This is a genomic window from Amycolatopsis pithecellobii (assembly GCF_009707865.1).
Classification (GTDB): Bacteria; Actinomycetota; Actinomycetes; order Mycobacteriales; family Pseudonocardiaceae; genus Amycolatopsis_E; species Amycolatopsis_E pithecellobii.
Genome location: NZ_WMBA01000005.1, coordinates 1 through 201,114, shown reverse-complemented (window position 1 = coordinate 201,114; position 201,114 = coordinate 1). Strand labels below are relative to the sequence as shown.

The 201,114-nt window shown below is 69.0% G+C and carries 196 protein-coding genes, 1 tRNA gene and 4 pseudogenes; 107 read left to right on the top strand and 94 right to left on the bottom strand.

Translation table 11 applies throughout. From position 1 onward, the window contains the following. Positions 1 to 1,379, bottom strand: a 1,379-nt coding sequence (mptB, locus tag GKO32_RS05715) for a polyprenol phosphomannose-dependent alpha 1,6 mannosyltransferase MptB (protein ID WP_312867531.1), incomplete at its 3' end; no start/stop codon positions are given. Between the two features lie 163 nt (positions 1,380 to 1,542). On the opposite strand from mptB, the gene GKO32_RS05710 reads away from it, so the two are divergent. From GKO32_RS05710 to GKO32_RS05680, 7 genes are read left to right on the top strand one after another with little or no spacing between them, the layout of a single operon-like run. Next, positions 1,543 to 2,247 (top strand): helix-turn-helix transcriptional regulator, encoded by a 705-nt coding sequence (locus tag GKO32_RS05710; RefSeq protein WP_312867530.1) that lies wholly within the window; start codon positions 1,543 to 1,545, stop codon positions 2,245 to 2,247. Continuing rightward, on the top strand, positions 2,244 to 3,689 hold the full coding sequence (sufB, locus tag GKO32_RS05705; protein ID WP_154755691.1) for a Fe-S cluster assembly protein SufB: 1,446 nt from the start codon (positions 2,244 to 2,246) through the stop codon (positions 3,687 to 3,689). Before GKO32_RS05710 ends, sufB begins: the two co-directional genes overlap by 4 nt. A 1-nt stretch (position 3,690) precedes the next feature. Continuing rightward, positions 3,691 to 4,857, top strand: coding sequence for a Fe-S cluster assembly protein SufD (gene sufD, locus GKO32_RS05700; protein ID WP_154755690.1), 1,167 nt, complete (start codon positions 3,691 to 3,693; stop codon positions 4,855 to 4,857). A 55-nt stretch (positions 4,858 to 4,912) separates the two neighbouring features. Then, entirely contained in the window at positions 4,913 to 5,683 is a 771-nt protein-coding gene (sufC, locus tag GKO32_RS05695) for a Fe-S cluster assembly ATPase SufC (protein WP_154755689.1), read from the top strand. A 38-nt stretch (positions 5,684 to 5,721) separates the two neighbouring features. Next, entirely contained in the window at positions 5,722 to 7,014 is a 1,293-nt protein-coding gene (locus GKO32_RS05690) for a cysteine desulfurase (RefSeq protein WP_312867529.1), read from the top strand. Next, entirely contained in the window at positions 7,011 to 7,454 is a 444-nt protein-coding gene (gene sufU / locus GKO32_RS05685; protein ID WP_312867528.1) for a Fe-S cluster assembly sulfur transfer protein SufU, read from the top strand. The genes GKO32_RS05690 and sufU overlap by 4 nt, the downstream gene beginning before the upstream one ends. Continuing rightward, positions 7,451 to 7,837: a metal-sulfur cluster assembly factor gene (locus GKO32_RS05680; RefSeq protein WP_154755687.1), complete on the top strand. Its 387-nt coding sequence runs from the start codon at positions 7,451 to 7,453 to the stop codon at positions 7,835 to 7,837. The genes sufU and GKO32_RS05680 overlap by 4 nt, the downstream gene beginning before the upstream one ends. A 565-nt stretch (positions 7,838 to 8,402) precedes the next feature. Here the strand turns inward: GKO32_RS05680 and GKO32_RS05675 are convergent. Further along, positions 8,403 to 10,115, bottom strand: a complete 1,713-nt coding sequence (locus tag GKO32_RS05675; protein WP_312867527.1) for a GGDEF domain-containing protein — start codon at positions 10,113 to 10,115, stop codon at positions 8,403 to 8,405. A 191-nt stretch (positions 10,116 to 10,306) separates the two neighbouring features. On the opposite strand from GKO32_RS05675, the gene GKO32_RS05670 reads away from it, so the two are divergent. The 4 genes and pseudogenes from GKO32_RS05670 (at position 10,307) to GKO32_RS05660 (ending at position 14,052) form a co-directional block, all read left to right on the top strand. Further along, positions 10,307 to 11,866 carry a deoxyguanosinetriphosphate triphosphohydrolase family protein gene (locus GKO32_RS05670; protein WP_312867526.1) on the top strand — a complete coding sequence of 520 codons (1,560 nt, stop codon included), beginning with the start codon at positions 10,307 to 10,309 and terminating at the stop codon, positions 11,864 to 11,866. A 159-nt stretch (positions 11,867 to 12,025) separates the two neighbouring features. Further along, positions 12,026 to 12,574: pseudogene (locus GKO32_RS40435) on the top strand (ATP-binding cassette domain-containing protein); the annotation flags it as partial. Between the two features lie 78 nt (positions 12,575 to 12,652). Further along, positions 12,653 to 13,624: an ABC-F family ATP-binding cassette domain-containing protein gene (locus GKO32_RS40430; protein ID WP_376765929.1), complete on the top strand. Its 972-nt coding sequence runs from the start codon at positions 12,653 to 12,655 to the stop codon at positions 13,622 to 13,624. A gap of 218 nt (positions 13,625 to 13,842) precedes the next feature. Further along, positions 13,843 to 14,052 (top strand): helix-turn-helix domain-containing protein, encoded by a 210-nt coding sequence (locus GKO32_RS05660; RefSeq protein ID WP_005437638.1) that lies wholly within the window; start codon positions 13,843 to 13,845, stop codon positions 14,050 to 14,052. On the opposite strand, the gene GKO32_RS05655 is transcribed toward GKO32_RS05660, so the two are convergent. Then, positions 14,030 to 15,328 (bottom strand): DUF2029 domain-containing protein, encoded by a 1,299-nt coding sequence (locus GKO32_RS05655; RefSeq protein WP_154755685.1) that lies wholly within the window; start codon positions 15,326 to 15,328, stop codon positions 14,030 to 14,032. The two genes, GKO32_RS05660 and GKO32_RS05655, sit on opposite strands and share 23 nt — an antisense overlap. Before the next feature lie 273 nt (positions 15,329 to 15,601). Between GKO32_RS05655 and GKO32_RS05650 the strand changes: the two genes are divergently transcribed. Then, positions 15,602 to 17,470: an ABC transporter ATP-binding protein gene (locus GKO32_RS05650; RefSeq protein ID WP_312867525.1), complete on the top strand. Its 1,869-nt coding sequence runs from the start codon at positions 15,602 to 15,604 to the stop codon at positions 17,468 to 17,470. A gap of 71 nt (positions 17,471 to 17,541) precedes the next feature. After that, complete coding sequence (locus GKO32_RS05645) at positions 17,542 to 18,126, top strand: SMI1/KNR4 family protein (RefSeq protein WP_154755731.1); 585 nt, start codon at positions 17,542 to 17,544, stop codon at positions 18,124 to 18,126. 3 nt (positions 18,127 to 18,129) lie between these two features. Here GKO32_RS05645 and GKO32_RS05640 read toward each other — a convergent pair whose 3' ends face one another. Continuing rightward, on the bottom strand, positions 18,130 to 18,642 hold the full coding sequence (locus GKO32_RS05640) for a PadR family transcriptional regulator (protein ID WP_154755684.1): 513 nt from the start codon (positions 18,640 to 18,642) through the stop codon (positions 18,130 to 18,132). Between the two features lie 91 nt (positions 18,643 to 18,733). Here GKO32_RS05640 and GKO32_RS05635 point away from each other — a divergent pair, with 91 nt between their 5' ends. Together GKO32_RS05635 and GKO32_RS05630 are read left to right on the top strand one after the other, a co-directional pair. Next, entirely contained in the window at positions 18,734 to 19,294 is a 561-nt protein-coding gene (locus GKO32_RS05635; protein ID WP_312867524.1) for a hypothetical protein, read from the top strand. Position 19,295: 1 nt separating this feature from the next. Beyond that, the gene (locus tag GKO32_RS05630; RefSeq protein WP_154755683.1) at positions 19,296 to 20,582 is read left to right on the top strand and encodes a carotenoid oxygenase family protein; all 1,287 of its coding nucleotides are present in this window, start codon (positions 19,296 to 19,298) and stop codon (positions 20,580 to 20,582) included. Positions 20,583 to 20,610: 28 nt separating this feature from the next. Here the strand turns inward: GKO32_RS05630 and GKO32_RS05625 are convergent, their stop codons facing one another. Next, the gene (locus GKO32_RS05625) at positions 20,611 to 21,768 is read right to left on the bottom strand and encodes an LCP family protein (RefSeq protein WP_154755682.1); all 1,158 of its coding nucleotides are present in this window, start codon (positions 21,766 to 21,768) and stop codon (positions 20,611 to 20,613) included. A gap of 99 nt (positions 21,769 to 21,867) precedes the next feature. Further along, a complete protein-coding gene (locus GKO32_RS05620) occupies positions 21,868 to 22,545 on the bottom strand; it encodes an alpha/beta hydrolase (protein WP_154755681.1) in 678 nt (225 codons plus the stop codon). Positions 22,546 to 22,613: 68 nt separating this feature from the next. On the opposite strand from GKO32_RS05620, the gene GKO32_RS05615 reads away from it, so the two are divergent. Continuing rightward, positions 22,614 to 23,315: a sugar isomerase domain-containing protein gene (locus GKO32_RS05615; RefSeq protein ID WP_376765928.1), complete on the top strand. Its 702-nt coding sequence runs from the start codon at positions 22,614 to 22,616 to the stop codon at positions 23,313 to 23,315. A gap of 261 nt (positions 23,316 to 23,576) precedes the next feature. After that, positions 23,577 to 24,119 (top strand): GNAT family N-acetyltransferase, encoded by a 543-nt coding sequence (locus GKO32_RS05610; RefSeq protein ID WP_154755680.1) that lies wholly within the window; start codon positions 23,577 to 23,579, stop codon positions 24,117 to 24,119. Between the two features lie 48 nt (positions 24,120 to 24,167). Here GKO32_RS05610 and GKO32_RS05605 read toward each other — a convergent pair whose 3' ends face one another. Continuing rightward, complete coding sequence (locus GKO32_RS05605) at positions 24,168 to 26,009, bottom strand: putative bifunctional diguanylate cyclase/phosphodiesterase (RefSeq protein WP_312867523.1); 1,842 nt, start codon at positions 26,007 to 26,009, stop codon at positions 24,168 to 24,170. A gap of 229 nt (positions 26,010 to 26,238) precedes the next feature. Further along, entirely contained in the window at positions 26,239 to 27,660 is a 1,422-nt protein-coding gene (locus tag GKO32_RS05600; RefSeq protein WP_312867522.1) for a cytochrome P450, read from the bottom strand. 112 nt (positions 27,661 to 27,772) lie between these two features. Here GKO32_RS05600 and GKO32_RS05595 point away from each other — a divergent pair, with 112 nt between their 5' ends. From GKO32_RS05595 to GKO32_RS05560, 8 genes are all read left to right on the top strand, one after another. After that, positions 27,773 to 28,561 carry a TIGR03084 family metal-binding protein gene (locus tag GKO32_RS05595; RefSeq protein ID WP_312867534.1) on the top strand — a complete coding sequence of 263 codons (789 nt, stop codon included), beginning with the start codon at positions 27,773 to 27,775 and terminating at the stop codon, positions 28,559 to 28,561. Next, on the top strand, positions 28,558 to 30,231 hold the full coding sequence (locus GKO32_RS05590) for an acyclic terpene utilization AtuA family protein (protein WP_154755678.1): 1,674 nt from the start codon (positions 28,558 to 28,560) through the stop codon (positions 30,229 to 30,231). The genes GKO32_RS05595 and GKO32_RS05590 overlap by 4 nt, the downstream gene beginning before the upstream one ends. Further along, positions 30,195 to 31,349, top strand: a complete 1,155-nt coding sequence (locus GKO32_RS05585; RefSeq protein ID WP_154755677.1) for an acyl-CoA dehydrogenase family protein — start codon at positions 30,195 to 30,197, stop codon at positions 31,347 to 31,349. The genes GKO32_RS05590 and GKO32_RS05585 overlap by 37 nt, the downstream gene beginning before the upstream one ends. Then, positions 31,346 to 32,944, top strand: coding sequence for an acyl-CoA carboxylase subunit beta (locus GKO32_RS05580; RefSeq protein WP_312867520.1), 1,599 nt, complete (start codon positions 31,346 to 31,348; stop codon positions 32,942 to 32,944). Before GKO32_RS05585 ends, GKO32_RS05580 begins: the two co-directional genes overlap by 4 nt. A 5-nt stretch (positions 32,945 to 32,949) precedes the next feature. Further along, positions 32,950 to 34,821 (top strand): acetyl/propionyl/methylcrotonyl-CoA carboxylase subunit alpha, encoded by a 1,872-nt coding sequence (locus tag GKO32_RS05575; RefSeq protein ID WP_154755676.1) that lies wholly within the window; start codon positions 32,950 to 32,952, stop codon positions 34,819 to 34,821. Further along, the gene (locus tag GKO32_RS05570) at positions 34,818 to 35,975 is read left to right on the top strand and encodes an acyl-CoA dehydrogenase family protein (protein WP_154755675.1); all 1,158 of its coding nucleotides are present in this window, start codon (positions 34,818 to 34,820) and stop codon (positions 35,973 to 35,975) included. Before GKO32_RS05575 ends, GKO32_RS05570 begins: the two co-directional genes overlap by 4 nt. Position 35,976: 1 nt before the next feature. After that, positions 35,977 to 36,597: a TetR/AcrR family transcriptional regulator gene (locus tag GKO32_RS05565; protein ID WP_154755674.1), complete on the top strand. Its 621-nt coding sequence runs from the start codon at positions 35,977 to 35,979 to the stop codon at positions 36,595 to 36,597. 95 nt (positions 36,598 to 36,692) lie between these two features. Continuing rightward, on the top strand, positions 36,693 to 36,893 hold the full coding sequence (locus tag GKO32_RS05560; protein ID WP_166459398.1) for a hypothetical protein: 201 nt from the start codon (positions 36,693 to 36,695) through the stop codon (positions 36,891 to 36,893). A 29-nt stretch (positions 36,894 to 36,922) separates the two neighbouring features. Here GKO32_RS05560 and GKO32_RS05555 read toward each other — a convergent pair whose 3' ends face one another. Both GKO32_RS05555 and GKO32_RS05550 read right to left on the bottom strand, forming a co-directional pair. Next, entirely contained in the window at positions 36,923 to 37,369 is a 447-nt protein-coding gene (locus tag GKO32_RS05555) for a nucleoside deaminase (RefSeq protein WP_312867519.1), read from the bottom strand. Positions 37,370 to 37,436: 67 nt separating this feature from the next. Then, entirely contained in the window at positions 37,437 to 38,048 is a 612-nt protein-coding gene (locus tag GKO32_RS05550) for a TetR/AcrR family transcriptional regulator (protein WP_312867518.1), read from the bottom strand. A 95-nt stretch (positions 38,049 to 38,143) separates the two neighbouring features. Here GKO32_RS05550 and GKO32_RS05545 point away from each other — a divergent pair, with 95 nt between their 5' ends. Together GKO32_RS05545 and GKO32_RS05540 are read left to right on the top strand one after the other, a co-directional pair. Continuing rightward, on the top strand, positions 38,144 to 38,896 hold the full coding sequence (locus tag GKO32_RS05545; protein WP_312867517.1) for an SDR family oxidoreductase: 753 nt from the start codon (positions 38,144 to 38,146) through the stop codon (positions 38,894 to 38,896). Then, a complete protein-coding gene (locus tag GKO32_RS05540; RefSeq protein ID WP_312867516.1) occupies positions 38,893 to 39,663 on the top strand; it encodes an SDR family oxidoreductase in 771 nt (256 codons plus the stop codon). Before GKO32_RS05545 ends, GKO32_RS05540 begins: the two co-directional genes overlap by 4 nt. A 49-nt stretch (positions 39,664 to 39,712) precedes the next feature. On the opposite strand, the gene GKO32_RS05535 is transcribed toward GKO32_RS05540, so the two are convergent. Continuing rightward, positions 39,713 to 40,462, bottom strand: coding sequence for a LytR/AlgR family response regulator transcription factor (locus GKO32_RS05535; RefSeq protein ID WP_154755672.1), 750 nt, complete (start codon positions 40,460 to 40,462; stop codon positions 39,713 to 39,715). Next, on the bottom strand, positions 40,459 to 41,487 hold the full coding sequence (locus GKO32_RS05530) for a sensor histidine kinase (protein WP_154755671.1): 1,029 nt from the start codon (positions 41,485 to 41,487) through the stop codon (positions 40,459 to 40,461). Before GKO32_RS05530 ends, GKO32_RS05535 begins: the two co-directional genes overlap by 4 nt. Positions 41,488 to 41,640: 153 nt before the next feature. On the opposite strand from GKO32_RS05530, the gene acs reads away from it, so the two are divergent. Beyond that, positions 41,641 to 43,608 carry an acetate--CoA ligase gene (acs, locus tag GKO32_RS05525; protein ID WP_154755670.1) on the top strand — a complete coding sequence of 656 codons (1,968 nt, stop codon included), beginning with the start codon at positions 41,641 to 41,643 and terminating at the stop codon, positions 43,606 to 43,608. 16 nt (positions 43,609 to 43,624) lie between these two features. Then, positions 43,625 to 44,257 (top strand): acetate uptake transporter, encoded by a 633-nt coding sequence (locus GKO32_RS05520; protein WP_154755669.1) that lies wholly within the window; start codon positions 43,625 to 43,627, stop codon positions 44,255 to 44,257. A gap of 28 nt (positions 44,258 to 44,285) precedes the next feature. Here GKO32_RS05520 and GKO32_RS05515 read toward each other — a convergent pair whose 3' ends face one another. Genes GKO32_RS05515 through GKO32_RS05505 form a run of 4 tightly spaced genes read right to left on the bottom strand, consistent with a single transcriptional unit; the run spans position 44,286 to position 45,343 of the window. Beyond that, positions 44,286 to 44,450, bottom strand: a complete 165-nt coding sequence (locus GKO32_RS05515; RefSeq protein ID WP_154755668.1) for a hypothetical protein — start codon at positions 44,448 to 44,450, stop codon at positions 44,286 to 44,288. Beyond that, positions 44,447 to 44,572 (bottom strand): hypothetical protein, encoded by a 126-nt coding sequence (locus GKO32_RS39660; protein WP_281353759.1) that lies wholly within the window; start codon positions 44,570 to 44,572, stop codon positions 44,447 to 44,449. Before GKO32_RS39660 ends, GKO32_RS05515 begins: the two co-directional genes overlap by 4 nt. 2 nt (positions 44,573 to 44,574) lie before the next feature. Continuing rightward, a complete protein-coding gene (locus GKO32_RS05510) occupies positions 44,575 to 44,922 on the bottom strand; it encodes an ArsR/SmtB family transcription factor (protein WP_154755667.1) in 348 nt (115 codons plus the stop codon). Beyond that, positions 44,912 to 45,343 carry an SRPBCC domain-containing protein gene (locus GKO32_RS05505; protein ID WP_154755666.1) on the bottom strand — a complete coding sequence of 144 codons (432 nt, stop codon included), beginning with the start codon at positions 45,341 to 45,343 and terminating at the stop codon, positions 44,912 to 44,914. The genes GKO32_RS05510 and GKO32_RS05505 overlap by 11 nt, the downstream gene beginning before the upstream one ends. A gap of 90 nt (positions 45,344 to 45,433) precedes the next feature. Between GKO32_RS05505 and GKO32_RS05500 the strand changes: the two genes are divergently transcribed. Then, complete coding sequence (locus GKO32_RS05500) at positions 45,434 to 46,006, top strand: TetR/AcrR family transcriptional regulator (RefSeq protein WP_154755665.1); 573 nt, start codon at positions 45,434 to 45,436, stop codon at positions 46,004 to 46,006. A 4-nt stretch (positions 46,007 to 46,010) separates the two neighbouring features. On the opposite strand, the gene GKO32_RS05495 is transcribed toward GKO32_RS05500, so the two are convergent. The 8 genes from GKO32_RS05495 to GKO32_RS05460 all read right to left on the bottom strand — a co-directional run bounded on the left by GKO32_RS05495 (position 46,011) and on the right by GKO32_RS05460 (position 53,442). Further along, on the bottom strand, positions 46,011 to 47,105 hold the full coding sequence (locus tag GKO32_RS05495; RefSeq protein WP_154755664.1) for an acyl-CoA dehydrogenase family protein: 1,095 nt from the start codon (positions 47,103 to 47,105) through the stop codon (positions 46,011 to 46,013). Continuing rightward, positions 47,102 to 48,283, bottom strand: a complete 1,182-nt coding sequence (locus GKO32_RS05490; protein WP_154755663.1) for an acyl-CoA dehydrogenase family protein — start codon at positions 48,281 to 48,283, stop codon at positions 47,102 to 47,104. Before GKO32_RS05490 ends, GKO32_RS05495 begins: the two co-directional genes overlap by 4 nt. Beyond that, positions 48,280 to 49,497 (bottom strand): acyl-CoA dehydrogenase family protein, encoded by a 1,218-nt coding sequence (locus tag GKO32_RS05485; RefSeq protein ID WP_154755662.1) that lies wholly within the window; start codon positions 49,495 to 49,497, stop codon positions 48,280 to 48,282. Before GKO32_RS05485 ends, GKO32_RS05490 begins: the two co-directional genes overlap by 4 nt. A 2-nt stretch (positions 49,498 to 49,499) precedes the next feature. Beyond that, entirely contained in the window at positions 49,500 to 50,519 is a 1,020-nt protein-coding gene (locus tag GKO32_RS05480; RefSeq protein ID WP_312867515.1) for a phosphotransferase family protein, read from the bottom strand. A gap of 75 nt (positions 50,520 to 50,594) precedes the next feature. Further along, positions 50,595 to 51,047 carry a MaoC family dehydratase gene (locus tag GKO32_RS05475; RefSeq protein ID WP_154755660.1) on the bottom strand — a complete coding sequence of 151 codons (453 nt, stop codon included), beginning with the start codon at positions 51,045 to 51,047 and terminating at the stop codon, positions 50,595 to 50,597. Between the two features lie 4 nt (positions 51,048 to 51,051). Beyond that, positions 51,052 to 51,813 carry a 3-oxoacyl-ACP reductase FabG gene (gene fabG, locus GKO32_RS05470; RefSeq protein ID WP_312867514.1) on the bottom strand — a complete coding sequence of 254 codons (762 nt, stop codon included), beginning with the start codon at positions 51,811 to 51,813 and terminating at the stop codon, positions 51,052 to 51,054. An 83-nt stretch (positions 51,814 to 51,896) separates the two neighbouring features. Further along, positions 51,897 to 52,544 (bottom strand): DUF998 domain-containing protein, encoded by a 648-nt coding sequence (locus GKO32_RS05465; protein ID WP_154755659.1) that lies wholly within the window; start codon positions 52,542 to 52,544, stop codon positions 51,897 to 51,899. Positions 52,545 to 52,995: 451 nt separating this feature from the next. Then, positions 52,996 to 53,442: a MarR family winged helix-turn-helix transcriptional regulator gene (locus tag GKO32_RS05460; RefSeq protein WP_154755658.1), complete on the bottom strand. Its 447-nt coding sequence runs from the start codon at positions 53,440 to 53,442 to the stop codon at positions 52,996 to 52,998. A gap of 48 nt (positions 53,443 to 53,490) precedes the next feature. On the opposite strand from GKO32_RS05460, the gene GKO32_RS05455 reads away from it, so the two are divergent. Continuing rightward, the gene (locus GKO32_RS05455) at positions 53,491 to 53,883 is read left to right on the top strand and encodes a DUF5313 domain-containing protein (protein WP_376765927.1); all 393 of its coding nucleotides are present in this window, start codon (positions 53,491 to 53,493) and stop codon (positions 53,881 to 53,883) included. Between the two features lie 22 nt (positions 53,884 to 53,905). Here the strand turns inward: GKO32_RS05455 and GKO32_RS05450 are convergent, their stop codons facing one another. After that, positions 53,906 to 54,325 (bottom strand): MarR family winged helix-turn-helix transcriptional regulator, encoded by a 420-nt coding sequence (locus GKO32_RS05450; RefSeq protein ID WP_312867513.1) that lies wholly within the window; start codon positions 54,323 to 54,325, stop codon positions 53,906 to 53,908. Positions 54,326 to 54,400: 75 nt separating this feature from the next. Between GKO32_RS05450 and GKO32_RS05445 the strand changes: the two genes are divergently transcribed. Beyond that, positions 54,401 to 55,012: a maleylpyruvate isomerase family mycothiol-dependent enzyme gene (locus GKO32_RS05445; RefSeq protein ID WP_154755657.1), complete on the top strand. Its 612-nt coding sequence runs from the start codon at positions 54,401 to 54,403 to the stop codon at positions 55,010 to 55,012. A gap of 77 nt (positions 55,013 to 55,089) precedes the next feature. Here GKO32_RS05445 and GKO32_RS05440 read toward each other — a convergent pair whose 3' ends face one another. After that, positions 55,090 to 55,668: a TetR/AcrR family transcriptional regulator gene (locus GKO32_RS05440; RefSeq protein WP_154755656.1), complete on the bottom strand. Its 579-nt coding sequence runs from the start codon at positions 55,666 to 55,668 to the stop codon at positions 55,090 to 55,092. A gap of 96 nt (positions 55,669 to 55,764) precedes the next feature. On the opposite strand from GKO32_RS05440, the gene GKO32_RS05435 reads away from it, so the two are divergent. After that, positions 55,765 to 56,838: an NAD(P)-dependent alcohol dehydrogenase gene (locus GKO32_RS05435; protein ID WP_154755655.1), complete on the top strand. Its 1,074-nt coding sequence runs from the start codon at positions 55,765 to 55,767 to the stop codon at positions 56,836 to 56,838. A gap of 5 nt (positions 56,839 to 56,843) precedes the next feature. Here GKO32_RS05435 and GKO32_RS05430 read toward each other — a convergent pair whose 3' ends face one another. Together GKO32_RS05430 and GKO32_RS05425 are read right to left on the bottom strand one after the other, a co-directional pair. Continuing rightward, positions 56,844 to 57,404, bottom strand: coding sequence for a hypothetical protein (locus tag GKO32_RS05430; RefSeq protein ID WP_154755654.1), 561 nt, complete (start codon positions 57,402 to 57,404; stop codon positions 56,844 to 56,846). Beyond that, on the bottom strand, positions 57,397 to 58,044 hold the full coding sequence (locus GKO32_RS05425) for a response regulator (RefSeq protein ID WP_154755653.1): 648 nt from the start codon (positions 58,042 to 58,044) through the stop codon (positions 57,397 to 57,399). Before GKO32_RS05425 ends, GKO32_RS05430 begins: the two co-directional genes overlap by 8 nt. A 172-nt stretch (positions 58,045 to 58,216) precedes the next feature. On the opposite strand from GKO32_RS05425, the gene GKO32_RS05420 reads away from it, so the two are divergent. Then, positions 58,217 to 59,128: an Acg family FMN-binding oxidoreductase gene (locus GKO32_RS05420; RefSeq protein WP_154755652.1), complete on the top strand. Its 912-nt coding sequence runs from the start codon at positions 58,217 to 58,219 to the stop codon at positions 59,126 to 59,128. Here the strand turns inward: GKO32_RS05420 and GKO32_RS05415 are convergent, their stop codons facing one another. Continuing rightward, the gene (locus GKO32_RS05415; RefSeq protein WP_166459395.1) at positions 59,129 to 60,862 is read right to left on the bottom strand and encodes a GAF domain-containing sensor histidine kinase; all 1,734 of its coding nucleotides are present in this window, start codon (positions 60,860 to 60,862) and stop codon (positions 59,129 to 59,131) included. 183 nt (positions 60,863 to 61,045) lie between these two features. On the opposite strand from GKO32_RS05415, the gene GKO32_RS05410 reads away from it, so the two are divergent. Both GKO32_RS05410 and GKO32_RS05405 read left to right on the top strand, forming a co-directional pair. Continuing rightward, positions 61,046 to 62,848: a glycosyltransferase gene (locus tag GKO32_RS05410; protein ID WP_154755651.1), complete on the top strand. Its 1,803-nt coding sequence runs from the start codon at positions 61,046 to 61,048 to the stop codon at positions 62,846 to 62,848. A 12-nt stretch (positions 62,849 to 62,860) separates the two neighbouring features. Beyond that, positions 62,861 to 63,652, top strand: coding sequence for a TylF/MycF/NovP-related O-methyltransferase (locus GKO32_RS05405; protein ID WP_154755650.1), 792 nt, complete (start codon positions 62,861 to 62,863; stop codon positions 63,650 to 63,652). Here the strand turns inward: GKO32_RS05405 and GKO32_RS05400 are convergent. The 3 genes from GKO32_RS05400 to GKO32_RS05390 form a co-directional block, all read right to left on the bottom strand. Beyond that, complete coding sequence (locus GKO32_RS05400; protein WP_154755649.1) at positions 63,645 to 64,064, bottom strand: hypothetical protein; 420 nt, start codon at positions 64,062 to 64,064, stop codon at positions 63,645 to 63,647. The two genes, GKO32_RS05405 and GKO32_RS05400, sit on opposite strands and share 8 nt — an antisense overlap. Positions 64,065 to 64,126: 62 nt before the next feature. After that, positions 64,127 to 64,750, bottom strand: coding sequence for an FMN reductase (locus GKO32_RS05395; RefSeq protein ID WP_154755648.1), 624 nt, complete (start codon positions 64,748 to 64,750; stop codon positions 64,127 to 64,129). Positions 64,751 to 64,764: 14 nt separating this feature from the next. Next, positions 64,765 to 65,856 carry an LLM class flavin-dependent oxidoreductase gene (locus GKO32_RS05390; RefSeq protein WP_154755647.1) on the bottom strand — a complete coding sequence of 364 codons (1,092 nt, stop codon included), beginning with the start codon at positions 65,854 to 65,856 and terminating at the stop codon, positions 64,765 to 64,767. 190 nt (positions 65,857 to 66,046) lie between these two features. Between GKO32_RS05390 and GKO32_RS05385 the strand changes: the two genes are divergently transcribed. The 3 genes from GKO32_RS05385 (at position 66,047) to GKO32_RS05375 (ending at position 68,120) form a co-directional block, all read left to right on the top strand. Further along, a complete protein-coding gene (locus GKO32_RS05385; RefSeq protein ID WP_312867512.1) occupies positions 66,047 to 66,409 on the top strand; it encodes an Hsp15 family ribosome-associated heat shock protein in 363 nt (120 codons plus the stop codon). Between the two features lie 82 nt (positions 66,410 to 66,491). Further along, a complete protein-coding gene (locus GKO32_RS05380; RefSeq protein WP_154755645.1) occupies positions 66,492 to 67,232 on the top strand; it encodes a three-helix bundle dimerization domain-containing protein in 741 nt (246 codons plus the stop codon). A 39-nt stretch (positions 67,233 to 67,271) separates the two neighbouring features. Continuing rightward, the gene (locus GKO32_RS05375; RefSeq protein WP_246243192.1) at positions 67,272 to 68,120 is read left to right on the top strand and encodes a S1 family peptidase; all 849 of its coding nucleotides are present in this window, start codon (positions 67,272 to 67,274) and stop codon (positions 68,118 to 68,120) included. Between the two features lie 24 nt (positions 68,121 to 68,144). On the opposite strand, the gene GKO32_RS05370 is transcribed toward GKO32_RS05375, so the two are convergent. Further along, positions 68,145 to 68,603 (bottom strand): DUF6542 domain-containing protein, encoded by a 459-nt coding sequence (locus tag GKO32_RS05370; protein WP_166459394.1) that lies wholly within the window; start codon positions 68,601 to 68,603, stop codon positions 68,145 to 68,147. Between the two features lie 147 nt (positions 68,604 to 68,750). Between GKO32_RS05370 and GKO32_RS05365 the strand changes: the two genes are divergently transcribed. Continuing rightward, positions 68,751 to 69,287: an AfsR/SARP family transcriptional regulator gene (locus GKO32_RS05365; RefSeq protein WP_166459393.1), complete on the top strand. Its 537-nt coding sequence runs from the start codon at positions 68,751 to 68,753 to the stop codon at positions 69,285 to 69,287. Between the two features lie 106 nt (positions 69,288 to 69,393). Here GKO32_RS05365 and GKO32_RS05360 read toward each other — a convergent pair whose 3' ends face one another. From GKO32_RS05360 to kce, 4 genes are all read right to left on the bottom strand, one after another. Next, positions 69,394 to 73,695, bottom strand: coding sequence for an NAD-glutamate dehydrogenase domain-containing protein (locus GKO32_RS05360; protein ID WP_154755642.1), 4,302 nt, complete (start codon positions 73,693 to 73,695; stop codon positions 69,394 to 69,396). Between the two features lie 63 nt (positions 73,696 to 73,758). After that, positions 73,759 to 74,520, bottom strand: a complete 762-nt coding sequence (locus GKO32_RS05355; RefSeq protein ID WP_154755641.1) for an IclR family transcriptional regulator — start codon at positions 74,518 to 74,520, stop codon at positions 73,759 to 73,761. A gap of 14 nt (positions 74,521 to 74,534) precedes the next feature. Continuing rightward, a complete protein-coding gene (locus tag GKO32_RS05350; protein ID WP_312867511.1) occupies positions 74,535 to 75,299 on the bottom strand; it encodes an SDR family NAD(P)-dependent oxidoreductase in 765 nt (254 codons plus the stop codon). 241 nt (positions 75,300 to 75,540) lie between these two features. Next, entirely contained in the window at positions 75,541 to 76,476 is a 936-nt protein-coding gene (kce, locus tag GKO32_RS05345; RefSeq protein WP_154755640.1) for a 3,5-dioxohexanoate:acetyl-CoA acetone transferase, read from the bottom strand. 320 nt (positions 76,477 to 76,796) lie between these two features. Here kce and GKO32_RS05340 point away from each other — a divergent pair, with 320 nt between their 5' ends. The 3 genes from GKO32_RS05340 to GKO32_RS05330 are packed head-to-tail and all read left to right on the top strand — an operon-like array spanning position 76,797 to position 82,040. Further along, positions 76,797 to 77,495, top strand: coding sequence for a thioesterase II family protein (locus GKO32_RS05340; protein WP_166459392.1), 699 nt, complete (start codon positions 76,797 to 76,799; stop codon positions 77,493 to 77,495). Between the two features lie 24 nt (positions 77,496 to 77,519). Next, positions 77,520 to 78,344 (top strand): SDR family oxidoreductase, encoded by an 825-nt coding sequence (locus tag GKO32_RS05335; protein ID WP_154755638.1) that lies wholly within the window; start codon positions 77,520 to 77,522, stop codon positions 78,342 to 78,344. Between the two features lie 18 nt (positions 78,345 to 78,362). Then, a complete protein-coding gene (locus GKO32_RS05330; RefSeq protein WP_154755637.1) occupies positions 78,363 to 82,040 on the top strand; it encodes a non-ribosomal peptide synthetase in 3,678 nt (1,225 codons plus the stop codon). Positions 82,041 to 82,047: 7 nt separating this feature from the next. Here the strand turns inward: GKO32_RS05330 and selD are convergent, their stop codons facing one another. Continuing rightward, positions 82,048 to 83,040, bottom strand: a complete 993-nt coding sequence (gene selD / locus GKO32_RS05325; protein ID WP_154755636.1) for a selenide, water dikinase SelD — start codon at positions 83,038 to 83,040, stop codon at positions 82,048 to 82,050. Positions 83,041 to 83,102: 62 nt separating this feature from the next. On the opposite strand from selD, the gene GKO32_RS05320 reads away from it, so the two are divergent. The 8 genes from GKO32_RS05320 to GKO32_RS05280 all read left to right on the top strand — a co-directional run bounded on the left by GKO32_RS05320 (position 83,103) and on the right by GKO32_RS05280 (position 90,206). Further along, positions 83,103 to 83,197: transfer RNA gene (locus GKO32_RS05320), tRNA-Sec, on the top strand. 8 nt (positions 83,198 to 83,205) lie between these two features. Further along, a complete protein-coding gene (gene selA / locus GKO32_RS05315) occupies positions 83,206 to 84,492 on the top strand; it encodes an L-seryl-tRNA(Sec) selenium transferase (RefSeq protein ID WP_154755635.1) in 1,287 nt (428 codons plus the stop codon). Next, on the top strand, positions 84,480 to 86,210 hold the full coding sequence (gene selB, locus GKO32_RS05310) for a selenocysteine-specific translation elongation factor (RefSeq protein ID WP_312867510.1): 1,731 nt from the start codon (positions 84,480 to 84,482) through the stop codon (positions 86,208 to 86,210). The genes selA and selB overlap by 13 nt, the downstream gene beginning before the upstream one ends. A 166-nt stretch (positions 86,211 to 86,376) precedes the next feature. Next, positions 86,377 to 86,745 (top strand): anti-sigma factor antagonist, encoded by a 369-nt coding sequence (locus tag GKO32_RS05305; RefSeq protein WP_166459391.1) that lies wholly within the window; start codon positions 86,377 to 86,379, stop codon positions 86,743 to 86,745. Positions 86,746 to 86,923: 178 nt separating this feature from the next. Continuing rightward, the gene (locus tag GKO32_RS05300) at positions 86,924 to 87,862 is read left to right on the top strand and encodes an FAD-dependent oxidoreductase (RefSeq protein WP_154755633.1); all 939 of its coding nucleotides are present in this window, start codon (positions 86,924 to 86,926) and stop codon (positions 87,860 to 87,862) included. 119 nt (positions 87,863 to 87,981) lie between these two features. Beyond that, positions 87,982 to 89,088, top strand: coding sequence for a hypothetical protein (locus GKO32_RS05295; RefSeq protein WP_154755632.1), 1,107 nt, complete (start codon positions 87,982 to 87,984; stop codon positions 89,086 to 89,088). A 410-nt stretch (positions 89,089 to 89,498) separates the two neighbouring features. Beyond that, positions 89,499 to 89,636 (top strand): DUF1989 domain-containing protein, encoded by a 138-nt coding sequence (locus GKO32_RS37895; RefSeq protein ID WP_166459380.1) that lies wholly within the window; start codon positions 89,499 to 89,501, stop codon positions 89,634 to 89,636. 351 nt (positions 89,637 to 89,987) lie between these two features. After that, positions 89,988 to 90,206: a RidA family protein gene (locus tag GKO32_RS05280; RefSeq protein WP_312867532.1), complete on the top strand. Its 219-nt coding sequence runs from the start codon at positions 89,988 to 89,990 to the stop codon at positions 90,204 to 90,206. A 117-nt stretch (positions 90,207 to 90,323) separates the two neighbouring features. On the opposite strand, the gene GKO32_RS05275 is transcribed toward GKO32_RS05280, so the two are convergent. The 9 genes from GKO32_RS05275 to GKO32_RS05235 form a co-directional block, all read right to left on the bottom strand. Further along, positions 90,324 to 91,784 carry a UDP-glucose dehydrogenase family protein gene (locus tag GKO32_RS05275; RefSeq protein WP_154755630.1) on the bottom strand — a complete coding sequence of 487 codons (1,461 nt, stop codon included), beginning with the start codon at positions 91,782 to 91,784 and terminating at the stop codon, positions 90,324 to 90,326. Further along, positions 91,777 to 92,727 (bottom strand): glycosyltransferase family 9 protein, encoded by a 951-nt coding sequence (locus GKO32_RS05270; protein WP_312867509.1) that lies wholly within the window; start codon positions 92,725 to 92,727, stop codon positions 91,777 to 91,779. The genes GKO32_RS05275 and GKO32_RS05270 overlap by 8 nt, the downstream gene beginning before the upstream one ends. Further along, the gene (locus tag GKO32_RS05265; protein WP_154755629.1) at positions 92,718 to 93,407 is read right to left on the bottom strand and encodes an SDR family oxidoreductase; all 690 of its coding nucleotides are present in this window, start codon (positions 93,405 to 93,407) and stop codon (positions 92,718 to 92,720) included. The genes GKO32_RS05270 and GKO32_RS05265 overlap by 10 nt, the downstream gene beginning before the upstream one ends. Then, positions 93,404 to 94,768, bottom strand: coding sequence for a PfkB family carbohydrate kinase (locus tag GKO32_RS05260; protein ID WP_312867508.1), 1,365 nt, complete (start codon positions 94,766 to 94,768; stop codon positions 93,404 to 93,406). Before GKO32_RS05260 ends, GKO32_RS05265 begins: the two co-directional genes overlap by 4 nt. After that, positions 94,765 to 95,328, bottom strand: a complete 564-nt coding sequence (locus GKO32_RS05255; RefSeq protein WP_312867507.1) for a D-sedoheptulose-7-phosphate isomerase — start codon at positions 95,326 to 95,328, stop codon at positions 94,765 to 94,767. Before GKO32_RS05255 ends, GKO32_RS05260 begins: the two co-directional genes overlap by 4 nt. Next, on the bottom strand, positions 95,325 to 96,356 hold the full coding sequence (locus tag GKO32_RS05250) for a glycosyltransferase family 9 protein (protein WP_312867506.1): 1,032 nt from the start codon (positions 96,354 to 96,356) through the stop codon (positions 95,325 to 95,327). The genes GKO32_RS05255 and GKO32_RS05250 overlap by 4 nt, the downstream gene beginning before the upstream one ends. Beyond that, complete coding sequence (locus GKO32_RS05245) at positions 96,353 to 97,819, bottom strand: HAD-IIIA family hydrolase (RefSeq protein WP_154755626.1); 1,467 nt, start codon at positions 97,817 to 97,819, stop codon at positions 96,353 to 96,355. The genes GKO32_RS05250 and GKO32_RS05245 overlap by 4 nt, the downstream gene beginning before the upstream one ends. Beyond that, positions 97,816 to 99,435, bottom strand: a complete 1,620-nt coding sequence (locus GKO32_RS05240; protein ID WP_312867505.1) for a carbamoyltransferase family protein — start codon at positions 99,433 to 99,435, stop codon at positions 97,816 to 97,818. The genes GKO32_RS05245 and GKO32_RS05240 overlap by 4 nt, the downstream gene beginning before the upstream one ends. 113 nt (positions 99,436 to 99,548) lie before the next feature. Next, entirely contained in the window at positions 99,549 to 100,514 is a 966-nt protein-coding gene (locus GKO32_RS05235; RefSeq protein ID WP_154755625.1) for a UDP-glucuronic acid decarboxylase family protein, read from the bottom strand. Positions 100,515 to 100,573: 59 nt separating this feature from the next. On the opposite strand from GKO32_RS05235, the gene GKO32_RS05230 reads away from it, so the two are divergent. The 3 genes from GKO32_RS05230 to GKO32_RS05220 are packed head-to-tail and all read left to right on the top strand — an operon-like array spanning position 100,574 to position 103,193. Next, complete coding sequence (locus tag GKO32_RS05230; protein WP_154755624.1) at positions 100,574 to 101,443, top strand: polysaccharide pyruvyl transferase family protein; 870 nt, start codon at positions 100,574 to 100,576, stop codon at positions 101,441 to 101,443. Then, on the top strand, positions 101,440 to 102,306 hold the full coding sequence (locus GKO32_RS05225; RefSeq protein WP_312867504.1) for a glycosyltransferase family 2 protein: 867 nt from the start codon (positions 101,440 to 101,442) through the stop codon (positions 102,304 to 102,306). The genes GKO32_RS05230 and GKO32_RS05225 overlap by 4 nt, the downstream gene beginning before the upstream one ends. Next, complete coding sequence (locus GKO32_RS05220) at positions 102,303 to 103,193, top strand: glycosyltransferase family 2 protein (protein WP_312867503.1); 891 nt, start codon at positions 102,303 to 102,305, stop codon at positions 103,191 to 103,193. The genes GKO32_RS05225 and GKO32_RS05220 overlap by 4 nt, the downstream gene beginning before the upstream one ends. Before the next feature lie 53 nt (positions 103,194 to 103,246). Here the strand turns inward: GKO32_RS05220 and GKO32_RS05215 are convergent, their stop codons facing one another. Further along, positions 103,247 to 104,455 carry a glycosyltransferase gene (locus GKO32_RS05215; protein WP_154755622.1) on the bottom strand — a complete coding sequence of 403 codons (1,209 nt, stop codon included), beginning with the start codon at positions 104,453 to 104,455 and terminating at the stop codon, positions 103,247 to 103,249. Between the two features lie 4 nt (positions 104,456 to 104,459). Beyond that, positions 104,460 to 105,431, bottom strand: coding sequence for a glycosyltransferase (locus tag GKO32_RS05210; protein ID WP_312867502.1), 972 nt, complete (start codon positions 105,429 to 105,431; stop codon positions 104,460 to 104,462). Between the two features lie 75 nt (positions 105,432 to 105,506). On the opposite strand from GKO32_RS05210, the gene GKO32_RS05205 reads away from it, so the two are divergent. Further along, entirely contained in the window at positions 105,507 to 106,361 is an 855-nt protein-coding gene (locus GKO32_RS05205) for an SDR family oxidoreductase (protein ID WP_154755621.1), read from the top strand. 4 nt (positions 106,362 to 106,365) lie between these two features. On the opposite strand, the gene GKO32_RS38735 is transcribed toward GKO32_RS05205, so the two are convergent. From GKO32_RS38735 to GKO32_RS05185, 4 genes and pseudogenes are all read right to left on the bottom strand, one after another. After that, positions 106,366 to 107,406, bottom strand: a complete 1,041-nt coding sequence (locus GKO32_RS38735) for a GAF and ANTAR domain-containing protein (RefSeq protein ID WP_154755620.1) — start codon at positions 107,404 to 107,406, stop codon at positions 106,366 to 106,368. Then, positions 107,406 to 107,531, bottom strand: a pseudogene (locus tag GKO32_RS05195) (metallophosphoesterase); the annotation flags it as partial. The gene GKO32_RS38735 and the pseudogene GKO32_RS05195, both read right to left, overlap by 1 nt. An 89-nt stretch (positions 107,532 to 107,620) precedes the next feature. Further along, positions 107,621 to 108,664: an NAD-dependent epimerase/dehydratase family protein gene (locus GKO32_RS05190; protein ID WP_154755619.1), complete on the bottom strand. Its 1,044-nt coding sequence runs from the start codon at positions 108,662 to 108,664 to the stop codon at positions 107,621 to 107,623. A gap of 218 nt (positions 108,665 to 108,882) precedes the next feature. Beyond that, positions 108,883 to 109,083 carry a DUF2795 domain-containing protein gene (locus tag GKO32_RS05185; RefSeq protein WP_154755618.1) on the bottom strand — a complete coding sequence of 67 codons (201 nt, stop codon included), beginning with the start codon at positions 109,081 to 109,083 and terminating at the stop codon, positions 108,883 to 108,885. Positions 109,084 to 109,303: 220 nt separating this feature from the next. On the opposite strand from GKO32_RS05185, the gene GKO32_RS05180 reads away from it, so the two are divergent. Then, the gene (locus GKO32_RS05180; RefSeq protein WP_154755617.1) at positions 109,304 to 109,654 is read left to right on the top strand and encodes an anti-sigma factor antagonist; all 351 of its coding nucleotides are present in this window, start codon (positions 109,304 to 109,306) and stop codon (positions 109,652 to 109,654) included. Here GKO32_RS05180 and GKO32_RS05175 read toward each other — a convergent pair. Further along, a complete protein-coding gene (locus tag GKO32_RS05175) occupies positions 109,617 to 110,894 on the bottom strand; it encodes a cytochrome P450 (RefSeq protein WP_154755616.1) in 1,278 nt (425 codons plus the stop codon). The two genes, GKO32_RS05180 and GKO32_RS05175, sit on opposite strands and share 38 nt — an antisense overlap. Positions 110,895 to 110,991: 97 nt before the next feature. On the opposite strand from GKO32_RS05175, the gene GKO32_RS05170 reads away from it, so the two are divergent. Beyond that, a complete protein-coding gene (locus GKO32_RS05170; RefSeq protein WP_154755615.1) occupies positions 110,992 to 111,408 on the top strand; it encodes a CBS domain-containing protein in 417 nt (138 codons plus the stop codon). Positions 111,409 to 111,468: 60 nt separating this feature from the next. Beyond that, on the top strand, positions 111,469 to 113,493 hold the full coding sequence (locus GKO32_RS05165) for a CocE/NonD family hydrolase (RefSeq protein WP_154755614.1): 2,025 nt from the start codon (positions 111,469 to 111,471) through the stop codon (positions 113,491 to 113,493). On the opposite strand, the gene GKO32_RS40425 is transcribed toward GKO32_RS05165, so the two are convergent. Both GKO32_RS40425 and GKO32_RS05160 read right to left on the bottom strand, forming a co-directional pair. Next, positions 113,381 to 113,752, bottom strand: coding sequence for a hypothetical protein (locus GKO32_RS40425; RefSeq protein WP_376765926.1), 372 nt, complete (start codon positions 113,750 to 113,752; stop codon positions 113,381 to 113,383). The genes GKO32_RS05165 and GKO32_RS40425 overlap by 113 nt on opposite strands. Beyond that, positions 113,749 to 114,312, bottom strand: a complete 564-nt coding sequence (locus GKO32_RS05160) for a hypothetical protein (RefSeq protein WP_312867501.1) — start codon at positions 114,310 to 114,312, stop codon at positions 113,749 to 113,751. Before GKO32_RS05160 ends, GKO32_RS40425 begins: the two co-directional genes overlap by 4 nt. Before the next feature lie 5 nt (positions 114,313 to 114,317). On the opposite strand from GKO32_RS05160, the gene GKO32_RS05155 reads away from it, so the two are divergent. Next, positions 114,318 to 115,592 carry an ATP-grasp domain-containing protein gene (locus GKO32_RS05155; RefSeq protein ID WP_312867500.1) on the top strand — a complete coding sequence of 425 codons (1,275 nt, stop codon included), beginning with the start codon at positions 114,318 to 114,320 and terminating at the stop codon, positions 115,590 to 115,592. Positions 115,593 to 115,596: 4 nt separating this feature from the next. Here GKO32_RS05155 and GKO32_RS05150 read toward each other — a convergent pair whose 3' ends face one another. The 5 genes from GKO32_RS05150 to GKO32_RS39655 are packed head-to-tail and all read right to left on the bottom strand — an operon-like array spanning position 115,597 to position 118,485. Continuing rightward, entirely contained in the window at positions 115,597 to 116,541 is a 945-nt protein-coding gene (locus GKO32_RS05150; protein WP_246243190.1) for an alpha/beta hydrolase fold domain-containing protein, read from the bottom strand. After that, positions 116,522 to 116,782: a PRC-barrel domain containing protein gene (locus tag GKO32_RS05145; protein WP_154755613.1), complete on the bottom strand. Its 261-nt coding sequence runs from the start codon at positions 116,780 to 116,782 to the stop codon at positions 116,522 to 116,524. The genes GKO32_RS05150 and GKO32_RS05145 overlap by 20 nt, the downstream gene beginning before the upstream one ends. Continuing rightward, complete coding sequence (locus GKO32_RS05140) at positions 116,769 to 117,134, bottom strand: PRC-barrel domain-containing protein (RefSeq protein ID WP_154755612.1); 366 nt, start codon at positions 117,132 to 117,134, stop codon at positions 116,769 to 116,771. Before GKO32_RS05140 ends, GKO32_RS05145 begins: the two co-directional genes overlap by 14 nt. After that, the gene (locus GKO32_RS05135; protein ID WP_154755611.1) at positions 117,131 to 118,363 is read right to left on the bottom strand and encodes an NRAMP family divalent metal transporter; all 1,233 of its coding nucleotides are present in this window, start codon (positions 118,361 to 118,363) and stop codon (positions 117,131 to 117,133) included. The genes GKO32_RS05140 and GKO32_RS05135 overlap by 4 nt, the downstream gene beginning before the upstream one ends. Next, positions 118,360 to 118,485, bottom strand: a complete 126-nt coding sequence (locus GKO32_RS39655; protein ID WP_281353758.1) for a hypothetical protein — start codon at positions 118,483 to 118,485, stop codon at positions 118,360 to 118,362. Before GKO32_RS39655 ends, GKO32_RS05135 begins: the two co-directional genes overlap by 4 nt. Before the next feature lie 154 nt (positions 118,486 to 118,639). On the opposite strand from GKO32_RS39655, the gene GKO32_RS05130 reads away from it, so the two are divergent. Next, positions 118,640 to 118,900 carry a hypothetical protein gene (locus GKO32_RS05130; protein ID WP_154755610.1) on the top strand — a complete coding sequence of 87 codons (261 nt, stop codon included), beginning with the start codon at positions 118,640 to 118,642 and terminating at the stop codon, positions 118,898 to 118,900. Here the strand turns inward: GKO32_RS05130 and GKO32_RS05125 are convergent. Next, positions 118,892 to 119,320, bottom strand: a complete 429-nt coding sequence (locus GKO32_RS05125) for an NAD(P)H-dependent oxidoreductase (protein WP_154755609.1) — start codon at positions 119,318 to 119,320, stop codon at positions 118,892 to 118,894. The genes GKO32_RS05130 and GKO32_RS05125 overlap by 9 nt on opposite strands. Positions 119,321 to 119,491: 171 nt before the next feature. Here GKO32_RS05125 and ligD point away from each other — a divergent pair, with 171 nt between their 5' ends. Next, the gene (ligD, locus tag GKO32_RS05120) at positions 119,492 to 121,072 is read left to right on the top strand and encodes a non-homologous end-joining DNA ligase (RefSeq protein WP_312867499.1); all 1,581 of its coding nucleotides are present in this window, start codon (positions 119,492 to 119,494) and stop codon (positions 121,070 to 121,072) included. Positions 121,073 to 121,326: 254 nt separating this feature from the next. Here the strand turns inward: ligD and GKO32_RS05115 are convergent, their stop codons facing one another. Then, positions 121,327 to 122,229 carry an amidohydrolase family protein gene (locus tag GKO32_RS05115; protein ID WP_166459390.1) on the bottom strand — a complete coding sequence of 301 codons (903 nt, stop codon included), beginning with the start codon at positions 122,227 to 122,229 and terminating at the stop codon, positions 121,327 to 121,329. Positions 122,230 to 122,375: 146 nt separating this feature from the next. On the opposite strand from GKO32_RS05115, the gene GKO32_RS05110 reads away from it, so the two are divergent. Further along, positions 122,376 to 123,887 (top strand): AMP-binding protein, encoded by a 1,512-nt coding sequence (locus tag GKO32_RS05110; RefSeq protein WP_312867498.1) that lies wholly within the window; start codon positions 122,376 to 122,378, stop codon positions 123,885 to 123,887. 107 nt (positions 123,888 to 123,994) lie between these two features. Next, positions 123,995 to 124,894 carry a glutamate ABC transporter substrate-binding protein gene (locus GKO32_RS05105; protein ID WP_376765925.1) on the top strand — a complete coding sequence of 300 codons (900 nt, stop codon included), beginning with the start codon at positions 123,995 to 123,997 and terminating at the stop codon, positions 124,892 to 124,894. 54 nt (positions 124,895 to 124,948) lie between these two features. Here GKO32_RS05105 and GKO32_RS40420 read toward each other — a convergent pair. Then, positions 124,949 to 125,047 (bottom strand): annotated as a pseudogene (locus GKO32_RS40420) (hemerythrin domain-containing protein); the annotation flags it as partial. Here GKO32_RS40420 and GKO32_RS40065 point away from each other — a divergent pair. Further along, entirely contained in the window at positions 125,013 to 125,246 is a 234-nt protein-coding gene (locus GKO32_RS40065) for a hypothetical protein (RefSeq protein ID WP_154755607.1), read from the top strand. The pseudogene GKO32_RS40420 and the gene GKO32_RS40065 overlap by 35 nt on opposite strands. On the opposite strand, the gene GKO32_RS05095 is transcribed toward GKO32_RS40065, so the two are convergent. Further along, positions 125,234 to 125,854 (bottom strand): TetR/AcrR family transcriptional regulator, encoded by a 621-nt coding sequence (locus GKO32_RS05095; RefSeq protein ID WP_154755606.1) that lies wholly within the window; start codon positions 125,852 to 125,854, stop codon positions 125,234 to 125,236. The genes GKO32_RS40065 and GKO32_RS05095 overlap by 13 nt on opposite strands. Before the next feature lie 88 nt (positions 125,855 to 125,942). Here GKO32_RS05095 and GKO32_RS05090 point away from each other — a divergent pair, with 88 nt between their 5' ends. Next, entirely contained in the window at positions 125,943 to 127,034 is a 1,092-nt protein-coding gene (locus tag GKO32_RS05090; RefSeq protein WP_312867497.1) for a calcium:cation antiporter, read from the top strand. A 224-nt stretch (positions 127,035 to 127,258) separates the two neighbouring features. Beyond that, positions 127,259 to 128,611, top strand: a complete 1,353-nt coding sequence (locus tag GKO32_RS05085) for a PepSY-associated TM helix domain-containing protein (protein WP_154755604.1) — start codon at positions 127,259 to 127,261, stop codon at positions 128,609 to 128,611. An 84-nt stretch (positions 128,612 to 128,695) separates the two neighbouring features. Here the strand turns inward: GKO32_RS05085 and GKO32_RS05080 are convergent, their stop codons facing one another. From GKO32_RS05080 to GKO32_RS05055, 6 genes are all read right to left on the bottom strand, one after another. After that, entirely contained in the window at positions 128,696 to 129,454 is a 759-nt protein-coding gene (locus tag GKO32_RS05080; RefSeq protein WP_154755603.1) for an SDR family NAD(P)-dependent oxidoreductase, read from the bottom strand. A gap of 69 nt (positions 129,455 to 129,523) precedes the next feature. Next, positions 129,524 to 130,816, bottom strand: a complete 1,293-nt coding sequence (locus GKO32_RS05075) for an APC family permease (RefSeq protein WP_154755602.1) — start codon at positions 130,814 to 130,816, stop codon at positions 129,524 to 129,526. Between the two features lie 40 nt (positions 130,817 to 130,856). Beyond that, a complete protein-coding gene (locus tag GKO32_RS05070; protein ID WP_166459389.1) occupies positions 130,857 to 131,990 on the bottom strand; it encodes a YqcI/YcgG family protein in 1,134 nt (377 codons plus the stop codon). Between the two features lie 225 nt (positions 131,991 to 132,215). Further along, a complete protein-coding gene (gene lipB, locus GKO32_RS05065; RefSeq protein ID WP_312867496.1) occupies positions 132,216 to 132,863 on the bottom strand; it encodes a lipoyl(octanoyl) transferase LipB in 648 nt (215 codons plus the stop codon). Next, entirely contained in the window at positions 132,860 to 134,029 is a 1,170-nt protein-coding gene (locus GKO32_RS05060) for an MFS transporter (protein ID WP_154755600.1), read from the bottom strand. Before GKO32_RS05060 ends, lipB begins: the two co-directional genes overlap by 4 nt. A 25-nt stretch (positions 134,030 to 134,054) precedes the next feature. Continuing rightward, entirely contained in the window at positions 134,055 to 134,636 is a 582-nt protein-coding gene (locus GKO32_RS05055; RefSeq protein WP_154755599.1) for a TetR/AcrR family transcriptional regulator, read from the bottom strand. Positions 134,637 to 134,885: 249 nt separating this feature from the next. Here GKO32_RS05055 and GKO32_RS05050 point away from each other — a divergent pair, with 249 nt between their 5' ends. Beyond that, the gene (locus tag GKO32_RS05050) at positions 134,886 to 136,142 is read left to right on the top strand and encodes a helix-turn-helix transcriptional regulator (RefSeq protein WP_166459388.1); all 1,257 of its coding nucleotides are present in this window, start codon (positions 134,886 to 134,888) and stop codon (positions 136,140 to 136,142) included. Here the strand turns inward: GKO32_RS05050 and GKO32_RS05045 are convergent. Both GKO32_RS05045 and GKO32_RS05040 read right to left on the bottom strand, forming a co-directional pair. Continuing rightward, on the bottom strand, positions 136,109 to 136,642 hold the full coding sequence (locus GKO32_RS05045) for a hypothetical protein (RefSeq protein ID WP_154755598.1): 534 nt from the start codon (positions 136,640 to 136,642) through the stop codon (positions 136,109 to 136,111). The genes GKO32_RS05050 and GKO32_RS05045 overlap by 34 nt on opposite strands. Then, a complete protein-coding gene (locus GKO32_RS05040; RefSeq protein ID WP_154755597.1) occupies positions 136,639 to 138,006 on the bottom strand; it encodes a class I adenylate-forming enzyme family protein in 1,368 nt (455 codons plus the stop codon). Before GKO32_RS05040 ends, GKO32_RS05045 begins: the two co-directional genes overlap by 4 nt. 194 nt (positions 138,007 to 138,200) lie before the next feature. Here GKO32_RS05040 and GKO32_RS05035 point away from each other — a divergent pair, with 194 nt between their 5' ends. Genes GKO32_RS05035 through GKO32_RS04970 form a run of 14 tightly spaced genes read left to right on the top strand, consistent with a single transcriptional unit; the run spans position 138,201 to position 151,903 of the window. After that, on the top strand, positions 138,201 to 139,028 hold the full coding sequence (locus GKO32_RS05035) for a 2-amino-3,7-dideoxy-D-threo-hept-6-ulosonate synthase (RefSeq protein ID WP_154755596.1): 828 nt from the start codon (positions 138,201 to 138,203) through the stop codon (positions 139,026 to 139,028). Next, entirely contained in the window at positions 139,025 to 140,122 is a 1,098-nt protein-coding gene (locus GKO32_RS05030; protein ID WP_154755595.1) for a 3-dehydroquinate synthase II, read from the top strand. Before GKO32_RS05035 ends, GKO32_RS05030 begins: the two co-directional genes overlap by 4 nt. Then, a complete protein-coding gene (locus GKO32_RS05025) occupies positions 140,119 to 141,282 on the top strand; it encodes an FAD-dependent monooxygenase (RefSeq protein WP_154755594.1) in 1,164 nt (387 codons plus the stop codon). Before GKO32_RS05030 ends, GKO32_RS05025 begins: the two co-directional genes overlap by 4 nt. Before the next feature lie 14 nt (positions 141,283 to 141,296). Beyond that, the gene (locus tag GKO32_RS05020; protein ID WP_154755593.1) at positions 141,297 to 142,127 is read left to right on the top strand and encodes an arylamine N-acetyltransferase family protein; all 831 of its coding nucleotides are present in this window, start codon (positions 141,297 to 141,299) and stop codon (positions 142,125 to 142,127) included. Continuing rightward, entirely contained in the window at positions 142,120 to 142,629 is a 510-nt protein-coding gene (locus GKO32_RS05015; RefSeq protein ID WP_154755592.1) for a quercetin 2,3-dioxygenase, read from the top strand. The genes GKO32_RS05020 and GKO32_RS05015 overlap by 8 nt, the downstream gene beginning before the upstream one ends. Before the next feature lie 6 nt (positions 142,630 to 142,635). Next, positions 142,636 to 143,382: an SDR family NAD(P)-dependent oxidoreductase gene (locus GKO32_RS05010; RefSeq protein ID WP_312867495.1), complete on the top strand. Its 747-nt coding sequence runs from the start codon at positions 142,636 to 142,638 to the stop codon at positions 143,380 to 143,382. 33 nt (positions 143,383 to 143,415) lie between these two features. Continuing rightward, the gene (ccrA, locus tag GKO32_RS05005; protein WP_312867494.1) at positions 143,416 to 144,747 is read left to right on the top strand and encodes a crotonyl-CoA carboxylase/reductase; all 1,332 of its coding nucleotides are present in this window, start codon (positions 143,416 to 143,418) and stop codon (positions 144,745 to 144,747) included. Next, positions 144,744 to 145,700, top strand: a complete 957-nt coding sequence (locus GKO32_RS05000) for a beta-ketoacyl-ACP synthase 3 (RefSeq protein WP_154755591.1) — start codon at positions 144,744 to 144,746, stop codon at positions 145,698 to 145,700. The genes ccrA and GKO32_RS05000 overlap by 4 nt, the downstream gene beginning before the upstream one ends. A gap of 38 nt (positions 145,701 to 145,738) precedes the next feature. After that, a complete protein-coding gene (locus GKO32_RS04995; RefSeq protein WP_154755590.1) occupies positions 145,739 to 146,356 on the top strand; it encodes a DUF6875 domain-containing protein in 618 nt (205 codons plus the stop codon). A gap of 12 nt (positions 146,357 to 146,368) precedes the next feature. Next, positions 146,369 to 147,937 carry a class I adenylate-forming enzyme family protein gene (locus tag GKO32_RS04990; protein ID WP_154755589.1) on the top strand — a complete coding sequence of 523 codons (1,569 nt, stop codon included), beginning with the start codon at positions 146,369 to 146,371 and terminating at the stop codon, positions 147,935 to 147,937. Continuing rightward, on the top strand, positions 147,934 to 148,752 hold the full coding sequence (locus tag GKO32_RS04985) for an alpha/beta hydrolase (protein WP_154755588.1): 819 nt from the start codon (positions 147,934 to 147,936) through the stop codon (positions 148,750 to 148,752). The genes GKO32_RS04990 and GKO32_RS04985 overlap by 4 nt, the downstream gene beginning before the upstream one ends. Next, entirely contained in the window at positions 148,749 to 149,612 is an 864-nt protein-coding gene (locus GKO32_RS04980) for a tryptophan 2,3-dioxygenase (RefSeq protein WP_154755587.1), read from the top strand. Before GKO32_RS04985 ends, GKO32_RS04980 begins: the two co-directional genes overlap by 4 nt. Before the next feature lie 15 nt (positions 149,613 to 149,627). Then, complete coding sequence (locus GKO32_RS04975; protein ID WP_208024281.1) at positions 149,628 to 150,854, top strand: kynureninase; 1,227 nt, start codon at positions 149,628 to 149,630, stop codon at positions 150,852 to 150,854. 17 nt (positions 150,855 to 150,871) lie between these two features. Then, the gene (locus GKO32_RS04970; RefSeq protein WP_312867493.1) at positions 150,872 to 151,903 is read left to right on the top strand and encodes a methyltransferase; all 1,032 of its coding nucleotides are present in this window, start codon (positions 150,872 to 150,874) and stop codon (positions 151,901 to 151,903) included. Here the strand turns inward: GKO32_RS04970 and sigJ are convergent. From sigJ to GKO32_RS04935, 7 genes are all read right to left on the bottom strand, one after another. Beyond that, on the bottom strand, positions 151,900 to 152,814 hold the full coding sequence (sigJ, locus tag GKO32_RS04965) for an RNA polymerase sigma factor SigJ (RefSeq protein WP_166459387.1): 915 nt from the start codon (positions 152,812 to 152,814) through the stop codon (positions 151,900 to 151,902). The two genes, GKO32_RS04970 and sigJ, sit on opposite strands and share 4 nt — an antisense overlap. Continuing rightward, a complete protein-coding gene (locus GKO32_RS04960; RefSeq protein ID WP_154755585.1) occupies positions 152,811 to 153,968 on the bottom strand; it encodes an MFS transporter in 1,158 nt (385 codons plus the stop codon). Before GKO32_RS04960 ends, sigJ begins: the two co-directional genes overlap by 4 nt. Before the next feature lie 83 nt (positions 153,969 to 154,051). Further along, complete coding sequence (locus GKO32_RS04955; protein ID WP_154755584.1) at positions 154,052 to 155,242, bottom strand: NAD(P)/FAD-dependent oxidoreductase; 1,191 nt, start codon at positions 155,240 to 155,242, stop codon at positions 154,052 to 154,054. Then, the gene (locus GKO32_RS04950; RefSeq protein WP_312867492.1) at positions 155,239 to 155,433 is read right to left on the bottom strand and encodes a ferredoxin; all 195 of its coding nucleotides are present in this window, start codon (positions 155,431 to 155,433) and stop codon (positions 155,239 to 155,241) included. Before GKO32_RS04950 ends, GKO32_RS04955 begins: the two co-directional genes overlap by 4 nt. Before the next feature lie 13 nt (positions 155,434 to 155,446). Further along, positions 155,447 to 156,652, bottom strand: a complete 1,206-nt coding sequence (locus GKO32_RS04945; protein ID WP_154755582.1) for a cytochrome P450 — start codon at positions 156,650 to 156,652, stop codon at positions 155,447 to 155,449. A gap of 82 nt (positions 156,653 to 156,734) precedes the next feature. Then, positions 156,735 to 157,181, bottom strand: coding sequence for a MarR family transcriptional regulator (locus GKO32_RS04940; RefSeq protein WP_312867491.1), 447 nt, complete (start codon positions 157,179 to 157,181; stop codon positions 156,735 to 156,737). Positions 157,182 to 157,279: 98 nt separating this feature from the next. Continuing rightward, entirely contained in the window at positions 157,280 to 158,032 is a 753-nt protein-coding gene (locus tag GKO32_RS04935) for a TetR/AcrR family transcriptional regulator (protein WP_246243189.1), read from the bottom strand. Positions 158,033 to 158,065: 33 nt separating this feature from the next. Here GKO32_RS04935 and GKO32_RS04930 point away from each other — a divergent pair, with 33 nt between their 5' ends. From GKO32_RS04930 to GKO32_RS04905, 6 genes are all read left to right on the top strand, one after another. Then, positions 158,066 to 158,911, top strand: coding sequence for a 3-hydroxybutyryl-CoA dehydrogenase (locus tag GKO32_RS04930; protein ID WP_154755581.1), 846 nt, complete (start codon positions 158,066 to 158,068; stop codon positions 158,909 to 158,911). Between the two features lie 12 nt (positions 158,912 to 158,923). Next, a complete protein-coding gene (locus GKO32_RS04925) occupies positions 158,924 to 160,075 on the top strand; it encodes an acyl-CoA dehydrogenase family protein (protein ID WP_154755580.1) in 1,152 nt (383 codons plus the stop codon). A 75-nt stretch (positions 160,076 to 160,150) separates the two neighbouring features. Further along, complete coding sequence (locus tag GKO32_RS04920; protein ID WP_154755579.1) at positions 160,151 to 160,594, top strand: MarR family winged helix-turn-helix transcriptional regulator; 444 nt, start codon at positions 160,151 to 160,153, stop codon at positions 160,592 to 160,594. Then, positions 160,587 to 161,972, top strand: a complete 1,386-nt coding sequence (locus tag GKO32_RS04915) for an MFS transporter (RefSeq protein ID WP_154755578.1) — start codon at positions 160,587 to 160,589, stop codon at positions 161,970 to 161,972. Before GKO32_RS04920 ends, GKO32_RS04915 begins: the two co-directional genes overlap by 8 nt. Before the next feature lie 4 nt (positions 161,973 to 161,976). Next, a complete protein-coding gene (locus GKO32_RS04910) occupies positions 161,977 to 162,534 on the top strand; it encodes a cysteine hydrolase family protein (protein WP_312867490.1) in 558 nt (185 codons plus the stop codon). A gap of 78 nt (positions 162,535 to 162,612) precedes the next feature. Next, positions 162,613 to 163,167, top strand: a complete 555-nt coding sequence (locus GKO32_RS04905; protein ID WP_154755577.1) for an Rv1733c family protein — start codon at positions 162,613 to 162,615, stop codon at positions 163,165 to 163,167. Positions 163,168 to 163,175: 8 nt separating this feature from the next. On the opposite strand, the gene GKO32_RS04900 is transcribed toward GKO32_RS04905, so the two are convergent. The 4 genes from GKO32_RS04900 to GKO32_RS04885 all read right to left on the bottom strand — a co-directional run bounded on the left by GKO32_RS04900 (position 163,176) and on the right by GKO32_RS04885 (position 167,045). Further along, positions 163,176 to 163,994, bottom strand: coding sequence for a class I SAM-dependent methyltransferase (locus GKO32_RS04900; protein ID WP_154755576.1), 819 nt, complete (start codon positions 163,992 to 163,994; stop codon positions 163,176 to 163,178). A gap of 90 nt (positions 163,995 to 164,084) precedes the next feature. Continuing rightward, positions 164,085 to 164,630: a helix-turn-helix transcriptional regulator gene (locus GKO32_RS04895; protein ID WP_166459386.1), complete on the bottom strand. Its 546-nt coding sequence runs from the start codon at positions 164,628 to 164,630 to the stop codon at positions 164,085 to 164,087. Positions 164,631 to 164,664: 34 nt separating this feature from the next. Beyond that, positions 164,665 to 166,146 carry a carboxylesterase/lipase family protein gene (locus tag GKO32_RS04890; protein WP_166459385.1) on the bottom strand — a complete coding sequence of 494 codons (1,482 nt, stop codon included), beginning with the start codon at positions 166,144 to 166,146 and terminating at the stop codon, positions 164,665 to 164,667. Continuing rightward, the gene (locus GKO32_RS04885) at positions 166,143 to 167,045 is read right to left on the bottom strand and encodes an oxidoreductase (protein ID WP_154755573.1); all 903 of its coding nucleotides are present in this window, start codon (positions 167,043 to 167,045) and stop codon (positions 166,143 to 166,145) included. Before GKO32_RS04885 ends, GKO32_RS04890 begins: the two co-directional genes overlap by 4 nt. Positions 167,046 to 167,110: 65 nt before the next feature. Between GKO32_RS04885 and GKO32_RS04880 the strand changes: the two genes are divergently transcribed. Next, a complete protein-coding gene (locus GKO32_RS04880; protein ID WP_154755572.1) occupies positions 167,111 to 167,719 on the top strand; it encodes a TetR/AcrR family transcriptional regulator in 609 nt (202 codons plus the stop codon). A 7-nt stretch (positions 167,720 to 167,726) separates the two neighbouring features. Here GKO32_RS04880 and GKO32_RS04875 read toward each other — a convergent pair whose 3' ends face one another. Beyond that, positions 167,727 to 168,677 (bottom strand): TAXI family TRAP transporter solute-binding subunit, encoded by a 951-nt coding sequence (locus tag GKO32_RS04875; protein ID WP_208024280.1) that lies wholly within the window; start codon positions 168,675 to 168,677, stop codon positions 167,727 to 167,729. A 79-nt stretch (positions 168,678 to 168,756) separates the two neighbouring features. Between GKO32_RS04875 and GKO32_RS04870 the strand changes: the two are divergent. After that, positions 168,757 to 169,160, top strand: a pseudogene (locus GKO32_RS04870) (helicase HerA-like domain-containing protein); the annotation flags it as partial. A gap of 19 nt (positions 169,161 to 169,179) precedes the next feature. Here the strand turns inward: GKO32_RS04870 and GKO32_RS39650 are convergent. Together GKO32_RS39650 and GKO32_RS37880 are read right to left on the bottom strand one after the other, a co-directional pair. Beyond that, positions 169,180 to 169,707 (bottom strand): 2OG-Fe(II) oxygenase, encoded by a 528-nt coding sequence (locus tag GKO32_RS39650; RefSeq protein ID WP_166459384.1) that lies wholly within the window; start codon positions 169,705 to 169,707, stop codon positions 169,180 to 169,182. Between the two features lie 32 nt (positions 169,708 to 169,739). Beyond that, complete coding sequence (locus tag GKO32_RS37880) at positions 169,740 to 170,981, bottom strand: hypothetical protein (protein ID WP_166459383.1); 1,242 nt, start codon at positions 170,979 to 170,981, stop codon at positions 169,740 to 169,742. Between the two features lie 395 nt (positions 170,982 to 171,376). Between GKO32_RS37880 and GKO32_RS04860 the strand changes: the two genes are divergently transcribed. After that, positions 171,377 to 172,612 carry an MFS transporter gene (locus GKO32_RS04860; RefSeq protein WP_312867489.1) on the top strand — a complete coding sequence of 412 codons (1,236 nt, stop codon included), beginning with the start codon at positions 171,377 to 171,379 and terminating at the stop codon, positions 172,610 to 172,612. Here GKO32_RS04860 and GKO32_RS04855 read toward each other — a convergent pair. Then, positions 172,594 to 173,526 (bottom strand): LysR substrate-binding domain-containing protein, encoded by a 933-nt coding sequence (locus tag GKO32_RS04855; protein ID WP_208024279.1) that lies wholly within the window; start codon positions 173,524 to 173,526, stop codon positions 172,594 to 172,596. The genes GKO32_RS04860 and GKO32_RS04855 overlap by 19 nt on opposite strands. Before the next feature lie 93 nt (positions 173,527 to 173,619). Here GKO32_RS04855 and tcuA point away from each other — a divergent pair, with 93 nt between their 5' ends. The 9 genes from tcuA to GKO32_RS04810 are packed head-to-tail and all read left to right on the top strand — an operon-like array spanning position 173,620 to position 185,568. Further along, entirely contained in the window at positions 173,620 to 175,137 is a 1,518-nt protein-coding gene (gene tcuA, locus GKO32_RS04850) for an FAD-dependent tricarballylate dehydrogenase TcuA (RefSeq protein ID WP_154755568.1), read from the top strand. Continuing rightward, entirely contained in the window at positions 175,134 to 176,543 is a 1,410-nt protein-coding gene (locus tag GKO32_RS04845; RefSeq protein WP_154755567.1) for an MmgE/PrpD family protein, read from the top strand. The genes tcuA and GKO32_RS04845 overlap by 4 nt, the downstream gene beginning before the upstream one ends. After that, positions 176,540 to 177,916 carry an MmgE/PrpD family protein gene (locus tag GKO32_RS40060; RefSeq protein ID WP_154755566.1) on the top strand — a complete coding sequence of 459 codons (1,377 nt, stop codon included), beginning with the start codon at positions 176,540 to 176,542 and terminating at the stop codon, positions 177,914 to 177,916. The genes GKO32_RS04845 and GKO32_RS40060 overlap by 4 nt, the downstream gene beginning before the upstream one ends. Beyond that, entirely contained in the window at positions 177,913 to 179,400 is a 1,488-nt protein-coding gene (locus GKO32_RS04835) for an aldehyde dehydrogenase family protein (protein ID WP_208024278.1), read from the top strand. The genes GKO32_RS40060 and GKO32_RS04835 overlap by 4 nt, the downstream gene beginning before the upstream one ends. Positions 179,401 to 179,430: 30 nt before the next feature. Beyond that, positions 179,431 to 180,786: an MFS transporter gene (locus GKO32_RS04830; RefSeq protein WP_154755565.1), complete on the top strand. Its 1,356-nt coding sequence runs from the start codon at positions 179,431 to 179,433 to the stop codon at positions 180,784 to 180,786. Further along, positions 180,770 to 181,426 carry a cyclase family protein gene (locus tag GKO32_RS04825; protein ID WP_154755564.1) on the top strand — a complete coding sequence of 219 codons (657 nt, stop codon included), beginning with the start codon at positions 180,770 to 180,772 and terminating at the stop codon, positions 181,424 to 181,426. The genes GKO32_RS04830 and GKO32_RS04825 overlap by 17 nt, the downstream gene beginning before the upstream one ends. Further along, positions 181,423 to 182,598 carry a mandelate racemase/muconate lactonizing enzyme family protein gene (locus GKO32_RS04820; RefSeq protein WP_154755563.1) on the top strand — a complete coding sequence of 392 codons (1,176 nt, stop codon included), beginning with the start codon at positions 181,423 to 181,425 and terminating at the stop codon, positions 182,596 to 182,598. The genes GKO32_RS04825 and GKO32_RS04820 overlap by 4 nt, the downstream gene beginning before the upstream one ends. Continuing rightward, the gene (locus tag GKO32_RS04815; RefSeq protein WP_154755562.1) at positions 182,591 to 184,120 is read left to right on the top strand and encodes a GMC family oxidoreductase; all 1,530 of its coding nucleotides are present in this window, start codon (positions 182,591 to 182,593) and stop codon (positions 184,118 to 184,120) included. The genes GKO32_RS04820 and GKO32_RS04815 overlap by 8 nt, the downstream gene beginning before the upstream one ends. Beyond that, entirely contained in the window at positions 184,117 to 185,568 is a 1,452-nt protein-coding gene (locus tag GKO32_RS04810; RefSeq protein ID WP_312867488.1) for an aldehyde dehydrogenase, read from the top strand. Before GKO32_RS04815 ends, GKO32_RS04810 begins: the two co-directional genes overlap by 4 nt. 26 nt (positions 185,569 to 185,594) lie before the next feature. Here GKO32_RS04810 and GKO32_RS38305 read toward each other — a convergent pair whose 3' ends face one another. Next, positions 185,595 to 186,734: a helix-turn-helix domain-containing protein gene (locus GKO32_RS38305; RefSeq protein WP_208024277.1), complete on the bottom strand. Its 1,140-nt coding sequence runs from the start codon at positions 186,732 to 186,734 to the stop codon at positions 185,595 to 185,597. 238 nt (positions 186,735 to 186,972) lie between these two features. Here GKO32_RS38305 and GKO32_RS04800 point away from each other — a divergent pair, with 238 nt between their 5' ends. From GKO32_RS04800 to GKO32_RS04785, 4 genes are all read left to right on the top strand, one after another. Beyond that, positions 186,973 to 188,073, top strand: a complete 1,101-nt coding sequence (locus tag GKO32_RS04800) for a C40 family peptidase (protein WP_154755561.1) — start codon at positions 186,973 to 186,975, stop codon at positions 188,071 to 188,073. Between the two features lie 38 nt (positions 188,074 to 188,111). Beyond that, the gene (locus tag GKO32_RS04795; RefSeq protein ID WP_154755560.1) at positions 188,112 to 188,588 is read left to right on the top strand and encodes a peptidase inhibitor family I36 protein; all 477 of its coding nucleotides are present in this window, start codon (positions 188,112 to 188,114) and stop codon (positions 188,586 to 188,588) included. A 375-nt stretch (positions 188,589 to 188,963) separates the two neighbouring features. Continuing rightward, on the top strand, positions 188,964 to 190,919 hold the full coding sequence (locus GKO32_RS04790) for a cytochrome c oxidase assembly protein (RefSeq protein ID WP_166459382.1): 1,956 nt from the start codon (positions 188,964 to 188,966) through the stop codon (positions 190,917 to 190,919). A 21-nt stretch (positions 190,920 to 190,940) separates the two neighbouring features. Then, positions 190,941 to 193,190, top strand: a complete 2,250-nt coding sequence (locus tag GKO32_RS04785; protein ID WP_154755559.1) for a heavy metal translocating P-type ATPase — start codon at positions 190,941 to 190,943, stop codon at positions 193,188 to 193,190. Between the two features lie 27 nt (positions 193,191 to 193,217). On the opposite strand, the gene GKO32_RS04780 is transcribed toward GKO32_RS04785, so the two are convergent. After that, positions 193,218 to 193,961: an SDR family oxidoreductase gene (locus GKO32_RS04780; RefSeq protein ID WP_154755558.1), complete on the bottom strand. Its 744-nt coding sequence runs from the start codon at positions 193,959 to 193,961 to the stop codon at positions 193,218 to 193,220. Between the two features lie 83 nt (positions 193,962 to 194,044). On the opposite strand from GKO32_RS04780, the gene GKO32_RS04775 reads away from it, so the two are divergent. Further along, positions 194,045 to 194,593, top strand: coding sequence for a TetR/AcrR family transcriptional regulator (locus tag GKO32_RS04775; protein ID WP_154755557.1), 549 nt, complete (start codon positions 194,045 to 194,047; stop codon positions 194,591 to 194,593). Between the two features lie 14 nt (positions 194,594 to 194,607). Here the strand turns inward: GKO32_RS04775 and GKO32_RS04770 are convergent, their stop codons facing one another. Further along, entirely contained in the window at positions 194,608 to 195,594 is a 987-nt protein-coding gene (locus GKO32_RS04770) for a GlxA family transcriptional regulator (RefSeq protein ID WP_154755556.1), read from the bottom strand. Positions 195,595 to 195,673: 79 nt separating this feature from the next. Here GKO32_RS04770 and GKO32_RS04765 point away from each other — a divergent pair, with 79 nt between their 5' ends. Both GKO32_RS04765 and GKO32_RS04760 read left to right on the top strand, forming a co-directional pair. Next, a complete protein-coding gene (locus GKO32_RS04765) occupies positions 195,674 to 196,609 on the top strand; it encodes an NADP-dependent oxidoreductase (protein WP_154755693.1) in 936 nt (311 codons plus the stop codon). A 117-nt stretch (positions 196,610 to 196,726) separates the two neighbouring features. Next, a complete protein-coding gene (locus GKO32_RS04760) occupies positions 196,727 to 197,641 on the top strand; it encodes a LysR family transcriptional regulator (RefSeq protein ID WP_166459381.1) in 915 nt (304 codons plus the stop codon). A gap of 29 nt (positions 197,642 to 197,670) precedes the next feature. On the opposite strand, the gene GKO32_RS04755 is transcribed toward GKO32_RS04760, so the two are convergent. After that, on the bottom strand, positions 197,671 to 198,444 hold the full coding sequence (locus GKO32_RS04755; RefSeq protein WP_154755554.1) for a hypothetical protein: 774 nt from the start codon (positions 198,442 to 198,444) through the stop codon (positions 197,671 to 197,673). Positions 198,445 to 198,544: 100 nt separating this feature from the next. Between GKO32_RS04755 and GKO32_RS04750 the strand changes: the two genes are divergently transcribed. After that, positions 198,545 to 199,540, top strand: coding sequence for an MBL fold metallo-hydrolase (locus GKO32_RS04750; protein ID WP_208024276.1), 996 nt, complete (start codon positions 198,545 to 198,547; stop codon positions 199,538 to 199,540). A gap of 12 nt (positions 199,541 to 199,552) precedes the next feature. On the opposite strand, the gene GKO32_RS04745 is transcribed toward GKO32_RS04750, so the two are convergent. Together GKO32_RS04745 and GKO32_RS04740 are read right to left on the bottom strand one after the other, a co-directional pair. After that, a complete protein-coding gene (locus tag GKO32_RS04745) occupies positions 199,553 to 200,326 on the bottom strand; it encodes an SDR family NAD(P)-dependent oxidoreductase (RefSeq protein WP_154755553.1) in 774 nt (257 codons plus the stop codon). Between the two features lie 45 nt (positions 200,327 to 200,371). Then, a partial coding sequence (locus GKO32_RS04740) for an SDR family NAD(P)-dependent oxidoreductase (RefSeq protein WP_154755552.1) occupies positions 200,372 to 201,114 on the bottom strand: 743 nt, incomplete at its 5' end.

The following is a 201,114-nucleotide window of genomic DNA, read 5'->3' as shown; positions in this document are numbered from 1 at the left end:
GCCCACAGCAGGTACCACGGTTGCAGCGAGATCATCAGCAGCGAGGTCACCCCGAGCGACACCCCGAGCCCGATCATCGGCCGGTAGCGCCAGCGGAAACAGTCCCACAGGAACTTGATGGTGATCAGGCCGCTGATGGCGTACCCGACCGTGCCCAGGATCGCCACCAGTGAACCGGTGTGGTTCCCCAGCCCCAGCACGAGCCCGAGCACCCCGCCCAGCTGCGCCAGCTCCGTCACCGGCGAAGTCCAGCTCCACACCGTGCCCGCGGTGCCGAAGAACGCGCCCAACCAGCCGAAACCGAGCCCCGTGCCCAGGCACACCGCGACCGTCACGACGGCACCGACCGCCGTCATCAGCAACGCCGCGCGCACCAGGTCGATGATCCGGCCGTGCCAGCGTCTGGCGATCATCACCCCGAAGAAACCCAGCGCCCACAACGCGTTGAACTTCACCATTGCGCCGAGCGTGATCACCGCGGCGCCCAGCACGATGAACGGCAGCTCACCCCGCGCCAGCGGCGGGGCGGTGTCACCGGCGACCCGGACCGGCAGCCGCCGTACTCCCAGCTCCAGGCCGGCCATCATCAGCCCGATGCCGAGCGCGTCGTTGTGCGCGCCCGCGACGAGATGGAACAGCACGAGCGGGTTCGCCGCGCCGAGCCACAGCGCGGTCGCGGGCTCCACCCCGAACCGCCGCGCCAGCCGCGGCAGCGCCCAGATGATCAGCGCCACCCCGATCAGCGCCAGCGCCCGCTGCAACAGCACCCCGGCCACCACGTTCTCGCCGACCAGCCCCGCGATCCAGCTGCCCAGCTTGAGGAACAACGGCCCGTACGGCGCCGGGGTGTCCCGCCAGATATTGGGTACGCCGCTGGTCAGGGCGTCGCCGACGCCGAGTGCCTGTGCGGGGCCCAGTGCGTACGGGTCCATCCCACGGTGCACGATCTCGCTCTGCGCCAGGTAGCTGTAGACGTCGCGGGAGAACATCGGCGGCACGAACATCAGCGGCGTCAGCCACATCACGAGTGTGCGGGTGATCTGCGCGCGGGTCAGCAGCCGCTGCCGGCCTGGCCGGGCGAACCGGCCGAGCATCAGCCAGCCGACGATGAGCATGCCCATCCCGGTGAAGGCGATGGCGAGCGACACGGTCGGGATGCGCGGGAAAAGCCGCAGCACCGGCAGATCCTGGACCGGGTTGAGCACCGGCGCGGCCCCCGCGCCCAGCGACCCGACCGCGAGGAACAGGGCGCCGATCGTGCCGAACCGGCGGATCACGTCGAGCGCCCGCAGCTCCTGCTTCTCCAGCGGCTCGGTCTCCGGTGGCCGTACCGGCGACGCGGCAGACCGCTGCTCGGTGTCCGGCTCGCCAACTACCACAGTGTGAGCCTAGCGAGGGAGGAAAACACGGCTGTGAAGACCGCTCACGGTGACACGAGTCACTGCGTGATGATCGGTCTTTGCCTCCCGCCGCGAAATACGACACACTTATGTTGTGAAAAACAGCGACGCACCCCGGGGGCACACCGCTCCGGGTGGCGTTGTGCCCACACAGGCGCTGACAGTCCTTTCCCCGGAGGGTCGGACCAGGCACGAACTGGCCCGGCTGCTGCTGGAGGAAGGCCCGGTCACCGCGGTCGTGATCGCGGACCGGCTGGGGATCAGCCCGACGGCGGTACGGCGTCACCTCGACGCCATGCTGGCCGACGGCGAGGCCGAAACCAGGGACGCGCCCCGGCGCGGCCCGCGTGGGCGCGGCCGCCCGGCCAAGTTCTTCCTGCTCACCGAGGCAGGGCGGGCGCGGTTCGGGCACGCCTACGACGACCTGGCGGTGTCCGCGATCAGGTTCCTCGCCGAGCACGCGGGTGAGGAGGCGGTCCGTGCCTTCGCCGAGCGCCGGGTCGCCTCACTGGTCGGGCCGCATGAGGCCGCGGTCACCGAGCCGGGCGAGCCCGCCCGGCGTGCCGAGGCTCTCGCCGCGGCGCTGACCAGGGAGGGTTACGCTGCGTCGACCCGTCAGGTCGGCAGCGGTGAACAGCTGTGCCAGCACCACTGCCCGGTCGCCCATGTCGCAGCTGAGTTCCCGCAGCTGTGCGAGGCGGAGACCGAGGCGTTCGCCAAGCTGCTCGGGACTCACGTGCAGCGCCTGGCGACCATCGCACGCGGTGACTCCGCGTGCACCACACACGTCCCCGCGGAAAGCCCGCCGGGACAACGAGCACGAACTCCGGATGGAGGAAGCGCATGACTGCCGCTGCCGAGCAGCGCGATCCCGCCACGCCCTTGACCCAGGAAGAGGCCATCGATTCGCTGGGCAAGTACGCCTTCGGCTGGGCCGATTCCGACGTCGCGGGCGCGAGCGCGCGACGCGGGCTGAACGAGGACGTCGTCACCGACATCTCCGCGAAGAAGTCCGAGCCGGAATGGATGCGCGACGCGCGACTGAAGGCGCTGAAGCTCTTCGAGCGCAAGCCGATGCCGAACTGGGGCGCGGATCTGTCGGGCATCGACTTCGACAACATCAAGTACTTCGTCCGCTCCACCGAGAAGCAGGCCGAGAGCTGGGACGACCTGCCCGACGACATCAAGACCACCTACGACAAGCTCGGCATCCCGGAGGCGGAGAAGCAGCGCCTCATCGCCGGTGTCGCGGCGCAGTACGAGTCCGAGGTCGTCTACCACAAGATCCGTGAGGACCTCGAGTCGCAGGGCGTGCTCTTCCTGGACACCGACACCGCGCTGCGCGAGCACCCGGAGATCTTCCGTGAGCACTTCGGCTCGGTGATTCCGGCCGGGGACAACAAGTTCTCCGCGCTGAACACGGCGGTGTGGTCCGGTGGTTCGTTCATCTACGTGCCGCCGGGTGTGCACGTGGACATCCCGCTGCAGGCCTACTTCCGGATCAACACCGAGAACATGGGCCAGTTCGAGCGGACGCTGATCATCGTCGACGAAGGTGCCTACGTGCACTACGTCGAGGGCTGCACCGCGCCGATCTACAAGTCGGACTCGCTGCACTCGGCGGTCGTGGAGATCATCGTGAAGAAGGGCGGCCGTTGCCGCTACACGACGATCCAGAACTGGTCGAACAACGTCTACAACCTGGTCACCAAGCGCGCCAAGTGCGAAGAGGGCGCGACGATGGAGTGGATCGACGGCAACATCGGCTCCAAGGTGACGATGAAGTACCCGTCGGTCTTCCTGATGGGCGAGCATGCCAAGGGCGAGGTGCTCTCGGTCGCGTTCGCGGGTGAGGGCCAGCACCAGGACGCCGGCGCGAAGATGGAGCACCTGGCGCCGCACACGTCCTCGACGATCGTGTCGAAGTCGGTGGCCCGCGGCGGCGGCCGCACCTCCTACCGCGGTCTGGTCAAGGTCGCCAAGCGGGCGCACCACTCGCGTTCGACGGTGAAGTGCGACGCGCTGCTGGTGGACAACATCTCCCGCTCGGACACCTACCCCTACGTCGACATCCGCAACGACGACGTGTCCATGGGGCACGAGGCGACGGTGTCGAAGGTGAGCGAGGACCAGCTGTTCTACCTGATGTCCCGCGGCCTGACCGAGGACGAGGCGATGGCGATGGTGGTCCGCGGGTTCGTCGAACCCATCGCGCGGGAGCTGCCGATGGAGTACGCGCTCGAGCTCAACCGCCTGATCGAACTGCAGATGGAAGGAGCCGTCGGCTGATATGGCGGTGGCAGGGAACAACGTCTCCGAGGCCGTAGAAGTCACCGTCCCGGCGACTTCGCGCGCGGAGCGCTTCACGGGGTACGACGTCGGGGCCTTCGAGGTCCCGGGCGGCCGCGAGGAGAACTGGCGGTTCACCCCGATGAAGCGGCTGCGCGGCCTGCACGACGGCTCCGCGGTCGCCGATGGCGAGGTCAAGGTGGACGCCGACGCCGCACCGGAGGTGCGTGTCGAAACCGTCGGCCGTGACGACGCCCGCCTCGGCGAGGCGGGGGAGCCGAGTGACCGGATCGCCGCCCAGGCGTACTCGTCGTTCACGTCGGCGACCGTGCTGACCGTGCCGAAGGAGACCCGCGCGTCGAAGCCGACGGTGCTGCGGCTGACGGGTCCCGGCGAGGGCAACGTCGCGTACGGGCACGTCCAGGTGCGCGCGGAGGCCTATGCCGAGGGCGCGATCGTGCTCGATCACGTCGGCTCCGGTACCTACGCCGACAACATCGAGTTCGTGATCGGTGACGGCGCGAAGCTGACCGTCGTCAGTGTGCAGGATTGGGCCGACGACGCGGTCCACGTGTCCGAGCAGCACCTGAAACTCGGCAAGGACGCGGCGCTCAAGCACATCGTGGTCACCCTCGGCGGTGACCTGGTGCGCATCTCGCCGACCGCGACCTTCGCCGACTCCGGCGGTGATGTCGAGATGCTGGGGCTGTACTTCGCCGACGCGGGGCAGCACCAGGAGCACCGGCTGTTCGTCGACCACGCCGAGACGAACTGCAAGTCGCGCGTGATGTACAAGGGCGCGCTGCAGGGGGACGGCGCCCATGCCGTGTGGATCGGCGACGTGCTGATCCGCGCCGACGCCGAGGGCACCGACACGTACGAGCTGAACCGGAACCTGGTGCTCACCGAAGGCGCGCGCGCGGACTCGGTGCCGAACCTGGAGATCGAGACCGGCGAGATCACGGGCGCGGGGCATGCGAGCGCGACGGGAAGATTCGACGACGAGCAGTTGTTCTACTTGCAGTCGCGCGGAATCGAAGAGGAATCGGCGCGGCGGCTGGTGGTTCGCGGGTTCTTCCACGAGATCCTGATGAAGATCGACATCCCCGAGGTGCGCGAGCGCCTGCAGGAAGCGATCGAAACGGAACTGGAAGCCGTCGGCGGCTGAGCCCGCCAGTGTCGCAGCAGCTGACCTTCCCACCACGAAAGACGAAAGAAACCTCATGGCCACACTGGAAATCAAGGATCTGTACGCCGGCGTCACGACCGACGAGGGCGCCAAACAGATCCTCAAGGGCGTCAACCTGACGATCCGCTCCGGCGAGACCCACGCGATCATGGGCCCCAACGGTTCGGGCAAGTCGACGCTGTCGTACGCGATCGCCGGGCACCCGAAATACGAGGTGACCTCCGGCGAGGTGCTGCTGGACGGCGAAAGCGTGCTCGACATGACCGTCGATGAACGGGCTCGTGCCGGTTTGTTCCTGGCGATGCAGTACCCGGTCGAGGTGCCGGGCGTGTCGATGTCGAACTTCCTGCGCACCGCGGCGACGGCCGTGCGTGGCGAGGCGCCGAAGGTGCGCCACTGGGTCAAGGAAGTCAAGGACGAGATGACCAAGCTGGAGATCTCGCCGGAGTTCGCCGAGCGCAGTGTCAACGAGGGCTTTTCCGGCGGTGAAAAAAAGCGTCACGAAATTCTTCAGCTGGCCCTGTTGAAGCCGAAGATCGCCATTCTCGACGAAACGGATTCAGGGCTTGACGTCGACGCCCTGCGGATCGTGTCCGAAGGTGTGAACGACTACAAGGCCGGCAACGAGGTGGGGGTCATGCTGATCACCCACTACACCCGGATTTTGCGCCACATCACACCGGATTTCGTGCACGTCTTCGCCGATGGCCGGATTGTGGAGTCGGGCGGCAAGGAACTGGCCGAGGAGCTCGAAGAAAACGGCTACGTGAAGTACGTCGGCAAGCACGAGCCTGCTTCCGTCTGAGCCCTTCGGAACCGAAACCAGGAAAGGAGTTGGCGCGCGTGACCACCACCACAACGGCCAACACGCCTTTGGACGTCGCCGCGGTGCGCGCCGACTTCCCCATTCTCTCGCGCACCGTCCGGGACGGGAAACCGTTGGTGTACCTCGATTCCGGCGCGACCTCGCAACGGCCGGCGCAGGTGCTCGACGCGGAACGGAAGTTCCTGGAGACCTCGAACGCGGCTGTGCACCGCGGCGCGCACCAGCTCGCCGAGGAGGCCACGGACGCCTACGAGTACGCCCGGGCGCGGACGGCCGAGTTCGTCGGCGCCGACCCGGGAGAGCTGGTGTTCACCAAGAACGCCACCGAGGGCATCAACCTCGTCGCGTACGCGATGAGCAACGCGGCCACGGAACCGGACCCGGCGGCGAAGCGATTTGTCGTCGGCCCCGGTGACGAGATCGTCATCACCGCGATGGAGCATCACGCCAATCTCGTGCCGTGGCAGCAGTTGTGCCAGCGCACCGGGGCGACACTGCGCTGGTTCGACCTCACCGGCGACTTCCGGCTCGATCTGTCCGATCTGGACGAACTGGTGAACGAGCGCACCAAGGTGGTCGCGTTCGTGCACCAGTCGAACGTGCTGGGCACGATCAACCCGGTCGAGCCGATCGTGCGGCGGGCGAAGGAAGTCGGCGCGCTGACCGTACTCGACGCGTGCCAGTCGGTGCCGCATTTCCCGGTGAACTTCCATGCGCTGGGTGTGGATTTCGCGGTGTTCTCCGGACACAAGATGCTCGCCCCGTCCGGCATCGGTGTCCTTTATGGACGCCGTGAGCTGCTCGAGGCGATGCCGCCGTTCCTGACTGGCGGGTCGATGATCGAGCTGGTCACCTTGGAGCGCACCACCTTCGCGCCACCGCCGCAGAAGTTCGAGGCCGGGGTGCCGATGACGTCGCAAGCCGTCGGGCTCGGTGCCGCGGTGGACTACCTGACCGCGATCGGCATGGACCGCGTCGCGCAGCACGAGCACGTGCTCGCCGAGGCGGCGATTGCCCGGCTGTCGGAGATCGAGGGTGTGCGGCTGATCGGTCCGGCGGACACGAAGGACCGCGGCGCGACGATCGCGTTCGTGCTCGACGAGATCCATGCTCACGACGCCGGGCAGGTCCTCGACAGCCAGGGCGTCGCGGTCCGCGTCGGGCACCACTGCGCGTGGCCGCTGCACCGGCTGTGTCAGGTGCAGGCCACCGTGCGCGCCACGTTCTACCTGTACAACACTCTGTCCGAAGTGGACGCTCTGGTGGCCGGAGTGCGTGAGGCGCAACGGTTTTTCGGGGTGGGCCGGTGAATCTCGAGAGCATGTACCAGGACATCATCCTGGACCACTACAAGAACCCGCACGGCCGTGGCCTGCGGGAGCCGTTCGACGCCGAGTCGTTCCAGATCAACCCCACCTGCGGGGACGAGGTGACGCTGCGGGTGAAGCTCGACGGCGAGACCGTCGCGGACGTGTCGTACGAGGGGCAGGGCTGCTCGATCAGCCAGGCCTCGGCGTCGGTGCTGACGGACCTGGTCGTCGGGAAACCCGTGGGCGAAGCGCTCAAGGTGATGGACACGTTCGTCGAACTGATGCAGGCGCGCGGTCAGATCGAACCGGACGAGGACGTGCTGGAGGACGCGGTCGCGTTCGCCGGTGTCGCGAAGTACCCGGCGCGGGTCAAGTGTGCTTTGCTGGGGTGGATGGCTTTCAAGGACGCGCTGGTCAAGGTTGAGGGAGCGAAAGCATGACCGAGGAAACGCGCGAAGGCCGGACAGCCGCGGACCTGCCCGAGCAGACGCAACCGGCGGCGGATGTCGCGACGATCGAGGAAATCGAGGAGGCCATGCGTGACGTGGTCGACCCGGAGCTCGGCATCAACGTGGTCGATCTCGGGCTGGTCTACGACATCCGCGTGGAACCGGACAACACCGCGACGCTGGACATGACGCTCACGTCGGCGGCCTGCCCGCTGACGGACGTGATCGAGGACCAGACGGCGTCGGTGCTCGTCGGAAGTGCCAGTGTGGTCAAGGACTTCCGGATCAACTGGGTGTGGATGCCGCCGTGGGGCCCGGAGAAGATCACCGAAGACGGTCGCGAGCAGCTTCGCGCTCTCGGCTTCACCGTCTGACACACGAAACCCCTCTCTCGCTTGGCGGGGGAGGGGTTTTTCGTCGCGCCAAGTGTATAACGGTCTATACGTCGCCGAGACTGGGCCAACGGCTTCGCCACCGAGGTGCCGCGCGAGTGGCGTACTAAACCAACCGAGACGTCGGAACCCGAGAATCAATCGATCGAACCGCGGTCGACCACCCATTGTGTTGACTGCCCGGTCGTTTCCGCGATCAACTCGAAGTCGCGGTCGTAGTGCAGCACTGTCGAAGTCCCGTTGTTCGGTCTCGATGAGCTCGAAGAGTCTCGCGGCACGATGGATGTCATCCCACTCCTGGGCGTTCCGCGCTGAAAATCCGAGCTCCAAGTCGGAGATCGCGCAGCGGGCGAGTTCCCGTGGCTCCAGCCGCAGAGAAACGACCTCGCGAACTTCCTTGCGCGCGAGGCGGGTCAGCACACTGCGGCGTTGACGGTGTCCTTGATCGTGCTGGTGCCCAGCTTGGAGCGCGCGGCCTCCAGGCCTCTCGTCGTCGACGTCGATCAGGCGTTTCATGCCGACGAGTACAGATGGGAGCGGGTATGTATCAGGCGCTCTGGTGTAGCGGCTGCGATGCGTGACGCTGCTCGGGCATGGCGCGGCGGCCACGGAGGATTTCGACGTGATCGGTGTCCGGGCGGCCCAGTACCCAGCTCGAACCCGGCACCGCCTTCGCGCGCTTCTTCAGCGGGGCCAGGCGCCGCGAGGCCTCGCGGTAGGACGAGATGGTCGACGTCGCGCACACCAGCGTCGCCAGCGACACCGTGACCGGCATGCCGTCGGCCGACCATGGGGTGTCCAGCAGCGCGGCGGCGATGGTGCCGATCTCGTCGACGTCGCAGGCGATGAGGAAATCGTCGCCGCCGACGTGGCTCACCGTCGTCTTCCGCAGCCGGGTCGCCAGATCGGTCAGCGTCCGGCCCAGTGCCCGGATGAGATCGTCGCCCGCCGCGAACCCGGCGTTGTCGTTGACCAGCTTGAACGAATCGACATCCAGCCAGGCCGTCACGAACGGCTCTCGGGCGGCGATCCGGCGGTCGATGTCGCGGGCCACCGACTCGGTGCCGGGCAGCCGGGTCAGCGGGTTGAGCGCGGCAGCCTCTTCGACCTTCGCCTCCGCCACCCCGCGCACGATCTCGGTCACCAGCACCACACCGATGCATCGCCCGCGTTCGTCGACCACCACGACATCGTCGCCGCTGCGGCCCCAGTCGGCGTCGGTGACCAGTTCCAGCAACTCCAGCGCGCCGGCGTCCGCGTCGATGACGTGCGGGGTATCCGCGAGCCGTGCGGCCGGGCGCCTGGCGTGCAATGCGTGCCCGTAGGGACCGGTGACCGCCACCAGGAACCGGCTCCGGTCGATCGACCACTGTGGACGGTCGTACTCGTCGACGCCGACGATGCCGGTCGGCTCGTCACCGGAGGCGAGCGCGGTGCGCACATCGTCACAGGTCGCCGTGTCGGGCAGGGTGCTCGCCGGGCGCAGGAAGTCCCGGACCCGCGGTGCTTCCCGGCGGCCCGGCGTCATCCGGTCACCAGGCTCGGGGGTCGCCGGGGTGAGCAGCTGCGACCAGTTGATCCCGTCGGCGGCCGGGGCGAACAGGTTGCCCTGGGCGATCCGGATCCCCAGCGTGCGGGCGGCGGTCAGCTGCGCCTCGGTCTCGATCCCAGTCGCGACGAGCCGGGCATTCGTGCGCGCCGTGTAGTGCAGCAGTGACTCCACGACGGCGACGGAAGCCGCGTCGTCGGGCAGCCCGCGCAGCACGGTGCGGTCGAGCTTGAGCACATCGGCGGGGGCCGCGGCCAGCAGCGCGAACGGCAGGTCGGCGCGGCCGAGACCGTCGAGTGCGAGCCGGAAACCCAGCTCACTGAGCCGGTGCAGGCCGGTCAGCAGTTGCTCCGGCCAGACCTGCGCGAACGGCGGGCCGATCTCCAGCACCACTTCGCGCGGGCGGCGGCGCACTTCCAGCAGCGCGTCGAGCAGCGGGCCGAACGCACCTTCCGGCGCGGCCGCGGTCGGCGCCGTGAGGTTCAGGTGCAGCGGCAGCAACGTCTCCTGGTCCGCCTCGGCCCGCACCGCGTCGGCCGCCAGCCCGATGTCGACCTCGGCGAGCCGGCGCTCGCGGTGGGCGCGGTCGAGCAGTTCGTGCACCGAGCACTGATCAGGACGGGCGAGTGCTTCGAGCGCGACGATGCCGCCGGTGTGCAGGCTGTACAACGGCTGGAAAGCGAACCGGACGGCATTCTCGGCTGCGCGCACGAAACCGATAATCGCCGGTCAGGGCGCCTTTCTCCAGAGTCGTCGACTGATGTTCACCCTGGCGTCGCCAGAGTTACCCGCAACGCTCGTGGCGGACGCCCCGTTCCCAGCATGCGGGACGGACTACCTTGCGCCGACCGCTCCCCTCCACCACCCTCAACGGAGACGCTGCGCGTCGCTAGATTGGATAGGTGGATCGCGATCTCCGGACCCAGCGGCGGGACGACGCGGCGGAATCGGCGTGGCCGGACCTGGCGGATGGCAACCCCTTCCGCGCCGACCGGGACCGGATCGTGGCTTCCCCGTTCTTCGCCCGCCTCGGCGGGGTCACCCAGGTCGTCAGCGCCGCCGGGTCCGGGTTGCTGCACAACCGGCTCACGCACTCCCTCAAGGTCGCCCAGGTCGCGCGCGCGATCAGTGACCGGCTGCTGAGCGCACCCGACGCGGCGGAGCTCATCGGCAAGTTCGGCGGCCTCGACCCGGACGTCGCCGAGGCCGCGGCGCTCGCGCACGATCTGGGGCACCCGCCGTTCGGGCATCTCGGCGAGCAGGTGCTCGACCGGATCGCGCGCCACCGGTTCGGCCTCGCCGACGGGTTCGAGGGCAACGCGCAGACCTTTCGCATCCTGACCACCACCGACGTGCGCGGCCCGTCCGCGATCGGGCTCGATCTGACCGCGGCGGTGCGGGCGGCGGTCCTGAAGTACCCGTGGACCAGGTTGCACCGGCCCGACCCGCATCCGCGGACGATGCCGAACCCGCCGCGCGGCGCCGCCGAACCTCCCGGCGCGCCCGGCACCGGATCGGCCAAGTTCTGTGCCTACAGCAGCGAAATCGACGACATGGTGCAGGCGCGCGAACCCTACGCCGTGGTGCTCGAGCCGTGGCAGCAGACGATCGAGGCCTCCGTGATGGACACCGCGGACGACATCGCCTACGCCATCCACGACATCCAGGATTTCCACCGCATCGGCGTGCTGCAGCACGCGCCGGTCGCCACCGAGCTCGGCCAGTGGCTCGAGCACGCGCTCGAACTGGCCACAATGGACAGTGCCACGCTTGCGGCGCAGACGCGGCGGCCCGGGCGTTCGCTCGAACTGCTGCGCCGCCGGATGCACGTGCGGGACTCGTGGATCGTCGACGACGACGCGTTCGCCGACGCGGTCGCGCGGGTGCGCACCGAGCTCGTCGACGGCCTGCTGGCCGACGGGTTCGACGGCTCGATCGAGGCGGAACAGGCCACCGCCGCGTTCTCCGCGCGCTGGACCACGAGGCTGGTCGGCGGCATGGTCGTGCTGGAGTCGCCCAGCACCCGCTCCGGGCATGTCACGCTCCGTGCGGCGCAGTGGCACGAAGTGGCCGTGCTCAAGTTCGTGCACCGCCGGTTCGTCCTGCTGCGCCCGGAACTCGCACTGCACCAGCGTGGCCAGGCGAGCCTGATCACCACGCTCGTGGACGCGCTCGACGCGTGGGTAGGCGACCGTGACGAGGAGTCACGGCTGCCGCGCCGGCTGCACGACCTCGTCGAGCTGGCGCACACGGAGTTCAGCGAGCTGGCGGCCACCGCACCGGAACTGCTGGTGGGCGCGACCGGCGAACGCGTCGAAGGGCAGGACGCGGTGCAGGGCCTCGCCCGTGGGCGTGCGGTGATCGACTTCGTGTCCTCGCTCACCGACCGGCAGGCGGCCTCGTTGCTCGACGCGCTGTCGGGCCGCTCGTCGCAGCCGTGGTCGGACTCGTTCGTCCTGTGAGCAAGTCGGAGAAAACGGCGGGCGTTTGATCGCTACACTGGACGCATGGGGTTCCGGGAGATTCTCAGGGAGTAGCGCCGCGCGCCGCATTCCGCCTGCCCTCGTCCGCCCCCGTTCCCGGGAGTTTCCTTGATCACGGCCACTGGCCTCGAGCTGCGCGCCGGTTCGCGCATCCTGCTCGCCGGCACCACACTGCGCATCCAGCCCGGCGACCGGATCGGCCTCGTCGGCCGTAACGGCGCCGGCAAGACGACCACACTGAAAGTGCTGGCCGGGGAAGGCCAGCCCTACGGCGGCGACGTCCGGCACGGCAGCGAAATCGGTTACCTGCCACAGGATCCGCGCGAAGGTGACCTTTCCGTCACCGCCAAGGACCGGGTGCTGTCCGCGCGCGGCCTCGACACTTTGTTGCGGGACATGGAAAAGGCGCAGACCGCCATGTCCGAATTGGTCGATGACGACGCGCGGGACAAGGCGATCCGCAAGTACGGCAGGCTCGAAGAACGCTTCGCCGCGCTGGGCGGGTACGCCGCGGAGAGCGATGCCGCCCGGATCTGCGCGAATCTCGGCCTGGCCGAACGGGTTCTCGCCCAGCCACTGAGCACTTTGTCCGGTGGGCAACGGCGCCGTGTGGAACTGGCGCGCATCCTGTTCGCCGCGTCCGATGTGGGCGCCTCCGGCCGGTCGGACACGATCCTGCTGCTGGACGAGCCGACGAACCACCTCGACGCGGACTCGATCAACTGGCTGCGTGGTTTTCTCAAATCCCACGAGGGTGGGCTCGTCGTGATCAGTCACGATGTCGAGCTGCTCGACGAAGTGGTGAACAAGGTGTGGTTCCTCGACGCGACGCGCGGCGAACTCGACCACTACAACATGAACTGGAAGCGTTACCTCGACGCGCGTGCCACCGATGAAAAGCGCCGCCGCCGGGAACGCGCGAACGCCGAGAAAAAGGCGTCGGCTCTGCAACAGCAGGCGGCGAAGCTCGGTGCGAAGGCGACCAAGGCGGTCGCGGCGAAGAACATGGCGCGTCGCGCGGAGCAGATGCTGGCCAATCTGGACGAAACGCGGCACGCCGACAAGGTCGCGCACATCAAGTTCCCCGCGCCCGCGTCGTGCGGGCGCACCCCGCTCACCGCGTCGGGACTGTCCAAATCGTACGGTTCACTGGAGATCTTCACCGGGGTCGATCTCGCGATCGACCGTGGCTCCAAGGTGGTCGTGCTCGGGCTCAACGGCGCGGGCAAAACGACGCTATTGCGGTTGCTGGGCGGAATGGAACGGCCCGACACCGGAGAAGTGGAGCCGGGACACGGACTGCGCCTGGGTTATTACGCGCAGGAACACGAGACGCTGGATCACGAGGCGAGCGTGTGGGAGAACATCCGCCATCTCGCCCCGGACACCGGCGCACAGGAACTGCGCAACCTGCTCGGCTCGTTCCTGTTCACCGGTGAGCAGCTCGACCAGAGCGCGGGCACCCTTTCCGGCGGTGAGAAGACGCGGCTCGCCCTCGCCGGCCTGGTGTCCAGCGCGGCGAACGTGTTGCTGCTGGACGAACCCACCAACAACCTCGATCCGGCCAGCCGCGAACAGGTGCTGAACGCGTTGCGCAGCTACACCGGCGCGGTCGTGCTCGTCACCCACGACCCGGGTGCGGTCGAGGCACTCGAGCCGGAACGCGTGATTCTGCTGCCCGACGGCACCGAGGATCACTGGTCCGCCGATTACCTGGAACTGGTCCAGCTGGCGTGAGCTCCGGTGGTGACGAGCCGCCAACAAATAAGCTCATCCGGTGAATATGGGGCACAGGGTGTTTAGTTGTCATAGGCAACCACACCGAAATGGCCCAATATCGTCTGCATCCGCGGATTTTTTCGCTTACCGCCTGGCATTCCGCGTCCCGGTGTTCGATCATTGCGAGTGCAGGGCCGCCGACGGCCCCGGACACTGTCGTAGGAAGGCGGAAAGACGTGGCTGACCTCAAGAAGGGCGCGCGGATCACCGGCAACACGCGCGACAAGCTGGCCGCTGACCTGAAGAAGAAATACGAGAAGGGCGCCAGCATTCGCGCCCTCGCGGAGTCGACCGGACGCTCGTACGGTTTTGTACACCGCGTGCTTTCCGAATCGGGTGTGCAGTTGCGCGGCCGCGGCGGCGCTACTCGCGTGAAGAAGAAGTAACAGAACTCCGAAAACTTTCCCGGCCTTCCGCACGGTGGAAACACATCGCCGCGCCCAGAAGCACAAGCGGATACACGAGGTAACCGTAACGTGTGGCCGGAGTCAACAACGTGAACGCACCGAGCCCCACGGCGGTCTGGACCATCGCGGCGGAGCCGGTGACGGGCGGGCGGCGCAGCAACCAGATCATGATCATGATCGCGGCCGCGCCCAGAAGCACGAATGCCAGAATTCTCCCCGCAGGCCCGGTGCTCGCGATGAGGTAACCGGGCAACGGACTGGCGGCGGGTGAGGTCACCACGCCCAGCCCGGCCGGGAACCGGATGACGTGCTCGATGAACGCCGCCGGATTCACCAGCAGCACGGGCACGGTCAGCAGTGCCCCGGCGATGATCAGCGTGCCGAGAAACAGGGCCAGCGCTCTGGCTCCCAGCCGCGCCGTCACCAGCACGGCCAGCACCACCGCCGCCGGTGCGACGATGAGCTTGGCACTGATCACGGCGGCCAGCACGATCGCCGAGGCCACCGGACGATCCCGTACGGCCAGCGCGCCGGAGACCAGCAGCAGTCCGACGATCGCCAGATCCGGTCCGGCGACCGACCAGGTGAGCGTGGTCAGCGGACAGGCCACGGCGAGCTGGATCGCGCGCACGGGCACCCGCGGGTTGCCCATGAGCCGCAACGTGAGCCAGACGCAGACGCACGCGGTGAGCGCGAAAACCAGCCGGGCGTCGGTGAGCACGTCGGCCACCGGGTTGCCGCCGAACAACGCGCGCGGGAGGCCGAACAAGGCCATCACCGGGCCGTAGGGCGTGTAGTCGTTGACCTCCGGCGGGCGGCCGAGCGCGGTGACGTCCACATAGGGCGTTCCGTGGTGCAGCAGCAAGTCCGCGGACCGCTCGATCACCCACACCTCGGGCTGCGCGCTCCACGAGTACGGGGTGATCAGCCAGTCCACTCCGGTCAGTCGCCGCACCACGAGCACCGCGAGCGGCACCAGCATCGCGAACACGACGATCGCGGCCAGGCCGAGGCGTCGCGAATACCAGAGACCGGGCCGGCGCGGCTGCGTCCACAGCCACACCGTGTGCACGGCCGCGAGCCCGTAGCCGATCGCGGCGAACCAGCCCCACATCCGGAACCCGTAGAACTCCGAGACGGCCGCGCTCGCCACCGCATAGGCCAGGCAGCCGAGGTAGAAGAGCAAGTCCAGCCCCAGCGGCGAAACCCGCGGCCGGGTGCGGGTGCGCGGTGAGTCCAGCGCTTCGACACCCATGACCAGCTAGATTACAGGCAGGCCCAGGGAACCCTCACGATGTATCCATCGTGCTACCGGGCGTGTTGCTGTTAACATCGCCGCGCGGTTCTGGGGGCGGTGGTGAGGCCCCGGGGCCACCTGCGGTTGGGGTTTTGCCTGACGCTCGCGGTCGTGGGGATCGTTCTGTTCGGTCTGCTTGTCATTACGGGAAGCTTGTACCGCGATGACGCGTTGTCCAGGTCATTCGTGGCTCAGAGGTGAAGTAATGTCGAGATTCCGAAATGAGGCGCCGTGGACAACACGTGGTTGTTGCTGAGCTCGGCGATGCGCCGCAAGGACATGCCCCACGGGCTGACCCCCGGCACGGTTTCCCGCGTCGCCCGGTTTGCCCGGCCCTACTGGAAGAATCTCGCGATCTTCCTGGTGCTGACCGTGATCTCCGCGGTCATCGCGGTGACCACCCCGCTGCTCGCCGGCAAGGTCGTCAACACGATCGTCGGCGGTCATCAGGCCGGGGTGGTCGTCATGCTGGCGGTACTCGTCGCGGTGCTCGCGGTCGCGGACGCCGGGTTCGGGCTCATCGAGCGGTGGCAGTCCGCGCGCATCGGGGAAGGGCTGATCCTCGACCTGCGCCGCGCGGTGTTCGAGCACGTGCAGCGGATGCCGATCGCGTTCTTCACCCGCACCAGGACCGGCGCGCTGGTCAGCCGCCTCAACAACGACGTCATCGGCGCCCAGCGCACGTTCACCGCGACCCTGTCGGGCCTGGTCACCAACGTGATCCAGCTGGTGCTCTCGCTCGGGGTGATGCTGACGCTGTCCTGGCAGGTCACCGTGCTCGCGCTGGTGCTGCTGCCGGTGTTCGTGCTGCCGGCACGGCGGATGGGCCGGCGGATGGCCGACCTGCAGCGTGAATCGGCGCAGCTGAACGCGGGCATGACGACGCAGATGACCGAGCGGTTTTCCGCGCCCGGCGCGACGCTGGTGAAACTGTTCGGCCGCCCGCAGGCCGAGGTCGCCGAGTTCGGCGAACGCGCCGGGCGGGTGCGCGACATCGGCGTGCGCACGGCGATGCTGACCCGCTGGTTCATGACCAGCCTGACGCTGGTGTCGGCGCTCGCGCAGGCGCTGGTCTACGGCCTCGGCGGGTGGCTGGCCATCACCGGGCAGCTGCAGCCGGGCACGGTCGTGGCGCTGGCGCTGCTGCTGACCAGGTTGTACAGCCCGCTCACCGCGCTCGCGAACGTCCGGGTCGACGTGATGACCGCGCTCGTGTCGTTCGAGCGGATCTTCGAGGTGCTCGACCTGCGGCCGATGATCACCGAGAAGCCGGGCGCGCGTGCCGTCCCGGCCGGCGGGGTGACGGTGGAGTTCGACGACGTCCGGTTCGGCTATCCGGCGGCGGACCGGTTCTCCCTCGCCTCGCTGGAAGATGTGTCCACATTGGATACCCGGGGTGGTGAGGAAGTGTTGCACGGCATCAGTTTCCGTGCCGAGGCCGGGCAGATGGTTGCGCTCGTCGGGTCGTCGGGGGCGGGCAAGTCGACCATCGCGACCCTGCTGCCACGCCTGTACGACGTCGATTCCGGCGCGATCCGGCTGTCCGATGTGGACGTCCGGGAGCTGAGCTTCGCCTCGATCCGCGAGACCATCGGGGTCGTGACGCAGGACGGGCACTTGTTTCACGACACGATCAGGGCGAATCTCGACTACGCGCGCCCCGGCGCCTCCGACGACGACATCTGGGACGCGCTGGAGCAGGCCCGGCTCGCCGAACTGGTCCGGACCCTTCCGGACGGGCTGGACACGGTGGTGGGGGAGCGGGGTTACCGGCTTTCCGGCGGGGAACGTCAGCGGCTCACGATCGCACGCCTGCTGCTCGCCGGGCCACGGGTGATCGTGCTCGACGAGGCGACCGCGCACCTGGACTCGGAGTCCGAAGTCGCGGTCAGCGAGGCGCTCACCCACGCACTCGCCGGGCGGACGGCGCTGGTCATCGCGCACCGGCTGTCCACCGTGCGCGCCGCGGACCAGATCCTCGTGGTCGAAGGCGGCGAAATCACCGAACGCGGCACGCACGAACAGCTGCTCGCCGCAGAAGGCCGCTACGCCGAGCTGTACCACACCCAATTCGCCGACGAGCCCGCCGCGGCGGCGTAGCGCCTGCCGGCCGCTGGTCCAGAATCACGGGCGGAACCTGCCTGGGGGAGAGGAACACTGACGTGACGGACATGTCGGCCGGGGATGCGCCGCGCACCGCTGAAGACTGGCGTGGCTACCTTGGCGAGTACGGCGCGGTGTATGTGCGGACCGCGAACGAGTACCAACGCTCCAGCCTGACCACCGAGCAGATCGAGAGCCACTGGCTGGGCGCGGAGCCCGCGGACGAGCAGACCATCGCAGCCGCCGAGCAGCGCCTGGGTATCCGGTTCCCGCCCAGCCTGCGGGTCTTCCTGACCGTCACCGACGGCTGGCAGGGTCTCGGCGGGTGGGTCCACGAGATCAGTCCGTGTGCCGAGCTGGACTGGCTGCGCAACACCGGCACCGGCGAGGAGCTGATCGACATCTACGCCGAAGTGGAGCAGGAGGAAGGCGAGCCCAGCGAGCTGCTCGCGTTGTTCCGGCGGGCCCTGGTGATCGCCGGCGGCGAGGATTTGTGGCTGCTCGATCCCGCCGAGATTCAGCCGGACGGCGAGTGGACCGCCTACGAGTTCGCGCCCAAATACGGGGAAGCCGAGGAGTACCCGGGCTTTGCCGAGCTGTTCCACGCGAGCAAGGAGCTGATGATCAGCCTCGCCGAAACCGGCGATCAGTGACGTTCACTTGACCTGCTTCAGGGCCCAGTCGGCCCAATCGCGGTACATCTGCGCGTACCGTTTGCCCCACTCCAGCACCAGGCGGCCGTAGACCGACCGGTTGCTGTCGGTCCAGTTGATCGAAGACTCCAGCTCCATCAGCTCCTTCTCGCGCTCCCGCGCCGTCCGCGCCATCGTCGCGAGGTAGCCGCGCGCCTGCTCCCGTGAGACCGAGCCGAGGAAGTAGACACGCAACAAGTTCTCGCTGCGCGGCGCGCGCCCCGGCTCGACTTCGATCAGCCAGTGCCGCAGTTCCTTGAGTCCGGCGTCGGTGATCTCGTACTCCTTGCGCCCGCGCGGGCCCTCGGCGTGGACCCTGATCATGCCCGCATTCTCCAGTTTGCCGAGTTCGCCGTAGAGCTGGCTCTGCGTCGCCGGCCACACGTTGGCCATCGCCTGCTCGAATCGTTTGAGCAGGTCGTAGCCACTCCCGGGGCTATCGGCCAGCATCCCGAGTGCCGCATGTCGAAGGCTCATGACTCCAGGATGACATTCCAGTATTGACATGTCCAATCACGACGTTCTAGTTTCGACATGTCACAACTGGAACGTCGGGGAAAGGTCCGTCGTGAACTATCTGAAGAGTTTTCTCCCGTGGATCGCGTTCGCCGTGGTCGCGACCCAGTTCGACTGGCGCTGGGCCGGTCTGACCGGCCTCGTCATCTCGGTCGGGGTGCTGCTGCGCGCGCGCAGCGAAGGCCGCAAGCCGGACGCGCTGATCATCGAGTGGAGCGGACTCGCCTTCTTCGTCGTCCTCACCGCGATCGCGTTCAGCGTTCCGGCGTCACCGCTGAAGAACTACACCGGGGCGCTCACCGAGCTGTGGCTGGCGGTCACCGCCTGGGGCTCGATCCTGATCGGCCGGCCGTTCACCCTCGGCATCGCCCGCATGATGACCCCGCCGGAGTCGTGGGAAAACCCGCTGTTCAAGCGCGTCAACCTGCTCGTCACGCTGGTGTGGGCCATCAGTTTCACCGTCGGCGGCGTCGCCGGTATCGCGCTGCTGAACTACGCACCGCACGCCACCTTCGCGCTGATCGCGCTCAAGGTCCTCGGCTTCGGCGTTCCCGCCGTCTTCACCGTCCAGTACCCGCGCGCCGTCCGCGCCCGTATCCAGAAAGCAGGCTGACATGGCCACCACCGACTTCCACCTGAGCGGCGTCTACGCCCCCGTCCACGACGAGCTGACCGAGTTCGACCTCCCGGTGACCGGCGCGCTGCCGCCCGAACTGGTCGGCTGGTACCTGCGCAACGGCCCGAACCCCCGCGAGAGCAGCGCCCACTGGTTCAACGGCGACGGCATGGTCCACGGCATCCGCCTCGAGAACGGCCGCGCCGCCTGGTACCGGAACCGTTGGGTACGCACCGAAAGCTTCGGCAAGTCCGAACACCCGATGTACAACGCCGACGGCACGCGGAACCTGCACAACAGCGTCGCGAACACGCACGTCGTGAACCACGCCGGCCGCACGCTCGCGCTCGTCGAATCGTCGCTGCCCTACGAGATCACCACCGACCTGGAGACCGTCGGCGCGTACGACTTCGACGGCGAGCTGGCCGACTCGATGACCGCGCACCCGAAGATCTGCCCCACGACCGGGGAACTGCACTTCTTCGGCTACGGCAGCATCACCACGCCGCACGTCAGCTACTACCGCGCCGACGCGGCCGGGAAGCTGGTCGTCAAGCAGCCGATCGATGTGCCGGGCCTGACGATGATGCACGACTTCGCGCTGACCGCCGACCACGTCGTGTTCTACGACCTGCCCGTGGTGTTCGACAAGACCTCGGTCGGCAAGGGCATGCCGTTCCAGTGGGACGCGAGCTACGGCGCCCGCCTCGGCGTGCTGCGCCGGGACCGCCCCGAGGCCGGCGTGCGCTGGATAGAGATCGACCCCTGCTACGTATTCCACACACTCAACGCGTTCGACGCGCCGGACGGCCGGATCGTGGTGCAGGTCATGCGCTACGACCACCTGTGGTGGGCCGGCCACGCGGATCCCGCCTCGTCGCTGTGGCGCTGGACGATCGACCCCGCCGCCGGGACGGTGACCGAGGAGCAGCTCGACGACATGCCGGGCGAGTTCCCCCGCGTCGACGACCGGTTCGCCGGGTCCGATGTGCGGTTCGGGCACATGACGTCGGTGGACCACAACCTGGTGCGCCGCTATGACCTGCACGCGAACACCACGACCGAGCACCACTTCGGCGAAGGACACATCCCCGGCGAAGCGGTGTTCGTCCCGGCGGAGCACGGCGAGGGCTGGCTGCTCACCTACGTCTACGACACCGCCGAGGACCGAAGCGACCTCGTCGTGCTCGACGCCGGGAACGTCGCCGCGGCGCCGGTGGCCACGGTGCACCTCCCGCAGCGCGTTCCCTTCGGCTTCCACGGAAACTGGCTGCCCGAAGGCTGAGCCGGCCCGCGATCCCCGGCGGCGAAGGTCAGTTCATGATCACGCTGTCGGGGATCTGCGCGTCTCCACGGAGGGCGTCGAACAGCTGCTTCGATTTCGCCTTGTCCCAGTTCTCCGCCGACGCCGAGGTCACCGGCACGGTCGTGGTGATCACGCCGCCGTCCGAGATGCCGCGCATCGACCAGGCCATGGCGAGCATGTTCTGCAGGTGATCGCCCGAATCCATGGTCAGCGCGTCCGGGGCCGAAGACAGCAGCGGGAAGAAGTGGAACGGGTTGAGCAGCGTGCCCGGTGTCGCGATCTGGCTCACCAGCGCGCCGATGAACTTCCGCTGGTTCTCCACCCGGTCCAGGTCCGACCGCGGCGTCGCGTCACTGTGCCGCATCCGCACGAAGCCCAGCGCGTGCGCGCCGTCGAGGGTCTGGCAGCCCGCGGGGATCGTGATGTTGGTGAAGTCGTCGTGCATCTGCTTGTCGATGCACATGTCGACGCCGCCGATCGCGTCCACGATGTTCGCGAACCCGCCGAACCCGATCTCCGCGTAGTGATCCATGCGCAGGCCGGTCGCCTGCTCGACCGTCTTCACCAGCAGCTGCGGCCCGCCGATGGAGAACGCCGAGTTGATCTTGCCGCGGCCATGGCCGGGAATGGCGACCTGCGAGTCGCGCGGCAGGCTCAGCAGCGTCGGTTTCGTGTCGTTGTCGGGAAGGTGCGCGACCATGATCGTGTCGGTGCGTGAACCGCCGCCCGCCGCGGCGCTGTCCCCGGTGGCCAGCTGCTGCTCCTGTTCGGGGGTGAGCCCGTCACGGCTGTCCGAGCCGACGATGAGCCAGTTCGTGCCCGACGCCGCGGCCGGGCGGCCGTTGTAGTCCGCCAGCGCCTCGACCCGGTTGATGGAGCTGTCCAGGTAGATCCACATGCCGGCGAGGAACACCACGAACAGGATCACCAGCGTCAGCAGGATCTTGCCCGGACCGAACCGGCGCTTGCGGCGGCGCGGGGGCTGCGGCTGCCAGTCGTCGTACGGCTGCTGGCTGGGCGGCACCGGCGGCGGCCCAGCCGGTGGCTGTGGCATCTGCCGTGTGGCGCGTTGCTCCTGAGAAGGCAGCGGCATCATCTGTGCCCGCTGATGCTCGCGGGGGCCGCGCGGCCGCCGGGAGCCGCCGTAGTCACCGCCGTAGCTCATGCGTCTCTCACCCGTCCCCGATCTCGGTTCGCGGCTCCCTAGTGAACAGCAAACCTTCGCAGAAGGGACGTGTGACTCCCCGAAAGGGTTGTGCGGTGCCTACCGTGGTATCCGTAACCGCTGGTCGGGCTCGCGTGCCCACACCGCGAGCGGCGCCACACCCCGTGCGTCCAGCACGAACTCGCGGACCAGCCGGTGCCAGGTGAACGCGCGCAGCAGCATTGCGTGGGTTTCGCCCCGCACCTCGAACCGTGCCAGCCGGTCCGCGACCGAGCTCGCTCGCGCGGCGTAGGCGTAAGACTCCCCGGGGTCGATGATCCAGTCGAACCTGCCGTGCGCGATGAGCACAGTGCGTTCCTTCACCGGCTCGACCAGTTCACCGCGCGGCGTCCACGGCGCGAGCGCGCAGACCGCGGTCACCGCCGGATCGTCGGCGACGCGCAACGCCACCCGCCCGCCCATCGAGTGCCCGACAAGGAAAACCGGCGCGTCCGGACGTTCCTCGTGGATGCGCGCCAGCGCCTCACGCGCGTCCGCGACAGGGTGCTCTTCGGGGTCGTTCCAGCCACGGACCCGGTTACGCAGCAAGCGGACCTCGACGCCGTGCCGCGCGCTCGCGGCCGACAGCGCACGAGCCAGCGGCACCATGCGCAGGTAGGCCAGACCCCACGGCGGCACCGCGGCCAGCCCGTGCTCGGCGCCGCCGTGCAAGACCAGCGTCACCGCGTGGACTGGACCACTCGCGGGCCAGGTTCGCAGTACAGGAACGTCGTGCATTCTCGCTCGCCAGCCCCTCGCCCGACCGCCACCCCCATGGACACGCTTCGCGTGGCTAATCTACCCAGGTGATAGAAGATCTGGTGACGGAGGCGGTCCGCACCGCCGAGGCGAACAACGCCGGACAGGTCGCGCGGGCCGCCGAACTGGTGGTCAAGAGCCTGCGCGCGGATGGGTTGATCTTCACCGCGGGTGCGGGCCACTCGCTGGCCGCCGTGGCGGAGACGTTCTACCGGGCCGGGGGGCTGGCCTGTGTGTATCCGCTCTACCACCAGCAGCTGCTGCCGCTGCACGGCGCGCAGGCGAGCACGAGTGCCGAGCGGCGCAGCGGGCTGGCTGCCGAGGTGCTGGCGGACAAGCCGCTCGGCCCCGACGACGTGCTGGTCGTGTTCTCCACCTCCGGCGTGAACCCGTACCCGGTCGAACTCGCGCGGGCCGCGCGCGTGGCGGGGGTGCCGGTGATCGCGGTCAGCTCACGGGAGTCGGTGGCCGCGGCGCCCCGGCGTGCCGGCAGCACGCTCATCGAGGAGGCCGACGTCGTACTCGACACCGGTGTCCGCCCCGGCGACGCCAGCTTCCCGGCCGGCGAGCCTCGAACGGCCGCGCTGTCGACGATTCTCAACGCGTACCTGTGGAATTCGGTGCTGGCCAAGGTGATCACGCTCGCCGAAGACGCGCCGCTGTGGCGCAGCTCCAACGTCGAGGGCGGCGACGAGGCGAACGCGTCGTTGTTCGAGCACTACCGGTCCCGGATTCCCGCGCTGGCTTGATCGGGCCGGATCGGTGCTGTGCTGTTGGTTACCGATCCGGCGGCAGTCACGGCGGAGACGGGTGTCTGCGGGCTGGTGGGCTGCGGACCGTACCGCCTCCTTTCGGCCGGATCGGTGCTGTGCTGTTGGTTTACCGATCCGGCGGCAGTCACGGCGGAGACGGGTGTCTGCGGGCTGGTGGGCTGCGGACCGTACCGCCTCCTTTCGGCCGGATCGGTAAATGCGGTGCGGGCGGGCGGTGGCGTCGGGCAGCATCGGGGTATGGAGCCCGCACCCGAGCTGTCCGATGGCGAGGTCCGGCTTCGCCGGTGGCGCACCGCGGACGCGGCGGCGATGCACCGCGCGGTGAACGAGTCGCTGGACCATCTGGCGCCGTTCATGCCGTGGGCCGTGGGTGGGTACAGCGAGGCCGACGCCGTGCTGTTCCTGACCGCGGCCCGGCGCGAGTGGCGTGCCGGTGAGGCGTTCTCGTACGCCATCGTGAGCGCGGGGGACGAGATCATGGGCTCGTGCAGCCTGATGACGCGGATCGGCGAAGGCGGGCTGGAGATCGGCTACTGGGTCGGAAAGCCCTACACGGGGCGGGGTCTGGCCACCCGGGCGGCGGCGCTGCTGACGGTGGAGGCGTTCCGGATCGGCGCCGCCAGGGTGGAAATCCGGCACGACGCGGCGAACGAGCGCAGTGGTCTGATCCCGGCCCGGCTGGGCTTCACCCGCGTCGCATCGCGTCCGGCGGAACTCCCGGGCGGCACGGCGAGCACCGGCACCCACATCTTCTGGCGGCTCATGGCACCAGGCAGCTGATACCGAGACGGGCCCCGCGCCCGCCGTCAAGGCACCGGGGTCGGCCGGCTACACCTGGCCGTTGTCGATCAGCTCGTCGACCTCGTCATCGGTGACCGAGGTCGCGATGTACGGGCCGCGGACGGCGATCACGCCGTGCGCGCGTAGCCGGTCCGCTTGTTCGGCACTCGTCACGCCTTCGGCGCCGATCCGCAGGTTCAGCTCGCGCGCTCGTGCGATGAGCTGGTCGAGGTGCCGGGCGGCGGCCGGGTCCTCGCCGTCGGCGATGGCGTCAACCACCGCGCCGGCCAGGATCACGTGCTGCACCTTCAACCCGTGCCGCGGGATCAGCTCCAGATCCGCCGACCCACTGACCGCCAGCACCAGTTTCGCGCCCAGCTCCGACAACACCGACAGCGACTCCAGCACCTCCCCACGCGGGTCCAGGATCGACTCACTGTCGGTGCACAGGCGCAGCGCCTGCGCGGGCAGCCCGTGGCGGTCCAGCTGGTCCTTCACCAAGCGCACCAGATCGGGGTCGATCGCAAGCCGCCGCGGCAGCCTTACGCACACCTCCGGCGCAGCCTCGCCGTAGCGTTTGCGCCACCGGGCCGCCTCCGCGAGCGACCGGGTGAGCAGCCACTTGCCGAGCGGGATCGTCATCCCCGTGACGTCGGCCAGCGGATAGAACTCGTCGGAGTCCAGCACGCCCTGCTCGCGATGGTGCCAGCGCAAACCCGCGTTGACGGCCGCGATCCGGCGGTCGGCGAGCCGCATCGTGGGCTGGTAGATCAGCGAGAACTGGCCGTTCTCCAGCGCGCCGGCGATTTCCGCGCCGAGCCGGTAGCGGGCCCGGTCACGCGCGTCGAGCTCCGGGTCGAACAGCATCCACTGCGCCTTGCCGGCCTCCTTCGCCCGGTGCAGGGCGATTTCGGCCGCGCGTTGCAGGTCCTCGGGCCCGCCGTCGGTGACGTCACGGACCACGATGCCGGCACTCGCGCTGACTCCGATGCCCAGCTCGTCGACGTAGATCGGCTCGCCGAGGTCCTCCAGCGCCCGCTCCACGAGGTCGATCACGTCGCGGGTGTTCAGCTTGCCGCGCACCAGGATGCCGAACCCGTCCCCGGACAGCCGCGCCACCAGCGTGTCCTGCCCGGCGAACACGTCGTTGAGCTTGTGCGCGACCCCGCGCAGCACCTTGTCCCCGACGCCGGCGCCGAGCCCGTCGTTGATCACCTTGAACCCGTCGATGTCCAGGTACACCAAGGCGATCTGGTCCCGCGCGGCCGGGTTGAGCGCGGCTTCGAGCATCGTCTTGAACCGGGAGCCGTTGGACAGTCCGGTCAGCGGATCGTGCACGCTCTGGTGCCGCAGCGTCTCCTGCAGGGAGTGGATCTCGTTCGCGTCCAGCACCATCAGTACCGGGTACACCGAGCCGGGGCGGTCGCCGGGCAGCGCCGCGATCGTGATGTCGGCCCACGTCCCGGCGGTGTCGGCATGGGCCAGCTGGACGCGTTCCCGGTACTCCTCGAGCTCGGTCTCGGCCAGTTCCTCGAGGCCGGTCCGCAGCCGCTCGGCATCGCGGCGGGAGAAGCCGAGTTCGGTGAGATGCCGCCCGCGCAGGTCCTCCGGTTTCTGCCCGAGGAACTCGCCGAACGCGGTGTTGACCTCGACGATTTCGCCGGAGGGGCCGGCCAGTGCGATACCCATGGGGGAGGTGGCGTAGAGCGTGGTGAACCGCCGGATGGCCGCTTCCCGCCCGGGGTCGGCCTTCGTGGCGTCGCAGGCGATCTCGCGCACGAGCGTTTCGAGGCGCTCGGCCGGCAGCGCTACCCCATCCGTGTCGGCGAGCCGTGCGGCCCAGTGCCGCACGAACTCCGCCAATCCTGGCGCCCCACCAGGTTCCGGCACGCTTCACCTCTTGTCGTACGGAAAACAGCCAGGTCAGCCCCGGCGGGAGCGTGCACACGCGGCCCGTCGGTCCGGTACCTACCCGGAGTGATGTCACGCCATCACCTGGGGCTGGCACTGTCTACCGGCTGAACGAGTGGTGATCAGTGTAAACGTCGTTACTTTTCGTGACCATTCAGGTTGCCGCGCAGGAACGCGCCCGGACGCGGTTCGCCCATTTCAGCACAGGCTATCTGCTCCGGGTAAGACTCACGGGGAGGCCGTCGACGGGCACGGGCAGTGACACGTAGTCCCATCGCAGCCGGTAGCCGGCCGGGACGGACCACCGGTACGCGCGCAGCATCTCGTGCAGCAGCGCCTTGACCTCGAACAGGCCGAAATGCAGCCCGATGCACTTGTGCACCCCGCCCCCGAACGGCATCCACGCGTAGCGGTGTGACTTGTCCTCGCGGCGCCCCTCGGCGAAGCGCTCGGGGTCGAAGGCGCGCGGGTCGGTCCAGTGCCCGGGGGAGTAGTGGTTGGTGTTCGGCGAGATTGTCACGAGCGTGCCGGCTGGGACGTAGTGGCCGAGCACGTCGACGTCCTTGACGGCCATGCGCGGGAGCGACGGGACGGGCGCGGTGAGCCGCAGCGACTCCTTGATCACAAGGTCCAGGGTTTCCAGCCGGTCCAGCGCCGCCAGGTCCGGCAGCTCGTCGCCGAGGGCGAGGGACTCCTCGCGCGCCCGTTCCTGCCATTGCGGGTGTTTGGCCAGGTGGTAGGCGACCGCGGTGGCCGTGATCGTGCTGGTGTCGTGTGCGGCCATCATCAGGAAGATCATGTGGTTGACGACGTCGGCGTCGCTGAACCGTTCGCCGTCCTCACCGGTTGCGCGGCACAGCACGGAAAACAGGTCGTCACCGTCGGCCGCTCGCTTGGCGGGCAGGCTCTCCGTGAAGTAGCGCTCGAGGACCCGGCGCCCGGCGAGGCCCGCGGCCCAGCGTCCGCCCGGCACCGGGAGCCGCACCAGCGAAGTCGGGGCGCGAACGGAGTCGACGAACGCGCGGTTGATCCGCGCCGTGCCCGCGTCGCCGGGCATGGCCATGAAGACCCGCGTCGCGACGTCGAGGGTCAGTTGCTTGAGGGCCCAGTACAGCCGCGGCTGCTCCGGCCATCGTGCGACACCTTCACGCAGCACCGGCGCGAACTGCCGCGCGTAGCCGGTGAGCCGGTCCCGCGTGAAGGCCACCTGCATGATCCGCCGGTGCAGGTGGTGCTCGTCGAAGTCCAGCAGCATCAGACCGCGGTAGAAGAAGCGGTCGAGGAAGAACCGCCACGCCTCCTGCGAGAACGCCTTGTCCTTGTTCGCCAGTGCGACCTGGGTGGCCTCGGGGCCGGCCAGCATGACGAACCGCCGGCCGAAGATGCCCAGCCACGACACCGGGCCGTAGGTCTCGTACCGGTGCAGCGCGAAGTCCACACCGAACCGCATGGAGTCCAGCGTGTGCCCGAGCAGCGGGGCGCCCGCGTCACCGAGCACCGGTTTGAGGCCGCTGCCCGCTGGCGGGGTGGCGAACTCGCGGACCGGCCACCGTTTGGTCAGCCACCGCCGGTCCACGGCCCGGGGGAGGGGGATCGAGGTGAGCGGCGGGATCCGGTCTCTGATCGTCACGTCATCCAGGTTCCCGCCGCATGCCGGCGAGAACAAGCGGCGCAAAAACAATCATGCGCGCTTGATTTATCCGGATGCCGGTGTCACCCTCAGGAGTGAGGAGGCGAGCACCGTGGTGGACCTGCGACCAATCCTGGATGACCTCGCGGCGGAATGCCGCCGGCTCGACGACATCGTGGCCGGCCCGGACACGGACTGGGCCACGCCGACCCCGGCCGAGGGCTGGGCAATCGCCGACCAGATCGCACATCTGGCGTGGACGGACTCGAGGGCGCTGCTTTCGGTGCGCACGCCCGACGAGTTCGACGAGGAGATCAAGCGGGCGCTCCTCGGCGGCGAGGACTACGTCCACAACGAAGCGCTCGAATGGGGCCGGACACCGCGTGACGAGTTGCTCGCGCGCTGGCGTGCGGGGCGTGACGAGCTGGCGGCCGCGTTGCGGGAAGCGCCGCCGGGCGCCAAGTTCCCGTGGTACGGGCCGCCGATGAGCGCGGCGTCGATGGCGACCGCGCGGTTGATGGAGACGTGGGCGCACTCGCAGGACGTGCACGACGCGTTGGGGCTGCGGCACGAGCCCGGGACGGGCCTGCGGCAGATCGCGCGGTTCGGTGTGCGCACGCGGGACTTCGCGTTCTCCGTGCATTCGCTCGCCCCGCCCACCGAAGAGTTCCGGGTGGAATTGCGCGCCCCGGACGGGCAACTGTGGACGTACGGGCCCGAGGACGCCGCGCAGCGGGTGACCGGCAGCGCGCTCGACTTCTGTTTGGTGGTCACGCAGCGCCGCCATCTCGCGGACACCGACCTGGTCGCGACCGGGCCGGACGCGGAGGAATGGCTCCGGATAGCGCAGGCGTTCGCCGGGCAGCCCGGTGAAGGGCGGAAGCCGGGCCAGTTCGGATGAGCGTGCGCATCGGCAACGCTTCCGGTTTCTACGGCGACCGCTTCTCCGCCGTGCGCCAGATGCTGACCGGTGGCCCGCTCGACTACCTCACCGGGGATTACCTCGCCGAGCTGACCATGCTGATCCTCGGTCGCGACCGGCTCAAGGACGCTCATCGCGGCTACGCCAGAACATTCCTGCGCCAGCTCGAAGAAAACCTCGGTCTGGCCAAGGAAAAGGGCGTCAGGATCGTCACCAACGCGGGTGGCTTGAACCCGGCCGGGCTGGCCGGCGCGATCCGGGACCTGGCTTCGCGCCTCGGGCTCGACGTCGCCGTCGCGCAGGTGGAGGGTGACGACCTGCTCCCGCGCGCCGCCGAACTGGGTCTCGGAAATCCCTTGACAGCCAACGCTTATCTCGGCGCGTGGGGCATCGTCGAATGCCTGAACGCCGGTGCCGACGTCGTGGTGACCGGGCGCGTCACCGACGCGTCACTGGTCGTCGGGCCGGCCGCCGCGCACTACGGCTGGGGGCGCGGGGACTACGACGCGCTCGCCGGCGCGGTCGTTGCCGGGCACGTCGTCGAGTGCGGGGCGCAGGCCACCGGCGGCAACTACGCGTTCTTCACCGAGCACGAGCTGGGTGCGCCCGGGTTCCCGATCGCCGAGATCGACGCGGACGGCTCCAGCGTGATCACCAAACATCCCGGCACCGGGGGAGCGGTGACCACCGGCACGGTGACCGCGCAGCTGCTGTATGAGATCACGGGCGCGCGTTACCCGGGGCCCGACGTGACCGCCCGGTTCGATTCCGTTGCCCTGCATCAGGATGGGCAGGATCGCGTCCGCATCACCGGCGCCCGCGGGGAACCGCCACCGTCCGCGGTCAAGGTCGCGCTCAACCGGCTCGGCGGGTTCCGCAACGAGACCACGTTCGTGCTGACCGGGCTCGACATCGACGCGAAGGCCGCGCTGGTGCGCGAGCAACTGGAGGCCGCGCTTTCCGTGCGGCCCACGGAGATCCGCTGGACACTGGCCCGGACCGAGCACGAGGACGCCGACACCGAGCAGCGGGCGAGCGCTTTGCTGCACTGCGCGGTGAAGGACGCGGATCCCCAGGTCGCCGGGCGCGCGTTCAGCGGTGCGGCGATCGAGCTGGCACTGGCGAGCTATCCCGGCTTCCACGTGACCGCGCCGCCATCGGACGCCTCGCCCTACGGCGTCTACACCGCGTCCTTTGTGGACGCGAAGGCCGTGCCGCATATCGCGGTGCTGCCCGATGGTACCCGGGTGGACATCGCGCCCCCCGGCGAAACCGTAGAACTGTCTGATGTGGACGAACCGGCGTTGCCGGAACCGTTCCGGGGCGCGACGAAACGAGCGCCGCTGGGTACGGTGGCCGGCGCGCGCAGCGGGGACAAGGGCGGTGACGCGAACCTCGGCGTGTGGGCACGATCGGAAGACTCGTGGCGCTGGCTCGCGAACACCCTCACCGTCGAGACGTTCCAGCGGCTGCTGCCGGAAACGGCGCCGCTGCCGGTCCGCCGTCATGTGCTGCCGAACCTGCGCGCGCTCAACTTCGTCGTGACCGGGCTACTCGGCCAAGGTGTCGCGGCTCAGGCGCGATTCGACCCGCAGGCCAAGGCGCTCGGCGAATGGCTGCGGTCGCGGTACCTGGAGGTCCCGGCGTGAGGGAGCTGCGGGAGCTGGTGCGGCGCTTCACCGAGAACGAGGTGCTGCCGCATCTGGACGAGTGGGAACGTGCCGGGGAGCTGCCGCGCGAGCTGCACCGCAAGGCCGGCGAGCTCGGGTTGCTCGGAGTGTCGTTTCCGGAGCACGCCGGCGGTGGCGGGGGAACATTCCTGGACGCAATCACGGTGACCGAGGAGATCCTCTACGCCGGCGGTTCCGGTGGCCTGATCGCCTCGCTGTTCACCTGCGGAATCGCGCTGCCCCATATCGTCGCGAGCGGTGATCCCGGGCAGCTCGACCGCTGGGTGCGGCCGACCCTGTCCGGTGAGCTGATCGGCGCGCTGGCCATCACCGAGCCCGGCGGTGGCTCGGATGTCGCGGGGATCCGTACCACCGCTCGTCGCGACGGAGACCACTACATCGTCAATGGTGCCAAGGCGTTCATCACTTCGGGCTGCCGCGCAGATTTCGTCACCACGGCCGTGCGCACCGGCGGGGCCGGCCCGCACGGGATCTCCCTGCTCATCGTCGAGCGCGGCACGCCGGGGTTCACCGTCGGCCGCAGGCTCGAGAAGATGGGCTGGCACTGCTCCGATACCGCGGAACTGTCCTATGTGGATGTCCGAGTGCCGGTGGCGAACCTCGTCGGCGAGGAGAACGGCGGGTTCGCGCACATCGCCACGCAGTTCGTCACCGAACGCGTCTCGCTCGCCGTGCAGGCCTACGCGACCGCGCAGCGCGCGCTCGATCTCACGCTCGGCTGGTGCCGCCTGCGCGAGACCTTCGGCCGTCCGCTCATCTCGCGGCAAATCGTGCAGCACAAATTGACCGACATGGCAAGGAAAATCGATCTCGCCCGGGTCTACACGCGACACGTCGCCGAACGATACGTGGCGGGGGAGGACGTCATCGCCGAAGCCTGCTTCGCCAAGAACAGCGCGGTCGAGGTCGCCGAGTGGGTGGTCAGCGAGGCGGTGCAGCTGCACGGTGGGCTCGGCTACCTGCGAGAGTCCGAAGTGGAGCGCCACTACCGCGACGTCCGTATCCTCGGTATCGGCGGTGGGACGAACGAGATCCTCACCGGCCTTGCGGCGAAACGATTGGGGTACACGGCGTGAGTGTCATCAGATCCACGGTGGACACCACCGGTGCGGAGTTCGCCGCCAACCGGGAGGCGATGCTGGCCAAGCTCGCCGAGATCGAGGCCGAGCACGCCAAGGCCATCGCCGGCGGCGGGCAGAAGTACGTCGACCGGCATCGCAAGCGCGGCAAACTCCTTGCCCGGGAACGGATCGAGCTGCTGCTCGACGAGGACTCGCCGTTCCTGGAACTGTCTCCGCTCGCCGCATGGGGCACCGACCACCACGTCGGCGGCAGTGTGGTCACCGGCATCGGCGTGGTCGAAGGTGTCGAGTGCATGATCGTGGCCAACGACCCGACGGTGAAGGGCGGCGCGAGCAACCCGTCGAGCCTCAAGAAAGGGCTGCGGGCGGCGGAGATCGCGGCCGAGAACCGGTTGCCCACGATCAACCTCGTCGAGTCCGGCGGCGCGGATCTGCCCACCCAGAAGGAGATCTTCATCCCCGGCGGGCGCACCTTCCGCAATCTCACCAACGCCTCCGCGCAGCGTATCCCGACGATCGCGCTGGTGTTCGGGAACTCCACCGCCGGTGGCGCCTACCTGCCCGGCATGTCCGACTACGTGGTGATGGTCAAGGAACGGGCGAAGGTGTTCCTCGGCGGGCCACCGCTGGTCAAGATGGCCACCGGCGAGGACTCCGACGACGAATCCCTTGGCGGGGCGGAAATGCACGCACGCACCTCCGGGCTGGCCGACTATCTCGCCCTCGACGAGCAGGACGCGATCCGCCTTGGCCGTGGAATCGTCAAACGGCTCAACTGGCACAAACTCGGCCCGAGCCCGAAACCCGGCTACGACGAACCGGTGTACGACGCGGACGACCTGGCCGGCATCGTGCCCAGTGACCTCAAGGTGCCGTTCGACCCACGCGAGGTCATCGCGCGGGTCGTCGACGGCTCGGACTTCGACGAGTTCAAACCCTTGTACGGCACCAGTTTGGTGACCGGCTGGGCGGATCTGCACGGATACCCGGTCGGTATTCTCGCCAACGCGCAAGGCGTGCTGTTCAGCGAGGAATCGCAGAAGGCGACCCAGTTCATCCAGCTGGCCAACCAGAGCGACACCCCGCTGATCTTCCTGCACAACACCACCGGCTACATGGTCGGCAAATCCTATGAGCAGGCCGGCATCATCAAGCACGGATCGATGATGATCAACGCGGTGTCCAACTCGAGGGTGCCGCACCTGTCGGTGCTGATGGGCGCGTCCTATGGGGCGGGGCACTACGGCATGTGCGGGCGGGCCTACGGGCCACGGTTCCTCTATGCCTGGCCGAGCGCGAAATCCGCGGTGATGGGCCCGCAACAGCTGGCCGGGGTGCTCTCGATCGTCGCGCGGGCCGCGGCCGGAAACCGGGGCCAGACCTACGACGAGGACGGTGACAAGGCGATGCGGGCGATGGTCGAACAACAGATCGAGGCCGAGTCGATGCCGATGTTCCTGTCCGGCATGCTCTATGACGACGGCATCATCGATCCGCGCGACACCCGCACGGTGCTCGGGCTGAGCCTGTCCGTGATCCACAATGGACTGATCAGGGGCGCCGACGGTTTCGGCGTCTTCCGGATGTGAGCACGATGATCCATACGATTCTGGCCGCCAACCGAGGCGAGATCGCGCGCCGCGTGTTCCGCACCTGCGCCGAACTCGGGATCGGCCGCGCGGCCGTGTTCTCCGATGCCGACGCGGACGCCCCGCATGTGCGGGAGTCCGACGCCGCGGTCCGCCTGCCCGGCGACGCACCTTCGGACACTTACCTGCGCGCGGATCTGCTGGTGGCCGCGGCAAAGGCGGCGGGAGCCGACGCCGTGCACCCGGGTTATGGCTTCCTGTCCGAAAACGCCGCGTTCGCCCGCGCCGTGCTCGACGCCGGGCTGACCTGGATCGGGCCGCCGCCGGCGGCGATCGAGGCCATGGGGTCCAAAGTGGAGGCCAAACGGATCATGGCCGACGCCGGGGTACCGGTACTGTCCGAACTGGACCCGGGGACGGTGACCGAGGCCGAGTTGCCGGTGCTGGTCAAGGCTTCCGCCGGAGGTGGCGGGCGCGGCATGCGGGTCGTGCGGGCGCTGAGCGAGCTGGCGGACGCGGTGGAAGGCGCGCGCGCCGAAGCGGCCTCCGCGTTCGGCGACCCGGCCGTGTTCTGCGAGCGGTACCTGGAAACCGGGCGGCATATCGAGGTGCAGGTACTCGCGGACACGCACGGCACGGTGTGGACGGTGGGGGAGCGCGAGTGCTCGATCCAGCGGCGGCACCAGAAGGTCATCGAGGAAGCTCCTTCGCCACTTGTCGACGAAACGATGCGTGCGGACCTGTTCGCCGCCGCCCGCAAAGCCGCCGGCGCGATCGGCTATGTCGGCGCGGGCACGGTCGAATTCCTGGCCACGAACGATGGGAAGTTCTTCTTCCTGGAGATGAACACCCGGCTGCAGGTCGAGCATCCGGTGACCGAGCTGGTCACCAGGCTCGACCTGGTGGCACTGCAGATCGGGATCGCCGAAGGGCACCGCCTGCCCCCGGAACCTCCACAATGGACAGGGCACGCGATCGAAGCGCGGCTCTACGCCGAAGATCCCGCCGCCGACTGGCAGCCGCAGACCGGCACGCTGCACCGTTTCGCGGTGCCCGGGGACGTGCGGGTGGACAGCGGCGTCACCGACGGCTCGGTCATCGGCGTGCACTACGACCCGATGCTGGCGAAGGTCATCGCGTGGGCGCCCAGCCGCGCCGAAGCCGCCCGCAAGCTCGCCGCAGCACTGGAAGGCGCCGCGATCCACGGCGTGCGCACCAACCGCGACCTGCTGGTGAACGTGGTGCGGCATCCCGAATTCGTCGCCGGGAACATCGACACGGCCTTCTTCGACCGGCACGGCCTGGACACGCTCTCGGCGCCCCTCGGTGACGAACGGCTCGCCGCGATCGCGGCCACGTTCGCCGACGCCACCGCGAACCGGACGAGATTCCCTAGTGGCTGGCGCAATATCCCGTCCCAGCCGCATCGCAAGCGGTACCGGGCGGGCGCGAACGAGTACACAGTGGACTACTGGAACGGAAAGGTCGAAGGCGAGGACATCAGGCTGGTTGCCGCCACCACCGGCCGGGTCGTGCTGGACGTCGCGGGTGTGCGCCGCGGGTTCGACGTGGCGCGCTACCCCGGACTGGTGTGTGTCGGGCCGGTGGCATTGGTCCCGGTGCCGCGGTTCACCGAACCCGGCGCGGCACTGGCGGCGGGTTCGCTGGTGGCCCCGATGCCGGGCACGGTGCTGCGGATCGCGGTGGCGGCCGGTGACCCCGTCGCCGCCGGGGAAGCGTTGCTGTGGCTGGAAGCCATGAAGATGGAACACAAGATCACCGCACCGGCCGCCGGGATCGTCGCGGAACTGCCGGTGTCCGCGGGGCAGCAGGTCGAGGTGGGCGCGGTACTGGCGGTCGTGAAGGAGCAGCCATGACGTACACGGAATCCGGCGAGCGGCAGGCGTTGCGCAAGGCGGTGGCCGAACTCGGCCGGAGCTACGGGCACGAGTACTACGCGAAGCTCGCCCGCAGCGGCGGGCACACCAGCGAGCTGTGGAACGAGGCCGGGCGGCTGGGCTACCTCGGGGTCGCGGTCCCCGAGGAGTACGGCGGCGGGGGAGCCGGGATCGGTGATCTCGCCGCGGTGTGCGAGGAATTCTGCGCCGCGGGCACGCCGATGCTGCTGATGGTGGTCTCCCCGGCGATCTGCGCGACCGTCATCGCCCGCTTCGGCACGGACGAGCAGAAAACCGGGTGGCTGCCCCGGTTCGCGACCGGTGAGGTTCGCATGTCGTTCGCCATCACCGAACCGGACGCGGGGTCGAACTCCCATCGTCTCACCACGACAGCCCGCCGTGACGGTGCCGACTGGGTCCTCAATGGACGGAAGGTGTTCATCTCGGGTGTCGACGAGGCGGAGGCCGTGCTCGTCGTGGGTCGCACCGAGGACGCGAAGACCGGAAGACTGAAGCCCGCGCTGTTCATCGTGCCCACGAACACTCCTGGCTTCGAGTACCGGCAGATCGAGATGGATCTCGTCTCCGCCGACAAGCAGTTCGGTCTGTTCCTCGACGACGTCCGCCTGCCACGCGAGGCCCTCGTCGGTTCCGAGGACGCCGCGCTCGCGCAGTTGTTCGCGGGGCTCAACCCCGAGCGCATCATGGCCGCGTCGTTCTCCGTCGGCATCGCGCGTTACGCACTGGACAAAGGCGTCGAGTACGCGAAACAGCGCTCCGTCTGGGGTGCGCCGATCGGCAGTCACCAGGGGCTCGCACACCCGCTGGCACAGGTGAAGATCGAACTGGAACTCGCGAAACTGATGGCACAGAAGGCCGCCGCGCTGTACGACTCCGGTGACGATTCCGCTGCGGGCGAAGCGGCGAACATGGCGAAGTACGCGGGGTCCGAGGTGGCGATCAAGGCCGTCGACACGGCGATCCAGGTCCACGGCGGCAATGGCCTTGCCACCGAATACGGCCTCGGCACGCTGCTCGGCGCGGCACGCGTCGGGCGGATCGCCCCGGTGAGCCGCGAAATGGTGCTCAACTTCGTCGCCCAGCACAGCCTGGGCCTGCCGAAGTCCTATTAGGATGAACACGCCCGCGCGGGAACCGCAGCAGGAACGCAGCAGAACCACGCGGCGGCGGCTGATCGACGCGGCCGTCACCTGCCTCGGCGAATTCGGCTGGAACGGCACCACGGTCGCGATCATCGCGCAGCGCGCCGGGGTGTCGCGCGGCGCCGCGCAGCACCATTTCCGGACCCGTGAGGACCTGGTGATCGCCGCGGTAGAGTATCTCGGCGAGGCTCAGGTCGAACAGTTGCGGACGCGGGCGGCACAACTACCGCAGGGGCAGGCGCGCCTGGAAGCGGTCGTGGACCTGCTGCTCAACCTCTACACCGGACCGATGTTCCGCACCGCCCTGCACCTGTGGATCGCGGCCTCGACCGACGAGGCGCTGCGGCCGGTGATCGTCCCGCTGGAGGCTCGCGTCGGCCGCGAAGCACACCGGGTGGCGCTGGAACTACTGGGCGTGGACGAGGACCGCCCGGGTGCGCGGGAGCTGGTACAGGCCACCCTCGATCTCGCCCGTGGGCTGGGGCTGGCGAACCTGCTGACCGACGACGCCCGCCGCCGCACGAAGATCGTCCACGAATGGGCCAGGGTGCTCGGTGTGTCATTACCGCAAAGATCCGGGCTGTCGAGCTAACACTAATGGAGCAGTGTGCGATAACTGAGTGCGAAGACTTCTGGACCAAAGGGGTGAGTCTCGTGGAAGGCGATCTGAGCCACCGCGCGCTGGCCATGCTGCGCGCGGTGGCCGAAGGACGTGCTGTGATGTCGAGCAGCTGCGAGCCGGACCTGTTCATCGACGGCGTGCCGTGCTGCGACCAGATGGCCGCTCACGAGCTGGCGCATCGCGGTTACGTCCGGCTCAGCGCCGACGGGACGCGGGCCGAGCTGACCGATGCCGGACGCGCCGCGCTCGGCGTCGTCGCCGCCTGAGAGACGCCGAAAGGCGCTGCCGGCGTGTCCTAAGTGGACGTGCCGATGTCCTCGAACCACAGCTGCGGGTGTTCGGCGACGAACTCCGTCATCAGCCGGACACACTCCGCGTCGTCGAGGATCGTGATGTCGACGCCGGTCCCGGCAAGCCAGTCGTGGCCGCCGGAGAAGGTCCGCGCCTCCCCGATGAGCACCCGGGGAATGGAAAACTGCCGCACCAGACCACTGCAGTACCAGCAGGGCGACAGCGTGGTCACCATGATCGTGTCGCGGTAGTGCGGGCGCCGTCCCGCGTTGCGGAACGCCGCGGTCTCCGCGTGCATCGACGGGTCGCCGTCCTGCACGCGCCGGTTGTGGCCGCGGCCGAGCAGTTCACCGTCCACGGTGAACAGCGCCGCGCCGATCGGAATCCCGCCCTCGGACCTGCCGAGCAGCGCTTCGGCGCGGGCGACGGCGAGTAGCTGAGCAGGATCCACCGGGGCAGCCTACTCGCAACCGATGTGAGCGACCGCTTAGTATGTGTATCGTGACGACCGTGGTTGCTCAGGCATCGGCGCCCAGCATGCGCAGCGTCAGCTCCCCGTACTCGCGGCCGAGTGCCTTGGGGGTCTTGCCGATCCGGTCGCTGTACCAGCGCGCCACGTCCACGCCCAGTGAGAGCACCGCTCGCGCCGCCGTCCGCAGATCGCCCACCCTGAACTCGCCTTGCTCGACACCCTCGGCGATCACGTCACGCACCCGGTGCTCGATGCGCCGTCGCAGCGCGGAGACCACCGCGTACTCCTGCTCAGGTAATGCCTGCAGCTCGTACTGCACGACGCGCGCCACCGTGTGCCGCCGCGCGTGCCAGGCGACGAAGTCCTCGGTGATCTTGCGCATGCGCTCGCGCGGGCCCTCCGGCCGGTCGGCAACGGCTTCCACGAGCGTCAGGGTCTGCTCGTGCCCGCTGCGGCTGATCTCGAACAGCAGCGCGGCCTTCGACGGGAAATGCACGTACAGCGCGGCCGGGCTCATCCCGGCGGCCGCCGCGATGTCGCGGGTCGTGGTCGCGTGGTAGCCGCGTGCGGCGAACGACTCGACCGCGGCGAGCATCAGCCGGCGCGCGGCCTCCGGCTGCACCTCGGGCCACAGTTCGGCAGACAGGGAGACGGTCACGGTGCCATCCTCTCAGCCGGCGTTGCTCGGGCGGTCCGGCGATGACCAGTGTAAGCGGGCGCTTAGCGCGCCCTGGATCGGACAGGAGCACGTCGGTGAACTCTCTCAAGGATCGCGTCGCGATCGTGACCGGGGCCAGTCGCGGCATCGGGCTGGCGATCGCGCAGGAACTGGTCGAGCGCGGCGCGAAGGTGTGCATCACCGCCCGCAAACCGGAGCCGCTCGCCGAGGCCGTGGCCGAGCTGGGTGGCCCGGACGCGGCGATCGCGGTGCCCGGCAAGTCCGATGACTCCGGGCATCAGCAGGAGGCGGTCGCGAAGACCATCGAAACCTTCGGCCGGCTGGACATGCTGGTCAACAACACCGGGATCAACCCGGTTTTCGGGCCGATCGCCGACGTCGACGCGGAAGCCGCGGCGAAGATCTTCGCGGTCAACGTGCTCGCTCCGCTCGCGTGGGTCCGGCAGGCGCGTGACGCGTGGATGGGCGAGCACGGCGGGTCGGTCGTCAACATCGCGTCGGTCGCCGGGCTGCGGACCTCGCCCGGCATCGGCCTGTACGGGGTGAGCAAGGCGGCCCTGATCCGGCTGACCATGGAGCTGGCCGGGGAACTGGCCCCGAAGATCCGGGTCAACGCCGTCGCCCCGGCGGTGGTGAAGACGAAGTTCGCGACCGCGCTGTACGAAGGGCACGAGGCGGAGGTCGCCGACCACTATCCGATGAAGCGGCTCGGCGTGCCCGAGGACATCGCGGGCGCGGTCGCGTTCCTGCTGTCGGAGGAGTCGGGCTGGATCACGGGTCAGACGCTCACCATCGACGGCGGCTCCACCCTCGGGGGCGGGCTGTGAAACTCGACGGGGCCGGCGTCGTCGTCACCGGCGGCGCGCACGGAATCGGCGCGGCGCTGGCCCGCCGGTTCGCCGCGGCGGGCGCCCGTGTCTTCATCGTTGATCTCGACGGGGAATCCGCGGCCGCGGTCGCCGACCAGGTCGGTGGCGGCTGGCTCGCCGGTGACGCGGCGTCCGAGGCCGGCGTCGAGCAGCTGATCGCCGCGGCGAAGGCGGAGCTGGGTGCGATCGACCTGTTCTGTGCCAACGCGGGCATCGGCGCGGGCGGGACCGAGGCGGCGCCGGAGGAGGCGTGGGCGCGGGCGTGGGACGTGAACGTGATGGCGCACGTGCGGGCCGCGAGGCTCCTGCTGCCGGACTGGCTCGAGCGCGGCGCGGGGCATTTCCTGGCGACGGTGTCGGCCGCCGGGTTGCTGACCATGCTCGGTTCGGCGCCGTATTCGGTGACCAAGCACGGTGCGCTCGCGTTCGCCGAATGGCTCAGTGCCACCTACCGGCACCGTGGCATCACCGTGCAGGCCCTGTGCCCGCAAGGGGTTCGCACGGATCTGCTGGCGGAAGCGGGGCCTGCCGGGCAGCTGCTCATGGGCGCGTCGACGATCGAGCCGGACCAGGTCGCGGACTTGGTGCTGGAAGCGCTTTCCGACGGCCGGTTCCTGGTGCTGCCCCATCCCGAAGTCGCGGACTACTACGCCGCCAGGGCAGGCGACACCGACCGGTGGCTGGGCGGAATGAACAAGCTGCAGCGCAAGATCGAGCAGCAGTAGCGTTTTTCACCGCTTTGCCGGTCCACAAAGGATGATTGCGCGCACCGGTTCACCGGCCGAGTTCGCCCTGCCGTGCCGAATCGAGCAACCGCTCTTTCAGCTCCCTTGAGTGCCGGCGACTCACCGGCACGTCCCCGGCGCCGGTGTGCGCGAGCAGCCCGCCGACCGAGTCGCTGCGCAACTCCCGCACCGCCCGCAGCGCGACCAGGAAACCCCGATGAACCCGGACGAAACCGTGGTGTTCCCAGTATTCCTCAAGTCGTGCCATCGGCATCCGCACCTCGTAAGCACCGTCCACAGTGTACAGTCGGACGTGGTCGCCGTGTGCCTCGACGAACTGGACTTCGTCGCGGTGGACATATCGCGTGGACCCGTGTGTCTCGACGGCGAGCGCGGCCATCGTGTCCGGTGCCGACGGCGCGTGCCGGCCCCGCACCATGCGGTCGGCTTTCGTGACCGCGGCGCACAGTCGTTCCGCCCTGATCGGCTTGAGCACGTAGTCGATCGCGCCGAGTGCGAAGGCGGTCAGCGCGTGTTCGTCATACGCCGTCACGAAAACCAGCACCGGGGGAGTGTTCAGCTGGGACAGCAGTGACGCGAGTTCGAGCCCGTTGAGTCCTGGCATCGCGATGTCGAGGAACGCCACGTCGATCCCGCCCGCCTGGATGCATTTCACCGCGGCGAGCGGGTTTCCGACCGCGGTCACCTCGGCGATCTCCGGGCATTCGCGCAGCATCCGGCTCAGTTCGTCGAGCGCGGGCGGCAGATCGTCGACCGCCAGCACGCGCAGCCCGGTCATGGCAGCACCCCGGGCTGGGCTCGCGGTACCCGCACGATCGCCTTCGTGCCCGCGCCCGGCGCCGTCTCCACGACAAGGCCGTACCACGGGCCGAACACAGCACGGAGTCGTCTGTCCACATTGGCCAGTCCCACGCTCTGCGCATTCCCGCGCCCGGCGAGGATCGCACGCACCGACGCCGGGTCCATGCCGACACCGTCGTCCTCGACGCTGATCACGCAGTCGTCTCCTTCGGCTTCACCACGGATCTTTACGGTGCCGGTGCCCGCGCGGGGTTCGATCCCGTGCCGGATCGCGTTCTCCACGAGCGGTTCCAGTACCAGCTGGGGGATCGCCACGGCGAGTACCTCCGGGGCGATGAGAACCTGAACATGCAACCGGTCACCGAGTACCGCCTGCTGCAATGCGAGGTATGTCTCGATCGCGTGGAACTCGTCGGCGAGGACCGTGTACTCGTGGTGCTTCGCGAAGCTGTGGCGGGTGTAGTCGGCGAAGTCGAGCACCAGCTCCCGCGCCCGGTCCGGTTCGGACTTCACGAGCGAGGCGATCACGGTGAGTGCGTTGTAGACGAAGTGCGGGGAGATTTCGGCGGACAGCGCGCGCAGCTCGGCGCGTGCTGCCTCGTTGGCCGACGCTTCGAGTTTCCCGCGCTCCAGCGCTTGTTCCACGAGTGCGGCGATCTCGCGGACCGCGGCCGCGGGCACCGGGCCGGCCAGCAGGAGGACACCGCCTGGCTCGTGGCGGACGTGTAACGGTATTGCGACGAGCGGGGACTTTCCTTGTGGCGATTGATGGTGCAGCGCCTCCTCGATGAGCGGGCCGGATTGTCCCGGGTCCGGCGGGATGCCCGACCAGACGAGGTTTCCGGACAGATCGGCCAGACCGGCGGCGTCGGCGTCCACGAGGCGCCGGATGCGCCGCAAGGCCCGGCGGGTCCTGGCGGAGCCGGTGCCGCCCTGGATTTCGCCACTGATCCTGCGGGCCGCCGCAAGGGTGGCCGAAGGGTCGCGACTGGTCTGAATCATCACGCCATCCCATCGCCGCGGACGGTCAGTCATCCATTCTAGGCCGACGCTCGTCCGCCGCTCATCCCGGAAAGGGGACCGTCCGTCGTGGACACCTGACCATCGGCGCGAGGGACGAATATCGTCGCGACCCGCGACGATTGGAGAGTCCGGATGAGCAACGAGGCGTTGTCGAACCTGTTGACCGAAAACAGGACTTTTCCCCCATCGGAGGACTTTGCCGCCAACGCCAACGAAAAGGGCGATGCCTATGAGCGCGCCCACGCCGATCGCGAGGCGTTCTGGGCGGAGCAGGCGGAGCGGTTGCATTGGGACACGAAGTGGTCCCAGGTGCTGGATTGGTCGGGTGCCCCGGTCGCGAAGTGGTTCGTGGGCGGGAAGCTGAATGTGGCCTACAACTGTGTGGACCGGCATGTCGAGTCCGGGCACGGGGACCAGGTCGCCATCCACTGGATCGGGGAGCCCGGCGACACCCGCGACCTCACCTACGCGCAGTTGAAAGACGAGGTGTGCCGAGCGGCGAACGCGTTGATCTCGCTGGGGGTGTCGGCGGGGGATCGGGTCGCGATCCAGTTGCAGATGGTCCCCGAAGCGATCGTCGCGATGCTCGCCTGTGCCCGCATCGGCGCCCCGCATTCGGTGGTTTTCGGAGGTTTTTCCCCGACGGCGTTACGGCAGCGGGTGGATGACGCGGCGGCGAAAGTCGTGATCACCTCCGACGGGCAGTACCGGCGCGGGAAAGCGACTCCGACAAAAGCCAACGTGGATGAGGCGCTGGCGGGCGCCGAATCGGTGGAAAAGGTGATCGTGGTGCGCCGTACCGGCGACCCGGAGACCCCGATGACCGAGGGCCGGGACGTGTGGTGGCACGACCTCGTCGACGAGCAGTCTGCCGAGCACACACCGGAAGCCTTCGACGCCGAGCACCCGCTGTTCATCCTCTACACCTCGGGCACGACGGGGAAACCGAAGGGGATTCTGCACACCTCGGGCGGATATCTGGTGCAGGTCGCCTATACGCATCAGGTGGTGTTCGACCACAAACCCGGGGTGGACGTGTACTGGTGCACCGCGGATATCGGCTGGGTGACCGGGCACTCGTACATCGTGTACGGGCCGTTGGCGAACCGGGTCACGCAGGTCGTTTATGAGGGCACGCCGAACACCCCGCACGAGGGGCGGCACTGGGAGATCATCCAGAAGTACAAGGTCTCCATCTACTACACCGCCCCGACGTTGATCCGCACGTTCATGAAGTGGGGCGACGACATTCCCGCCCGCTATGACCTGTCGTCGCTGCGGGTCCTCGGATCGGTGGGCGAGCCGATCAACCCCGAAGCCTGGATCTGGTACCGCGAACACATCGGCCGCGGTGAGATCCCGGTGGTGGACACCTGGTGGCAAACGGAAACCGGCGCCATCATGATCTCCCCGTTGCCTGGCGTCACCGCAACGAAACCCGGGTCGGCGCAGAAACCGCTGCCCGGGATCTCAGCCATCATCGTCGATGACACCGGGAAAGAAGTCCCGCGCGGCGGCGGTGGTTACCTCGTGCTGGACAAGCCCTGGCCCGGGATGCTGCGCGGGATCTGGGGCGACGAGCAGCGTTACCGCGAAACCTACTGGGCACGCTTCGCCGATCAGGGCTACTACTTCGCCGGTGACGGCGCCAAGTACGACGGCGACGGCGACATCTGGCTGCTGGGCCGGGTCGATGACGTGATGAACGTGTCCGGGCACCGCATCTCCACGACCGAGGTCGAGTCGGCGCTCGTGTCGCACGCCACCGTGGCCGAGGCCGCGGTCGTCGGTGCGACCGATCCCACGACCGGCCAGGGCATCGTCGCGTTCGTCATCCTCCGTGGCAACGCCGCGGACGGTGGGGAACAAGCCGTGCAGGACCTGCGCAACCACGTGGTGAAGGAAATCGGGCCCATCGCCAAACCCCGCCAGATCATGATCGTCCCCGAACTTCCCAAGACCCGCAGCGGCAAGATCATGCGCCGGCTCCTGCGCGACATCGCCGAAAAACGTCAGATCGGCGACGTCACCACCCTCGCCGACTCCAGCGTCATGGACCTCATCACCCAGGGCCTGCAAAGCCGGAAATCCGAAGAATGACAAGGAGTTGCTCGCCATGACCACGGCAGAGGCCGACCGTAAAGCCACCGCGCCGTCGGCGGCCGGACCGGTCGATCCCACTCAGCACATCGCCGACCCAGGACCGCTCGGGCTCGCCGGGTTCGCGGCCACCACCTTCGCACTGAGCGCGGTGAACGCCGGATTGGTGGCCAAAGCGATCGAACCCGTCGTGCTGCCGCTCGCGCTCTTCTACGGCGGGCTCGCGCAGCTGCTCGCCGCCATGTGGGAGTTCCGCAAGAACAACACCTTCGGTGCCACCGCTTTCGGCACCTATGGTGCGTTCTGGCTGTCGTTCGCGTTCTACGTATGGCAGTTCGCCGACCGGATTCCCCCGGCCGACGCGGCCAACGCGACCGGATTGTTCCTGCTGGTGTTCACCATTTTCACCGGCTACATGGCAATCGCGTCCCTGCGCACCAATGCGGCGCTCGTGGGCGTTTTCGTCCTGTTGTTCCTGACGTTCCTGTTCCTCACCATCGGGGAATACTCGGGCGCGAATTCCATGGCCAAACTCGGCGGCTGGCTGGGCCTGGTCACCGCGGTGGTCGCCTGGTACACGTCGTTCGCGGTGGTGTTGAACAGCACCTTCAAGAAGACCGTGCTACCGGTGGTGCCGCTGCGCCGCTGACGATGCCGCGTGAGGGGGCCTGGTGACGCTAGGCCCCCTCACCCTTGTCGGCTGCCCTGGCGATCCGCTCGATTTCGGCGCGCCGGTTTTCCCAGAAGCCGGCGGCCGGGTCCTGCCGGGCCATGCTTTCCGCGTCGGCTCCCGTCGCCCCGTCGGGCTGTTCGCGCAGGACGAGGATCTTGAACAGGGTCATGTCGGGTTCCGCCACCACGGCGGGTGGCCGGGGACGCTGAGGTCGAAATCGGTGATCGTCGCATCGGCGTGCTCGGTCGCCACCATGTCGGTGCCGCGCCCGCCCCACGTCCCCTCACCCATGTTCACCCCCCGTGGTCCTCATTGGTCTCCAGGTGCTTTGTCAGCGCCTCCAGCGGACCGTCCCAGTCGCGGGCCAGTGCGGCCAGGAACTGTTGCGCCACTTGCATCGGCGCCGAGCGCAACCGGTACCGCACGCGGCGGCGCTCGCCCGGTTCGGCGGTGACCAGGCCGGCGTCGGCGAGCAGCGTCAGGTGTTTGGCGATCGCCTGCCGGGTGATCGGCAGGCGCCCGGCGAGGTCTGTGGCCGTGGCCGGACCACCCGAAGCCAGCGCGGCCAGGATGCCACGCCGGCTCGGGTCGGCCAGTGCGGTGAAGACCTGCTCCGCGACCGCCTCGATGTCAGGCGGCATCGAGGTAGTCGGCCAGTTCGCCCAGTTCGCTCGCCCAGCCCTTGGTGTTGCCGTCGAACGCCGCACGGTGCTCGTCCTCGGGCAGCTGCGCGAAGCCCGACTCCACCACGGTCAGCCGGGTGCCGGTGCCGGCCGGTTCGAGCGTGAACTCCACATAGGTGCGGCGGGGGTCGTCGTCGGGCAGGCCGTAAATGTGCCACGTGTAGCCGAAAACCTTCGGTTCCTCCACCCGTTCGACGCGCATTTCCGCCCGTGCCCCGTGGTCCCACGTCATCTCCGCGGCCCCGCCGGGGCGCAGGTCGATCTTGGCCTGGTTGCCGAACCACGTGCCCAGCCCCTCCGCCGTGGTGAGCGCCGCCCACACCTTGCCCGGCGGGTGTGCGAGCTCGACGGTCCGTTCGATGCGGTCGGGAAAAGCCATGTCTGCCTCCGAATATGTAGCAACTGAATGGTTGCCACATTATGGCAACCTGTTGGTTGCGTCAAGGGGGCCGGCAGGTAATCTCGGCTCATGGTCGATGACTCGGTACCGAACCGCCTGCTGTCGGCAGCCACGAAGTTGTTCGCACAGAAGGGATTCGACCGGACGTCGGTGCAGGAAATCGTGGCCGCGGCCGGGGTCACCAAGGGCGCGATGTACCACTACTTCGGTTCGAAGGACGATCTGCTGTCCGAGATCTACGGCCGGGTGCTGCGCCTGCAGACCGAGCAACTGGAGACCGTCGCGGGCACCGATGCGCCGGTGTCAGACCGGTTGCGCCGCGCCGCGGCCGACGTCGTGGTCAGCACCATCGAGAACCTCGACGACACCACGATCTTCTCGCAGTCGATGCACCAGCTCGGCCCGGAACGGAGCAGGTCCGTCCGGGCCGAGCGGCGTCACTACCACGAAAAGTTCCGCTCCCTCATCGAGGAAGGGCAGCGCGACGGGGTGTTCGCCGGCACACCGGCCGACATCGTGGTCGACTTCTTCTTCGGCGCGGTGCACCACCTCGGCGCGTGGTACCGCACCGGCGGCCGGCTGTCCGCCCGTGAAGTGGGGGAGCACTACGCCGATCTCCTGCTGACCTCCCTGCGTCCCTGACCGTTCAGGCGGGCAGGTTCACCAGGGTCGCCAGCGCGGCGCGGTGCCGGCCCGGGGTGCCGAGCGCGAGCTCGTCGGCCTTGGCGCGCTTGAGATACAGGTGCGCCGGGTGTTCCCAGGTCATGCCGATCCCGCCGTGCAGCTGGATCGCCTCCTCCGCCGCGTGCACCGCGACGGACGCGCACGACGACTGCGCCACCGCCACCGCGATCCCCACGTCGTCGCTGCCGGTGGCCAGCGCGTCCGCGGCGTTGCGGGCCGCCGCGCGCGCCATCGCGATCTCCAGGTACAGATCGGCGAGCCGGTGCTTGAGTCCCTGGAAGGAACCGACGGGACGGCCGAACTGGTAGCGCTGCTTGACATAGGCGACTGTCTCATCGAGACACCATTGCGCCACCCCGAGTTGTTCCGAGGCGAGCAACCCGGCGCCGGTGAGCACCGCCCGCTCCAGCGCCGCCGCGGCCCGGTCCGGCCCGGCAAGCAGTCGCCCGGGAACCCCGTCGAGCGTCACGTCGGCGAGACGGCGGGTCAGGTCGAGCGCGCTCGCCTCGGTGACCGTGGCGCCGTCGACGGCATACAGCGCGGGCCCGGCGGCGGTCACCGCGGGCACGATCAGCACGTCCGCCACCGGTGCGTCGGCCACCAGGCTGATCTGTCCACTGAGGACATCGCCGTCCGCCCTGACCGTGGCCGGGAAATCCGCGCCGGGCCACCGGGTGAGTGTGATCGCCAGCGCCCCGGTCGCCTCACCCATCGCGAGCCGGCGAACCAGTTGACCGGAATTTTCGGTGCCACACGCCAATAACGCCGACGTGGCCAGTACGGCGCTGCCGAGGAACGGCACCGGCGCCACGGCCCGGCCCAGTTCCTCGAGCACCACGGCGACTTCACGGGCGGACGCGTCCTGCCCGCCCAGCTCCTCCGGTACCAGCAGGCCGACCAGTCCCAGGTCCGCGAGCGTCTGCCACAGCTTGAGGTCGTACGGCTCGGCGGTTTCGGTCCGCGCCAGCACCGAAGCGGCGTCCGCGCGCGCTTCGAGCAGGTTGCGGACACTGGCCCGCAGGTCCTCCTCGATATCCGAGTACAGCAGGTCACTCATCGCGGCAGGTCCTTCCAGGCGATGTCCTTGTCGACGCGGGGTTCCGAAGGCAGGCCGAGTACCCGCTCGGCGATGATGTTCCGCAGTACCTCGGAGGTGCCGCCTTCGATCGAGTTGCCCTTCGCCCGCAGGTACCGGAATCCGGGGTCGCGGCCGATCATGTCGACGCTCTCGGGACGCCGCATCGCCCATTCGCCATAGCGCAGCCCGTCCTCGCCGGCCAGTTCGACCTCCAGGCCGGTCAGTTCCTGTTGCAGCTTGGCAAAAGCCAGCTTCATCGCCGAACCCTCCGGCCCCGGCGCGCCGATCGCGAGCTGCTGGCGCAACCGGTCAGCGGCCAGCCGTGCGGTTTCCGCGCCGACCCACAGCCGCAGCAGCCGCTCGTGCAGGTCCGGCGTGCGCTGTTCGGGATGTTCGCGCCAGGTGTTCGCGACGATCCCGATCAGCCCGCCCTCGCGGGGCATCGCGTTGCCGCCGATCGCGAAGCGCTCGTTCATCAGCGTCGTCTGTGCGACCTTCCAGCCTTCGCCGACCGCGCCGAGCCGGTTGGTGTCCGGCAGCCGGACGCCGGAGAGGAACACCTCGTTGAACTCGGCTTCGCCGGTCAGCTGCCGCAGCGGGCGTACCTCGACGCCGGGCGCCGTCATGTCGCAGATGAAGTAGGTCATGCCCTGGTGCTTGGGCACATCCGGATCGGTGCGGGTGACCAGGATCGCGAACTTCGCCAGATGCGCGACAGAGGTCCAGACCTTCTGCCCGGTGATCACCCAGCCTTCCCCGTCGCGGACCGCGCGGGTACCGAGCGCGGCGAGGTCGGAGCCCGCGCCCGGTTCGGAGAACAGCTGGCACCACACCTCTTCACCGGTCCACAGTGGACGGAGGTAGCGCTTCTTCTGTTCCTCGGTACCGAATCGCAGGATGGTCGGCGCCGCCATACCCAGCCCGATCATGATCCGGCGCGGGTTGTTGTCCGGTGCGCCCGCCGCCGCGAACTCGGCGTCCACAACAGACTGTAGTTCCCGTGGCGCGTCGAGCCCGCCCAGCCCGGCGGGGTAGTGCACCCACGCCAGGCCCGCGTCGAAGCGAGCGCCGAGGAACTCCAGCCGCTCGGTGGTCTTCGGGTCGTGCTGAGCGAGGAACTCTTGAACGCGCGTACGCAGATCTTCCGCGGTGGTCATCGGTTCTCCTGGTACTTCTTCAGTTCACGGTGTGCCAGCGAACGCTTGTGCACCTCGTCCGGTCCGTCCGCGAAGCGCAGCGTCCGGATGCCCGCCCACATCTCGGCGAGCGGGAAGTCCTGCGACAGCCCGCCGGCGCCATGGGCCTGGATGGCCTTGTCCAGAATCCATTCCACAGTGGACGGTGTAGCGATCTTGATCGCCTGGATCTCGGTGTGCGCGCCGCGGTTTCCCACGGTGTCCATCAGCCACGCCGTCTTGAGCACGAGCATCCGCAGCTGCTCGATCCGCACCCGCGACTCGGCGATCCAGTCCTGCACCACGCCCTGGTCGGCGATCGGCTTGCCGAACGCGGAGCGGCCCAGCGCCCGCCGGCACAACAACTCCACGGCGCGCTCGGCGATGCCGATCGAGCGCATGCAGTGGTGGATGCGTCCCGGCCCGAGCCGGGCCTGCGCGATGGCGAACCCGGCGCCCTCCTCGACGAGCAAGTTCTCCGCGGGCACCCGCACGTCGTCGAAGATCACCTCGGCGTGCCCGCCGTGTGAACTGTCGTCGTAGCCGAACACCTTCATCCCGCGCTTGACCGTCAACCCCGGCGTGTCACGGGGGACGAGCACCATGCTCTGCTGCCGGTGCGCGGCGGCCTCCGGATCCGTCTTGCCCATCACGATGAAAATCGCGCAGGCGGGATTCATCGCGCCGGTGATGTACCACTTGCGGCCGTTGATGACGTACTCGTCGCCGTCACGCACGATGCTCGTGGTGATGTTGCGTGCGTCGGACGAAGCGACGTCCGGCTCGGTCATCGCGAACGCGGAGCGGATTTCCGCGCCCAGCAACGGTTCCAGCCACTGTTTGCGCTGCGCCTCGGTGCCGAACTGCGCCAGCACTTCCATGTTCCCGGTGTCCGGTGCGGCGCAGTTGAGCGCGATCGGGGCCAGGTGCGGGCTGCGGCCGGTGATCTCGGCCAGCGGCGCGTACTGGAGGTTGGTCAGGCCGGACCCGTGCTCACCGGGCAGGAACAGGTTCCACAGGCCACGTTCGCGCGCCGCCGCCTGGAGGTCGGAGATCACCGCCGGCGGTGACCACGGATTCTCCCGCTGCGCCAACTGCTCCTCGAAGACCGGTTCGGCCGGGTAGATGTGGGAATCCATGAATTCGAGCAGCTTTTCGCGAAGCTCCTCGGTGCGCGCGTCGAAGGCGAAGTCCATCGTCAGTCCTTGAGTGTCTCGTTGCCCAGCGTGACGAGCGGGCCGACCAGTTCTCCGATGTGGTCGAACCCGGCGCCCACGGTCTGGCCATGGCGGTACCGGTAGAAGATTCCTTCGAGGATCACGGCGAGCTTGAAGAACGCGAAGCCCAGATACCAGTTCAGCGCGGAGACGTCGCGGCCGGAACGCTCGGCGTAGCGCGCGATCACCTCGTCGGTGCCGGGATAACCCGGCGCCAGGCTGACGTTCGACACGAACCCGACGTCCTTCTTGCCGACTTCGTCGTAGGCCACCAGCAACGCGAGGTCGGTGAGCGGGTCGCCGAGAGTGGACATCTCCCAGTCCAGCACCGCGGCGATCCGGTCATGCGAGTCGACGAGCACGTTGTCCAGGCGGTAGTCCCCGTGCACGATGGCCGGGGCGCCCGAGACAGGCAGGTGTTTCGCCAGCCGCTCCCGCAGCTGGTCTATACCACTGATGTCACGGCTGCGCGAGGAGTCCAGTTGCTTGCCCCACCGCCGCAGCTGGCGTTCGAGAAACCCTTGCGGGCGCCCGAAATCTCCGAGGCCGACCGACTCCGGGTCGACCGCGTGCAGCTCCACCAGCGTCCGCAACAGCGCGTCCGCGATGGCCGCCGTCCGTTGTGGACCGAGCGGCTCGAGCCGGTCCGCGTACCGGTAGGCCGAGCCCGCCACGAACTCCATCACGTAGAACGGCGCGCCGATCACCTGGGTGTCCTGGCACAGCGTGATCGTCGCCGGTACCGGCACCGCGGTGGGGCGCAGCGCGCTGATCACCCGGTGCTCCCGTGTCATGTCGTGTGCGGTCGGCAGGACGTGGCCCAACGGCGGGCGGCGCACCACCCAGCGGGACTCACCGTCACCGACGATGTAGGTGAGGTTCGATCGGCCGCCCGGCACGACCTCGGCCGTCAGCACGCCTTTGACGAGACCGGGCACCTGCTCGTCGAGATGGGCACGCAGCCGCACGAGGTCAAGCCCCGGCGGGTGTTCCTCACTCACGTCTCCTCCATTCAAATACCGACCAGTCGGTATGTTGTGGGCCAGTGATGGCACGCCGCCCCCGCCGGCCGGTCGTCAGGCGAGCAGACGCCCGACGAACTCGGCCACACAGGCGGGTTTCGGCTCGCCTTCGATCTCGACGGTCCACCTGACGACAGTCTGCTTCCCGCCCGGGACATCGGTGACCTCGGCGAGCTCCGCGGTGCCGCGGACCTTCGCGCCCACCTTGACCGGCTGCGGGAACCGCACCTTGTTCAGGCCGTAGTTGATGGCCATCTTCAGGCCGTCGACGCGATAGGTCTGGGCGCCGAATCGGGGAAGCAGCGACAAAGTAAGGAACCCGTGCGCGATGGGGCCGCCGAACGGGCCCTGGTTCGCCTTTTCCACGTCCACGTGGATCCACTGGTGATCCGCGGTCGCGTCGGCGAACAGGTTGACCTGTTCCTGGGTCACGGTGTGCCATTCGCTGCTGCCGAGCTTTTCGCCGACCGCGGCGGCGAACTCGTCCAGGCTGGAGAAAACGCGCATCTGCTCAGTCCCTCGGTCCGCCGGCGACGTAGATGACCTGCCCGGAGACGAATCCCGCCCCCTCGCTCACCAGGAACGACACGGTGTGCGCGATGTCGTCCGGGGTGCCGACGCGCTGCACCGGGATCTCCCGTGCGTTCGCGGCCTTGAAGTCCTCGAACGACATCCCGACGCGCTCGGCCGTGGCCGCGGTCATGTCGGTGGCGATGAAGCCCGGCGCGATCGCGTTCGCGGTGACGCCGAACTTGCCCAGTTCGATCGCCAGCGTCTTGGTGAAGCCCTGCATGCCCGCCTTGGCGGCGGCGTAGTTGGCCTGACCGCGGTTGCCCAGCGCCGAGGTGCTCGACAGGTTGACGATGCGGCCCCATTTCTGGGCGGTCATGTGCTTCTGTACCTCGCGGGTCATCAGGAACGAGCCGCGCAGGTGCACGTTCAGCACCGCGTCCCAGTCGTCGTCGGTCATCTTGAAGATCAGGTTGTCCCGGATGATGCCGGCGTTGTTGACGAGCACCGTGGGCGGGCCCAGCTCCTGGACCACCTTCGCCACGGCGGCGGTGACCTGGCCGGTCTTGCTGACGTCGAGTGCGACGCCGACCGCCTTGCCGCCGCCGGCGACGATGTCCTCCGCGCCTTGCTTGACCCCGGCTTCGTCCAGATCCAGCAGTGCGACGGCGAACCCGTCGGCGGCCAGCCGCCGGGCGACCGCGGCGCCAATACCCCGGCCGGCGCCGGTGACGATGGCGACCCGGGAATGGGACTCGGTCACGGACTTCCTCCTCCACGTTGAGCTGAGCGAGCGCTTAGTAAGCTACCGCCAACCGTCGCGCATCGGTAGTGCTGTAACCCAATTCACGCGCCGGAGCGTAGTAACGGAACGGCCAGCGTCGCGACCGCCAGCAGATCGACGAGCGCCATCACCCGCTGCACCAGGCCGATCGGCACGAACGTCCACCACGGCCCGCCCCCGGAGAGCATCACCACGACCCCGGTCAGGATCAGGGCGAACAGGCCCAGCGCGGCGAGGGACAGGACGCGCGCCACCCACCGCCAGCCGACGTCGTCCGGAAACGCCCGGCCCGAAGCGATCAGAACCCCGGCCGGCAGCACGATGAACCCGATGATGCTCGCGATGCGATGCACGGTGCCGCCGGTACTCGGGCCGACTGCCCAGTCGGTCTTGGGGAACGCGGCGACGATCAGCAGGCTCACCGTCCACACTCCGCCGGCGAACAATGCGGTCGCCGGCATCGTGCGCCGCAGCGCGTGCAGGACGAACAGCACGGCCGACCCGGTCGCGATGAGGATCAGCGCGAGGTTGAAGATCCACTTGTTCGGGCTCAGGCTGTACTCGCTGATCGTGCGGCGCAGCGGGCTGATCGCGTTGGTGGGCGGCACGAATTGCAGCAGCAGCACCAGCAGCGCCCCGCCGATGATGGCGATGGCCCCTCCGGCGCCGAGTACACCCGGCACCCGGCCCGGGGTTTCGATGGCGGTCATCATCCGATCGTAGAAGAGCCGCACCCACGATTTCCGTGCTGGAACAACGGGTGCTGGGCAAAGCCGCCCGGAAGGTGTCGGTCATCGGACTGGGGACGTGGCGGCCGGGCGCGGACTGGCGTGAAGTCGGCGAGGCGCACGCTGTGCCGGCCGGGCATGGACCGACCGTTGACGGCGCAACGTCGGGTTCGAGCCCGATCATCCTGAACCCGTTCAAGCTCAGTCATTGGAGCGTGCGCCGCCCGCCGAGGCCGGGCTCGGCTTCATCGCGCGCGTGCCGGTGTCGAGGCGGCCGCGGAATTCGCATCGCCGGCGCCCGGGGCGCGACCCCGGCGTGGCGGGAACGCTCAACTCGCGCGCCGCGAACGGTCGACTCGCGCGTCGGGAACGCGCAACTCGCGCGTCGGGAACGGTCAACTCGCGCGCCGGGAACGCGCAACTCGCGTGGTGGTCACTCGCCGGTTGCGGCGATGACGCGGCCGAGTGCGGCGTGCAGCTGTTCGAGCTCGGCGAGCTCCATGCCGAGCTCCTCGACGACGCGATACGGGATCTTCTCCGCCTCCTTGCGGAACTTGCGCCCGGCCTCGGTGAGCTCGACAAGCAGCGCGCGCTCGTCGGACCGGTTGCGTTCGCGCGTCACATAGCCGAGCGCTTCGAGGCGTTTGAGCAGCGGTGACAGCGTCGCCGGCTCGGCACGCAGCGTCTGGCACAGGTCCTTCACCGTGCGCGGAGCCTTGTCCCACAAAGCAAGCAGCACCAGATACTGCGGATGCGTGAGGCCGTACGGCTTGAGCAGCGGCCGGTAGATCGCGATGACGCTGCGCGAGGCCACCGACAGCGCGAAGCACACCTGCCGGTCCAGGGCCAGCGGATCCGGGCCCAGATCGATCGTGGTCATCACCACTCCATTAGTTAGTGCACTAACTATTAGTCTACTATCGCCTGTGTGAGACAACGTCCCAACCCGGTGCGCTGGATCTGGTACGCGCTCGGCGGCCGTCTGCCCGCCCGATACCGCGACTGGGTCCTGCACGACACCACTTCGAAGACCTGGGTATGGCGGCACGCGGCGCGCAGCACCGTCCTGGTGGGGCCGCTGATGCTGGTGTGGCTCCTGCTCCCGGCGCCGATCCTGCTGCGGCTCGCCCTGGTGCTGATGGCGGCGCTGGTCGGGTACTTCTACTCGTTCGTGTACATGGAGGAAGCGGCCGAGAACCGGCTGGCCAAGCACGGTTTTCCGCGTGGTACCGGCAAACGCGTCCGCGCCGAAGCGCACGCCGAGGAGGACGAGCTGATCCGGCAACGCTATATCGCACAGTACCGCACCCCACGGGAGTAACGCTCGGTCCATAGTGGACGGTTCAGCGGTACGGATCCGTGATCTCGCACAGCTTTTCCAGCGTTTCGCGCAGCTGGGCCATCTTCCGCTTGCCCACGTGCCGGTCCCACTCCGCCTCGATGCGCTCGATCTCGGCCTCGGCGACCACCGACGCTTCCTTCGCCTTGGCTGTCAGGCACACCAGCCGCGCCCGCCCGTCCGTGGGGTCCGGCACCCGCGCGACCCAGCCCGCTTTTTCCAGTTGGTCGACCAGGAAACCGGCGGTCTGCTTGGTCACCTGTGCCGCCTCGGCGAGCTCGGTGAGGCGGCTACCACGCGCGCCGACCCGCTGCAGCAACCGCGCCTGCGCGATCGTGACGTCGAAGCCGGCTGCCGCGATGGCGCCGAGCACCCGGTTCTCCAGGTGGCGATACGGGATGTACAGCAGCAGTCCGGTGTTCACCCGCACTCCTTGACTATAGTCAGAGAGACTGATTAAAGTAGTCAGATAATCGTACCAAATCCGGGCGAGGTGTCCATGGATTCCCACGAGAAATGGGCCGCCATCCAAGCGGCACGGCTCCGCGTGGCCGACCTGCTCGAACAGCTGTCGGACGAGGAGTGGGCAGCGCCGTCGCTGTGCGAACGCTGGACGGTGCTCGACGTCGCGGCGCATCTGACGACCGGTCCGAACGCGTCCGTGCCCGCGGTGCTGAAAGCGATGATCAAGGCGCGGGGGAGTTTCAACCGGATGGTCTATACCACTGCGAAGGACGTTGCGGCGGCCCGCACCCGTGGCGAGCTGGTCGGGCTGATCCGTGAGTCCGCCGGTTCACGTCGTCTCGCGCCGGGGCAGACGCTGGACAACGCGCTGATGGACGTCCACGTGCACGCGCAGGACATCGCCATCCCGCTCGGCCGTGACCATCCGATGCCCGCCGCCGCGGCGATCGCGTCGGCGGATCACCTGTGGGATATCGGTTTTCCCTTCCACGCCCGCCGCGCGTGGGCGGGGCACCGGTTCACCGCGACGGATGTGAAGTGGAGTGTGGGGGAGGGGACGGAGGTCAGCGGCCCCATCAAGGCGGTGGTGATGGTGCTCGCCGGCCGCACGGCGACGGTCCCCCGCCTGACGGGCATCACCCGGTAGCGAGCGCGGGAATCGCATGGCAGCGGCCTGGCCGGTTGACCGGGCCGGCCTCGAGGAAATCGCCGCCGCACTGGGGTTCAGGGGGCTACTGCGCGGGCAACGCAGTCGTGGAGCAGGGCTCGGCGGCGCTGGTGGTCAGCCTCGGGTTCGTCTGCGGTTGCCGTGTAGACGCCGCTGGCCGGTGACCATGCGCTTGCCATCGCGATGACCATGGTGAGCAGGTCGAAGGGATCGCCGGGGCGCAGTTTGCCCGCAGCCTGAGCCTGGGTGATGGCGGTGAGTTTGTGTTCATGCTGGGAGCTGTCGAACCAGCGGCCGGTGGGATGCTGTTCGAGGCGGATCCACGCGATGAGCCGGGCAAGGCCGGGTTGGTGCAGGTTCTGGTCATACAGGCTCACCGCCCAGCCGGGCAGGTCCTCGACATCGAACGGGATGGCGTTGGTGCTGCGCTCGACGCAATCGACCACGACGGCGTCGAACAGGCCCTCTTTGTTGCCGAAGTAACCGTATGCCTGGGCCTTGTTGGTGCTGGCCGCGGCGATGATGCGCTCGATTCGGGCACCGGCGATACCGTGCCGGGCGAATTCCTCGGTGGCCGCATCAAGGATGCGTCGCCGGGTGGCTGCGCCGCGCGGTGTGGTCGGCAGTTCAGGCATACCCCAGGGTAACAGACAGAAAAGTAGGTTTGCCTATGAACGGCTTGGCGTTTAGGCTCGCGAACAGACCGAAAATTCTGTCTGTATCGGAGGATCATGCGTACCACTATGGGTTGGCAAAGCGCTGCCGACGGCTCCACCGCGCTTCAGCGGATCGCGTTCGATCGAAGGGAGCTGCGCGAAGACGACATCGCGATGCGGGTCGACTTTTGCGGTGTCTGCCACAGTGACCTGCACGCCGTTCAGGGCGCGCTGGGTGACCATGCCGCTCTGGGGTCCGGCGCGCTGGTCCCGGGTCACGAGTTCACCGGCACGGTCACGGAGGTGGGGCCGGCGGTGACCGGATTCGCGCTCGGGGACCGGATCGCGGTAGGAACGCTCGTCGACTCCTGCGGCACTTGCCCGATGTGTCAGGCAGGGCAGGAGAACTTTTGTTTCGAGGGTCCCGTCAGCACCTACGGCGGCGTCGACCGCATCGACGGCACGTCGTTGAAGGGCGGCTACAGCCGCGAGTATGTGCTGCGTGAGAAGTTCGCCTACCGGCTGCCCGGGCATCTCGATGCGGCAGCGGCCGTTCCGTTGATGTGCGCCGGGATCACGGTATGGGAGCCGATGCGCGCGGCCGGTATCGGGCCGGGCTCCCGGGTGGCCGTGGCCGGGCTGGGCGGGCTGGGCCACCTCGGGGTGAAGCTGGCCGCCGCCCTCGGCGCCGAGGTCACCGTACTCAGCCGCACCGCGGACAAGGCCGTCGATGCGCAGAAGCTCGGGGCCACGGAACTGCTGTTGACCACTGACGACAAACAGACGCAGCAGGCGTTCGGCCGCTTCGACCTCATCCTGGACACCATCTCCGCTCCGCACGACCTCTCTGTGCTGCTGCGCATGGCCGCTCTGGACGGCACCCTGAGCGTGCTCGGCTTCCCCGTGGACACGACGGTCCGCATCATGGACCTGACCGCAGGGCGCAAGAAGCTGACCTCCTCAGGCACGGGCGGTCGACGGCACACAGCGGAGATGCTGGCCTTCTGCGCCGAGCATCAGATCACCGCAGAGGTGGAGGTCCTGCCCTCGGCCCGTGTCCAGGATGCACTCGATCGCCTGGACCGAGGCGACGTGCGCTACCGCTTCGTACTGGACCTGTCAGATCTGGACCAGCCCGCGTCCTCGTAGCCGGATCAGCGGTGCGCCGGGCCGTGGCCGCCGGTGGTTTCGCCGTTGATCGCGTCCAGGAGCCGGCGTGCGACCAGTTTCGCGGCGGATCTGTTGCGGTGCCAGTAAAGTTCGGCCCAGCGCCGGGACACCGGGTCGGGCACCCGCACGCGGGTTTCGAACGTCAGCACGCTGCCCGCGCCGCTCGCCCGGACGGCCAAGGCCACCGCGATCGTGCCGGACCGGGGTCTGTTGTAGCAGGCGAAGCCGCCGGGGGTGATGTCGTGCCAGCGCGGCAACGGCGTCCAGAACCGGCCCGCCGCGCCGAGCACGATCTCGTGCCCTGGTCGTTCGCCGAGCAGCACCCAGCGGCCGCCGAGCAGGATCTCCTCGAACGCGGGGCCATCCTCATCCGGCCGCAACCCCAGCGGCAACCCACGCGCCCAGGGCAGCGCGGGGGACCGTAGATCACCGCCACGCAACCGGCCCATCGTCGCATAAGTGTCCACTGTGGACGCCTCGATCGTCAGCCGCTCGGTGAGCGCGAAATCGTACCGGCCGGCGAAAACGTCCAGGAGCTCATTCACCGTAAGGACGGCGTTCGTGCAGTTTGGCGGCCAGCACCGCGGCCTGCGTGCGGCGCTCCAAGCCGAGTTTCGTCAGCAGCCGGGACACGTAATTCTTGACCGTCTTCTCGGCGAGGAACATCCGTTCGGCGATCTGCCGGTTGGTCAGGCCCTCCCCGATCAGCTCCAGCAACCGTCGTTCGGATTCGGTGAGCCCCGACAGCGGGCCCTGGTCCGCGGCGTCGGCGCGCAGCTTCGCCATCAGCGTCGCGGCGGCCCGGTTGTCCAGCAGCGAACGACCGGAACCGACCTCGTGCACGGCGGAAACCAGTTGCAGCCCTTGGATGTCTTTGATGACATACCCACCGGCGCCGGCGAGGATCGCGTTGAGCATCGCTTCCTCGTCGGTGTACGAAGTCAGCATCAGCACGTTCAGCTCCGGAAGCCGTGACCGCAGTTCCCGGCACAGCTCGACCCCGTTGCCGTCCGGCAGCCGCACATCCAGCAGCGCCACATCCGGCCGCAACGCGGGGATACGCGCCAGCGCCTGCGCGACGTTCGGCGCCTCACCGACAACGGTCAGCTCGGGATCGGCTTCCAGCAGGTCCGCGACGCCACGGCGGACGACCTCATGGTCGTCCACCAGAAACACCTTGATCAAAGCCCCACCTTTCCGATACCGCGGACAGGTTAGGGCCCGGCCCGCGCCCGGCGACGCGGGTTTTGGTCCCCAGCGGAGAGGACCAAGGTCATCAGTCCTCAGGCCGGGTGGACCCTACTGTGCCCGCCCCCGGGCGGGAACCGTGAGCGGGGAGAGAAATGGGGTGGTGGCCATGACCTGGTCGGCGACCGAGGCCGGGGTGCTGGCACGTGCCGTCGCGCGGGCGCCGTCGGTGCACAACAGCCAGCCGTGGGTGCTGCGGTTACAGGCCGGCGGCGTGGAGTTGTTCGAACGCCCCGAGGTAAGGCTGCCGCGCCATGATCCCTCCGGCCGCGACCGGTTGATCTCCTGTGGCGCGGCGCTGACCAATCTGCGGCTCGCGGTGCGCGCACTGGGCTGGGAAGTGAAACTTTCCCTGTTCCCCCAAGCGGATCAGCGCGATCTGCTGGCCAGGGTCGTGGCCACCGAACGCGGCCAGGCGGACGAGACGGAAGTGAACCAGTACGCCGCGATCTTCCAGCGCCGCAGCTACCGTGCCCCGTTCGCACTGCGCCCGGTCCCGCCCGTGGACGTGCGGGAACTGCTGCGTGCCGACGTCACCGATGGCACGAGCGTGCAGGTCGTGGGGCGGGGCGACGGCCGGGCGCTCGCCGGGCTGCTCGGTCATGCCGCCTTGATCTTCCGAGGTGACCGCGCCTATCAGCGGGAGTTGCAGGCGTGGTCGGATCAGTTCCGCGAACCGTTGCCGGAGGAGCCGACGCTGCCCTGGGGCGGCCTGGTGCGGCCCCACACGCATGTGCCGGACGTGCTCACGTTGACCGCGCGACTGCAGCAGGAGTGCCTGCTGATCGTGCTCGCCGACGACGACAGCCGCCGCGATCATCTCCTCGCCGGGCGGGCGCTGCAGGAGGTGTGGCTGGCCGCCGTCGTGCGCGGGCTCGTGGCGTCGGTGCTGACCCAGCCGCTGCGGCTGCCCGAGGTGCGTGCCGAGCTGATCGAACGACTCGAGCTGCCCGGCCACCCGCAGGCGATCCTGCGCGTCGGCTACCCGGTGACCGCCGCTCCGTCCGTCCACAGTGGATAGTCAGGAAACCGGTGCGCTCCAGATGAGTTTCGTGCCACCGGCTTCCGGGGTCTCCAGCCGGAAGAAGCCGCCTGCCTCTTCCGCGCGGGTAGCGAGATTGTGTAACCCGCTGCGCGCCACGGTATCCGGGACGCCCTGGCCGTCGTCGGTGACGTCGATGACGAGATCGTCGTTGACGGAGATCGTCACCGTGAGCGTGCCCGCCGCCGAATGGCGGACCGCGTTGGTCACCGCCTCTCGCACGACGGCTTCGGCGTGCTCGGCCAGCGGCGCGGACACCACCCCCAGCGGACCGGACACCCGGATCGTCGACTGCATCCCGGAATTCGCGGTGACCTCCGCGATGATCTCGTGCAGCCGCTTGCGCAGCTGCGTCGTGCCCTGCAGCCCGCCGTGCAAATCGAAGATCGCCGTGCGGATCTCGGCCACGATGTTCTGCACATCCTCGACCGCGTCGGACAGGCGGCGCTGGATATCGGGGGAGCGGGTGCGCAGTCGCGTGCTCTGCAGTGCGAGGCCGTGGGCGAACAGCCGCTGGATGACGTGATCGTGCAGATCGCGGGCGATGCGGTCGCGGTCGGCGAGCACCTCAAGCTGGTAGAGCCGCCGCTGGTCGTCCGCCAGCTGCAGGGCGAGCGCGGCCTGGTCGGCGAACGACGAAGCGAGGGGCACCTGCCCGGACTCGAACGGTTCCGCGCCCGCCCGGCGCACCGCGACCAGCACGCCGGACACGGTGTCGGACGACGCCCGCAGCGGAAGCACCAGCGCCGGCCCGAACTCCTCCGGGATGTCGCTCGCCAGGTCCCAGCGCAGACGCGCGCTCAACACCGGTAAGGCGGTGCGGAAGGCCTCACCGGCGGTGGACTCGTCGACCGGGAGCAGTTTGCCCCGCAGCCCGGCCGGATCGATACCCTCGCACACGGTGACGACCAGGTTCTCCACCTCGGGCGCGGGGAGCTCCGGGTCCTCCGGCTGCGCGATCAGCGTGTAGTCGGCGCCGGTCAGCACCATCGTGCGGTGCGCGATCAGGTCGAGCACCTGGTCGGGCCTGGCGGTGGACAGTAACTCTGCGCGGATCTCGCTGGTCGCTTCCTGCCAGCGCTGCCGTAGCCGCGCCTCCTCGTACAGGCGCGCGTTCTCCACGGCGATCCCGGCCGCCGCGGCCAGCGCCTGCACCACCACCTCGTCGTCCTCGGTGAACGGCTGACCGCCCGCTTTCTCGGTGAGATAAAGGTTTCCGAAGACCTGCTGGCGCACCAGCACGGGCACGCCGAGGAAACTGCGCATCGGCGGGTGGTTGGCCGGGAACCCCGACGACGCGGGGTGCTGCGAAAGATTGCTGAGGCGGATCGGTTTCGGCTGATCGATCAGCAGGCCCAGCAACCCGTGCCCCTCCGGCAGGTGCCCGATCCGTTCCCGCATCGGTTCGTCGATGCCTTCGTAGACGAACTCGGCGAGCCCGACCCCGTCGGCGTTGAGCACGCCGAGCGCACCGTAGCGGCAGTCCACCAGCTCGATCGCCGCGTGCACGATGCGGCGCAGGGTCGCGTCGAGCTCCAGGCCGCTGGCCACGGCCAGCATCGCCTCGAGCAACCCGTCCATCTGGTCCCGGGCACTGACGAGTTGTTCGACGCGGTCCTGCACCTCGCCCAGCAGCTCCCGCAGCCGAAGCTGGGACAGCGTGCCGCGCAGTGACGGCGTCGCGTCGCCGGAGCCGTGATCGGGCTGAACCATGTGCCCAGCTTGGCACCGGTGCCGCCGTTTATCCAAGCAGGCGACCAGCGGCCCCCAGGAGTCCTTGTGCTCTACCGTGGGTATCCCGCACGAGCCGACATGCCGAGCGGGGCCGATGCTGGCACCCTCGTACGCACGGGAGGCCGCCCGGGGAGTGCCGCCCGGGGAGTGGAGGATGGCTCGATGAGCGGAAGCGCCCGGCTGGTGCAGCGGACGTTCTTCGTGCCGCCGCGTGATCTGGAGCCCGAGGAGCTGTACTTCGAAACCGAGCGTGGTGCGGTCGTCGCCGAACGGGCCCGCATCAGCTTGGAGCCGAACGCGCGTGTCCGTACCAACACCTACTTCGGCCGGTTCCCCGCCAGCTACTGGCAGCGCTGGACCGCGGCCGACCGGGTGAGCGTCCGCGTCACGGCCCATGGTGCGGGCCGGGTGCGGCTGATGGCCTCCGACAGCAGCGGCCTGATCCGGTCTGCCGACAGCGCGCGGGTGCACACCGAGTCCGGGGAACCGATCGAGCTGCACGCCCGGCTGAACCAGTTCGCCGATGGCGGGGCGCTCTGGCTGGAATTCACCACGGGCACCGGCCGGCTGGTCGCCGGTGACGTGCGCTGGCAGGTCGCCGCTCCGGCCGCCGAGCGCGGCGCGGTGATCGCGATCTGCACCTACAACCGTGCCGACGACTGCATCGCGACCCTGCGCATCCTGGCCGCCGATCCCGGATGCGTGGCGGCGCTGGACGCGGTCTACGTCGTGGACCAGGGCACCGACCCGGTGTCCTCCCGCGCGGGTTTCGCCGCGGTGCGCGAAGAACTGGGCGGAATCCTGCGCTACATCCGCCAGCCCAATCTCGGCGGCGCGGGCGGGTTCACCCGCGGCCTGTGCGAGGCCACCGCGGGCGAGCCGGAGAACTGGCCCTACGTGCTGCTGATGGACGACGACATCGTGCCGGAGCCGGACACGGTCCTGCGGATGCTGGCGTTCGCCGCGCACACCGCCCAGCCCTCGATCGTCGGCGGGCAGATGCTGCAGTTGCTGCATCCGGACCGGTTGCACGTCGGGGCCGAGCGGACCGACCTGCCCCGCCTGCGCGCGGGACGCGCGGTGCCGGAAGCCGTCCGCGACGCCGACATGACCTCGTCGCAGCAGGAAATCCGGGTCGACGCGGAGTACAACGCGTGGTGGTCGTGCGTGATCCCGCCCGAGGTGCTTGCGAGCGTCGGCTACCCGCTGCCGATGTTCTTCCAGTGGGACGACATCGAGTACGGGCTGCGGGCCCGCGCCGCCGGGTTCCCGACCGTCACCCTCGCCGGGGCCGGGGTGTGGCACGCGGACTTCTCCTGGAAGGACTGGGACGACTGGTCGCGGTATTTCAGCCTCCGCAACGCACTCGTGGCCAGCGCGCTGCACGGCGAGTTCGACATCAAGAGCACGGCCTGGTTCCTGTTCGGTGAGCTGTGGCGGTACCTGTCGTCGATGCGCTACGGTCTCGCCCGCACGCTGATCGCCGCCATCGAGGACTTCCTGCGCGGGCCCGAGGTGCTCGCCGACGGTGGCGTGCAGGCCGCGGCCAGGATCCGTAAGCTGCGCGCGGAGTACCCGGAAACCGTGGTGCATCCGCTGACCGGCGCGCCGATGCTGCCGGTCCAGGTGCCCGAGCCGACGCCGTCGAAACCGAGCCTGGTGCTCGCCAAACGGGCCGTGTACCAGTTGCTGGGCCGCACCCGGGGCGCGGCCACGATCGCCGCCCGGCACAACCGATGGTGGCATGTTTCGTTGTACGACAAGGCAGTGGTGACCGACCCGGCGCAGAACGGGGTGCGGCTGCGGGAACGTGACCCGGTCGTGTTGCGGGCACTGGCCGCGCGGGGCGCCGCGGTGATCGCGCGGTTCGTGCGCGAGGGGCGCCACGCGGGCCGGCGGTACCGGGCCGCGCTGCCGGAGCTCACCAGCCGGGCCAACTGGACCCGGCTGTTCGAAACCGATTGAGGAGAACCGAATATGTTCGACCGGCTGCGCGCCGGCCTGCGGGCCAAACTGGTGCGGATCGCCGACGAGACCGCCGACCGTCAGTACGCCCGGTACGAGGCGCTGGTGGAAGGGCTTCGCCGCGAGCTGCGCGAGGAAACCGCCCGGCTGGCCGACACGGTGCGGGAGATCGAGTTCCGCTCGCGCCGCGATATTCACGCGGCCGGCGAGCGTGCCGCGGTCGCAAGCACCGACCGGTTCGTGCGTGCGCACCTGCCGACGGTGGTGACGTTCCCGCACCCGATGGAAACCTTGCAGCACGCCCTTTCCTTCGTGCCGGACACGGGGATGGTGTGCGAGTTCGGGGTGTTCGGCGGCACCACGCTCAAGGCGATCACCGCGGCGCTGCCAGGCCGCGAAATCTACGGGTTCGACTCGTTCGAGGGCTTGCCCGAGGACTGGCGCACCAACATCCCCAGCGGAGCGTTCGACCGGGGCGGTCAGCGGCCCGAAGTCGACGGGGCGGTGCTGGTGGTCGGCTGGTTCGCCGACACCCTGCCCGGCTTCGTCGAGGAGCAGCAGGGCCCGGTGGCGTTCCTGCACCTGGACGCCGATCTGTACTCCTCGACCGCGACCGTGCTCGAGCACCTCGGGGACCGGTTGCGGCCGGGCAGTGTCGTGCTGTTCGACGAGTACTTCAACTACCCGGGCTGGGAGGAGCACGAGCACAAGGCGTGGCAGGAGTTCGTCGCGCGCACGGGGATCACGTTCGAGTACTTGTGCTACACGTCCAACAATGAGCAGCTGGCGTTGCGGATCACCTGACGTCGGTGGCGCCGGTGAAACGGGCGATGACGACGCGCAGGCCGGTGTCGAAGTCCTCCCGCGTCGTGGCGCGGGGCAGCGGATCCGGGCGCTCGGCCGCGACCAGCGGCCGGGCGAGCCCGATCCCGGTAACGGTCCAGCCGCCTGGCGCATGCAGGTTCCGCTCGGTGACGGTGATCGCCACGGGACGGCCCGAGGCGCGGCGGATCAGCGTCCGGTCCCGGCCGGCGGGCACCAGCAGGTCGCCGTCATCGAGCACGAAACAGCTCAACGGCACCGGTTCCTGCCCGTCGATCGCCGCGAGCACGGGCCGGTAGCGCACCGGGGAGCGGATCAGCCGCACACATTCCCCGTGCGTCAGCGTTTTCGCCGGCTCGGCGTGGGTCGTTGCCTCGAGCCTGTTCGCGGCCATGGCGGAGATCGTAAAGATCCAGTTCTCGCCACGAAATTCGTATAACGACCTATACGGCGCCGTTAGTGGCCGAGGAGTTCGTTGAAGCTGGGGACGCCGGCATACGGATCGACGCCGGCATACGGATCGGCGACGCCTTCCCGCCCGGTGGTGCGGATCTTCGCGGCGAGCTCATGCCCGGCGCGGTCGATTCGTTCGGGGAGCGGGTTCACGCGGTCGCCTTCGCCAGCCCAGTCGTCGGTCGCGGCGAAGACGCCGGTGGGGACAACGTCGGCATGCAGGTAGGTGAACAGCGGGCGCACCGCGTACTCCAGCGCCAGCGAGTGCCGTGCGGTGCCACCGGTCGCCCCGAGTAGCACCGGCATGCCGGTCAGCGTGCCAGGGTCGAGAATGTCCACAAAGGACTTGAACAGTCCCGAATACGACGTCGTGAAAATCGGCGTCACGGCGATCACGGCGTCGGCGCCGGCGAGTCCGGTGAGGACGCCCGGCAGTTTGCCGGCGGGGAAACCGGTGAGCATCGCGTTGGTGATGTCGTGCGCGATGTCGCGCAGTTCGATGGTCTCGACGGTCGCCGCGGTCCCGCCCGCTTCCAGCGCGGCCACGGTCGCCTGGCTCAGCCGGTCGGCGAGCAGGCGGGTGGACGAAGGCTGGTTGAGCCCGGCGGACACGGTCACGATCTTCATGGCTTTCCCTTCGTTCACGAGGCCAGTTCGTGGGTGCGGAGCGCGACCCGCTCGGCGTGCGTCGGCGGGCCGGCGGGCACATCCGCCGGGCGCAGGCTCTCCATTTCCTTGCGCAGCACGGGAACGACCTCCTCGGCCAGGATGTCGATCTGCTCGAGCACGGTCTTGAGCGGCAGGCCCGCGTGGTCCACGAGGAACAACTGGCGCTGGTAGTCGCCGACGTCCTCCCGCATCTTCGCGTAGCGGTCGATCACCTGCTGCGGGCTGCCGACGGTCAGCGGGGTGGACGCGGTGAAGTCCTCCATCGACGGGCCGTGCCCGTAGACCGGCGCGTTGTCGAAGTACGGGCGGAACTCGTTCCACGCGTCCTGGGAGTTCTTGCGGATGAACGCCTGCCCGCCGAGGCCGACGATGGCGTGACTCGCCGGGCCGTGCCCGTGGTGCTCGAAGCGCTGCCGGTAGAAGTTCACCATTTTCCTGGTGTGCGACATGGGCCAGAAGATGTTGTTGTGGAAGAACCCGTCGCCGTAGTAGGCGGCTTGTTCGGCGATCTCCGGGCTGCGGATCGAGCCGTGCCACACGAACGGCGGGACGCCGTCCAGTGGCCGCGGCGTCGAGGTGAACCCGTGCAGCGGGGTGCGGAACTTTCCTTCCCAGTCCACGACATCCTCTTCCCACAGTCGTCGCAGGAGCGCGTAGTTCTCCACGGCCAGCGGGATTCCCTGGCGGATGTCCTTGCCGAACCACGGGTAGACGGGGCCGGTGTTGCCGCGGCCCATCATGAGGTCCATCCGGCCGTTCGACAGGACCTGCAGCATGGCGTAGTCCTCGGCGATCTTGACCGGGTCGTTGGTGGTGATCAGCGTGGTCGAGGTGGACAGGATGATGTTCTCGGTCGAGGCCGCGAGGTACCCCAGCAGCGTGGTGGGGGAGGACGCCACGAACGGCGGGTTGTGGTGCTCGCCGGTCGCGAACACATCCAGCCCGGCCTCATCGGCGTGCTGCGCGATGGTGACCATCGAGCGGACACGCTCGGTGTCGTCCGGCGTCTCGCCCGTGGTGGGGTCGGTGGTGACGTCGCTGACGCTGAACACTCCGAACTGCATGACGGCCCTCCTGGTCCGTGTGGCTTCGATACGTCCACTTTCAATGTCTCGCGTGGAAGAATATTTCACGCGAGACGTTAGCGCGCGAGCGAAGTGGCCGCCGTCACGAGGCCACCTACGATTCCGGACCCGCCCGCGCGGGCGGTGTGCGGATGTGAGAAGCGGTGATCGCGTGCCAGGATGGGCGGCTGTGGAGTCGACTCGTGTTGATCGGTGGCTGTGGGCGGTGCGGTTGACCAAGACCCGCCCGGACGCGGCCGCGGCCTGCCGGGGCGGGCATGTCCGCGTCAACGACCGTCCCGCCAAGCCCGCGACTACGGTGTCGCCGGGGGACGAGGTGCGTGCCCGCGTCGGTGACCGGACGCGGACCGTCGAGGTGGTGCGGGTGATCCACAAGAGAGTCGGCGCGGCCGACGCCGCGACCTGTTTCATCGACCGGACCCCCGCGCCGCCGCCGGAAGCAGTGGTGCCGGTCGCCCGCCGGGAACGCGGGGCGGGCCGGCCGACGAAACGCGACCGCCGCGCGCTCGACCGGCTCCGCGGGCAGTTTTGACCGTCCGGTAAGGACTTTCGGCTCTGTGCGTGCGGCCGCCGGCGAGCGAGTCTGTACGTGCGAAATCGGAGGGTGACGACGAATGGACACGATCGAATCGGTCCGCGAGCCCAACCTGGACACGCAGCTGCGGCAACTGGAACGACGGTTGCGCGACGAGCGGGACGAAGTGCCGCCGGCGGTGCTGCACGAATGGGTCGAAAGCGCCCGTGCCCGGTTCGCTGAGGCCCGGATAGTCACGTTCGTGCCGATCCTCGTCGAGCGGCTCGTGCGGACCCACCTCGACCTCGACCGCATCGCGGCCCGGACGGCGGAACGGCTTCTCGCCGGCACCCTGCCGCGCCGCTGGGCGCACACGCAGGGTGTCGCGCGCCGCGCCGCCGAGATCGCCGGGCTGTTGTCACACGAGGACGGGAAAGTGCTCGCCGCATCCGCGTGGCTGCACGACATCGGCTACGCCCCGGACGTGGCCGAACTGGATTTCCATCAGCTGGACGGTGCGCGGTACCTGGCCCGCGCGGGCTGGCCGGAGCGTATCTGCGCGCTGGTCGCCCACCATGCCGGTGCGGCGGCGGTCGCCGAGCTCACCGGGCTGACCGAGCAGCTGGCCGCGTTCGACGACGAGCAGAGCGTGGTGCGGGACGCGCTGTGGTACTGCGACATGACCACCGGCCCGGACGGGCAACCGGTGTCGTTCGCCGACCGGATGGCGGAGCTGCGGGCGCGGCGTGGGCCAGGGGACCCGGTCGTGCGGGCACTCGCGACCAACGAGGAGGAGCGAGCCGCAGCCGTCCGGCGCACGGAGATGTTACTTTCCCACTGAATCGAACCTTTCCGGTGCTCTCGGACGTCTTACCGGGTGATGAGGAAAACTTCGAAGAAGCATGGGGCGCTGGCGTTCGCGGCGATGCTGGGTGCCGGGGCGGCCTTCGCGTATGTCTCGACGCAGCAGGTCGACGCGGCGGACCGGAAGGCGCCGCCCGTGGCGCGAGCGGCGCCGCCGTCCAGCGGCGCACCCACCCCGCCGCCCAGTGCCGCGCCGGCCGTGGCACCGGTGCTGCCGTTCAACGCGAAGCTGACTTCCGCTGACATTCCCGTCGCGGGTGGCGGCGTGCGTGCCGGCGGGTGCAGTGGCTCGCTGATCGACCCGCACTGGGTCATCACGGCCGGGCACTGCTTCCACGACGTCAACGGTGTGCGGGTGGGCGGAAAACCGCAGTACACCATGAACGTGACGGTCGGCAAGACCAAGGACAGCGAGCCAGGGGGCACCACGGTGCGGGTGGTGGACGTGCGCCAGTCGCCGGTCAACGACCTCGCCGTGGTGAAGCTGAGCGCCCCGGTCTCCGGCATCGTCCCGCTGACGCTCGTGGAGACCAGGCCGGCGCCCGGTCAGCGGCTGGAATTCGCGGGCTGGGGCTCGACTTCGGCCACCGTCGTCTCCTCGTCGGATCACCTCAAGCGTGGCGTGTTCACCGTCTCGAAGGTCAACGAGAGCACGCTCGACGCGGTGCCGGTCGTGGCGCGGACGGTGGAGAACAGCCCGTGCCACGACGATTCGGGTGCACCGTTCTTCATCACCGACGACGGCGTGACCGGCAGGCTCGTCGCCATCGAGGACTCCGGGCCCGAATGTCCGCAACCCGGCACGGAAATCCTGGCGCGGGTGGATGTGGTGGCGGCCTGGATTCATCAGCAGCTCAGCAGCTGATGAGCGTCAGTCCATTGTGGCCGGTCAGGACTCGCGGCCTTCGGTGTCCTTTGTGGACCTCCGGGGCCGGAAGATGCGGAGTGCGCCCAGAGCGGCGACCAGTGCCGTGATGCCGGCGATCGCCGGGAAGTGCGAGACCACCGGCTGGGCTGCGGACAGCAGCAGGACCGTCGTGTCCGGGTTGTGCCTGGTGAACGCCAGCACCACGATCAGGATCGCGAGGATCGGCACCAGCGGCGTGGACAGCATCACCAGCAGCAGACCGCGCCGCCGCACCGCCAGTACCGTGGCCACGCAGCCCAGCACGAACACGGTCGACGTGAGCCGCCCGATGGTGCCGTAGAGATGCAGGTCCAGCCAGCCCGCCGCCACCGTGAAAACCAGGGTGGCACCGAGCGCCGCCGTCGCCGGCAGGCCGCCTTGCCGCGGGCCTGCCGCCTCGCCGTGCGGCGGCTCCGGTCGCGCCGTCGGCTCGGCTGTCATGGCTGGTTCCTCTCGCTGCTTTGTCCACAATGGACGAAGTTGTGCGCCCGAAGTGCTTCCTCAAGCCTACGTCAAGTGCCGTTGCCACCGGTCACGGTGCGACCGAATATAAGCGGAACACATCCGGCCCGGAAAGGTCAGCCAGCGATGGGCACAGTGCACAGCACGAAACTCCTGCGGTTCGGCGTCTTCGGTGGCGTCGAAGCGATTTACGCAGGTGAGCCGCTCGACCTCGGCCGCGAGCGCGACCGGTGCCTGCTCGGTCTGCTGCTGGTCAACGTCAACCGGGTGGTCACCATCGACACCCTGATCCAGGTGTTCTGGGGCGACCGGCCGCCACGCTCGGCGCGCAGCCAGCTCAAGAACGCCGTGCTGCGCCTGCGCCGCGCGCTGGAGGGCACCGGCGCCGCGCTGCGCACGGTCGGCTCCGGCTACGAACTGGAGGTGGACCCGCTGTCGGTCGACCTGCACCGCGCGATCCACCTCGGCCGCCGGTCCCAGTACGAGCCCTCGCCGGTGGTCGCCGCCGACCTGCTGGAGATGGCGATGTCGCTGTGGCACAGCCCGGTTCTGGGCGACATCGACAACGAGCGCGCGCACGAGATCGTCCGGTGCACGATCGGCCCGGACCTCGACGCGCTGCGGCAGCTGTCCGAAACCCAGGACATGGACCGCGTCGCCTAGGACCGTTTCGCAAGCGGCGGAGCCGCTTGCTGCGGGCCATCAACTGGCACCGCTACCCGCACCGCTACGCAAACCACTTTCGAAACGGTCTAGCCGCGATTCTCGGTCAGCCGGCGATCTTCTGCCCGGCACCACCGCGCAGTGCCTCTATGGTGACCGCGCGCAACCGGCTGTCTTCGTGCTCCGAGGGGGCGAAGTAGACCTCGGCGGTCTGCTGGGGCGAGTGCCCGGTCAGTTCCGCGATCTCCGCGATGTCCAGCAGTGAATACGCCGAGGGCAGGCTCGCCAGCTGGGTCGCCAGCAGCAGCGGCACGTGGTCGGCGATCAGCTGTCGCGCCCGTTCGTCGGCCGCCTGGCGCGCGACGCCGCACGCCAGGCGCCCGAGCTTGGGGCGCAGGGCTCGCACGACGGGACGGAACCGGCCGATCTCGGCGGTAACGTCGAGTGGTGCGGTCCGTCGCGAAAGCAGCCACCGCGCGGCGCGATCGAGCAAGGTGCGCGTGTCCAGGACGAGCTGATCGGTCACCGCGAGGGGCAGCTGCTCGCCCGCGGCCTCGATCCACTCCCAGGTCGAGCGCAGGTCGTAGCTGCCGCTCACCACCGCGAACGCCCGCACCGCGTCCGCGGAGTCCACCGCAAGGTCCTCGGTCAGCCGGAACACATACGTCAGTCCGCCATGATCCACGACTTCGTTCACGAGCACCGTCGCCGCGATCTCACGGCGCAACGGATGCTGCTCGATCGCGGCCGGAAAGCGCTTTCTCACGGTGGGCGGGAAGTACCCGGCCGCGTGCCGGAGCAGGGCGGGATCGGTGAGCAGGTCGCTCGCGAGGAGTTCGGCTTTGAGCGCGTTCTTGGTGTGCGCCACCACCGTGGCCAGTTCCGGGGAACTCAGGCCCTGGTGCTCCCGGACGAGCGCGGCGAACTCACGCTCGCCCGGGAGTGTCTCGGTCGCCCGGTCAAGGCCGTGGCGGTATTCGAGGTCGGCGACCAGCCGCGCATGCACGCTCACGTGCCGGGCCGCGTGCGCCCGGCTGACCCCGAGTGTGCGGTGCCGCCTGCCGGGTTTCGCCGGTTCGCCCGTCACCGCGGCCAGCAGTTCGTCGCGTTCGGCGGTGCCCAGCCTGCCCTTGGCGACCAGGTCGGCGAGCAGGATTTTGACGTTGACCTCGCGGTCCGAGTTGGCGATCGCGGCCACATCGTCGACGACGTGCCCACCGGCGCGGGCGAACTCGATCCGGCCGCGTCGCGTCAGGCCGAGGTTGCCGGCGACGATCTTGGCGCGCAGCTCGGCGGCGTCGACCGCATCGCGAACCCGCGTGGCGGCATGGGTTTCCGTGGCCGCCTTGACGTAGGTGCCGCTCCCGCCGTGCCACTGCACATCGACCGGGGCCAGCAGGATCGCGCGGACCATTTCGTCCGCGGACAACCATTCCACGGTGCTGCCGAGATCGAGTGCGGCGCGCATGATCGGGTTGACCGGGATGGCCTTCTCAGTGCGAGGCCACACTCCGCCGCCGGGGCTGAGCTTCGCCGGGTCGTAGTCCGCCAGCGAGGCGCCCGAAAGCCGTTCTCGTTCCGCCGCCGAGGCCGCCGGATCCGGTGCGGGGTCGAGAAAGATGTGCCGGTCGTCGAACGCGGCGATCAGCCGGACATGGTGCGGCATTCCGGCGCCGGAGAGGTCGCCGATCGCCGCCACGGTGACGTGCTCGCGCTCCGGATCCAGGCCCAGCTCGTGGAAGTGCCGTCCGGCGCTTTCCCAGACCACAGCGGTGTTCGACCGCTCGGCGGGCGCGAACGCGTCGCCCAGCCAGAACCCGTACGCGTGCGCGATGTCGTTGGCGGCAGCGGAAAACGTTCCCTGGCCGGCGGTCACCACCAGATACGGGTCGTCGCCGTCGTAGCGGAGAACCCGCGGCGGGCTCACGATTTGCCCGTCGCGGATGTTGTCGGTGAGATCGAGGAGCCCGGCGACGAACATCCGGTAGCACGCCTCGGCTTCCGTGCGCCGCGCGTCCCGGTCGGCGGGCGGGCGCGTGAGCACGAACCCACCGTGTGCGCCCGCGGGCACGATCGCCGAGTTCCGCACGGCTTGTGCCCTGGCCAGGTCGAGGATCTCGGTCCGGTAGTCCGCGCGCCGGTCCGACCAGCGCAGCCCGCCACGCGCGACGCGGCCGAACCGGAGATGCACGCCCTCGAGCCGCGGTGAGTACACAAAGATCTCGGCAGGCGCGGGAATCGCCGGGCCGGCCAGTTTCAGCGACAGCACCTGGCCGCGGCCGCCACCGTTACGCGTGCCGACAAAGCAGTAGTAGTTCGTGCGGACCGTGGCGTGGATCAGGTCGAGACACCCGCGCAGGAGCCAGTGCTCGCCCGGATCGGGAATGTCGTCGATGAGCCGGGTGAGCTCGCGTGTGCCGTTTTCCCGGTCCTCGCCCCGGAAATCCGGATCGAACCGTTGCTCGAACAACCGCACCAGTCCGGCCGCGATCCGCGGCCACGCCAGCAGCGCGTCCGATAAGGACTGTTCATTATGGACATTTCCGGTCTGGTGCTGGTACCTGGTGTAGGCGCGCAGCAACGCGGCCTGCCGCCAGTCGAGGCCCGCACGCACCACGAGTGCGTTCAACCGGTCGGATTCGGCATCGCCGCGCCACACGGCGGTGAACGCTTCTTCGAACCGGTCGCGGATCGCCGGGTCACGCCAGACCTCGGGCCGGTCGACGGTGAGCCCGAAGTCGAAGATCCAATACGGGATGCTGTCGACGGTGATCTCGTACGAGTGCTCGTCGAGGACGCCGGTGCCGAGTCCCTCCACAATAGACAGAATCTCGGACAGTGTTTCGCGCCGCCCGCTGAGGTAGAGCTTGAACCGGGCCTGCCGGGCGCCGGGCGGGAGGTACACACAGGTGTCCAGGCCCGCGTCGGCGGGGAGCGAGCGCAGCCGCAGCAGATCGTCCAGCCCGGTCTCGGCGTCGAACTTCTCCTTGTACGCCTCGGGAAACCCCTTCACATAACGCCGGGCGTCCTCGGTGGTGCCGGATTCGCCGTGCCGCCCCGCGAGTACGGCGTCGACGAGCCGCTCGTCCCAGCCACACACCGTCGCGGCGAGCCGTTCGCCGATGCGGGCGACATCGGGTTCGGGCCGCGGGCGCGGATCGGTGTGTACGACGAAGTGGATCATCGTCGTCGCCGGGCCGGCAGTGCGCACGTGCTCGGTCACCGACGCCCCGCCCAATTCCGACCGCAGCACGTCGCGCATCGCGAGCCGGCCGGCGGTCGTGTACCGTTGCGCGGCCAGGAAAACCAGGCACGAGAAGAACCGGCCGTGGGGGTCGCGCCGGATGAACACCCGTGGCTGGTGCAGTTCGGCAGGCGCCGGCGCGCCCGTCGCGATGTGGTGCAGGAAAACTTCGTCCGCGGCGAAAAGCTCGGTGCGCGGTAGATCCTCCAGGATCTCCAGCATTCGTTGGCCCGTGCGGGATTTCCCGGACACACCGGTCCGGGTGAGTACGTGCTCGACGCGATCGGAGACGACCGGGATGGTCCGTATGTCCTCGTGTCGCGCGGAAGCGGTGAAGGTGCCGACGAACCGGTGCTCGCCGGTGATCCGGCCCCCACGCTGCGTCCGGATTCCGAGGTAGCACGGCTCACCCGGACAGTACACTGTGGACGGTCCACTCGCCGGCGCCAGAATCATTCCCGGTCCGGACGCGGGGATGGGAATCCCCGCGACGAGTGAGCTTCCGTCCCGCAGCAAGCCGAGACCGTCGCCGGTGCGCAGGGGGTCGTCGAACCGGTAACCGAGGAACGTGAAGTGGCCGTCGGCCAGCCACCGCAGGAGTGCGCCGGTGCCGGCATCGGTCACCGCGGCGGCGACCGCACGCGCGATCTCCCGCATCTCCTCGCCGGAGGCCGCCACCGCACGCACGTCGTCGATCACGGACGTCAGCCGCTGTTGGAGTTCGCGGGCGCGGTCCGCGTTACCGATCCGGTCGATCTCCACGCTGATCCAGGACTCGACGACCGCGCCGGGTGGCGGATTTTCCGGGTCCAGCTCCGGGAAGACCGACCGCAGCAAGTGATCGGCGTCCCGCCACACCACGGCGACGGGGCTGACGACCTGCCGGATCCGGTGCCCGCCACGGGTCAGCTCGCCGACAACCGAGTCGAGCAGGCCGGGCAGGTCCTCGGTGACGATCTGCACGACCGTCGTCGCCGTCGCCCGGCCGTCGATACGCGCGGTGCGGTGGAAAACGCCGAGCACCGATTCGCCGGTCTGCCTGGCGCGGGCGAGGGAATGGTGCGCTCGCGCCAGTTCGGTCAGCTGCGTGTCATCGCCGGCCGTACCGAAGTACAACCGGCGCACTTGCCCGGCCAAAGTGGACTGATCTGCCGTCAAGGTCATGACCTGCTCGCCTCATCCCGCTGAGCCTGTGGTCACAACCTGCCAGTGCCGAACCGGTGACAGCTAGGGGACCTGAGCAGGATTTGACGTTCGGATTCGAGCGGTGAGGGTACTCGCGGTGCCCAGCAGCCCGGTCAGCACCGGCGAACCGGCCGACAGATCGACCGGCTGGTGGGCACCGAGCAACGCGACCGTGGCGCAGATCCCGTACTCGTCGAACACCGGGGCCGCCGCCGCGAACAGGCCGCCCGAGTGGCTCACGACGCTGTAGCCGTTGTGCCGGGCGAGGTGCACGTCGTCCGCCAGCTCCGCCCGCCGGTCCTCCGGCATGCCGTCGGTGATTCGCTCGAAGACTTGATCGTCCTGGCAGGCAAGGAAAACCCGCAGCTGCGCCGAGTCGAGGTCGAGTTGGGCACCGACGTGCACGGTCACCACGACCGTGCGGCTGACGTCCTCGTTGACCAGCGCGACGACGGGTCCACGGGCGCCCCACACCGCGAGCACCGTCGTCGCGCGCACCGAGGCACGCAGTTCCGCCAGATAGGGCGGGGCGATCTTGACGACCCGCCGCCGTCCCAGCGCGTGAATGCCGAGCTGCACCATCAGCCCGCCGAGGGCGAACGTGCCGCGCCGGTGCCCGCGCTCGAGGATCCCGGCGGTGACGAGCGAGACGCAGTACCGGTAGGCCGTCGTGCGGTTGAGCCCGAGGCGCTCGGCCAAATCGGCGGCCGTGAGCTCGCCGGTCTCCGGGCCGAAGAGCGCGCAGATCTGGCCGACCCGGTGCACCGCCTGGATATCCGAGCCGGACGCGTCGCCGTTCGCCATGACGTCGCGGGGGGCTAGGCGGTGAGCCCGCCGTCGACGGGCATGACGACGCCGTTGATGTGGCCGGCCCGGTCACTCAGCAGCCAGGCGGCGGCGTTCGCCACCTCGGCCCCGGTGCCGGCCTTGCGCAACGGCACCGCGGACACGCGGCGCTCGACGGCCGCCGGGTCGTTTTCCTGCCACGCGCGCAACATCGGCGAATCGGTGGGACCGGGGGCGATCGCGTTGACCCGCACCCCGAGCGGCCCGAAATCGTGCGCCGCCGTGCGGGTGAGCCCGATGACCGCGGCCTTGCTGGCCTGGTATGCGCCGAGCCCGGTGGCGCCGCGGATGCCGCCGATGCTGCTGGTGTTGACGATCGACCCGCCGTTTTCGCCCAGCGCGCGGATTTCCTCGCGCAGGCACAGCCAGGTGCCTTTCACGTTGATCGCCATGACCCGGTCGAAGTCCTCTTCGGACACTTCGTCGAGCCGGCCCTGCTGGTTGATGCCCGCGTTGTTGAAGGCGCCGTCGAGCCGTCCGAACCGCTCGACGGTGGCGTCGACGAACCCCGCGACATCGGCCGCGACGCTGACATCGCCCGTGGTGTAGGCGACGTCGTGCCCGGCCGAGGTGAGCTTCTCGGTGAGCGTGGCCAGCGCGTCCTCCGAGCGGGCGGTGAGCATGAGGGAGGCACCTTCCTCGGCGAAGACCGATGCGGCGTCGGCGCCGATGCCCGCGCTCGCGCCCACCAGGAGCACGACTTTGCCGGCGAGCAACCCGGATGCGTTCTCGGACACGTTGTCTTTCCTCTCGGTTCTCGGTACCAGGTTGTGTTTTATCAGCGGCGGAGCCGCTTGCTGTGGGCCGTCAGCTTGCACTCTGCTGCCGAATTCTCAGGTGGTTCCTCGCGAGGACAGCGCCGACGTGGCGAAGGTGCTGCCGCGCGCAGCGTGTCCGCCAGGGCTGGTGGTCGGGCTGGCGGGCGGGACTGAGGTTCCGCTACCCGCACCGCTAGGCAAGCCACTTTCAAAACGCTCCCTACAGCTTGATGTTCTCGGCGCCCTTGAGGGCGAGCATCCGGCGGGCGTCGGCCGGGGTCGCGATGGGCCTGCCGAGATCGGTGAGCACCTCGCGGATCTTGCGTACCTGCTGGGCGTTGCTCTTGGCCTTCTCGCCCTTGCCGATGTAGAGATTGTCCTCGAGCCCGACCCGGACGTGCCCGCCGAGCCACGCGCTGTGCGTACCGAACTGCATCTGCGGCCGCCCGGCGGCGAAGGCGGAGAAGTGATAGTCGGCGCCGAAGAGCTTGTCGGCGATCGCGACCATATGCGTGAGGTTCTCGTGGTCGGCCCCGATGCCGCCGACCACCCCGAACACGCCCTGGATGAGGAAGGGCGGCTGGGCAAGGCCGCGGTCGGCGAAGTGAGCGAGGCTGTAGAGGTGCCCGATGTCGTAGCACTCGTATTCGAACCGGGTGCCGCCCTTCTCGCCCAGCTCCCGCAGTGTGTACTCGATCTGCGCGAACGTGTTGACGAAGGGGCGGCCGTAGGTGCCTTCGAGATACGGCTTCTCCCAGTCGTGCTTCCAGTCGGTCACCTTCCCGGCGATCCCGGAGAAGACGAAGTTCATCGATCCCATGTTGAGCGACGCCAGCTCGGGGGAGAAGCGGGTCGCGGCGGCGAGCCGCTCCTCGATCGTCATCGAGGTGGCGCCGCCGGTCGAGATGTTGATGACCGCGTCGCACTGCTCGGCGATCGGCGGGATGATCTGCTCGAACACGCTCGGTTCGAACGCGGGCCTGCCGTCCTCGGGATGCCGGGCGTGCAGGTGGATGACCGCGGCACCGGCTTCCGCGGCGGCCAGCGACTCCGCCACGATCTCCTGTGGCGTGATCGGCAGGTACTCGCTCTGCGACGGCACGTGCACCGAGCCCGTCACGGCGGTACTGATGATCACACTGTCGGCAGTAATCATGCCGGTTTTCCTCCCAACAGGAACGCGGGCCGGCCGCGGTCGTCCGGTGTAGCAGTAATGTGCGCACTGTGAACAGTGTGTTCATGATACGGAACGAATTTGCCCGCGTCTACCTCTCGCTCAACCCTTGCGGTAAGAAGAGTTCGGGATGCGAACTTCGTGCGCTGCATGATGAACGATGTGGGCGGTGCGGCTGTTCGGGTAGGTTCGGTGTCCTGCCGGGCACGATCGCCGGTCGTACCAGGCCATTGTTTGCGTGAAATAGCCGCCTCGCGTTACGGTCCGAACGACGAATTGCTGGACACGTCTGGGGGCTGTGCGTGTTACCTTTGATCTGCCTGCCATTCGCGGGCGGTGGGGCCAGTTTCTTTCATCCGTGGAACAAGCTCGGACTTCGCGAAGTCGTGGCCGCGCCGGTGCAGTTACCCGGCCGGGAAAGGCGGGTCGACGAGAAACCGTACCGGGACCTGCACGCCGCCGCCGACGATGTGGTGAAAACTGCGATCGAGACCGCCGGAAATGGTCCGGTCGCGCTGTTCGGGCATTGTTTTCTCGGCGCGGCTCTGGCGTACGAAGTCACCAGGCGGCTGCTGGACGACGGCCGAGTGGACGTGCGGCATCTCTTTGTCAGCGCGGCAAGGCCACCGTCGGCGGGCCGCGTCAGCGATGTCGCCGGAATGACCGACGATGAATTCCTGGCTCACGTGCGGCGCACTACCGGGTACTGGCACCCGGCATTCGACATCCCCGAAATGCGGGAGCTGCTGCTGCCGGCCATGCGCGCGGATTTCGAAATGGACGAAACCTATCGGCCGCGGGCTGCCGAGCCGTTACCCGTGCCGATTAGTGCAGTATTCGCCGAGGCCGACGAATTCGTTTCCCGGGAGGAGGTGAACGGCTGGCGGGAAGTGACCGCCTCGGAATTCTCGTGCACCGGGATGGCCGGTGGTCACATGTATCTGGCGGATGACCCGGGACCATTGCTGGAATTGATATCCACGACACTCGCGAAAAGCTGACCGGCGATGGCGAAAGGTACCTTGATGAAGCTTTCCGGGAGTACCGTCGTGATCACCGGCGCGGCCAGGGGGATCGGCCGGGCGTGCGCGGTGCGTGCCGCCGAGGAGGGCGCGGACGTCGTGCTCATCGACATCGCGGGTGACCTGCCGGATGTGCCCTATCCGCTCGGTTCAGGCGACCAGCTGAGCCGGACCGCGCAGTTGTGCCGGGCGCACGGCGCGTCCGTGCTCATGGCCCCGGCGGACGTGCGCTCGGCCGAGGCCGTCCGATCCGCCGCCGCAGCCACGGTGGACCGGTTCGGCCGCATCGACGTCCTGATCAACAACGCGGGCGTCGGGGCACCGGCGGGCAAGCCGGCGCACGACTACACCGAGCAGGAGTGGGCGGTCGTGCTGGACGTCAACCTGTCCGGGCCGTGGCGGCTGATCCGCGCCGTCGCGCCGGTCATGACCGCTCAGCGCTCGGGCAGCATCATCAACGTCTCCTCGACGGCCGGCCTGGTCGGCTACCGGCACTTCGCCGCCTACGTCGCGTCCAAGCACGGGCTGATCGGACTGACCAAATCGGCCGCACTCGACTACGCCCCGTTCGACATCCGGGTGAACGCCCTGTGCCCGGGACCGGTCCGGGACGACCCGGACTTCGACGGCCAGATGACCTCGGTCGTCGCCGGTTCGCTGGGCATCAGTACCGAGGAACAGGAAGCCATCGACCTGGAGTCGGTGGCGATGAACTCGGTGGTGGACCCCGCCGAGGTCGCCGGCGCCGCACTCTGGCTCGCCGGCGCCGACTCCCGCAAGGTCACCGGCACGGTGACCACGGTGGACGCCGGATTCTCCGCACGCTGACCGAGCAAAGGACCCACGATGCCTGGCGAAGCCTGCCACAGCCTGACCAGACGACTTCCCGCCGGCACCGGCGATCTCAGCGCGAACCTGGCCGCGCTCGCGGAACGCGTGCCACAGCTTCGCGGCGCGCGGCTGTTCACCGAGGACCTTCCGATCGCGTCGGACGAGACGGCCGCGGACCGTTACCGCGCAAGGGAAAGCGGCCGGGTCATCGGTGCCGCGCCGCAGATCCTGCGTGCCGTCGTGCTCGGCTACACCGACGGCGTGGCCGACCTGGTGCTGGTCGCCCGGCGTGACGCGGTGGACCGGCGCGCCCTGGATCAGCTGGCCACGGCGCTCGTGGACCCGGCGCACCCGGTCGAGCTGCCCGCACCCGGCGGCGAGCCCGAACCGGGTGACACCGCGCGCCTGTCGTGGGGCCTTGGCGATCCGGCCGAGGCCGGCCGGTCCGGGACCGTCCCGCTCACCACCACGGTGACCGGCACGGACGCACGGGAACTGCTGGCGGCGGCGACTTCGCTGGTGCTCGCCCGCTACGGCGAGAGCACCGAATTCGCCCTGTGCACGGCGGGTCCGCGGGCCGCCACGCACTGGACCGTCATGGGTACGCCGGTCGAGGACGCGACGCCGGTGTCCGCTCTGTTCGAGGCTGCCCCGGCCTCCGGCGCGACATCGGCGGTCGGCGTGCTGGTCACTCAGGAGCGGTCCGGGGACACCTACCGGCCCGTCCTCGCGCCGGTCTTCCCGGCCACCCTCGCGTGGGAGCACGCTGCCGACGGTGCGCTACGCGGGACGTTCCACTACGACCGGGGCGTGCTGGCGCCGGAGATCGCCGCGCAGTTCGCCCGGCACATGTGCCGCGTCGTGGACACGCTGGCGAACGTTTCGCGGGATACCCCGGTCGGCGATATCGAGCTGATGGACCCCGCCGAGGTCGCCACGATCGTCGCAAAAGGACGGACAGCGGCGAGTGAAACCGCTGCCGAAATCGGTATTCACGAGCTGTTCCGTACGGTCGCGTTGGCGCAACCGGACGCCCCCGCGGTGTCCGATGTGGACCGGACGCTCAGTTATGCGGAACTGGACTTCCGCGCCGGGCAGGTGGCCGGTGCGCTGCGCGAACACGGCGTGGCGCCGGGTGACCGGGTCGGCGTGTGCCTGGAGCGGGACGCTGATCTGGTGGTCGCGCTGCTCGGGGTGCTCAAGGCCGGTGCCGCGTATGTCCCGATGGATGCCGCCTATCCGGCGGAGCGGCTGGCCTACACGGTGGCCGACGCGGGTATCCGGGTGGTGCTCGCGGGCGCGGATTTCCCCGTGGACGGCGTTACCGTGCTGCGTCCGTTCGAACTGGACGGTCCACCCATCGAGGATGTCAAGGCAGGTGCGGACGACATCGCCTACGTCATCTACACCTCCGGCTCGACGGGGCGGCCCAAGGGCGTGGCGGTGCCGCATCGCAATATCGGCGCGCTGCTGTCCGCGACCAGCGCGGACCTGAACCTGAGCGCGGCGGACACCTGGACGTTGTTTCACTCCAGCGCGTTCGACTTCTCGGTGTGGGAGATCTGGGGTGCGCTGCTGTCCGGCGGGACGCTCGTCGTCGTGCCGTACTTCACCGCCCGCGACCCCGAGGAGTTCCACGACCTGCTGGTGCGGCACCGGGTCACGATCGTGAACCAGACCCCGTCGGCGTTCTCCGCGCTCAACGAGGTCGATCAGCGGCGCGCCGGTGACCTCGCGGTGCGCCTGGTGATCTTCGGCGGTGAACCGCTGGACGTGCGGATCCTGCCCGGCTGGTTGCGCCGCCACCCCCGGTGCCGCGTGGTGAACATGTTCGGCATCACCGAGACCACGGTGCACGTGACCAGCCAGACGGTGACACCCCGGGAAGTCGCCGCCGGTTCGCGGTCGGTCGGGCGAGCGCTGCCGGGCTGGTCGGTATCCGTGCGGGACACCGCCGGCCGGGTCCAGCCCTTCGGTGTGCCCGGCGAGATCTACGTCGGTGGCGCGGGCGTGGCGAGTCATTACCTGAACCAGCCGGACCTGACGGCCGACCGGTTCGTCACGGATTCCGTTACGGGGCAACGGGTTTACCGCAGCGGTGATCTGGGCCGGCTGCGCCAGGACGGCCGGCTCGACCACCTCGGCCGGATCGACAGTCAGGTCAAGGTGCGGGGATTCCGGATCGAACTGGGGGAGATCCGCTCGGTTCTGCTGGAGGACCCGCGGGTGACCGACGCCGTGGTGGTCCTCGATGACGACGGGGACGCCGCCGACGTCCGGCTGGCGGCTTACGTGGTGGCCTCGCCTGCTGCGTCCACAATGGACATCCGGCGGCGTGCGGCGAAGTACCTGCCGGAGTACATGGTGCCGGCCGCCGTCACGCTGGTGTCCGAACTTCCGTTGACGGTCAACGGAAAGGTGGACACGAGCAAGCTCGCGACGAGTGCCCCGCCTGCCGAACCGGCCACCGAGACCGGTGATCCCGTGCTGGCGGTGTGGCGCAAGATCCTCGGCGAGCACATCGAGCCGGACGACGATTTCTTTGCCACGGGCGGCAATTCGCTGCTCGCGGTGCGATTGTCCGGCGAACTGCGTCAGGCAGGACTGCCGCCGGTGTCGTTGCGGGAGCTGTACCGGTACTCGACCCCGGCCGAACTGAGCGCCTTCCTGCGCGGCCCCGAACCCGAACCGGGGCTGTCCGATGTCGGCCGCCGGGTGTTGGCGGCGTGGAGCGAAATACTGGACATCCCGGCCGGGCGAATCGGGTTCGACGATGACCTGTTCGAGATCGGCGGCAACTCACTGGCCGCGATGAAGATTGCCTTGCTGCTGCCCGATCTCGTCACTTTGCCTGATGTACTGCGGTTTTCGCGGCTGGGTGAGCTGGTCAAGGCCGCCGAGGAGGCCGCGGGAGACCGTGGTGGCGTGCTGATCCCGCTGACCTCGGAGGTCGCCGAACCGGCCGCGACCGTGGTGTGTGTGCCTTATGCCGGTGGGAATGCCGTGCACTTCAAGCCGCTCGCGGACGCGGTCGCGCGGCTGGACGGCCGGGTGGCGGTCGCGGCGGTGGAGCTGCCCGGGCACGCGCCGGGGTCCACAGTGGACGATCTGCGCAGTTTCGCGGCCACCGCGGAGCTGGTCACCGCCGAAATCGAGCGCACCGTGTCCGGCCCGGTGGTGTTGTGGGGCCACTGCAACGGCGCGCCGCTGGCGCTGGACGTCGCACGGCGGCTCACGGAGCACGGCCACGAGGTGCGACACCTGTTTTTGGCGGCCATGCTGGTGGCCCCCGTCGCGCAGCTCGAAGAAACCTTGCGGGAGACCGAATCGCTGACGTTCGACGACATCCGGCAGTACCTCGCCGCGTGGACCGGCACCGCGGAGCTGGACCACCTGGGCGCGGGTTTCGAAGAGCTGGTGACGCGCACGTTCCGGCACGATGCCACACTGGCCAACGAGTTCCTGCTGGCCGGGCGCCGGTCGGCGGACCGGCGGCCGCTGCCCGTCCCGGCGACGATGGTGGTGGCCACCGACGACAAACTCACCGACGGCTACGAAACCGGCTGGCACGACTGGGGTTTGTTCGTCGAGCAACCGGCCCTGGCCGAGCTCGGCGGCGGCGGGCATTACTTCACCCGCACCCGCCCGGACCAGGTGGCGGATGTGATCGGGCAGCGGTTGACGGACAGCTGAGGCCGGCTCAGTGGACGACGATCGTGCAATCCCCGCGGGTGGTGAGTTCGCCGATGACCGGGGCGCCGGGGATTTCGCCCGCGATGAGGAGGCCGCCGGAAGTCTGGGCGTCCGCGAGCAGGAGGGCTTCGTCCTCGGGGATGGCCGTCAGGTCGGCATGCGGGCGCACCCAGTCCAGGTTCCGCCGGGTCCCGCCGCTGACGTAGCCGTCGCGCAGGGCTTCGCGGGCGCCCGGCAGGTACGGCACGGCCGCCGAGTCCACGATCGCGGTCACCCCGCTCGCCCGCGCCAGTTTGTGCAGGTGACCCAGCAGCCCGAAGCCGGTGACATCGGTGGCACAGGCGACCCCGGCCCGCAGCGCCGCCGCCGACGCCGTGTCGTTGAGTGTCGTCATCGCCGTGACCGCCGCCGGGAAGCGTTCCCCGGTCGCCTTGTGCCGCGAGTTGAGCACCCCGATCCCGAGCGGCTTGGTCAGCGACAGTGGGGTGCCCGGTTTGCCGGAATCGTTACGCAGCAAGCGTTCCGGGTGCGCCGTACCGGTGACGGCCAGGCCGTACTTCGGTTCGGGATCGTCGACGCTGTGCCCGCCGGCGAGATGGCAGTTCGCCGCTATGCAGATGTCCAGACCACCTCGCAGCACCTCCGCGGCGAGCTCGGACGGCAGGGTTTCGCGCGGCCAGCCCAGCAGGTTGACCGCCACGACCGGGGTGCCGCCCATTGCATACACGTCCGACAGCGCGTTGGTCGCCGCGATCCGGCCCCAGTCATAGGCATCGTCGACGACCGGGGTGAAAAAGTCCGTGGTGGCGATGACGGCCAGCCCGTCCTGGATGCGCACCGCCGCCGCGTCGTCACCCGCGTCGAGCCCGACCAGCAGCTCGCCCGGCGGGTTGCCGGGGCGCGCCGCGGTCAGGCCGGACACCATTTGTTCGAGTTCGCCGGGCGGGATCTTGCAGGCACAGCCGCCACCGTGTGCGTACTGCGTGAGCCGTACGGTCATCGGCCCATTGTCGTCCCGCTGCGGGCATCCCGCGATGTTGGCAGGATGTCGGCATGGTCCACGGAGGCGTATCCGGTCTGGTGACCGGCGCGGTCTTCAAAACCGTTGAACGGCAGATCCTGCCGTTGGCGGGTTCGATTCCCGTCCGCCTCCGCCAGGAGCGCCATGACTGATCCCCGCCGCCTCGTCCCGCGCACCGACACCGTGCTGGCGTGTCCTGAACTCGTGCAGGCACAGCGCCGGCTCGGCCGCGATCTGGTGAAGGCCGCCGTGGTGGTGGCGCAGCAACGGGTGCGGGACGGACAGATCGCGCCGGACGACGTGGTCGCGCAGGTGCTCGCCGCCCTGCCGCCCACGGCTTCGTCCTCGCGGCGGGTGCTCAACGCGACCGGGATCATCGTGCACACCAACCTCGGCCGCGCGCCGCTGTCCCCGGCGGCACTCGACGCGGTCGCGGAGGCCGGCGGGTACACCGACGTCGAGTTCGACCTCACCACCGGGCACCGCGCACGCCGTGGCGAGGGAACGCTGGCCGCGTTGACCGAAGCGGTCCCGGCCGCGGGAGCGGTGCACGTTGTCAACAACAACGCGGCCGCCCTGCTGCTGACCGCGCTGGAACTGGCGCAGGGCAAGGAAATCGTGCTCAGCCGCGGCGAACTCGTCGAGATCGGTGACGGGTTCCGCATCCCGGAACTGCTGATGTCGGCCGGGGCCCGGTTACGCGAAGTAGGCACGACGAACCGGACGAACGTGCGCGACTACGCCGAAGCGATCGGGCCCGGCACCGGGTTCGTGCTCAAGGTCCACCCGTCCAACTTCCGCGTCACCGGGTTCACCGCCGCCCCGGACATCGCCGAACTGACCGGCTTCGGGGTTCCGCTCGTGGCGGACATCGGCTCCGGCCTGCTGACCGCGCATCCGGCGTTGCCGGACGAACCGGACGCCGATTCCGCCTTGCGGGCCGGCGCGAATCTGGTCACCGCGAGCGGTGACAAGCTGCTCGGCGGCCCGCAGGCGGGGCTGATGTTCGGCGACGCAGGCCTGATCGAGCGGTTGCGCCGCAACCCGGCCGCCCGCGCGCTGCGGGTGGACAAGCTCACGCTCGCGGCACTGGAAGCGTCGGTGCGCGGGCCGGTCACGCCGGTTCGCGCGGCCCTCGACGTCTCCCCGGACGACCTCGCGGAACGGGCCGCGAAGCTCGCCGCGGGGCTCGCCGGGTTCGGCGCGCGGGCAGTCGAGAGTGTGGCCGAAGTCGGTGGCGGCGGAGCGCCCGGAGTCCCGCTGCCCAGCGCGGCCGTGAGCCTGCCGCGACGGTTCGCCGAACTGCTGCGGGCCGGCACACCCGCGGTGGTCGGCCGGGTGGAGCGGGACCGCTGCCTGCTGGACCTGCGCGCGATCACGCCCGAGCAGGACGCCGAACTCGACCAGGCGGTGCGCCGGTGCGCGTCATAGCCACCGCCGGTCATGTCGACCACGGCAAGTCCACCCTCATCCGGGCGCTGACCGGGATGGAGCCGGACCGCTGGGCCGAGGAACGCCGGCGCGGGCTGACGATCGATCTCGGCTTCGCCTGGACCCGGCTGCACGGTGAGCGGTTCGCCTTCGTCGACGTGCCAGGGCACGAGCGGTTCGTGCCCAACATGCTGGCCGGGGTCGGCACCGCGCCACCCGTGTTGTTCGTGGTGGCCGCGGACGAGGGCTGGATGCCGCAGTCCGAGGAACACCTGTCCGCCCTGCATGCGCTGGGGGTCCGGCACGGCCTGCTGGCCGTCACCAAGGCCGACCGGGCAGATCCGCGGCCGGCCCTCGACCTCGCCCGCGCCCGGATCGCCGAAACCACGCTGGGTGACGTTCCCGCCGTGGCCGTCAGCGCCATCACCGGCGAGGGGCTGGCCGCACTGCGGACGGAGCTCGGCAGGCTCGCCGCGCGGCTGCCGGACCCGGACACCGGCGCCGACGTGCGGTTATGGGTGGATCGCGGGTTCACCATCCGCGGCGCCGGAACGGTCGTCACGGGCACGCTGACCGCGGGCACCCTGCGTGAGGACGACGAGCTCGTGCTCGCCCGCGACGGCACCCGGGTGCGCATCCGCGGGCTCCAGGCGCTCGGGGAGCCGTGCCGGGAAATCGCCGCGGTCGCGCGGGTGGCGCTGAACCTGCGTGGGATCGAGCGTGACCGGATCGGCCGTGGTGACGCGCTGGTCACGCCGGGTGCCTGGCGCACCGGCAGTGAGCTGGACGTGCGGCTGCATGGCGCCGAGGCGGCGGACCTGCACCGGAATCTGGTGCTGCACCTCGGTTCTGCCGGGGTCGGCTGCCGGGTCCGCCCGCTCGGCCGTGACACCGCGAGACTGTCGCTGGCCCAGGCGCTTCCGGTACGCCGGGGCGACCGGGGCCTGGTGCGCGACCCAGGGGAGCATCGCGTTCCGGCCGGGGCCGAGGTGCTCGACGCGCGGCCGCCCCGGCTGCGTGGCCGCGGCGCCGCGCGCGCCCGGGCCGCCGAACTGGCCGGCCAGCCGCGGCTCGCGCCGTTCACCGCGCTCGACGACGTCCGCGCGCTCGGCCTGCCCGCGACCGGCGTGCGGGCCGGCGGCTGGCTCGCCGACCCAGAGGTCTGGACCAATCTGCGCCAGGAGGCACCCAGGGTGCTCGGCGCCTGGCTGGCGGCCGACCCGGTTTCCGCCGGGATGCCGGTCGAAGCCTTCCGGCATCGGCTCGGCCTGCCGGATGCCGACCTGGTTGTTCCACTGCTGGCGGGAACCGGGCTCAGCGTGGCCGGCGGGCTGGTCACCCGCCCCGGTGGCGATTTGCCGTCCACAGTGGACCGGGCGGTGCGCGTGATCGAGCGGCGCTTGGCCGAGCATCCGTTCCGGGCGCCCGAAGCGGATGAGCTGCGGGCGCTGGGGCTCGGCCCGAAGGAGCTCGCCGCCGCCGAGCGGGTCGGCAGGCTGACCCGCATCACCGGGCAGGTCGTACTCGGTCCGGGTGTGTTCGACCGGGCGGCCGAGGTGCTCGCCGGGCTCGGCGTGACGTTCACCGTGAGTGAGGCCCGCCGGGCCCTCGACAGCACCCGGCGCGTCGCCGTGCCGTTACTGGAGGCGCTCGACGAGGCGGGCATGACCGAACGACTCGACTCCGGCGAACGCCGTATTGTCCACAAAGGACAGTGAGACACGGTAACGGTTGGGCTTCCCGGCGGGTGGCAGGGGGTTGCGTTTGGCAGTGGAGTGACTACGGTCGTAAGAGTCCACAGGTTGATGTAGCAGCCTGCCGCCCACGATCGGTGCGACGGGATGTCGCGCGCGGGAGGGCTGAACGATGTGTTACACACCTGGATTGCCGGGAACGCAGCCGAACTCGACCGAGCTGCTGCGGTTGCTTCGCGACGACGGTCGCCCCACGGTCCTGCGCGTCTTGGGGGACATCGACATGACCACTGCGGACACCTTTTCCGAGGGACTGCGGGCCACCGCGCGAAGCGCAGTCCCGCCGGGGCCCGTGATCGCCGACCTCAACGCCGTCGAATTCCTGGGCGCGGCCGGCCTCGTCGTGCTGGTCCAGGAGCAGGCGTGGTGCGACGAGCACGGGATCACCCTGCGCATCGTCAGCTCGGCACGGCCGGTGCTGCGCTCGATCAAGGTCACCGGCCTTGACGCCACGCTCACGGTGTCGCGCACGGTGGACGAAGCGCTGACACACGCCTGATCCGTCGCCGGCGCGGGCGACTCCAAATGGGTGAAACCGGTGCGGGAGCCGCCGGGGCCGCTCCATTGTGGAGGACCACCATCCGGAACGCGTGGACTTTTCACCAGGTCCGCAGCATCGTGGAGCCCGCGCGGGCGCCGTGTGTCCACAGTGGACTACCGGCCGCGCGGTGAGGGGGATGGCTGTGCCGGACCGGGACGTGGACGTGGTGGTGGCCGGCGCCGGGCCTGCCGGGTGTGCCGCCGCGTGGCGGATGGCGTCCCGGGGAGCCGACGTCCTGGTGCTCGACGACGCGGCACCCGGTGCGGACGACACCGCCGTGTTCCGGGTGGCGCATGCCGATATGACCGATGTTTTCCTTGCGCTGCAAGCCTTGTCGCTGTGGCGCGAGCTGGAACAGGGCACCGGCACCCGGCTGCTGCGGCTCACCGGGGAAATCGCGCACGGCCGCGGCGCGGAACTGGATCTGCTGGCCTGGGCCGCGGACCTCGCGGGCAAGCCGGGTCGCTGGCTGCCCGCCGGGGAAGCCGTCGAGCGCTGGCCCGGGATCCGGTACGAGGAAAGGATCTTCTTCCACCCGCTCGCCGGGTGCCTCGACGCGGACGCCGCCGTCACCGCGCTGCGCACCGCCGCCGCGGCCGAAGGGGCGGCGGTGCGGTCCGGCTCGGTGACCGCCGTCGAGTACGGCCGTGCCGACGCGGTCCTGGTGCACACGAGCGAGGGGTGTTACCGGGCGCGACGGGCGGTGGTGGCGGCGAGTGCACCCGTGCGGACCGCCACCTGCGTGCGGTTCGCACCGGTCCGCGGTGGGTTGGCGTGGCCGGTCTTCGCGCACTACGACACGACAGGCCTCATCGCCGCCGGGGCGCCCGCGGGCGATGGCGTCTCAGCCCGCGCCGGTGACGATCCGGCCAGGTACGCGCGCTGCTGGTTGCCCGGCGCCGACCCCGCCGCGGGGCAGCGGTACCGGACGGAGACCGGGACGCGGTTCGTCCTCGACCGGCGCGGGCCGGTGGTGCGGGCCGCCGGATTCACCGGCGAGGGCTTCAAGTTCCTGCCCGCGGTGGGCCGGATGATCGCCGATCTGGTCCTCACCGGCGCCGTCCAGAAATCGTGACCGAGCAGGTCGCCGGGGGCGATTTCCGGTAACGGAACCAGGGCGGTTGTCACCCGGCCGGGTGTCACCCGCTATGCTCGCGACCCCCACCGCCGAGAGATCTTGAGCAAGGGAACTACATGGATACCGAGAGCGAGCAGCAGGCGGCTTCGACGGACGTTCTCAGCAGCGCGGCCCACGCCGCCCGGCTGGTCATGTTGAAGACCATGGACGAGAAGATCCGTTACGCCTGCGAGGCCTTGGGCCAGCCGTCGACGTCGGATGTGATCGCGTTCCTGATGACCTACGGCGTGGTGACCAACCCCAAGCGCGAACGTGCCTACGTCGCCACGCAGGTCGACAAGTGGCGGACCGAGCGTGGCCTCGGTGACACCGGCGACCTGCCCCGGCTGTCCGCGGAGCTGCTGACCGAGCTGGACAACCGCCGTGCGGCCGAGGAGAGCGCCGCCGCCGAGAAGCAAGCGGCGGAAACCACGCCGGCCCCGCCGAAGACCACGACCGCGACCAAGAGGAGGTCGACTCCGGAGGGTTCGCGCGGTTTCTACCTCGTCGCGCTGATGTCCCTGCTGGTCTCGGTGGACACCTCGTGGCGGTTCTTCGGGATCAAGCTCGGCATCACCAGCATCTACGAGCGGGCCGCCATGTTCGCCGTGGTCGAGGTCGCCCTGATCGCGTGCGGGTTCGCGATGCGCGCCGGAATTCGCAGCGCCAGCGGGAAACCCGGGCCGGCCCGGCTGATCCTGTGGGCGTTGTGCTTCGCCTCCGGCTACATGGCCTTCGACCTCGCCGGCCCGGTGTCGGGCCTGGCGCGGGTCACCCTGGGCCCGGTGCTCGGCGTGGTGATGCTGCACCTGGCACTCGGCATCGAACTGCGGCACCGCCGCACCCGGGTCACCACCTGGAGCCGGGTCAGCCGCGAGCTCAAAGAGCGGTTCCTCTCGCGCCTCGGTCTCGGCGACGACGAGCGTGACGCGCTGGCTCGCACTCGTGACCGCGCCGCCCGCCGCGCCGCGCACCTGGCTCGCGCGTCGTGGATGACGCCGTTCCGCAAGGTCCGGCTCGCCCGCGCGCTGCGTTCCGCGAACGCCGCGCACGACGACCGGATGCGCGCCCGGCTGATGGCGGAGCTGGCCGCCGTGCAGCACGCCGACGAACTGCGGCGGCTGGACCTCGCGTCCCCGTGGTCGGACTCGCTGGCCAACACACTCAAGTACCTGCGCAGCTGATCCCCGCCGGCCGCGTGCCGTCCCGAGTGGGCGGCACGCGGCCGGCGATCACTCAGCGGGGCCCGTCGGCCAGTGCGGCATGCCATCCCGCGGCCTCCGGCATACGACGACGGCTCGGGGAAGGTCCAGCCGGCGAGGTTTTCCGTTGCGGGGCGCCGGACTTCGATGGTGATCGGCCGGTACGTCTCGAGCGGATCGCGTGCTTCCGGCCCCCACTGCCGGATCGAGAGGTCACCACCCGGGCACGTCGAACTCGGTCAGCCCATGGGGCAGGGACCGCCCGGGTCAGGTTCGAGCGACAGTGGACATCGAAGTCCTCTCCGGACCGCAGCCGGTTGGTGCAGGGGTCGCACCGGCTGCCGAGCAGATCGTGCACGCGGTCGCCGTCCCCGTCGACCACAGCCACGCAGGTGGGCGATCTGAACATCTGGAACCGGCACAACCCCCGCGAGCGGATGTGGGCGGCCAAGACCCGCCAGCTGCAGGCGGCGCACGTCTCGACCTACGACCACTCCTCGTCGACATCCAGCGCGCCGTTGCTGCTCTGATAGGCGGCGTCGGTCGGCTTCATGCGCCGCATTTCGGCGAGGGTCATCGTCAGTCCTCCGGTACCGCTCGTTGGGATTGCGCGACCACTGCCGCTGCACCAGCAGCTCCCATTCCGGCCGGTTCGCCGGATAGTCGTGGGGTTGACCCAGCCGCCCTGCTCGAGGCAGACGACCTTGAACCCGGCGTTTGGACTGTCCCATCCGTGCACCGCTTTCGACAAGGTAAAGCTGCTGCCGGTGATCGACGACGACGCCCGTGTCGTCGACGCGGTGCTGACTTTTTTGTGAGGAACGTATGACACGCAAAGCCTTCGACCCGCCCGGCGTCCGCCGGACGGCTCGTTGCCGCCCGTGCTCGACGCCGCGGGTGCCACCGCGGAGGACGTCGTCTCGGTCACGGTCCACCTGGCTGACGGTGCGGACTTCGAACGGATGAACGCGCTCTACCGCGACTACTTCACCGGGCTTACCCCGCCCGCACCACGGTCACCGCCGGGTTGCGGCCCGGTGTCCGGTTCGAAATCACCGCGCAGGCGTTCGTCGCCTGAACAGTGCGAAAGCGGCGCGTGAAGGCCGTGACCAAGGCGACGTCAGCGCCGAGAGCATCGCGCCCATCCCGGCGGGCCGCGATGGTGAGCCACGGGAATTCGCCGATCTGGTCACGTTCCTGGCCAGCGACCGGGCGAGTTACCAATCCGGCCGAAAGTAGGCGGACACGGTCCCCAGCCGATCTGCTTGTAGACACCCGTTTCCGCCGTAGCTGCCGTCGGATTGGTAACGAACGGCACAGTACGTCACCGGCTCCGTGCTGCGGGTGGATGGTGGACTGCTGCAGAACATCCGACCCGCTTCTTCCCCCTTCGCGGCGCCGACACCGATGCGGCGCATGCCCGTGCCCGCCAAAATCTTGTCGTCCAGCAGGTTCCTCGTGTCGACCACGACGGGACGGCGTGCGGCGGCGGCCATCCGGAACCAGTCGAGCTCGCGGAACTGCGGCCACTCGGTGAGTACCACGACGGCGTCCGCGCGATTCGCGACCTGGTAAGGGTTTCCGGTCGAGGTGAGCCAGCCGGGTCCGTCCGGGACCTGGGGGTCGTGGGCGGTGAGCTCCGCGCCCTGTGCCGCCAGTTCCGCGGCGATGCCGAGCGCGGGGGAGTCCCGGAGATCTCCGGTGCCGGCCTTGAAAGCCAAGCCCAGCAAGCCGATCCGGGCCCCCGACAGGGAACCGTCCGGCGTACCGGTCGCCGCGATGCGGATCTTGCGGAGCATCGCCGCGGCCTGGCGGGCGTTCACCGCGACCGCGTCCCGCACCAGCGGCAAATCCACTCCGGCGCCCTCGGCGATACCGAGCAGCGCGCTGGTGTCCTTCGGCAGGCACGAACCGCCCCAGCCCGGCCCGGCGGCGAGGAAATCGGGGCCGATACGCTCGTCGAGCCCCATGGTCATGGTGACCTCGCCGATCTCGGCACCGAGGTGCTCACACAGCTCGGCCAGAGTGTTCACATAGGACAGTTTGACCGCGAGAAACGCGTTGCTGGCGTACTTCGCCAGCTCGGCACTCTTCGCACTGGTGCGGATCACGGGTGCGTCGAGCCCCGCGTAAAGCCCGGCGACCCGGTCCGCGGCCTCGCGATGTTCCGGAGCGGAACCGATCACGACCCGGTCCGGTTCGAGGAAATCGGCGACGGCCGTGCCCTCACTGAGGAACTCCGGATTGCTCACCACCGGGATGTCGTCACGCCCCAGCAACCGGGGCAGCCGTGCGGCCGTTCCGACCGGGACGGTGGACTTGGTGACGAGCACGCAACCGGGCGGCAGGACCTCGCGCAACGAGCCCAGGACGGTCTCCACCACGCTCAGATCGGCGGTGCCGTCCGGGCCGGTGGGGGTGGGCAGGCACAGCAGCACCACATCGGACTGATCCAGCGCGGCGAGGTCCGTGGTGAACGCCAGCCGTTCCTCGGCGAGCCCGTCCCGGACCAGCCCGCGCAGCCCGGGTTCCGCGATCGGGATTTCGCCGCCGGCGCATTCCTCCACTTTGGACTGATCATTGTCCGCACAGGTCACGTGGTGGCCGAGGTGGGCGAGACACGCGGCCGTCGTCAACCCGACGTAACCCGCACCCACCACGCCGACGCGGTTACCCATGAGCCACCTTCTCCCGCAGCAGCCCCGTGGCCGCCGTCAGCACCCGATCGGGCTGGAGCATGAGCAGCCCCGAATCCGGCTTGCCGGCATGGGGATCACCGACATCCCCGACCCACAACGCCACATGCCGGCCGTCGCCGGGCGGCGGTCCCCACAGCCGTGGCGGGGTGGGCCCGAACAGCAGCACCGACGGCGTGCCGAACGCGGTCGCCACATGCCCGACGCCGGTATCCCCGCATACCACGAGCCTGGCCGCGGCGACCAGCGCGGCGAGCTCGGCCAGTCCGGTGCGGCCCGCGAGCACGGCCGACGCGGGCAGTCCGGCCCGGTCGGCGACCTCTTGTGCCAGCGGCAGTTCCGCGGCCGTACCGGTCACCACCACGTCCTGACCCGCCGCCGCGAGTTCCCCGGCCACCACGGCATACCGCTCCGGCGGCCACCGTCGCGCGGCGTAGGCGGCGCCCGGATGGATCACCACAGCGCCGGCGATCTCCGCGGGCCCGGGTGGCTCGGGCAACCGGAAATCGTCGCGATCGGCCTGGATTCCACCGTATTCGAGCAGGCGGCACCAGCGGTCGATCTCGTGCACGTCCGCCCGCCATTCCAGACCCACCTGGTCCGGAAACGCCGGATGCCGGTGGGTGAGCAGTTCGCGCGGGTGCCCCTCGAGCAGATCGCGGATGCTTTCCGGGCCGGACCCGTGCAGGTTCACCGCCAGCGACGGCGGCTCGCCCGGCCAGTCCAGCGCACCGAGACCGCCGGTCGGCAACAGTTCGTCGACGGCGTCGATCAACTCCACGACATCGCGCAGCCCTTCCGGTGCGGCCAGCACAAGCCGCGCGTCCGGGCGAGCCCGGTGCAGGGCGCGCAGCGCGGGCACCGCGGTGAGCAAATCACCCAGCCCCAGCGCGCGCAGGACCAGTACCGCCTCGGTCACGGCCACGACCCTTCCTCCGAGGCACAGACCACCATCTCCCGCACCTCGCACCCGGGCGGCTGGCTCAGCGCGAACACGACCGACCGCGCGACGTCCCCGGGCCGGTTGAGCTTCGCGTCCGGCGGCGGCTTGTATTGCTCGTCGCGCCCGTCGAAGAACGCCGTGTCCATTCCGCCGGGAATCAGCAGCGTCACCCCGACCGCGCCCGCGGTTTCCGCGGCGAGCGCCCGGGTGAAGCCGACCGTGCCCCATTTCGAAGCGCAGTAGGCAGTTGCGTCACCGACCGCCTTGATCCCCAAGGTGGACCCGCAGGTGACCACGGTGCCATGGGACTGTTTCAGGTACGGCAGCGCCGCGCGCACGACGGCCGCGGTGCCGAGCAGGTTCACCTTGACCACGCGCTCCCAGTCCGGTGTGGACACTCCGTCGAGCGGGCCGCACGCGTCGATCCCGGCGGCGGTGAACACTCCGTCGATCCGCCCGCCGGCGCGGTCGGCGAGTTCGCGGACCGCGGTTTCGGCGGCGGTGCTGTCGGCCAGATCCGCCGGGACGAATTCCACCGGCGCCTCAGGTTGTATGCGGTCGATCACATACGGCGTACCGCCTTCGGCCGCTACCGCGACGGCCACGGCCGCGCCGAGACCGCTTGCGCCACCGGTGATCAGGATGTTCCCCAGCGCTGTCATCGTTCTCCTTCCCGACCGCGGGCGATCGCGATCAGCCTGGTCGTCGAATACCCGGGAACGGCAGGCACCAGCACGATCTCACCGCCGTGGCGCCGGACCACTTCGCTTTCGGGCAGTTCGGCTTCGGTGTAGTCACCGCCTTTCACCCACACGTCCGGTCGAAGCCGGTCGAGCAGGCGGGCGGGGGAGGTCTCGTCGAAGGTGAGCACGGCGTCCACACAGGACAGTTCGGCCAGCAACCGTGCCCGGTCGGCAGCCGGTACGATCGGGCGGCCTTCACCCTTGAGCCGGCGCACCGAATCGTCGGAGTTGAGGCACACCACGAGCGCGTCACCGAGTTCACGTGCCCGCCGCAGCAGCGTGAGATGCCCAGGGTGCACCAAATCGAAGCACCCGCCGGTGGCGACGAGCCTGCCGCCGGAGCCGCGCACGCGCGACGCGAGTTCGAAAGCCGGCGTGGCCGGGGCGCGATGTCCGGGCTGGGACAGGGAAAGCGCCGAAGCGCCACCGTCGGCGACGAAGCTCGCCGCCGTTTCGACCCCGGCCGCCACCGCTTCCGCGACCGTGTACCCGTCGAGCAGGGCCGCCGCGGCGGCGGACGCGAACCGGTCCCCGGCGCCACACGTGTCGTGCCCGGTGTTCCCGAGCCCGGCGGGGACCTCGACCTGACTCACGCGTTTTCCGTTGGCCAGCAAGGCTCCCGAGGCGCCGGTGGTGATCGCGACCGAATCGGCGCCCCACTCGTCCCGCAGCACCTTCGCCAGTTCGGCCGGTTCGGTGTAGGCCGGGGCGAATCCCTTGGCCTCCGCCGAATTCGGGGTGACCAGCTGGGCGCCGCGCACCGGCTCGGGACCACGAGGATGCGGGTCCCACACCACGGGGACGCGCCGGGCCAGTTCGGTCAGCAGGCGCCGCAGTTCCGGATGCGCGGCCACGCCACGGCCGTAGTCGGCGACGAGGATCGCGCCCGCGGCACGAACAGCGGCGACCACCTCGGCGGACAGCGGTTCGTTCGCCGCGGTGCCGTCGCCGTCGTCCACGCGGAGCATCGACTGGCCGGCAGCACGCACCCGCGTCTTGCGAACCGTGCTGCCCCGCAAGGGAAGGCGGTGCACCCGCACCCGGCTCGAGAGCAACTCTCCGAGGGTCGTGCCACTTTCGTCGTCACCGAGCGCGGCGACGAGTTCGACGTCCGATGTGGACTGTGCCGCCAGCAGCGCGGCCAGTCCGGCGCCCCCTGGCCGGTAACGGCGCCGGGTCACGTCGACCACGGGGACCGGCGCTTCCGGGCACAGCCGGTCCGCGCGGCCCTCGACGTCCACATCCAGGATCGCGTCTCCCACCACGACCAGCGGGTTCACGTCGGTACCCCGAGCGCCTCGTCGACGCAGGCGCACAACGTGTGCACCAGTGCCAAGTGGACTTCCTGCACGGTGGCGGTGCTTGCGGCCTCCACGGGGATCGCGTCGTCGCACAACGCGGCCAGCGGGTTGGGCGACGGCCCGGTCAGCGCCCAGGTGGTGACGCCGAGATCTTGCGCGGCCTTCGCGGCGGCGACCACGTTCGCGCTCGTCCCGCTGGTGGACAACGAAACAAGGACGTCACCACGCCTGCCATGCGCCCTTACCTGGCGCGCGAACAGTTCGTTTTCGCCGTAGTCATTGCCGATTGCAGTCAGCGCCGAAGTGTCGGCGTGCAGCGCGATCGCCGAGAAGGGGGTCCGCTCACGGCGGAAGCGGCCGACAAGCTCTCCGGTCAGATGCTGCGCTTCGGCGGCACTGCCCCCGTTGCCGCAGGCCAGCAACCGGCCGCCGCCGTCGAGCACCGCCGCGAGATGCCGGCCCCACTGGGAGATCTTCGGCGCCGCGGCACCGGTGCGGGTCGCGGCGTCGCTCAAGGCGGCGAAATGTTCTCGGATCACGATGAACCTCCTGTGCTCGGGCAGCTCATGAGTTCCTCGGCCGCGGCGACGACCTCATCCGGCTCGATCGAGTCCAGGCAGGGATGCCCGGCGACCGGGCACGTCCTCGCCCGGCTGTCGCGGCACGGCGCGGACTGCTCACCGAGCAGCACGCGCGGCACCCGGTAGGGCGCCCACCGCGCGGCGGACACCACCGGGGCGAACAACGACACCACCGGCGTGCCGACGGCGGCGGCGAGATGCGCGGGCCCGGTGTTGGGCGCCACCACCACCGACGCGCCGTCCAGTACGGCGGCGAGTTCGGGCAGCGTCGTCGCGCCGCCGAGATCGGTGCCGTGCCGGCCGGAAACCGCCGCCGTGAGCCCGGATTCGGCTTTGCCGCCGGTCACCAGGACGCGGTGCCCGGCGGCGGCGAGCGCGGCCACCATCGCCGCCGACTGTGCCGTGCTGGGCCGGCGCGCGGGGGCCGACGCGGCGGGATGGACCACCACATAAGGGGTTTCGCCGGTCAGCGCCCGGACATCCGGCAGCGGGCGGCGAATCGCGAGCCCGCCGTCGTCACCGGCCGGGAGCCGGTAACCCGCGGCGATGGCGAGGGCGAGCGCGCGTACGCTCTCCGGCAGTTCGCCGTGCACGCGATGCCGCAGGTCGAGCAATGAACCGGGATAGTCTTCCGAAATCGCGCCGATCCAGGGAATTCCGGCCATGCGTAACAGTAGGGCCAGCGGTAATGCGGATTGGTGGAACGAGGTGAGGACCAGTGCGCGATCGAACTCCCGTGCCCTGATGGTCCGGACGAAAAGGTCGATGTCCTCTGTGGATACTGGATCGGGCTCCGGGTCGATCCACGGCGCGCACCAGGTAAGCACGTCGTCGATGCCGGGCAAGAGTTCGGCTCCGGCCCGCCCGCGGGGTCCCGCCAGCATCGTGACGGGCTCCCCGCCGGCCGCGACGGCACGCACGCACGGCCCGGCGAGCAGCACGTCACCGATATTGTCCAGGCGTACCACCAGAACTCCGCCCATCACCGCACCTCCATCGCGAGCCGGACGGCGTGGGCGAGATCCGGCGCGACCGTGGCCGCGCGCTCGGCTTCCTCCGGGCGGGTCCGGGCCGTCGGCACCAGGATTCCCCGTGCCCCAGCGGTTTCGGCCGCCGCGACGTCGCCGCCGGTGTCCCCGATGACCACGCACCGGGACGCCGGAACGCGCAGTTCCGCCGCCGCGGCGCGGATCAGGCCGGGCGCGGGTTTGCGGCACGCACAGCGATCCGCCTCGTCGTGCACGCAGACCTGCCACGTGTCGAACGGGCCGAGCAGTTCCTCCACCCGCGCGTTGACCGCGGCCAGTTCCTCCCTACTGATCAGTCCTTTTGCGACACCCGACTGGTTACTGACGACCCCGACCCCGACTCCGGCGGTGCGCAGGCGCCGCACCAGGTCCACGGCGCCGGGCACCGGCCGGACCTTCTCGGGGTCGTTCAGATATGGCACGTCCTCGATGAGGGTGTCGTCGCGGTCGAACAGCACCGCCAGCGGCGGCCCGCCGGCCCGGCGATGTGCGAACTCACCACGCACCCGGTGCCAGCATGCGGCCGGCGGGATCAGCACGCTGGTCAGCAGCATCCGGCCGATCTCCCCGGGCGTGCGCGGGCCGGGGGCGATGCGCGTTCCCGCGAACCCGGCGGTCAGCGCGGCCCAGACACCACCGGCGACGGCGGCGGCTTTGCGGTGCCGTAGAAGTCCGAAAAGGACAGTGCTGAGCCCGGCCACGGTGCTCGCCGCGTGCCGGCGCACCCGACCCGGTCCCTCACCGATCCGCGCCCGCCAGCGCGCGCCGAATTTCCGCCGCAGCAAGGCGTTGTCGGCGTTTCCACGCTGGGCCCGCACGCTTGCCAGCGGACCGGACCGGCGCGCCGGATGCGTGGTGAGCCGGGAGCCGGTCACGATGTCGTGGCCCGCCAGGCACACCCGCAGCGCCAGGTCCGCGTCTTCCCGGTAGGCACTCGGGAAACGTTCGTCGAATCCGCCGACGGCCGCCAGGACCGAGCGCCGGTAGGCCATGTCGGCGGTGATCCAGCGTGCTGTCTCCAAGCCGGCGGTGCCGCGTTCGTCATCGGTCGGGCGCGGCGGCAGCGGGACCGTGATGCGGCCCTGCGACGCCGCCGTGTGCTCGTCGGCTGAGGCGAGATCCTCGGCGAGCCGGGCGGGCCAGTCGGGACCGACCACGACATCGTCGTCGAGAAAGGCGATCCAGTCACCGCGGGCCGCACGCCAGCCGGCATTCCGCGCGGCGGCCGGGCCGCGGCCTCCACTGTGGATCACCTCGAGCGGCACCCGGCACGGTGGCAAAGACAGTTCCGGTGTGCCCGGCCGGTCGTCGACCACGATGATCTCGAGGGGCGGCGGACCGGCCGCACCGTCGAGGGCCTCCAGCAGCACCCGCAGGCTTTCGCGGCCCGTGGTCGGGATGACGACGCTGTAGTCCGTCATCGCCACACCACGAACGGTCCGATGGCGAGCAGGTCGATCGGCGCGGAACCAAAACATTCCAGCGCGTCTCTCGGCGAGTCGACCATGGGTCTGCCCGCGGTGTTGAGGCTGGTGTTCACCACGACCGGAAGCCCGGTCCTCGCCTCGAAACCGGCCAGCATCTGCGCCAGCACCGGATTTTCCTCGCGGGCCACGGTTTGCACCCGCGCGGTACCGTCCACATGGGTCACCGCGGGGAGGCGGTCGCGCCAGGCGGGCGCCACGTCGTGCACGAACAGCATGTAGGGACTCGGCAGCGGGCCGCGCCCGAAGATCGGCGCGGCACGGTCGGCGAGCACGATCGGCGCCACCGGACGAAACTGCTCACGGCCCTTGACGTCGTTGAGGCGTTCGAGATTGGCCGCGTGCCCGGGGTGCGCCAGCAGCGAACGGTACCCGAGCGCACGGGGCCCGAACTCGGCGCGCCCGGAGAACCACGCCACGATCCGGTCGTCCGCGAGCGCCCCCGCCACCGTGGCGGCCAGGTCGTCCGGGCGCGAGTACTGTAGTTTTGCTGTCCGCAGCACGTTTTCGAGCTCGTCGTCCGTCCATTCGCGACCGAGATCGGCGCCCGTCATCCGGGTGCGCGGTTCGCCGAATTCCGCGGCCAGTTGTAATGCGGCGCCAAGTGCGGTGCCGGCGTCTCCCGCGGCCGGTTGCACCCAGATCCGGTCGAATGGTCCTTCGGCGTGCAGCCGGGTGTTCGCGACGCAGTTCAGCGCGATGCCACCGGCCATCGCCAGGTTGGGGTTCCCGGTTTCCCGATGCAGCCAGTGGGCCAGCTCCAGGAGCACGTCTTCGAGTCTGCGCTGGACACTGGCGGCCAGATCGGCCTGCGCGGAATCGAATTCCCCGCCGGATCCGGCCGGGGCGAAGGAATCCCAATCGACCGGTTCGGTATGAAATCCACCATCCGGCGTCACTCGCGCCAGTTCCGCGAACTCACGGAGAAACCGCGGCTTCCCGTAAGAGGCAAGCGCCATCACTTTGTACTCGTCGCTGGACCGGGCAAACCCCAGATGCTCCGTCAGATCCTCATACAGCAGCCCCAGGGAATGCGGAAGCCGCTGCGAAGCCAGTTCGACGAATTTGCCGTCGCGGTATTCGCCCGCGAGATAAGAAGTGCTTTCCCCGCGCCCGTCGGCGACGAGCACCGCGGGGTCGTCGAACGGCGCGGCGAGCGCGGCGGACGCACCGTGCGCAACGTGATGCCGGACGAATCGCACCTTCGCCGGATCGAGACCGGGCAACGCGGCTTTCAGGAACGCGGGCGCGCGGCGGGCGTAGTCGGTGCGGGTGTGTTCGCTGCCGGCGTCGAGGCCGCCGAGGGTGTGGTCCACCAGTCCGGGATCGTAGGAATAGCCCACGGCGTCGAGCTGGTCAGGTCGGATCCCGGCACGCTCGAGGCACCAGGCCGCCGACCGTTCCGGAAGCTCCCAAGCGGAAAACGGCACCGGGCGCTTACCGTGCTTGCGGCGGCTGAATCGTTCCTCTTCGGCCGCCGCCACGATTTCGCCGTCCACGACGAGCGCGGCGGCAGGATCGTGGAACACCGCGTTGATCCCCAGAATTCGCACCGGTCGCACCCCTCCGTTCGTGGTGAAAGACCGTCACCCGTCCTTCTCCGTACCGCTACCCGGTGGAATTGGCTGTAAACGGTGCTACCCGGAAAAGCCCAGGACGTCGCCACTCAACGAAGCGACTCCTGCTCGGGCAGTACACCGGTGAACCAGGCGACCGTGCGGCGCAGCCCGTCGGCGAGGTCCACCTTGGGAGTCCACCCGAGCTGGGTGCGGGCGAGCGTGATGTCGGGACAGCGCCGCCGCGGATCGTCGATGGCGGCGTCGACATGGTCCATCCGGGATGGACTGTCCGTGATCCGCACGATTTCCGCGGCCAGCTCCGCGACGGTGATCTCGTGGGGATTCCCGAGGTTCACCGGACCCGGACGCCCCAGCCGGGCCAGTGCGATCAGCCCCCGCACCGTGTCGTCGACGTAGCACAGCGACCGGGTCTGTTCACCGGTGCCCGCGATCGTGAGCGGTTCCCCTTCCAGCGCCTGGCGGATGAACGTGGGCACCATCCGCCCGTCGAAGGGACGCATCCGCGGACCATAGGTGTTGAAGATTCGCGCGATGCTCGTGTCGGCGCCCTTTTCCCGCCGATACGCCATCGTCAGCGCCTCGGCAAACCGTTTCGCTTCGTCGTAGACGCTGCGCGGGCCGACCGGATTCACGTGCCCCCAATAACTTTCCGATTGAGGATGCTCGGTCGGATCGCCGTAGACCTCGCTGGTCGAAGCCAGCACGAACCGAGCGCCACTGTGCACGGCCAGCTCCAGCAACTGCTCGGTGCCGCGCGATCCGGCACGCAGCGTCTCCACGGGTAACCGGAGGTAGTCAGACGGGGAGGCGGCGGAGGCCAGATGGAAGATGGTGTCGTAGTGCCGCTCGCCGCCGAGCGGTTCGGTGACATCCCGCACCAGCAACCGGAACCCGGGCTTGCCGAGCAGGTGCGCGACCGTGTCCGGAGAGGACGTGGCGAAATTGTCGAGTGTGTCCACCTCGGCCCCGGCGGCGAGGAGCCGCTCGCACAGGTGCGACCCCAGGAATCCGGCGCCGCCGGTGACCAGGCTGCGTTTGATCGTATGAGGCATCCGATCGAATACCCGCACCAATCGGGTTGAACCGGTGTCATGCCGGGTACGAGCGGGATATGCGCGTGCTTGTGACGGGCTGGCCGAGTTTCTACGACGGCGAGGCCACAGCGGGGGACGTGTTGAGCATGCGACGAGTGTGCGACGCGCTCAACGTGGCCGGGGTGGCGCACGATTCCGCGTGGAGTCCCGCCTTCCGCCCGGGTGGGATGTCGCTCGACGATGCCGAGCCGGGCGACTACACCCATGTCGTGTTCGTCTGCGGACCGGCGCACGGCAAACAGGTCCGGCGACTGCACGAGCGCTACGCCGGCTGCCGCCGGATCGCCGTCGGGGTGTCGGTGCTCGACGCGAGCGACCCCGCGGTTACGGGGTTCCACCGGGTGTTCGCCAGAGACGGTGACACCGAGCCTGCCGTCGACCTGTCGGCGACCGCGAATGCGAACACCGCGCCGGTGGCGGGTGTCGTGTTCGCGCCGGGGCAGCCCGAGTACGGAGTTTTCCGCCGGCATGACGAGGTGCACGCGCGGCTGACGACCTGGCTGTGCCACCTGGACTGCGCGCGGATTCCGGTGGACACCAGGCTCGCGATCGGGGACTGGTCCAAATGCGCCACTCCCGACCAGTTTCTCGCGCTGGCGCACAAATTCGACGTGATCGTCACGACCCGCCTGCACGGGCTGGTGCTCGGCTTGCGGGCCTCGGTGCCGGTGCTGGCGGTGGATCCGATCGAGGGCGGCGGGAAAGTGACCGCACAGGCCGACGCGCTCGGCTGGCCGGCGCTGGTCGGGGCGCACGATGTGGGCCACCGGGCGCTGCTGGATAACTGGTGGCAGTGGTGTCTTTCGATCGGCGGGCGGGTGGCGGCACGGCGGGTGGAAACCGACAGCACCCTGATCGACGACCTGCTCCTGGAGATGGTGCGGTGAACCGCACCACCGTGGTGATCGCGACCCGGAACCGCGCCGGTGAACTCGCCCGTAGTCTGGGAAAACTGACCTCGCTGCCGTCCGCGCCGCCGGTGATCGTGGTGGACAACGCCTCCGGCGACGGCACAGCCGAGGTGGCGCGGTCCTTTCCGGGGGTGCGGGTGATCCGGTTGCCGCGCAATCTGGCCGCGGCCGCCAGGAACAGGGGAGTGGCCGCCGCGTCGACGCCCTATGTCGCGTTCAGCGACGACGATTCGTGGTGGGCCGAGGACGCCTTGGGGGAGGCAGAAGCGGTTCTCGACTCGTGTCCCCGAGCCGGACTGGTCGCCGCCCGCACCCTGGTCGGTCCACAATGGACGGATGACCCGGTGAACGGGTTGATGGCCGACAGTCCGCTGGGCCGGGCCCCGGACCTGCCGGGGCCGTCCGTGCTCGGGTTTCTCGCCTGCGCGGCGGTGGTTCGCCGGCAGGCCTTTCTCGACGCGGGAGGGTTCAGCGAGCTGCTCCACTTTGGCGCGGAGGAACGGTTGCTGGCGCTGGACCTCGCCGCGCGGGACTGGCAACTGTGTTACTGCGACCGGGTCCGCGCCCATCACCATCCATCCACCCGGCGTCCGCCCGCGTCCTGGCGCACCCGCGCGGAATGGCGGAACAACGCATTGATCACCTGGCTGCGGCGGCCGTTGCGGCGCTGCGTCACGGATACCGCGTCACTGGCGGCGAAGGCGTTGCGGGACGCCGAGGCGCGGGCCGTGCTCGCCGGGGTGCTGGCCAGGCTGCCCACCGCGTTGCGGCACCGGCGGCGGTTGCCGGATGACGTCGAACACCAGGCTCGGCTGCTTGAAGGGAAGGCGCATCGGTGAACCGGATCAGCGTGGTGATGATCACCCACAATCGGCGGGAACAGCTGCTGCGCACGCTCGAACATATGACGAAACTGCCGGACGGGGCGCCGATCATCCTGGTGGACAACGCATCGGAGGACGGCACGGCCGACGCCGTCGCGCGCCTGTACCCGCAGGTCGAGCTGATCCGGGCGGAGCGCAATCTCGGCTCGGTGGCACGGAATCACGCGGTGCGTCAGGTGCGGACGCCGCATGTTGCCTTCTGCGACGACGACACCGTGTGGCAACCCGGTTCGCTCGACTACGCGGCCGACGTGCTCGACAGGTATCCGGGGCTCGCCTCGGTGACCGGCAAATGCCTGGTGGAGCCGGGGCTCGAGGAGGATCCGCTCACCCCGGAGCTGCGGGATTCGCCGGTGCGGGGACCGGACTGGCTGCCCGGCCCCGCACTGCTCGGGGTGATGGCCGGGCTCACCGCTTTCCGGGTAAGCGCTTTCACGGAGGTGGGCGGCTTCTCGGCGCGCATGTGGCTCGGCGGTGAAGAGGAGCTGCTGGCGCTGGACCTCGCCGCGCGGGGCTGGTGGATGTGCTGGGACGAGCGGATGATCATCCACCACGCACCGTCGACGGTGCGGGACGCGCGGCGGCGCCGCCAGCTCGGGATCCGCAACACCTTGTGGACACTGTGGCTGCGCCGCCCGGTCCGCAGCGCCACCCGCCGCACGGCGGCGATCCTGCGCACGGCCCCACCGGACGGCGCCACGGTACGGGCGGTCCTGGAGGCGATGCGCGGGTTGCCGTGGGTGCTGCGGGAGCGCGAGGTGGTGCCGCCGGTAGTCGAGACCGGCTTGGTGTCACTGGAGGATGCTCAGCGGAGTTCCAGGGCACGTCGCTACGTGGGGTGAGTTTCGGCTACCCACCGGCGAAGTGGGGCGGGGGTGGGTCCCCCAGGAACCAGTCACTGAGCGGCGGATTCCGGCACCGGCACCGGCAGCACGCGGTCGTAGACGCGCAGGGTGTCGGCGCCGACCCGGTCCCAGGAGTAGCGCGCCTGCACCCGGTCGTAGCCCGCCAGGCCGTACCGTTCCCGCAGCGTGCTGTTCCTCAGCAGCTGCCTGACCGCACGGGCGAGCTTGGCCGGGTCGCGGGGCGGCACCAGGGTGCCGGTGATCCCGTCCACCACGGTATCGACCAGTCCGCCGACCGCGCCGGCCACCACCGGGACCCCGCAGGCCATCGCTTCCAGCGGGGTGATGCCGAATGGTTCATACCATGGCGTGCACACCATGACATCCGCGGACCGCAGCAGTGCCGGCATCTTGTCCCGCGGTACCTGGCCGGCCATCCGGAACCGGTCGGCCACGCCCAGGCCGTGGGCGACCTCACGCAGGCGCCGCGCCTCGGGGTCATTCTCCAGTTCACCCTCACCGGGTCCGCCGACGAGCACCAGTTCGGTGCCCGGTAAGGATTTCAGCGCGCGGATGGCGATGTCGAAACCCTTGCGCGGCACCAAGCGTCCCACGCTGATCATCCGGTGCGGCGCGCCACGTCGTGCGGTCGGGCCGTCCGGGCTGAAACCGTCGAGGTCCACCCCGCACGGGACGACCGAGGCGCGTGCCCGCGGCATGCCGAGCCGCACCAGCTCGAAGACCTCCGCCGAGCAGGTCGCGAGCACCCGGTCGGCGCGCCGGGCGATCATCCGTTCCAGCCGGATCCGTTCCGGTGGGCTGGTGTCGGCCGCGCCCTGATGGCGCCGCTTCACCACACCGAGCGCGTGAAACGTCTGTACGACAGGGATTCCGGCGTCGAAGGTGGCCACCAGCGAAGCGAGCCCGGACATCCAGAAATGAGCGTGCACGATATCCGGCCGGTCCCGCTCCCACTCGCCGCGCAGGAACTCGCCGAACGCGCCCATATGCGGCAACAGTTCGTCCTTGGGCAGCACCCGCGCCGGACCGGCAGGCACGTGCACCACACGGTAACCGTTCGGGGTGATGACCTCACGGGGTGCGCCGGGATCTTCGTGTCGCGTGTAGACGGTGACGGCATGGCCTTGCCGGGAAAGTGCGGCGGACAGTTCGGCCACGTGGACGTTCTGCCCGCCGGCATCGACCCCGCCGAGTGTCGCCAGTGGACTGGCGTGCTCGGACACCATGTCGATCTTCATCGTCTCAGATCCTTTCCGCAGCGGTGAGTTCGGCGAACAGCGCGTCCCAGCGAGCAAGGAAGGCCCCCAGTCCGTGATGAGCGAGGGCGAACTCCCTGGCTCGTTTACCGGCCAGCTTCGCGAGGTCGGGCTCGTGCAGCAGTTCACCGAACGCGGTGGTCAGCCTGGTGAGGTCGGTGGACAGCGCGCCCGCGTCCGGCGGCACGGCCGCCACCGCTTCCGTGGTAGCCACCGCTACCACCGGCATCCCGAGATGCATCGCCTCCAAAAGGGACAGTCCCAGCGAAGTCCAGCGGGCCGTGTGCAGGTACACCCGCCGGCGCGCCACCTCTTCATGCAGTTGCCCGCTCGCCAGATCGGCGATCCCGCGCACGGCATGAGGCGCGGGTTCCGCGACGAAATCGGCAGCGCCGATACCGTAGAGATCGACCGGACCTGCCTGCGCGAACGCGGAAAGCACATCACTACCCGTGACGCGAGCCCGTCGTGCGGGCTCGTTGATCATCGCGACACCCCGGGCGAGTTCGCCCGTGTACCGCGGCCCGGGGTCGACGATCCCGTGTGGAATGACGACCGTCGGCGCACGCCCGGAGTCCCACATCAGCTCGTTGAAATGCGTCACGTGCACCACCGGGATCGCCGACTGGCCGGCGAGCGGATGCACCGAACTCGCCGCGTACGGCCGTGGCGCATTGTGTTCCACATAAACGGCGGGAATGTCTTTACCCGGGGTCCTGCCCAGCCATTCGGCGACCCGGTCGAGCTCTTCGGGACGCTGGAGCACCACGACATCCGGTTCGGTGTCCCGCAACCGGGAAACCGGCACCTCTTCGGCCTGTCCGGGCCAGTCACGGCCCGCCCGTCCCATTCCCCACGGACCGCCTCCGGGGAGTGCCGGGAGCAGGTAGTGGTGCCGGCCGTGGACGAACGCGTTCGTCCACGAGCCGTGCACGTGCCACAGCAGAACCCTGTTCACACCATTAGTCGTTTCCGCCGGCGCGCGAGTTAAACCCCGCAGGGTGGGTAGCCGGTGACCGGAAGGAGAGTGCGCATGTCCGATCCGATACGTCCGCCACAGCAGCAGGAGCCGCCGGGGACGACGAAGCAGATGGATCCGCAGCCGCGGGACACGATGGCCGATTACGCAGGCCGGGAGCTGCTCACCGGTCAGTGTGCGCTGATCACCGGAGGTGATTCGGGGATCGGCCGCGCGGTTGCGATCGCGTTCGCCAAGGAGGGTGCCGATATCGCGATCGCCTACCTCGACGAGCACGAAGACGCCGGACGCACCGCCGAACTTGTTCGTGCCGAAGGCCGCGAATGTGTCCTCCTGCCGGGAGATCTGGCGGAAGCCGCGCAGTGCCGCGAAATCGTCGCGGAGACCGTGCGGCGCCTGGGCGGGCTGAACATCCTGGTGAACAACGTGGCCACGCAATGGCCCGTGGACAAACCGGAGGAACTGACGGAAAAGCAGTGGCTGCACACCTTCGATGTGAATATCCACAGCTATTTCCGGGTGACCGACGCGGCATTGGCGCATCTCGGTGACGGTGACGTGATCATCAACACCGGTTCGGTGAACGGCTTGCGCGGCAACAAATCCCTGATCGACTACTCGGCGACCAAGGGTGCGGTACACGCGTGGACCTACGCGATGGCGCAGGCGCTGGCCGACCGCCGGATCCGGGTGAACTGCGTGGCGCCGGGTCCGGTGTGGACCCCGCTGATCCCGTCCACGTTCCCGCCCGAGAAGGTGGAGAAGTTCGGCCTGCAGGTGCCGTTCGGGGAGGCCGCGCACCCCGACGATCTGGCGCCTTCGTACGTTTTCCTCGCTTCGAACCGGCTGTCCGGTTACTACAGCGGTGAAGTGCTCGCCGCGCTCGGCGGGGAGACGACGCCGGGCTGAGGGGTCAGCCGGGCAGGTCCAGTTCTCCGTGCCGGTCGGTGAGGGTGCGCGCGACGTCGACCAGCTTCACGTTCAGGGCCTGGGAAGTCGTGCGCAGCAGGTGGAACGCTTCGTCCGGGCTGATGCCCTGGCGGTTCATCAGGATCCCCTTCGCCTGCCCGATCACGTCGCGGGTGCTGATCGCCTCGCGCAGCTGGGTTGCCTGCAGTTCCGCCAGTTCCGTGGTGTGCGTGTGCGCCAGGGCGAGTGACGCGTGTGTGGCCAGCAGGAGCGCGAGATGGCGGTCGGTTTCGCTGAAACCGTGGAGCCGGCGGGAGTAGATGTTCAGCGCCCCGGAGGGACGGGCACTGCCGATGGCCTGTAACAGTTCGGTGGACAGGATCGAGGCGTACCCGTGGCCGACGGCGCCGGAGGCGAACTCGGGCCAGCGTTGTTCGTGGGCGAGGTCGTCACTGCGCACGTAGCCGGGTCCGTCGGGTTTCGCGGCGTCCAGGCACGGGCCTTTGCCGGAGTTGTACTGCACCTGATCGAGCTCGAGGGCGACCGGGTCTGTTTCGATCGGCGTGGTGAACTCGCCTTCCGGCGAGCGGAGCGTGACGCTGACCAGGTCGGCGGCGGGCATGACGACCCCGGCGGCTTCGACGATCTTTTCCAGCGCGGCCGCCACCGTGGTCTTGCCGAGCAGGGTGCGGGTCAGGGCTTCCAGTTGATCGGGCAGTGCGTTTTCACGGGGATCGTCATCGCTGGTCAGCGCCTGTTCGAGCGCGCCGAAGACCGGGGCCACGCCCAAGCCGGCCAGCGCGCGTGCTGCCGCGCCGGCCGGGTCGGCCACCACATGACAGCGGACCCCTTCATCGGCGCGGGCTCTGACGAAGGCGTGCACGGCACGCGCGTCGGTCGTACTCAGCGGCCCCACGCCTCGCAGGTCGAGTACCACCAGGGGCGCCAGTACCCCGGCTGCCTGGGCCAGCGTCCCGTCCAGGTCGTCGAGTGCACCGGAAAACCGGAGCACCAGCGCCTGCTGCACTGTCAACTCGTTCGCCATCAGACTCCCGCCATTGTGGCCTGCTCGAGAGAATAGGTCGCGTACGCCGCGCGGACCACCGGCTGCGCCACGTTGCGCACGCGCACGCCACCCGTCGTCACGCCTTGCTCGCAGCCGAAACGCGCTCCACAAGGGACAGTCCGCGGCGGTCTGGCACGCCACTTCGTGCCGGTCACCACGCGGGTGAGGCTCTGCAGCAGTGCGTCCACATCCATCAGGGATGTTTTCCGACTCCGGTGCGAATTTCGTGCGCGCGCGAGCCGTCCGGGGCCAACGGGGCGGTCTGGCCGCCGGCTCCTTCGCCTAGGCCGGTCAAGAACTCTTCGAGTGTTTCCTTCGCGCTGTAGCGGGGGCGCCAGTCCAATTCGGACTCGGCGCGGGCGGTACTCATCACCGGCAGGTGCAGGACGGCATCGAGCAACCCGGGTGTCGCGGGCACCAGGCGCAGCCGCCACGCCGCGGAAACCACTTGCCGGGCAAGGAAAGCAGGTACCGGCACCGGACGAGCGCCCAGCAGCTCGCCGAGAACTCCGGTGTCCACCACCGGATCGGTGGCCAGATTGAACGCACCGGACACCGGCCGGGTCACGCAGCGGCGGATCGCGTCGGCCACGTCGTCACTGTGCACCACCTGCATGCGCAGCCCGGGAATGTCCGGCAACACCGGGATCAGCCGGATCAGGCTGCCCGGCACGAACGGCCCGGCGAACAGCCGGCGTTGCTCGGAGGCGGTCTCGCGGCGGAACACGAAGCCCGGCCGGATCCGGATCACCTGAACCTCGGGGTGCGCGAGCTCGAAACCGTCCAGATACCTTTCCACATAAGCCTTTTCACGGGTGTACGCGGCGCCGGGCCAGCCATGGGTCGGCCAGTTCTCCGCGACCGGCCGGCCGTCCACGGCGGGCGAGTACGCTCCGATCGAGGACGAGTACACGATCTTTTTCGCGCCTGCCTGTGCGGCGGCTTCGAACACCCGGATGGAGCCGATGACGTTGGCCTGCCAGGTGATCTCGGGGGTCCGGGTCGGCTGGAAAAGCCACGCCAGGTGCACGACGACATCCGCGTCACGGAACAGCGTCGAAAGGTTACCGGTGGTGACATCGGCCTGGGCGAATTCGGTCTTCGGCAGCTGGAGCGGCGTGCCGCGGCGGGCGATGCCCAGCACCTGGGTGACCTCGGGGTCGGCGCCCAGCTGCCGCAGCACGGCCAGGCCGAGGTTGCCGGTGGCGCCGGTGACCACAATCCGTTGAGCTGCCATAAGAGAGGGAATACCCGTGCCCATGGTGGCTAACCATCGGCCGTCGAGTCGCAAGTGGACAGTCGGGTTCACCGCGGGGGCCGCGGCGGAAACCCGGCCGGTATGACTCGTGACGAGGACGAATCTTCACTGGACCCACCGCCAGAGAAGGTGCCCGGTATCGAGCCGGGTGGCGGCGCTGGTCGTCCTGGTCGCCGTCGGGATGTTCCGGTGATCCCTCAGCGCGGTTTCCCTTCCGTGCACGCGGCTTCCACGGCCTCGGCGGTGTCGTACCGGCGGCGCGGCAATGCGGACAGCTGACCGAGCGTGTCGTCGTCCGCCCCGGCGGCCGCCGCCTGGCGGAGGAGATCGCTGTGCTCACAAGGAAACCGCATCCCGTCGACGGTGGTCCGCAGCCGGTCGTAGTCCGGTGCCGTCATCGCGTTCTCCGTTCGTCGTTGACCTTGAATACCCGTCACCGCCCTGGGTATCCGGATGGCTCGATCGCAATCGCCACGGCAGGGAGACGCGCGTCGCCGCTGGCCGGCGCGCTGACCTGGGCGCTTGCTTATCCCTGAGAACAGGCTACGGTCGGAGTGGTACTCAGGTTGAATCCACAGCCTGCCGCCCACGAGCGACGTCGTCGCATGGGAGGGCACCATGGCTAACACATCATCGGGTGAGTTGCTGAGGATCAGCCGGGAATTTACCGATGACGGCGTGCTCGTGCGCGTCGCGGGAGACCTGGACATGGCGACCGCGGGGAAACTCGCTGAAGAGCTGCGCATTGCGCGTGAACTGGGGGCGGCGTCGGCGCCGCTGATCGTGCTCCTGGACGAGGTGGACTTTCTCGGCTCGGCCGGGCTGGCCGTCCTCGTCCACGAAAGTAACGGACTGCGCATCGTGGCTTCGTCGCGCCTTGTGCTGCATTCCATCGCCGCGACCGGCCTGGCCGAGGTGTTGCCGGTCTTCCCTACCGTCGAGGACGCGCTGGCCCGAACCGCAGCGTGAAGTGATCGAGCGTGGCCGGAAGGTAGCCGGGCGGCAGGTTCTTGTCCGTCGACCATTCTCGCCGCACCAGCCCCGCGAGCAGCATCGACGTCGTGTACAGCACCACGTCCCGGCCGGGGCACGCGCCGGGCCCCGCGCTGAACGGCACCAGTGCCGGTTCGGCCGCGGCCCGGCCGTCGAGCCAGATGTCGGGGTCGAAGCGGTCGGCGTAGGGCAGCTGTTGCCCGTCCCGGTGGAAGAACGGGGTGAACACCAGGAACGTGGTTCCTTTCCGGCCCCGTGAGGTGTCCGTGGTGCTCTCCCGCAGCAACGCGGGCGTCGTCGGCCAGAGCCGCACGGATTCGAGCACGCAGGCACGCAGGAACGGCAGCTGCCGGGGCCCCGCCAGATCCGTCGCTTCGGCGCGGGCCCGTGCGGCGGCCTCCGGATGAGCGGCCAGCAGGGCGAGCGCGCGGAACGTGGCGATCCCGGCGGCGTCGAACGCGAACAGCCAGTGCGGCACCTGCCCGGCCGGGTCGGTGCCGGGTGCGGCCGGCGTGGCGTTGAGTGCGGCGGCGAGGCTGCCCGGCCGGTCGAGCGCCACCTGGCGGCGCACGAGGTGGAGAAAACGGTCGCGGAGATGGTGGCGTTTCGGGCGCCCGTAGGCCCAGTTCGCGGCGAGCCGGAGCTTGCCGAGCAGCTCGGTCAGCTCCTGGTCTTCGGCGGTGTCGCCGCCGAGCGTGATCTCGCGGACGAGTTGCCACCAGCGTGCGCTGAACGTGTCCCAGTCCAGCCCGTCCGCGGGCAGCTCGCTCGCGCGCCGCGTGATGCGCTCAGCCCACGGGGCGGCGAGTTCGTGCAGTGCCCGGCCGGGTTCGAGCACCTTCTCGGTGAACTCACGCCGGGCGGCACGCAGGCCGTCGCCGGAAATCAGCACGCCGTGTGGCTGAAAATGGCTCAACGCGGCCGTTTTCTCGCGCGTCGCCGGGCTGAACGGGCTCGGCGTCCTGGCCAGCAAGCTGCCGGCGTCGCCGTGCTCGAGCACCACGCTGACCGACCGGCCTGGCATCCGCAGGCGCACGGGCTGACCGTGGTACCGGGCCCGCAGCCGTTGCAGCAGCCGGATTCCCGCGCGATCAAGCTGGAGCCGTTCCGCCACCGCCATGGCACGTGGCCGCCGCTTGATGACTCCGCCCGCCAGTGTCGGGGTGAGGATCTGTGCCGCGACGCGCGCGGTGTCGGAAAAGGACGCCTTGGTCATGACGCCCGACTTACCCCGATCCGGCCGTGGTCGAAACCGATTGAGCGGCGCCCCGCTGGGTACGCCGGGAAAAGGGTCACGCGATGAAGGAGAAGTGATGACCAAGGCACGCGACATCATGACGAAGAATCCGCAGTGCGTGCGGACGAGCGAAGCCGTGCTCGACGCCGCGCGCCGGATGGCCGACCTTTCGGTGGGTGCGCTGCCCATCTGCGGGGAGGACAACCGGCTCAAGGGCATGCTCACCGACCGCGACATCGTGGTCGAGGTTTTGGCCGCCGGCAAGGATCCGCGCGCGATCCAGGCAGGCGATCTGGCGCAGGGTGAGGCCGTGACGATCGGCGCGGACGACGAGGCCGAGGAGATCCTCAGGACGATGCGCGAGCACAAGGTGCGCCGGCTGCCGGTGATCGACGGGCATGAGCTCGTCGGCATCGTGGCGCAGGCCGACGTCGCGCGTTCGCTGACCGATCCGAAGGTCGGGGACCTGCTGGAAGCCCTGTCCACGGACTGATTCCCTGACGAGCCCGCCCGGTGCACGGGCGGGCTCGCTGACGCGGCGAAGGGAGCATGGATGCGCACGGTGACCTCGTTCCCGTACGAGATCACAGTGGACGAGAACGTGTGGATTCCGATGGGGGACGGTGTCCGGCTGGCCGCGAAGATCTGGCGCCCGGTTTCTTCCGGCGACACGCCGGTCCCCGCGATTCTGGAGTACATCCCTTACCGCAAGCGGGATCTGACCGCTGAACGGGACGCGATCCACCACCCTTACCTTGCGGGGCACGGTTATGCCTGTGTCCGGGTGGATTTACGCGGAACCGGCGAGTCGGAGGGCGTGCTGGCCGACGAATATCTCGATCAGGAGCACGCCGACGCCGAAGAGGTACTGGAATGGCTCGCCGGTCAGCCGTGGTGCACCGGGCAGACTGGGATGATAGGGATTTCCTGGGGTGGGTTCACGGCTTTGCAGGTGGCGGCGCGTAAACCGCCGAGCCTGGGGGCGATCGTGATCTCGTCGTTCACCGATGACCGGTACTCCGACGACATGCACTACATGGGTGGCGCGCTGCTGTCGGACAACGTGGCCGAGGCGGGGACGATGTTCGCCTACGCGACGCTGCCGCCGGACCCGGCGCTGGTGGGGGACCGGTGGCGTGAGATGTGGTTGGAGCGCTTGGAGAACTGCAGCCTGTGGGCGGGAAACTGGCTGAGCCACCAGCGGCGCGACGAATACTGGCGGCGCGCATCGGTGTGCGAGGACTACTCCGGCGTCGGAGTGCCGGTGCTCGCGTCGAGTGGCTGGGCCGACGGGTACTCCAACGCCGTGGCGCGCCTGCTCGGCAATCTCGACGTGCCTCGCAAGGGACTCATCGGGCCGTGGTCGCACAAGTACCCGCATCTCGGCGAACCGGGCCCGGCCATCGGTTACCTGCAAGAAGTCGTGCGCTGGTGGGACCATTGGCTCAAAGGTGCGGACAACGGCGTGCTGGACGGCCCGATGTTGCGCACCTGGATGCAGGAAAGCGTGCCGCCCTCGACCGCCTACGCAGACCGGCCGGGGCGATGGGTCGGCGAGCCGGACTGGCCCTCCCCGCATGTCCGCCCGGTCGAATTCCCGTTGGCGCGTCACCGGATCGCGCGCGAAGGCGAGCAGGTGCCCGACGCCGAGGTGGCGGTGTGTTCGCCGCTGTCGGTGGGGCAGTTCGCGGGAAAGTGGGCCTCCTACAACGCGCCGCCCGATCTTCCTTACGACCAGCGGGAAGAGGACGGCGGTTCGCTCGTGTTCGAGACGGACACGCTGCCCGGACGCTGCGAGATCCATGGTGCGCCGGTGGTGCGGCTCGCGGTATCGGCGGACAAACCGGTCGCGATGATCGCCGCCCGGTTGTCCGATGTGGCGCCGGACGGGCGGGCCACCAGGGTCACCTACGGCCTGCTCAACCTGACCCACCGCAACGGGCATGACACGCCGGAACCGTTGGTACCGGGGGAAACCTACGAGGTGAGCGTGCAGCTCAACGCCGTGGCGCAGGCTTTCCCGCCAGGGCACCGGATCCGGCTGTCACTGTCCACTTCGTACTGGCCGCTCGCGTGGCCGCCACCGGAGCCGGCGCTGCTGAGCGTGCACACCGGCGGGAGCGCGCTGCGGTTGCCCATCCGGCCGGTCGGGGAGGAGGACGAGGTCACCCCCCAGCCGTTCGCCGAACCCGAAGGCGCCGCACCCCTTGCCACGACCCAGCTCACGCCGGGCGAGCAGCGCTGGACGGTGTGCCGTGACCTGGTCGGGTACGACAACGCGCTGGAGATCGTGAAGAACGCCGGGCTCGTCCGGTTCGACGAGCTGGACCTGGAAGTGGACCGGCGGGTGCGGGAACGGTACGGCTGGGTGGCCGACGACTTCTGTTCCGCCCGTGGTGACACGTGGTGGTCCATCTCGTTCCGCCGGGGTGAGTGGTCGGCCAGAACCGACACCCATACCTCGGTCACCTGCACGCCGGACGAGTTCGTCGTGCACGCCACCCTCGACGCCTACGAAGGCGAGGTCCGGACGTTTTCCCGGAACTGGGATCGCCGGATTCCCCGCGACCACGTGTGACCCGAGCGATGGTCTGTCCATTGTGGAACGCTGCGATCACCCGTGGGTCCACATAGGACCTCCGGCAGGCCGCAGGCGTGTTTCCCAGCGCCTCGGCGACTTCCCGGATGACCTCGCGTTCCCGGCGTTTCGCCGCCGCCTTGGACTTCGGTTGTCCGGCGGCGGCGAAGGCGGTGGCCGCGAGCACCGTGGCCGTCCAGGTTCGCAGATCCTTGGCCGGGCAGTCCTCACCCGCGAGTTCCTTGAACCGGGTGTTCACGTCCTCGGCGTACAACGGCCGCCATTCACGTCCCTCCGGTAGCAGAGCAAGCGGTCGCTTCCGGTTCGCGCCCGCAGCAACGCCTTCACGGTTTTCGCCACCTCTGGATCGTGCAGCACCACGGCCCGGTGGATGCCACCTTTGGCGGGATACTCGAACTTCGCGTCGTCCCCACGGACACTGCTGTGCTCGCGCAACAGGGTCGCGACTCCGCGCGTGCCGTGTTCACTGGCGTATTCTTCTCCGCCGGTGCGGAAGATCCCGAGATCCAGCATGCGCAACGCGGCCGCCACCACGCGGCGGTAGCCGAGCCCGCGCGCCACCAGATCCGCTCGGACTTCGGCGCGCCACTCCGGCAGGCGTGCGGCCATGGCCAGCACGCGGTCGTGCTTCTCCTCGTCACGCCGGCGGCGCCACTGCTCGTGGTAAAGGTACTGCCGCCGGCCGGCGTCGTCGGTGCCGACCACCTGGATGTGCCCGTCCGGGTGGGGACAGATCCAGACGGATCGCCCGACGTTCGGGGAGTACCCCGTTTTGCCTTCATTCCGTGGGGTATTCACGTGCGGTGTCCAAGAATGTATTCGTGCTCGGACTCGACGAGCAGAACGCGAAGATTCTCGAACGCATCTCGTGGGCCGGGGAGTACCGGTTCCGGGGGCTCCTGACACCGGCCGAACTGCAACACGGCGAGATCGACCTGGGCGGGTTGCTGCGCAAAGCGCGCGAGCAACTCGACGCCGTGGACGGCCCGATCGCCGCGATCGCGAGCTACTGGGATTTCCCGGCCGCCACCATGGTTCCCTTGCTGTGCTCGGAATACGGGCTGCCCAGCGTGTCGCTGGAGGCCGTGCTCCGGTGCGAGCACAAGTACTGGAGCCGGCTGCTGCAACGAGAGGTGATCGACGACATCCCCGCGTTCGGCACCGTGGATCTCGACGATGACGAACCGGGCCCGCCCGACGGGGTCGATTACCCGATGTGGCTCAAGCCGGTGAAATCCTTCTCGTCGGAACTGGCCTTCCACGTTTCGGGGCCGGACGAATTCGCCGACGCGGTAGCGGAGATCCGCGCGGGGATCGGCCGGGTCGGCGACCCGTTCGACGAAGTGCTGGGGAAGGTGGAGCTGCCGCGGGAAATCACCGAAGTCGGGGGAGCGGCCTGCCTGGCGGAGGAAGAGATCCGGGGCGTGCAGGCCGCCGTCGAGGGGTACGTGTACGACGGTGATGTCGTCGTTTACGGTGCGCTGGATTCGGTGAACTACGACGGGACGCCGTCCTTTCTGCGGCACCAGTATCCGTCGCGGCTGCCGGCGGAAATCGTCGGCAGGCTGAAGGAGATCTCGCGGACCGTGATGAGCCATCTCGGTTTCGACAACGCCACGTTCAGCATCGAATTCTTCTACGACAAGGATTCGGGCCAGGTGCGGCTGCTGGAGATCAACCCGAGGCACTCGCAGTCGCACGCCGAACTGTTCGAAGCCGTGGACGGGATCGCCAATCACGAGGTGATGCTGCGCCTCGGCCTCGGCCAGGACCCAGCCCACCATCCGCACGAGCCCGGTCGCTACCGGGTGGCGGGAAAATGGATGTACCGCAGATTCGACGGCGACGCGCTGGTGACCCGCGTCCCGACGGACGCGGAGATCGCCGAAATCGAGCAGCGGGTACCAGGCACCACGATCGAGATCAGCGCGATCGAAGGGCAGCGGCTGTCGGACTTGCCGGAGCAGGACAGCTACAGCTACGAACTCGCGCACCTGTTCGTACGAGCGCAAACCGATGCGGAGCTGGCGGAGAAATACCAGGCCTGCGTCGACGCGCTGCATTTCGAATTCGAGTAACGGCTCACCGGTCGGCCGGAGGGCGGCGCAGGATCCGCTCCAGGTGGTTCAGTTCCTCGCGCCCCTCGGGGATCTTTTCCATGACCCAGTTGTGGAACATGCCCCGGCGTTCGCGGTAGTCGATGTCGATCCCGGCCTCGGTGGCACGCCGGGCGAAGCGCCGGGCGTCGGGCAGCAGCACGTCGCGAGCGCCGATGAAAAGGCTGAACGGCCCCAGCCCGGCCAGATCGGCGTAGCGCGGGCTGATCCGGGGATCGTGCGGGTCGGCGCCTTCGGCGTACATCCGGCCCGCCTCACGCAGCCCGGTGATGCCGAGCATCGGGTCGTAATCGTCCAGCAGCACCGACATCGGATCGTCGAGCAGGACGTCGAGCCACGGCGAGATCAGCACGATTCGTTCCGGTTGCGGTTCCCCGCGTTCCCGCAGTTTCTGCGCGATGGCCAGCGCCAGCGCCCCGCCCGCGGAATCGCCGGACAGAATCCGCCGCTGCGGTGGGGTTTCGCGCAGGAGCCGTTCGTAGGCCGCCTGGACCATCGGCAGGATCGTGGTGTGGCTGTAGCGCGGCACCAGCGGGTAGATCGGGAGCGTCACCGTGCACCTGAGGCGCCGCACCAGTTCCGCAGCGAACCGCCAGTGGTGTGGCTCGATCTCCTCCACGAAGCCGCCGCCATGCAGGTGCAGCACCTGCAGATCACCGGCGCCGGCGCGCGGACCGATGGTGTAGCACGGAAAACCGTCGACGTCGTGCCGACGCACCGCGGACGTGCGCTGCAGCCATCGCGGAGGCTTCCGCTTCGACGCGCGCTGATGCCGCGGCAACCGCCGGTGCAGCGCGTCCGCGCTGTCGTAGAACCGTTTCTGGCCGCTCGCACGCAATGCGGCGATGCGAAGTCTGGCCGGCATGCTGACCATGGCGCCTCCGTCGTCGTCACCGGTCCCAGCGGACATCAGCCCACGGGACCTCTTGCGGTTCCTGAAAGAGAATCCTGGCGAGGTGGCGCAGCCACGGGCCTTCCCGTCCCGGGCGGTGGTAGGCCAGCAGCCGGGCGTGCCGGCGCCGGCTGACGAGCACCGCCGCGATCACCAGGCGGCCTGCCTCGTCCGGCCGGCCGATCAGTTCGGTCACTTTCCCCAGCGGGCGTCCGTGCACATCGTGGACCCGCCGCCCCAGCAGTTCACTGGCTCTCATGGCGTGCTCCCGGGATACGGCCGATCACGTGCCGTCGCAGCCAGCTCTCCAGCGGGGGGAGGTCCAGCACTTCGGCGTGCAGGGACAACGTCACGTGATTGCCCACTTCCAGTACGTGGTCACAGGTGATCCGCAGCGACCCCGGGCGGGGCCACCGGAGAAATCGCCCGAGCAACCCGCCGACCCGCTCGGCGAGCACGCGCCCGCCGGTCAGCAGGGCCACCACGCGGTAGTGGCCGTCGCCGGTGGGCTCGAGTTCGACGTCGTCGACCTTCCCGATCATGCGGCCGTCGATGTCGACGATCTGCCGGTCCAGCAAGTGAAACTCGATCAGCAGCTGCCCGTCCGTCATGATTCTCCCATCCCGGTCACGATCATCAGCGGCAACGCGGCCAGCGCGGCGACCAGGATGATGACGAGGAAGACCACACCGAGGATGTTCGCGACCCGCCCGTTGACGTTGTCTCCCAGGTAGTCGCGGTCGTTGGCGACGACCAGGATCGGCAGGTAGGTCAGCGGCAGCACGACGGCGCTGAACACGAGTGACAGCTCGGTGATCTGCACCGGGTCCACTGTGGTCAGTAACAACGCCGCGCCGAGCAGGATGGACAGCAGCACCACGGTGTGGAACCTGGCCGCCTCGCGGGGCTGTACGAATTTTCCCCACTGCCAGCCGAAATACTGGGCAACCGAGTAGCCTGTGGACAGTCCCGTTTCCAGTGCGGCGCCGAAGGTCGCGGCGAAGAACCCGATCATCACCACGACCAGCCCGATCTTGCCCAGCGCGAGCGCCACCGGCAGCGCGGTCTGGCTCAGCTGCTCGACCTGCACCCCGGCCGGTTCGAACACCGTGGCCGCGCAGCCCATGATGGCGATGCCGAGCAGCCCGCCGAGCGGGAACCCGACGAACGTGTTGCTGCGTGCGGTCACCAGATCACGCGGACCCCACTTTTCCTCCACACCACCGGAAGAGAAGAAGAACACCTCGTACGGCGTGAGTGCCGAAGCGAACAACGACACCGCCAGGTAACCGTAGGTGCCCCAGTTCTCGCCCTCGGTCGGCCTTGGCCGCGTCAGGTCCGCGGCGAAGGTGCCCCATTGTGGACGGAGTGTGAAAAACGCGATCACGAACACCACGAGCGCGATCCCGGCGAACCCGAAGATCTGTTCCATCAGCTCGAACTTCACCCGCCACAACACGAACCAGACCGCGAACGCGGCCAGCGGCACCCACAACAGGTGTGGCAGGCCGCTCGCGAGCTGGATGGTCAGTGCGACCCCGCCGATCTCGGCGGTAAGCGTGAGCAGGGTGACGGCATACGAGCCGGCGAGGTTCGCCATCGCCATGCGCGGCCCGAGCCGTTCGCGCACCAGGTCGAACACCGGACGGTGGCTGACGGCGGCGACCCGGCCCGCCATCTCCGCGAACACGCAGATCCCGATCACGCCGAGGACCACGATCCACAGCTGGCGCAGGCCGAACCGCGCGCCCGACTGGGCGTTGGCGACCAGGTCGCCGATGTCGACGAAACCGCCGATCGCCGTCAGGATACCGAACGTGACCGTCAGTGCCTTCTTCATGGGCGGCTCGTCACGAACGCGTCCAGCTGATCCGGCAGGGCCGCGACCTGGCGCTCGGCGGCGGCGACGCGTTCCTGCGCACCCGCGTCGAGCGCGTCACGCGCCTCGCTGACCGTGGCCACCAGCTCCTGCAACCGGGTAGCTGCCGGAGCGCAGCCGTGACGACGACGAGCAGCCTCCGATGCACACGCCGGGGTACCCGGAGATCGACAGCTCAAACTGGGTGTTTCGGCTGCCGGGCAGCGGGGAAGCCGGTGGTAGAAGGAGGAACCGGTCATGAGCGGCCCGACTGTCCTTTTCGGACGAAAACTGGCGATGTTGCGGGCAGTGGCCGACGGGCGTGCGGAAGGCATCGTCAGCACGGAACCTGATCTGTACGTGGACGGTCTTCCGTGTTCGGACCAGCCGAGCGCGCATGAACTGGCCCACGCGGGCCTGATCGCCACGTCGCGCTCCGGGCTTCCCGGTGACCGGGTGCCCGTCGAGATCACCCGCGCCGGCCTCGCCGCACTGGGCCGAACCGGGCGGTCAGCCTGAAGAATACTGGTGCTCGCGCAACAACGACGTGAGGTGCACCGCGTTGCGGGCGGCCGTCGCGTCGGTCCAGGTGACCGCTTCGGGTGTTTCGGGCAGGTCGTGGTAATCGCCCGGTTTCCTGGCCCCGAACATCGCGGGCCGTCCCGCACTGTCCGTTTCGGACAGTGCGGCGTCCAGCCGTTCGAGCACGCGTTGCGCCACACTGGAAGCATGGCCGAGCCACGTCGGCGTGGCCGGCACGAGGATGTCCGCCGCCGCGATCTTGCGCCGCAACTCCGGCCACGCGTCACCGTCCCCCATGTCGGCCTCGACGCCGGGCGGCAGCTGATCCAGCGGCTGCTGTGCGATCAGCTGACTGCTCGAGCGCGCGGGCGATGGCTTGAGCGTGCAGACCAAGGCCAGGGCGCGTAGTGAAGTCATGGCATGGGGTAACCACTGGACCCGGATTGAAACTACGAACGCCGTCTGCTGGGCAGCAGCGTGCTCCGCAGGTCTTCGCGTCCAGGCATGATGGATACACCTCCTCACCGCGGGGGATAGCCGTGGCCGATCCGGGTAAACCCGGTGGGCGGAGGGTGAAGGGAGCAAGCCGTGGCAGGTCGGCGCCGGCTGGCGGAATACCAGGCCAAACGGGATTTCACGAAAACCAGGGAACCGGCGGGTGACGGGCGCGGCGGCGGCACGGGGGACCTGTTCGTCGTGCAGCGGCATCGTGCCCGGCGGCGGCATTACGATCTGCGGCTCGAGCTGGACGGGGTGCTGGTGAGCTGGGCGGTGCCCAAGGGCCCGACGCTCGACCCGGACGTGCGCCGGATGGCGGTGCACGTCGAGGACCACCCCCTCGAGTACGCCGGTTTCGAGGGCGTCATCCCGGCCGGTGAGTACGGCGGCGGTGACGTGATCGTCTGGGACCACGGCACCTGGGAGCCGGCCGAGACCGACGACCCCGCACAGGCCATCGCCGACGGCAACCTCCACTTCGACCTGCACGGCGAGAAACTCGTGGGGCGGTTCGTGCTGGTTCGAAAGGGACGCGGCGACTCCGCGGACAAGGAACAGTGGCTGCTGCTGCACAAGCACGATGATCACGCGAGCAAGGGCTGGGACGCGGAGGACTACCCCAAGTCAGTCCAAAGTGGACGCACGAACGACGAGGTCGCCGCCGCTCCCGAGGCGACCTGGCACAGTGACCGCCCGGCCGCCGAGGCCGAGGTCCGCATCTGGCAGGCGCCCACGCCGGACGAGCTCGCGGAGCTCGATGCGCTGGGCGCCAAGGGAACCTGGACCCTCGGCGGGCGGAAGCTGTCACTGACCAATTTGGACAAGGTCCTGTTCGGGAAGACCCGTGACTTCCCGGCGATCACCAAACGAGAACTGATCGCCTACTACGCCACGATCGCCCCGGTGATGTTGCCCTATCTCGCCGACCGCCCGCTCAACACTCACCGGTTCCCGGACGGCATCGCCAAACCCGGCTTCTGGCAGAAGGAAGCGCCGGGGCACGCGCCGAAGTGGTTGCGGCGCTGGCATTACGAGCGGGCGGCCGAGGACGAGACGCAGTGTTACCTCATCCCCGACAGCCCCGCCGCACTGGCGTGGCTGGCCAACTACGGGGCGCTGGAACTGCACGCCTGGACCTCCCGCGCGCCGGACGTGGACCATCCGACCTGGGCGCTGTTCGACATCGACCCCGGGCCGCGCACCGAACCGGAGGATCTCCTGCTGCTGGCCCGGTTGCACCGCACCGCACTGGAACACCTTGGCCTGCAAGGACGTCCGAAGGTCACCGGGCAGCGCGGTATCCAGGTGTGGGTGCCGATCGAACCGCGCTACACCTACGCCGAAACCCGGGCCTGGGCCGAGACGGTGTCCCGCACCATCGGGCGGGCGGTGCCGGAGCTGGTGAGCTGGGAATGGAACAAGGACAAACGCCGCGGGCTGGCGCGGCTGGACTACACCCAGAACGTCATCAACAAAACACTCGTCGCCCCCTACAGCGTGCGGCCCCGGCCGGGTGCGCCGGTTTCGGTGCCGCTGGAATGGGACGAGCTCGATGATCCCGGGCTGCGGCCCGACCGGTGGACCATCCACACCGTGGCGGACCGGTTGCGGGAGCGGAAAGATCCGTTCAGCGCGTTGCTCGGCGTCCGCCAGGAACTGCCGCGGCTGTAACCAGGCGGTGACGCGGATTGGGGGCCGTGGGGGAGTTGGTGCGATACAGCGCCGGGTCCGGTTTCGAGCGCCGCCACGGTGGCTTTGGCGGCCTGGACGAGCGTCCGCCTTTCCTGGCCCGGCAACCGGATCGCGCGGGCGACCCAGGCGGGCGGACCACCGTCGCGAATGAGGTGCATCCGAAACTCCGCGGGACGGGGACAGGATGGTCCTGGCCTTCCCGCCGGCGCGGCCGGGTATGCATCCGGATGCCGCTACTCGTGCCACCACAGCCGCAGCGCGTTCCCGGCGCCGACCGCGTCCCTTGCCGGGCCGGGCAGCGCGTCGAGCAGGCGGCGGAGCGGGATGGTCAGCTCGCTCCAGTTCTCCGGGCGTCCCAGCAGGTCGGTGCCGAGCACGAACCGGTCGGGGTGGCGGGTGATCAGCTTCGTCCATTCCGGACTGGGGGTGCCGTCGTCGGACAGCACGAGATCCAGCAGCTGCCAGGAAACGTCGATGTGCAGCCGCGGATGTTCGTCCAGCAGATGCTCGACGACTTCGTGTTGCCGGCGCGGTTCGACGCGGCGGGAAACCCCGGCGTGGCACCAGATAGTGGTCGTGCCGGGGTGGCGGGTGAGCATCCGGTCGAGCTGGCCGACGTATTCGTGCTCGCCGGGCCGGCCGGGTGAGCTGCTGTCGTGGTGCACCGCGACGGGGCAGTCCTGGTCGGCGGCGAAGGCGAAGACGGAGTCCAGCGCGGGATGGGCTGCCGACGGGTTCTCGCCGTGCGTAAGGTTGGTGAGATCGTCGTGGCGGAGCATGATTTCGCCGAGGCCGCGCCAGCAGTCGTGCCGCTCCCAGACGAGCTGGATGTGATCGACGGCGACCTGGTCGGTGGGATCGAAACCGCACAGCGTCGCGGCGAACCGGTCCCGCGGGAGCTCGGCGGCCAGGCTCGCGATGATCTCGTCGGTCAGGGAGAAGTAGTAGCAGGGCGAGTTGCCGTCGAGGTAGTAGTGCGGGCGGCGCGGTTCGTTCGACGGCCACTTCTTCTTGACCGGCAACCCGAAGAGCACGGCGCGGTCCACCCCGGCCGCGTCCATCCCGCGGAGCAGCTCACCGGCACTGGCCGGCTGCTGCAGGAAGTCCACGGCGTGCACATGCGCGTCGATCAACATCCGGCCAGCGTAATGGACCAGCGTCGAATTTCGCGGGCCGTGGCGACCGGGCGCTCGGCACCGGCCGATTCGTGCAACATATCGTAGAACGTTGCGCGAAAGGGCTGGGTTGTGACATCGTCTATGGCGTGCGCCAAGCGACGCGAGTGAGCAACGCGGCTCGGATTGTCTGGGACCTCGCGGACAGTCGTGCCGATGCGGTGGCCGTGCGTGACGACCGTCGCAAGTGGACATACCGGGACGTCAAGGCCCGCACCGCGGGTTTTGCCGCCGCACTCGGGGAAAACGGCGTCGGCCGTGGTGACCGGGTGCTGCTGGTGGTGCCGACGACGCTGGAGTTCGTTCCGGCGTACCTCGGCATACTCGCCGCCGGTGCGGTGGCGGTCACGGTGAACCCGATGTGCACCGAGCCCGAGCTGTCCTACTTCGTCGAGGACTCGGGCGCCCGCCTTGTGGTCAGCTGGCACGAAACCGGCGACGCGGCGCGCGCGGTCGCCGGCACGCACGGGCTCCCGCTCTGGGAGCTCGGGCCCGGCTTCGCCTGGCCGGCCCAGGATGCCGAGTGCGCCGAGGTGGAGCCGGGGGATCTCGCGGTGCTGCTCTACACCTCGGGCACGACCGGACATCCCAAAGGCGCGGAACTTTCCCACGGCAACATCATGTTCACGGTGCGGATGTATGTCCGGACGCTGAGCTTGGACGGCACCGACCGGATGGGAACGGCGCTGCCGCTGTTCCATGTCTACGGCCAGGTCGCCGTCCTGCGCACGGCGCTCGAGGCCCGCGCGCAACTGTCGTTGCTGCGCCCGTTCAGCGGTGCGGCGGCGGTCGGCCTGATCGCCGGCCACGGGCTGACGACGTTCTCCGGGGTCCCCACGATGTGGGCCGAAATGTTGCGGGCCGCCACCGGCAAGGAACAGTTCTCGACACTGCGCCTGGCGAGTTCCGGTGGTGCGGCGTTACCCGACGAGCTCGCTCGCGGGTTCCACACCCGCTTCGGTGTCACCATTCTGGACGGTTACGGCCTCAGCGAGACGACGTCGGCCGGTACGGTGAATCGTCCCGGTATACCAGCGAAACCGGGCAGTGCGGGGAAGGCGCAGCCCGGCCTGGACATCGCCATCCTCGATGACCAGGGTGAACCCGTTGCGGCCGGCGAGATCGGTGAGGTCGCCGTCGCCGGGCCCGCGGTCATGCAGGGCTACTGGAACCGTCCCGACGCCACCGCCGAGGCCATGCGCGGGCGGTGGTTGCGCACCGGTGATCTCGGCCGTCTCGACGACGACGGGTATCTGTGGATCGTCGACCGCAAGAAGGAACTGGTCATCCGTGGCGGGTACAACGTTTATCCCCGTGAGATCGAGGAACGCCTTTACGAACATCCCGCGATCCGGGAGGCCGTCGTCGTCGGTGTGCCTGATGCCCGGCTGGGTGAGGAAGTCGCGGCGGTCGTCGTCGCCGAGCCGGGCCAGGATCTCGACCTGACCGGGTTGCGTGCCTGGCTGTCCGAACGCCTCGCCGCGTACAAGGTTCCGCGCCTGTATCAGGTGATCGAGCGGTTGCCACGGGGCAATACCGGCAAGGTCCTCAAGCGCGCGCTGGACCGCGAGGAGATACGTCGGCAGGCCACCTACGTCGGCAGCGGCAACGCCAGCTGAGCACGCCGGTTCCTCAAGTCTCGATCAACCGCGGGGTTTTTCCCGTAACACCACCGTAAGCTGGCAAAGCATCACGGGATGAACGGCGAGAGACCGAGGAGATACTCGTGCGGTTCCGGATGTTCGCCATCGCTTTGGTGGCCGGCTCGACAATGGTAGCGGGCTGTGGAATCGATCAGGTGACCGCCCCACAGCTGCGACCGCCCGCGACACCGGTGGACTATCCCATCGCGCGCAACGTCAGCCTGCCGGGGTCGCCGGTGTTCGACAAGATCCGCAAGGCGGGGACCTTGGTGGTCGGCGTCAAGGATGACCAACCTGGACTGTCCATTCGGGACGTGGCGAGCGGGCGGTACGCCGGGTTCGACATCGAGATCGCGAAACTGGTGGCGGCAGGCCTCGGTTTCGGCAGCTACCGGATTTCCTATGTGCCCGTTGACTCGGCCGCCCGTGAACAGGCGATCAGCAACGGCGATGTCGATTACTACGTCGGCGCTTACACGATCACCGACAAGCGCAAGCAGCAGGTGTCGTTCGCGGGCCCGTACTTCACCGCAGGCCAGGATCTGCTGGTGCGCGCGGACGACAACACGATCACCGGCAAGGACGGCTTGCACGGCAAGAGAGTCTGCTCGGTGACCGGATCGACATCGATCCAGCGCGTGCGTGACCTGGCACTGACCGAACCCCGCAATATCTCGGAATTCCAAAAATACTCGGAATGTGTGGACAGGCTGGTGGCGGGCCAGACCGATGCGGTCACGGCCGACAACGCCGTGCTCGCCGGTTACGCCGCGCAGGAACCGGATGCGATGAAGCTCGTCGGCAAGACGTTTTCCGTGGAGCCCTACGGTGTCGGTCTGGCGAAGGACGACAAGGTGTTACGCGACGCGATCGACGACGTGCTGGAAAAGGCCGTGAACGACGGCACCTGGCGAGCGATCTGCGACCGGTACTTCGGCGTGGCCGGCGTCCCGGTCAGCGCACCGGCGATCGTGAGGTACTGAACCGCGGGGGAACGGGCACGGGCCTCCTCGCCGGCCTGCTCCCGACACGATCGTTTACTTGCCCCGGCCGCTGAGGGCGTCGCGCAGGCGGTCGATGAGGCCGGCGCCGGGGTCGAGGATGAGGTTCGCCGGCGGCTTGTCGGGCGCCGACGGAGTGGCGCACCAGTTCGGTGATGACATGGTCGGCTGGCCCGCTCCGGTGCTCGGCGCTGCCCTGGCCGGACTCCAGTTCCCGGAAGATTTTCTCGACCTCGCGGTGGTCGGTGACGATGACGGAGATCAGGTCGGTCTGGTCGGTGGCGGTCATCATGGCTCTGTTCGGTCCATTGCGGACCAGATTCAGCGTCGGTAGGCGCGGAGGAAGGCATCGACACCGTCCGCGATGATCCCCGGGATTTCCGTGGCCGCGCGGGCCGGTTCGGTCCGGAGTTCCTCCAGTGCCAGTAGGACGGTCAGCGCGGTGAAATGCTTCGTGGCGCGCGCCGCATCGGGGGCCTGGATCTCGCCCCCGGCGGCGAGTTCGGTGAATCGCTTCTCCAGCAAGTCTTCCGGCTGATCGTGCACTGCCCGAGGGAGCACTGGCGCCGCCCGCCCCTGGGACGTCAGCCGCTGGAAGGCGACGTAGTCCGAGGACGGGAACGCCGTGGTCACCACTCGCATCGCGAAGGCCGTCAGCCCCTCGCGCAGGTCGCGTCCCGCCGTGAGTTCCTCGTCGATCGCGGTGTGCACGGTGGTCGTGAGCGCGTCCGCGACCCGGGTGAGGACGCCTTCGAACAGGGTCCGTTTGTCACCGAAGTGGTCATAGACGGTTCGCTTGGACACCTTGGCCTCGGCTGCGATGGCGTCGACGCTGGTGAGCTCGTACCCGTCCCGGACGAACAGCAGCTCGGCCGCGTCGAGGATGGCCGCCTGCTTGTTCTCGGACCGCTGCCGCCGCCCCGGGGTCTGCGCCTTCGCCATGTGCACATCTTATTCTCACGCGCTTTCCCGGTCCTACCAGGACTTTCCGAATGGCGGCCCGGGTGGGATGTGTGCGACGGTGTGCTCCGTGGCCGCCCCCGTTCGTTTCCCGCTGCTGTCGTGGACGACGGCCGCACCCGCGCTGGCGCTGGTGTTGCTGGTGGTGACCTGGGGGCGGCACCCGGGCGTGGTCGCGGTGGTGCTGGTGGCGCTCGCGCTGGCGGCGACCGTGCTGGCGGCGGTGCATCACGCCGAGGTCGTCGCGGCGCGGGTGGGGGAGCCGTTCGGGTCGCTGGTGCTGGCGGTCGCGGTGACGGTGATCGAGGTGGCGCTGATCGTCACGCTGATGGCGTCCGGTGGCCCCGGCGCGTCCTCGCTGGCGCGGGACACGGTGTTCGCCGCGGTGATGATCACGACCAACGGCATCATCGGGCTCGCGCTGCTGGTCGGGGCGCTCAAGCACGGCACGACATTGTTCAACGCCGAGGGCAGTGGCGCCGAGCTTGCCACGGTGGTGACGTTGTGCACGCTGTCGCTGGTGCTGCCGGCGTTCACCACGAGCCGCAGCGGGCTGCAGTATTCCGCTCCGCAGCTGGCCTTCGCGGCGCTCGCATCACTCGTGCTGTACGGGGTTTTCGTGTTCACGCAGACGATCCGGCACCGCGATTTCTTCCTGCCGGTGACCGAGGAGGGCGTGGTCGAAGAGCATGCGGAGGCGCCGAGCGGCCGGGCCACGATGACGTCGCTGGTTTTGCTGCTCATCGCGCTGATCGCGGTGGTGGGCCTGGCGAAGGTCGAGTCGCCGGCCATCGAAGCCGGCGTGCGGGCGGTGGGCTTCCCGCCGTCGTTCGTCGGGGTTGTGATCGCGCTGCTCGTGCTGTTACCGGAAACCCTCGCCGCCGCGCGGGCCGCGTTGCGGGATCGTATCCAGACGAGCCTCAACCTGGGGTACGGCTCGGCCATCGCGAGCATCGGCCTGACCATCCCGGCGATCTCACTGGCGTCGGTGTGGCTGGACGGCCCGCTGCTGCTCGGCCTCGGTCCGGTGCAGCTGATCCTGTTCCTGCTCACGGTGGTGGTCAGCATGCTGACCGTCATCCCGGGCCGGGCGACCCGCCTGCAGGGCGCCGTGCATCTGGTGCTGCTGGCGGCTTTCCTGTTCCTCGCGGCAATTCCCTGACGCGGAGATCCTGGCAACAAAAAATTTCCCGGAAACGCGGGAACTTTCTGCTGCCGGCCACCGACTCACCACCCGTGAACAGGCGATTTGTCCCCCAAGGGAAAGGCGATACCGGCTGTTTCTGTTGAATTCCGGTAAAAGCCGATGGTACCCATCGCCGGAATGGCGGTAAGCAGTTTAGTCTTGCGCCCGTTCGGAAATGACCCGGTTTGGGGAGTAGCGCGATGACCACGACCGTCAATGATCCGTCGCCCGCCGGGATTCGCCCGCCGGTGAAGCCCGGTGTCGTACTGCGCATGCTCGCCCGCCGGGTGCACTTCCTCGCCGGGCTCGCCATCGCACCGTTCCTGATGGTGCTGTGCCTCAGCGGACTGGTCTATGCCTTTACACCGCAGATCAACGATCTGCTCTACTCCGGTGAGTTCTTTGTGGACAGTGCGAGCGGTCCGGTGCATTCCCTGGCCGACCAGGTACAGGCGGCGCTGGCCGCCTACCCGCAGGACACGCTGAGCTCGGTCATCGCGCCGGACGCGCCCGATCGCACCACGCAAATCGTGCTGTCCGAGCCGGGCTTGGGGGGCAGCGGGTTTTCCGCGCAGGCTCGCACCGTCTACGTCGATCCGTACACCGGCCACATCACCGGTGACCTGATCACCACCAGCGGTCGCCCGCCGGCCCAGCAATGGCTGCGGGATTTCCACGGCAATCTGCAGCTGGGCGATATCGGACGGCTGTATTCGGAGTTCGTCGCCAGCTGGCTGCCCTTCGTGGTGCTCGGCGGCCTGATCCTGTGGATCGGCATGCGCCGCCGTAAGCGCCGGCTGCGGGCGTTGCTGCTCCCGCAACCCGGTGCGGCACGGGCGCGGGCCTGGCACGGACCACTGGGACTGTGGCTCGCGATCGGGCTGCTCGCGGTCAGCATCACCGGGTTGACGTGGTCGAACTACGCCGGCAGCCGGGTGGAGGCGGCGATCACCGCCGTCAACGGCAAGACGCCGAGCCTGAGTGCGCCCGAAGTGGTCGTCCCGCCGGGAGCTCAGCCGATCTCGATCGACACCGCCGTGGGAATCGCACGGGCGCAGGGCATCGACGGTCAGCTCACCGTCACCCCGCCGGCCCGCGCCGGAAAACCGTTCAAGGTCAGCGAAACCGGCGACGGGCTGCCCATCCGCAAGGACGAAATCGCCATCGATCCCTACACCCAGCAGATCACCGCGCGGCTGGGCTGGCCGGACTATCCGCCGGCGGCCAAACTCACCACGCTCGGCATTCAGGCCCACAGCGGCACGTTGCTCGGCCTTGTCAACGAGATCGCCATGGCCTTGCTCGCGCTCGGCACACTGGCGTTGCTCGTCCTCGGTTACCGGATGTGGTGGAAACGCCGCCGTGGCAACGGAAAGCTCGTCTCGGCGCCACCATCGGTCTGGCGTCACCTGTCGCGGCCGGTCCTCGTCGTGGGCGTGCTGATCGTCGCGGCGCTCTGCTGGGCCATGCCGGTTTTCGGCGGCTCGCTGGTGCTGTTCCTGGTGCTGGACACCGCGATCAGCGCGGTGCGGCGCCGGGCAGCTACGCCGTGATCGCACCGCGCGCAGGCGGCTGCTGGTACCACACCGCGTCACCCGGGTGCGCAGGCTCCACAATGGACAGTGCAGTGTGTCCGGTCAGCGGAACCCCGCGGTCACGCCGCCGTCGACGGAGAAGTTCTGCCCCGTCACCCACGTCGATTCGTCCGAAGCCAGGTATACCGCCAGATGTGCGATGTCGTCCCCCTGGCCTGCCCGGCGGATCAAGTGCATCCCCAGCTGGAAGGCACGCAGTTCGTCGCCCACGGCGGCGTCGGTGGCCGGAGTCTGCACGAACCCGGGGGAGATGGCGTTGGCCCGGATACCGGCCTCGGCGCCCTCGGCAGCCAGCGTTTTCGTCAGTGCGATGACCCCGCCCTTCGCAGCGGCATGGGCCGCCTGGCCGAGCGGGGCGATGCCGCGGACAGCGGACATCGACGCGGTGTTGATGATCGATCCCCCTCCCGACCGCACGAGGTGTTTCCACGCGGGCTGCGTGGTGTGGAAGACGATGTCGAGCTCGACGTGCAGGACATGCCGCCACAGGTCGAGGGTCATCTCCGCGAACGGCGCGAACCCGAACCCCGCCGCGTTGTTGTAGAGCACGTCGATCCCGCCGAGGAAGTCGGCGGACTCCTCGATCCAGTGCGCGGCCGCATCGGCGTCGGTGAGGTCGACGGTCTGCCCGGTCACGTCTAAACCGTTGCCACGCAACGCTTCCGCGGTCTTCTCGGCCGCCCCCGGCTGGACGTCGCAGCCGACGACCCTGGCGCCTTCGGCGGCGAACAGCTCCTGCGCCGCGGCGCCCTGGCCGCCTGCCGTGCCGGTGATGAGCACCCTCTTGCCCGAAAGCCGCATGGCGCCGCCTCTCCTCGTCGAGACAAACTGGATACAGTTTTGAGAAGTTAGGCGCGGGCAAGCGTTACGTCAACCCTGCTCGGCCGTTCGCCGCAACCGGGAGAGCAGGTAACCGAGTCCGAACAGGATGGCCGCGTAGATCACCACCTGCCAGTGGAAGCCCAGCACGACCACCACGGCCAGGCCGAGCGCGATCACCACTCCCCACACCCGCGCCGCGGTACTGTGCGCCACCTTCACAAACACCACCGCGGACAGCAGGTACAGCATGAAGAAGTTCTGCCCGGCCACCATGAACATCGTCGTCGGGGACATCACGCCGAGTGCCGATGCGGTGATCACCGCGGCGAACAGCACCGTGACGGCGATGATTGCGGCGGACGGGGTGCGCTGGGCGCCGGTGAGCAGCGACAGGCGGTGGGGGAGCAGTCGATGCGATGCACTGGAGTAGACCAGCCGCGATGCGCCCCACAGGGCGCCGATCAGGTTGGCGCCGAGGATCACCACCCCGAGCACGGCGACCAGCGACGCCGCGGTGGGCGACACGGCGACCCGGATGACGGCCGCGACCGGTGAGGACTCCGTCGCCGGGTCGTGGACGTCGAGCGTGGCCTGCACCCCGGCGGCGACCAGCATGTACACGCCGACGACCACGATGAAACTGATGGCGACCGCGCGCGGGAAATCGCGTTGCGGGTTGCGGTATTCGGCGGTGGTGAAGGCCACCACCTCCCAGCCGGTGAACGCGAAGAACACGATGCCGACCACGGCCAGCGCCTGCGTCCAGCTGCCGGACCCGGTCACCGACGGCGCGGCGAAATGGGCGTGCCCGTTCACCAGTCCGACCACCCCGGCGGCGGCGAGCCCGATCGTCAACGTGGCCGCCAGCACCGCCTGCACCTTCGACGACACCCGGCCGCCGGAGAGCAGCATCCCCGCGGCGAGCGCGACGAGAATCAGCGCGCCCAGCCACGAATACCCCGGCGACCACCCGAACACGGCGGCGAGATACCCGCCGCCGCTGAGCGCGATCGCCGGCATGCCGAGGCCGAACGCGCCGATGAGGACCACCTCGACGCCCGCCGCCGAGTGCCGGCCGAACGCGGCCTGCACGAACCCCGCCACACCGCCCGCCGACGGGTACCGCGCCCCGAGCCGGGCGAACACGGCGATCAGCGGGATGGTGATCAGCGCGGCGAGGATCCACCCCAGTAGCGCGTTGGCCCCGGCGTGCCGCAGCGCCGCACCGGGCAGGACGAGCGCACCCCCGCCGACCACCGTGGTGACCGCGAGCGCGGTCGCCGGGACGAGGGTGAGATGCCGATCGAGGTCGTGGACCCCGGCACCGGCGGTGTCGGACATACGGGCACCTTCCCTGCTGACGCTGAACTCCCCGCCGAACCTAGCGGGCGGCCTCTGGCGGGACCGGAGGGTGAGGCCATTGCGACTCGGGCAGGAAGCGGGTCACCGCCGTTCTGCCGCCGTCGGGTTTGATGACGTAGTGGCAGCCCGACGCGGCGGCGGTCGAGCCGTGCACCGTGTTCGCCGGCAGCTGGATTCGCGCGCCTGCGGTGACCGGCTGCTCGTGGTACGCGCCGTCCTGGTCGACCCAGTACACGGTCATCCCCCCGTCGATGACGTACAGCTCTTCGTCGAGATCATGCTGGTGCCAGGTGAACATCTTGCCCGGCTGGTCGTGCTGCAACTCGATACTGCCCTGCTGGGGCAGCAACTCCCGCAGCGTGATGGGCAGCTCGACGGGAGGGACGGTGGTGATCTGCGGGCCACTCATGCCGATGTTCCTCCGGATTCCGTGGTTGACCGGGCACCGCGTCGTGCCGGGGACGACGGTTTCGTTGTCGGGTAAGAAATACTGGACCCATTCGCGGTTGTGCTCATCGCCGAAACTGCCGAGTGACGCGTGCGGTGGGACGTCGTCGTATTCGCGCAGGCGCGCCCGGATGATCTTCCGGGCATTGCGCCCCGCCGGGCTCTGCTCGCTCAGATCGTCGAACACGAACCGCGGCTGGAAAGTGATCGCCAGATAATCGAAGTACCGGCTGCGCCGGGTGGTGTGGAAAGCGGTGTTCGCCACCACGAAGAACGCCACACCCGCATACGAGAACTCCCAGGTGGAGCTCTCGGTATCGGTGGAGATCCCGGCGGGCCACGGCGCGGTATCGGTCGCCATCAATTCGGCCAGTAATGCCCAGAACACGCGCTCGTGATCACGCAGGTCACGTAATTCCGGGTCATTTTGGAAGAATGCGACCAATGAGGTCCGCTTGCCCAGTTCGGCGCATTGGCCGGCGAACTCGCGCAGGGCAGACCCCAGTGCCTCGGTCCGGTCTGGACCAATGGGAACGAAACAATAGCGCAAGGTGCGGCGTTTCACCGCGTCCACCCCGAAAATGCAGGGGAAAGGGAAGCCGGTGTCGAGCATGCGGTCCTCGAACGACCGCGCCGCATGGTCCTCCCATGGCACGGATCTTGGTTCGCCGGGAATGGCCAGTAACCCCGATTCGACGGATTCCATGACCGAAGACAAAACGGTTACCACCTTTCGTGAAAAGGCGCGCAAAAACAAGGGTTCGGTGACAGGGCACCGGCCCGTGTTGCTTCGCCCCCACATTCGGGTCCGGCTTGTTCGGCAAATTTACTCAGCATTGACCGTGGTGTCAACGAACTGTCGTGGCACCGAAATAAAGGTCACCGTCCCGACCGTTGTTTCGATCATCCGAAACGGGAATTTCGCTTTCCGTCACGCCTGCCACGGTACGGGGGCGTCGAAAGCCGCCGCGACGGCATCGGATACCGCCGGGCCGCCCGGGGTGCGCCGGCCCTGTTCCCGCGCCAGTTCCGCGAGCGAAGTCATGGTGACATCAGGAAGTCCGCACACCGTGAAGGCGCGGAACACGCTCATCTCGGGATCGATGTTCACGGCGAACCCGTGGCTGGAGATCCCATCCCGGATCCGCATCCCGACCGACGCCAGCTTGCGTTCGCCCGGCGCCCACACGCCGACGAGGCTCTTGCCGCCGGGTTCGGTGTCCCGCCGGTAAGTGGTGAAACCCAGCTCCGCCATGGCGGCGATCAGCCTGGTTTCCACCCAGCGCACCAGCTGCCCCGGTTTGCCGGAGCCGAGTTTCACCACGAGATAACCGACGAGCTGCCCGGGTCCGTGATAAGTGGCGTAGCCTCCCCGGTCGGCGGGGACGGCCGGAATACCCGATGCGGCGGGCAGCTCGCTCGCCGGAGTGCGGCGGCCGTAGGTGATGACCGGCGGGTGGGTGAGCAGGAACAGCCTGTCCCCGGCCGTTTCCGCACGCCGTTGCGCGACCCACCCGGCCATTTCGTCCATCGCCTGCGGATACGGCACTTCGCCGAGATCCACCCGTCGCACGGTCACCGCCTCACCAGCGCCGGTTCCCCGGTGGCGCGGCGCGTTTCGAGCACGGCGGGCACCACGGACAGCAGTCCGGCGATGGCGAGCACCGCGCCGATCCACATAGGAGCGTGGTAGCTCAGACGTGATCCCAGCGCGAGACCACCCAGCCACGGCCCGAGGATGATGCCCACGTTCACCATCGACGTGGCGACCGTGCTGATCAGCGGCCGGTTGTTGGACACTGCCATGATCCGCGCGCCGCGTGCCGAGCTGAGCGGCAACCCGACCAGGCCCAGTACGACAAGGCAGCACACCGCGGCCACCTTGTCGCCGGCGAACACGGCGAAACACGCGAGCACGATCACCAGTGCGAGCTGCCCGTACGCCAGCACCCCGACGTTGTGCCGGTCGGCGAGCCGGCCCACCACGATGTTGCCGATGACCGTCGCGAGGCCGTATACGAGGAACAGCAACGGCACCGCCGCCGCGGAGAATCCGGAGAGCTCGGTGAGGACAGGGAACAGATAGCTGAACGTCGCGAAGACCGCACCGACGCTCAGCGCGTTGGTCGCATAGGCCACCCACAACCGGCCGTTGCGGAACGCGCCGAGCTCGGCCCGGATATCGATCCGCCCCGGTGCCGGAGTTCGCGGTACGGCCGCCACGATCGCGATGAGACAGACCAGCGCCAGCCCGTCGACCCCCCAGAAACTGGCGCGCCAGCCCAGATGCTGCTGGGCGAAAGTCGCCGCCGGTAATCCGGCCACCTGTGCCACCATCAGCCCGCCGAACACCACCGACAGCGCCCGGCCCCGGTTCTGGGCGCCGACGAGGCTCACGCAGACGGATGCGGCCGTGCCGAAGAAGGCACCGGCGGCCAGCGCCGTGAGGATCCGGGCCCCGAACAGCACCGCATAAGCGGGAGCCAGCGCGGCGATTGTCTGCCCTGCGACGAACGTCGCGACCAGACCGATCAGCGCGGCCTTGCGGGAAAAGCGCAGCATCCCGACGGTGAGGATCGGCGCGCCGATCGCCATCCCGACCGCATAAGCGGACACCAGGTAGCCGACCGCGGCTACGGAAACGCCGAACTCCTGGGTCAGTCCCGGCACCAGCCCCGAGACCATCACCTCGGTGGTGTTCATGCTGAACACCGTGGCGGCCAGCACGAAGATCGCGAACGGCATGTCGTCCTTTCCCGGTGGTACTCGATCAGGCCAGTGCGTCCAGGGTTCCGCGCACCACGTCCAGCAGGGCCTCGCGATCGTCGGTCGCCTTGGCCAGCACCCGGAGGCCGTAGTAGGCGCTCATCACGAACCGGGCGGTGGCCACCGGATCCCGGTCCCGGCTGAATTCGCCGTCGTCGGCCGCCCGGCGGAACGTGGCGCACAATGCTTCCTCGATGCGGCGGAAATGCCGGCGAACGGCTTGCTGGACCTCGGGTTCCCGGCCCGCCATCTCGACGGCGGCGTTGATCGCGAGGCAGCCCTTGTGGTCCGGATCGGCCAGGTCGGTGTCGATCACCGCGGTCATCAGCTTGCGGATGCGCTCGCGGACCGGTTCCGGCCCGTCGAGGATCGCCAGTGCCGGTGCGGTGCCCAGCTCGTAGTAGCGCCGCAGGGCTTGCAGGTAGATATCCTGCTTGCCCTCGAAGGCGTGGTAGAGGCTGCCACGGCCCAGGTTCGTACCCTCGCAAAGGTCCTTTGTGGACGTTGACGCGTAACCCTGCCGCCAGAACATGACCAGCGCCTTGGTCAGCACTTCATCCGTATCGAAGGTGCGTGGCCTCCCCATGGGGTGGACGGTACCAGTTTTGTACTGGTCGATCAACAAGGGGTGGAGAAGTGCTGTTGTACCTCCCGGATAGATGCTTTGACCGCACCCTTATCGGTGAGTAACGTGCTTCGAGGGCGGCCGGAGACATTGAAATCCGAAATGAAAATCTCATTTCAGGGTTTGACAATTCTGGGGGCGACGGCAGTCGATGAATCGTCCGGAAACCAAGAATCGGTCTGACTGCGTACTTTGGGGGAACAGTCCGGTATGCGTGAGGTAGTCGGCGGTGTTGTGCTGCCACGCGTCCACGGCAGAGAGGCGGAACTGGCAAGGCTGGCGGCGGCATTGGAGGTGGTCGCCCGTGGCCGGGAGCAGGTGGCGATGCTCGAGGGACCGCCAGGGGCCGGCAAGACCGCACTGCTGTCCGCCGCCGTCGCGGTGGGCAGGCGGCTGAGGTTCTCGATCATCTCGTGCAACTGCCTTGACCAGCATGGCGAAGCGGTGGTGCAGCTGTCCGAATGCTGCCCGCCGGTCTGGCACGGTGGCCACGTGCTGTCGTTCGGTCAGGAATTCTTCGACCGGCTGCAACGGCAGTCCGCGCGGTTACCGGTGCTCGTCGCCATGGACAACCTGCACCAGATCGGCGGGCGGGAACTGTGTGTCCTCTCTTCGTTCGTGAGCACCCTGAGGTCCAGACCAGTGATGTGGCTGCTGGCCAGGCGCGGGGCCGGACGGTCCGCCGCACAGCATCATCTCGTGCCCGCGGAAGGTCCGATCGATCTGCGGATCCCGCTCGGGCCGTTGCCGGAGAACGCGGTCGTGGCACTGGCCGAGGACCTGCTGCGCGCCCCGTTGCAGCCCTCGTGCCGTGAGCTGGTCGCCCGTGCGGAAGGGGATCCGGCGCTGGTGACCGCGTTGCTGGAGGGGCTGCGTGCCGACGGCCTGATCGAGCGGCGTGACGGCGCCGTGGGCCCGGTGGCCGACCGGTTGCCGCGGCGCCTGCTGGAGGTGGTGGAGGACCGGTTGCGCCTGTTGCCGACACAGGACCGGCACCGGATCGCGGTGGCCGCGGTGCTGGGCCGCGGATTCGCGCCGGGGCTGCTCGCGGGCAGGCTGGAGTCGAGCCCGGTCGCGCTGCTGCCCACGCTGGAAACGGCGGTGTCGCTGAACATCCTGCGCAGCCGGGGCGGCATCGTCGAATTCAGCAGTGAGCTGTTCTGGCGCGCCGCGCGGGAACTGATCCCGCCCGCGGCGCTGATCACGCTGGGCGTGGCCGGGCAGGCGGAGCCGGAACCGGCCGAGCTGCCGGTCCCGCACCAGCTGACCTCCATCGAACGCGAAATCGTGGAGCTGGTGTCGGAAGGGCTGACCAATCAACAGATCGGGCGGCGGTTGTCCCGGTCACCGCACACCGTCAACTACCACATTCGCAAGCTGTTCCGGAAACTGCGCGTGGAATCACGCGCGGCACTCGCGGCGTGGGCGCAGGTTCACACCGGCCGGGCACCGTCGGTGTTCCGCTGAATGCTGTTGGGGCACAACCGGGAGACCTGGACACACGCCGGGTCACCGTCGCGCAGGCAGCCCTCGGTCCGGTTCTCTTTCACCGCGAACCCGAGGCCCTCGAGCCAGCCGGCCCGCACCTCGTCGCAGGGGCATCGGTAGTGCTCGAGCGAGCCGGCCAGCCGGACCATGTGCAGCGCATAGTTGCGGGTCAGCTGCAAAGTCACCTCATCCGGATCGTCGCCTTCCGCGTATTCGACGCGCAGATAGCGATCCGGCCACATCCGGCGGCGGCACAAGTCCAGCGCCCGCACGAGATCGCCGTGGTCGAACGCGTCCGCCGCCTTGCCCATCAGCCGGGCGACCGTCTTGCCGACCCGGACCGCGACGACCCGCAGCGCCGCCGCGTTGATTTCGTTGGCGGTGCCGTGCCCGAAACGGCTGGCCACTTCCTGGTACCAGCGGCCGTCGTGCAGCCACCAGAGTGCTTGGACCTCCGAAGCGCCAGGCTCTGCGGTCATGAGTGCGAAAACCTCCTGGAGATGCTTGGCTGCGGGAACCGGATCAGCTTCCCGCTACTGGTCTTGGCCAGTTCGTGCCGGACCACGGTGATCACTCGCGGGACCGCCCGCGGGTCGAGGCGGGTCGCGCAGAACCGAATGAGTTCCCCGGGTTGCAGATCCGCCGGCGCCGACACCTGCGCGGAAATGGTTTGCCCGTCGAAAAAAGCCACCACTTCGGCCACTTTTTCGTGTCCCCGCACCACGTTCTCCACTTCGGTCAGGTCCACGAGCAGGCCGCCGATCTCCCGTGCGCTGCCCGTGCGCCCCCGCAACACCAGCGCACCGTCCGGCGCCTTCTCGACGCGGTCGTGGGTGCGCAGCCACCGGGGCCGGTGGGCGGTAGCGTCCTCGTCGTAGATCACCGTGGATCTCGGGAGCCTGGCGAGGAGTTCGCCACCGGAAAGCCGCAGGCGCACGTTTCCGGTGCCGGTGCCCAGCACGGGCGGTGGTCGGAGCCCGGCGGGATCGATGGCGAGCAGGCCGGTCTCGGTGGTGCCGTACGCCTGCCCGATCCGGATGCCGAACCGATCGCGGAAGCGTTCGTACACCTCGCGATGCACGGTGTCACCACTGGAAACCGCGAGCCTGACGGGAGCCGTCGTCGCGCCTTCGGGTAGCCGGCTGAGTAGCTCGAAATGAAAGGGCGCGCCGAAGATGACGTCCGCCCGAGCGGTTTGTGCCCTGGCGGCGATCGCGTCCGGTCCGGAACCGGCAGGAAATACCACCACCGAACGGTTGTGTAAAGCGTGCAGAATTCCACCGAGAAGGCCGAACGACGAAATCACGGAATTGAGCAGCAGCACCCGATCGCCTTCTCGTGGCATACCGGGTACCGCCGCCGTGCAGACGATTTCCCGGCGCAATGAGGACGCCGACCGGCACACGATCTTCGGGGTGCCGGTGGTGCCCGAACTGCGCTGGACGAGCGCGTGGCGAGCGGAGTGGTGCCCGTTCGGGCGGCGCTCGATCACGAGCTCGCATTCGTCGGTGAAGTCCCGCACCAGCCGGCCGCCGGAACTGCGCAGGAGCAGGCTGCTTCCGCGCAGTGCCAGCAATCGCGCCCGGTCGGTGGCCGAGGAACGATGGTCCAGCAACAGGACTTCTGCGTCGCGGCGCCACAAAGCGAGCACCGCGAACAAGAAGGTGAAGCTGGGCGGCACCTGCACCGCGACCGACGTGCCCCCGCGCACCCCCAGGTGACCGAACAGCGCGGTGAGCCTTTCCACCTCATTCCGCAGCCGCTGCATCGTGAGCGGTTGCCCGCCGACGAACCGGATTTCGCTTTCCTCGCCCCGCCGGAGCAGATCGTCGATCCAGCGCATGGTGATCACCCCCTCGAAAACCCGGCACAGCGATCACATTACCGTCCGGTCACCGTTTCCGGACCGCAATTCCCGCTGATCGATCGAGTAGTGCGCGGGTGGTCCGGGACTACTCAATCAAGCAGTGGCCGGCCGGCAATTCCCTTCGCTAGCGTCGGTCCCGAGGCGAAAAGCGAATTCGGAGGGGAACGCGATTGTCTGCCAGCAGTTCTTTCGGGCGGGAGATCCGCCTGCGGCGGCTGTTCCGGCACGGCGACCAGCATCTGTTCGTCGTGCCGCTGGACCATTCCGTCACCGACGGCCCGATCACCGGAACCCGTGAGCTGGACCGGCTCGTCCGCCTGCTCGACCGCGCCGGTGTGGATGCCGTCGTGTTGCACAAGGGCAGCGCACGACGGCTCGGGGCGCGGCTGTTCAGCCGGCTGTCGCTCGTCGTGCACCTGTCGGCCAGCACGAGACACGCACCGGATCCGGACCGCAAGTACCTGGTCTCGACCGTGGAGGAGGCTTTGCGGATGGGGGCGGACGCGGTGAGCGTCCACGTGAACCTCGGGTCCGCGACCGAACACACCCAATTGGCCGATCTGGGCCGGGTCGGGGACGCCTGCGACCACTGGAACATCCCACTGCTGGCAATGATGTACCCGCGCGGACCCGGAATGGGTGATCTCGTGCAGACCGATGTGGTGGCCCATGCCGCCACCATCGCCGCCGACCTCGGGGCCGATCTGGTCAAGCTTCCGTATCCGGGCTCACCCGCCGGGCTGGCGGACGTGGTGCGCTCGTGCCCGATTCCGGTGCTCGTCGCCGGTGGTCCGCCGCTCGGCGCCGGGACGGAGGTCGCCCGGCTGACCGAAGACGTGATCGCCGCCGGTGCGGCCGGGATCGCCATGGGCCGCAACGTGTTCCAGTCCGCAGACCCGGCAGGCCTGGCAAAAGAACTGTCCACTGTGGTCCATCCCGCCGACTGGGAGCCCGCCGTGGCTTCCCGTTCCGGCCATCCGCTGGAGGTAAGAGCATGAAACTGAGCTGGATCGACCTGCGTGGCCTCGCCGGCGAGCTCAAGGACGCGATCATCGAAGAGGCGGTGCACAACCGGGCGGACGCGGTGCTGAGCGACCGTGCCGAGGATCTGACCGGCCTGCCCCCGACGATCCGCAAAGTGCTGTGGCGGCCGGACGGAGGGCAGGATATCGCCACCGATGCCGCGGACGTGGTGTTGCACCACAGTGGACACCCCGCCGAGCTGGCGCAGCCGGGAGCCGGTGCCGAGGTCGGCAGGTTCGTCGAGGTCACCGATCCGGAATCGCTGGAGCTGGCCTGCGAATCGGCGAAACTGTTGCCCTGGACCGTGGTGCTGTTCCGCGATCCCACGAAGATCCCGCTGGAAATCGTGCTCGCCGCGGCGGCGCAGTCGAGTGGCACGATCATCACGGCGGTCGCCGATATCGCGGAGGCCGAGGTCGTCTTCGGGGTACTCGAACACGGCGCCGACGGGGTGCTGCTCGCGCCGGCGACGGTGGGCGAGGTGTCCGGCCTGCTCGCCGCCGCCGCGTCGGGAACGTCCACAGTGGACCTGGTGGAACTGGAGGTCACCAAGGTCAGCCACGTCGGGATCGGGGAGCGTGCGTGCGTCGACACGTGTACGCATTTCCGGGAGGACGAAGGCATTCTCGTCGGCTCGCATTCCAAAGGCATGATCCTGTGCGTCAGCGAAACCCACCCGCTCCCGTACATGCCGACCCGGCCGTTCCGGGTGAATGCCGGCGCGATCCACTCGTACACGTTGCGGGACAACGGTCGTACGCACTACCTGAGCGAGCTGCGGTCGGGCAGCAAGGTGCTCGCGGTGGACACGAAAGGGCAGGCCCGGCTGGTGACCGTGGGGAGGGTGAAGATCGAGACCCGCCCCCTTATCGCGATCGACGCGGTCGGCCCCGGCGGGGTCACGGTGAACCTGATCCTGCAGGACGACTGGCATGTGCGGGTGCTCGGGCCGGGCGCGACGGTACTCAACAGCACCGAACTGCGGCCGGGGGACAGGGTGCTCGGTCACCTGCCCAGCGCCGACCGGCATGTCGGGTACCCGATCGACGAATTCTGCCTGGAGAAATGAGTATGCGGATCGCGGTGATCGGTGCCGGGATAGCTGGGCTCACCACGGCGCTGGCGTTACACCGAGCCGGGCTGGCCTGCCGGGTCTACGAGCAGGCCGGCCGGCTCGGGCCGGTCGGAGCCGGTATCCAGCTGGCGCCCAACGCATCGAAACTGTTGCACCGCCTCGGACTTCGCGACGAGCTCATGCGCACCGCCGCGCGGCCACGAGCACTGCGCCGCCGACGCTGGCGGGACGGGCAGGTGCTGGGGCACACCGTGCTCGGGCAGCACTGCGTCGAGCTTTACGGTGCGCCCTACTACACGATGCACCGAGCCGATCTGCACCGGATGCTCGCGGATGCCCTGCCTGAAGGGACAGTGCGGCTGGGGAGCTCCTGTGTGGGCGTGGAAACCGGGGACGTGACCGCGGTCCGGTTTGCCACCGGGGCCGCCGAAAGAGCCGACGTCGTCATCGGTGCGGACGGGATCCATTCCGTGGTGCGGCAATCGCTGGTCATCGACACGCCGCGCTTCACAGGGGAAGCGATCTATCGCGGACTCGTGCCACGGCAGGACGTCCCGTTCCGCGACGAGGAAATCGTCAGCTGGCTCGGGCCGGGCCGGCACTGCGTGTGCTATCCGGTCTCCGCCGGGCGCTCGTTCGCCTTTTCGGCCACCGTCCCGGCCGCGCACGGGGCGCAGGAATCGTGGTCGGCACAGGGCAGCAGAGCGGAACTGACGGCCGCTTATGCGGACTGGCACGACGACGTCCGGCAGCTGTTCGACGGCGCCGAACTGGTGGGCAAATGGGCGCTCTACGACCGCGATCCGGTCGCGTGGACGGGCGCGGACCGGACCACCTTGGCCGGTGACGCCGCCCACCCGATGCTGCCGACCCTGGCACAGGGCGCGAACCAGGCCATCGAGGACGCCGTCGTCCTGGCCCGCTGCCTGGCCGCGAGCACACCGGCCGGTGCGCCGGGCGCCTTACGCCGATACGAAAAGGCGCGCAGGCAACGGACATCCGCGATACAGGCATCGTCGCGATCTCGTGCCACGGTCGCCCACCTTCCCGACAGCGCGGAACAACATCGCCGGGACACCGGTCTGCGCGGAGCCGACGAACTGCGCGACCGTGCCTGGATTTACGGCTACGACGCGGAAAAGGCAACGCTGTGACGCAAGGACCTGAGATGACCGAGCTCGACGACGAGACCGTGGACGCCTATCTCCGCCGGATCGGTGCCACCCGGCCACGGGTGCCCGACGCCGCCGGTCTGCGGGACCTGCAGGCGAAACATCTCGCCTCGGTGCCGTACGAGAACATCGACACGCATCTGGGCCGCCCGCTACCGCTCGGCGATGCCGCCGTGGACAAGGTGGTTCGCGAGCAGCGGGGCGGAGGATGCCGTGAACTCAACGCATCCGCTTTCGACGCCTTGTTGCGTGCCCTCGGTTATCACACGGAACTGCTGGGCGGCCGGGTGTTCTACGGCGACCGGCTGGGCACCATCTTCGGGCATGTCCTGCTGTGCGTCAGCACTCCGGAACCGTGGCTCGTCGATGTCGGTTTCGGTGGCAGCAGCCGGTATCCGCTCCGGATGGACGTGCGGGACCCGCAGCCCGATCCGCACGGCGTCTTCCAGGTCGTGGACAGACCACACGGGGACCTGGACGTGCTCCGCGACGGCAAACCGGTGTACCGGATCGAGACCAGGCCCCGGTCGCTGACCGAGCTGGCCCCGATCCTGCGGTGGGCGGAAAGCGCCCCGGACAGCCCCATTCACGATCGGCTGTACTGCTCGATCGTGGTGCCGGACGGGCGGATCACGCTCAGCGGTGACGTCCTCATCCGTACCCGCAACGGCAAGCGCACCAAGGAATTCCTCCACGATGAGGCGGAAATCCGGGCGGCGTACCTGAAGTACTTCGGGATCACCCTCGACCGGCTGCCCGTCATCCCGCGCAAGACCACGGTCTCCGACCAGGTGGCCCTGATCGGAGGCACGCACGATCATGACTGAGCCGAGCGCCATCCACGTTCCCGCCGGCGCGGGCCGGCCCGTCTGGGTCTTCGGTGACACCTACACCGTGAAGGTCACCGCGGACGACACCGGTGGTGCCCTCGGTTTCGTGGAAGCCACGGTCCCGCCGGGAAGCGGCCCGCGCCCGCATGCGCACACGCACGAGGACGAATCGTTCTACGTCCTGTCCGGTGAGGTGCGGATCACCCACGGGAAACGGAGTTTCCTCGCGCGGGCCGGTGACTTCGTGTTCATTCCGAAAAGGACGGTGCACCGGTTCCGGAACGAGTCGGTGCACGCGGCAAGGCTGCTGTTCTGGTACACCCCGGGCGGATTCGAACGGTTCTTTCTCGAAGCCGGATTCCCGGCCCGGCCCGGTGAGCTTCCGGACCAACCAGACCCGGCCAGGATGGCGGTCATGGCCCGCATCGCGGTTTCCCATGGCTGGCAACCGGGTCCAGGGGCCCTCGACGAGCTCGACACGAACCTCGGAAGGCAGTGAAGCGGCGTGACAGGACGTTTTCCGGGAAAGACGGTGCTGGTCACCGGCGCCGGTTCCGGTATCGGGCGTGCGACCGCGCGGGCGTTCGCGGCCGAGGGCGCGCACGTGATACTGGCCGGCCGGAACGTGCACACCCTGCGGGAGACCGCTTCGGCGATCGACGGTGCGGTGACGGTGAAACCGGTGGACATCAGCAGAGAGTCCGAAGTGGACGAACTTTTCCGCGGAGTGGACAGCGAACACGGCCGTCTCGACATCGCGGTCAACAGCGCGGGATACTTCTCCACAGCGCCGGTCGAGGACCTGACCTCCGAAGACTGGGGACGGCTGGTGTCGACCAACCTGACGGGCACCTGGCTGTGCCTCAAACACGAGATCCGCGCGATGTGTGAAGCGGGCGGCCGGATCGTCACCGTGTCCTCGGTCATCGGCCGGCACGGTGCCGTACCCGGGACCGGCGGTTATGCCGCGACGAAAGCGGCCGTCGAGGCGCTCACCAGAACCGCCGCGAAAGAGCAGGCGGGGCGCGGAATCCGGATCAACATCGTCAGCCCGGCGGCGATCGACACCGCGATGTCGCGCAGACCCGGTGAGTCCGAACAGGACCGCGCGGAGCGGATGAAGGCTACGATCCCCGCCGGCCGATCGGGTCGGCCCGACGAGGTCGCACGGGCGATTTTGTGGCTCTGCTCGGCCGAATCCTCGTTCGTATACGCCCATGACCTCGTCGTCGACGGGGGAGCCGCCGCATGAGTGGTGCCGCCGATTCCACGGAAGGGAGCCGAAGTGAGTGAGCTGGTGGATGCGGTCCGCGCCGGAGCGGACGGGCCGGAACTGCGGGCGTGTCCGGTGCCGGAGTCCTATTTGGCCGCACACCTGCGTGTCGAGGACGTCGAGATGTTCTCGGGCGAGGAGGACCGGGATGTCCGCAAGAGTATGAAGGTCGGTGAGGTGCCGATGCCCGAACTGGCCCCGGACGAGGCGCTGGTCGCCGTCATGGCGGCCGGGATCAACTACAACACGGTGTGGTCCGCGATGTTCGCGCCGATCCCGGGTTTCCGGTTTCTCCACCAGCTCGGCCGTCGCGGGTACTGGGAGTCCCGGCACGATCAGCCGTATCACATCCTCGGCTCGGACGCGGTCGGCGTCGTCGTCCGGGTGGGGGCGGCGGTGCGCCGCTGGAAACCGGGCGACCGGGTCGTTGTCCATCCTGGACACATCGACACCGAAACCCCGGCGGGGCAGGACGACGGCATGATGGCCGAGGATCAGCTCGCCTGGGGGTTCGAGACCAATTTCGGTTCGCTCGCCCAGTTCGCCGTGGTGCGCGCCAACCAGTTGCTGCCCAAACCGCCCCACTTGTCCTGGGAGGAGGCGGCAACGAACCTGTTGTGTGCCGGCACGGCGTACCGGATGCTCGTCAGCCCGCGCGGTGCGCGGATGAAGCAGGGTGACGTGGTGCTCGTCTGGGGTGCCACCGGCGGGCTGGGCGGGTACGCCATCCAGCTCATCCGTAACGGCGGCGGGATACCGGTCGGCGTGGTGAGCTCACCCGAGAAGGCCGAGCTGCTCAGGGATCTGGGGTGCGACGTGGTGCTCGACCGGGCGGCGCTCGGACTCGGCTCGCAGGACGTCGATTCGTGGCGCCGCTTGGGCAAGGCGATCCGCGAACAGACCGGAGAGGACCCGCATATCGTCTTCGAACACGTCGGCAAACAGACCTTCGGGGCTTCGGTGTTCGTCGCACGTCGTGGCGGTGCCATCGTGACCTGCGGTTCGAGCACCGGTTACGAGCACACCTTCGACAACCGCTACCTGTGGATGCGCCTCAAGCGGATCATCGGCAGCCACGGCGCGAACTTCGGTGAAGCCGCGGAGGTCAATCGCTTGCTGCGGCTCGGACATCTGGTGCCGACGCTGTCCGAGGTCCATCCGCTCGAGGACGCCGCCGAGGCGACGCGCCGGGTGCAGCGCAACGAGCACATCGGGAAGGTCGCGGTATTGGGGCTCGCAGCGGGCGAAGGCGGCGGGATCGAGGATCCGGCGACGCGCGAGCGGATCGGCGAGCGAAGGCTGACCCTGTACCGCCGGCACGCCGCGCGGCAGGCGAGCCGATGAGCCCGCAACCGTCGCCTGGCGCCCGGATAGGGGGGCTCGGCCACTACCGTCCCGAAACGGTGCTGAGCACCGAAAAAGTGGCGGCCCGGCTGGGAGTCGATCCGGAATGGATCATTTCCCGGACCGGGATCCGGGAGCGCCGCGTGGCGGCACCCGGCGAAACCGTGGCAGATATGGCGGTGGCTGCGGCGAAGGACGCCTTGGCCGGCGTGGCGGCCACCGAACTCGGGATCGACACCGTCATCGTCGCCACTTCCACCGCGGAGTCCACGATTCCCAGTACCGCCACGGTGGTGGGTGCGCGCCTGGGTCTCGACCGTCCTGCCGCGTTCGATGTTTCCGTTGCCTGTGCGGGTTTCTGCTGCGCGCTGGGGGTGGCGGATTCCCTGGTCCGGGTCGGCACGAGCAAGGGTGTCATGGTGATCGGCGCGGACAAGGCGACCGCGTGGGTCGATCCCCACGACCGTGACACGGCGATCCTCTTCGGCGACGGGGCGGGCGCGGCCGTGGTGCTGCCCCACGGCGAACGGGCCATCGGTCCCGTCCTGTGGGGCAGCGCGGGGGCGCAGGCGGGGCTGATCGGGATCGATCCCGGCACCAGGGTGCTGCGCCAGGACGGCCGTGCGGTGTTCCGCTGGGCCACCGGCCTGACGCCGTTGGCCAGACAGGTGTGCGACCGTGCCGACGTCCCGCCGGACAAACTCGCCGCTTTCGTGCCGCACCAGGCGAACCTCCGCATCATCACCGCACTCGCCCGTGGTCTCGGTATCGACGACCGGCGGCTGGCCACGGATGTCGTCGATACCGGGAACACCATCGCGGCGACCGTCCCGATAGCACTGTCGCGATTTGACGATTCCGGTGCGTTTTCCGACGGGGACCGCGTCCTGCTCTTCGGATTCGGCGCCGGCCTGGCCTACGCCGGACAAGTGGTGACGATCCATTCCCGGTGACCGCCACCGTTCCCACCCCACAGCGTTCGAGGAATGGCATGACTCTCGCAGCACCCGCGCGCACCGTCGAGGAAAGCCTGAGGCTAGTCGACGAGTGGCTGACGACCTACATTTGCCGGCCCCGCCCCGAAATCCCGCGCCCCGGGGCGGTCTGCCCGTTCGTGGAACCGGCGCAACGGGCCGGCTCCCTCGAGATCCGGGTGCGCCTGGTCGGCCCGGCACCGAGCCTGCCGCTGGTCACCGAGATCATCCGGTGTGTGCTGGAGGAGTTCGAGGCGAACGACTGGCGCCGCAGGACGAACCCGGCACTGCGCGCCCTGATGGTGACGCTGCCCGACCTGCCCGCCGACCGGCTGACCCTGCTCGACCAGGCACACGCCGCGGTCAAGGACGAGGCCGTGGCACGTGGCCTCATGATCGGGCAGTTCCACCAGGAGTGCGCCGAACCTTCCGCGCGCAACCACGGTTTCCCGGTGAGCCGGTCTCCGGTACCGCTGGTCGTGGTGCGGCGGATGGCCCTGCACGACGTGCTTTTCCTGCACGAGCGAGCCGACTGGTTCGCCACCTACGCAAGCAGGTTCGGCCGTCAGCTGGAACACGCGCGTGACTCGGCCGACCCGCTTTTCCTGCGCCTGTACGACAGTGCCCGCGGCTGAGGAGGAGTAGCCATGCCGATCATCCGGTCGTTCCCGGAGAAGGCGTTCTATCTCGGCGAGATGTTCGAGCGTGCCGCTGAGCGCTTCGCCGAGGTGACCGTGACCCTCGACCACGATCTCGACGTGGCGAAATGCGGCCGCGAGCTCACGGTGGGGTCGGTCGCCGGACTCATCGCCGAGCTTGCCGCCCGGTTGTGGGCCGCGGGAATCCGGCCCGCCGAACATGTCGTCGTCCACAAGCGACACGACTTCGGTGTGTCGTTGCTGGCCATGGCGTGTTCCCGCGTCGGGGCGGTACCCGTGTTGCTCTCGCCGGCGTTGAAGCCGGAGATCGTGACCGCACTGATGGCCCGCCTGGACCGCCCCCGGCTGCTGACCGACCCGGACACGCTGTCCCAGCCCGGCATCCGGTCCACATCGGACGGTTCGGTCCTCCTGGTCGGGGCGGGCCGATCGGGGGTGCCCGGTCTCGCCGGGTTCGCCGGTGCCCCGGCGCGCGCGGCGGTCCGGCTGCATCCCGGTCAGCCCGCGTTGATCACGCACACCTCGGGTACCACCGGGCTACCCAAGCTCGTCGTCCATTCCGCTGAGACGTTGTGGTGGCGCCTGGTGCCGCAGGTTCTGCTGGCGAGGCCGGTGCGGAAACAGGATCCGTTCGCGGTCTGCATGTCGTTCTCGCATTCCCGCCTCTACAGCGCCATCGGGACGAGCCTGGAATACGGCATGCCGCTGGTCCTGATGAGCGAGACCTCGCCGGACCGGGTCGCCGAGACGTTCGTCCACACCAGACCGGGCATGGTCGAAACACCACCGAACTGCCTCATGACGTGGGAGTCACTCGTCGAGGCCGATGGTGCGCCACTGTCCAGTGTGCACACTTACAGCAGCACCTTCGACGCGGCGCATCCACGGACCGTGCACCGGGTGCTGTCGGCCTCGAAACGGTCTCGTCCCGTGTTCGTGCAGTTGTACGGGCAGAGCGAGACGGGGCCCATCTCGGGCTGGGTCTACTCGCGACAGTCCATTTTGCGCACCGACGGCCGCTGCCTCGGCTATCCGCTCCCGTTGTTCACCCGGGTCAGGGCGGTCGGCCGGGATGGCATGCCGGCCGATCCGGACCACCCGGGATATCTGGAGGTCCAGACGCGTGGCCGTGCGCTCACGTATCTGGGCGACGAGGAGCGTTTCGCCAGTCAGACGGACGGGTCGTGGTGGCGCCTCGGTGACCTCGGTTATCTGCGGCGCCACCGGGTCCACCTGCTCGACCGCGAAGTCGACGAGATCACCAACGTCACGAGCACCCTCGAACTGGAGGACAAACTGCTCGGCAGGCTCGAGGAACTCGCGGAGGTGGTCATCGTGCACGGCGACGGCGGCCGGGGCGTGCCGGTGCTCAGCACCCGGGACGACAGCCCACTCGACCCGACGCGTTGGCAGACGGCGGTTTCCGACCTCCCGGAGCTGGCCGAGCCGGTCCAGTGGCCGCTGGCTGAGCTGCCACGTACCTCGACGTGGAAGACGCAACGGCTGGAACTGGCGCAGCTGCTCCGCGAATCCCCGCGCCAGGAAGGTGTGCGATGACGGGCGGCGCGGACCTGGAGTATTCGCCGAGCTCACTGGTCGCGGATCTGCCCGGATATCTGGAGGCCTACGCCGAGCGGAGTGCGCGGGCACGTCGCGACCACCGCTATCGGACGCTGAGCTACGGCGAGGGACGCCACGAGCGGGCCGATTTTTTCCCGGCGCACCACGGCGCGAGCCTGCACGTGTTCGTGCATGGCGGGTACTGGCAGGAACTCGGCAAAGACGACTCCAGTTTCGCCGCGCCCGCATTCCTGTCGGCGGGTATCGCCTATGCGGCGCTGGGGTACGGTCTGGCGCCCCGGTATCAGCTTGACGACATCGTGGACATGGTGCGGCGCGGGTTACGCCGGCTCGCCGGCAGCGCTGAGGCGATGGGCGTCGATCCGGCGCGCATCGTCGTTTCGGGGACTTCGGCCGGGGCGCAATTGGTATTGATGGCGCTGTGCACGGACGCCGTGCTGCGCCGGGTGCTGTCAGGAGTGGCTCTGTTGAGCGGAATCTACGATCTGCGGGAGCTGGTGCACACGTACGTGAACGACGCGTTGGGGCTCACCGCCGGCGCCGCCCGCCGCAACAGCCCGTTGCTACGGCTGCCTTCGTCCTTGCCGCCCGTCGTCCTGGCCCGAGGTGGTGCGGAGACGGCGCCGTTCGTCCGGCAGCACGAACAACTCGCCGCGCAACTGCGTGATCGCACGCAGCTGACGGAAATCGTGGCGCCGGCGCGGAACCACTTCGACCTTCCCGATGACCTGGCGGATCCGGCCACCGAACTGGGGCGCGCGGTGCTGGCGGCACACGAGGAGCGGGCATGACTGAATTGTCGTCGGACGAGCAGCGGCGCCGGCTCGCCGAGCAGACCGGGGGACAGCCGTGGCTCGACTTCCCGCCGGGGAAAACACCGTATGTGGACTACGCACGCATGGATGTGTTGCTGTCGCTGCAAAAACCACGGACAGGCGCCGCGCTGGAGTACCGGTTCATCGTCATCAGCCAGGTCAAGGAACTGCTGTTCGATCTGCTCTACACGGAACTGTCCCGGGCGCGGGAGCACCTCCGGGACGCCATGATCACCCCGGCGACGGAACTGATCCGCCGCACCACGAGCGTGCTACACCTGCTGATCTCCTGCTGGGACGCGCTCGGTGAACTGAACACCGCCGAGTTCGCCGAGTTCCGCGATCACCTCGGCGCCGCGTCGGGTTTCCAGTCCTTTTCGTACCGCAAGCTGGAATTCCTGCTGGGCAACAAGAATCCCGAGATGGTGCGGCCGCATCGTCGCGCCCCCTGGTACCCCGAAGTGGCGCGGGAACTCACTACTCCGAGCCTTTACGACGAAGTGATCCGGCTGCTGGCGAAGTCGGCCGGGTCCATTCCCGCTCCGGTATCCGACCGTGACCCGGCGACCTTGTACCACCCGGAACCGGCGGTCGAACAGGCCTGGCTGGAGGTGTACCGGGACCCGGCCGCGCATCGGGAACTGTACGAGCTCGGCGAAGTGCTGACCGAAGTCTCATCCCTGTTCGCACGATGGCGTTCCACCCATCTCCTCACGGTGGAACGGATCATCGGGTCCAAACCCGGAAGCGGGGGAACCAGCGGGGTGACGTGGCTGCGCTCGATCACCGGGCACCGTTTCTTCCCGGAGCTGTGGTCGATGCGCACCAGCCTGTGACCGAAGGGAATCGCTGTGCCGGCAATCGATCGCGAGACCGCCGCGTCATGGGACGCCGGCGATCCACTCGGTGAGTTCCGGAACCGTTTCGTCTGCCACGACGACGTGCTGTATCTCGACGGCAACTCGCTCGGGCGGCTGCCGAGGGCCACGGTGCGGCAGCTGACCCGCGTGGTGACCGAGGAATGGGGGAGGGGGCTGGTCCGGTCCTGGGTGGACTGGATCGACTGGGGCGCCCGCACCGGAGATCTGCTCGGCACCCGCATTCTCGGTGCCCGTCCGGGCGAGGTCGTGCTGTCGGATTCGACCTCGGTCAACCTGTACAAGCTCGCGTCGGCGGTGCTCGCGGCGACACCCGGCACCATCATCTATGACGCGGCGGATTTCCCGACGAACCGTTATCTCGTCCAGGGCATCGCCGAGCAGTACGGGGTGAGCTGCCGCCCGATGTCCGATGTAGCCGAACTCGAGTCTATTATGGATGATTCAGTCGCGTTGATCGTGTTGTCGCTGGTGGATTTCCGGACCGGCCGGCTGCTCGACATGAATGCCGTGAACGCGATGGCCCGCCGGGCCGGGGCGCGGGTGCTGTGGGATCTGAGCCACGCGGCCGGTCTCATCCCGGTGGATCTTGCGGCGGCGGGGGCCGAACTGGCGGTCGGCTGCACCTACAAGTACCTCAACGGCGGGCCCGGCGCGCCCGGTTTCCTTTACGTCCGCGGCGATCTGCAGGACCGGTTCCGGCCGCCGATCCAGGGTTGGTACGCGCAGCGGAACCAGTTCGACATGGGGCCGCTGTTCGATCCGGTCGCCGGGATCGGCCGCTATCTCGTGGGCACACCGCCGATCCTCTCGCTGGCCGCCGTCGAACCCGGAGTCGAGCTGTGCATCGAAGCCGGGGTCGAGGAGATCCGCCGCAAGAGTGTGCGATTGTGCCGGCTGATCACCGACCTGGCCGACGACTGGTTCGCCGGCGGTCCGCTCACGGTGGCCTCTCCCCGCGATGCTGCGTGCCGGGGCGGACATGTCAGCCTGCGCAGCCGCGAGGCGTGGCGGCTGAGCCAGGCACTGGCCGGCGCGGGAGTCGTCGTGGACTTCCGCCCGCCGGACTGCCTGCGCCTCGCGCCATCGCCGCTCTACACGCGTTTCACCGAGGTGTGGGATGCGATGAGCTGTCTGAAAGACGTCGTCGATCGGCACACTTACGAGAACTACCCGGCGACGCCGGCCCGAGTGACCTGACCACGAGAGGAACGACTGTGACCGATGACCTGACCCGGGACGACCTCGTGCGCACGCTGTTCGGCGCCGCCGCCTTCCAGATGCTCAACGCGGGACACGAACTCGGCCTGTTCCGCCTGCTCGCCGAGCGCCCGGAGCTGACGGCCGGGGACATCGCCGGGGCACTCGGTGTGGCGCCGCGGTCCGCGGACATCTTGTTGCTCGGCACCACCGCGTTGCGGCTCACCGTGTTCGACAACGGGCGCTACCGCAACGCCCGGTTGATCGACGCCATGTTCGCCGACGACAGCTGGGAAATCCTCGGTGATCTCATCACTTTCGAGGACCGCATCGTCTACCCCGCCCAGGCGGATTTCGTGGAATCGTTGCGGCAGAACCGGAATGTCGGACTGCGCCGCTTTCCCGGTGAAGGGACCGACCTCTATCACCGGCTGGCGGAGGATCCCGCGCTGGAGGAGCTGTTCTACCGGTGCATGCGGTCGTGGTCGCGGTTGTCGAACCCGGTGCTGCTCGGCAAGGCCGATCTCACCGGTGTCACGCACGTGCTGGATGTCGGCGGCGGCGACGGTGTGAACGCGATCGCGCTCGCCCAGCGGTATCCGCACGTCCGGTTCACGGTGCTGGATCTGCCCGGTGCGGTGGAGATCGCGCGGGAGAAGATCGACCACAGTGGACTGTCCGACCGGATTTCCGTGTGTGCGGCCGACATGTTCCGCGACGCCTTCCCACGTGGGCACGATTGCGTGCTGTTCGCGAACCAGCTGCTGATCTGGTCGGCCGAGCAGAACCGGACGTTGCTGGGCAAGGCATGGCAGGCCTTGCCCGCCGGCGGGAAGGTGCTCATTTTCAGTGCCATGGCAGACAGCCCCGAGGGCCCGCTCTACGCGGCGCTCGACAACGCGTATTTCGCCACCCTGCCCGCTGAGAACAGCACGATCTACCGGTGGGACGAGTACGAGAAATGGTTGGTGGACACCGGGTTCCGCGAAGTCCGCCATCTGCCGGGTGACACCTGGACCCCACACGCGGTGATCAGCGCGATCCGCTAGCGCCGGCGGGTGCGCACTTCTTCGAGGCGCCGGGCGGGTGTCATCGCGCGCGGCACATGGGCGAGTTTCGCCGGGTCGGTGAGGATGTCGAGGCCGGCCACGCGCCGGTTCCGGACCACGACGCTCGCGACGGCGACGATCTGCCCGTGGCATTCGGCCGCGATCCCCGGCGCCCCGCCGACGGTCGCGGCCGAAAGCCGCACCGGCCACTTGGCGAGGATCCGGCTGAGATAGGTGCCCGCCCGTTCGGCTCCGTGGATGGGTTTCCGCGCGGCGGTCAGCCGGCCGCCGTCGGTGCGGATGACGATGTCGTGATCGAGAGTCCGCAGCAGCGCCGGCAGGTCACCGCGCACGCAGGCGGCGCGGAACGCGTCGACCGCCGCCCGGTGCTCGACCGGGTCGGCCTGGGTGCGCGGGCCCTCGGTCCGCACCTTGAGCCGTGCCCTCGCCGCCAGTTGCCGGCAGGTCTGCGGGGTGCGCCCGACGACCTCGGCGATCGTCGCGAACGGCCATTCGAACACGTCCCGCAGGACGAACACGACCCGCTGCGCGGGGGTCAGCGTCTCGAGCACGACCAGCATGGCCGTGGCGATGGCTTCGTCGAAAACCAGCAGGTCAGCCGGGTCGTCCCGGAGCTCCACCGGGGGCGCGGGCAGCCACGTGCCGGCCGGGTGTTCGCGGCGGTGCCGTGCTGAGCGCAGGTGATCGAGCGCGATCCGGCTGACGACCTTCGCCAGCCACGACCACGGGTGCCGGATCCCGGCCGGGTCGGCGTGATGCCAGCGCAGGAACGCCTCCTGCACGATGTCGTCCGCTTCGGGAGCCGACCCGACCAGCTGGTAGGCCAGACCGGCGAGCCTCGGCCTGAGGTCTTCGACGATCCGGGTCAGCTCCGCGGGATCGGCACTCACGATTCGACTGTAGCCCCGCGCGACGTGGGCCGGTGCACGCGCTGTGCGACCAGCGCACCGATGATCGCGGTCGCGCCCGCGAGGAACGGCAGCACCCGGAAACCCCAGTGGGATACGACAAGCCCGCCGAGTGCCGAGCCGGCGGCGATGCCCACATACATCGCGCTCTGGTTCCAGGCCAGCAGAGACGAGCCTTCTTTCGGATGCTCGTGCAGCAGTTGTGCTTGCTGCGCAGGGAAAACGAGATAAGCGGCGAGGGCGAACAGGCCGAGCGCGCCGATCACCGCGGGCTTGGCACCGCCGGCGAGGACCCCCAGCAGCACCAGGACGGCGCCGGTCGCGGCGAGACCGGCGGTGATCACGACCAGCGGATTCCGGGCGTCGGCGACCCGGCCCCCGGCGACACTGCTGATGACCGCGCACACCCCGAACGCGGCGAGCCCGCCGCTGACGGCCTGGCTGGTCCAGTTCTCGCTCTCGTGCAGCCCGGAGGCGAGGTAGGTGTAGACCCCGTAGACGGCGGCGGCCCAGATCGTGGTGGGCAGCACCGCCGCCAGCTTGGTCCGCACCGTCGCCCGTTCGGCCGTGCCCACCGCCGCCGAAGCCGGGTCGCGTTCCCAGCACCAGCGGTTGACCACCGCGATGACCAGCGCGACGGCGGCGAGACCGGCGAACACCGCGCGCCAGCCCACCGAGCGGGCCAGTAGTTCACCGGCGGGCGCACCGAGCCAGAGCGCGGACAGCAGCCCGGAGGTGGCGATGCCCAGCGCCCACGCCCGCCGCGACGGCTTGGCCGCGGCCCCGACGAGTGCGAACACGGTCGGGGTGATCCCGGCCGCCGACATCCCGGCGAGCACCCGCGCCCCGATGAGCATGGCGGGATGCACGGTCAGCGCGGTCAGGGAGTTCGCCGCCGCGAAGGCCGCCAGCGCCATGAGCAGTGCCCGTCTGCGCCCCGCGCGGTCGGCCCATCTGCCCAGGAAGGGGGCGACGAGCACGTAGGCGACCGAAAAGCTCGTCACCGCCAGGCCGGCCGTGCCGACCGCGATGTCGAACTCCCGGCTCCACAACTCGAGCATCGGGGAGACCACGAACAAGTCGGTCCCCACCACGAACAAGGTCACCCACGCGACCACCAGTTTCAGCGCCGGCATCGTCCGCCCTTCGTCATCGTCGCGCCCACGGGTGTGGGTACTAGTAAGACGCGAAGCGGGTGTTGCCTGTGACTTTCCGCTGGTCAGGGAGCCGACCGTGCTACTAGGGCCACGGCGCGGTCCGCGACCAGTTGCCGCGCTTCGCGGAGGCGGCGCGGGTTGTTCCAGCCGAGCACGCCGACCACGATGCCGTGCTGGACATACGCCGCGACGAACTTGCGCTCGGCGGGGTCGCCGTCGAGGACCTGGACCGTGGCGCCGTCCGGGAAGATTCCGTACGCCTGGATCCTGGCGTCGTACTGATCCGTCCAGAAGTACGGCACCGGCGCGAAAGGCCGCGCGTCGCCGGTGATCGCCGCGGCCACCGCCATGCCCTGTTCCGTCGCGTTCATCCGGTGTTCCAGCCGCAGCCGGACCCCGAACAGCGAATGCCGCCAGGACGCCACATCGCCCGCCGCGTAGACGCCGGGCGCCGCGCGGCAGTGGTCGTCGCAGTCGACGCCGTCCCGCAGCGACAACCCGGAACCGGCCAGCCAGCCGGTCGCCGGGGTCGAGCCGACCGCCACCGCCACGAGGTCCGCGTCCAGCACCGATCCGTCCGTGAGCTCGACACCCACCACGCGACCGGCGTCCTCGAGGAACCGGGCGACGCCGGTTCCACACCGCACCCCCGTGCCGTGGTCGCGGTGCAGACCGGCGATGAGGTCACCGATCCGCTCGCCGAACTGGCGCAGCATCGGGAAAGGCAGCGGATCGACCAGCGTCACGTCGAGGCCCATCATGCGGGCCGAAGCCGCCACTTCGGCGCCGAGGAACCCGGCGCCGACGACGACCACCTTCGGCTGGTCGAGCAGTGCGGCCCGCAACGCGAGCGCGTCGTCGAGGGTGCGAAGCCGGTGCACCCCGGCGAGCGCGGTGCCGGGCAGTTCGCGAGGAGTCACCCCGGTGGCGATGACCAGTGCGTCGTACCCGAGCACGGCGCCGTCCGCCAGTTGCACCTTCCGCGCGGACAGGTCCAGACCAGTGGCGCGACGGCCCAGTAGCAGCGTACCGAGGCCACGCAGTTTCTCCTCGTCACGAAGCGCCACCCGGTCCGGCGCCCAGGTTCCGGCCAAGACCTGTTTGGACAGTGGTGGCCGGTCGTAAGGCAGCCCTGCCTCGTCTCCGACGAGCGTGATTTCCCCGTCATAGCCCCGTTTCCGGAGAGTTTCGGCGGTGGTCACGCCGGCGGCGGAGGCACCGACGACGAGCACGCTCCCCACGGGGTCGCTCATTCCTCGATCCTGATCGCGAGTGCAGGGCACAATGCGGCTGCCTCCCGCACGTCGTCCGCGAGTTCGGCACGCGGGTTTTCGTTCAGCAGCACGACGACACCGTCCTCTTCGCGCTGATCGAACACCTCGGCCGCGGCGAGAACGCACTGTCCGGATGCGACGCACGCGTCATAGTCGACGCTGATCTTCACGGGATCCTCCTCCTCACCAGGTGACGGGCAGTTCGTAGACGCCGTAGACCTGCCCGTCGTGTTTGAACGGGATCTCATCGAGGTCGACGGCGCGGCGCAACGTGGGGATGCGGCGGAACAGGGTGCCGTAGACAACCTGCAGCTCGACCCGGGCGAGCGGCTGTCCGAGGCATTGGTGCACGCCGAAGCCGAAGGCGACATGGCGACGGGCGTCGCGGTGGATGTCGAGCTGATCGGGGTCGGCGAACACGGCGGGATCCCGGTTGGCGGTTTCACCGGCGAGCACGATCCCTTCACCGGCGCGGATCGTCTGCCCCGCGATTTCGATGTCGGCGAGCGCGACCCGCCTGCGTCCGGAATGGGTGATGGTCAGGTAGCGCAGCATTTCCTCGACCGCGCCGGCGACCAGCCGTGGGTCGTCGGTCTCGCGCAGCGCCGCGAGCTGGTCGGGATGCTCGAGCAGGGCCAGCGTGCCCAGCGCGATCATGTTCGCGGTGGTTTCGTGGCCCGCGACGAGCAGGAGCATGCCCATCCGGGCGGCCTCGTTACGCGACAACTCGCCGGTACGGACCCGCTGCACGGCGAGGTCGGACAGCACGTCCTCGCCAGGGTCCGCGAGCTTGTGGCCGAGCAGTTCGTCGAGATAGTCGAGCAGCCGTTTCTGTGCGGCTGCCCCTTCTTCGGCCGAGGTGCCGCGCTTGAGCAGGATGCTGCTGTTGCGCTGGAAGAAATCGTGGTCGTCGTACGGCACACCCAGCAGATCGCAAATGACCCGTGAGGGCACCGGCAACGCGAACGCCTTGACCAGGTCCGCCGGTTTCGGCCCGGCCAGCAGGTCGTCGATCAGCTCGTCGGTGATGCGCTGGATGGCCGGGCGCATCGCCTCGACGCGCTTGATCGCGAACGGGGCGGTGATCATCCGGCGCAGGCGTGCGTGGTCGGGATCGTCCATGACGATGAAGGAGCTCGCATCGCGCCGTCGTACGGCGATGGCCGCGCTCTGCACCGGGTAGCCGTCCCGGTTGATGTCCGAACTCACGCGCGGATCGGACAGCAGCGCACGCATCTCCTGGTATCGGGTGACCAGCCACGGTGTGCTGCCGTCCCACAGGTGAATCCGCGTCAGCGGCGCTTCGGCCTGCACGTCGCGCAGGGCCGGAGCGGGGTCGAACGGGCAGCCTTGCGCCCGGGCTTGCGGGTATTCGAGTGAGGCGGTCATGATCTTCCCTCCAGTATTCGAGCGTGCACCCTCAGTAGCGGTCTTGCGGCATGACAAAACCCCCGGAGGATCCGGGGGACGATCAGGCTTTGGCGGCTTCGGTGCGGTTTTCCCGTGCGGTCTCGGTGAGCCGGCCGACGACCGGCTGGATCACGCTGATCGCCAGCCGCAGGGCCGCGGCGTCCTCGGCCGGCAGGGTGGCGATCAGGCCGGCGAGCCGTTCGCGGTGGATGCGGCGCCGCTCCTGCAAAAGCGCGCGGCCGGACTCGGTCAGCGCCACGAGAGACGCCCGCCCGTCTTCGGGATCACTGATCCTGGTCACCAGGCCTTGCCGCTCCAGGCGCTGGACGAGCTGACTCATCGACGGCTGACTGACGCCTTCGGCGACGGCCAGCGTGGTCAGGCGGCGGGGCTCCTCGTGCAGCCGGGCCAGGCACGCCATGGCCGTCATGGACAGGCCCTGCCGGTCCGCCAGGTGGCGGAAGACGAGACCGGCTATCTCGTCGAGGGTGTCCACGATTTCATCCACGAATCAAGTTATATCACCGGGTTATATAAGCCTTCAAGAAGTTGGGACAATGGCGGGCCTATTCGTCACAAGTGCATAGTTAGCGTGTGCAAGCATGATCAGGATCGCGGTTCGCCGAGGAGCCGTCGCAAGTCCGGCAGGACGGTGTCGAGATCTTTGGTGGTCTGGAAGACGACCAGCGCGTTCCCGGTCGTCGCCGGGGGAGTGAACAACGCCATGGTTTCCGCCATCGCCGCGTCGAACTCGGCTTCGGGGTCGGTGCTCTGGCTGCGCAGCCAGCGGCGCAGGACATGGTTGTGCGCGGTGACCGCGGCGGCGGCCATCAGTTCGGCCTTGAGCGCGCTGCCGGCGTCCGCGCCGAGCCAGCGGTGGATGAATTCGCGGAAAAGTCGTTGGTATTGCTGGGTTCCGGCGATTTCGCGGTCCCGTAGCGCCGGCACGCTCCGGGTCAACCGATACCGCGCCCTCGCCAGTTCGCCTTCGGCGAGGTAGTGGCGTAGTACCAGTCGCGCGCCCTCGGTCACGGCCACCAGTGCGGTGTGCGGGGCGGAGCCGTCCAGCCGCGCCACGATCGCCTTCAGCAGGACCTCGTGGTCGGGGAAGATCACGTCCTCTTTGGACCGGAAGGTGCGGAAGAACGTGGTACGCCCGACGCCCGCGCGTTCGGTGATGTCGTCGACGGTGGTCTGGTCGTAGCCGCGCTCTTCGAACAATGCGAACGCGGCCTCGGTCAGCCGCGCTTTGACCGGTTTCGCTGTCAATTCCGCCCACCTCCGCCGGCAGCCTAGTGGCGTGGCGCCGGTCATACCGGGGTAACAGGTCTTCTCCTCCTCGACGGTACTGAGTACCATCTGAATGGTATCGAGTTCCGGTGAGGAGTGGGTATGGAACGTGTCGGGGTCGTCGGATGCGGTCAGATGGGCGCCGGTATCGCGGAGGTGTGCGCGCGGGCCGGGCTGGACGTGGTGGTCGTCGAATCCACCGAAGCCGCGGTCGACGCGGGGCGCCGCCGCCTGGAGGCGTCGCTGAACCGGGCCGAGAGCAAGGGAAAGATTCCTGACGCCGCCGAGGTTCTGCGGCGCCTGCGCGTCACCGGCAACCTGGACGAGCTGGCGGACCGGACCCTGGTGATCGAAGCGATCGTGGAGGACGAGGCCGTCAAGGCGGAACTGTTCGGGCAGCTGGACAAGATCGTCTCGGCGCCGGACGCGATCCTGGCGTCCAACACCTCGTCGATCCCGATCATGAAAATCGCCACCGCCACCGGCCGCCCGGCGCAGGTGCTGGGGGTGCACTTCTTCAACCCGGTGCCGGTCCTGCCGCTGGTGGAGCTGGTGCCGAGCCTGCTCACCGCCGACGAAACCGTGATCAGGGCCGAGAACTTCGTGCGGGAGGTGCTCGGCAAGCACGCGATCCGCTGCCAGGACCGTGCCGGATTCGTGGTCAATGCGTTGCTGGTCCCGTTCATTCTCGCCGCGATCCGCATGTTCGAGTCCGGCTTCGCCACCCGTGAGGACATCGACGAGGGCATGGTGCGCGGGGCCGCGCACCCGCAGGGGCCGCTCGCGCTGGCCGATCTGATCGGGCTGGACGTCACGCAATCGGTCGCGCAATCGCTGTACGAGGAGTTCAAGGAACCGACCTACGCCCCGCCGCCGTTGCTGTCGCGGATGGTCGACGCCGGCTTGCTCGGCCGCAAGAGCGGTCGCGGCTTCTACACCTACGCCTGACGAGGAGATCCGATGTCCGCCCTGTTCACCACCACCGAAGACCACGACGCCATCCGGGAGGCCGTGCGCACGCTGGCGGAGGAACGCATCGCGCCGCACGCCGCCGAGGCCGACGAGCGTGAGGAGTTCCCCAAGGCCTCCTATGACGCGCTGGTGGCGTCGGATTTCCACGCCCCGCACGTGCCGGAGGCCTACGGCGGTGCCGGCGCCGACGCGCTGGCCACCTGTATCGTGATCGAAGAGGTCGCGCGGGTGTGTGCCTCGTCATCGCTCATCCCGGCCGTGAACAAGCTCGGCAGCCTGCCGCTGATCCTCGCCGCGAGCGAGGAGGTCAAGGCGAAGTACCTGCCACCGCTCGCCCGCGGGGACGCCGCGTTCTCCTACGCACTGTCCGAACGCGATGCCGGCTCGGACACCGTGTCGATGCGTTGCCGTGCCACCCCCGAGGGCGACAGCTGGGTCCTCAATGGACAGAAGTCGTGGATCAGCAACGCGGGAATCTCCGAGTACTACACGGTTCTCGCGGTCACCGATCCGGACGGTCCGCGCGGGGCCAACATCAGCGCGTTCGTCGTGGAGAAGTCCGACGCGGGTTTTTCCTTCGGTGCCAAGGAGAAGAAGCTCGGGATCAAGGGATCGCCGACCAGGGAGCTGTTGTTCGACAACGTACGCATCCCCGGTGACCGCATCGTGGGTGAACCCGGTCAGGGGCTCAAGATCGCTCTGCGCACACTGGACCACACGCGGATCACGATCGCCGCGCAGGCGGTCGGGATCGCGCAGGGTGCGCTGGACCACGCGCTGGCGTATGTCAAGGAGCGCAAGCAGTTCGGCAAGCACATCGCCGATTTCCAGGGGATCCAGTTCATGCTGGCCGATATGGCGATGGCCGTGGAAACGGCGCGTCAGATGGTCTACGTGGCCGCGGCGAAGTCCGATCGCGAGGACTCGGACCTGTCCTTCTTCGGTGCCGCCGCGAAATGCCATGCCTCGGATGTCGCGATGCGGGTCACCACCGACGCCGTGCAGCTGCTCGGCGGCTACGGCTACACCCGCGACTTTCCGCTGGAACGCATGATGCGCGACGCGAAGATCACCCAGATTTATGAAGGCACGAACCAGATCCAGCGCATCGTGATGGCGCGGCAGCTGCTCCGAGGGTAGTAGCCGAGCTCAGAAACACAGGGCAACTGCGCAGTCTGACTGGACAGTTTGGGCTGCGGGTTCTAGTCTGGAGGCATGACCAAGCGCCCGCCGTCGCGATCGGCTGTCCAGGCTTCGCAAGGGGTCCGTGCTGTCACGGGCCGCCTCCGGCGTCGCATCCTCGACGCCGCCGATCCGGAGGACATCAGCTTCGCGCAGGCGTCCGTGCTCGCGCGCCTGTCGGGAAACGACGGCCTCACGGTGAGCGATCTGGCCGCCGCCGAGGGGGTGCGGCACCAGTCGATGAGTGCGATCGTCACGCCGCTGGCCGGGCTCGGCCTCGTCCAGCGGCGGCCCGATCCCACCGACGGGCGCCGTCAGCTCATCGTGCTCACCGCCGCGGGGCGCCGCCGGGTTGAGGAAGGCCGGCGGGCCCGGGGCGAGTGGCTCGCCGGGCAGTTGCAGGACAAGTGCACCGAAGCCGAACGGCAGACGGTGATCGCCGCGATGGCGATCCTGGAGCGGTTGATCCATGACTGACGGCGGCGTGTCCACTGCGAAAGCAGGTTTCGACCGCCGCCTGATCCCGCCGATGATGCTGGGTTCGATCCTCAACCCGGTCAACTCCACCATCATCGCGGTCGCGCTCATCCCGATCGGCGCGGCGCTGGGTGCCCCGCCGTCGGAAACCGCATGGCTGGTGTCGGCGCTGTACCTGGCCACCGCGCTCGGGCAGCCGATCGTCGGGCGGCTGATCGACATCTTCGGCCCGCGCCGGCTCTTCCTCGCCGGCACGGCCCTCGTCGGCGTCGCCGGCCTCATCGGCACGCTGGCCCCCGATCTCGCCGTCCTCATCGGAGCGCGGGTCCTGCTCGGCATCGGCACCTGCGCCGGTTATCCCGCCGCCATGGCGCTGCTGCGCAGTGAAGCGGACCGGACGGGCCAGGACAGTCCCGCCGGTGTGCTGACCGCGCTCGCGCTGGCCAACCAGACGATCTCGGTCGTCGGGCCGCTGCTGGGCGGCCTGCTCATCGGCGCCGGCGGGTGGCGCACCGTGTTCCTGCTCAACGTGCCGCTGTCGGTCGCCGCCATCGTGCTGGGCGCGCTGCGGCTGCCGAAGCGGCCTGCCCCGGCGCGGCGCACCGGGATGGCCGGCCGGCTCGACCTGCCCGGCATGGCGCTGTTCGCCGTGATGCTGGTGTCGTTACTGCTGTTCCTGATGAATCTGCGGGCAGCCAGCTGGTACCTGGCGGTCATCACCGTCGCCGCCGGCGCGGCTTTCACGGTACGGGAACTGCGCGCCGGCACCCCGTTCATCGATCTGCGGGTGCTGGGTGGCAACCTGCCGCTGGTGGCGACCTACGTGCGTGCGCTGGTCGCCTACACCGTCTCCTACGCGTTCATCTACGGATTCACCCAGTGGACCGAGAAGGGGTTCGGCCTCTCGCCCTTTCACGCCGGTCTCGTCCAGATTCCCATGTTCCTGGTGGCGATGGCCATCGCGACGGTCACCGGGCGGCGGCGGGGAGTGCGCGCCAAACTCCTCATCGGTGCGGCCGGCCAGATCGTCGCGTGCCTGCTGATGGTCACGCTCACCGAGACCAGTCCACTGTGGATGCTGCTCGCACTCGCGGTGATCTTCGGTGTCCCCCAGGGGACGAACACGCTCGCGCTGCAGAATTCCGTGTACTACCAAGCGGATTCCGAACGCATCGGATCCTCGGCCGGTCTCCTGCGGACGTTCGGCTACATCGGCTCGATGGTCGCCTCGGCCATGATCGCCGCGTCGTTCGGGCAACACGCCACGACATCCGGGATGCACCACCTGGCGTGGCTGATGCTCGGGGCCGGCGTGCTCTACCTGCTCATCACCGTCGTGGACCGCAGCCTGCGCCACGTCGCCCAACCGGAAAGGTAACACCGTGACCCGTACCGCCCTGCTCGCCATGGACCTCCACGTCAGCCTCGTCGAGCGCTTGCCGGGGGAGTACCTGCCGCATGCCGTGGCCGCGCTGAGCACCGCACGCGCCGCGGAGATCCCGGTGATCCACGTGGCACTCCGGCTGCGCCCCGGGCACATCGATGTCCACCCGCACAACAAGATGTTCAGTGCCCTGCCCGCCGGTGCGTTCACCGAGGATGACCCCGGCACGGCGCTGCACCCCGAGGTCGCCCCACGCGACGGCGAGATCGTGGTGTACAAGAACCGCGTCAGCGCCTTCTCGGGCAACAACCTGCCGCAGATTCTCGCCGCCCAGGGCATCGGCAACCTCGTTCTCGCGGGCATCGCCACCAGCGGCATCGTGTTGTCCACCGTCGTGCAGGCCGCCGACCTCGACTACGGCGTCACCGTCCTGTCCGACGCGTGCGGCGACCCCGACACGGCCGTGCACGACATGCTGACCACGCAGGTCTTCCCCCGCCGCGGCGAGGTCCTCACCACGGACGGCTGGGCGGCGAGCCTCGGCGTCACGCCCTGAGTCTCCCGGGTCCTCCACCTGGGTGGATGGTGACAAAGGGCCCTTCGCAGCGGCTGCCGGCAGGGGGATGCTCGATGCATGAACGGCCGGATGGGGTGGCGACTGGCTTGTGTGAGCCGCAATCCGCTGGTGCGAACCGCGGACCGGGTGGAGAACGCGGTGCTGGCGCTCGTGGTGCTCCTCGCGCTGGCCGCGTTGCCCTTCACCTTCGCGGTCGGGTCCGAAGTCTATGCGGCACAACAGGAATCGGCCGCGGACCGGCATCCCGCGACGGCGGTGTTGCTCACCGACGCGCCCCCGCCTTTGCTGACGGCTCAGGGTGTCCCGATGGAGGTGACCGCACCGGTGAAGGCTTCGTGGCGGCTACCGGACGGGAGCGTCCGCACCGGTGCGGTCTCCGCCGGCAGAGGCAGCGTGCGGGGCACGACGGTGCCGATCTGGCTCAACCGCACCGGGGATCCCGTCTCGCCGCCCGGTGCCGCGGCCGTCACGGCGATCGGTGTGGCGACGCTGAGCTGGCTCACGTTCGTCGCATTCCTGGCTGGAGTGTTCTGGTTCCTGCGGGCGGCCATGGACCGCCGCCGGTACGCCCGCTGGGCACAGGAGTGGGCGCACCTGCCCAGCCATCTGTGAACCGGCCGCTACCCGGCAGCCGCATCTGTCGTACGGCGCGCTGCCCACACGGTACGTTTCGTGCGCACCGCAAGATCGTCGCGGCGCAGGATGCTGTGCGGGCTTTCGGTGTCGAGCAACCGATCCAGGGCCGCGAGGTCCTCGTCCGAGAGCTCATCGGCGACCCTGGCGCGCAGGCCGTGCAAGCCCCTGAGCGCGTAGCGGCCCACCGCGCCGGACGCGGACTGTCCGATGTGGACGGAAATCGTGCGCTGATCGTCGAGTGTGAAGCCGGCGGCCGCCAGTGCGGGACCCCAGTCGGCGCCGCGGTGGGGTAGCTTCTCGGCCAGCAGGCGGTCACTCAAGGCGTAGCAGCGTGCCTCCAGGCCGGGCCGCTCCTCAGGTGCATCCTCGGGCAGGAAGCGCGGGAAATCGGCGAGCTCGACGACGGCGAACAGCCCGCCGGGCGCGAGGATGTCGTGGACCCGGCGCAGCGTGCGACCGGGATCGGCCAGGTGATGCAGGGAAGCCGAAGCCCACACCAGGTCGGGACGCCCGAGGTCCGGCCAGGTCCCGTCCAGATCGGCCTGGACGGTGCGCACCTGGCCGGCCACCGCGCCGGCCTTGTCCCGCAGCCGGTGCAGGTGCTCCGGCGCGGCGTCGACAGCGGTCACCTGCGCTTCCGGGAAGCGGCCCAGCAGGGCGAACGTGCCGGCTCCGGTCCCGCAACCCAGGTCCACGATCTGCCGGGGCGGCTCGATGGGGAGCCAGTCGACAATGGACGCGAGGTGCCCGGCGAGTACTTCGGCGTCGAGGTCGAGGATTTCGGTGTGCCCGGTGTGTGTCATGACGCCAAAATAAGCCGACCATGCGTCACGCGCACCCTAGTTTGCGCGATTGGCAAGACGATGGCTGCGTGGTTCGCGGGACCGGCAAGATCAACGGTGCCCGCGGCGGGCGTCGCGGTCGAAGATGCCCATGATCTCGCACGGGCCGCCGTCGGTCCCGATCCCGTGCGGGAGCATGGTGGGGAACTCCGCGGCCTGGTTGGTCTCCACCAGGAGGCGGCGATCGCCCAGCAGCAGGACGGCGGTGCCGGACAGCACGACGAGCCATTCCCGGCCCGGATGCGCCCGCATGCGCGAGGCCTCCGGCGGCGGATCGGTGAGGCGCTGCCGGACGACGGACAGGCCGGGGTCCGCCTTGACCGGCCACCGCATCAGCCCGTGCGCCTTGTCGATCGCCGGGCTGGCGATCACGTCGTCGGTGTCCGTCTCGACCAGCTGGTCGAGCGAGGTGTCCAGGGCACGGGCGAGGGTGACGAGCTGGTCCAGCGCGAGCCGCCGCCGGCCGTTCTCGATCCGGCTGAGCGAGGACGCACTCAGCCGTGCGCGGGTCGCCAGCTCCTCCAGCGACCAGCCCTGCGCGGCCCGCAGCGCACGGATTCGCTGGCGTACCAAGCTGTCCAGATCGTCTTGCGTCATAGGCGGGAGCATATGCCCAGGACGCAAAACGGCGTCACAGCTTTCGCTTGTCCCAGCCGCGGCGCTCCATGCCGGCGGCATCCGGCACCACCCGGGAGGACGTATCGAACACCATGGTCGCGCGGTCCGGCGTGGCATAACGGGGCCAGCCTGGATCGCCGGTTGTCGCGAATCGCACCCACGCCTTGTGCATGGTTTCCGCCAGGCCGCGCGGCTGTTGCGTGCCCAGTAGCTCCCGGCCTTCCTCACCGGCCGTCGCGACGAGCTCGACGTCGTCGCGGACAAAACACAGGTCGAGGCCATGCGATGCGCCGAGCATCGGCGGGCGGGTGGGCGACTGCCAGTGGAACTCGTACACCCACGTCGGCGCGGAACGGGCTGCCGCGAAACGCAGTGTGGGTATACGAAATCCCCAGTCACTCCACGCCGCCTCGACGAGCGCGGACGCATCGGTGATCCGGCGCGGGCCCGCCCGATACGCGTCGCGCAACGTGCGGTCGACGCCGATCGCCGAGCGGAGGCCGCGGCGGATCAGGGGCGCCAGCCACGCCGTGCTCGCGATCATGGTCACCAGATCGACCGCCTCGTTGCGCACGGTGCCGGTCAGCAGCGGCACCTCCGCGGCACCGGTTCCGGCGAGCCGGCCGGCCGGCACCGGAAGAGACTCGGCGCCGTGGACTGTCCGAAAAGGACTCAACAGCAGGACACGCCGGTCACCGACGGCCAGGCCGCGGCCGAACCGGGCCAACGCCGCTTCCGTCGCGGCCACCGTCCGTCCGATCGGGACATCGCGCATCCCCTCGACGGTCGCCGGGACGCGCAGGCGGCGTGCGACCTGCCGCATGATCCGCATCGCCTCGACAGGTTCCACTGTCGCCGCGGGGTTCCCGCTCTGCGCGATCGCGCGGGTGAACAAACCCCGCGAGGCCGGCATCGCCAGATGGTTGAGCACGCTGACCGCACCGCCGGACTGGCCGAAGATCGTGACCTGACCGGGGTCACCGCCGAAGGCCGCGATATTGCGCCGCACCCATTCCAGGGCGGCGGTCTGGTCCCGCAAGCCGAGATTGTCCGTGCCCTCGCCCAGATACAGGAACCCGTCGATTCCCAGCCGGTAATTGATTCCGACGTGGACGATCCCGTGCCGGGCGAAATTGTTCCCCCGATAGCCCGCCGCCGAGCCGGCGCCGTACACGTAGGCGCCGCCGTGGATGTGCACCATCACCGGCAGATTCGCGGCTCCCGGATCGGGCGTGCAGACCTCCAGCGTGAGGCAGTCCTCGCCGGTGCCGGGCGGGGCGTAGACGCTGCCGAACAGGCCCTGGCCCGGCGGTTGCGGGGCACCCGGGCCCGGACGGGTCGCGTCGCGGACCCCGGCCCATGGTGCGGGGGGCACCGGCGGGCGGAACCGGTGGCGGCCGAACGGTGGTGCGGCGAACGGGATATTGCGGAACAAGTGCAGCCCGTCGCTCTCGATTCCTTCGACGACACCGGATTCGGTCCGGACCCGGCTCACACGTCCGCTCCCTGCCGTGCGAGGCGGGGAAAAGTGACTCCCGTCAGCTTTTCCGAGACGTCCCAGAGGCGACGCGCCACCTCAGTGTCCTGTGCCTTGGCCGAGCGGCCGACGAGTTCCGGCGCGCCGCGTCCTTCCATGAAGCCGCTGGGACCCGCATAACTGTTGCCCGGAATATCCGCCACGCCCGCGTACAACGTCGGCAGGGCACCGGCGTCAACGCTCTGCGCGAAAAGCCCCGCCACCGCCTTCTGCGCGAGATAGCGCACGCGCCGTCCGTCGAACCGCACCAGGTTCGTGGCCGCCATGCCGGGGTGCGCGGCGGTCGCGATCACCGGCGAGCCGGCGCCGGCGAGCCGCCGCTGGAGCTCCGAAGTGAACAGCAGATTGGCCAATTTGGACTGTGCGTAGGCGGCCATTGCCCGGTACGGCTTGCGTTCCCAGTTGAGGTCGTCGAAGTCGATCGCGCCCACCTTGTGACCGTTCGAGGAAACCGTGACGACCCGATCCCGGATTTGCGGCAACAACAGGTTCGTGAGCGCGAAATGGCCCAGATGGTTGGTGCCGATCTGCAACTCGAAACCGTCCACCGTGCGCGTCAGTGGCGGGATCATGACGCCCGCGTTGTTGATCAGCACATCGGCGGGATCGGTGAACTCCCCGGCGAAAGCGCGGACCGAGGACAGGTCGGCGAGGTCGAGCCGGCGGACCTCCACGCGTCCGGTCATCGTCACGGCGGCCACCCGCCCCTTGGCGGGATCGCGTACCGCGAGCACGACCCGCGCGTCCTTGGCGGCGAGGGCGCGGGCGGTGGCGAGGCCGATTCCACTGTTCGCGCCGGTGATGACGACGGTGCGGCCGGCAAGGGAAGGGATGTCGGAGGTACTGAATGTTGTCATGAGCTACAAAGTAGACACTGGCAACAATGTTGTCAACGGAAACACCGGCGGCTATGGTGGCCGGCATGCCCGACGCGACTGAAGAGCGGCCCTACCACCACGGAAACCTCCGCACCGAACTGCTCGATGCGGCCGAACGCGGTCTTCGGGCGCACGGCGCGGACCAGTTGTCGTTGCGTGATCTCGCCAGGGAGATCGGGGTCAGCCACGCCGCACCACGCCGGCATTTTCCGAACCGGCAGGCGCTGCTCGACGCACTCGCGGAAGCCGGCTTCGCCCGCCTGGGCGCGATGTTGCGTACCGCCTTGACGAGTGCGGACGACGACTTCCCGGCGCGCGTGGAGGCCGCGATGATGGCCTACACCCGTTTCGCCACCGAGAACGCCGCGCTCCTCGAACTGATGTACACCAGCAAGCACCGGCCGGACGCGGAGCGGCTCGCCAAGGCGGCCGAGGCGCCCTTCGGGTTGATGAACGAGCTGATCATCCAAGGGCAGCAACAAGGTGAGCTCGAAGAAGGAGACCCCGAGCGGATCGGGATCGTCCTTTTCGCGACGCTGCAAGGGATCGCGTCGATCATCAACGGGAACATCGTCAAACCCGAACTGCTCGACGGGCTGGTGGAGACCGCGGCCAGGCAGTTCCTGCGCGGCGCGGGTCCCGCTGGTCCGTGAGGTGGGGCTAGCCGAGCGCCTCGTAGTAGCGGGCGGCGCCAGGGTGCAGCGGAACGGGGGTACGCCCGATCGCCACCGGGTCCAGTGGGTAGGTGACGGGGCTGCGTTCGCTGGGCAGGTGCCGGTACTGGCTTTCCAGGACCTCCCGGGTTTCCCCGAGTACCCAGGCGATCGCGTAGGCGACGTCCTCGGGCAGATCCTCGCGGGTCAGCACGATGAAGTCGGAGAAGTCCAGTGTGCCGAAGGCGTCCGCACCCGGGAACCAGCCCGCGTCGATGCGTGCCGCCGGCCAGCCGAAATCCGCCTCCAGTGACCGCAGCACCGCGGGCTCGACCTCCAGGAAATGCATGTCACCACCGAACTCCTGCCAGTGCGGCAACATGATGGCCTCGTGGGCGACCGCGTCCGCGCGACCCGCGAGCACGTGCGCGAACGTGGTGTGCGGCCACTCGTCGCCCAGCCATTGCCCGCCCCAGCCTTCGATGTCCACTTTGGACCGGGTGAGCAGTTCGTGCGCGGCGAGCCCGACGAAGTTCTCGCCGTCGTTGACGCCGGTTGCCAGGCGCAGCGCGGGTTTCTCGGCGCGCAGCTGCTCGAACGATGTGATGCCGAGGCTCCGGCGGACGGCCACCACCAGCCGGTCGCGCTGCGGCACGACGCCGAGCGCCCGTAACTCCGGTACGGCCTCACCGGCGAACACCCCGCGCCCGTCGAGTGCCGCGGCGGCGAACGCGGCCGGCGTGGCCAGCGCGATGTCCACCTCGCCCCGGGCCACGGCGCGCACATTGTCCGCGCCGCCGCGGCCGTTCCAGATGGCGTACCGGCTGTACGGGCCCGACCGGTTGCCCAGTTCCTGCCCGAGCCAACCGCATACCCGGTGCAGGTTGGCCGTGCCCCAGTCGCCTTTCAGGTGCAGGGTCAGTGAGCGGCTGATCCGCGGCTCGGCCGGTCTTGTCACGATGGCTCCTTGTCCTGTTTTCTAGGAATGGAGACCTGTATATCAGAATCGATCCTCTCGCGCCAGGGCGGCGAGGGAGATCGCCGCCGGATACAACATCACTGGTGGCGCCGTCGAACTGGATTCGGTGGTGGTCGACGGAGTAGCCGATCCCGGCGCCGTGGTCCGCATTCCGCCGGCGATGATGAACCGGCACGGGCTCATCGCCGGTGCGACCGGCAGCGGTAAGACCAAGACGCTGCAGGGGCTCGCCGAGCGGCTTTCCGCCGCCGGGGTCCCGGTGCGGGCGACGAGCAGCGGGTTCGGCCCGCTGCTGCTGTCGAACGTGCTGGGGCTCAACGAAACCCAGGAGTCCACGCTGGGGTTGACCTTCCACGGGCCGACGGCAACGGCCTGCCGCTGCCGGACACCGAGGACCTTCGCGCCGTTCTTCCGCTCCGCCGCGAGCGCCGCGGCCGGGAGATCACCCGCGGCCTGTCCGGCACCCGCCGCCGCAGGTGAGTCAGCGGAAGGGCGCGCCTTCGGCCCAGGCGACGATGATCCATCGTTCGCCGGCGGTGGTCACGCAGCCGCGGTGGTAGAGAAAGGACGGGAAGATCAGAGCGTCTCCGGGCGGTAGCGAGATCTTTTCGCTGAATCCCGGGCGGGGCCACATGATTTCCGTGCCACCGCCTTCAAATTCCGTGTTGAGCGCGACGACCATCGACAGTTTGCGGGTGTCCCCGAGCCCCGGCACCAGCTCGTTGTCGGCGTGCCACGAGTATTCGCCTCCGCTGGGGTAGCGGAGGATCGTCACGCCCTCGATGGCGGTGTATTCGATTCCGGTGACTTTGGCTGCTTCGTCGAAACCCCGCTGGAGATCCCGTTCCAGGCCCGGGTCGAAAATCCGCTTGCCGTCGACGATGCGCGTTTCACCGGCGCTTGCTTGCCCTGTCTTGTCTTCGAGCTGAGAGCTGTAGGTGGCGATGAGCTGATCCGCGTCGCTGATCACGTCCGGCACCACGGCCCACGGCTTGTGCGGTTCTTGCACGGCGGCTTCTTTCGGCTGTCGGGAAAATACGGTCAGACGCCGACCGGCCGGCCGAGGTGCTCGAGCTGCTCGGTCACGGCGGTGACGGTGGGGTCGATTTCCCGGGATATCCGGTACGCCCGTTGCGCGTCGTCGCGGCGGCCTAGCCGGTGCAGCACCCAACCTCGATGGAAGGCGGCCGACGCCGTGGCGAGCCCGCCCAGGGATTCCATATGGGTATAGGCGGCCAACGCCGCGTCGAGGTCGCCGGCGGCCAGCAAGGCACGGCCGCGCGCGGCCCACGCCCGGTGATCGTGCGGGCTGATGGCCAGCAGCGTGTCGGTGGCGGCCACGGCCTTTTCCGGTCGCTCCAGCACCGTGTTCGTCTTCGCCAGCGTCTCGAAGAGGGGAAACGCGTAGTCGTCCCAGGCGAGCTTCTCCAGTACCGTGGTCGGCACCGCGTCCATCTGGCACCGATACGCCTTGTCGAGCAGCTCGAGCGTGCCGGCGCGATCCCGTTGTACAAAAGGGACGAACGCGAGGCCACGGTAGAACGCCTGGCGGGCAAGGCTGTCCGCGAAGCTTCCCGAGAGCTCATCGGCGGCGTCCTGCGCCAATCTCGCCGCCTCGTCCATGACGGCGTTGCGCACGCCGAGTTTTCCTTGCCGCACAACGGCGAACGTGGCGAGACTGACCCGGGTTTCCGCCGGCAACGCCGGATCGGCCGCACCGCGCAAGGCCAGACTGTCCAATTCGGACGAATCGTGCGGCCGCCAGTACAGGACCGCGAATTCCTTGATGGCGAGTTCCGGTGTGCTGAACGCGTGGGCGCTCGCGGTGACGCCATCGAGGCCGAGCACGCTCGACGCGTGGCGGACATAACCCAGTCGTAGCAACAGATCCGCGGCGACACGTCGTTCCGGCACGGTCAGCTCGGCCGGCTCCGCGGCGAGGTCCGCGACGTCCCGCCATAGCGGTGACGCGAGATCGACGGGAAACGCGGAAAGGTCGCTGCCCATCGCATCGGCGCGGCCCCAGCTGGCCGCGGCGAGCACCCGCAGGATCGGTGCCGGATTGGTGTTGGTCCGCGGGACACGCTCGGCGGTCCGGTCCGCGAGCTCGGTCGCGACCCGGTGCGTGACGACGGCGTGCCGCGGCGATCGTGGCCCGGGGTCGGCGAGTCCGGCGTAGACCCCGCACGGCACGGGAAAACCGGCGCTGAGCAAAGCCGTGAGGCGACGCTGCAAAGCCTTCGCACCCTGCGGCCGGACATAGGCGGGCGGCGAAAAGCCCATGGGATCCCCCTTTTTTGTGCCGAAGCTACGGGCGGGGGCGCCGCCGTTCCCGGCGACGCCCCCGCGAAACGAGATCAGAGCAGGTGCGGCATCTCGCTCAACGTCTCGTGTGCGAACTCCTCGGCGATCCGGGCAATGTCTTCCATGGTTTTCTCCTCACTCCCAGTGAACACAACGTGGTGAGAGCCAGAGTCGGCGCGCCTTCGTGAAACTCCCCAGTCCCCCACCGCCTGGCCAAGCTACGGCGGTTTTTCCGCCGACGGCGACGGCCGTTCGGGTTGTCGGCCGATTACTTTCAGCTGCTATCTTGGTGCGAACGAATGACATTTTCGGCGGGAGGGGGAAACCGTGCGATTTCTTTGCGGGCACCAGGCAGGTCTCGACACACTGCCGTCGTGACGTCTGCACGGGCGTCGACCGGGGCGCGGCAAGGCTGGGGGCGGCTCCAGGTTGTCGTCGTCGCGGGGTCGACCAGCGAAGGCTTGTTACTGGCGGCGTTGCCGTTGCTCGCGGTTTCGGTCACGACGGATCCGAGCTCGGTGTCGCTGGTGAACATGGTGGGGCAGGCGCCCTGGCTGCTGCTGTCACTGTTCGCCGGTGTGCTCGTCGACAGGGTCCGCCGGACGACCGTGCTCATGCTCGCTTATGCAACACAGTGTTGTGCCGCTGTCGCACTGGCCATCGCCGGTACCGCACACGGAACGAGCCTGCCGTTGCTGATGATCGTTGCGTTCGTCGTGACGTCGTCACAGGTGCTCAGCGAAGGCGCATCGGGTGCGTTGCTGCCCCAGCTCGTCCCGGTCGGTGACCTGCCGGCGGCCAACGCCAGGTTGCAGGTGATCGACCGTGGTCTGGTCCAGTTCGTCGTGCCGCCGGCGGCGGGCGCCCTGCTGGCCGTTTCGCTGAGCCTTCCCGGGGGGCTCGCCTGCGTCATGACGGTGGTGGCTTTCGTTGCCAGCCGAGGTATCCGGGCCCCGGTGACCGTGCCAGCCGGGCGGAGTCATCCGTTCCGGGACATCGCCGAAGGGGTGCGCTATCTGGTCGCCGCGCCACTGTTGCGTGCCATCACCGTCACCGTCGCGCTGGGCTCGTTCTCCACCAGCGCCACTTTCACCATGCTGGTGCTGTATTCGACCGAGGAACTGCATTTCGGGAGCGTCGGCTACGGCGCGCTGCTGGCCTGCCTCGCGGTGGGCTGGATCATTTCGTCTTTCGTCGCCCGGCGGCTGATCGACCGTGTCGGCTATTCGTGGGCGCTGCGGATTTCGCAGGGCATGGCGGCTCTGACGCCGCTGCTGGTGGCCATCGCACCACCGTGGCCGGTCGCGGTGGGGGCGATTCTCGTCGCGCAATCGGCGGGCACGCTCATCTGGAACGTGTGTTCTCAGTCCACCCGCCAGCGGTTCACCCCGGCCGCCTTGCTGGGACGGGTGCTCACCAGTCACCGCGCGCTGGCGTGGGGACTGACCCCCTTGGGAGCTCTGATGGGAGGCCTGGTGGCCGAACACTGGACCCTGCGCGGCGTCTGGATTGTCGCCGCTGTGGTACAGACCATTGGATTGCTCATCGTGTGGCGCACCATGTCCGCGCGGGCCTTCGCCCGTACCGAACGCTACTTCCCGGACGCCTGACGGAGTATCTCGCGGACGATGTCCGGGGTGAGGCGGGATGCGAAGCGGTGAATGAACTCCAGCAGGTACGGCCGGAGATAGATGTTGCGCCGCAGCTTGATGCAGGTCGTACTCGACTCGAACAGATGATCCGCGTCCAGCGCGCGCAGGCCGTTGTCCTGCTCCGGGTCGAACGTGATCTTGGTGAGGATCGCCAGGCCCAGTCCCATCTTCACGTACGTCTTGCACACCCCGGCGTCGATCGCGCTGAGCACCACCTTCGGCTCCAGCCCGGCGCGCTCGAACGCGGTGCGCACCTTCCAGTGCCCGCTGAACCGTGAATCGTAGGAAATGATCGGGTACTCGGCGATCCGCTGGAGAGTCAGTTCGGGCGCGTCCAGGATCGGGTGCCCGGCCGGGGCGACCACTACCCGCGGCAACGCGAAGCACGACAGGTTCACCAGGTCCGGGAACGAGTGCAGCGATTCGGTGCCGATGGCGAGATCGGCTTCGCCGGCCTGGACGAGCGCGCAGATTCCCTCGGGATCGCCCTGTTTCAGCACCACCTGCACGTCGGGGAAGTCGGCGACGAACGGGCCGATCACCTTGGGCAGCACGTAGTTCGCCTGCGTGTGCGTGGTCGCGATGGTGAGGGTGCCCCGGTCGGTCGCCTGTAGATCAGCCTTCAGCGACGACAGCGCGGCGACATCGCTCATGATCCGGCGGGCGAGGTCGACGACCAGTTCGCCCGGCTCGGTCAGCCCCTCGATGCGGTTGCGGGAGCGGGCGAAGATATCGAATCCCAGCTCCGATTCGAGCAGCTGCAACTGCCGGCTGATGCCCGGCTGCGACGTGTGCAGTGCCTCCGCGGCGGCCGAAAGGTGATTGCCGTGGTTGACGATTTCCAGCACGTAATGCAGTTGCTGCAGTTTCACCATGCCTCCGCGGGAAACTCAGTATACGCCGTCAGTATGCCAGCATAGTATAATGTTCTGCTCCAGCATAATTTCCGGTGATACGCTCCCGGCATGGCTGAGGGTACATACGACGTCGTGGTCGTGGGCGGGGGAAACGCGGCACTGTGCGCCGCGCTTTCCGCGGCGGGAGAAGGTGCCCGCGTGCTCGTCCTGGAACGTGCGCCGGAAAAGGAACGCGGCGGCAACAGTGTCTACACCGACGGCCTCATGCGCGTCGTGTACGACGGCGCCGCCGACATCCGGGCGCTCGCCCCCGATCTCACCGACGAGGAAATGGAAATCTCCGATTTCGGCCAGTACACCGAATCGGATTTCTTCGACGACATGGCCAGGATCACCCAGTACCGGACCGATCCCGACCTGTGCGAGATCCTGGTCAAGCGCAGCAAGGAAACCCTGCTCTGGATGCGGGACCAGGGCGTGCGGTTCATGCCGAACTTCGGCCGCCAGGCGTACAAAGTGGACGGAAGGTTCACCTTCTGGGGCGGCGCCACCATCGCCGTCGCCGCGGGCGGCCCCGGTCTGATCGAGGCGCTGTACAAGGCGGCTGGGCGGCGCGGGGTCGACGTGCGTTACGGCGCCTGGGTGTCCGACCTCATCCGTGACGACGACGGGGTGCACGGGGTGCGCGCCAGGATCGACGGCGCCACAAGGGAATTCCGGGCCGGCTCGGTCGTGCTCGCGTGCGGCGGTTTCGAGGCCAACGCGGAGATGCGCACGCGTTATCTGGGCCCAGGCTGGGATCTGGCGAAGGTGCGCGGCAGCCGCTACAACACCGGTGACGGGCTGGAGATGGCGCTGCGGGCCGGGGCGCAGCCGTTCGGGCACTGGTCGGGCTGTCACTCGGTGGCCTGGGAACGCAACGCGACCGACTTCGGCGATCTCGTGCTGACGCCCCAGTTTCAGCGGCACAACTACCCGTTCGCGGTCGTAGTCAACGCCGAGGGCAAGCGGTTCGTCGACGAGGGCGCGGATTTCCGCAACTACACCTACGCCGCCTACGGCCGCGCGGTGCTCCAGCAGCCCGGCCAGGTGGCGTGGCAGATCTTCGACAGCAAGACCGAGCACCTGATGCGCGACGAATACCGCACCCGGCACGTCTCGAAGGTGAAGGCGAACACGCTGGAGGAACTGGCGAAGAAGCTCGGCGACGAGGTCGACGGCGCTCAGCTGCTGCGCACGATCGCGGAATTCAACGACGCGGTGCGCGACGAGATTCCCTTCAACCCCAACGTGAAGGACGGCCGCAGCGCCGACGGGCTGCCCGTGCCGCGCAGCAACTGGGCGGTCAAGCTCGACACCGCGCCGTACACGGCCTATGCGGTGACGTGCGGGATCACGTTCACCTTCGGTGGCGTGAAGATCGACAACCACGGCCAGGTGCTGGACACGAGCGGGGAAACCATTCCCGGCCTGTTCGCCGCGGGCGAGATGGTCGGCGGGATTTTTTATCACAACTATCCCGGCGCGAGCGGGCTCACGAGCGGCGCGGTGTTCGGCCGCCTCGCCGGTGCCGGGGCCGCCCACGCCGCCGGTGCGCACACCGGGGAAAGGAGCGCCACCCGATGACCGGCACGATCGACAGCGCGGTCGCCACCCGGCCCGTGACGCGGGAACTGGCCACGTTCGCCGCGGAACTGCGGTACGAGAACCTGCCGCCCGAAGTGATCGCGATGGCCAAGCGCTGCGTCCTGGACAGCCTCGGTTGCGGCATCTACGGGTCCGCGACGCCCTGGGTCGACGCGGTGGCCCGCACGGTCGGGCTGCTGGGCCAGGCCGCGACGGCGAGCACCTGGGGCCGCCCTCTCAAGGCCGACCCGCTGGGCGCGGTGATGATCAACGGCACCGCGGCACAGGGCTACGAACTGGACGACTGCCACGACCAGTCCATGTCGCACTACGGCGCGGGTGTCGTCCCGGCGGTGCTGGCCGTCGCCGAGGCGATGGGCCCGTTCGACGGCAAGCAGATCGTCACCGCGGTGGTCGCCGGGTACGAGGTCGGCACCAGGGTCGGCAACACCGTCAGCCCGAGCGCTTTCCACCGCGGCTTCCACCCGTGCGGGCTGACCAGCACGTTCGCCTCGGCCGCCGCGATCAGCACGCTGCTGGGACTGGACGCCGGACAGTACGTGAACGCGCTGGGGCTCGCCGGTTCCCAGGCGGCGGGGCTGATGGCGGCGCAGTACGGCGCGATGGCGAAACGGTTCCACTCGGGCAAAGCGGCGCAGAACGGGATCATCGCCGCCCTCGCCGCCCGCGAAGGGCTGACCGGGGTGCGCGACGTGCTGGAGGCGCCCTACGGCGGCTTCTGTTCCACCTACGCCGCCGAGTACGACCTCGACTACGCGGTCCGGGAACTGGGCGAGCACTGGGAAATCCTGCGCAACGGTTTCAAGCAGTACTCGTCGCTGGCGAGTAGTCAGACCACAGTGGACGCGTTGCGGGCCATCCGCGCACGGGCCGGTATCACCGCCGACGAGGTCGAGAGCGTGCTCGTGGAGACCACCGAGATGGTGTATGTCCACTGTGGATGGCCGTACGTGCCCAACGGGGAAACCATTGCCGCGCAGATGAACCTGCCCTACACCGCGGCGGTCACGCTGATCGACGGCACCGCGTTCATCGACGGCTACACCGACGACCGGCTCGCGGACCCGCAGATTCTCGCGCTCGCCGACCGGGTCAAGGTCGTCGTCGCGCCGGATCTGGACGCGCTCGGCAAGGACGAGATGCGCGCGGTCCGGGTCACCCTGACCACGAAGTCCGGCCAGGAACACACCGAAAACGTGGTGTACCGCAGTGGGCACTGGAAGAACCCACTGTCCGATGAGGACATCGCGGCGAAGTTCCGGAACCTGGCCACCCGGGTGATCACGAGTGAGGCCGCCGACGAGATCCAGCGGGTCGTGCTCGACCTGGACAACCAGTCCGATCCGGTCGCCACGCTGGCCCGCCGTGCCGGGGAGGTCCGGTGACTCTCGCGTCGGCACTCGCCGAATTCAGCGCCGGGCTGCGCGCCGGGGCCATTCCGGAGGCGGTGCGCCGGGCCGCGCAGTGGCATGTGGTGGACTCGATCGGTGTCGCGATCGCGGGCGCCGATCCCGCGGAGACGAGCGGTGTCGCGCTGGGCCGGGCCGCGCAGGCGTGGCGCGGCATCGGCGCGACCGTCCTGGGCACCGGGTCGAGCGCGCGCCCCGAGTCCGCCGCGCTGCTCAACGGCGCGCTGGCCCAGGAACTGGAGATGGACGACAAGCACGGCTCCTCGCTCGCCCGTCCCGGTTCCACCGTCACCCCCGCGGTGCTCGCCGTCGCCGAAGAGCGGGGCGCCACGATCGAGGACGCGGTGACCGCGATCGTGGCCGGATACGAGGTGATGATCCGGCTCGGTTTCGTTGCGGGCAAACGGTTTCTTGCGCGCGGCTACCACACCAGCTCGCTGCTCGGCGGGTTCGGTGCAGCCGCCGCGGCCGGACGGCTGCGTGGGCTCGACGCCGCGCGGGTCAGCGACGCCTTCGGGATCGCGGGCACGTTCGCCTCGGGAATCCAGGAATCCACCCGCACCGGGTCGACGTCGAAGGTCCTCCACGGCGGGTGGGGCGCCCACGCGGGGATCGCCGCCACCGATCTCGCCGCGGCGGGGATCACCGGCCCCGACACGGTTTTCGAGGGCGAGATGGGGTTCTTCCGCACCCACCTCACGCCGATCGAGGGCGAGCTGGACTGGGCTGCCGGGGCGGACGGCCTCGGCACGCGCTGGCACCTGCCCGACACCGCGATCAAGCCGTACCCGTGTTGCCAGTTGTTGCACGCCTTCATCGACGGCGTCAAGCAGCTGCTGGCCGAAGGCCTCCCGGTCGGGGACATCCAGCGCATCCGGTGCCTGCTCGCGGAACCGGGACTGACCCTGGTGACCCAGCCCGCCGAACGCAAAACCCAGCCGACCGAGCCGCACGAAGCCCGGTTCAGCCTGCCGTATGTGGTGGCCAGTGCGCTGATCCACGGCGACGTGGGCCTGGCGACCTTCCGGCCGCGGGCACTGTCCGATCCGGACGTCCGGGCACTGGCGTCCACAGTGGACACCGGTGAGGATCCGGATTCCGACTACCCGAAGCATTGCCCGGCGGTACTGGAGATCGAGGCGGGGGGCCGGACGTGGCACAAGCGCGTGCCCTACCACCCTGGCTGCCCGGAGGCCCCGCTGTCCGACGACGACGTGCTCGACAAGTTCGAGCGCAACACCGGGTGGCTGCTCGGCGACGACGCCCGCAAGATCGGCGCGGAACTGGCGGCGCTGCCCGGCACGGCGACGGTCGGCGACGCGCTGGCGATGGTGGGAGGCGCAGCGTGACGGTGGCGCTGGAGGTCCGCGAATACGACCGGCTGTTCATCGGCGGCGAATGGACCGCGGCCCACTCGGGCCGGGTCATCGAATCCATCGACCCGGCCACCGAAGCCGTGTGGGCCGAGGTCGCCGAAGCCGACGAGCACGACATCGACCGGGCCGTCGCCGCGGCACGAGCCGCCATGACCGGGCCGTGGGCGAGCATGCCACCGGCCCAACGCGGGGCTCTCTTGCTGCGGCTGGCCGAACTGCTGCGGCGCGACGCGGACAGGCTCGCGGAGATCGAAAGCCGCGACAACGGCAAACCGATCCGGGACACCCGCGGCGAGATGCTGCGGGCGGCCGACTGGTTCACCTTCTTCGCCGGTGCCGCGGACAAGATCCGCGGTGCCGAGGTCCCGGTCGGGGCGCAGGCACACGCGTACACGCGCCGTCAGCCCGTCGGCGTGGTCGGCGCGATCCTGCCGTGGAACTCCCCGATCTCGCTGGCGTCGTGGAAGCTCGCCCCGGCGCTGGCCGCGGGCAACGCCGTCGTGCTGAAACCGGCGGAGCTGACCCCGGTGAGCGCGCTCGAACTGGCGAAACTGGTGGCGGAGGCCGGATTCCCGGCCGGGGTGGTCAACATCGTGCCCGGGTACGGCGGCGTCGCCGGTGCCGCACTCGCCGCGCACCCGGACGTCGACAAGATCACCTTCACCGGTGAGCATCGCACCGCACAGAAGATCATGGCATCGGCCGCGGGCACGTTGAAACGAATTTCTTTTGAGTGCGGCGGAAAATCGCCCTACCTCGTGTTCGCCGACGCCGATCTCGACCGCGCGCTGACCGTCGCGGTGCACAGCGCGTTCCGCTCCACCGGACAGTCCTGCTCGCTCGCGTCCCGCGTGTTCGTGCAGCGCCCGGTTTATGAGGAGTTCGCCACCAGGCTCGCCGAACGGGCGGCGCGGATCCGGGTCGGCCTGCCGCTCGATCCGAAGACGCACATCGGCCCACACACGTCCGCCGAGCAGCTGGCCAAAACCCGCTCCTACATCGACTACGGCCGCGACGCCGGGTTCCGGCTGCTGTGTGGCGGCGGCCGTCCCGACGGTTTCGAGCGCGGGTACTTCATCGAGCCGACCGTGTTCGCCGATGTGGACAATACTTCTCGCCTGGCACAGGAAGAGGTGTTCGGTCCGGTGCTGTCGGTACTTCCGTTCGACACCGAGGACGACGCGGTCGCGATGGCCAACGACACCCGGTACGGACTGGTCGGTGGCTTGTGGACGTCCGATGTGGCCAGAGCGCACCGGGTCGCGGCGCGGATCGAGACAGGTCTGGTGTCGGTCAACACGTTCCGCCCCATCCTGCCCGCCCTGCCCTACGGCGGGTTCAAGATGAGCGGTATCGGCAGAGAGAACGGACTGGAGGTGCTCGACGACTACACCGAAACGAAAGCGGTGTACGTCGATCTGTCCACAATGGAACCCGCGGACCCGTTCCGCGACTGACCGGTTCCCCATCCGAGAGGAGAGACAACGATGTCTGGTCCGATCGCGCGCGGCGAGCCCCGCTCGCCCTCACCGCGGCAGGTGGCCGTCGTCAGCCTTGTGGGCACGACCATCGAGTGGTATGACTTCCAGGCCTACGGGCTGGCGGCGTCGCTGGTGTTCGGCAAGCTGTTCTTCCCCGGGTTCAGCCCGGTCACGGGCACGCTGCTGTCGTTCGCCACGTTCGGCGTCGGCTTCTTCGCCCGTCCGCTGGGCAGCATCGTGTTCGGGCACCTCGGCGACCGGCTGGGCCGCCGGCGAGTGCTGATGGCGAGCCTGCTGCTGATGGGCACCGCGACGGTGCTGATCGGCTTCCTGCCCGGCTACGCCCAGATCGGCGTCGCCGCCCCGATTCTGCTGGTGCTGCTGCGGTTGTGCCAGGGCTTCGGCATCGGCGGCGAGTGGGGTGGCGCCGCGGTGTACGCGGTGGAGTCCGCGCCGGACGGGCAGCGCGGGCGATACGGCGGCTGGCCGCAGGTCGGTTCGCCGCTGGGACTGCTGATCGCGACGATCGTGTTCTCCCTCATCGGCCTCATGCCGGGCGATGCCCTGCGGGCCTGGGGGTGGCGGATCCCGTTCCTGCTCAGCGCCGTGCTGGTGGTCGTCGGCCTCTACATGCGCCGCAACCTCGAGGACACGCGCGCGTTCGCGAAAGCGCGCGAGCAGAAGGCACTGACCCGCTACCCGGTGCTGTCCGTGCTGCGCCGTCACCCGCGCGAACTGTTGCTCACCTTCGGCATGTTCTCCGCGACCAGCGGTGGGTTCTACATGTTCGTCACGTTCATCCCGGCCTACGGCAACACCACCGTGCACGCGCCGAAACCGGCGCTGTTCGGCGGACTGCTGGCGTTCGCCGTCGCCGAGTTGCTGGCGGTGATCATCGCAACCAGGCTGACCGACCGGGTGGGCCGGCGCCCGGTGTTCCTCGGCTGCGCGATCTTCACCATCGTCGCGGCCTACCCATTGTTCCTGGTGGTGCAGGCGGGTTCGGCGGCCGGGATCGTGGTGGTGATGCTGATCGGCGGCGTGCTGATCGGGGTGATGTACGGCATCCCGGGCGCGCTGGCGCCCGAGCTGTTCCCGCCCGAGGTCCGCTACAGCGGTGCGGGGCTGGGTTACCAGACGTCCGCGGCCATCGTCGGCGGCCTGACTCCCGTGGTGACGACCGCGGCGGCCGCCGGTGCCGGGGCGACCTGGCCGGTGGCGGTGTTGCTGGCGTTCTTCGCCGCGCTCGGCCTGGTCGCGGTCGCCCGCTGCCGCGAAACCGGCCGGGATGGCCTGCGCGAGTCCGCTACGGGGAGCACCATCGTCGGGGTGAGGGAGGAAAGCCATGTCCCAGGTCATTGACCTGTCACGCCCGCTGGAGCCGGGGATGCCGCACGCACGGACCATTCCAGCGGCGGAGTTCACCCAGGTCCGCACGTGGGGCGAGCACCGGATGCGGGCGATGCGCCTGGACCTGCCGACGCATATCGGCACCCATCTCGACGCGCCGTCGCATTTCGTCGAGGACGGCACCACCATCGACCAGGTGCCACCCTCGGCGCTGGTCGGGCGGGCGTACTGCGCGGAAATCCTGCGTGCCGGGCCGGATCCGGTCACCGCGGCCGACTTGAAGTCCATTGTGGACATCCAGCCCGGTGACGCGCTGCTGATCCGTACCGGCTGGGACGATCGCTACGGCGACCCCGAATACGTCGACCGGCACCCATATCTGACCGTGGACGCGGCGGAATGGGTGGTGGCACAAGGACTCCGCCTCGTCGGCACGGACACGATCACGCCGGAGTACCCGATGGGCCTGCGCCCGCCGGACTACCACCACGACGTGCACGGCACGTTGCTCGGCGCCGGCACGTTGATCGTGGAGAACCTGGTGCTGCGCGAGATCGCGGACCGGTGGGTCACGTTGTTCCTCGGTGCGCTCAACGTACTCGGTGGTGACGGCGCACCGGCACGGGCACTGGCAGTCTGGAGCGGGGAATGAAGATCGAACGAGTCGATGTCGTGGTCACCGAGCTGGCCGGGCGCGTGCGCCGGAGCATGTCCAGCGGCGCCTACGACACCGGCCCGGCCGGTTCGCCGATGGGCAAACCGGTGCTGGTGCGGATCCATGCCGAAGGTGTCGTCGGCTACGGGCAGGTCCGGCCGACGGCGCCGGGCCATTTCGTGCCGGACACGGTGCACAGTGTCGTCGCGGCGATCCGCGACATCTACGGCCCGTACCTGATCGGCAAGGACGTGTTCGACATCGAGCAGATCTGGGCCGATTTCGACCTGCTGCTGCCGTTCAACTCCAACGCCCGCGCGGCGGTGGACTTCGCCTTGCACGACGCGATGGGCAAGGCCGCCGGGCTGCCGGTGCACAAGCTGATCGGCGGGCTGTGCCAGTCCCGCATCCCGCTGGAATGGTCGGTGAGCCTCGCCGACGACGTGCGCGCCATGGTCGCCGACGCGGAGCGTGCGGTGGGGGAGTTCGGCATCCGGGTGCTGTGCCTCAAGGCCGGCGCGCGCGGCTGGCGCGAGGACGTGCGGAACTTCGCCGCCGTACGGGAAGCCGTCGGCCCGGAGGTGGTGATCGGCGTCGACCCGAACACCGGCTGGCTGGTGAGCGAGACGATCCAGGCCATGAACGCATTGTCGGCGCTCGATCTGGGCTATGTCGAGCAACCCGTTGGCCGGCGCGATATCGCGGGCCTCGCCCGGGTGCGCGCGGCGGCGAACGGGGTGCCCGTGATGGCCGACGAAAGCCTGTTCACCCTGCACGACGCGTACGAACTGGCGAAGGCCGAAGCCGTGGATGTGTTGTGTATCAAGCTGTACAAGACCGGCGGCATCCACCCGGCCAAGCGGATCGCGGCGATCGCCGAGGCGTCGGCGATGCGGCTGAACATCGGCGGGCTGGCAGTGCAGTCGCAGCTGGAAGCGGCCGCGGGGGCGCACTTCTGCGCGAGCCTGCCGGAGCGGCAGGTGATGCCGGGGGCGGAATTCATCTTCGGGCTCGGTGTCGCCGGCCCCGATCCGCTGGTCGGCGAAAGCGGCTTCGCCATCCGCGACGGGCACGTCGAAGTGCCGGCCGGGCCCGGTCTCGGCATCACGATCGACGAGGAAGCCGTTGCGGCACGGACGATTCTGAGCGAGACGGTGTCGCGTGGCTGAGAGGGCGGAGATGGATTGCATTGTGGTGGGTGCCGGGTCGGCCGGTGCCGCGCTGGCCGGGCGGCTGAGCGAGAATCCCGGTTTCCAGGTGCTGTTGCTGGAGGCCGGGCCCGACTGGCAGGCCGCGGACTGCCCGCCGAGCCTGCGCAACCCGGTCAACATGTACAAGTGGGATGTCACGACCCACGGCGCCGTCCCGGCCGGCTACCAGTGGCAGGGCCAGTCCGCGCTGCGGATCGCCGGCCGTGAAGCCGCGCCGTACCTGCGTGGCCGCGGGCTCGGCGGGTGCTCCTCGGTCAACGGCTGCTACGCGATCCGGCCGCCGGTCGAGGAGTTCGCCGACTGGGCGCTGCCCGGCTGGTCCGCCGATGACGTGCTGCCGTACTTCCTCCGCCTGGAACGCGACGCCGATTTCGGCGAAGAGCCGTACCACAATCAGGGCGGACCGACGCCGATAACCCGGGTGCCGCAACAGGACTGGGGCACGATCGACGAGGGCATGCGTGATTCGGCGCTGAGCATGGGACACAAGTGGGAGCCCGACCACAACGCGCCCGGCACCGAGGGTATCGCGCTGACCGCGTCGAACATCGAGAACGGCTTGCGCATCACCACGAACGACTCCTATCTGGAACCGGCCCGCGCGCGTGAAAACCTGCAGATCATCGGTGGCGCACTGGTGGACCGCGTCCTGTTCGAGGGCGGCAGGGCCGCCGGTGTTTCGGCCATTGTGGACGGTGAACCACGCGAATTCCGTGCGGCGCAAGTGATCCTGAGTGCGGGTGCCCTGCTCAGCCCCGCGATCCTGCAACGGTCGGGTATCGGCCCGGCGGATTTGTTGCGGTCATTGGACATTCCGGTGCGCCACGATCTTCCCGTCGGCGCCGGGTTGCAGGACCACGCGGGGTTCGAGCTGCTGCTGCGAGTGCCCGGCGCGAGCCCGGCCCGCAGCGGGCGGCGGCGCGGCAACTGCACCCTGCGGCACAGCTCGGGTCTGCCGGACTCCGGGTTCGGCGACCTGCTGCTCACCGACGTCAACGTGGCCCCCGATGGCGAACTCGGTGGTCTGCTGTGCAAGCTGGCGCAGTGCCATTCCCGGGGTTCGGTGCGGATCAGCTCGGCCGACCCGGGCACGCCACCTGCCGCGGATTTCAACCTCCTCGGCGATCCTCGTGACGTGACCCTGGCCCGGTTCGCGTTGCGCCACGCCTTCGATCTGGTGCGGGCGGGCGGTTTCCCCACCGGAACGTCCTTTGTGGACGTCAACGGGAACGAGGTGGACCTGTCGATGTCCGATGGTGAGCTGGACGCGTGGGCGGCGTCGGTCATCCGGGACACCGCGCACGCGGCGAGTGGTTGCGGGATCGGCAGCGTCCTCGACCCGGAGTGCCGGGTGCTGGGCGTGCCGAACCTGCGCGTGGCCGACACGTCGGTGCTGCCGACCGTGCCGCGCGCGAACACCCATCTGACCGCGATCATGGTCGGCGAGCGGGTGGCCGACTGGGTGGGGAGGGACCGGTGAAGGACTACACGAACCAGTACGTCGGCGGTGGGTGGCGGCGGGGTTCGGGCGCCGGGTTCGAGTCGATCGACCCGTTTTCCGGCGAGCCGTGGGTGCGGCTGACCACGGCGACCGCCGACGACGTCGCGACCGCGATCGGTGCGGCGGAGCAGGCCGCACCCGCGTGGGGCCGCACCCCCGGCGTCGAACGCGGCCGGTTGCTGGATGAGCTGGCCGATGCCTTGCGGGACAACGTGGAGCTGCTCGCGGAGATCGAAACCCGGGACAGCGGCAAGGTGTTCCGGGAGAACAAGGCGCAGATCTCCTTCGCCGCAAGGAATTACCATTTTCATGCCGGTAACGCGGACAAGCTGACGGGGGAGTCGAAGCCGCTCGACAGTGACGAGATCGTCGACTTCACCACGCGGGAACCGATCGGCGTCACCGCGCTCATCACGGCGTGCAACTCGCCGCTGAGTCAGCTCGCGAACAAGCTCGCGCCCGCGCTGGCGGCGGGGAACACCGCGGTGGTGAAGCCGTCCGAGCACGCGAGCGCGAGCACGCTGGAGTTCGCGCGGCTGGTGGACGAGATCGGTTTCCCCGCCGGGGTGATCAACGTCGTGACCGGGGCGGGGGAGACCGGGACCGCGCTCACGTCCGACGCGCGGGTCGGCAAGATCAGCTTCACGGGTGGCCCTGGCACCGCGCGGCGGGTGGCCGCGAACGCGGCGGCGAACCTGGTGCCCTGCGTGTTCGAGCTGGGCGGAAAATCGGCCAACATCGTTTTCGACGACGCGGATCTCGAGCGCGCGATCGTCGGTGCGGTGGCGGGTGTGTTCGCCGCGGGCGGGCAGACTTGTATCGCGGGCTCGCGATTGCTGGTACAGGACGGAATCTACGACGAGGTGGTCGCCGCGCTCGCCGAACGGGCCGGCGCGATCCGGCTGGGCGACCCGATGGACCCGGCGACCGAGATGGGCCCGATCGCGCACCGCGCCCAGCACGAGTCGGTGCTGACGCGGATCGACGAGGCGGTCGCGGACGGCGCACGCATGGTGGCGGGCGGCCCGGCGGACGGTTTGTTCGTGCGGCCCACGGTTTTCGCCGACGTGACCCCGGAAATGCGGCTGGCGCGGCACGAGGTGTTCGGCCCGGTGCTGGCGGTGCTGCGCTTCACGGACGAGCCTTCGGCGGTGGCCATGGCGAACGGCACGGATTATGGCCTGGCGTCAGGAATCTGGACGAGGGACATCAGCCGCGCCCACCGCGTGGCGAAACGCCTCGACGCCGGCACGGTGTGGATCAACACCTACCGGGCGAGTGCCGCCCAAGCCCCCTTCGGCGGCACGAAACGCAGCGGCTACGGCCGGGAACGCGGCACGGAGGCACTGCTGGAGTACACGCGCACGAAGAACACGATGATCGACCTGTCCACCAGCGACCGGGACCCGTTCAGACTGGCCACCTGAGGGGCCAGGTCCGGCTGCGGTGCCCCTCAGCTAACGGGATACTGGCAGGCCGATCGCGTCGCGGCGTCCAGTGCGGTGGCTGACAGGGTGGTGGGGGTGCCGTGCTCGGGGTCGTCCGGCTGGAGTGTTCGCGCGTCGATCACCGTCGTGGGGCCGTCGCCGCCCAGGCAGGCGACCGCGGCGATGGTGATGCTCTGCTGCGGCGCCGGCGCGGTGGGGGAGCGGTCCGGTTGCCAGTGGGTTTCGAAGGCGGGCGCGGCGGTGAACGCGAGCTGCCGCCACCGGGGGCCGTCGGAGTCGTTGGTGCGCAACGCCGTGAAGCCGACGATCTTGATGCCCTGCCCGCTCGCCTGCAGACGTAGTTCGGTTCCGTTCTGGCTGACCGTCAACTGGATGGCCGTGGGTGGCGCGACGTTTCCGGCACACGAGGACGGGCCGAGCGTGTGGGGCGGATTTCCGTGTACGACGCCGGAAGCCATCACATCCCCGCCGGGCAGGATGAACCAGCGGGTGTCCGGGGTGCCCGAGGTCTCGTCCATCACGGTGTCGCCGAGGCAGTAACCGGCGAAAGTGACGGTGCAGCCCGCGGGAACGGTCCGGCTGACGGGAGCGGACAGCGCAGCCGCGGCACGCACTCTGGTGAACGTGTACGTCAGCCCCGTGAAGGCCCCCGGCTCGGCGCCGGGGCAGCCGGCCTGCTGGGAGCCGGCCGGGAACCAGATCCGCGGGACGAGGACCAGACCACTGGCCAGCACGACCAGAACCACCGCCACGACGACGAGAACGCGTCGCCGTGGCCACCGCCGTGGACGAGCCCGTTGCGGCGCAGGCGACTCAGGCGGCGACGGCGGCCCGGAAGCCTTGGGGGACTGGGGATCGGGCGCCCGCGTCGGTTCGGTGCTCGTCTCGGCGGCGAGGTCATGCCACCGCAGCCGCCACTCGTCGACGTCACCGCCACACGCGCCGACGAACGCCAGGGTGACGTCGAGGCTCGGCCGGCGCTGGCCACGCGCGGCCTCGGACAGTGTGGCCGCGCTGTAACCCGCCCGGTGCGCCAATGCCCGGTACGTCGGGCTGCCCGCCTTCTCCCGCAGGTTCCGCAAGTCGTGCGCGAATGCCTGGACTGGTCCGGCGGTCGGGTCGACGGGTCGCGGGCGACGAGCCATCCAGTTTTCCTGCCTCTGCCGTCACGAGCAATGCTGCGGTCATATTCCTTACTACGCGGCACTTTCCTCCAGCGCCAGCGGATTGCCCGCGTCGGACGGTGGCGCTGTGCCGGTTGGCTGATTGACTGGCCGTGATTGACCAGGGCGGACAGGCATACCAGCCAACGAATCCGGGCCCGAAGATGGGCTTCTCGGGGGCGCCGGGTGACATCCGGCCGGATTCCATGGGGGAGTCACCATGAAACGGGGGCTGGGCGTAGCGCTGGCCTGTGTCGTCGGCGTCATGCCATTGCTGGGCACAGGCACGGCATGGGCCGCGGAGTCGTATCCGGTCAAGACCACGCTGGACGGCCGCACCGTGAAGGACCCGGACGTGCCGGTGGGCACGAAACGGGTCGCCGACCTGTACCCGGCCGGCAGCGATGTCGACCTGGTCTGCCAGCAGCGGGGGCCCGGCTACGGCGGCAGCGACATCTGGGACCTCACCACGGACGGTCTGTGGGTGCCGGATGCGTATGTCCTGACGGGCTCGACGGGGATGGTCATGCCGGAATGCCGGATCCCACAGGCGTTTCCGGCCCGGGTCGACCTCAACGGGCGGCTGCACAAGGGGGACGCCGCCGACGCGCCCGGCTCGGTACCGGACAGGTACCGGGCCGGGCAGCAGATCACGATCGACTGCCAGGCCGCCACCGGCAACGGCATGATCTGGGACCACACCGGCGATGGCCTCTGGGTTCCGGACACGTACGTGAGCACCGGCACCGACGGGTTCGTCGCCGGCCTGCCCCGCTGCGACACCGACGGCATCGAAGGTCACGGCTCCGGCGTGCACGGCCGCAACACCGGCCCCGCCGGCCCGTCCACCGGAACCACCGCCGAAAAGCTCACCCGGGTGCTCGACGCCGCCACCTCGCAGCTGGGCAAGGGCCTGACCTACGCGTGGGGCGCGGGCGGTAAAGGTGGCCCGTCGTCGGGGATCCACCACTATCCCGACGGCGATCCGGCGGAGGGCGACGACTACGACCGGTTCGGGTTCGACTGCTCCGGCCTGACGCTGTACGCGTACTGGGCCGGCGCCGGTATCGACATCGGCAGCTGGACCGGCCCGCAGTATCAGCAGGGGCGCGCCGTTGCGCTTGCCCAGCGCGCGCCCGGCGACCTGGTGTTCTGGGGCCCGGACGCCGACGATCCGTCGACGACCACTCATGTGGCGATCTACCTTGGCGACGACCGGATCCTCGAAGCCGCGCCGCCACGCGACACCAGCAGCGTGCACGTCGCGAGCCTCGGTTCGCATGGTCAACCGCTGACCACTGTCCGCCGAATTCTCGGCTGATCCACGGAAATCCGAAACAACAGAAGGGGTGCACGCTCATGCGAAGGTTCGCAGGTGTTCTGGTCGCCACGGTCGTGGCGGGGTTGGGGCTGATCGGCGGTACGGCGGCGCACGCACAGCCGGCACCGACCCCAGCGGCACAGGTCCAGCCGGCACAGGTCCAGCCGGCACAGCCGAACGGCAAACTCTCCGTGCAGTACACCTCGTACAACGGGGTGTGCGAGGTCGGCGAGGTCTGCCTGTACTACAACAGCAACTGCCAGGGATCGTTCGCCGACTTCGGCGGGTGGGTCGACGACTTCGCCGGCTACACGTTCCGCTCGAGCGGGGCGGGCAAGGGCCAGCCGGTGAAGAACAACGCCGCCTCGGCCCGTAACCGCGATGGTGACTGGACCGCCCGGATCTGGTTCAACTCGGGGCAGAAGGGCAGCTACGACAACATCGCGCCGTCGACACCCTGCCAGAACCTCCAGAACACCTACAACGAGAACGCCTCACTGAGCTGGTACCAGTGACGGCCTGAGAGCTGTGTGGCCGGGTTGCCCAGCCAGGGCTTCCCGGCCACCTGCACCGTCCACTCGCGACAGTCGACAAGGGACCAGGCAGGTCGCGGGAAATGATGCGCGATCGAGGCGGCTCCGCGCGCAAGCGGCGTGGGTGTCGGCCGAGGCTGTTTCACCCTACGCATCCTGGCGCCGGGGAATGTGATATTCCATCACGGAGGGGGCGGCCCTTCGACGCGGGCCGATCTCGCCGGAGCCTTCGACGGCTGGGAATCGCCCATCAGGTCGGGGCTGACGCGCATGCGTGACCGCGGCGAACTGCGGCCAGAGGTCGTCCACCACGCACGCACGTAGGTCATGAAACACGTCTGAGTGCCCTGCTTCACAATGGGGAACTTCTGGCGGGCGCTGTCCGACACCGTTGAGGTGACGAGTTCTCGGCTGCGCGCCGTGGTCGTGACGGCGGTGGCGGCCGGGCTGGCCCTGGTGCTGCTCGTTGTCGCAACCGCGGGCGATGTGTATGCGCCACTGGGAAATTCCGATCCCGGAGCGCTGACCACCTACGGGTTCGCCGTCGTGCGGTTCGTCGCCGACGCCGCGGCCACCGGGTGTTTCGGGGGTCTGGTGTTCGCCGCGTTCGTCGCGCTTGGGCGGCGCGGCGGCGCACTGTCCGCCGACGCGTTCGCGGCGAACAGGTTCGCCGCCGGCTGTGGCATCTGCTGGCTGGCCGCGGCGGTCCTCGCCGTCCCGTTTTCGGCCGCGGTCGCCTCCGGCCTTCCGGTCTCACACATGCTGCGGCCCGAAGTATTCCTGCCCACGTTGAGTGCGGCGGAAGAGCCGAAAGCCTGGCTGTGCACCGTTTTCGCGGCCGCGGTCACCGTGGCACTGGCCTGGCCCGCGATGACCTGGCGGACGGTGGTCGGGGCGACGGTGGCCGCCGGAGCGGGGTTGCTGCCGTTGGCCGCCGCCGGGCACGCGTCGGTCGGTGCCGGGCACGACCTGGCGACCAGCGCGATGTTCTGGCACGTGCCCGCCGCGAGCGCCTGGCTCGGTGCGCTCGTGGCGTTATCCGCCCGGCTGCGCCGGAAAACCGCCGTGCCGGACCTCGTTTTGCGCCGCTATCACCGTCTTTCGTCGACCTGCTTCGTGGTGGTCACCGTGTCGGGCGTGGTAGCCGGATTGGTCCTTGCCCGGCCGGACGGTCTGCTCAGCCGGTACGGCCTCGTCCTCGCGATCGAGACGGCTCTGCTGCTCGCCGCCGGGTTCGCCGTCGCGGCTTGGCGTCGTCGCCGGAGCGGGCCCAAGCTCGTCGCGGCCGAGCTGGTGCTGCTGGCGCTGGGGACCGGCGGCTCGGCGGCGCTGACCGTGCTCGTCCCGCCCGCGTTCGCGAATCACCCGGCAACCGTGCACGAGACGATCCTCGGCTATGGCCTCGAAGCGCCGCAGACCCTCGCCCGCCTGGTCCTGGACTGGCGGCCGGACCTGCTGTTCGCGCCCGCCGCGCTGATCGCGGGGACGGGCTATCTGCTCGGGGTCCGGCGGCTGCGCCGCCGCGGCGATCACTGGCCGCCCGGCCGGACAGCCGCCTGGCTCGCGGGCTGGGCGGTCGTGCTCGTGGCGACCTCCTCGGGGCTGGGGGTCTACTCGCCGGGGACGTTCAGCCTGCACATGGTCACGCACATGGCGCTCAACATGGGCGCGCCGGTGCTGCTGGTGCTCGGCGGACCGGTCACCCTCGCGCTGCGTGCCTTGCCCGCGCACGGCGACATCCCCGGCGCGCGGGAGTGGGTGGCCTCGATGGTGCAGGCCCCGGTGACGCGGTTCTTCGCGCATCCCGCGGTGGCCGCCGTGCTGTTCGCCGGATCGTTCTACGCGCTGTACTTTTCCGGCCTGTTCGGCGAAATGATGCTTTATCACTGGGCGCACGAGCTGATGAAGGCGCATTTTCTGGTGTCGGGCTACCTGTTCGCGTGGGTCGTGATCGGGACCGACCGGACCCCGCGCCGGCTTCCACACCTGGCACGCCTCGGCATGCTCTTCGCGGTCATGCCGTTCCACGCCTTTTTCGGCGTGATCCTGATAAACAATCAGACCGTCCTGGCCGGCACCTACTATCACTACCTCGCGTTACCATGGGCCGGCGACCTCCTCGCCGACCAGCGGCTCGGCGGTGGCATCGCCTGGGCGGGCGGCGAGATCCCGATGATCGTCATGGTCGTCGCCCTGCTGGTGCAGTGGGCGCGTGACGACGAACGCCGCGCCCGGCGTGCCGATCGTGGCGGCGACGCCGAACTTGACGCGTACAACGCCATGCTCGCCGAACTCACGGCACGCCGAACCTGATATCTGATAAGGAGATTGCGCATGACAGCCGCGGCCCCGGTCACCGGGGAGGTCCATACGATCGAGCTGGCCGTGACCGGGATGACCTGCGCCGCCTGCTCGGCGCGCGTCGAACGCACCTTGAACAAGCTCGACGGAGTCCGGGCTTCGGTCAACTATGCGACCGAGCGTGCCACCGTGCAGGTGCCCGCCGGGCTCGGCGACGAGGTGCTGGTCGAGCGGATCCGCAAGGCGGGCTACGGTGCCCGTGTCCGCGGGGCGGACGACGACGAGGATCTGACACTGCGGCGGGTGCGCGATCTGCGGCGCCGCCTGATCGTCGCGGCCGTGCTGGCGGTGCCGTTGGGCGATCTGTCCATCACGCTGGCTTTGGTGCCGTCGCTGCGATTCCCGGGCTGGCAGCTGCTGTGCTTCGGGCTCGCGGCGCCGGTGGTGTTCTGGGCCGCGTGGCCGTTCCACCGCGCCACGGTACGGAACCTGCGACACTTTTCGTCCACTATGGACACTCTGGTTTCGTTGGGGGTGCTGGCTTCGTTTGCCTGGTCCGCCTGGGCGACGGTGTTCGGCGGGCACGAGCCCGGCTACTGGGTCGGGTTCGGCTCGACGGCGGCCGGCGCGGACGCGATCTACCTCGATGTCGCCGCCGGTGTGACGACCTTCCTGCTCGCCGGCCGCTATTTCGAGAGCCGGTCGAGGCGCAACGCCGCGGGCCTGCTTGCGGCGCTCGATGCGCTCGCCGCGAAAGAAGTGCGAGTCCTGCGTGACGGCAGCGAACAAATGGTTCCGGTGGGGGAGTTGGCCGTCGGTGACCTGTTCGTGGTGAAGCCCGGTGAGGTGCTCGCCGCCGACGGGACCGTCCACAGTGGATCATCCACCGTGGATGTCAGTGCGGTCACCGGTGAGCCCGTGCCGGCGGAAGCGGCGCCGGGTGACCGGGTGATCGGTGCGTCCGTGAACCGCGACGGAAGGCTGGTGGTGCGCGCGACGGCGGTCGGTTCCCACACTCAGCTCGCGCAGATGACCGCGCTCGCCGAGCGGGCGCAGGCGCGCAAGGCGTCGGTGCAGCGGCTGGTCGACCGGATCTGCGCGGTGTTCGTTCCGGTGGTGCTCACGCTGGCGCTGCTCACGCTCGGCGGCTGGCTGCTGACCGGGCACCCGGTCCGGGACGCGTTCACCGCCGCGGTCTCGGTACTGATCATCGCCTGCCCGTGCGCGCTCGGGCTGGCCACCCCGACCGCGCTGATGGCCGGGGTCGGTCGCGGCGCGCAGCTGGGCATCCTGATCAAGGGCCCGGACGCGCTGGAGGCGGCCCGCCGGATCGACACCGTCGTGCTCGACAAGACCGGCACCGTGACCACCGGCCGGATGACCGTGACCACCTGCCACCCGGCGGCCGGGCGCAGTCGTGGTGAGCTCCTGTGGTTCGCCGGTGCTGCCGAATCGGGTTCCGAGCACGCGATCGCGGCGGCCGTGGTCGAAGCGGCGCGGGCGGAATTGGCGGAGTTGCCGGAAATCACCGCGTTCACCGCGCTGCCCGGTTTGGGTGCAGAGGCCATTGTGGACGGTCACGCCGTCCTCGTCGGCAGCCCTCGATTGTTCGGCGAACGCGCGGTCGCGATCTCCGGTGAGTTCGCCGCACAGGTGGACGCCGCCCATGCGGCCGGTGCGGTGCCGGTGCTCGTCGCGGTCGACGGCGAGGTGGCCGGGCTGGTCGAAGTGCGGGACGTGGTCAAGCCCTCCGCCGCCGCGGCGGTCGCCGCGCTGCGCGCCCGTGGACTGCGGACGGTGCTGCTCACGGGCGACCACGAGATCGCGGCGAGGGCTGTCGGCGCCGAGATCGGAATCGACGAGGTCCGCGCCGGGGTGCTGCCCGCGGAGAAAGCGCGGGAGATCGAGGCGTTGCGGGCCACCGGCACCCGGGTCGCCATGGTCGGCGACGGGATCAACGACGGGCCCGCGCTGGCCGCGGCGGACCTGGGCATGGCGATGGCCCGCGGCAGCGATATTGCGCTGCGCTCGGCCGACCTGGTGCTGGTGCGGGACGATCTGCGCGTCGTCCCGGACGCGATCAGGCTGGCCGAGGGCACGCTGCGGATCATCCGCGGCAACCTCGCGTGGGCGTTCGGCTACAACGTCGCCGCACTGCCGCTGGCCGCTTTCGGTTTGCTCAACCCGTTGATCGCGGGCGCCGCCATGTCCCTGTCCTCGGTGCTGGTGGTGTCCAACAGCCTGCGGCTGCGGTCCTTCACGCCGGACGGACCGGCCGACTGAACGTCCACATCGGACGGTGCGGCCGGCTCAGTTCTGCACGGTGGGGCGGATCGTGAGCGAGCCGATCTCGACGTCGTCCGGTTGCTCGATGGCGAAGCACACCGCGCGGGCCACCGCGATCGGGTCGAGCCCGAACTCCCGCATCCCCGCCTGGATCCGTTCGCGGGCGGAGGGTTCCATCCCGTCGGCGAGCTCGGTCCGGACGAATCCGGGCGAAATCTCGGTGGTGCGGATGACGCCGTCGGTCGATTCCGTGCGCAGGCCTTCCATGATCGTGCGGGCCGCGTTCTTCGTCGCCGCATAGACGGCCATCGTGGGGGAGATGGTGATCCCCGCGGTCGAGACGGTGGTGACCACATGGCCGTGTCCTTGCCGCCGGAACACCGGCAGGGCGGCGGCGAGGCCGTGCAGGACGCCGCGGATGTTGACGTCGATCATGGCCGACCAGTCGTCCACGTCGAGCTGGTCCAGGCGGCCGAGCCGGGCGATGCCCGCGTTGTTGACGAGCACGTCGAGCCGTCCGAACTCCTCGACCGCACGCTGGACGAGTGCCTGGACGTCGGTGAGCAGCGCGACGTCGGCCGGTACGGCGATCGCCCGGCCGCCCGCGTCGGCGATCGATTTGGCGAGGGCGTCGATACGTTCCCGGCGTCGCGCGGCGAGCACCACCGAGGCGCCGCGCTGGGCGAGCATGGTCGCGATCTCACCGCCGATCCCGCTGCTCGCGCCCGTGACGATGACCGTCTTGCCGGTGATGGGGTCGTTGGGCATGTGACCTTCCGATCCAGTAAGTTGACAGGTGTCCGTTTAGTAGAGACTATCCGGACACGTGTCCACTTAGCAAGGGGGTCCCCATGGCCGAGCGCAAGGTTCGCGCGGATGCGCTCGGCAACCGGGCGCGCATCGTGCAGGTCGCTCGTGAACTGCTGAGCTCGACGTCGGAGTTGCCGATGAACGCCGTCGCGAAGGCCGCCGGGGTCGGGCAAGGCACGCTCTACCGCAATTTCCCGACCCGCGAGGCACTTCTCGCGGAGGTGTATCGGGCCGACGTCGAGCAGCTCGTCGCCTCCGCCGCACCACTGCTCGACCAGCACGACGCGGCCACCGCCCTCCGTCGCTGGCTGTCGAATGTCGCCGACTACGCACGCGTCAAGCGCGGCGTTCTGGCCGCACTGGAGCCGAGTTCGGGGTATGAGCTGACGACAAGCCATACCGGTTCGATCGGCGAGGCCATCGACCGTCTGCTCGCCGCGGGGAAGAGCGAAGGCACGATCCGCGGCGACGTCGATGCGCAGGAAGTGCTCATCCTGCTGGGATTCCTGTCCCGGATAGACGAAACCGAAGCGGCGGAACGGGCGCAGCACCTCTTGGACTTGATCTTCACCGGACTCCTTGCCCGGTAGTGAGAAAGCTTGTCCTAGCGCCCCGCGCGGAATGTCCGCCGATAGGCCAGGGGTGACACCCCGATCGCCGCATGCAGGTGCTGGCGCAGGGAGGTGCCGGTGGCGAAACCCACCTGGCCGGCGATGTCGTCGACCGGCAGGTCACTGGACTCGAGCAGGTGCCGGGCGCGGGCGAGTCGTTGCTGGACGATCCAGCGGCCCGGGCTCATGCCGACCTCGTCGGTGAAGCGGCGGGCGAAGGTGCGCAGGCTCATCCGGGCATGCTCGGCGAGATCGGCCAGCGCGAGCGGCTCGTGCAGATGCGCGAGTGCCCACTGCCGGGTGGCCGCTGTGCCGTCCCGCATCGTGCGGGGGACCGGTGCCTCGATGTACTGCGCCTGCCCGCCGTCTCGCCACGGTGGCACCACACACCGCCGCGCGGCGCCGTTGGCGACTTCGCTGCCGTGGTCCTTGCGCAGCAGGTGCAGGAACACGTCGATACCGGAGGCGGCGCCGGCCGAGGTGAGGATGTCGCCGTCGTCGACGAACAGCACGTCCGGGTCCAGGTCGACCTTCGGGAAAAGGCCGCGGAACTGCTCGGCCGCCTGCCAGTGCGTGGTGGCCGGGCGCCCGTCCAGCAGACCGGCGGCGGCGAGCACGAAGGCGCCGGTGCAGATGGACACCAGCCGGGTGCCGGGCCGGATCAACCGGAACGCCGCCGCGATCGGTTCCGGCAGCCGCGGCACGAGGAGTTCGGCCACGCTGGGGCTCGGGGCGAACGACGCGATCACCACCGTATCGGCGGTGCGCAACACTTCGGGGCCGTGCTCGACGGCGATGGAAAAGTCGGCGGCCGTGCGGACCGGCCGGCCGTCAACGCTGCAGGTCAGCACCTCATAAAGCCCATCGGTCGCACCGAATATCCGGCTCGGGATACCGAGCTCGAACGGATACACCCCAGCCAGGGCGAGCACGGCGACCCGATGCGCGCGTATCGAAGGGAGATCACCGGCCACTGGCATGATCCCATCGTAAGGTGGCAATCAAGCCATTGTCGCGCTCACGAGCCCTCAGCAGACTGGGATCATGAGCGGAAACACCATGCGCGCCATCAGCCAGAACGTCCTCGGTGGTCCCGAGGTGCTCGAGGAGGTCACCCGGCCCCGGGCGGTGGCCGGCCCCGGCGAAATCGTCGTCCGGGTCCACGCGGCGGGAGTCAACCCGACCGACTGGAAGCACCGCGCGGGTTTGCCGTGGATGAGTGAGCCGGTCCCGGTCCTCGGGTGGGACGTTTCCGGGGTCGTCGAGGAGGCCGGTAGGGGAGTCACCCTGTTCAAGCCGGGCGACGAGGTGTTCGGGATGCTGCCCTATCCGCATGGCCCTGGCGCGTATGCCGAATTCGCCAAGGCCCCCACCCGGTGCTTCACCCGCAAGCCGGCGAACATCGACCACGTCCAGGCCGCGGCGCTGCCCCTTGCCGCGCTGACCGCTTATCAGGCGCTGGTCGACACCGCCGACGTCCAGCCGGGGCAGCGGGTTCTGATCCACGCCGCCGCCGGCGGGGTCGGCCACCTCGCCGTGCAGATCGCCAAGGCACGCGGCGCGTATGTCATCGGTACGGCCAGCGTGGCCAAACACGACCTGCTGCGTGACCTCGGTGCCGACGAGCTGATCGATTACCGGACCACGGACTTCACGGACGCGGCCGGCACTGTCGATGTCGTGCTGGACACCCTCGCCGGCGACGTGCGCACCCGTTCCCTGGGGGTCCTGCGCAAGGACGGCATTCTGATCTCGTTCGTGGCCGGCGATGGTGACGCCGCCGATGCGAAGAAGGCCGCTGAGCTGGGCGTCCGCATGACGGGGTTGCTCGTCGAGGCCGATCACGCGGGCATGCGCGCCATTGCCGGGCTCGCCGAGCAGGGCCGGCTTCGTGCCCACATCGATGCCACCTTCCCCCTCGCCGAGGCCGTCAAAGCCCACGCCCACGGTGAAACCGGCCGCACCACGGGGAAGATCGTCCTCGTCGTGCGCTGAGCCGGCCCTTTCCCGGCACCGGCGGGTCGTTACCGGGACGTGCTGACCGACCGGGCTACGCGTGGTTTCATGGCTTGCAGTGCGGGTGGTGTTTTCCGGCGGCTCGAAGGGGAGCGCATGAACATTCTGAGTTTGAGGTACTTCCTCAAGATTGCCGAGCAGGGCAGCATCACCCAGGCGGCGTTCGAGTTGCACATCACCCAGCCCGCGTTGACCCGTCATGTCGCTCATCTCGAGCACGAATTGGGGGTGAAGTTGTTGATGCGGCACGGGCGGGGGGTGCGCCTGACCGAGGCCGGCCGTCTGCTGGATGCCAGGGCGAGGGCGATCTTGGCGGATATCGATGCGCTGTCGGACGAGCTGGTGGCGCGGCAGAATGAGCCGCAGGGTTCGTTGTCGGTGGGTTTGCCGTATTCGTGGTCGGAAGGTATTACGGCGCCGGTGGTGAAGCAGTTCAACGACCGCTATCCCGATGTGCGACTGACGGTGATCGCGGATTCCAGCGAAATGCTGGAAGGCATGCTCAAGGCGCAGGATATCGATTTCGCCGTGCTCACCACCGTTGAGGACGACGCCGAGATCGAGTCCCGTCCGGTCGTGCGGGACCGGATGTATCTGCTGGGGCCCAAGGGTTCGGGACTGGCGGAGTTGGACGATATTTCCCTCGCGGATCTGGCTGACCGGCCGACGATCCGCCAGTACAACGCCACGGTTGCGGCGAAACGGAATGATCAGCGGCTGGCGCGGGTGGGCCGGTCGCAGAATGTGCTGATCAAGACGAGTTCGTCGATGATGCTGGAACTGGCGGATCTCGGGCTCGGTTTCGTGGCGATGGCGGGATGCGCGATGGGGTCCCGGCGTTACGACATGGAAGCGGTGCCGATCGCGGACCGTGCGGTGACCTGGACGATGAGCAGGCTGCGCACCCGGCCCCCGACCGCGGCCATGAAGGCGTTCGAGGCGATCCTCGCCGAAGTGGTCCGCGCGCGTGTGGTGGGGGGTGAGTGGCCGGGGGCGGTTCTGCTCGACTGAGACCACCCTACGGACACTCTCCCCACCCGTCAGTAATCGAATACGGCCTCGACGTCTCCGAGACCCTCGAAAGACGCACTGATCGCCGCATCCGGCTTCGCGGTCAGCAGCGCGGACGGTGACAGCGTGGCGAGGACCTGGCCCCGGCGAATACCCTGCCGCTCGCGCGCAGTGTTCGCGCCGACGAACACCAGGATGAACGGATCTACCACGGGATGGCCGCCCCGGATATCGCCGACCGTCTCGTCGCCCTGCCGGGAGACGATCCGCAGCTTGCTGAAGTCCAGCGACCGCCAGTCCGAATACGGCTCGCCGACCACGAAGCCGCCGCTCAGCGTGTTGTCGGCATACCTTTCAAACGTGCGGCCGGCCAGCTCGTCGAGATCGGCGACGTCGAAACGGGTGGCGAGGAACTCGATCGCCGGAGCCGCTTCCGTGGCCTGCGCCACCTCCTCATACGTGTAGGGGCGTTCGCGTGGCGGTAGGTCCTTCTTGGCGCGGAACACGATTTCCGGCTCCCAGATCCGCAGGCGTGACAGGTCGGTCGTGATGTGGGCGCCGGAGGGGAGCACGGTGAAGATGGGCGCGACCAGGTTCGGCTGGCCCGCCTTGAACGGGAAATACAGCTTCCACCCCTGCACCGGCCGCCCGAGCCGGTCGATCAGGCCGTCGAGGATCATCTGCACGTCGAAGAACGAGGCGGGAGAACAGTCTTCGGGGAAGTGCTTGACCGGCCCGGCCGCGGTGCCGCGATAAAGCGAGATAATCAGGTCCGCGGCTTGGTCCGCAGCTGCTCGATCCATGGTTCAAACCCTTCTCGTCGAAATGCCTTGCAATTCGCACCCTACATTTGCCGGCGGACCCCCGACTACCCAAGAATTTGGTATCGGAGGTATTACCGGAATGCATTTCTGCGATGGCTGGTATAAAGACAATCACGGTGGCTTGTGGCGCCGCCTTGTACTAACTTGGGTGCGCAGGCCTGACATCTCGAGGAGAGCAACCATGCCATCAGAATCGACGGAAACGGATTTTCTGCGGTGGTCGATCGGCGCCGTGAAGATCACGCGCGTACTCGAAATGCCGCCGGTGAGCGCGGATCCGGCCCGGTTCATCCAGGCGGGCCGGCAGGAAATCCTCGACCGGCGAGACTGGTTGTGCCCGCACTTCGCCGATGAGGACGGGAACATCACCCTTCATTTCCAGGCCTTCGTCGTCGAGTCCGGGGGCGTGCGGATCATGGTGGATCCGTGTATCGGCAACGACAAGCAACGCAGCGTCGCCTCGCTCAGCATGCTCGATGGTCCCTTTCTGGAACGGCTGGCAGCCGCCGGTTATCCGCGCGAGAACATCGACTATGTGCTGTGCACGCATCTGCACGCCGATCATTGCGGATGGAATACGATGCTCGTCGACGGCCGATGGGTGCCGACCTTTCCCAACGCACAGTATCTTTTTGCCAAGGCCGAGTACGAATATCTGCGAGGTGACGAGCGCGGTGATGCTCCCGCCATTCTGGCGGACTCGGTCAAACCCGTCATCGACGCCGGTCTCGCCACATTCGTGGAACCGGATCATGTCATCGTCGAGGAAGTACGCCTCGAGCCGGCACCGGGCCACACGCCAGGGCATTGCTTCCTCGTCATCGCATCCGAGGGGCAGGAGGCCGTGATCACCGGCGATGCGCTGCATCACCCCGTTCAGGTCGCGTTGCCCCAGATCGCCGACAATTTCTGCTGGGACAAGGAACTGGCCGAGGCCACGCGACGGCGTTTGCTGAAATGGGTCTCGGACCGTGGAGCGCTCCTGCTGGGGTCGCACTTCTCCGGGCCGGTAGGCGTGTTCTTGACGCCGGACGGCGATGCGTGGAAAGCCGAAAGCCTCACGGCCGGTCGGTAGCCCTGCGCCGCGTCAGCCGGCTGTCATTCCGCCGTCGATGGGGATCTCGGCCCCGGTGATGTGGCGGGCCGCGTCGGAGGCGAGAAAGCAGACGGTATCGGCGACCTCGGCAGGGGAACAGGCGACACCGATCGGCACCGATGTCTTGGCTATCTCATCGGGATCGACGACCTGCGAACCCCGGTCGTGGATGGACTTGCGCAAGGCAGGCGTATCGACAAATCCAGGATGGACCGAATTGACGCGGACGTTGTTGCGGAGGCCGGCGCATTCGAGCGCGACGGCCTTGGTCATCATGCGGGTCGCCCCCTTCGAGCCGCAGTAGGCCGTCCAGCCGGCCATGCCTTTCAGCCCCGCCAGTGACGATATGTTGATGACCGCGCCGCCGCCTGATTTCGCGATCCTCGGGATGGCGTGCTTCATGCCGAGAAACGTGCCCTCCACGTTGACCGCCATGATGCGCCGGAAATCGTCGAGGGGCATCGAAAAGGTGTCGGTGATGGCGAACGTTCCGGCGCAGTTGACGAGCACGGCCAGCGCGTCGTCGCCAGAGTCGGCGAGGGCCAGTGCCGTTTGCCATTCCGCTTCGTGCCGGACGTCCAGCCGTACCGCCGTGCCGTGGCCGCCGGTCTGTTCGATCAGCTCAGCGGTGCCGTTGGCGCTTGCTTCGTCGAAATCGGTGGCCCATACGAAGGCGCCCCTGGCGGCCAGTGCGAGACTGATCGCCCGTCCGATGCCGCTTCCGGCACCCGTCACGAATGCTGCTCTTCCGGCGAATTCCGACATGCGGTCTCCTTGATCCTCGTCCACCAAGAGAATGTTCACTGTGCGTCAGCCGGCTGTCATTCCGCCGTCGATGGGGATCTCGGCCCCGGTGATGTGGCGGGCCGCGTCGGAGGCGAGAAAGCAGACGGTATCGGCGACCTCGGCAGGGGAGCAGGCCACGCCGATCGGCACCGCGGTTTTGGCCAGCTCATGGGGATCGAGGACCCCCGGCGCGCTGTAGCGAGACCTGCTGACCTCATCGGGGCCATGCTTGCGCCAAGCGGGCGTATCGACGACGCCAGGATGGACCGAGTTGACGCGGACGTTGTTGCGGAGCCCGGCGCATTCGAGCGCCACCGCCTTGGTCATCATGCGGATCGCCCCCTTCGAACCGCCATAGGCGGCCATGCCCGGGATGCCCTTGAGTCCCGCCAGTGACGATATGTTGACGACCGCGCCGCCGCCTGATTTCGCGATCCTGGGAATGGTGTGCTTCATACCGAGGAACGTGCCCTCCACGTTGACCGCCATAATCGTCCGGAAATCATCAAGCGGCATGGTGAAGGTGTCGGCGATCAGCGACTTTCCGGCGCAGTTGACCAGCACGGCCAGCGCGTCGTCGCCAGAGTCGGCGAGGGCAAGGGCGGCTTGCCATTCCGCTTCGTGCCGGACGTCCAGCTGCACCGCCGTGCCGTGGCCGCCGGTCTGTTCGATCAGCTCAGCGGTGCCGTTGGCGCTTGCTTCGTCGAAATCGGTGGCCCATACGAAGGCGCCCCTGGCGGCCAGTGCGAGACTGATCGCCCGTCCGA

Bases quoted from the DNA above. Each gene is read 5' to 3' on its own strand.
- sufB (WP_154755691.1), top strand. From the start codon at position 2,244: ATGACTGCCGCTGCCGAGCAGCGCGATCCCGCCACGCCCTTGACCCAG.
- sufD (WP_154755690.1), top strand. From the start codon at position 3,691: ATGGCGGTGGCAGGGAACAACGTCTCCGAGGCCGTAGAAGTCACCGTC.
- sufC (WP_154755689.1), top strand. From the start codon at position 4,913: ATGGCCACACTGGAAATCAAGGATCTGTACGCCGGCGTCACGACCGAC.
- GKO32_RS05680 (WP_154755687.1), top strand. From the start codon at position 7,451: ATGACCGAGGAAACGCGCGAAGGCCGGACAGCCGCGGACCTGCCCGAG.
- GKO32_RS05655 (WP_154755685.1), bottom strand. From the start codon at position 15,328: ATGGGTGTCGAAGCGCTGGACTCACCGCGCACCCGCACCCGGCCGCGG.
- GKO32_RS05645 (WP_154755731.1), top strand. From the start codon at position 17,542: ATGTCGGCCGGGGATGCGCCGCGCACCGCTGAAGACTGGCGTGGCTAC.
- GKO32_RS05640 (WP_154755684.1), bottom strand. From the start codon at position 18,642: ATGAGCCTTCGACATGCGGCACTCGGGATGCTGGCCGATAGCCCCGGG.
- GKO32_RS05630 (WP_154755683.1), top strand. From the start codon at position 19,296: ATGGCCACCACCGACTTCCACCTGAGCGGCGTCTACGCCCCCGTCCAC.
- GKO32_RS05625 (WP_154755682.1), bottom strand. From the start codon at position 21,768: ATGAGCTACGGCGGTGACTACGGCGGCTCCCGGCGGCCGCGCGGCCCC.
- GKO32_RS05620 (WP_154755681.1), bottom strand. From the start codon at position 22,545: ATGCACGACGTTCCTGTACTGCGAACCTGGCCCGCGAGTGGTCCAGTC.
- GKO32_RS05610 (WP_154755680.1), top strand. From the start codon at position 23,577: ATGGAGCCCGCACCCGAGCTGTCCGATGGCGAGGTCCGGCTTCGCCGG.
- GKO32_RS05590 (WP_154755678.1), top strand. From the start codon at position 28,558: ATGAGCGTGCGCATCGGCAACGCTTCCGGTTTCTACGGCGACCGCTTC.
- GKO32_RS05585 (WP_154755677.1), top strand. From the start codon at position 30,195: ATGGCTGCGGTCGCGGTACCTGGAGGTCCCGGCGTGAGGGAGCTGCGG.
- GKO32_RS05575 (WP_154755676.1), top strand. From the start codon at position 32,950: ATGATCCATACGATTCTGGCCGCCAACCGAGGCGAGATCGCGCGCCGC.
- GKO32_RS05570 (WP_154755675.1), top strand. From the start codon at position 34,818: ATGACGTACACGGAATCCGGCGAGCGGCAGGCGTTGCGCAAGGCGGTG.
- GKO32_RS05565 (WP_154755674.1), top strand. From the start codon at position 35,977: ATGAACACGCCCGCGCGGGAACCGCAGCAGGAACGCAGCAGAACCACG.
- GKO32_RS05560 (WP_166459398.1), top strand. From the start codon at position 36,693: ATGCTGCGCGCGGTGGCCGAAGGACGTGCTGTGATGTCGAGCAGCTGC.
- GKO32_RS05535 (WP_154755672.1), bottom strand. From the start codon at position 40,462: ATGACCGGGCTGCGCGTGCTGGCGGTCGACGATCTGCCGCCCGCGCTC.
- GKO32_RS05530 (WP_154755671.1), bottom strand. From the start codon at position 41,487: ATGATTCAGACCAGTCGCGACCCTTCGGCCACCCTTGCGGCGGCCCGC.
- acs (WP_154755670.1), top strand. From the start codon at position 41,641: ATGAGCAACGAGGCGTTGTCGAACCTGTTGACCGAAAACAGGACTTTT.
- GKO32_RS05520 (WP_154755669.1), top strand. From the start codon at position 43,625: ATGACCACGGCAGAGGCCGACCGTAAAGCCACCGCGCCGTCGGCGGCC.
- GKO32_RS05515 (WP_154755668.1), bottom strand. From the start codon at position 44,450: ATGACCCTGTTCAAGATCCTCGTCCTGCGCGAACAGCCCGACGGGGCG.
- GKO32_RS39660 (WP_281353759.1), bottom strand. From the start codon at position 44,572: ATGGGTGAGGGGACGTGGGGCGGGCGCGGCACCGACATGGTGGCGACC.
- GKO32_RS05510 (WP_154755667.1), bottom strand. From the start codon at position 44,922: ATGCCGCCTGACATCGAGGCGGTCGCGGAGCAGGTCTTCACCGCACTG.
- GKO32_RS05505 (WP_154755666.1), bottom strand. From the start codon at position 45,343: ATGGCTTTTCCCGACCGCATCGAACGGACCGTCGAGCTCGCACACCCG.
- GKO32_RS05500 (WP_154755665.1), top strand. From the start codon at position 45,434: ATGGTCGATGACTCGGTACCGAACCGCCTGCTGTCGGCAGCCACGAAG.
- GKO32_RS05495 (WP_154755664.1), bottom strand. From the start codon at position 47,105: ATGAGTGACCTGCTGTACTCGGATATCGAGGAGGACCTGCGGGCCAGT.
- GKO32_RS05490 (WP_154755663.1), bottom strand. From the start codon at position 48,283: ATGACCACCGCGGAAGATCTGCGTACGCGCGTTCAAGAGTTCCTCGCT.
- GKO32_RS05485 (WP_154755662.1), bottom strand. From the start codon at position 49,497: ATGGACTTCGCCTTCGACGCGCGCACCGAGGAGCTTCGCGAAAAGCTG.
- GKO32_RS05475 (WP_154755660.1), bottom strand. From the start codon at position 51,047: ATGCGCGTTTTCTCCAGCCTGGACGAGTTCGCCGCCGCGGTCGGCGAA.
- GKO32_RS05465 (WP_154755659.1), bottom strand. From the start codon at position 52,544: ATGACCGCCATCGAAACCCCGGGCCGGGTGCCGGGTGTACTCGGCGCC.
- GKO32_RS05460 (WP_154755658.1), bottom strand. From the start codon at position 53,442: ATGACCACGATCGATCTGGGCCCGGATCCGCTGGCCCTGGACCGGCAG.
- GKO32_RS05445 (WP_154755657.1), top strand. From the start codon at position 54,401: ATGGATTCCCACGAGAAATGGGCCGCCATCCAAGCGGCACGGCTCCGC.
- GKO32_RS05440 (WP_154755656.1), bottom strand. From the start codon at position 55,668: ATGCCTGAACTGCCGACCACACCGCGCGGCGCAGCCACCCGGCGACGC.
- GKO32_RS05435 (WP_154755655.1), top strand. From the start codon at position 55,765: ATGCGTACCACTATGGGTTGGCAAAGCGCTGCCGACGGCTCCACCGCG.
- GKO32_RS05420 (WP_154755652.1), top strand. From the start codon at position 58,217: ATGACCTGGTCGGCGACCGAGGCCGGGGTGCTGGCACGTGCCGTCGCG.
- GKO32_RS05415 (WP_166459395.1), bottom strand. From the start codon at position 60,862: ATGGTTCAGCCCGATCACGGCTCCGGCGACGCGACGCCGTCACTGCGC.
- GKO32_RS05410 (WP_154755651.1), top strand. From the start codon at position 61,046: ATGAGCGGAAGCGCCCGGCTGGTGCAGCGGACGTTCTTCGTGCCGCCG.
- GKO32_RS05405 (WP_154755650.1), top strand. From the start codon at position 62,861: ATGTTCGACCGGCTGCGCGCCGGCCTGCGGGCCAAACTGGTGCGGATC.
- GKO32_RS05400 (WP_154755649.1), bottom strand. From the start codon at position 64,064: ATGGCCGCGAACAGGCTCGAGGCAACGACCCACGCCGAGCCGGCGAAA.
- GKO32_RS05395 (WP_154755648.1), bottom strand. From the start codon at position 64,750: ATGAAGATCGTGACCGTGTCCGCCGGGCTCAACCAGCCTTCGTCCACC.
- GKO32_RS05390 (WP_154755647.1), bottom strand. From the start codon at position 65,856: ATGCAGTTCGGAGTGTTCAGCGTCAGCGACGTCACCACCGACCCCACC.
- GKO32_RS05380 (WP_154755645.1), top strand. From the start codon at position 66,492: ATGGACACGATCGAATCGGTCCGCGAGCCCAACCTGGACACGCAGCTG.
- GKO32_RS05375 (WP_246243192.1), top strand. From the start codon at position 67,272: ATGAGGAAAACTTCGAAGAAGCATGGGGCGCTGGCGTTCGCGGCGATG.
- GKO32_RS05370 (WP_166459394.1), bottom strand. From the start codon at position 68,603: ATGACAGCCGAGCCGACGGCGCGACCGGAGCCGCCGCACGGCGAGGCG.
- GKO32_RS05365 (WP_166459393.1), top strand. From the start codon at position 68,751: ATGGGCACAGTGCACAGCACGAAACTCCTGCGGTTCGGCGTCTTCGGT.
- GKO32_RS05360 (WP_154755642.1), bottom strand. From the start codon at position 73,695: ATGACCTTGACGGCAGATCAGTCCACTTTGGCCGGGCAAGTGCGCCGG.
- GKO32_RS05355 (WP_154755641.1), bottom strand. From the start codon at position 74,520: ATGGCGAACGGCGACGCGTCCGGCTCGGATATCCAGGCGGTGCACCGG.
- kce (WP_154755640.1), bottom strand. From the start codon at position 76,476: ATGATTACTGCCGACAGTGTGATCATCAGTACCGCCGTGACGGGCTCG.
- GKO32_RS05335 (WP_154755638.1), top strand. From the start codon at position 77,520: ATGAAGCTTTCCGGGAGTACCGTCGTGATCACCGGCGCGGCCAGGGGG.
- GKO32_RS05330 (WP_154755637.1), top strand. From the start codon at position 78,363: ATGCCTGGCGAAGCCTGCCACAGCCTGACCAGACGACTTCCCGCCGGC.
- selD (WP_154755636.1), bottom strand. From the start codon at position 83,040: ATGACCGTACGGCTCACGCAGTACGCACACGGTGGCGGCTGTGCCTGC.
- selA (WP_154755635.1), top strand. From the start codon at position 83,206: ATGACTGATCCCCGCCGCCTCGTCCCGCGCACCGACACCGTGCTGGCG.
- GKO32_RS05300 (WP_154755633.1), top strand. From the start codon at position 86,924: ATGGCTGTGCCGGACCGGGACGTGGACGTGGTGGTGGCCGGCGCCGGG.
- GKO32_RS05295 (WP_154755632.1), top strand. From the start codon at position 87,982: ATGGATACCGAGAGCGAGCAGCAGGCGGCTTCGACGGACGTTCTCAGC.
- GKO32_RS05275 (WP_154755630.1), bottom strand. From the start codon at position 91,784: ATGGGTAACCGCGTCGGCGTGGTGGGTGCGGGTTACGTCGGGTTGACG.
- GKO32_RS05265 (WP_154755629.1), bottom strand. From the start codon at position 93,407: ATGACAGCGCTGGGGAACATCCTGATCACCGGTGGCGCAAGCGGTCTC.
- GKO32_RS05245 (WP_154755626.1), bottom strand. From the start codon at position 97,819: ATGACGGACTACAGCGTCGTCATCCCGACCACGGGCCGCGAAAGCCTG.
- GKO32_RS05235 (WP_154755625.1), bottom strand. From the start codon at position 100,514: ATGCCTCATACGATCAAACGCAGCCTGGTCACCGGCGGCGCCGGATTC.
- GKO32_RS05230 (WP_154755624.1), top strand. From the start codon at position 100,574: ATGCGCGTGCTTGTGACGGGCTGGCCGAGTTTCTACGACGGCGAGGCC.
- GKO32_RS05215 (WP_154755622.1), bottom strand. From the start codon at position 104,455: ATGAAGATCGACATGGTGTCCGAGCACGCCAGTCCACTGGCGACACTC.
- GKO32_RS05205 (WP_154755621.1), top strand. From the start codon at position 105,507: ATGTCCGATCCGATACGTCCGCCACAGCAGCAGGAGCCGCCGGGGACG.
- GKO32_RS38735 (WP_154755620.1), bottom strand. From the start codon at position 107,406: ATGGCGAACGAGTTGACAGTGCAGCAGGCGCTGGTGCTCCGGTTTTCC.
- GKO32_RS05190 (WP_154755619.1), bottom strand. From the start codon at position 108,664: ATGGCAGCTCAACGGATTGTGGTCACCGGCGCCACCGGCAACCTCGGC.
- GKO32_RS05185 (WP_154755618.1), bottom strand. From the start codon at position 109,083: ATGACGGCACCGGACTACGACCGGCTGCGGACCACCGTCGACGGGATG.
- GKO32_RS05180 (WP_154755617.1), top strand. From the start codon at position 109,304: ATGGCTAACACATCATCGGGTGAGTTGCTGAGGATCAGCCGGGAATTT.
- GKO32_RS05175 (WP_154755616.1), bottom strand. From the start codon at position 110,894: ATGACCAAGGCGTCCTTTTCCGACACCGCGCGCGTCGCGGCACAGATC.
- GKO32_RS05170 (WP_154755615.1), top strand. From the start codon at position 110,992: ATGACCAAGGCACGCGACATCATGACGAAGAATCCGCAGTGCGTGCGG.
- GKO32_RS05165 (WP_154755614.1), top strand. From the start codon at position 111,469: ATGCGCACGGTGACCTCGTTCCCGTACGAGATCACAGTGGACGAGAAC.
- GKO32_RS05150 (WP_246243190.1), bottom strand. From the start codon at position 116,541: ATGTCCGCTGGGACCGGTGACGACGACGGAGGCGCCATGGTCAGCATG.
- GKO32_RS05145 (WP_154755613.1), bottom strand. From the start codon at position 116,782: ATGAGAGCCAGTGAACTGCTGGGGCGGCGGGTCCACGATGTGCACGGA.
- GKO32_RS05140 (WP_154755612.1), bottom strand. From the start codon at position 117,134: ATGACGGACGGGCAGCTGCTGATCGAGTTTCACTTGCTGGACCGGCAG.
- GKO32_RS05135 (WP_154755611.1), bottom strand. From the start codon at position 118,363: ATGAAGAAGGCACTGACGGTCACGTTCGGTATCCTGACGGCGATCGGC.
- GKO32_RS05130 (WP_154755610.1), top strand. From the start codon at position 118,640: ATGAGCGGCCCGACTGTCCTTTTCGGACGAAAACTGGCGATGTTGCGG.
- GKO32_RS05125 (WP_154755609.1), bottom strand. From the start codon at position 119,320: ATGACTTCACTACGCGCCCTGGCCTTGGTCTGCACGCTCAAGCCATCG.
- GKO32_RS05115 (WP_166459390.1), bottom strand. From the start codon at position 122,229: ATGTTGATCGACGCGCATGTGCACGCCGTGGACTTCCTGCAGCAGCCG.
- GKO32_RS40065 (WP_154755607.1), top strand. From the start codon at position 125,013: ATGAGGTTCGCCGGCGGCTTGTCGGGCGCCGACGGAGTGGCGCACCAG.
- GKO32_RS05095 (WP_154755606.1), bottom strand. From the start codon at position 125,854: ATGGCGAAGGCGCAGACCCCGGGGCGGCGGCAGCGGTCCGAGAACAAG.
- GKO32_RS05085 (WP_154755604.1), top strand. From the start codon at position 127,259: ATGACCACGACCGTCAATGATCCGTCGCCCGCCGGGATTCGCCCGCCG.
- GKO32_RS05080 (WP_154755603.1), bottom strand. From the start codon at position 129,454: ATGCGGCTTTCGGGCAAGAGGGTGCTCATCACCGGCACGGCAGGCGGC.
- GKO32_RS05075 (WP_154755602.1), bottom strand. From the start codon at position 130,816: ATGTCCGACACCGCCGGTGCCGGGGTCCACGACCTCGATCGGCATCTC.
- GKO32_RS05070 (WP_166459389.1), bottom strand. From the start codon at position 131,990: ATGGAATCCGTCGAATCGGGGTTACTGGCCATTCCCGGCGAACCAAGA.
- GKO32_RS05060 (WP_154755600.1), bottom strand. From the start codon at position 134,029: ATGCCGTTCGCGATCTTCGTGCTGGCCGCCACGGTGTTCAGCATGAAC.
- GKO32_RS05055 (WP_154755599.1), bottom strand. From the start codon at position 134,636: ATGGGGAGGCCACGCACCTTCGATACGGATGAAGTGCTGACCAAGGCG.
- GKO32_RS05050 (WP_166459388.1), top strand. From the start codon at position 134,886: ATGCGTGAGGTAGTCGGCGGTGTTGTGCTGCCACGCGTCCACGGCAGA.
- GKO32_RS05045 (WP_154755598.1), bottom strand. From the start codon at position 136,642: ATGACCGCAGAGCCTGGCGCTTCGGAGGTCCAAGCACTCTGGTGGCTG.
- GKO32_RS05040 (WP_154755597.1), bottom strand. From the start codon at position 138,006: ATGCGCTGGATCGACGATCTGCTCCGGCGGGGCGAGGAAAGCGAAATC.
- GKO32_RS05030 (WP_154755595.1), top strand. From the start codon at position 139,025: ATGAAACTGAGCTGGATCGACCTGCGTGGCCTCGCCGGCGAGCTCAAG.
- GKO32_RS05025 (WP_154755594.1), top strand. From the start codon at position 140,119: ATGAGTATGCGGATCGCGGTGATCGGTGCCGGGATAGCTGGGCTCACC.
- GKO32_RS05020 (WP_154755593.1), top strand. From the start codon at position 141,297: ATGACCGAGCTCGACGACGAGACCGTGGACGCCTATCTCCGCCGGATC.
- GKO32_RS05015 (WP_154755592.1), top strand. From the start codon at position 142,120: ATGACTGAGCCGAGCGCCATCCACGTTCCCGCCGGCGCGGGCCGGCCC.
- GKO32_RS05000 (WP_154755591.1), top strand. From the start codon at position 144,744: ATGAGCCCGCAACCGTCGCCTGGCGCCCGGATAGGGGGGCTCGGCCAC.
- GKO32_RS04995 (WP_154755590.1), top strand. From the start codon at position 145,739: ATGACTCTCGCAGCACCCGCGCGCACCGTCGAGGAAAGCCTGAGGCTA.
- GKO32_RS04990 (WP_154755589.1), top strand. From the start codon at position 146,369: ATGCCGATCATCCGGTCGTTCCCGGAGAAGGCGTTCTATCTCGGCGAG.
- GKO32_RS04985 (WP_154755588.1), top strand. From the start codon at position 147,934: ATGACGGGCGGCGCGGACCTGGAGTATTCGCCGAGCTCACTGGTCGCG.
- GKO32_RS04980 (WP_154755587.1), top strand. From the start codon at position 148,749: ATGACTGAATTGTCGTCGGACGAGCAGCGGCGCCGGCTCGCCGAGCAG.
- GKO32_RS04960 (WP_154755585.1), bottom strand. From the start codon at position 153,968: ATGCCGGCGCTGAAACTGGTGGTCGCGTGGGTGACCTTGTTCGTGGTG.
- GKO32_RS04955 (WP_154755584.1), bottom strand. From the start codon at position 155,242: ATGAGCGACCCCGTGGGGAGCGTGCTCGTCGTCGGTGCCTCCGCCGCC.
- GKO32_RS04945 (WP_154755582.1), bottom strand. From the start codon at position 156,652: ATGACCGCCTCACTCGAATACCCGCAAGCCCGGGCGCAAGGCTGCCCG.
- GKO32_RS04935 (WP_246243189.1), bottom strand. From the start codon at position 158,032: ATGGTACTCAGTACCGTCGAGGAGGAGAAGACCTGTTACCCCGGTATG.
- GKO32_RS04930 (WP_154755581.1), top strand. From the start codon at position 158,066: ATGGAACGTGTCGGGGTCGTCGGATGCGGTCAGATGGGCGCCGGTATC.
- GKO32_RS04925 (WP_154755580.1), top strand. From the start codon at position 158,924: ATGTCCGCCCTGTTCACCACCACCGAAGACCACGACGCCATCCGGGAG.
- GKO32_RS04920 (WP_154755579.1), top strand. From the start codon at position 160,151: ATGACCAAGCGCCCGCCGTCGCGATCGGCTGTCCAGGCTTCGCAAGGG.
- GKO32_RS04915 (WP_154755578.1), top strand. From the start codon at position 160,587: ATGACTGACGGCGGCGTGTCCACTGCGAAAGCAGGTTTCGACCGCCGC.
- GKO32_RS04905 (WP_154755577.1), top strand. From the start codon at position 162,613: ATGAACGGCCGGATGGGGTGGCGACTGGCTTGTGTGAGCCGCAATCCG.
- GKO32_RS04900 (WP_154755576.1), bottom strand. From the start codon at position 163,994: ATGACACACACCGGGCACACCGAAATCCTCGACCTCGACGCCGAAGTA.
- GKO32_RS04895 (WP_166459386.1), bottom strand. From the start codon at position 164,630: ATGACGCAAGACGATCTGGACAGCTTGGTACGCCAGCGAATCCGTGCG.
- GKO32_RS04885 (WP_154755573.1), bottom strand. From the start codon at position 167,045: ATGACAACATTCAGTACCTCCGACATCCCTTCCCTTGCCGGCCGCACC.
- GKO32_RS04880 (WP_154755572.1), top strand. From the start codon at position 167,111: ATGCCCGACGCGACTGAAGAGCGGCCCTACCACCACGGAAACCTCCGC.
- GKO32_RS37880 (WP_166459383.1), bottom strand. From the start codon at position 170,981: ATGGGCTTTTCGCCGCCCGCCTATGTCCGGCCGCAGGGTGCGAAGGCT.
- tcuA (WP_154755568.1), top strand. From the start codon at position 173,620: ATGGCTGAGGGTACATACGACGTCGTGGTCGTGGGCGGGGGAAACGCG.
- GKO32_RS04845 (WP_154755567.1), top strand. From the start codon at position 175,134: ATGACCGGCACGATCGACAGCGCGGTCGCCACCCGGCCCGTGACGCGG.
- GKO32_RS04830 (WP_154755565.1), top strand. From the start codon at position 179,431: ATGTCTGGTCCGATCGCGCGCGGCGAGCCCCGCTCGCCCTCACCGCGG.
- GKO32_RS04825 (WP_154755564.1), top strand. From the start codon at position 180,770: ATGTCCCAGGTCATTGACCTGTCACGCCCGCTGGAGCCGGGGATGCCG.
- GKO32_RS04820 (WP_154755563.1), top strand. From the start codon at position 181,423: ATGAAGATCGAACGAGTCGATGTCGTGGTCACCGAGCTGGCCGGGCGC.
- GKO32_RS38305 (WP_208024277.1), bottom strand. From the start codon at position 186,734: ATGGCTCGTCGCCCGCGACCCGTCGACCCGACCGCCGGACCAGTCCAG.
- GKO32_RS04800 (WP_154755561.1), top strand. From the start codon at position 186,973: ATGAAACGGGGGCTGGGCGTAGCGCTGGCCTGTGTCGTCGGCGTCATG.
- GKO32_RS04795 (WP_154755560.1), top strand. From the start codon at position 188,112: ATGCGAAGGTTCGCAGGTGTTCTGGTCGCCACGGTCGTGGCGGGGTTG.
- GKO32_RS04790 (WP_166459382.1), top strand. From the start codon at position 188,964: ATGGGGAACTTCTGGCGGGCGCTGTCCGACACCGTTGAGGTGACGAGT.
- GKO32_RS04785 (WP_154755559.1), top strand. From the start codon at position 190,941: ATGACAGCCGCGGCCCCGGTCACCGGGGAGGTCCATACGATCGAGCTG.
- GKO32_RS04780 (WP_154755558.1), bottom strand. From the start codon at position 193,961: ATGCCCAACGACCCCATCACCGGCAAGACGGTCATCGTCACGGGCGCG.
- GKO32_RS04775 (WP_154755557.1), top strand. From the start codon at position 194,045: ATGGCCGAGCGCAAGGTTCGCGCGGATGCGCTCGGCAACCGGGCGCGC.
- GKO32_RS04770 (WP_154755556.1), bottom strand. From the start codon at position 195,594: ATGCCAGTGGCCGGTGATCTCCCTTCGATACGCGCGCATCGGGTCGCC.
- GKO32_RS04765 (WP_154755693.1), top strand. From the start codon at position 195,674: ATGCGCGCCATCAGCCAGAACGTCCTCGGTGGTCCCGAGGTGCTCGAG.
- GKO32_RS04760 (WP_166459381.1), top strand. From the start codon at position 196,727: ATGAACATTCTGAGTTTGAGGTACTTCCTCAAGATTGCCGAGCAGGGC.
- GKO32_RS04755 (WP_154755554.1), bottom strand. From the start codon at position 198,444: ATGGATCGAGCAGCTGCGGACCAAGCCGCGGACCTGATTATCTCGCTT.
- GKO32_RS04750 (WP_208024276.1), top strand. From the start codon at position 198,545: ATGCATTTCTGCGATGGCTGGTATAAAGACAATCACGGTGGCTTGTGG.
- GKO32_RS04745 (WP_154755553.1), bottom strand. From the start codon at position 200,326: ATGTCGGAATTCGCCGGAAGAGCAGCATTCGTGACGGGTGCCGGAAGC.